208 protein-coding genes, 2 tRNA genes and 4 pseudogenes (1 of these 214 running past the window's edge) are annotated in these 220967 nt (G+C 69.6%); 103 read left to right on the top strand and 111 right to left on the bottom strand.

Features of this window, described 5'->3' with window-relative positions; translation table 11 throughout:
• From ACX12L_RS02620 to ACX12L_RS02605, 4 genes are all read left to right on the top strand, one after another.
• A protein-coding gene (locus tag ACX12L_RS02620) for a DUF1329 domain-containing protein (RefSeq protein WP_459261185.1) crosses the window boundary here: on the top strand, window positions 1-1166 show its 3' portion. It extends 184 nt beyond the left edge of the window; 1166 of the gene's 1350 nt are visible here — the last part of the coding sequence; the start codon falls outside the window, past its left edge; the stop codon is at window positions 1164-1166.
• A gap of 87 nt (window positions 1167-1253) precedes the next feature.
• Window positions 1254-2303: a WD40/YVTN/BNR-like repeat-containing protein gene (locus tag ACX12L_RS02615; RefSeq protein WP_459261184.1), complete on the top strand. Its 1050-nt coding sequence runs from the start codon at window positions 1254-1256 to the stop codon at window positions 2301-2303.
• 24 nt (window positions 2304-2327) lie between these two features.
• Window positions 2328-4802, top strand: a complete 2475-nt coding sequence (locus ACX12L_RS02610) for an efflux RND transporter permease subunit (RefSeq protein ID WP_459261183.1) — start codon at window positions 2328-2330, stop codon at window positions 4800-4802.
• Between the two features lie 54 nt (window positions 4803-4856).
• On the top strand, window positions 4857-5861 hold the full coding sequence (locus tag ACX12L_RS02605; protein WP_459261182.1) for a YeiH family protein: 1005 nt from the start codon (window positions 4857-4859) through the stop codon (window positions 5859-5861).
• Between the two features lie 275 nt (window positions 5862-6136).
• Here ACX12L_RS02605 and ACX12L_RS02600 read toward each other — a convergent pair whose 3' ends face one another.
• Together ACX12L_RS02600 and ACX12L_RS02595 are read right to left on the bottom strand one after the other, a co-directional pair.
• The gene (locus ACX12L_RS02600; protein ID WP_459261181.1) at window positions 6137-7579 is read right to left on the bottom strand and encodes a M20 family metallopeptidase; all 1443 of its coding nucleotides are present in this window, start codon (window positions 7577-7579) and stop codon (window positions 6137-6139) included.
• A gap of 13 nt (window positions 7580-7592) precedes the next feature.
• Window positions 7593-8600, bottom strand: coding sequence for a tripartite tricarboxylate transporter substrate binding protein BugE (locus tag ACX12L_RS02595; RefSeq protein WP_459261180.1), 1008 nt, complete (start codon window positions 8598-8600; stop codon window positions 7593-7595).
• A gap of 195 nt (window positions 8601-8795) precedes the next feature.
• Here ACX12L_RS02595 and ACX12L_RS02590 point away from each other — a divergent pair, with 195 nt between their 5' ends.
• Window positions 8796-9770: a LysR family transcriptional regulator gene (locus ACX12L_RS02590; protein ID WP_459261178.1), complete on the top strand. Its 975-nt coding sequence runs from the start codon at window positions 8796-8798 to the stop codon at window positions 9768-9770.
• A gap of 6 nt (window positions 9771-9776) precedes the next feature.
• Here ACX12L_RS02590 and ACX12L_RS02585 read toward each other — a convergent pair whose 3' ends face one another.
• A complete protein-coding gene (locus tag ACX12L_RS02585) occupies window positions 9777-10286 on the bottom strand; it encodes a YqaA family protein (RefSeq protein WP_459261177.1) in 510 nt (169 codons plus the stop codon).
• Between the two features lie 144 nt (window positions 10287-10430).
• Here ACX12L_RS02585 and dusB point away from each other — a divergent pair, with 144 nt between their 5' ends.
• The 3 genes from dusB (at window position 10431) to purH (ending at window position 13379) form a co-directional block, all read left to right on the top strand.
• The gene (dusB, locus tag ACX12L_RS02580; protein ID WP_459261176.1) at window positions 10431-11486 is read left to right on the top strand and encodes a tRNA dihydrouridine synthase DusB; all 1056 of its coding nucleotides are present in this window, start codon (window positions 10431-10433) and stop codon (window positions 11484-11486) included.
• Window positions 11467-11700, top strand: coding sequence for a Fis family transcriptional regulator (locus ACX12L_RS02575; protein WP_459261175.1), 234 nt, complete (start codon window positions 11467-11469; stop codon window positions 11698-11700). The genes dusB and ACX12L_RS02575 overlap by 20 nt, the downstream gene beginning before the upstream one ends.
• Before the next feature lie 80 nt (window positions 11701-11780).
• Window positions 11781-13379, top strand: a complete 1599-nt coding sequence (gene purH, locus ACX12L_RS02570; RefSeq protein WP_459261174.1) for a bifunctional phosphoribosylaminoimidazolecarboxamide formyltransferase/IMP cyclohydrolase — start codon at window positions 11781-11783, stop codon at window positions 13377-13379.
• A gap of 208 nt (window positions 13380-13587) precedes the next feature.
• Here purH and ACX12L_RS02565 read toward each other — a convergent pair whose 3' ends face one another.
• Together ACX12L_RS02565 and ACX12L_RS02560 are read right to left on the bottom strand one after the other, a co-directional pair.
• Window positions 13588-14268 (bottom strand): hydrolase, encoded by a 681-nt coding sequence (locus ACX12L_RS02565; RefSeq protein WP_459261173.1) that lies wholly within the window; start codon window positions 14266-14268, stop codon window positions 13588-13590.
• A 90-nt stretch (window positions 14269-14358) separates the two neighbouring features.
• Window positions 14359-15258, bottom strand: a complete 900-nt coding sequence (locus ACX12L_RS02560) for a pirin family protein (RefSeq protein WP_459261172.1) — start codon at window positions 15256-15258, stop codon at window positions 14359-14361.
• Between the two features lie 122 nt (window positions 15259-15380).
• On the opposite strand from ACX12L_RS02560, the gene ACX12L_RS02555 reads away from it, so the two are divergent.
• Window positions 15381-16283, top strand: coding sequence for a LysR family transcriptional regulator (locus tag ACX12L_RS02555; RefSeq protein ID WP_459261171.1), 903 nt, complete (start codon window positions 15381-15383; stop codon window positions 16281-16283).
• Window positions 16284-16329: 46 nt separating this feature from the next.
• Here ACX12L_RS02555 and ACX12L_RS02550 read toward each other — a convergent pair.
• The 8 genes and pseudogenes from ACX12L_RS02550 to thiD all read right to left on the bottom strand — a co-directional run.
• Window positions 16330-16442 (bottom strand): annotated as a pseudogene (locus ACX12L_RS02550) (DUF736 family protein); the annotation flags it as partial.
• Between the two features lie 90 nt (window positions 16443-16532).
• The gene (locus ACX12L_RS02545) at window positions 16533-17528 is read right to left on the bottom strand and encodes a tyrosine-type recombinase/integrase (protein WP_459261170.1); all 996 of its coding nucleotides are present in this window, start codon (window positions 17526-17528) and stop codon (window positions 16533-16535) included.
• Complete coding sequence (locus ACX12L_RS02540; RefSeq protein WP_459261169.1) at window positions 17521-18459, bottom strand: tyrosine-type recombinase/integrase; 939 nt, start codon at window positions 18457-18459, stop codon at window positions 17521-17523. The genes ACX12L_RS02545 and ACX12L_RS02540 overlap by 8 nt, the downstream gene beginning before the upstream one ends.
• On the bottom strand, window positions 18456-19712 hold the full coding sequence (locus tag ACX12L_RS02535; protein WP_459261168.1) for a tyrosine-type recombinase/integrase: 1257 nt from the start codon (window positions 19710-19712) through the stop codon (window positions 18456-18458). Before ACX12L_RS02535 ends, ACX12L_RS02540 begins: the two co-directional genes overlap by 4 nt.
• A gap of 81 nt (window positions 19713-19793) precedes the next feature.
• Window positions 19794-20076 (bottom strand): annotated as a pseudogene (locus tag ACX12L_RS02530) (DUF736 domain-containing protein).
• Between the two features lie 123 nt (window positions 20077-20199).
• Window positions 20200-20530: pseudogene (locus tag ACX12L_RS02525) on the bottom strand (chromosome partitioning protein ParB); the annotation flags it as partial.
• A 65-nt stretch (window positions 20531-20595) separates the two neighbouring features.
• A complete protein-coding gene (gene hemL, locus ACX12L_RS02520; protein ID WP_459261167.1) occupies window positions 20596-21906 on the bottom strand; it encodes a glutamate-1-semialdehyde 2,1-aminomutase in 1311 nt (436 codons plus the stop codon).
• Window positions 21890-22831 carry a bifunctional hydroxymethylpyrimidine kinase/phosphomethylpyrimidine kinase gene (gene thiD, locus ACX12L_RS02515; RefSeq protein WP_459261166.1) on the bottom strand — a complete coding sequence of 314 codons (942 nt, stop codon included), beginning with the start codon at window positions 22829-22831 and terminating at the stop codon, window positions 21890-21892. Before thiD ends, hemL begins: the two co-directional genes overlap by 17 nt.
• A 99-nt stretch (window positions 22832-22930) precedes the next feature.
• Between thiD and ACX12L_RS02510 the strand changes: the two genes are divergently transcribed.
• The 12 genes from ACX12L_RS02510 to ACX12L_RS02455 all read left to right on the top strand — a co-directional run bounded on the left by ACX12L_RS02510 (window position 22931) and on the right by ACX12L_RS02455 (window position 37342).
• Window positions 22931-23104, top strand: a complete 174-nt coding sequence (locus ACX12L_RS02510) for a rubredoxin (RefSeq protein WP_459261165.1) — start codon at window positions 22931-22933, stop codon at window positions 23102-23104.
• A gap of 51 nt (window positions 23105-23155) precedes the next feature.
• Window positions 23156-23560 carry a response regulator gene (locus tag ACX12L_RS02505; RefSeq protein WP_459261164.1) on the top strand — a complete coding sequence of 135 codons (405 nt, stop codon included), beginning with the start codon at window positions 23156-23158 and terminating at the stop codon, window positions 23558-23560.
• Window positions 23560-23925, top strand: a complete 366-nt coding sequence (locus ACX12L_RS02500; RefSeq protein WP_459261163.1) for a response regulator — start codon at window positions 23560-23562, stop codon at window positions 23923-23925. Before ACX12L_RS02505 ends, ACX12L_RS02500 begins: the two co-directional genes overlap by 1 nt.
• A gap of 16 nt (window positions 23926-23941) precedes the next feature.
• Window positions 23942-24469, top strand: coding sequence for a chemotaxis protein CheW (locus ACX12L_RS02495; RefSeq protein WP_459261162.1), 528 nt, complete (start codon window positions 23942-23944; stop codon window positions 24467-24469).
• 20 nt (window positions 24470-24489) lie between these two features.
• A complete protein-coding gene (locus ACX12L_RS02490) occupies window positions 24490-26754 on the top strand; it encodes a methyl-accepting chemotaxis protein (RefSeq protein ID WP_459261161.1) in 2265 nt (754 codons plus the stop codon).
• A gap of 43 nt (window positions 26755-26797) precedes the next feature.
• On the top strand, window positions 26798-32611 hold the full coding sequence (locus ACX12L_RS02485) for a hybrid sensor histidine kinase/response regulator (protein ID WP_459261160.1): 5814 nt from the start codon (window positions 26798-26800) through the stop codon (window positions 32609-32611).
• A gap of 88 nt (window positions 32612-32699) precedes the next feature.
• Window positions 32700-33320, top strand: a complete 621-nt coding sequence (locus ACX12L_RS02480) for a YqgE/AlgH family protein (protein ID WP_459261159.1) — start codon at window positions 32700-32702, stop codon at window positions 33318-33320.
• Window positions 33317-33730 (top strand): Holliday junction resolvase RuvX, encoded by a 414-nt coding sequence (gene ruvX, locus ACX12L_RS02475; protein ID WP_459261158.1) that lies wholly within the window; start codon window positions 33317-33319, stop codon window positions 33728-33730. Before ACX12L_RS02480 ends, ruvX begins: the two co-directional genes overlap by 4 nt.
• On the top strand, window positions 33727-34263 hold the full coding sequence (pyrR, locus tag ACX12L_RS02470) for a bifunctional pyr operon transcriptional regulator/uracil phosphoribosyltransferase PyrR (RefSeq protein ID WP_201396171.1): 537 nt from the start codon (window positions 33727-33729) through the stop codon (window positions 34261-34263). The genes ruvX and pyrR overlap by 4 nt, the downstream gene beginning before the upstream one ends.
• A 2-nt stretch (window positions 34264-34265) precedes the next feature.
• Window positions 34266-35228, top strand: coding sequence for an aspartate carbamoyltransferase catalytic subunit (locus tag ACX12L_RS02465; protein ID WP_459261157.1), 963 nt, complete (start codon window positions 34266-34268; stop codon window positions 35226-35228).
• Window positions 35229-35295: 67 nt separating this feature from the next.
• Window positions 35296-36591 carry a dihydroorotase gene (locus ACX12L_RS02460; RefSeq protein ID WP_459261156.1) on the top strand — a complete coding sequence of 432 codons (1296 nt, stop codon included), beginning with the start codon at window positions 35296-35298 and terminating at the stop codon, window positions 36589-36591.
• Between the two features lie 10 nt (window positions 36592-36601).
• Window positions 36602-37342 (top strand): lysophospholipid acyltransferase family protein, encoded by a 741-nt coding sequence (locus ACX12L_RS02455; protein WP_459261155.1) that lies wholly within the window; start codon window positions 36602-36604, stop codon window positions 37340-37342.
• Window positions 37343-37376: 34 nt separating this feature from the next.
• Here the strand turns inward: ACX12L_RS02455 and ACX12L_RS02450 are convergent, their stop codons facing one another.
• From ACX12L_RS02450 to ACX12L_RS02435, 4 genes are read right to left on the bottom strand one after another with little or no spacing between them, the layout of a single operon-like run.
• A complete protein-coding gene (locus tag ACX12L_RS02450) occupies window positions 37377-37778 on the bottom strand; it encodes a Zn-ribbon domain-containing OB-fold protein (protein ID WP_459261154.1) in 402 nt (133 codons plus the stop codon).
• Window positions 37775-38944 carry a thiolase domain-containing protein gene (locus tag ACX12L_RS02445; protein ID WP_459261153.1) on the bottom strand — a complete coding sequence of 390 codons (1170 nt, stop codon included), beginning with the start codon at window positions 38942-38944 and terminating at the stop codon, window positions 37775-37777. The genes ACX12L_RS02450 and ACX12L_RS02445 overlap by 4 nt, the downstream gene beginning before the upstream one ends.
• Window positions 38945-38963: 19 nt before the next feature.
• Complete coding sequence (locus tag ACX12L_RS02440) at window positions 38964-39842, bottom strand: HpcH/HpaI aldolase/citrate lyase family protein (protein ID WP_459261152.1); 879 nt, start codon at window positions 39840-39842, stop codon at window positions 38964-38966.
• Entirely contained in the window at window positions 39829-40824 is a 996-nt protein-coding gene (locus tag ACX12L_RS02435) for a Bug family tripartite tricarboxylate transporter substrate binding protein (protein WP_459261151.1), read from the bottom strand. The genes ACX12L_RS02440 and ACX12L_RS02435 overlap by 14 nt, the downstream gene beginning before the upstream one ends.
• Before the next feature lie 144 nt (window positions 40825-40968).
• Here ACX12L_RS02435 and ACX12L_RS02430 point away from each other — a divergent pair, with 144 nt between their 5' ends.
• Genes ACX12L_RS02430 through ACX12L_RS02415 form a run of 4 tightly spaced genes read left to right on the top strand, consistent with a single transcriptional unit; the run spans window position 40969 to window position 45133 of the window.
• Window positions 40969-42222, top strand: coding sequence for a CaiB/BaiF CoA transferase family protein (locus ACX12L_RS02430; RefSeq protein ID WP_459261150.1), 1254 nt, complete (start codon window positions 40969-40971; stop codon window positions 42220-42222).
• Between the two features lie 13 nt (window positions 42223-42235).
• On the top strand, window positions 42236-42703 hold the full coding sequence (locus tag ACX12L_RS02425; protein ID WP_459261149.1) for a MaoC family dehydratase: 468 nt from the start codon (window positions 42236-42238) through the stop codon (window positions 42701-42703).
• Window positions 42700-43998, top strand: a complete 1299-nt coding sequence (locus ACX12L_RS02420) for an acetyl-CoA hydrolase/transferase family protein (protein ID WP_459261148.1) — start codon at window positions 42700-42702, stop codon at window positions 43996-43998. Before ACX12L_RS02425 ends, ACX12L_RS02420 begins: the two co-directional genes overlap by 4 nt.
• Window positions 43991-45133: a CaiB/BaiF CoA transferase family protein gene (locus ACX12L_RS02415; RefSeq protein WP_459261147.1), complete on the top strand. Its 1143-nt coding sequence runs from the start codon at window positions 43991-43993 to the stop codon at window positions 45131-45133. The genes ACX12L_RS02420 and ACX12L_RS02415 overlap by 8 nt, the downstream gene beginning before the upstream one ends.
• A gap of 9 nt (window positions 45134-45142) precedes the next feature.
• On the opposite strand, the gene ACX12L_RS02410 is transcribed toward ACX12L_RS02415, so the two are convergent.
• Window positions 45143-45901, bottom strand: a complete 759-nt coding sequence (locus ACX12L_RS02410) for an IclR family transcriptional regulator (RefSeq protein ID WP_459261146.1) — start codon at window positions 45899-45901, stop codon at window positions 45143-45145.
• 381 nt (window positions 45902-46282) lie between these two features.
• On the opposite strand from ACX12L_RS02410, the gene ACX12L_RS02405 reads away from it, so the two are divergent.
• The 3 genes from ACX12L_RS02405 to ACX12L_RS02395 are packed head-to-tail and all read left to right on the top strand — an operon-like array spanning window position 46283 to window position 50099.
• Entirely contained in the window at window positions 46283-47437 is a 1155-nt protein-coding gene (locus tag ACX12L_RS02405) for an acyl-CoA dehydrogenase family protein (protein ID WP_459261273.1), read from the top strand.
• A gap of 53 nt (window positions 47438-47490) precedes the next feature.
• Window positions 47491-48468, top strand: coding sequence for a Bug family tripartite tricarboxylate transporter substrate binding protein (locus ACX12L_RS02400; protein WP_459261145.1), 978 nt, complete (start codon window positions 47491-47493; stop codon window positions 48466-48468).
• A 41-nt stretch (window positions 48469-48509) separates the two neighbouring features.
• Entirely contained in the window at window positions 48510-50099 is a 1590-nt protein-coding gene (locus tag ACX12L_RS02395) for an AMP-binding protein (RefSeq protein WP_459261144.1), read from the top strand.
• A gap of 386 nt (window positions 50100-50485) precedes the next feature.
• Here ACX12L_RS02395 and ACX12L_RS02390 read toward each other — a convergent pair whose 3' ends face one another.
• Window positions 50486-51550, bottom strand: a complete 1065-nt coding sequence (locus tag ACX12L_RS02390; protein ID WP_459261143.1) for an ABC transporter ATP-binding protein — start codon at window positions 51548-51550, stop codon at window positions 50486-50488.
• Window positions 51551-51791: 241 nt separating this feature from the next.
• Between ACX12L_RS02390 and ACX12L_RS02385 the strand changes: the two genes are divergently transcribed.
• From ACX12L_RS02385 to ACX12L_RS02360, 6 genes are all read left to right on the top strand, one after another.
• Entirely contained in the window at window positions 51792-53453 is a 1662-nt protein-coding gene (locus ACX12L_RS02385) for an ABC transporter permease (protein WP_459261142.1), read from the top strand.
• Between the two features lie 16 nt (window positions 53454-53469).
• Window positions 53470-53823 (top strand): arsenate reductase (glutaredoxin), encoded by a 354-nt coding sequence (gene arsC / locus ACX12L_RS02380; protein WP_459261141.1) that lies wholly within the window; start codon window positions 53470-53472, stop codon window positions 53821-53823.
• Between the two features lie 75 nt (window positions 53824-53898).
• Window positions 53899-55407, top strand: coding sequence for a DegQ family serine endoprotease (locus tag ACX12L_RS02375; protein WP_459261140.1), 1509 nt, complete (start codon window positions 53899-53901; stop codon window positions 55405-55407).
• A 40-nt stretch (window positions 55408-55447) separates the two neighbouring features.
• On the top strand, window positions 55448-56104 hold the full coding sequence (locus ACX12L_RS02370) for a response regulator transcription factor (protein WP_459261271.1): 657 nt from the start codon (window positions 55448-55450) through the stop codon (window positions 56102-56104).
• The gene (locus ACX12L_RS02365; RefSeq protein ID WP_459261139.1) at window positions 56101-57477 is read left to right on the top strand and encodes an ATP-binding protein; all 1377 of its coding nucleotides are present in this window, start codon (window positions 56101-56103) and stop codon (window positions 57475-57477) included. The genes ACX12L_RS02370 and ACX12L_RS02365 overlap by 4 nt, the downstream gene beginning before the upstream one ends.
• The gene (locus tag ACX12L_RS02360) at window positions 57474-58877 is read left to right on the top strand and encodes a phospholipase D-like domain-containing protein (RefSeq protein WP_459261138.1); all 1404 of its coding nucleotides are present in this window, start codon (window positions 57474-57476) and stop codon (window positions 58875-58877) included. Before ACX12L_RS02365 ends, ACX12L_RS02360 begins: the two co-directional genes overlap by 4 nt.
• 15 nt (window positions 58878-58892) lie before the next feature.
• On the opposite strand, the gene ACX12L_RS02355 is transcribed toward ACX12L_RS02360, so the two are convergent.
• The 9 genes from ACX12L_RS02355 to ACX12L_RS02315 are packed head-to-tail and all read right to left on the bottom strand — an operon-like array spanning window position 58893 to window position 68572.
• Window positions 58893-60821 (bottom strand): FAD-binding oxidoreductase, encoded by a 1929-nt coding sequence (locus ACX12L_RS02355; protein ID WP_459261137.1) that lies wholly within the window; start codon window positions 60819-60821, stop codon window positions 58893-58895.
• Between the two features lie 13 nt (window positions 60822-60834).
• Entirely contained in the window at window positions 60835-62265 is a 1431-nt protein-coding gene (locus ACX12L_RS02350) for a cbb3-type cytochrome c oxidase subunit I (protein ID WP_459261136.1), read from the bottom strand.
• Window positions 62262-62765: a hypothetical protein gene (locus ACX12L_RS02345; RefSeq protein ID WP_094438231.1), complete on the bottom strand. Its 504-nt coding sequence runs from the start codon at window positions 62763-62765 to the stop codon at window positions 62262-62264. Before ACX12L_RS02345 ends, ACX12L_RS02350 begins: the two co-directional genes overlap by 4 nt.
• A complete protein-coding gene (locus ACX12L_RS02340; RefSeq protein ID WP_459261135.1) occupies window positions 62762-64345 on the bottom strand; it encodes a cytochrome b N-terminal domain-containing protein in 1584 nt (527 codons plus the stop codon). The genes ACX12L_RS02345 and ACX12L_RS02340 overlap by 4 nt, the downstream gene beginning before the upstream one ends.
• 14 nt (window positions 64346-64359) lie before the next feature.
• On the bottom strand, window positions 64360-65217 hold the full coding sequence (locus ACX12L_RS02335; RefSeq protein WP_459261134.1) for an SCO family protein: 858 nt from the start codon (window positions 65215-65217) through the stop codon (window positions 64360-64362).
• A gap of 17 nt (window positions 65218-65234) precedes the next feature.
• Entirely contained in the window at window positions 65235-66137 is a 903-nt protein-coding gene (gene cyoE / locus ACX12L_RS02330; RefSeq protein WP_459261133.1) for a heme o synthase, read from the bottom strand.
• 16 nt (window positions 66138-66153) lie between these two features.
• The gene (locus ACX12L_RS02325; RefSeq protein WP_459261132.1) at window positions 66154-67854 is read right to left on the bottom strand and encodes a cbb3-type cytochrome c oxidase subunit I; all 1701 of its coding nucleotides are present in this window, start codon (window positions 67852-67854) and stop codon (window positions 66154-66156) included.
• Window positions 67855-67867: 13 nt separating this feature from the next.
• Window positions 67868-68407, bottom strand: a complete 540-nt coding sequence (locus ACX12L_RS02320) for a cytochrome C oxidase subunit II (RefSeq protein WP_459261131.1) — start codon at window positions 68405-68407, stop codon at window positions 67868-67870.
• Window positions 68408-68419: 12 nt separating this feature from the next.
• Window positions 68420-68572: a hypothetical protein gene (locus ACX12L_RS02315; protein WP_013520404.1), complete on the bottom strand. Its 153-nt coding sequence runs from the start codon at window positions 68570-68572 to the stop codon at window positions 68420-68422.
• A gap of 271 nt (window positions 68573-68843) precedes the next feature.
• Here ACX12L_RS02315 and ACX12L_RS02310 point away from each other — a divergent pair, with 271 nt between their 5' ends.
• On the top strand, window positions 68844-69761 hold the full coding sequence (locus tag ACX12L_RS02310; protein ID WP_459261130.1) for a COX15/CtaA family protein: 918 nt from the start codon (window positions 68844-68846) through the stop codon (window positions 69759-69761).
• Between the two features lie 31 nt (window positions 69762-69792).
• Here the strand turns inward: ACX12L_RS02310 and ACX12L_RS02305 are convergent.
• The 9 genes from ACX12L_RS02305 to ACX12L_RS02265 form a co-directional block, all read right to left on the bottom strand.
• Window positions 69793-69867 (bottom strand) — tRNA-Arg (locus ACX12L_RS02305).
• A gap of 103 nt (window positions 69868-69970) precedes the next feature.
• On the bottom strand, window positions 69971-74056 hold the full coding sequence (locus ACX12L_RS02300) for a translocation/assembly module TamB domain-containing protein (RefSeq protein ID WP_459261129.1): 4086 nt from the start codon (window positions 74054-74056) through the stop codon (window positions 69971-69973).
• Between the two features lie 105 nt (window positions 74057-74161).
• Window positions 74162-76057, bottom strand: a complete 1896-nt coding sequence (locus ACX12L_RS02295) for an autotransporter assembly complex protein TamA (protein ID WP_459261128.1) — start codon at window positions 76055-76057, stop codon at window positions 74162-74164.
• Window positions 76058-76061: 4 nt separating this feature from the next.
• Entirely contained in the window at window positions 76062-77249 is a 1188-nt protein-coding gene (locus ACX12L_RS02290; RefSeq protein WP_459261127.1) for a vWA domain-containing protein, read from the bottom strand.
• Between the two features lie 74 nt (window positions 77250-77323).
• Window positions 77324-78661: an MmgE/PrpD family protein gene (locus ACX12L_RS02285; RefSeq protein ID WP_459261126.1), complete on the bottom strand. Its 1338-nt coding sequence runs from the start codon at window positions 78659-78661 to the stop codon at window positions 77324-77326.
• Entirely contained in the window at window positions 78658-79440 is a 783-nt protein-coding gene (locus tag ACX12L_RS02280; protein ID WP_459261125.1) for an enoyl-CoA hydratase/isomerase family protein, read from the bottom strand. Before ACX12L_RS02280 ends, ACX12L_RS02285 begins: the two co-directional genes overlap by 4 nt.
• An 11-nt stretch (window positions 79441-79451) precedes the next feature.
• Window positions 79452-80612 (bottom strand): acyl-CoA dehydrogenase family protein, encoded by a 1161-nt coding sequence (locus ACX12L_RS02275; protein WP_459261124.1) that lies wholly within the window; start codon window positions 80610-80612, stop codon window positions 79452-79454.
• A 16-nt stretch (window positions 80613-80628) separates the two neighbouring features.
• A complete protein-coding gene (locus tag ACX12L_RS02270) occupies window positions 80629-81825 on the bottom strand; it encodes a CaiB/BaiF CoA transferase family protein (RefSeq protein ID WP_459261123.1) in 1197 nt (398 codons plus the stop codon).
• Between the two features lie 7 nt (window positions 81826-81832).
• Window positions 81833-82612 (bottom strand): GntR family transcriptional regulator, encoded by a 780-nt coding sequence (locus ACX12L_RS02265; RefSeq protein ID WP_459261122.1) that lies wholly within the window; start codon window positions 82610-82612, stop codon window positions 81833-81835.
• Between the two features lie 261 nt (window positions 82613-82873).
• Here ACX12L_RS02265 and ACX12L_RS02260 point away from each other — a divergent pair, with 261 nt between their 5' ends.
• On the top strand, window positions 82874-83887 hold the full coding sequence (locus ACX12L_RS02260) for a Bug family tripartite tricarboxylate transporter substrate binding protein (protein ID WP_459261121.1): 1014 nt from the start codon (window positions 82874-82876) through the stop codon (window positions 83885-83887).
• Window positions 83888-83902: 15 nt separating this feature from the next.
• On the opposite strand, the gene ACX12L_RS02255 is transcribed toward ACX12L_RS02260, so the two are convergent.
• Window positions 83903-84502 carry a GNAT family N-acetyltransferase gene (locus ACX12L_RS02255; protein ID WP_459261120.1) on the bottom strand — a complete coding sequence of 200 codons (600 nt, stop codon included), beginning with the start codon at window positions 84500-84502 and terminating at the stop codon, window positions 83903-83905.
• Between the two features lie 11 nt (window positions 84503-84513).
• Entirely contained in the window at window positions 84514-85356 is an 843-nt protein-coding gene (locus ACX12L_RS02250) for an AAA family ATPase (RefSeq protein ID WP_459261119.1), read from the bottom strand.
• A gap of 113 nt (window positions 85357-85469) precedes the next feature.
• Between ACX12L_RS02250 and ACX12L_RS02245 the strand changes: the two genes are divergently transcribed.
• Both ACX12L_RS02245 and ACX12L_RS02240 read left to right on the top strand, forming a co-directional pair.
• Entirely contained in the window at window positions 85470-86129 is a 660-nt protein-coding gene (locus tag ACX12L_RS02245; protein WP_459261118.1) for a c-type cytochrome, read from the top strand.
• 446 nt (window positions 86130-86575) lie between these two features.
• Entirely contained in the window at window positions 86576-87445 is an 870-nt protein-coding gene (locus ACX12L_RS02240; protein ID WP_459261117.1) for a universal stress protein, read from the top strand.
• Here the strand turns inward: ACX12L_RS02240 and ACX12L_RS02235 are convergent.
• A complete protein-coding gene (locus tag ACX12L_RS02235) occupies window positions 87380-87814 on the bottom strand; it encodes a DUF1841 family protein (protein ID WP_459261116.1) in 435 nt (144 codons plus the stop codon). The genes ACX12L_RS02240 and ACX12L_RS02235 overlap by 66 nt on opposite strands.
• 9 nt (window positions 87815-87823) lie before the next feature.
• Window positions 87824-88621, bottom strand: a complete 798-nt coding sequence (locus ACX12L_RS02230; protein WP_459261115.1) for an IclR family transcriptional regulator domain-containing protein — start codon at window positions 88619-88621, stop codon at window positions 87824-87826.
• Window positions 88622-88727: 106 nt separating this feature from the next.
• Here ACX12L_RS02230 and ACX12L_RS02225 point away from each other — a divergent pair, with 106 nt between their 5' ends.
• The 4 genes from ACX12L_RS02225 (at window position 88728) to ACX12L_RS02210 (ending at window position 92421) form a co-directional block, all read left to right on the top strand.
• On the top strand, window positions 88728-89423 hold the full coding sequence (locus ACX12L_RS02225; protein WP_459261114.1) for a 3-oxoacid CoA-transferase subunit A: 696 nt from the start codon (window positions 88728-88730) through the stop codon (window positions 89421-89423).
• 18 nt (window positions 89424-89441) lie between these two features.
• Window positions 89442-90086 (top strand): 3-oxoacid CoA-transferase subunit B, encoded by a 645-nt coding sequence (locus ACX12L_RS02220; RefSeq protein WP_459261113.1) that lies wholly within the window; start codon window positions 89442-89444, stop codon window positions 90084-90086.
• A gap of 77 nt (window positions 90087-90163) precedes the next feature.
• Window positions 90164-91366 carry a 3-oxoadipyl-CoA thiolase gene (pcaF, locus tag ACX12L_RS02215; protein WP_459261112.1) on the top strand — a complete coding sequence of 401 codons (1203 nt, stop codon included), beginning with the start codon at window positions 90164-90166 and terminating at the stop codon, window positions 91364-91366.
• 50 nt (window positions 91367-91416) lie between these two features.
• On the top strand, window positions 91417-92421 hold the full coding sequence (locus ACX12L_RS02210) for a Bug family tripartite tricarboxylate transporter substrate binding protein (RefSeq protein WP_459261111.1): 1005 nt from the start codon (window positions 91417-91419) through the stop codon (window positions 92419-92421).
• A 61-nt stretch (window positions 92422-92482) separates the two neighbouring features.
• Here ACX12L_RS02210 and kefC read toward each other — a convergent pair whose 3' ends face one another.
• Entirely contained in the window at window positions 92483-94354 is a 1872-nt protein-coding gene (gene kefC, locus ACX12L_RS02205; RefSeq protein ID WP_459261110.1) for a glutathione-regulated potassium-efflux system protein KefC, read from the bottom strand.
• 103 nt (window positions 94355-94457) lie between these two features.
• Between kefC and ACX12L_RS02200 the strand changes: the two genes are divergently transcribed.
• Together ACX12L_RS02200 and ACX12L_RS02195 are read left to right on the top strand one after the other, a co-directional pair.
• Window positions 94458-95096, top strand: coding sequence for a LysE family transporter (locus ACX12L_RS02200; protein WP_459261109.1), 639 nt, complete (start codon window positions 94458-94460; stop codon window positions 95094-95096).
• A 79-nt stretch (window positions 95097-95175) separates the two neighbouring features.
• Window positions 95176-95796: a nucleotide-binding protein gene (locus ACX12L_RS02195; RefSeq protein WP_459261108.1), complete on the top strand. Its 621-nt coding sequence runs from the start codon at window positions 95176-95178 to the stop codon at window positions 95794-95796.
• A gap of 78 nt (window positions 95797-95874) precedes the next feature.
• Here the strand turns inward: ACX12L_RS02195 and ACX12L_RS02190 are convergent, their stop codons facing one another.
• On the bottom strand, window positions 95875-96186 hold the full coding sequence (locus ACX12L_RS02190) for a DUF4148 domain-containing protein (protein WP_459261107.1): 312 nt from the start codon (window positions 96184-96186) through the stop codon (window positions 95875-95877).
• A 215-nt stretch (window positions 96187-96401) separates the two neighbouring features.
• Between ACX12L_RS02190 and ACX12L_RS02185 the strand changes: the two genes are divergently transcribed.
• Window positions 96402-97352, top strand: a complete 951-nt coding sequence (locus ACX12L_RS02185; protein WP_459261106.1) for a LysR family transcriptional regulator — start codon at window positions 96402-96404, stop codon at window positions 97350-97352.
• Here the strand turns inward: ACX12L_RS02185 and ACX12L_RS02180 are convergent.
• Both ACX12L_RS02180 and ACX12L_RS02175 read right to left on the bottom strand, forming a co-directional pair.
• Window positions 97343-97822 carry a tRNA (cytidine(34)-2'-O)-methyltransferase gene (locus ACX12L_RS02180; RefSeq protein ID WP_459261105.1) on the bottom strand — a complete coding sequence of 160 codons (480 nt, stop codon included), beginning with the start codon at window positions 97820-97822 and terminating at the stop codon, window positions 97343-97345. The two genes, ACX12L_RS02185 and ACX12L_RS02180, sit on opposite strands and share 10 nt — an antisense overlap.
• Window positions 97823-97864: 42 nt before the next feature.
• Window positions 97865-98602 carry a phosphoribosyltransferase family protein gene (locus tag ACX12L_RS02175; RefSeq protein WP_459261104.1) on the bottom strand — a complete coding sequence of 246 codons (738 nt, stop codon included), beginning with the start codon at window positions 98600-98602 and terminating at the stop codon, window positions 97865-97867.
• Between the two features lie 37 nt (window positions 98603-98639).
• Between ACX12L_RS02175 and ACX12L_RS02170 the strand changes: the two genes are divergently transcribed.
• From ACX12L_RS02170 to ACX12L_RS02140, 7 genes are all read left to right on the top strand, one after another.
• The gene (locus ACX12L_RS02170) at window positions 98640-99548 is read left to right on the top strand and encodes a class I SAM-dependent methyltransferase (RefSeq protein WP_459261103.1); all 909 of its coding nucleotides are present in this window, start codon (window positions 98640-98642) and stop codon (window positions 99546-99548) included.
• A gap of 463 nt (window positions 99549-100011) precedes the next feature.
• Complete coding sequence (gene coxB / locus ACX12L_RS02165) at window positions 100012-101175, top strand: cytochrome c oxidase subunit II (protein ID WP_459261102.1); 1164 nt, start codon at window positions 100012-100014, stop codon at window positions 101173-101175.
• Between the two features lie 37 nt (window positions 101176-101212).
• Window positions 101213-102847, top strand: a complete 1635-nt coding sequence (ctaD, locus tag ACX12L_RS02160; protein WP_459261101.1) for a cytochrome c oxidase subunit I — start codon at window positions 101213-101215, stop codon at window positions 102845-102847.
• A gap of 17 nt (window positions 102848-102864) precedes the next feature.
• Window positions 102865-102981, top strand: a complete 117-nt coding sequence (locus ACX12L_RS02155) for a cytochrome oxidase small assembly protein (protein ID WP_459261100.1) — start codon at window positions 102865-102867, stop codon at window positions 102979-102981.
• Between the two features lie 15 nt (window positions 102982-102996).
• Window positions 102997-103620, top strand: a complete 624-nt coding sequence (locus ACX12L_RS02150) for a cytochrome c oxidase assembly protein (RefSeq protein WP_459261099.1) — start codon at window positions 102997-102999, stop codon at window positions 103618-103620.
• Complete coding sequence (locus tag ACX12L_RS02145; protein WP_459261098.1) at window positions 103620-103832, top strand: DUF2970 domain-containing protein; 213 nt, start codon at window positions 103620-103622, stop codon at window positions 103830-103832. The genes ACX12L_RS02150 and ACX12L_RS02145 overlap by 1 nt, the downstream gene beginning before the upstream one ends.
• Before the next feature lie 61 nt (window positions 103833-103893).
• The gene (locus tag ACX12L_RS02140) at window positions 103894-104778 is read left to right on the top strand and encodes a cytochrome c oxidase subunit 3 (RefSeq protein ID WP_459261097.1); all 885 of its coding nucleotides are present in this window, start codon (window positions 103894-103896) and stop codon (window positions 104776-104778) included.
• Window positions 104779-104952: 174 nt separating this feature from the next.
• Here ACX12L_RS02140 and ACX12L_RS02135 read toward each other — a convergent pair whose 3' ends face one another.
• Complete coding sequence (locus ACX12L_RS02135) at window positions 104953-105177, bottom strand: twin transmembrane helix small protein (RefSeq protein WP_459261095.1); 225 nt, start codon at window positions 105175-105177, stop codon at window positions 104953-104955.
• 15 nt (window positions 105178-105192) lie between these two features.
• Here ACX12L_RS02135 and ACX12L_RS02130 point away from each other — a divergent pair, with 15 nt between their 5' ends.
• From ACX12L_RS02130 to ACX12L_RS02110, 5 genes are read left to right on the top strand one after another with little or no spacing between them, the layout of a single operon-like run.
• Complete coding sequence (locus ACX12L_RS02130) at window positions 105193-105960, top strand: SURF1 family protein (RefSeq protein WP_459261094.1); 768 nt, start codon at window positions 105193-105195, stop codon at window positions 105958-105960.
• Window positions 105902-106663, top strand: a complete 762-nt coding sequence (locus ACX12L_RS02125) for a hypothetical protein (RefSeq protein WP_459261093.1) — start codon at window positions 105902-105904, stop codon at window positions 106661-106663. Before ACX12L_RS02130 ends, ACX12L_RS02125 begins: the two co-directional genes overlap by 59 nt.
• Complete coding sequence (locus ACX12L_RS02120) at window positions 106660-107817, top strand: COX15/CtaA family protein (RefSeq protein ID WP_013520279.1); 1158 nt, start codon at window positions 106660-106662, stop codon at window positions 107815-107817. The genes ACX12L_RS02125 and ACX12L_RS02120 overlap by 4 nt, the downstream gene beginning before the upstream one ends.
• Window positions 107814-108740, top strand: coding sequence for a heme o synthase (cyoE, locus tag ACX12L_RS02115; RefSeq protein WP_013520278.1), 927 nt, complete (start codon window positions 107814-107816; stop codon window positions 108738-108740). Before ACX12L_RS02120 ends, cyoE (ACX12L_RS02115) begins: the two co-directional genes overlap by 4 nt.
• Before the next feature lie 9 nt (window positions 108741-108749).
• A complete protein-coding gene (locus ACX12L_RS02110) occupies window positions 108750-109361 on the top strand; it encodes an SCO family protein (RefSeq protein WP_174764524.1) in 612 nt (203 codons plus the stop codon).
• 33 nt (window positions 109362-109394) lie between these two features.
• On the opposite strand, the gene ACX12L_RS02105 is transcribed toward ACX12L_RS02110, so the two are convergent.
• Both ACX12L_RS02105 and rpoH read right to left on the bottom strand, forming a co-directional pair.
• Window positions 109395-110405, bottom strand: a complete 1011-nt coding sequence (locus tag ACX12L_RS02105; RefSeq protein WP_459261092.1) for a Bug family tripartite tricarboxylate transporter substrate binding protein — start codon at window positions 110403-110405, stop codon at window positions 109395-109397.
• 142 nt (window positions 110406-110547) lie between these two features.
• The gene (rpoH, locus tag ACX12L_RS02100; RefSeq protein WP_013520275.1) at window positions 110548-111483 is read right to left on the bottom strand and encodes an RNA polymerase sigma factor RpoH; all 936 of its coding nucleotides are present in this window, start codon (window positions 111481-111483) and stop codon (window positions 110548-110550) included.
• 390 nt (window positions 111484-111873) lie between these two features.
• Between rpoH and ACX12L_RS02095 the strand changes: the two genes are divergently transcribed.
• Window positions 111874-112566, top strand: a complete 693-nt coding sequence (locus ACX12L_RS02095; RefSeq protein ID WP_459261091.1) for an HD domain-containing protein — start codon at window positions 111874-111876, stop codon at window positions 112564-112566.
• 255 nt (window positions 112567-112821) lie between these two features.
• Here the strand turns inward: ACX12L_RS02095 and ACX12L_RS02090 are convergent, their stop codons facing one another.
• From ACX12L_RS02090 to ACX12L_RS02075, 4 genes are read right to left on the bottom strand one after another with little or no spacing between them, the layout of a single operon-like run.
• Window positions 112822-114084: a TolC family protein gene (locus ACX12L_RS02090; RefSeq protein WP_013520273.1), complete on the bottom strand. Its 1263-nt coding sequence runs from the start codon at window positions 114082-114084 to the stop codon at window positions 112822-112824.
• Window positions 114081-114422 (bottom strand): DUF3240 family protein, encoded by a 342-nt coding sequence (locus tag ACX12L_RS02085; RefSeq protein WP_013520272.1) that lies wholly within the window; start codon window positions 114420-114422, stop codon window positions 114081-114083. Before ACX12L_RS02085 ends, ACX12L_RS02090 begins: the two co-directional genes overlap by 4 nt.
• Window positions 114419-117511, bottom strand: coding sequence for an efflux RND transporter permease subunit (locus ACX12L_RS02080; RefSeq protein ID WP_013520271.1), 3093 nt, complete (start codon window positions 117509-117511; stop codon window positions 114419-114421). Before ACX12L_RS02080 ends, ACX12L_RS02085 begins: the two co-directional genes overlap by 4 nt.
• 10 nt (window positions 117512-117521) lie before the next feature.
• On the bottom strand, window positions 117522-118571 hold the full coding sequence (locus ACX12L_RS02075) for an efflux RND transporter periplasmic adaptor subunit (RefSeq protein ID WP_459261090.1): 1050 nt from the start codon (window positions 118569-118571) through the stop codon (window positions 117522-117524).
• A 353-nt stretch (window positions 118572-118924) separates the two neighbouring features.
• Between ACX12L_RS02075 and ACX12L_RS02070 the strand changes: the two genes are divergently transcribed.
• A complete protein-coding gene (locus ACX12L_RS02070) occupies window positions 118925-119482 on the top strand; it encodes a cytochrome b (protein ID WP_459261088.1) in 558 nt (185 codons plus the stop codon).
• A gap of 25 nt (window positions 119483-119507) precedes the next feature.
• The gene (locus ACX12L_RS02065) at window positions 119508-120203 is read left to right on the top strand and encodes a VIT1/CCC1 transporter family protein (RefSeq protein ID WP_013721524.1); all 696 of its coding nucleotides are present in this window, start codon (window positions 119508-119510) and stop codon (window positions 120201-120203) included.
• 2 nt (window positions 120204-120205) lie between these two features.
• On the opposite strand, the gene ACX12L_RS02060 is transcribed toward ACX12L_RS02065, so the two are convergent.
• The 3 genes from ACX12L_RS02060 to ACX12L_RS02050 are packed head-to-tail and all read right to left on the bottom strand — an operon-like array spanning window position 120206 to window position 122648.
• Window positions 120206-121603: a histidine kinase dimerization/phospho-acceptor domain-containing protein gene (locus ACX12L_RS02060; RefSeq protein WP_459261087.1), complete on the bottom strand. Its 1398-nt coding sequence runs from the start codon at window positions 121601-121603 to the stop codon at window positions 120206-120208.
• A gap of 3 nt (window positions 121604-121606) precedes the next feature.
• Window positions 121607-122272 carry a response regulator transcription factor gene (locus ACX12L_RS02055; protein ID WP_013520266.1) on the bottom strand — a complete coding sequence of 222 codons (666 nt, stop codon included), beginning with the start codon at window positions 122270-122272 and terminating at the stop codon, window positions 121607-121609.
• Window positions 122273-122300: 28 nt separating this feature from the next.
• Complete coding sequence (locus ACX12L_RS02050; RefSeq protein ID WP_041700657.1) at window positions 122301-122648, bottom strand: hypothetical protein; 348 nt, start codon at window positions 122646-122648, stop codon at window positions 122301-122303.
• 87 nt (window positions 122649-122735) lie between these two features.
• Between ACX12L_RS02050 and ACX12L_RS02045 the strand changes: the two genes are divergently transcribed.
• Window positions 122736-123029 (top strand): hypothetical protein, encoded by a 294-nt coding sequence (locus ACX12L_RS02045; RefSeq protein WP_337999172.1) that lies wholly within the window; start codon window positions 122736-122738, stop codon window positions 123027-123029.
• A 166-nt stretch (window positions 123030-123195) separates the two neighbouring features.
• Window positions 123196-124263: an alcohol dehydrogenase gene (locus tag ACX12L_RS02040; RefSeq protein ID WP_459261084.1), complete on the top strand. Its 1068-nt coding sequence runs from the start codon at window positions 123196-123198 to the stop codon at window positions 124261-124263.
• A 2-nt stretch (window positions 124264-124265) separates the two neighbouring features.
• Here the strand turns inward: ACX12L_RS02040 and ACX12L_RS02035 are convergent, their stop codons facing one another.
• The 4 genes from ACX12L_RS02035 to ACX12L_RS02020 are packed head-to-tail and all read right to left on the bottom strand — an operon-like array spanning window position 124266 to window position 129687.
• Window positions 124266-125348, bottom strand: a complete 1083-nt coding sequence (locus ACX12L_RS02035) for a lactonase family protein (protein WP_013721526.1) — start codon at window positions 125346-125348, stop codon at window positions 124266-124268.
• The gene (locus tag ACX12L_RS02030; RefSeq protein ID WP_013520262.1) at window positions 125345-126082 is read right to left on the bottom strand and encodes an ABC transporter substrate-binding protein; all 738 of its coding nucleotides are present in this window, start codon (window positions 126080-126082) and stop codon (window positions 125345-125347) included. The genes ACX12L_RS02035 and ACX12L_RS02030 overlap by 4 nt, the downstream gene beginning before the upstream one ends.
• Window positions 126083-126094: 12 nt before the next feature.
• Window positions 126095-127036 carry a GntR family transcriptional regulator gene (locus tag ACX12L_RS02025; protein ID WP_013520261.1) on the bottom strand — a complete coding sequence of 314 codons (942 nt, stop codon included), beginning with the start codon at window positions 127034-127036 and terminating at the stop codon, window positions 126095-126097.
• The gene (locus ACX12L_RS02020; protein ID WP_459261081.1) at window positions 127033-129687 is read right to left on the bottom strand and encodes an aconitate hydratase AcnA; all 2655 of its coding nucleotides are present in this window, start codon (window positions 129685-129687) and stop codon (window positions 127033-127035) included. Before ACX12L_RS02020 ends, ACX12L_RS02025 begins: the two co-directional genes overlap by 4 nt.
• Window positions 129688-129772: 85 nt before the next feature.
• Here ACX12L_RS02020 and ACX12L_RS02015 point away from each other — a divergent pair, with 85 nt between their 5' ends.
• From ACX12L_RS02015 to cutA, 3 genes are all read left to right on the top strand, one after another.
• Window positions 129773-130744, top strand: a complete 972-nt coding sequence (locus ACX12L_RS02015; RefSeq protein WP_459261079.1) for a Bug family tripartite tricarboxylate transporter substrate binding protein — start codon at window positions 129773-129775, stop codon at window positions 130742-130744.
• Window positions 130745-130798: 54 nt separating this feature from the next.
• Complete coding sequence (locus ACX12L_RS02010; RefSeq protein ID WP_459261078.1) at window positions 130799-131788, top strand: Bug family tripartite tricarboxylate transporter substrate binding protein; 990 nt, start codon at window positions 130799-130801, stop codon at window positions 131786-131788.
• 114 nt (window positions 131789-131902) lie between these two features.
• On the top strand, window positions 131903-132259 hold the full coding sequence (gene cutA, locus ACX12L_RS02005) for a divalent-cation tolerance protein CutA (RefSeq protein ID WP_459261077.1): 357 nt from the start codon (window positions 131903-131905) through the stop codon (window positions 132257-132259).
• A 14-nt stretch (window positions 132260-132273) separates the two neighbouring features.
• On the opposite strand, the gene ACX12L_RS02000 is transcribed toward cutA, so the two are convergent.
• Genes ACX12L_RS02000 through ACX12L_RS01985 form a run of 4 tightly spaced genes read right to left on the bottom strand, consistent with a single transcriptional unit; the run spans window position 132274 to window position 136095 of the window.
• Window positions 132274-133440 carry a mandelate racemase/muconate lactonizing enzyme family protein gene (locus ACX12L_RS02000; protein WP_459261075.1) on the bottom strand — a complete coding sequence of 389 codons (1167 nt, stop codon included), beginning with the start codon at window positions 133438-133440 and terminating at the stop codon, window positions 132274-132276.
• A gap of 25 nt (window positions 133441-133465) precedes the next feature.
• Window positions 133466-134170 (bottom strand): SDR family NAD(P)-dependent oxidoreductase, encoded by a 705-nt coding sequence (locus ACX12L_RS01995; RefSeq protein WP_459261074.1) that lies wholly within the window; start codon window positions 134168-134170, stop codon window positions 133466-133468.
• The gene (locus ACX12L_RS01990) at window positions 134160-135125 is read right to left on the bottom strand and encodes a Bug family tripartite tricarboxylate transporter substrate binding protein (protein ID WP_459261073.1); all 966 of its coding nucleotides are present in this window, start codon (window positions 135123-135125) and stop codon (window positions 134160-134162) included. Before ACX12L_RS01990 ends, ACX12L_RS01995 begins: the two co-directional genes overlap by 11 nt.
• A 31-nt stretch (window positions 135126-135156) precedes the next feature.
• The gene (locus ACX12L_RS01985) at window positions 135157-136095 is read right to left on the bottom strand and encodes a dihydrodipicolinate synthase family protein (RefSeq protein WP_459261072.1); all 939 of its coding nucleotides are present in this window, start codon (window positions 136093-136095) and stop codon (window positions 135157-135159) included.
• A gap of 115 nt (window positions 136096-136210) precedes the next feature.
• Here ACX12L_RS01985 and ACX12L_RS01980 point away from each other — a divergent pair, with 115 nt between their 5' ends.
• Window positions 136211-137164 carry a LysR family transcriptional regulator gene (locus tag ACX12L_RS01980; RefSeq protein ID WP_459261071.1) on the top strand — a complete coding sequence of 318 codons (954 nt, stop codon included), beginning with the start codon at window positions 136211-136213 and terminating at the stop codon, window positions 137162-137164.
• 15 nt (window positions 137165-137179) lie between these two features.
• On the opposite strand, the gene ftsY is transcribed toward ACX12L_RS01980, so the two are convergent.
• Window positions 137180-138313, bottom strand: a complete 1134-nt coding sequence (gene ftsY, locus ACX12L_RS01975) for a signal recognition particle-docking protein FtsY (RefSeq protein ID WP_459261070.1) — start codon at window positions 138311-138313, stop codon at window positions 137180-137182.
• Window positions 138314-138342: 29 nt separating this feature from the next.
• Between ftsY and ACX12L_RS01970 the strand changes: the two genes are divergently transcribed.
• The 4 genes from ACX12L_RS01970 (at window position 138343) to coaD (ending at window position 142348) form a co-directional block, all read left to right on the top strand.
• The gene (locus ACX12L_RS01970) at window positions 138343-139773 is read left to right on the top strand and encodes a M16 family metallopeptidase (protein ID WP_459261069.1); all 1431 of its coding nucleotides are present in this window, start codon (window positions 138343-138345) and stop codon (window positions 139771-139773) included.
• A 13-nt stretch (window positions 139774-139786) separates the two neighbouring features.
• The gene (locus ACX12L_RS01965; protein WP_459261068.1) at window positions 139787-141145 is read left to right on the top strand and encodes a M16 family metallopeptidase; all 1359 of its coding nucleotides are present in this window, start codon (window positions 139787-139789) and stop codon (window positions 141143-141145) included.
• On the top strand, window positions 141142-141732 hold the full coding sequence (rsmD, locus tag ACX12L_RS01960; RefSeq protein ID WP_459261067.1) for a 16S rRNA (guanine(966)-N(2))-methyltransferase RsmD: 591 nt from the start codon (window positions 141142-141144) through the stop codon (window positions 141730-141732). The genes ACX12L_RS01965 and rsmD overlap by 4 nt, the downstream gene beginning before the upstream one ends.
• Before the next feature lie 127 nt (window positions 141733-141859).
• Complete coding sequence (gene coaD / locus ACX12L_RS01955; protein ID WP_459261066.1) at window positions 141860-142348, top strand: pantetheine-phosphate adenylyltransferase; 489 nt, start codon at window positions 141860-141862, stop codon at window positions 142346-142348.
• Window positions 142349-142483: 135 nt separating this feature from the next.
• Here coaD and ACX12L_RS01950 read toward each other — a convergent pair whose 3' ends face one another.
• The 4 genes from ACX12L_RS01950 to ACX12L_RS01935 form a co-directional block, all read right to left on the bottom strand.
• A complete protein-coding gene (locus ACX12L_RS01950; RefSeq protein WP_459261065.1) occupies window positions 142484-142801 on the bottom strand; it encodes a BON domain-containing protein in 318 nt (105 codons plus the stop codon).
• 130 nt (window positions 142802-142931) lie between these two features.
• Complete coding sequence (locus tag ACX12L_RS01945) at window positions 142932-143327, bottom strand: hypothetical protein (protein ID WP_459261064.1); 396 nt, start codon at window positions 143325-143327, stop codon at window positions 142932-142934.
• Window positions 143328-143386: 59 nt separating this feature from the next.
• Complete coding sequence (locus ACX12L_RS01940; protein ID WP_459261063.1) at window positions 143387-143551, bottom strand: DUF1328 domain-containing protein; 165 nt, start codon at window positions 143549-143551, stop codon at window positions 143387-143389.
• A gap of 142 nt (window positions 143552-143693) precedes the next feature.
• The gene (locus tag ACX12L_RS01935) at window positions 143694-145037 is read right to left on the bottom strand and encodes a sensor histidine kinase (RefSeq protein ID WP_459261062.1); all 1344 of its coding nucleotides are present in this window, start codon (window positions 145035-145037) and stop codon (window positions 143694-143696) included.
• A gap of 110 nt (window positions 145038-145147) precedes the next feature.
• Between ACX12L_RS01935 and ACX12L_RS01930 the strand changes: the two genes are divergently transcribed.
• Entirely contained in the window at window positions 145148-145780 is a 633-nt protein-coding gene (locus ACX12L_RS01930; protein WP_459261061.1) for a response regulator, read from the top strand.
• On the opposite strand, the gene ACX12L_RS01925 is transcribed toward ACX12L_RS01930, so the two are convergent.
• The 4 genes from ACX12L_RS01925 to gpmA form a co-directional block, all read right to left on the bottom strand.
• A complete protein-coding gene (locus tag ACX12L_RS01925) occupies window positions 145758-146201 on the bottom strand; it encodes a response regulator (protein WP_459261060.1) in 444 nt (147 codons plus the stop codon). The two genes, ACX12L_RS01930 and ACX12L_RS01925, sit on opposite strands and share 23 nt — an antisense overlap.
• 106 nt (window positions 146202-146307) lie before the next feature.
• Entirely contained in the window at window positions 146308-147072 is a 765-nt protein-coding gene (locus ACX12L_RS01920; protein ID WP_459261059.1) for a HesA/MoeB/ThiF family protein, read from the bottom strand.
• A gap of 67 nt (window positions 147073-147139) precedes the next feature.
• Window positions 147140-148576 carry a S41 family peptidase gene (locus tag ACX12L_RS01915; RefSeq protein WP_459261058.1) on the bottom strand — a complete coding sequence of 479 codons (1437 nt, stop codon included), beginning with the start codon at window positions 148574-148576 and terminating at the stop codon, window positions 147140-147142.
• Between the two features lie 86 nt (window positions 148577-148662).
• Window positions 148663-149406, bottom strand: coding sequence for a 2,3-diphosphoglycerate-dependent phosphoglycerate mutase (gene gpmA, locus ACX12L_RS01910; protein WP_459261057.1), 744 nt, complete (start codon window positions 149404-149406; stop codon window positions 148663-148665).
• Window positions 149407-149479: 73 nt separating this feature from the next.
• Here gpmA and ACX12L_RS01905 point away from each other — a divergent pair, with 73 nt between their 5' ends.
• The 5 genes from ACX12L_RS01905 to ACX12L_RS01885 all read left to right on the top strand — a co-directional run bounded on the left by ACX12L_RS01905 (window position 149480) and on the right by ACX12L_RS01885 (window position 152661).
• Window positions 149480-149887, top strand: coding sequence for a rhodanese-like domain-containing protein (locus ACX12L_RS01905; protein WP_459261056.1), 408 nt, complete (start codon window positions 149480-149482; stop codon window positions 149885-149887).
• A gap of 55 nt (window positions 149888-149942) precedes the next feature.
• A complete protein-coding gene (gene grxC / locus ACX12L_RS01900; protein WP_459261055.1) occupies window positions 149943-150200 on the top strand; it encodes a glutaredoxin 3 in 258 nt (85 codons plus the stop codon).
• Window positions 150201-150306: 106 nt separating this feature from the next.
• Window positions 150307-150762, top strand: coding sequence for a protein-export chaperone SecB (secB, locus tag ACX12L_RS01895; protein ID WP_013520235.1), 456 nt, complete (start codon window positions 150307-150309; stop codon window positions 150760-150762).
• Between the two features lie 66 nt (window positions 150763-150828).
• Complete coding sequence (locus ACX12L_RS01890; RefSeq protein WP_459261054.1) at window positions 150829-151821, top strand: NAD(P)H-dependent glycerol-3-phosphate dehydrogenase; 993 nt, start codon at window positions 150829-150831, stop codon at window positions 151819-151821.
• 117 nt (window positions 151822-151938) lie between these two features.
• On the top strand, window positions 151939-152661 hold the full coding sequence (locus ACX12L_RS01885; protein WP_459261053.1) for a hypothetical protein: 723 nt from the start codon (window positions 151939-151941) through the stop codon (window positions 152659-152661).
• Between the two features lie 27 nt (window positions 152662-152688).
• On the opposite strand, the gene ACX12L_RS01880 is transcribed toward ACX12L_RS01885, so the two are convergent.
• From ACX12L_RS01880 to ACX12L_RS01865, 4 genes are read right to left on the bottom strand one after another with little or no spacing between them, the layout of a single operon-like run.
• Entirely contained in the window at window positions 152689-153672 is a 984-nt protein-coding gene (locus ACX12L_RS01880) for a tripartite tricarboxylate transporter substrate-binding protein (protein WP_459261052.1), read from the bottom strand.
• Window positions 153673-153703: 31 nt separating this feature from the next.
• Window positions 153704-154441, bottom strand: a complete 738-nt coding sequence (locus ACX12L_RS01875) for a sulfite exporter TauE/SafE family protein (RefSeq protein ID WP_459261051.1) — start codon at window positions 154439-154441, stop codon at window positions 153704-153706.
• Between the two features lie 14 nt (window positions 154442-154455).
• Window positions 154456-155982, bottom strand: coding sequence for a M81 family metallopeptidase (locus tag ACX12L_RS01870; RefSeq protein WP_459261050.1), 1527 nt, complete (start codon window positions 155980-155982; stop codon window positions 154456-154458).
• 8 nt (window positions 155983-155990) lie between these two features.
• Window positions 155991-156989 carry a Bug family tripartite tricarboxylate transporter substrate binding protein gene (locus ACX12L_RS01865; RefSeq protein ID WP_459261269.1) on the bottom strand — a complete coding sequence of 333 codons (999 nt, stop codon included), beginning with the start codon at window positions 156987-156989 and terminating at the stop codon, window positions 155991-155993.
• Window positions 156990-157099: 110 nt separating this feature from the next.
• Here ACX12L_RS01865 and ACX12L_RS01860 point away from each other — a divergent pair, with 110 nt between their 5' ends.
• Complete coding sequence (locus ACX12L_RS01860; RefSeq protein ID WP_459261049.1) at window positions 157100-157987, top strand: LysR family transcriptional regulator; 888 nt, start codon at window positions 157100-157102, stop codon at window positions 157985-157987.
• Here ACX12L_RS01860 and panC read toward each other — a convergent pair.
• Window positions 157984-158832: a pantoate--beta-alanine ligase gene (gene panC / locus ACX12L_RS01855; protein ID WP_459261048.1), complete on the bottom strand. Its 849-nt coding sequence runs from the start codon at window positions 158830-158832 to the stop codon at window positions 157984-157986. The two genes, ACX12L_RS01860 and panC, sit on opposite strands and share 4 nt — an antisense overlap.
• 11 nt (window positions 158833-158843) lie before the next feature.
• The gene (gene panB / locus ACX12L_RS01850) at window positions 158844-159728 is read right to left on the bottom strand and encodes a 3-methyl-2-oxobutanoate hydroxymethyltransferase (protein ID WP_459261047.1); all 885 of its coding nucleotides are present in this window, start codon (window positions 159726-159728) and stop codon (window positions 158844-158846) included.
• 68 nt (window positions 159729-159796) lie between these two features.
• Between panB and nadC the strand changes: the two genes are divergently transcribed.
• The 3 genes from nadC to pabB are packed head-to-tail and all read left to right on the top strand — an operon-like array spanning window position 159797 to window position 163664.
• Window positions 159797-160675: a carboxylating nicotinate-nucleotide diphosphorylase gene (gene nadC / locus ACX12L_RS01845; protein ID WP_459261046.1), complete on the top strand. Its 879-nt coding sequence runs from the start codon at window positions 159797-159799 to the stop codon at window positions 160673-160675.
• Window positions 160676-160734: 59 nt separating this feature from the next.
• Complete coding sequence (nadA, locus tag ACX12L_RS01840) at window positions 160735-161859, top strand: quinolinate synthase NadA (RefSeq protein WP_459261045.1); 1125 nt, start codon at window positions 160735-160737, stop codon at window positions 161857-161859.
• A gap of 53 nt (window positions 161860-161912) precedes the next feature.
• Window positions 161913-163664 (top strand): aminodeoxychorismate synthase component I, encoded by a 1752-nt coding sequence (gene pabB, locus ACX12L_RS01835; protein ID WP_459261044.1) that lies wholly within the window; start codon window positions 161913-161915, stop codon window positions 163662-163664.
• Window positions 163665-163724: 60 nt separating this feature from the next.
• On the opposite strand, the gene ACX12L_RS01830 is transcribed toward pabB, so the two are convergent.
• The 6 genes from ACX12L_RS01830 to ACX12L_RS01805 are packed head-to-tail and all read right to left on the bottom strand — an operon-like array spanning window position 163725 to window position 169982.
• On the bottom strand, window positions 163725-164756 hold the full coding sequence (locus ACX12L_RS01830) for a cyclase family protein (protein ID WP_459261043.1): 1032 nt from the start codon (window positions 164754-164756) through the stop codon (window positions 163725-163727).
• Window positions 164753-165526, bottom strand: a complete 774-nt coding sequence (locus tag ACX12L_RS01825) for a citryl-CoA lyase (RefSeq protein ID WP_459261042.1) — start codon at window positions 165524-165526, stop codon at window positions 164753-164755. Before ACX12L_RS01825 ends, ACX12L_RS01830 begins: the two co-directional genes overlap by 4 nt.
• Before the next feature lie 20 nt (window positions 165527-165546).
• Window positions 165547-166524 carry a Bug family tripartite tricarboxylate transporter substrate binding protein gene (locus tag ACX12L_RS01820; RefSeq protein ID WP_459261041.1) on the bottom strand — a complete coding sequence of 326 codons (978 nt, stop codon included), beginning with the start codon at window positions 166522-166524 and terminating at the stop codon, window positions 165547-165549.
• 20 nt (window positions 166525-166544) lie between these two features.
• Window positions 166545-167351, bottom strand: coding sequence for an SDR family NAD(P)-dependent oxidoreductase (locus ACX12L_RS01815; protein ID WP_459261040.1), 807 nt, complete (start codon window positions 167349-167351; stop codon window positions 166545-166547).
• Window positions 167352-167364: 13 nt separating this feature from the next.
• On the bottom strand, window positions 167365-168948 hold the full coding sequence (locus ACX12L_RS01810) for an AMP-binding protein (protein WP_459261039.1): 1584 nt from the start codon (window positions 168946-168948) through the stop codon (window positions 167365-167367).
• The gene (locus ACX12L_RS01805) at window positions 168945-169982 is read right to left on the bottom strand and encodes a Bug family tripartite tricarboxylate transporter substrate binding protein (RefSeq protein ID WP_459261038.1); all 1038 of its coding nucleotides are present in this window, start codon (window positions 169980-169982) and stop codon (window positions 168945-168947) included. The genes ACX12L_RS01810 and ACX12L_RS01805 overlap by 4 nt, the downstream gene beginning before the upstream one ends.
• Window positions 169983-170127: 145 nt before the next feature.
• Between ACX12L_RS01805 and ACX12L_RS01800 the strand changes: the two genes are divergently transcribed.
• On the top strand, window positions 170128-171189 hold the full coding sequence (locus ACX12L_RS01800) for a LacI family DNA-binding transcriptional regulator (protein ID WP_459261037.1): 1062 nt from the start codon (window positions 170128-170130) through the stop codon (window positions 171187-171189).
• Between the two features lie 23 nt (window positions 171190-171212).
• Here ACX12L_RS01800 and ACX12L_RS01795 read toward each other — a convergent pair whose 3' ends face one another.
• The 3 genes from ACX12L_RS01795 to ACX12L_RS01785 form a co-directional block, all read right to left on the bottom strand.
• Window positions 171213-171575: a 5-carboxymethyl-2-hydroxymuconate Delta-isomerase gene (locus tag ACX12L_RS01795; RefSeq protein WP_459261036.1), complete on the bottom strand. Its 363-nt coding sequence runs from the start codon at window positions 171573-171575 to the stop codon at window positions 171213-171215.
• Between the two features lie 37 nt (window positions 171576-171612).
• Window positions 171613-173187: an L-aspartate oxidase gene (nadB, locus tag ACX12L_RS01790; RefSeq protein WP_459261035.1), complete on the bottom strand. Its 1575-nt coding sequence runs from the start codon at window positions 173185-173187 to the stop codon at window positions 171613-171615.
• A gap of 90 nt (window positions 173188-173277) precedes the next feature.
• Window positions 173278-174147: an AraC family transcriptional regulator gene (locus ACX12L_RS01785; RefSeq protein WP_459261034.1), complete on the bottom strand. Its 870-nt coding sequence runs from the start codon at window positions 174145-174147 to the stop codon at window positions 173278-173280.
• Between the two features lie 95 nt (window positions 174148-174242).
• Here ACX12L_RS01785 and ACX12L_RS01780 point away from each other — a divergent pair, with 95 nt between their 5' ends.
• Window positions 174243-174797: a carboxymuconolactone decarboxylase family protein gene (locus ACX12L_RS01780; RefSeq protein WP_459261033.1), complete on the top strand. Its 555-nt coding sequence runs from the start codon at window positions 174243-174245 to the stop codon at window positions 174795-174797.
• Here ACX12L_RS01780 and ACX12L_RS01775 read toward each other — a convergent pair.
• Window positions 174782-175618: a segregation and condensation protein A gene (locus ACX12L_RS01775; protein ID WP_459261032.1), complete on the bottom strand. Its 837-nt coding sequence runs from the start codon at window positions 175616-175618 to the stop codon at window positions 174782-174784. The two genes, ACX12L_RS01780 and ACX12L_RS01775, sit on opposite strands and share 16 nt — an antisense overlap.
• A gap of 64 nt (window positions 175619-175682) precedes the next feature.
• The gene (locus ACX12L_RS01770; protein WP_459261031.1) at window positions 175683-175898 is read right to left on the bottom strand and encodes a DUF3460 family protein; all 216 of its coding nucleotides are present in this window, start codon (window positions 175896-175898) and stop codon (window positions 175683-175685) included.
• Between the two features lie 45 nt (window positions 175899-175943).
• On the opposite strand from ACX12L_RS01770, the gene ACX12L_RS01765 reads away from it, so the two are divergent.
• Window positions 175944-176444, top strand: a complete 501-nt coding sequence (locus ACX12L_RS01765; RefSeq protein ID WP_459261030.1) for an outer membrane protein assembly factor BamE — start codon at window positions 175944-175946, stop codon at window positions 176442-176444.
• A 118-nt stretch (window positions 176445-176562) separates the two neighbouring features.
• On the opposite strand, the gene ACX12L_RS01760 is transcribed toward ACX12L_RS01765, so the two are convergent.
• The 6 genes from ACX12L_RS01760 to ACX12L_RS01735 form a co-directional block, all read right to left on the bottom strand.
• Window positions 176563-178029 (bottom strand): 4Fe-4S binding protein, encoded by a 1467-nt coding sequence (locus ACX12L_RS01760; RefSeq protein ID WP_459261029.1) that lies wholly within the window; start codon window positions 178027-178029, stop codon window positions 176563-176565.
• A 23-nt stretch (window positions 178030-178052) separates the two neighbouring features.
• On the bottom strand, window positions 178053-178850 hold the full coding sequence (locus ACX12L_RS01755; RefSeq protein WP_459261028.1) for an FTR1 family iron permease: 798 nt from the start codon (window positions 178848-178850) through the stop codon (window positions 178053-178055).
• 22 nt (window positions 178851-178872) lie between these two features.
• The gene (locus ACX12L_RS01750) at window positions 178873-179214 is read right to left on the bottom strand and encodes a cupredoxin domain-containing protein (protein WP_459261027.1); all 342 of its coding nucleotides are present in this window, start codon (window positions 179212-179214) and stop codon (window positions 178873-178875) included.
• Between the two features lie 8 nt (window positions 179215-179222).
• Complete coding sequence (locus ACX12L_RS01745) at window positions 179223-180674, bottom strand: carbohydrate porin (protein WP_459261025.1); 1452 nt, start codon at window positions 180672-180674, stop codon at window positions 179223-179225.
• Between the two features lies 1 nt (window position 180675).
• Window positions 180676-181227, bottom strand: coding sequence for an iron transporter (locus ACX12L_RS01740; protein WP_459261024.1), 552 nt, complete (start codon window positions 181225-181227; stop codon window positions 180676-180678).
• Window positions 181228-181525: 298 nt separating this feature from the next.
• Complete coding sequence (locus tag ACX12L_RS01735) at window positions 181526-182149, bottom strand: LysE family translocator (RefSeq protein ID WP_459261023.1); 624 nt, start codon at window positions 182147-182149, stop codon at window positions 181526-181528.
• Between the two features lie 131 nt (window positions 182150-182280).
• Here ACX12L_RS01735 and ACX12L_RS01730 point away from each other — a divergent pair, with 131 nt between their 5' ends.
• Together ACX12L_RS01730 and dmeF are read left to right on the top strand one after the other, a co-directional pair.
• Window positions 182281-182553 (top strand): metal/formaldehyde-sensitive transcriptional repressor, encoded by a 273-nt coding sequence (locus tag ACX12L_RS01730; RefSeq protein ID WP_459261022.1) that lies wholly within the window; start codon window positions 182281-182283, stop codon window positions 182551-182553.
• An 8-nt stretch (window positions 182554-182561) separates the two neighbouring features.
• Window positions 182562-183515 (top strand): CDF family Co(II)/Ni(II) efflux transporter DmeF, encoded by a 954-nt coding sequence (gene dmeF / locus ACX12L_RS01725; protein ID WP_459261021.1) that lies wholly within the window; start codon window positions 182562-182564, stop codon window positions 183513-183515.
• A 126-nt stretch (window positions 183516-183641) separates the two neighbouring features.
• On the opposite strand, the gene ACX12L_RS01720 is transcribed toward dmeF, so the two are convergent.
• The 5 genes from ACX12L_RS01720 to mnmH form a co-directional block, all read right to left on the bottom strand.
• Window positions 183642-183881 (bottom strand): hypothetical protein, encoded by a 240-nt coding sequence (locus tag ACX12L_RS01720; RefSeq protein WP_459261020.1) that lies wholly within the window; start codon window positions 183879-183881, stop codon window positions 183642-183644.
• A gap of 4 nt (window positions 183882-183885) precedes the next feature.
• Window positions 183886-185955, bottom strand: a complete 2070-nt coding sequence (gene metG / locus ACX12L_RS01715; protein ID WP_459261019.1) for a methionine--tRNA ligase — start codon at window positions 185953-185955, stop codon at window positions 183886-183888.
• A 57-nt stretch (window positions 185956-186012) separates the two neighbouring features.
• Window positions 186013-187251 (bottom strand): patatin-like phospholipase family protein, encoded by a 1239-nt coding sequence (locus tag ACX12L_RS01710; protein ID WP_459261018.1) that lies wholly within the window; start codon window positions 187249-187251, stop codon window positions 186013-186015.
• 18 nt (window positions 187252-187269) lie between these two features.
• Window positions 187270-187845 carry a restriction endonuclease gene (locus tag ACX12L_RS01705; RefSeq protein ID WP_459261268.1) on the bottom strand — a complete coding sequence of 192 codons (576 nt, stop codon included), beginning with the start codon at window positions 187843-187845 and terminating at the stop codon, window positions 187270-187272.
• Between the two features lie 405 nt (window positions 187846-188250).
• Window positions 188251-189300 carry a tRNA 2-selenouridine(34) synthase MnmH gene (gene mnmH, locus ACX12L_RS01700; protein WP_459261017.1) on the bottom strand — a complete coding sequence of 350 codons (1050 nt, stop codon included), beginning with the start codon at window positions 189298-189300 and terminating at the stop codon, window positions 188251-188253.
• Between the two features lie 59 nt (window positions 189301-189359).
• On the opposite strand from mnmH, the gene selD reads away from it, so the two are divergent.
• The 12 genes and pseudogenes from selD to ACX12L_RS01640 all read left to right on the top strand — a co-directional run bounded on the left by selD (window position 189360) and on the right by ACX12L_RS01640 (window position 205058).
• Window positions 189360-190421, top strand: a complete 1062-nt coding sequence (gene selD, locus ACX12L_RS01695; protein ID WP_459261016.1) for a selenide, water dikinase SelD — start codon at window positions 189360-189362, stop codon at window positions 190419-190421.
• A complete protein-coding gene (locus ACX12L_RS01690) occupies window positions 190418-191491 on the top strand; it encodes a tellurite resistance/C4-dicarboxylate transporter family protein (protein WP_459261015.1) in 1074 nt (357 codons plus the stop codon). Before selD ends, ACX12L_RS01690 begins: the two co-directional genes overlap by 4 nt.
• A gap of 80 nt (window positions 191492-191571) precedes the next feature.
• Entirely contained in the window at window positions 191572-192663 is a 1092-nt protein-coding gene (apbC, locus tag ACX12L_RS01685; RefSeq protein ID WP_459261014.1) for an iron-sulfur cluster carrier protein ApbC, read from the top strand.
• Window positions 192664-192687: 24 nt separating this feature from the next.
• Entirely contained in the window at window positions 192688-193890 is a 1203-nt protein-coding gene (locus ACX12L_RS01680; protein ID WP_459261013.1) for an MFS transporter, read from the top strand.
• A 266-nt stretch (window positions 193891-194156) separates the two neighbouring features.
• The gene (locus tag ACX12L_RS01675) at window positions 194157-195971 is read left to right on the top strand and encodes an NADH-ubiquinone oxidoreductase-F iron-sulfur binding region domain-containing protein (RefSeq protein WP_459261012.1); all 1815 of its coding nucleotides are present in this window, start codon (window positions 194157-194159) and stop codon (window positions 195969-195971) included.
• Window positions 195968-198835: pseudogene (fdhF, locus tag ACX12L_RS01670) on the top strand (formate dehydrogenase subunit alpha). The gene ACX12L_RS01675 and the pseudogene fdhF overlap by 4 nt, the downstream one beginning before the upstream one ends.
• Before the next feature lie 106 nt (window positions 198836-198941).
• Window positions 198942-199808, top strand: a complete 867-nt coding sequence (locus tag ACX12L_RS01665) for a formate dehydrogenase accessory sulfurtransferase FdhD (protein WP_459261011.1) — start codon at window positions 198942-198944, stop codon at window positions 199806-199808.
• Window positions 199809-199817: 9 nt separating this feature from the next.
• Complete coding sequence (locus ACX12L_RS01660; RefSeq protein WP_459261010.1) at window positions 199818-202349, top strand: ABC transporter permease; 2532 nt, start codon at window positions 199818-199820, stop codon at window positions 202347-202349.
• 15 nt (window positions 202350-202364) lie between these two features.
• Entirely contained in the window at window positions 202365-202574 is a 210-nt protein-coding gene (locus ACX12L_RS01655; protein WP_459261009.1) for a hypothetical protein, read from the top strand.
• Between the two features lie 53 nt (window positions 202575-202627).
• Window positions 202628-204181 carry a bifunctional aminoglycoside phosphotransferase/ATP-binding protein gene (locus tag ACX12L_RS01650; protein WP_459261008.1) on the top strand — a complete coding sequence of 518 codons (1554 nt, stop codon included), beginning with the start codon at window positions 202628-202630 and terminating at the stop codon, window positions 204179-204181.
• A 43-nt stretch (window positions 204182-204224) separates the two neighbouring features.
• Window positions 204225-204617, top strand: a complete 393-nt coding sequence (locus ACX12L_RS01645) for a TraR/DksA family transcriptional regulator (protein WP_459261007.1) — start codon at window positions 204225-204227, stop codon at window positions 204615-204617.
• A 42-nt stretch (window positions 204618-204659) separates the two neighbouring features.
• Entirely contained in the window at window positions 204660-205058 is a 399-nt protein-coding gene (locus tag ACX12L_RS01640) for a group II truncated hemoglobin (RefSeq protein WP_459261006.1), read from the top strand.
• Between the two features lie 50 nt (window positions 205059-205108).
• On the opposite strand, the gene ACX12L_RS01635 is transcribed toward ACX12L_RS01640, so the two are convergent.
• From ACX12L_RS01635 to radC, 8 genes are all read right to left on the bottom strand, one after another.
• Window positions 205109-205867 (bottom strand): GntR family transcriptional regulator, encoded by a 759-nt coding sequence (locus tag ACX12L_RS01635; RefSeq protein ID WP_459261005.1) that lies wholly within the window; start codon window positions 205865-205867, stop codon window positions 205109-205111.
• 85 nt (window positions 205868-205952) lie between these two features.
• Entirely contained in the window at window positions 205953-206807 is an 855-nt protein-coding gene (locus tag ACX12L_RS01630) for an isocitrate lyase/PEP mutase family protein (protein WP_459261004.1), read from the bottom strand.
• Window positions 206804-207346 (bottom strand): LeuD/DmdB family oxidoreductase small subunit, encoded by a 543-nt coding sequence (locus ACX12L_RS01625; protein ID WP_459261003.1) that lies wholly within the window; start codon window positions 207344-207346, stop codon window positions 206804-206806. Before ACX12L_RS01625 ends, ACX12L_RS01630 begins: the two co-directional genes overlap by 4 nt.
• Window positions 207343-208623 carry a 3-isopropylmalate dehydratase large subunit gene (locus ACX12L_RS01620; RefSeq protein ID WP_459261002.1) on the bottom strand — a complete coding sequence of 427 codons (1281 nt, stop codon included), beginning with the start codon at window positions 208621-208623 and terminating at the stop codon, window positions 207343-207345. The genes ACX12L_RS01625 and ACX12L_RS01620 overlap by 4 nt, the downstream gene beginning before the upstream one ends.
• Window positions 208620-209588: a Bug family tripartite tricarboxylate transporter substrate binding protein gene (locus ACX12L_RS01615; protein ID WP_459261001.1), complete on the bottom strand. Its 969-nt coding sequence runs from the start codon at window positions 209586-209588 to the stop codon at window positions 208620-208622. Before ACX12L_RS01615 ends, ACX12L_RS01620 begins: the two co-directional genes overlap by 4 nt.
• 257 nt (window positions 209589-209845) lie before the next feature.
• A complete protein-coding gene (locus ACX12L_RS01610) occupies window positions 209846-210496 on the bottom strand; it encodes a Smr/MutS family protein (RefSeq protein WP_459261000.1) in 651 nt (216 codons plus the stop codon).
• A complete protein-coding gene (locus tag ACX12L_RS01605; protein ID WP_459260999.1) occupies window positions 210493-211656 on the bottom strand; it encodes an esterase-like activity of phytase family protein in 1164 nt (387 codons plus the stop codon). The genes ACX12L_RS01610 and ACX12L_RS01605 overlap by 4 nt, the downstream gene beginning before the upstream one ends.
• The gene (gene radC, locus ACX12L_RS01600; RefSeq protein WP_459260998.1) at window positions 211653-212366 is read right to left on the bottom strand and encodes a RadC family protein; all 714 of its coding nucleotides are present in this window, start codon (window positions 212364-212366) and stop codon (window positions 211653-211655) included. The genes ACX12L_RS01605 and radC overlap by 4 nt, the downstream gene beginning before the upstream one ends.
• Before the next feature lie 81 nt (window positions 212367-212447).
• On the opposite strand from radC, the gene ACX12L_RS01595 reads away from it, so the two are divergent.
• The 3 genes from ACX12L_RS01595 (at window position 212448) to ACX12L_RS01585 (ending at window position 215449) form a co-directional block, all read left to right on the top strand.
• Window positions 212448-212924 carry an FKBP-type peptidyl-prolyl cis-trans isomerase gene (locus ACX12L_RS01595; protein WP_459260997.1) on the top strand — a complete coding sequence of 159 codons (477 nt, stop codon included), beginning with the start codon at window positions 212448-212450 and terminating at the stop codon, window positions 212922-212924.
• A gap of 5 nt (window positions 212925-212929) precedes the next feature.
• A complete protein-coding gene (gene ispH, locus ACX12L_RS01590) occupies window positions 212930-213913 on the top strand; it encodes a 4-hydroxy-3-methylbut-2-enyl diphosphate reductase (RefSeq protein ID WP_459260996.1) in 984 nt (327 codons plus the stop codon).
• A 207-nt stretch (window positions 213914-214120) separates the two neighbouring features.
• Entirely contained in the window at window positions 214121-215449 is a 1329-nt protein-coding gene (locus tag ACX12L_RS01585) for a hemolysin family protein (protein WP_459260995.1), read from the top strand.
• Window positions 215450-215461: 12 nt separating this feature from the next.
• Here ACX12L_RS01585 and ACX12L_RS01580 read toward each other — a convergent pair whose 3' ends face one another.
• Entirely contained in the window at window positions 215462-216145 is a 684-nt protein-coding gene (locus ACX12L_RS01580) for a CBS domain-containing protein (protein ID WP_459260994.1), read from the bottom strand.
• A 52-nt stretch (window positions 216146-216197) separates the two neighbouring features.
• On the opposite strand from ACX12L_RS01580, the gene serS reads away from it, so the two are divergent.
• The 3 genes from serS (at window position 216198) to ACX12L_RS01565 (ending at window position 218628) form a co-directional block, all read left to right on the top strand.
• Window positions 216198-217514 (top strand): serine--tRNA ligase, encoded by a 1317-nt coding sequence (serS, locus tag ACX12L_RS01575; protein ID WP_459260993.1) that lies wholly within the window; start codon window positions 216198-216200, stop codon window positions 217512-217514.
• A gap of 25 nt (window positions 217515-217539) precedes the next feature.
• Complete coding sequence (locus tag ACX12L_RS01570; protein ID WP_459260992.1) at window positions 217540-218481, top strand: bestrophin family protein; 942 nt, start codon at window positions 217540-217542, stop codon at window positions 218479-218481.
• Between the two features lie 62 nt (window positions 218482-218543).
• A tRNA-Ser gene (locus tag ACX12L_RS01565) sits at window positions 218544-218628 on the top strand.
• 375 nt (window positions 218629-219003) lie between these two features.
• Here ACX12L_RS01565 and ACX12L_RS01560 read toward each other — a convergent pair.
• A complete protein-coding gene (locus ACX12L_RS01560; protein WP_013721575.1) occupies window positions 219004-219528 on the bottom strand; it encodes a hypothetical protein in 525 nt (174 codons plus the stop codon).
• Between the two features lie 13 nt (window positions 219529-219541).
• A complete protein-coding gene (locus ACX12L_RS01555) occupies window positions 219542-220837 on the bottom strand; it encodes a tyrosine-type recombinase/integrase (protein ID WP_013721576.1) in 1296 nt (431 codons plus the stop codon).
• Window positions 220838-220967: the final 130 nt, after the last annotated feature.

Here is a 220967-nt window from a genome sequence, read left to right as displayed (position 1 = left end):
CGGCCGGCTTCAAGCCAGGCGATGGCCTGCGCCCGGACCCCTTTACGGGTGAAAAGCCGCTGTTCTCGATCGACGGCAAGACGGCCGACAAATACGCCGACAAGCTGACCGAAGGGACCAAGGCACTGATGAAGAAGTATCCGGACTACCGGATCGATGTCTACAAGACCCATCGCACCGTGGCGATGCCAAAATTCGTCGAGGAAAATACCGCCAAGTGTGCGGTGAGTGCCAAGACCGCCAATGACGGACGTTCGATGGCTGGTTGCCACGCCGGCTTCCCGTTCCCGATTCCGAAGACCGGCTTCGAGGCCATGTGGAACCATCTGGTGCGCTTCCAGGGCGTCGCCTATTCGGTGAAATACCGCAATTGGAATATCGATGCGTCGGGCCGTCCCTCGGTTTCGACGGAAGGGACGATTACCCAGGAATTCCCGTACTGGGATACTTCCAAGGCCGATTCGGGCGTCTATTTCAAGCAGCGCATCAACTATACCGGCCCGGCGAGGCGTGCCGGCGAGGCCATGATGCTGATCGACCCGCTCGATTATGCTGAAAAGGACCGCCGTGCATGGCTGTATCTGCCGGGCCAGCGCCGGGTCAAGGTCGCTCCGGACCTGTCGCACGACACGCCGAATCCGGGCACGGGGGGTACTTCGACCTTCGATGACGTTTTCCTGTTCCTCGGATCGATGGATCGTTTCGACTTCAAGCTGGTCGGCAAGAAGGAGGCCTTCATTCCGTACAACACGTATCGGATGGCCTACAACTCGACCAAGGACGAATTGCTCAAGCCGAAGTTCCTGAATCCGGATGTCGTGCGCTGGGAGCAGCACCGTGTCTGGGTGGTCGAGGCAACGCTGCGCGAAGGCAAACGCCACGTCTACAGCAAGCGGACCTTCTACCTCGACGAGGATTCCTGGGCGGCCGTCGCCTCCGAGTCCTACGACGCGCGTGGCCAACTGTTCCGCACCGGCTTTTCCTACCTGACGCCGAGCTACGAAGTGCCGGCGCCGTTCACCGACATGCATGGCTTCTATGACCTGATCGCGGGCTCCTACTCGCTGAGCGGCTACACCGCCGAGACCGGCGGCGTACGCCCGGCCAAGCCGGCGCCGGACCGCGATTGGTCTCCGGACGCACTGGCCGGCAGCGGTATTCGGTAATCACGTCTGAGTCGAACCGGGGGGAGCGGCGCTCCTGCTCCTCCCGATGCGCAAGGTAGGCCAATGACTATTCCAAAGATTTTCCCCATGCTTCTGGCGGCATCGCTGTGCATGCCCCTGACGGCTTTGGCGGCCCCTTTCCAGGATGTTCTGGATACCCCGGCGCAGGTCAGCGCGCTGACCTCGAAGAGCCCGGTCAATGCGCTGGCCAGGGCTGGCGACCGGATCGTCGCCGTGGGCCAGCGTGGACACATTCTTTTCTCCGACGATGCGGGCAAGTCGTGGCAGCAGGCCGCGGTTCCGGTCAGCTCCGATCTGGTGGCCGTGCATTTCCCGAGCGCGCAAAAAGGGTGGGCGGTCGGTCATGACGGTGTCATCCTGCACAGCAAGGACGCGGGCAAGACCTGGGTCAAGCAGCTCGACGGCCGGATGGCCGGGCAGCGCATGTCCGCCTACTACGCGGAACTGGCTGGCAGCGGTGCGCTTGGCTCGGCGGACGAGTCGGCGAAGCTGATCGACGAAGTCAATCGCATCGCCGCCCAAGGTGCAGAAAATCCGTTTCTCGATGTCTGGTTCTCGGACGAAACGACGGGCTTCGCCGTGGGGGCCTTCAATCTGATATTCAGGACCCAGGATGGCGGCCAGTCGTGGGAGCCATGGTTCCATCGGACGGTCAATCCCAATCGTTTGCACATGTATGCCGTTCGCCAGCTGGAGGCCGGATGGTTCATCGTCGGGGAGCAGGGACTGGTCCTGAAGCTCGACGCGGCAGGGGGGCGCTTCGAGGCGTTGGATACGTCGTATCGCGGGACATTCTTCGGCGTGCTCGGGAGCGGCCCGGCAGTTGTTGCCTTCGGCCTGCGCGGCAATGCCTTCCGCAGCACGGATGCCGGGGCTCACTGGGCAAAAGTCGAAACCGGCCTGCAGGACGGTGTGACCGCCGGCGCGGTGTGCCGTGATGGCAGCCTCGTACTGGCGAGCCAGTCCGGCCGTATTCTGAAGGGCGACAGTGGTGCGGAGCATTTCCACTTGCTCAAGCTGGCCCAGCCGGTGCCAGCCTCGGCGGTGTTATGCGGTGATGGCGACGAAGTCCTGGTTGGTGGCGTGCGCGGCATACGCGCGCAAAAGCCCAACTAAAACAAAATAAAGGAGACTGCAGCAATGGCCGCCCCAACCGATCTGACGGACCGCATGCCGGTCGTCAAGACGCTCGATGATTTCAACCGCAATTCCGGTACCTGGCTCGAGCGCATCATTTTCAATAACCGATTGGCGGTGCTGGTCGTCTGCGCCCTGATTACATTGGTTTTGCTGTTCGGCGCATTTTCGAAGCTGACCCTGAATGCCAGCTTCGAGAAGATGATTCCGCAGAGCCAGGATTACATCAAGAATTATCTCGACAACCGCAAGGAGCTGCGGGGGCTGGGGAACGTGCTGCGCATCGTCGTCGAGAACGTGGACGGCGACATCTTCGACCCGAAGTATCAGGAGACCCTGCGCAAGATCAACGATGAGCTTTTCCTGATGCCTGGCGTCGACCGGGCCTGGCTGAAGTCCCTGTGGACGCCGGCTGTGCGCTGGACCGAGGTCACGGAAGAGGGCTTCCAGGGCGGCCCGGTGATGCCCGAGTCCTACGACGGCTCACCCAAGGCGACCGAACAGTTGCGGCTCAACATCGCCCGTTCGGGCATTGTGGGCCGTTTCGTCGGCAACGACTACAAGTCGAGCATGATCTTCGTTCCCCTGCTCGACCAGGATGCCTCGACCGGCGAGAAAATCGATTACCGCGCCCTGTCGCACTCCCTTGAGCAGAGCATCCGGGACCGCTTCGAAACCGCTGGCGCGAAAGGGGCAGCCGACGGAGAGCCGCGCATACGCATCCACATGATCGGCTTCGCCAAGCTGGTCGGCGACCTGATCGACGGCATGACCCAGGTGATGGTGTATTTCGCCGTCGCCGCCCTCATCGCCATCGGCATCATTTTCGGTTACACCCGCTGCCTGCGCAGCACCACGCTGGTCATCGCCTGCTCGGTGATCGCGGTGATCTGGCAACTGGGCCTGGTGGCGCTGTTCGGTTTCGAGCTCGATCCGTTTTCCATTCTCGTGCCCTTCCTGATCTTCGCCATCGGGGTTTCACATGGGGCGCAGAAGATGAACGGCATCATGCAGGATGTCGGTCGCGGCACGCATCGCCTGATTGCCGCCCGGTACACCTTCCGCCGCCTGTTCCTGGCCGGAATGACGGCCCTGCTGGCCGATGCCGTGGGTTTTGCCGTGCTCATGGTGATCGATATCCCGGTGATCCAGGATCTCGCGCTGACCGCCAGTATCGGGGTGGCCGTGCTGATCTTCACCAACCTGATCCTGCTGCCGGTCCTGCTTTCCTACACCGGGGTCAGTCCGAAGGCCGCCGCGCGCAGCCTGCAGGCGGAGCAGGCCTCGGCAAGCCAGGGCGGGGCCGCCAGGTTCTGGATCTGGCTGGAACGCTTCACCGAGCGGCGCTGGGCACTGGGCGCCGTGCTGGTGTCGGCCGTCCTGGCGGTGGGCGGCTTCGCGGTCAGCCTGCATTTGAAGATCGGCGACCTGGAGGCCGGCGCTCCCGAACTGCGCGCCGATTCGCGCTACAACCGCGACAACGCCTATATCTCCGGTAATTATTCGCTGTCCAGCGATCAGTTCGCGGTGATCGTCAAGACGCCGGCAGAGGGTTGCCTGAACTACCAGACCCTGGTCGAGGCAGACCGCCTGGCGTGGAATCTGCAGCAGCTTCCCGGCGTCCAGACCACCGTGTTCCTGGGCAATGCCGTGCGCCAGATCACCGCGGGCTCGAACGAAGGCAGCCCGAAGTGGCTCACGCTGGCGCGCAACCAGGACATCCTGAACTACGGAGCGCAGCAGGCCTCGGTGAACAACCCCGACCTGTTCAACAACGATTGTTCGGTGATGCCGGTCATCGCCTATCTGAGCGATCACCGTGCCGAAACGCTGAGCCGGGTGGTCGACGAGGCGGCACGCTTTGCCGACGAACACTCGAACCCCGAGCGCCAGTTCCTGCTGGCCGCCGGCAATGCCGGCATCGAGGCGGCAACCAATATCGTCGTGCACCAGGCCAACCGGACGATGCTTCTGTACGTCTATGCCGCGGTCATCGTTCTTTGCTTCGTGACTTTCCGCAGCTGGCGCGCGGTGGTGGTGGCGGTCGTGCCGCTGGTGCTGACCTCGATCCTGTGCGAGGCCCTGATGGTCGTGCTCGGCATCGGCGTCAAGGTCGCAACCCTGCCGGTCATCGCGCTGGGGGTCGGCATCGGCGTGGACTATGCGCTCTATCTGCTGAGCATCCAGCTTGCCCAGCAGCGGGCGGGTGCCTCGCTGGCGGTGGCCTACAAGCGCTCGATCCAATTCACCGGCAAGGTCGTCGCCCTGGTCGGCGTGACCCTGGCCGCGGGGGTGGTCACCTGGGTGTGGTCGCCGATCAAGTTCCAGGCCGACATGGGCATCCTGCTGACCTTCATGTTCGTGTGGAACATGGTCGGGGCGCTGGTGCTGATTCCCGCGCTGTCCCATTTCCTGCTCAACAGCCAGGCCAAGAGCGCCAGTTTCAGCCTGCCGTTCCTGGGCATGGCCCGGCGCTGACACACCGGCCGTGAAGCCGTAATCGCATCCACCCCATAGGCAAGAACAAGAAAAATGCCCTCATTCCTCGCCCAGCGCATACCCCACTGGAAAGCCCTCTGGCCGGGCATCCTGACCGCCATCACCATCGCCATGGCGGCCACTTTCGTGGCCGACCACCAGGGCGGGCCGCAGCTGCTCTACGCCCTGTTCTTCGGCATGGCGTTCAACTTCGCGGCCCAGGGGGAAAAGGTCAAGGCGGGTATCGAGTTCTCCTCGCGCCAGATCCTGCGCTTCGGCGTCGCCCTGCTGGGCGTGAGGATCACCTTCGAGCAGATCGCCTCGATCGGCAGCGTCTCCATTTACATGGTGATCGCCGGCGTCTTCCTGACCATCCTGTTCGGCGTGGCGCTGGGCAGGCTGCTCAAGCGGCCGGTGGCGGAAGGGGTGCTGACCGGTGGCGCCGTGGCCATCTGCGGCGCTTCGGCGGCCCTGGCGATTTCGGCCGTGCTGCCGAAGAACGAGGAAAACCAGCGTTTCACGCTGTTCACCGTGGTGGGCGTCACCGCCTTGTCGACGGTGGCAATGATCGCCTACCCGAGCATCGCCAGGTTCCTCGAACTCGGCTCCAGTGCGTCGGCGGTCTTCATTGGCGGGACGATCCATGACGTCGCGCAGGTGGTGGCGGCCGGCTACCTGATCTCGCCCGAAGTGGGCGATGCGGCGACCTTCGTCAAGCTGCTGCGCGTTGCCATGCTGCTTCCGGTCGTGGTGGTTCTTTCCCTGCTGTTCCGCAGCCAGGGCGGCGGACAAGGGGCCAAGCCGCCCGTGCTGCCGATGTTCCTGGTGGGCTTCGGGGTGTTGATCCTGATCAACAGCATGGGCTGGATACCCGCTCCGGTCGTGCACGCCTTTTCCGGCCTGTCGCGCTGGTGCCTGGTGGTTGCGATTGCCGCGCTCGGCGTCAAGACCTCGTTCCAGCAACTGGCGGCGCTCGGCTGGCGTCCGGTGTTGATGCTCGTCGTGGACACCGTGTTCCTGGCCGGCCTGATCCTGGGCGGACTCATGCTGCAGCACTGAGCCTAGAAACGGCAGTTGACCGCTTGCCATCTTCTTGAACGCCGCGTCATGCTTGAACTCGCTGGCTCTGATCGCGCTCGCCTTTTGGGGGACAGCGTCATGCACTTGCCGGCACCGCTCTCAACGCGCCATGCGGCGTTGCTCCGCCTTGCGGGCTCCCGCCCGCTGCGTTGTCGCGCCGTGCCTGGCGCGCCAATAGCGACACCAGCAAGCGCATCCAACTGCCGTTTCTAGGTTGAATTTCCGGCGCCCGTCCAATTGAGCGCCAGCAGCTATCAATTTTGATTTTCCCGGCTGTCCTGCGGGCGCAGGAACGGCAGCGGCACGTCGGCCGGAATGGGGCATTCGTAGGGCTTGCCCTGGCGGCGGCGCAGCAGCTCGGCCTTGGCCTGGGCGATCAGCTCGGGGCGCCGCACCAGCTCGATGGCCGTGGCCGCGAGCACGCGCGCGGCGCGCACCATGCCGGCGTGGGCCAGGGCGGACTGGCCCTGGGACACCATCTGCCACGAGTGCATGGGCGTGCCGAAGGCGTAGCAGGCCACCCAGGCCTGGGCCGTGGGGGTGATCCAGCTCACGTCGGCCACGTCGGTGGAGCCGAACAGGATGTCGTTGGCGTCCGGGTCGTAGGGCGCCACGCCCTCGAACACGGCGGGCACCTTGCCACGCAGCGCGCTGGCCAGGGGGCGGCTGACGGCGTCGATCTCGTCGGCGCTGAGCGTGGCCTGGAAGCCGGCGGCCTTCGACTGCGTGCCGGCATCCACCGCGAGCGCGCCCTCGGCCAGCAGCCTGGCGTGGAGCACCTGGTTGAGCGTGGTGTTCTGCAGCAGGTTGGAGCAGGCCTTGTCGAACACGATCTCGACCCTGCAGCCGGTCATCAGCGCGGCGCCGCGGGCCACGTTCTGCACGCGCTCGTACAGATCGGCGGCCTCGTGGTTGCGCGCGGCGCGGACGAGGTACAGCACCTCGGCGCGCGCCTGCACCACGTTGGGCGACATGCCGCCCGAGTCCGTCACCGCGTAGTGCACGCGCGCGTCCGGGGGCATGTGCTCGCGCAGGTAGTTCACGCCCACGTTCATGAGCTCGACGGCGTCGAGCGCGCTGCGCCCCAGGTGCGGCGAGTGCGCGGCGTGCGAGGCCTTGCCGTGGAAGATGAACTTGGCCTGGATGTTGGCCAGCGTGCTCTGGCTGAACACGCCCGTGAAGCTGGCCGGGTGCCAGGTCAGCGCCGCGTCCACGTCGTCGAACACGCCGGCGCGCGCCATGAAGGTCTTGCCCGAGCCGCCTTCCTCGGCCGGGCAGCCGTAGTAGCGCACACGCGCCTGCTGGCCGCTGGCCTGCAGGTGCGCCTGCAGCGCGATGGCCGCGAAATGCGCCGATGCGCCCAGCAGGTGGTGGCCGCAGCCGTGGCCGGCCAGGCCGGGGCTGTCCACCGAGGGCGTGCACACCAGCGCGCCGCTTTGCTGGTTCAGGCCCGACAGCGCGTCGTACTCGCCCAGGAAGGCGATCACCGGGCCTTCATCGCCCCACTCGGCCATGAAGGCCGTGGGGATGCCGGCCACGCCCTGCGTGACGCGAAAGCCCGAGCCGGCGAGCGCGTCCATGTGCAGCCGGGCCGAGGCCGTCTCGGCGTAGCGCAGCTCGGCCAGCGACCAGATCCGGTCGGCCAGCGCCGTCATGCGCGGCGTCTCGCGCGCGAAGAAATCCTGCAGCAGTTCCATGGTGTTCACCTGTTCACTCGGGCTTGACGCCGGCCTTGTCCAGCAGCGCCTTGTTGCGCTTTAGTTCCTGGGCGATCTGGGCGGGGAACCGGCTCTGGTCCATGTCGGTGGCGCTGGCGCCCAGGTTCTTGAGATGCTGCTGCACGTCGGGCAGGTGCGCGGCCTTCACGGCCGCGTCCTGCAGGCGTTTGACGATGGGCGCGGGCGTGTTTTTGGGCACGACGATGCCGAACCAGCTGATGCCCAGCTCGTTCAGCTCGCCGTAGCCCAGTTCCTTGAAGGTGGGCACGTTGGGCAGCTCCGGCGACCGGGCGTCGGCGGCCAGCACCACGGGGATGAGCTTGCCGCTCTTGATGTGGGCCATGGACGAGGGCAGCTGGTCGGGCATGACCTGCACCATCCCGGCCAGCGCGTCGTTGAGGGCGGGGCCGCTGCCGCGGTAGGGCACGATCAGGATGTCGGTCTTCAGGGTCTCGTTGAACGACGCCAGCATCAGGTGGCCCAGCGTGCCCGGGCCGGGCACGGCGCCGCTGATCTTGCGGGGCTGGGCCTTCACCTTCGCGACGAAGGCGTCGAAGCCGTTCACGCCCAGGCTGGGGTGCACCGTGTACACCGATGGCATGGTGACCAGGTTGGCCACCGGGGCGAGCTTGGCGCCCAGGCCCGCGGCGCGGGTGTACAGCAGCGGATTGATGGTCATGGTGCTCACCGTGGCCATGCCGACGGTGTAGCCGTCGGGCGCGGCCTGGGCCACGGCCTCGGTGCCGATCAGGCCGCCGGCGCCGGCCTTGTTGTCCACTACGACGCTCTGGCCCAGGGTGGCGCGCATGCCCTCGGCGAGCACGCGGGCCACGATGTCGGTGGAGCCGCCGGCGGCAAACGGCACGATGAGTTTGATGGGCTTGCTGGGGTAGGCGTCGGCGGCCTGCGCGCCCTGGGGCAGGGCCAGGGCGGCCGTGGCGGCCAGGGTGGCGACGGCCAGGGCCTTGAGGCTCGGGCGGCGGGCGTGGGTGGTGCGCATGGTGGGCATCCTTCGGGGTTCGGGCGTAGAGGCGCGAGACTGCGGGGCATGCGTGCGCCGTGGCCTCTCGTGCACGCGCCGCATGGGCTGGCGACTATAGGAAAAACGGGCCGCGCGGGCGCGCCGTTTTTGGGGCGAGCCATAAGCGCTGCCGATGGCGGCATACTCCGCATCCGCACGACTTCCGAGACGTCCATGCGTGAATCCGAACACTTTCCCGAGGGCAGGGTGCTGTTCTCGCGCCTGGCCAGGCAGGTGCGCCTGCGCCAGCTGCAGCTGCTGCTGGCGCTGCAGCAATGCGGCTCCATCGGCAAGGCGGCGGCCCACCTGGACATGAGCCAGTCCGCGGCCACGCAGGCGCTGGCCGAGCTCGAACGCGTGCTGGGCATGCGGCTGTTCGAGCGCCATGCGCGCGGCATCCGCCCTACGCAGGCGGGGCAGGCGCTGGCCGACGCGGCGCGCGGCGTGATGAGCGAGCTGGAGGACGTGTCGGAGACGCTGGCAGCCCTGCGCCTGGGCGCCTCGGCGGCCCTGCGCCTGGGGGCCATACCGGCCGCGGCGCACTCCATCCTCGCGCCGCTGTTGGCGCGGTTCTATGCGCTGCGCCCGCAGGTGCACGTGGACGTGCAGGAGGGCGAGGGCGCGCGGCTGCTGCCGCTCCTGATCGGCGGCGGGCTCGATGCCGTGTTCTGCCGCCGGCCGGCGCTGCTGCCCGAGAGCCTCGTCTTCGCGCCGCTGCTGCCCGACGAGGCCGTGTTCATCGCCGCCCGCGGCCACCCCCTGGCGCGCGCCAGGCAGGTGTTGCTGGAGCGGCTGGCCGATGCGCGCTGGGTGCTGCCCACATCCAGCATCGCCGTGCGCGACATCTTCGAGCGCGTGGTGCTGGCGCGGCTGCCCCGGGCGCAGTGGTTCCCCGTGTCCACCGTGTCGCTGCCGGTGCTGGAAGGGCTGCTGAGCCAGCCCGGCGCCGTGGCCGTGATGCCGCGCAGCATCGTGCCGCGCCTGGGCCATGCCGGCCCGCACGCCGGCGTCTGCATCCTGGACATGGTGCTGCCGGAGCATGAGGCCCTGGCGCTCGCGCCCCTGGGGGCCGTGTACCGCGGTGAGGCCACGCCGGCGCTGCTGCTGGAGATGCTGGCGTTGTGGCGCGCGCCGCAGGGCGCCGCGTAGCCGGCTTCAGCCCACCAGGTACAGCAGGCCGGCGGTCATGGCCACGTAGCGCAGGAGCTTGCCGATGGCCATGTACATCAGGCAGGGCCAGAACGGCAGGCGCAGCCACCCGGCCACGGCGCACAGCGGGTCGCCCACCACGGGCAGCCAGGAGAGCAGGCAGGTCTTGGCGCCCCATTTGCGCAGCCATACCCGGGCGCGGCGCTCGGCGCGGCTGAGCGCGCGCGGGGGCTTGGCGTCGGGGGCTGCGGGCTGGCCGGCGCGCCGGCGGCGGCGAGCCGCGTCCCAGGCCCGGTGGGCGCCCAGCCCCATCCACCAGCTCACGGCGCCGCCCAGCGTGTTGCCCGCGGTGGCGGCGAGGATGGCGGGCCAGAACAGTTCGGGGTTGAGCTTGACGAGGCCGAACACGGCCGGTTCCGACCCCAGCGGCAGCAGCGTGGCCGAGACGAAGGCCACGACGAACACCGTGCTGAGACCGAATTGCGGCAAGGCCAGCAGGTCCAGCAGTTGTTGCATCCAGATTTCCATGGTAGGGCTGGAAGTGTAGAGGCGCCCATGCCGATGGCTGCCAGCCGGATGCGCCGCCTTTTCATTTGCTGAAATTTTAAGCAGTTAAAATCGTGCTTCTTGCCCGCTTCTTGCACACATCCCCGGCTTTCCATGCACATCGGCCATATTCCCCTGGCGAACCGCCTGTTCGTCGCCCCCATGGCGGGGGTGACGGACCGGCCGTTCCGCCAGCTGTGCAAGCGCCTGGGCGCGGGCTATGCGGTCAGCGAGATGGTCACCTCGCGCAAGGACCTGTGGGCCAGCCTCAAGACCAGCCGCCGCGCCAACCACGCGGGCGAGCCGGGGCCGATCGCCGTGCAGATCGCCGGCACCGACGCGGCCATGATGGCCGAGGCGGCGGTCTACAACATCGACCGCGGCGCGCAGATCATCGACATCAACATGGGCTGCCCGGCCAAGAAGGTGTGCAACAAGTGGGCGGGCTCGGCCCTGATGCAGAACGAGGCCCTGGCCGTGGAGATCGCCGCCGCCGTGGTCGCGGCCTGCGCGCCGCACCGGGTGCCCGTGACGCTGAAGATGCGCACCGGCTGGTGCCAGCAGCACAGGAACGCCGTGCCGCTGGCGCGCCGCTTCGAGGACGTGGGCATCCAGATGCTCACCGTGCACGGCCGCACGCGCGAGCAGGGATACAAGGGCCGGGCCGAATACGACACGGTCGCCGCCGTGAAGGCCGCGGTGCGCGTGCCGGTGGTCGCCAATGGCGACATCACCTCGCCCGGCAAGGCCCGCGCCGTGCTGGCGCAGACCGGTGCCGACGCCATCATGATCGGCCGCGCGGCCCAGGGCCGGCCGTGGATCTTCCGCGAGACGGCGCACTACCTGGCCACGGGCGAGCACCTGGCGCCGCCCCTGGTGGCCGAGGTGCGGCGCCTGCTGCTGGAGCACCTGCAGGACCACTACGGCCTGTACGGCCAGGCCAGCGGCGTGCGCAGCGCGCGCAAGCACATCGCCTGGTACGTGCGCGACCTGCCCGGCGGCGAGGCCTTCAGACAACGCATCAACACCATGGAGGACTGCGCGGCGCAGTGGCAGGCCGTGGCCGATTACTTCGACGCCCTGGGCGATCGGATGGACTGGCTGCCGCCTGCACGCGACGACGCGGACCCGCAAACGAGGGAATCACTGCATGAGCAAGCACAATCTTGAGGAATGTGTACGCGAAAGCCTGCAAGGCTACTTTCGCGACCTGGACGGCGAGGCGCCGGACGGCGTGTACGACATGGTCGTGCGCCTGGTGGAGAAACCCCTGCTGGAAGTGGTGATGAGCCACGCCGACAACAACCAGTCGCGCGCCGCCGAATGGCTGGGGCTGAACCGCAACACCCTGCGCAAGAAGCTCGTGGAGCACAAGCTGCTCTGATGATTCTTTAAAAAACATAGCTGCTGGCGCTTATCTGGCAAGCGCTGGAGCCCGATTTCAATTCAAACCAACCAACCACCATGAACGCACTCCTCTCCGTCTCCGACAAGACCGGCATCGTCGAATTCGCCCGGGCCCTGCACGCGCTGGGCATCCGCCTGCTGTCCACGGGCGGCACCGCCCAGCTGCTGGCCAAGGAGGGCCTGCCCGTCACCGAGGTGGCTGAGGTCACGCAGTTCCCCGAGATGCTCGACGGCCGCGTCAAGACCCTGCACCCCAAGGTGCACGGCGGGCTGCTCGCGCGCCGCGACGTGCCCGCGCACATGGCGGCCTTGAAGGAGCACGGCATAGCCACCATCGACCTGCTGGTCGTGAACCTGTACCCGTTCGAGGCCACGGTGGCCAAGGCCGGCTGCACGCTGGCCGACGCCATCGAGAACATCGACATCGGCGGCCCCGCCATGGTGCGCAGCGCCGCGAAGAACTGGCAGGACGTGGGCGTGGTGACGAGCGCCGACCAGTACGAAGCCGTGCTGGCCGAGCTGAAGGCCGGCGGCAGGCTCTCCGACAGGCTGCGCTTCGCCCTGTCGGTGGCCGCGTTCAACCGCATCGCGCAGTACGACGGCGCGATCAGCGACTACCTCTCGTCGGTGAAGTTCGAGGAGGACAAGCTCTCCGAGGCCTACGTGCCCGAGCGCAGCCTGTTCCCCGGCCAGAGCAACGGCCACTTCGTCAAGACGCAGGACCTGCGCTACGGCGAGAACAGCCACCAGCAGGCCGCCTGGTACCGCGACCTGCACCCCGCGCCCGGCTCCATCGCCACGGGCGTGCAGCTGCAGGGCAAGGAGCTGTCGTACAACAACATCGCCGACGCCGATGCCGCCTGGGAATGCGTCAAGAGCTTCAAGCTGCCCGCCTGCGTGATCGTCAAGCACGCCAACCCCTGCGGCGTGGCCGTGGGCGCGAGCGCGCTGGAGGCCTACGGCAAGGCCTTCCAGACCGACCCGACGAGCGCCTTCGGCGGCATCATCGCGCTCAACCGTGCGGTGGACGGCGCGGCCGCGCAGCAGATCTCCAAGCAGTTCGTCGAGGTGCTGATGGCGCCCGACTTCACGCCCGAGGCGCTCGACGTGTTCAAGGCCAAGGCCAACGTGCGCCTGATGAAGATCGCCCTGCCGCAGGGTGGCGAAACGGCCTGGGCCCAGGGCCGTAACGCCATGGACGCCAAGCGCGTGGGTTCGGGCCTGCTGCTGCAGACGGCGGACAACCATGAGCTGGAGCTGCCCGACGTGAAGGTGGTCACCATCAAGCAGCCCACGCAGGAGGAAATGCAGGACCTGCTGTTCGCCTGGAAGGTGGCCAAGTACGTCAAGAGCAACGCCATCGTGTTCGTGAAGGGCGGCATGACCATGGGCGTGGGCGCGGGCCAGATGAGCCGCCTGGACTCCGCGCGCATCGCCAGCATCAAGGCCCAGGCCGCGGGCCTGTCGCTGCAGAACACCGTGGTCGCGAGCGACGCCTTCTTCCCCTTCCGCGACGGCCTGGACGTGGTGGTCGATGCGGGCGCCACCTGCGTGGCCCAGCCCGGCGGCTCCATGCGCGACCAGGAGGTCATAGACGCGGCCAACGAGCGCGGCGTGGCCATGGTGTTCACGGGCGTGCGCCACTTCCGCCACTGAGCGGCGCAGCAGCATCTGAAAAGGCCCCCCACGCTCCGCGCGCTACGCGGGTCGCGGCCCCCCTCGGGGGGGCCGCTTTTCATCTTGGGGCGGCCCGGCGATGAAGGAGCGTGCCGCATGACGCCAGTCGTCACAGGCCTGTGCCGATGCCCCGAAGAAATTCCGCGATGCCGGCCTCGCGCCGGCATCGTGGCGTCCGGCAGCCGCGTCATGCGCGCTGCGAATCCAGCTGCTCGCCGTTCTTCGCCACCTCCTGCGCCCTGGCGTAGCTCTCGATCAGCAGCTGGTACGGCGGGAAGACCGCGCTGTACGCCTCCGCCCACTGCAGCGCGTCCTCGCGGTTCCATGTCCGCTGCACTTCCGAGCAGACGGCGGCGGTGTCCATCGGCACCACGCCGGCCTGCACGATGCGCGCCAGCGTGATCTCCTGCGCCATCTTCGAGTAGGTGCCCGAGGCGTCGATCACGGCGAACACCTGGTAGCCCTCGTGCACCGCCGCGATGCTCGGGAAGGCCATGCACACGCTGGTGATGGTGCCGGCGATGATGAGCTGCCTGCGGCCCGTGGCCTTCACGGCGGCGACGAACTCGGGGTTGTCCCAGGCGTTGATCTCGCCCTTGCGCGCCACGTACTGCGCGTGCGGGGCGAACTGGTGGATTTCCGGGATCAGCGGGCCGTTCGGCCCCTGCGGCACCGAAGCCGTGGTGATGACCGGCATCTTCGCCAGCGTCGCCACCTTGGCCAGCGTGGAGGCGTTGGCGCGCACCTCGGTGAAGGGCATGTCCTTGATGGTCTGGAACAGGCCGCTCTGGTGGTCGATCAGCAGCATCACGGCGTCGTCGGGGTTGATGACGGGACGGGCGCCGTTGAAGTTGGCGGGTGTGCTCATGGTGTGTACTCCTTCAGGGGGGATGGGTGCCCAGATGGGCGGAGAGCCTCATCACTGGCGGGCCAGGGCGTAGCCCAGCCCGCCGATGGATCAGGCGGTGATGCCGTCGTTGCGTGCGGTTCCGGCCAGCGCGATGCGGCCGAAGCGTCCGCTGTTGAAGTCGGCCACAGCTTGGCGGATCTCGGCCTCGCTGTTCATCACGAACGGGCCGTACCCGACCACCGGCTCGTCAATCGGCTCGCCCGACAGCCACAGCACGGTCGCGTCGCTGTTGGCCTCGATCTCCACGCCGCTGCCCTCGCGCTCCAGGTGCACGAGCTGCCCTTCGCGTGCCACCGTCTCGCCGTTGACCAGTACCGTGCCGCGCAGCACGACCAGCGCCAGCGTGTGGCCGTCCTTCGTCCCGAAGCGGGCGGTGCCGCCCTGGGCGATGCGTACATCCCACACGTCCATCGGCGTGAAGGTCAGCGCCGGGCCGGGGCGTCCATCGAACGCGCCGGCGATCACGCGCACGCGGCCGGCGCCTTCGGGCAGGTCCACCGACGGAATCTGCGCGTCCAGCAGCGTCTGGTAGCGCGGCGGAGCCATCTTGTCCCTGGCGGGCAGGTTGACCCACAGCTGCACCATCTCGATGGTGCCGCCGCGCGCGGTGAAGGCGCGCGAGTGGAACTCCTCGTGCAGGATGCCGCCGCCGGCGGTCATCCACTGCACGTCGCCCGGGCCGATCAGGCCACCTGCGCCGGTGGAATCGCGGTGCTCCACCTCGCCCTGGTAGACGATGGTCACGGTCTCGAAGCCGCGGTGCGGGTGCTGGCCCACGCCACGCGGCTGTGCCGCCGGCGTGAAGTGCGTGGGCGCCGCGTGGTCGAGCAACAGGAACGGGCTCAGGTGCCGGCCCAGGCCGTCGTAGCCGAACAGCGAGCGCACCGGGAAGCCGTCGCCCACCCAGTGCGGGCGGGGAGCGCTGTAGACGCCGAGGATCTTCTTCATGCTCATCTCCTGGATGCGCCGCGCGGAATGCGCTGGCGATGTGAGAAGGATATGGATGGAACGATGATCCCGGTAGTCGGTAATATTTGGCTTCAGAGTCCTATTAGGTGAACGATGAAGCGATGCGAGACTTGAACGACCTCTACTACTACGTGCAGGTGGTGGACCACGGCGGCTTCGCGCCGGCCGGCCGCGCGCTCGGCATGCCCAAATCCAAGCTGAGCCGGCGCATCGCGCTGCTGGAGGAGCGCCTGGGCACGCGGCTGATCCAGCGCTCCACGCGGCGCTTCGCCGTCACCGAGACCGGCCAGAGCTACTACGCCCACTGCAAGGCCATGCTGGTGGAGGCCGATGCGGCCGACGAGGCCATCGCGCTGACGCAGGCCGAACCGCGCGGCATCGTGCGCATGACCTGCCCGGTGGCGCTGCTGGATGCGCGCATCGCCGACATGGTGGCGGCCTTCATGGTCGCTTATCCGCGCGTGGAGATCCACCTGGAGGAAACCAACCGCCGCGTGGACGTGGTGGGCGAAGGCATCGACGTGGCCATCCGCGTGCGGCCGCCGCCACTGGAAGACAGCGACCTGGTGATGCGCGTGCTGGCCGAGCGCGGGCAATGCCTGGTGGCCTGCCCGCGGCTGCTGGCGGACGGGATTCCCCAGGGGCCCGCCGACCTCGCGGGCCTGCCGAGCATGGACCTGGGCCTGCCGCAGCACGAGCACGTGTGGAACCTGATCGGGCCTGATGGCGCGCAGGCGGCCATCCGCCACCGGCCGCGCCTGATCACGCGCGGCATGCTGGCCTTGCGCGCGGCGGCTGTCGCCGGCGTGGGCGTCGTGCAACTGCCCTCGATGATGGTGCGCGAGCAGATCGAGCGCGGCGAACTGGTGCACGTGATACCGGGCTGGGCGCCTCGGCGCGAGATCATCCATGCCGTGTTCGCCTCGCGGCGCGGGCTGCTGCCGGCGGTGCGGGCATTGCTCGAATTTCTCGCGCAGCAGTTCGAGCGCTTGCACGAGGACTGATGGCTCGGTAAGAAGCTCCGCCACGGTGGGCGGCGCGCTGCGGCCGTCAGGCCCCCTGGGGCTTGCTGCGCGACCGGATCAGGCCGTGCGTGCCGTCCTCGTTCTCGATCAGGCGGGCATAGCCGTTGCCGGGAACGAAGGATCGTCGAGGGTCACGGAGAATGTGGCGCTCGAATTTATGTGGTCATCGAACCGCGCTGCCTTTCGGCGCGGTCGATCCAGCCCGATGAGCGCCACATAAGAAGTGGGCTATAGGCTGCGCAGGAAGGCCATCAGCTCGGGCTGATCGCGCCACCGCCGTTTGGATTGGGCATCCTCCGCAACGGCGCATTTGGCAAGCGCCTTCGCCTTGGTTTCCAGGTCGATCTCGGCATAGATGTTTGTCGTGTCAATGCTGACGTGGCCAAGCCAGCCGCGGATCGTGTTGATATCGACTCCGGCGCGCAGCAGATGCGTGGCAGCGGTGTGCCTAATCGTGTGCGGACTCACCCTTTTCTTGCGCATTGCCGGCAAGTTCAAGCTCGCCTTCATCGCATGACGTTCCACCATCGTATGCACACCAAAGCGGGTGATGGACTGGCCGCAGCGATTGAGAAAAACCGGCTCTTGTGATGCCCGATCTCCAATCAGGTACGCCAATTCAGAAACCGTGCTCGGCCACAGGGGGCAATACCGCTGTTTCCCGCCTTTGCCCTGAATCTTGACCGAAGCACCCTGCAAGTCCAGGTCGTCGATCTTGAGCTGTGCCAGCTCTGACACACGGGCGCCGGTGTTGTACAGGCACAGCAGGAGCACGTAGTCTCGCTGTCCCACTAGCGTTTGCCGGTCAGGCGCGGCCAGCAGCGCATCCATCTCCAGTTTGTCAAGATAGGGGATCACGGCCTGGGAGGTCTTCTTGCACGGAATCGAGCGGACCTGGCCGCACCACTCGATATGTTCCGGGCTGTGCTCGCCGATGAAGTAGGCTAACTTGCGGATCGCAGCAAGACGCTGATTCCGGGTGGACACCGTGCAGTGCCGGGACTCTTCCAAATCGGCGAGGAACCTGCGCGTCAGATCCGCCGATAGATCCGTCACTACGAGTCGATCCACCGGCGTGTGCAGAAGCCGAGCGGCAAATGGAAGCAGCAGCTTGAGCGTGTCACGGTAGTTGAGCTGTGTATTGCGGGCGAGATTGCGTTCGCCGACCATGTGCTCCAGAAGAAATCGGCGAACCCACGGGCCGAGCAGTGTGGTGTCACGCATGGGACTCTTCCATCGCGTAGGCCTCGAATCGTGCGCTCGCTGCGCGCAGCAACTCGGGGGTCAAGGTGAGGTAAGGCTGGGTCGAGCCGATATCCACGTGCCCCAGATAGACGGACAGTTGCAGCAGCAGGGATTGCCCATCGTTGCCACTGCGATACCAGGCAGTGAGCCGATGCACGGCGAAGGTGTGCCGCAGGTCATGCAAGCGCGGCTGGGCACGCGGGCCACCGTCGCGCAGGATTCCGGCGCGCCTGCGCAGACGGACAAAAGTGTGCTCGGCTGCAGACAGCGAAATTGGCCCGGCCAGGCGCGAAAGCAGGAAGGGGGACTCCGGGCCGACGGGCTGACACTGCACGCGTCTGGCCAAATACCTGCGCAGCACACCTTCGACATCCGTCCCAATCGGCACCAGCCGTGACTTGTAGAACTTGCTGCCGTGGATGTGCAGGACGGCCTCGGAGAGGTCCACGTCGGCCATCGTGAGATGAAGCGCTTCGCTGATCCTCAGCCCGGTGCCGTACAGAAGTAGCAGGAGGGTGCGGTAAGTACCGGGATCGATCAGGTTCTTCGGTTGATCAATCTCATCCGTGGTGTCGAGCAGTCGCCGCAGGTCCTGGCGCGAGTAGATGTAGGGCACGAAGTCCTTGCCAAGCTTCGGAGGCGCTGCTGGAAGGGGCGAACCGTCGGCATGCCCGCGCGTCATGGCATACCGATAAAACCGTGAGAGCACCGCATACTTGCCCAGGGCGGTGCGGGTGATAGGGCCACTGCCGACGATGAAATGGCGTGTTTGATCTGCTCCGACCTGACTCATCTCCACGCTGCCCATATGTGTGCAATAGGCGTTGAGCACTCTGGCTTCGCGATGGAACTTCAGGCCCATCGCCTGCTTGTAAGCCACATAGCTGGTGACGGCTTGGGAGAGCTTCATAGCAGGCCTCCCAGGTCGAATTCGGCGACCTTGCGAAGGCCTTGAAGATCTACCTTGGCGTAGATGCGGGTTGTACCCACGTTGCGATGCCCCAGGTGATCTCCAACAGCCTTGAGAGAGAACCCCTCGGCCACCAGATGGCAAGCGCAGGCATGCCTCAGGCAGTGCGGTCCCTTGTGCGGAAGCTGGATGCCCAGTGCCTTGACCCGACGGCTGACCACGTCATACAGCACATGTTGCGATACCGGAGGGAAAGGCTTCTGGGTGCTGGTGAAGAGTGTGTTGGAGGTGCAATGCGGGCGAGCCTGTTGCAGATAACGAAGAATCGCTTCGCCAACCTCGGTGACCAGCGGGTACAGGTCAGTGCGGCGTGACTTGGTGCGCACGATGGTGATGGTCTCGTTGGTCCAATCCAGGTCATTGAGACGAAGCCGCTCCACCTCCTTGCTGCGCAGGCCGTAGACCGCGAACAGCAGCAAAATGGCGCGATCGCGTATATCGATGGGCCGGGAACCTTGGGCGCTCTCGATCATCTGGCGCACATCAGCCCAATTGGGGCCGGCTGGAAGGCCTTCGTGCAGATACAAGCGCGGCGCATCAATGCACGCTGCAATTCGAGTGCCGGTGGGGCACCAGCCTTGTGCCTCGGCGTAACGGAAGAAGACCCGCAATGCGCTCGCGCAGCGTGCGATCGTGATGCGCTTCCAGTCGCTGAGTCCCTTGGCGGCTTGGAACGCATCGACGTCCGCGATCGAAACGTCTGCGAGCGATCGCCTTGCGTCTTCGATGCCCTTAAGAAATTCCTTCACGAACCAGCTTTGGTTATGGATCGTGGGCGCTGACAAGGCTCGATCATTACGCATGAAGGCGGCGAATTGCTCCACGACCGGGGTGAACACGCTGACCGGAGCGGCTGGCAATGGCTCCAACAGATCAAGAAATCGCAGCCACGCCATCGCGGCGCAGACGAACTTGGTGCGCGCGTAGTACGTGCTCTTCGCACGGTGAAGACGGCATTGATGACGGGCATAGCGCTCACCTGCCATCTCCAATTCGTACCGGGTGATGCGCTCGCCTGTAGCCAGATCAATGTGCCTGGAGATCACCAGCAGTCGATGGGCGAGACTTTGCAAAGTGCTGCGCGTTGCACCACGACTGGCGCGAAAGCAAAGGTATCGCTCACGGGCTTCGGCCCATGGGCCGTCGCGATGGCGCACCAACGCATGGGCCTTGGAAAAGAGTGCCTCGAACATGACCGATCTCCTGTGTGGTTGGAAGATCGATCAGTCTGTGCCTCTCCAAAATGTGGCGCTCGACTCCTTCTTGAACTGTCACTATGCGGCTGCTCGTCTCGGGCGCCACATAAATCTCTGCGCCACATTCTCCGTGTTATGTGGTGAGCCACATAACACGGACAGGTACTCCCGCCCGGCCTCGCTGGTCTTCTTCCACGCCGCGCCGATGCCGTGGCCGGCGGCCTGGACGCGGAAGTCCGGGGCTTTCTCGCTGTCCCCCTTGTCGTCGGGAACCAGCTTGACCTTGACGGTGAGCGTCAGGGTGCGAAGGGTGCCGGCGTAGCCGTCTTTGTCTGCGGTGAAGGTAGCCGATGTTGGCCATGACGTTTCGGTTGAACAAGGTTCGCGCCCATTGCGTCCTTGTTGTGATCCGGCCGGCGGGGGACGGGCTGGCTGCACCGCTTGCGGTCGCAACGCAGCGGAGAGCCGGGAGGCGAAAGGAATTTTCGGCCTCCGCCTCGGCGGCGATGCCGGCCAGCTTGTCCTGCGCCAGCCGTTCCAGCAGCGCCGCATCGCCCAGGTACACGCTGGCATCGCCTTCCGCGAACAGGTCGCCGCGGATGCCGATAGGCGTCGATTTCGCGTTCGGTCAGGCGTTCCCGCAGGCTGTGCGGGCTGCGTTGCCATGTCGGGGCATCGTAGTACGCGGCTTTCTGCGCGGCGTGGCCGTCGGTGATGGCAAGGGCCATCAACTGATCGCGCGCGACTGCATCGGCGCGGCAGTCGGCCAGCAGGCGCGGCGAGACATTCGCCACGACCAGCGGCGTGACGGAAAAGGCCCGTAAAGGCCCTTTTTGATGAAAACAGGCGCAAGCGCGCTCTGGCCGGGCGGCAGCAGCTCTTATTTCGTGAGCGTCTGGAAAACCTGCGTGGCCGCTTCCACGGTCTGCGCGATGTCTTCGGCGCTGTGCGCGCTGCTCACGAAGCCCGCCTCGTACAGCGCCGGCGCGGTGTACACGCCGCGGTCGAGCAGGCCGTGGAACAGCTGGTTGAAGCGCGCGCCGTCGGTCCTGAGCACCTCGGGGTAGTTCTGCGGCAGCGCCCCCAGCAGGAAGTAGCCGAACATGCCGCCCTCGCTGTCGGCGCAGAAGTCCACGCCGCTGGCCCTGGCGGCGCCAGCCAGGCCGTCGACCAGCGCGCGCGTGCGCCCGGCCAGGGCCTCGTAGAAGCCGGGCTGGCTGATCTCGCGCAGCGTCGCCAGGCCGCAGGCCGTCGCCACGGGGTTGCCCGACAGGGTGCCGGCCTGGTACACGGGGCCCAGCGGCGCGAGCTGCTCCATGACGGCGCGCGGCCCCCCGAAGGCCGCGAGCGGCATGCCGCCGCCGATGACCTTGCCGAGCACCGTGAGGTCAGGCCTGAAGCCGGGGATCTGCTGCGCGTACACGCTCTGCGCGCCGCCGAGCGCCACGCGAAAGCCCGTCATCACCTCGTCGATGACCAGCAGCGCGCCGTGCTGCGTGCACAGCTCGCGCGCGCGGCGCATGAAGGGCACGCTGGCGCGCACGAAGTTCATGTTGCCCGCGATGGGCTCCATGATCACGCAGGCCACATCCTTGCCGTGCAGCGCGAAGGCCTCTTCGAGCTGCGCCACGTCGTTGTATTCGAGCACCAGCGTGTGCTGCACCACCTCGGGCGGCACGCCCGCGCTGGTGGCGTGGCCGAAGGTGGCCAGGCCCGATCCGGCCTTGACCAGCAGCGAATCGGCATGGCCGTGGTAGCAGCCGTTGAACTTGATGATCTTGGAGCGGCCCGTGGCGCCGCGCGCCAGGCGGATGGCGCTCATGCCCGCCTCGGTGCCGGAGCTGACCAGGCGGATCATCTCCATCGACGGCACGTGGCGGATGATCTCCTCGGCCAGCTCCACCTCGCGCTCGGTGGGCGCGCCGAAGGAAAAGCCCTCCAGTGCGGCCTTTTGCACGGCCTCCAGCACGGCCGGGTGGCCGTGGCCCAGGATCATGGGGCCCCAGGAGCCGATGTAGTCGATGTAGCGCCGGCCGTTGGCATCCCACATGTAGGCGCCCTGGGCGCGCTGGATGAAGCGGGGGGTGCCGCCCACGGCCCTGAAGGCGCGCACGGGCGAGTTCACGCCGCCCGGGATCAGCGCCTTGGCGCGTTCGAAGAGGGTCTGGTTGCTGTCAGTGCTGTGTGTCATGGGGTGGCATGTCGAAGCCCTGCGGTCCGCCGGAGGGCTCGTCGTCATTGTCGTCGTCATCGTCGGGCTGGGCCCAGAACATGCGGTCGGGCAGCACATGGCCCATGCCGGGGCGAAAGCCATTCTCCAGCGAGCCGTCGAGGTAGGTGAGCGCTTCTTTCGTGGCCTCGCCCAGGTCGCAGCCGCTGCCCACGAGGGCCGCGAGCGTCGCCGACAAGGTGTCGCCCGCGCCGATGAAGCTGGCTTCGAAGCGCTCGAAGCGTCCGCTGCCGAGCACCGACTGGGCCGAGGCCAGCACGTTGTCGATGTGCTGGTCGGCCGCCGGAATGCCGGTCACCAGCAGGTAGGGCACGCCGCTCTCGGCGGCCGCCATGGCCAGGTCGCGCGGCGACGGCGCACGCTCGCTGCCCCAGTCGGGCAGAAGCCAGCGCCACAGCGTGCTGTGGTTGCCGACCAGCACCGAGGTCTGGGGCAGCAGCAGTTCGCGGAAGGCATCGTGGTACTGGTCGATGAGATCGTCGCGCCACCACGACAGGTCGGGCATGTAGGCGATCACCGGTATGTCGGCATAGTCGGCCGAGATCCCGGCGATGGCGCTCAGGTTCTCCGGGCTGCCCACGAAGCCGACCTTGATGGCCTGCACGGCCATGTCCTCGAGCACGGCGCGGGCCTGCTCGGAAACCGTGTCGTCGTCGAAGGGGTAATGCTCGAAGACCTCGGCGCTGTCGCGCGCGTAGGCGCCGGTCACCACGGGGACGGGGTGACCGCCGACCGAGGCCACGGCCGTGATGTCGCCCGCCAGCCCTCCCGCGCCGCTGGGGTCGTTGGCGTTGAAAACCATGACACAGATGGCGGGCACTACGGGGTCGTCATCATCCGCGGCCATGCCTGGGGTACCCGGTGATGAAGGGGTTTTCGATTTCATGGAAGGGTGCCAGCGTAACCGGTGGCACGAAAGCTGCGTTCCGCAGTCATGACTAGATACAATCGTTGCATTCTATGTGAAGGCCCCTTAAGCTGTGGCGTGACCGACCCACGAACTTGGATGTGCTTGATTTGCGGTTGGGTATATGACGAGGCCGCGGGTTCGCCCGAACACGGCATTGCGCCCGATACCCGCTGGGCGGATGTCCCCAAGAGGTGGACATGCCCTGAATGCGGGGCACGCAAAGAGGACTTCGAGATGGTCGAAATATGAGGCGCGGCCCCGGCCTGCGTCGTTTTTCGTTCCCTCAGGAGCAGTGAGAAATTGGCTACGACGACAACCGGTTCCACCTTCAAGGTCCTCGTGGTGGACGATAGCAACACCATCCGGCGCAGCGCTGAAATCTTCCTCAAGCAGGGTGGCCACGAGGTACTGCTCGCCGACGATGGCTTCGACGCCCTGGCCAAGGTCAATGATTACCAGCCCCAGCTGATTTTCTGCGACATCCTGATGCCCAAGCTCGATGGTTATCAGACCTGCGCCATCATCAAGCGCAATGCCCGCTTTGCCGGTACGCCGGTGGTGATGCTGTCATCCAAGGACGGGGTTTTCGACAAGGCGCGCGGCCGCATGGTCGGCTGCCAGGAATATCTCACCAAACCATTCACCAAAGACCAGTTGCTGCAGGCCGTGCAGCAATTCGGAAATGCGCAACAAGGAGCCATGTAATGCCGATCCGGAAAGTCCTGGTCGTGGACGACTCGAAAACGGAGTTGATGTACCTGACCGACTTGCTGCAGAAAAAAGGCATGCAGGTCCGTACGGCCGAGAATGCAGAGGAAGCCTTTCGCCGCCTGACCGAGGAAAAGCCCGACCTGATCCTCATGGACGTCGTCATGCCCGGCCAGAACGGCTTCCAGCTGACGCGCATCATCACCCGTGACCCGCAGTACGCCGACGTGCCCATCATCATGTGCACGAGCAAGAGCCAGGAAACGGACCGCGTCTGGGGCATGCGCCAGGGCGCGCGCGGCTATATCACCAAGCCGGTCGATCCTGCGGAACTGCAGGCCAAGATCGACGCGCTGGATTGAGGGTGCCGCGTCCGCCATGGCCAATCGCGAAGCCCTGAAGGAGTTCCAGGCGCGGCTTGCCGTGCGTTTGCAGGCAGCAAGAGACGAGGGCGTGTCCGTCTCGTCCTGGCTGGCCGTGGAGTCGGCCGGGCTGCATTTCCTTTTGCCGCTGGCGCAGTCGGGAGAGATTTTCCCGTGGAGCGGCGTGCAATCCGTCCCCTACACCCAGTCCTGGTTCCTGGGGGTGACCAATCTGCGCGGCACGCTCACGGGCGTGGTGGACCTCGCGGGGCTGCTGGGCGCCGTGCAACCGCGTTCCGAGCAGGCGCTGCTGGAGTCCAGCGTGCTGACCCTCAACGGCGCCCTGGAGGTGAATGCCGCGCTGCTCGTGGACCGGCTGGCGGGCCTGCGCAGCGTGCAGACGTTCGTCGCGTCCGAGCCGCCCGCGCAAGGAGAGCCGGTGTATTTCGGCAGCGCCTATGTCGATGAGCAGGGCACGCGCTGGCAGGAGCTCAACCTGCAGGCCTTGTCCCAACACCCCGCGTTTCTCAGCATCAGTGCTTGATTTTTCTGTAAGGCTGCACCATGTCCGTCGTCAATCCCTTTGGAAAACTATTCCACCGCAAGCCCGCCGAGCCGGATGCCGACCTGAACCCGTCCTACATGGCGGCAGACTCCATGATCGCCGGCCCGCTGTCGCAGGAATACCAGGCGGACGGCATGGGTAGTGCGCAGGGGGTGGGCGGGGTGTCGCAATACCACGAGGAAGGCGCGCTCGAAGACGACCTGGTGGCCTTGCCCCTGCTGGGCAGCGCCACTGCGCCCGCACACCAGCGCCGTTTGCTGCTGCTGCTCGGTGTGAGCCTGCTGGCGCTGGCGTTGGTCGCCGGCTGGGTGCTGCGGCAGGCCAACCGCTCGGCGCAGCAGCTGACTGCCGCCGGCCAGTCGCTGATGCAGTCGCAGCGCCTGGCGAATTCGGTGTCGCAGGCCCTGGTGGGCAGTCCGCAGGCCTTTGCCGACGTGGCGGAGAGCTCCGGCGTGCTGGTGCGCAACGTGCGCGCGCTGAGCAATGGCGACGGCGAGCTGGATGTGCAGGCACTGGGCGAGGCCTTCAAGCCCGACCTCGATGCCATCATGCCCCTGGTGGAGCGTGCCGAGCGCAGTGCGGGCGTGGTGATGGGACAGAAGAAGATCCTGTCCCAGGTGGGCGATGCGCTGCGCACCATCAACAGCCAGTCGTCCGACCTGCTGGAGATCGCCGAGGCCATCGCGTCGCTCAAGCTGCAGCACAACGCGCCCGCGGCCGACATTTCCGCCGCAGGGCAGCTCGTGATGCTGACGCAGCGCATCGGCAAGTCCGCCAACGAATTCCAGAGCTCCCAGGGGGGGAGCCCCGAGGCCGTGTTCCTGCTGGGCAAGGACCTGAATTCCTTCAAGGAGATCGCCCAGGGCATGCTCGACGGCAGCGCCGACCTGCGGCTGACCGCCTCGCGCGACGCGCAGGTCCGCGAGCAGCTGCAGGCGCTGATCAAGCTCTTCGACCAGACCCGCACCCAGGCCGGCGCCATTCTGGGCAACCTGCAGGGACTGGTGTCGGCGCGGGAGGCCCAGGCGGCCATCGTCGCCGACAGCGAGCCGCTGCGCCGCCAGCTGGAGGGCCTGCAGGGCAAGCTGTCCGCGCAGTCGGGCATAGGGGCGGGGCAGTTCGCGGCCCTGGCGGTCGCGGGCATCTTCGTGCTGCTGTGCGGCGTGGGCATCTCCCGCGTGCAGCTGCTCGACAGCCGCAACCGCCAGGGCGCCGCCGAGGCGCTGCAACGCGATGCCCGGCGCCAGGAGCAGGAAGCCAAGCGCGTCAACGATGCCAACCAGGCCGCCATCCTGCGGCTCATGAACGAGCTGCAGTCGGTCGCCGAAGGGGACCTGACCCAGGAGGCCACGGTGACGGAGGACATCACGGGCGCCATCGCCGACTCGGTGAACTACACGGTGGAGGAGCTGCGCGTGCTTGTGGGCAGCGTGCAGAACACCGCGGCCCGGGTGGCGCAGACGACCGAACAGGTGGACAGCACGTCCACGGAGCTGCTCGCGACATCCTCCGAGCAGCTGCGCGAGATCCGCGAAACCGGCCGCTCGGTGCTCGACATGGCCACGCGCATCAACGAAGTGTCCTCCCAGGCGCAGGAATCGGCCTCGGTGGCCCGCCAGTCGCTGCTGGCGGCGGACCAGGGCCTGCAGGCGGTGCAGAACGCCATCGGCGGCATGAACGCCATCCGCGACCAGATCCAGGACACCTCCAAGCGCATCAAGCGCCTGGGCGAGTCGTCGCAGGAGATCGGCGAAATCACCGAACTGATCTCCGACATCACCGAGCAGACCAACGTGCTGGCCCTGAACGCCGCCATCCAGGCCGCGTCCGCCGGCGAAGCGGGCCGCGGCTTCTCGGTGGTGGCCGAGGAAGTGCAGCGCCTGGCTGAGCGCTCCGCCGATGCCACGCGCCAGATCTCCGCCCTGGTGAAGGCCATCCAGACCGACACCCAGGACGCGGTGGCCGCCATGGAGCGCTCCACGCAGGGCGTGGTGGAAGGGGCTCGCCTGTCCGACGGCGCCGGCACCGCCCTGACCGAGATCGACCGCGTGTCGCGCCGCCTGGCCGAGCTGATCGAGCAGATTTCCGTCTCGGCATCGCGCGAGGCGGAGCTGGCCAACGGCGTGGCCGACAACATCCAGCACATCTTCGCGGTGACGGAGCAGACCGGAGAAGGGACCCGCACGACCGCCCAGCAGGTGCGCGAGCTGTCCCACATGGCCGAAGAGCTGCGGCGGTCGGTGGCACGGTTCAAGATCGCCTGACTTTCATCAACGAACTGGCTCGGTAGCAGCCGGGGACGAATCCATGTCATCTCTTGACGCCGCAAACACACCGGGCGCCGATGGGGCCCAGAGCGAGCAAGACCTCGGGCCGCTGGCATGGGTGCTCGATGAGCTGCGCAAATCCTTGGACAGCGCCGTCAAGGCCATGCGCCGCTTCGTGCGCGATGCCGAAATCGCCCGCGAATCGGACCTGGCGGCCCTCGACGCGGGACCGCTGCGGATCGCGCGCCAGCAATTGCACCAGGCCAGCGGGGCGCTGGAGATGGTGGGCATGGCGGCGCCGGCCCTGGTGCTGCGCGCCATGGAGAGCGCCGTGCAGCGCTTCGTGCAGCGCCCTGAACTGTGCAGCGACGAGGCCGCTGCGACGATCGGACGCGCCAGTTTCGCGCTGATCGAGTACCTGGAGTGCGTGCTGGCCGGCAAGGCGGTATCCCCGGTGGCGTTGTTCCCGCAATACCGGGACTCCCAGGCGCTCGCGGGGGCGGATCGGGTGCACCCGGCCGACCTGTGGCCGGTAGAGCGCCGCCCGCGCGAGCCCGAGCTGGCGGTTGCGGCAGCGCCCCTGCCCTATGGGCCCGAGGCGCGGGCGCGCCTGGACGCCGCCGTGCTGCGCATCGTCAAGAATGCCGACCCGGCGGCGGCGGCCGACATGCGGACCGTCTGCCAGGGGTTCGCCGCGGCGCAGCCAAAGCCCGAGGTGCGCGTGTTCTGGGGCATTTGCGCCGGGTTCTTCGAGGCCCTGGCGCAGGGTGCGCTCAAGCCGGACGTCTATGCCAAGCGCGTGGCGTCGCGCGTGCTGATGCAGTATGCGACCCTGGCCAAGGGCGACGACGGCATCGGCGAACGCCTGGTGCAGGACCTGCTGTTCTTCTGCGCCCAGGCCGCCGTGCCGGGCGCCGCCGCGGATGCGGCCAGGATGCCCGCCCTGCAGGCCGTGCGCGAGGCCTTCGGGTTGCAGCGCCACCGGCCGGTGGACTATGAGCAGCCGCGCTTCGGCCGGTTCGACCCGGCCGTCCTGGCGCAGGCGCGCAAGCGCATTGCCGCTGCCACGGAAACCTGGTCGGCCCTGGCCGGCGGCGACCGCAACAAGCTCAAGCCCGCGGCGGACCAGTTCAGCCTGGTGTGCGACTCGCTGCGCAAACTCCATCCCGACAGCGACAGCCTGGCGCAGGCCCTGACACGCGCCATGGACGCCACGCTGCATTCGGGCGAGCCCCCGTCGGCGGCGCTGGCCATGGAGGTCGCCACTGCCGTCCTGTACCTGCAGGCGTCGTTCGAGGAGCTCGACGGCGCGGAACACACCATGGCGCAGCGGGCCGCGCGCCTTGCAGAACGCCTGGACGGCGTGGCGACGGGCGGGGAATCCCAGCCCCTGGAGCCGTGGATGGAGGAGCTGTACCGCCGTGTCAGCGACCACCAGACCATGGGCAGCGTGGTGAGCGAGCTGCGCGCCACCCTGTCGGAAGCCGAAAAGTCCATGGACCAGTACTTCCGCCAGCCGGAGAATCCAGAAGTCCTGCGCTCCGTGCCCGGCAGCTTGCAGCAGATGCGGGGCGTGCTGTCGGTGCTGGGCCTGGACCAGGCGTCGCTGGCGGTGGTGCGCATGCGCGACATGGTGGAGCGCCTGCTGATCGACGCGGTTGCCGAGGGCGAGCGCCAGCAGGTCTTCGAGAAGCTGGGCAACAGCATGGGCGCGCTGGGCTTCCTGGTCGATATGCTGAGCTATCAGCGTGCCATGGCGCGCAAGCTCTTCGTCTATGACGAGGATCTGGGCGAGCTGCGGATCCTCATGGGGCGCACGCGCGTGCCCGGCGCCGAGGGCCAGGCGGCGCCCGCGCCGGCAGACATGGGCAAGCCCCTCGAAGCCAAGGCGGGGGCGCCGCTGCACGAGCCGCCCGCCGCGCCCGCGCCCGCGCCGGAGCTTCCCATCCCCGCGGTTGCGCCAGCCCCCGTGGCGCCCGAGGCCGACGACGGGCAGGAGCTCCTGGACATCTTCCTCGAAGAGGCGCGCGAAGTGGTCGCCGCCGGCCAGGCCGCCATCGATGCGCTGCATGCCGAACCCGGCGACCTGAGCGAGCAGACCACGCTGCGCCGGGCGTTCCACACGCTCAAGGGCAGCTCGCGCATGGTCGGGCTGGGCGAGTTCGGCGAAGCTGCCTGGTCGATGGAGCAAGTGCTCAATGCCTGGCTGGCCGAGCAAAAGCCCGTGAAGGCGCCGCTGCTGCAGCTGTCCGCCGAGGCGCTGCAGGCATTCGCCCTCTGGGCGGACGACATCGCGGCTGGCAAGGCCGATCGCTGGCAGGCCCAGGCCTTCCGCGCAGCGGCCGATGCCATGCGCCAGGACGGCACGCTCGTGCCATTGGCCGCGCCCGCCGCGGCGCAGCCGCTCGTCGAGGAGGAGGCGGCCGCCGCGCCGGATGCGCCGATCGACGCCGCCATGTCCGGCGAACTGCCGCAGGAGCAGCCGACTGCCGCGGCCGGGCCGCAGGCCACCGCCCACGCACCCGAAGACGCCGCCGCATCCGGTTTCGACCTGCTGCTGCCCGATGCCGAAGGCGTGCCGCAACAGGATTTCGCGGACACCTGCATCGACGCCTACGGCCCAGGGAGCGACGCCCAGGCGCCCGCACCCGCGCCGGCCCTGGCCGAAGAGGTGGATTTCGCGCTTTTCGAGCAGGCGATGCAGGCCGGTGCCGATGCCCAGGAGACGCCCGAGGAGCCTGCCGGGGTGGCCGCGGAAGAGGCCCTGGCGGACGATCAGCCGCAGACCCCGCTCGCGCAGGCCTTCGACATCGAACTGGCCGAGGCCGCGCCTATTGCAGAGTCCGACGAGCCCGCGGCGGTGCCGGCCTCCGAGCCGCCGCCCGCATGGGCCGATGCCGCCGAGAGCGCGGAGCCCGGTGTGCTGCCGCCGGCGGACGAGGCGGTCAAGGTCATCGAGCACCTGCGCATCGGCATCCCGCTGTACAACGTCTACCTCAACGAGGCCGATGAATGGTCGCGCCGCCTGAGCACGTCGCTGCAGGAATGGTCGCTGGAGCTGCACCAGCCGCTGCCGGACACGGCCGTGGCGCTGGCGCACTCGCTGGCCGGCAGTTCGGCGACCGTGGGCTTCGCCGCCCTGTCGGGCATGGCGCGCACGCTGGAGCATGCCCTGCAGCACGTGCAATTGCTGCCGTGCGGCCTGCCCGAGCACGCCCAGGTCTTCAATGCGGCGGCCGACGACATCCGCCGGCTGCTGCACCAGTTCGCGGCGGGCTTCCTCAAGGAGCCCAATGCCCTGGTGCTGGAGCGCCTGCAGGCGCTCTTGCAGGTCGAAGTGAGCAGCGGCAGGATGCCTCTGGAGGAGGCCGCGGGCGAAGAAGCGTGCGCAGAGCCCGTACCTGAGCTGGGCGGCATCCTCGAGCGCGAGCTGCAGGTCGACGAGGCCATCGCCCGCGCCGTGGCGGCCTCGGTGGATATCGACGACGACATCGATGCGCTCGACATCATCGACCCCGACCTTTTCCCCATCTTCGAGGAAGAGGCGCTGGAGCTGCTGCCCGCGCTGGGCACGGCGCTGCGCCAATGGTCGGCGCGCCCGGAGAACCTGGGCGCCCGCAACGAACTGCTGCGCGCCCTGCACACCTTGAAGGGCAGCGCGCGCCTGGCCGGCGCCATGCGGCTGGGCGAGCTGGCCCACCGCATGGAAACGGCCGTGGAGCAGATCGGCACCGACGGCGTCGCCGCGGCCGACATCGAGCCCCTGCTGGCCAGCTTCGACGCCCTGCAGACAGGTTTCGACGCCTTGCGCACCATCGGCGCGCAGCCGCTGTCCGGGCCCGTGGCCGTGGAGCCGCCGGCGGCGGCGCCCGCAGCCTTCATGGCCGCGGAGCAGTCTGCTGCCGCGCCGGGCCAGGGCAGGGCTCCGGTGGCCGCGCCGCTGGCCTGGACTGCCCCTGCCGGCACCTCGTCCATGCCCCCGCGCGTGGCGGGCGGGCAGTCGGTGCGCGTGCGCGCGCAGCTGCTCGACCGTCTGGTGAACCAGGCGGGCGAGGTGGTGATCGCGCGCTCGCGCCTGGATGCGCGCATGTCGCAGATGCGGGCCTCGCTCGGCGACCTGACGGACAACCTCGAGCGCCTGCGCCAGCAGCTGCGCGACATCGAGGTGCAGGCCGAGTCCCAGATGCAGTCGCGCCTGGCGCTGTCCAAGGATTCGGCGGCGGGCTTCGACCCGCTGGAGTTCGACCGCTTCACGCGCGTGCAGGAGCTCACGCGCATGATGGCCGAGTCGGTGAACGACGTGGCCACGGTGCAGCGCAACATGCAGCGCGCCCTGGAGGGCGCCGAGGACGACCTGGTGGCCCAGGGGCGCCAGGCGCGCGAACTGCAGCGCGACCTGCTGCATACCCGCATGGTGGAGTTCGAGGGCCTCTCCGAGCGTCTCTACGCCGTGGTGCGCCAGGTGAGCAAGGAAACCGGCAAGCAGATCAAGCTCGACATTTCCGGCGGCTCCATCGAAATGGACCGCGGCGTGCTCGACCGCATGACCCCGGCCTTCGAGCACCTGCTGCGCAACTGCGCGGGCCACGGGATCGAGGCCCCCGAGGTGCGCACGGCCGCGGGCAAGCCCGCGGTGGGCGCCATCACCATCGCCCTGCGCCAGGAGGGCAACGACGTGTCGGTCGAGTTCCGCGACGACGGCGCCGGCCTGGACATCGCCCGCATCCGCGCCAAGGCCGTGGCCCAGGGGCTGGTCCCCGAGGATGCGCAGCTCTCCGATGCCGATGCGGCCAACCTGATCTTCCTGCCGGGCCTCTCCACGGCCACCGAGGTCACGGGCCTGTCGGGCCGCGGCATCGGCATGGACGTGGTGCGCTCCGAGGTCCACGCCCTCGGGGGCCGCATCGAGACCTGGACCGAGGCCGGCCAGGGCAGCGCCTTCCGCATGGTGCTGCCGCTCACGACCGCCGTCACGCAGGTGGTCATGCTGCGTGCCGGCGGGCTGACGCTGGGCGTGCCGGCCAGCCTGGTGGAGATCGTGCGCCGCGGCTCCACCGCCGAGCTGGAGGCCGCCTATGCCACGCATGCGTTCTCCGACGGGCAGGAGGACCTGCCCTTCTACTGGGCCGGCGCGCTGCTGCAATCGTCCGCGTGCAGCACCGAGGCGGCGGGCAAGTACCGGCCCGTGCTCATCCTGCGCAGCGCCGCGCAGCGCATCGCCGTGCACGTCGACGAGGTGCTGGGCAACCAGGAAGTGGTGGTCAAGAACCTCGGGCCGCAGCTGTCGCGCCTGCCGGGGCTGACGGGCATGTCCGTGCTCGCCTCCGGCGCCGTGGTGCTGATCTACAACCCCGTGGCCCTGGCGACGGTGTATGGCGACCAGGCGCGCGCCGCCATGCGCGCGCCCGCCGCAGCACAGGCCGAGGGGAGCGTGCCGGCGCAGGCGCCCGTGGCGCAGGACCACCAGGTGCCGCTGGTCCTGGTGGTGGACGACTCCATCACGGTGCGCCGCGTCACCCAGCGCCTGTTGCAGCGCGAGGGCTACCGCGTGGCCCTGGCGGCCGACGGGCTGCAGGCGCTCGAGCGGCTGCAGCAGGAACGCCCGGCCGTGGTGCTGTCCGACATCGAGATGCCGCGCATGGACGGGTTCGACCTGGCGCGCAACATCCGCGGCGATGCGGCGCTGCGCGACCTGCCCATCATCATGATCACCTCGCGCATCGCGCAGAAGCACCGCGACCACGCGGCCCAGCTGGGCGTGAACCACTATCTGGGCAAGCCCTATTCCGACGAGGAGCTCATGAGCCTGGTGCGCCACTACGCCCGGCTGGCGGCGCCCATGGAAAACGCCTGACGGCAGGCGCCGCAGGCACGCGCATGGCCCGGCCGGCTTGCCGCCCACCGGGCCATTTTGCGTGCCGGCTTGGCCGTAAAATCGCGGCATGCCTGCCCCGCCCGCGCCCATGAATCTGACGCACCATTTCCTGATCGCCATGCCGGGCATGGAGGATGCGTCCTTTGCGCGCAGCGTGGTCTACCTGTGCGAGCACAACGAGCGCGGCGCCCTGGGCCTGATCATCAACAAGCCCACGGACATCAGCCTGGAAGGGCTGTTCGAGAAGGTGGACCTGACCCTGGGGCGCGAGGACCTCACGCGCCAGCCTGTGTTCCTGGGCGGGCCCGTGCAGACCGAGCGCGGCTTCGTGCTGCATGATCCCATGCGCGGAACGCCCGAGGGCGCGCCCCGCGAGAGTGAGGGGGAGGACGAGTCTCCCTACGCCTCCACGATGAGCATTCCCGGCGGCCTGGAGATGACCACCTCCAAGGACGTGCTGGAGGCGCTGTCGCACGGCGCGGGCCCGCGGCGCGTGCTCGTGACCCTGGGCTACTCGGCCTGGGGCGAGGGCCAGCTCGAATCCGAGCTGGCCGAGAACAGCTGGCTCACGGTGGATGCCGACGCCTCCATCATCTTCGACACCCCCGTGGACGAGCGCTACGAGCGCGCCCTGGGGCTGCTGGGCCTGCAATCGTGGATGCTGTCGCGCGACGCGGGGCACGCATGACATGCCCCGCCGCCATCGTTCCCGCGCATTTCCAATCCTTTCTGGCTTTTGATTTCGGGCTCAAGCGCACGGGCGTCGCCGTGGGCACGCGCATGCTGCGCACGGCCACGCCGCAGGGCACGATCCGCGCCGAGGGCGATGCGCGCTTCGCCGCGGTGGCCGAGCGCATCGGCGAATGGCAGCCCGATGCCCTGGTGGTGGGCGTGCCCTGCCACCCGGATGGGGCGCCGCACGAGAACACGGCCCGGGCCCTGAAGTTCGCGCGCCAGCTGCGCGGGCGCTTCGGCCTGCAGGTCTTCGAGGTGGACGAGCGCTACAGCACCACCGAGGCCCTGGCCTCCGGCGCGGGCGATGCCGATGCGGCGTCGGCCTGCATCATCCTGGAACAGTTTTTGAGGAATCTGCCATGAGTTCTGCTCCCTCCGCGGCGCCGGGCGCCGTACGCCAGGGCCACCTGGCGCTGGACGCCGAGGCGCTCTACGCCGAGCTGCTGCGCGGCGTGCGCGCGCTGCGCGGGCCCCATACCCACCTGGCGGGCATCGCCTCGGGCGGCGCCTGGCTGGCCGAGCGACTGCAGCGCGACCTGGGCCTGGCCGGCCAGGCGGGCGTGCTGTCGTCGGCCATGCACCGCGACGACTTCGCCCAGCGCGGCCTGGCCAGCAGCGCGCAGACGGCGCTGCCGTTCGACGTGAACGGGGCCGACATCCTGCTGCTCGACGACGTGCTCTACACCGGCCGCACGATCCGCGCCGTGATCAACGAGCTGTTCGACTACGGCCGCCCGGCCTGCGTGCGCCTGGCGGTGCTGGTGGACCGTGGCGGGCGCGAACTGCCCATACAGGCCGACTTCGCCGCGGCGCGCGTGCTGCTGCCGCCCACGCAGCTGCTGTCGCTGGCCCGAGCCGAGGGCGGCGCATTCCATTTCGACGTCAAAGAGGTCTGACGGTGCTGTACAAGCGCAACCCCCAACTCAACAAGAACGGCGAGCTGATCCACCTGCTGTCGATCGAGGGCCTGCCCAGGGAGATCGTCACGCACATCCTGGACACGGCCACCAACTTCACCAGCGTCAACGACCGCGAGGTCAAGAAGGTGCCGCTGCTGCGCGGCAAGAGCGTGTTCAACCTGTTCTTCGAGAACAGCACGCGCACGCGCACCACCTTCGACATCGCGGCCAAGCGCCTGTCGGCCGACGTGTTCAACCTGGACATCGCGCGCTCCTCGACGGCCAAGGGCGAGACCCTGCTGGACACCATCGACAACCTGACCGCCATGGCGGCCGACATCTTCGTCGTGCGCCACAGCGAGTCGGGCGCGCCCTACCTCATCGCCCAGCACGTGGGCCCGCACGTGCACGTGGTCAACGCCGGCGACGGCCGCCATGCCCACCCCACGCAGGGCCTGCTGGACATGTACACCATCCGCCACTACAAGAAGGACTTCTCCAACCTCACGGTGGCCATCGTGGGCGACGTGCTGCACTCGCGCGTGGCGCGCTCGGACATCCACGGCCTGACCACGCTGGGCGCGGCCGAGGTGCGCGTGGTGGGCCCGCGCACGCTGGTGCCGGCCGACATGGCGCAGATGGGCGTGCGCGTGTTCCACAGCCTGGAGGAGGGCATCAAGGACTGCGACGTGGTCATCATGCTGCGCCTGCAGAACGAGCGCATGAGCGGCGCGCTGCTGCCGTCGAGCCAGGAATACTTCAAGAGCTTCGGCCTCACGCCCGAGAAGCTGCTTCTCGCCAAGCCCGACGCCATCGTCATGCACCCGGGCCCGATCAACCGCGGCGTGGAGATCGACTCCGCCGTGGTCGACGGCCCGCAGGCCGTGATCCTGCCGCAGGTCACCTTCGGCATCGCGGTGCGCATGGCGGTCATGTCCATAGTCGCCGGGAACGAAGCGTGATTGCTCCTGTTTCAATAGCTTCTTGCGCTTGGTGGACGGGCGCTCGGGGCCAATTTGACTTGAAACCATGAAGATACTCATCCAGAACGGCCGGGTGATCGACCCGGCCAGCGGGCTCGACAAGGTATGCAACGTGGCCCTGGCCGCGGGCCGCATCATCGCGGTGGACCGCGAGCCCAGGGACTTCACGCCCAGCCGCGTGATCGACGCCGGCGGCTGCCTCGTGCTGCCCGGCCTGGTGGACCTGGCGGCGCGCCTGCGCGAGCCCGGCCACGAGCACGAGCGCATGCTGGAGTCCGAAATGGCCGCCGCCGTCGCGGGCGGCGTGACCAGCCTGGTCTGCCCGCCCGACACCGACCCGGTGCTCGACGAGCAAGGCCTCGTCGAGATGCTCAAGTTCCGGGCCGAGAAGCTGCACCAGGCGCGCCTGTTCCCGCTGGGCGCGCTCACGCGCGGCCTGGCCGGCGAGGTGCTGACCGAGATGGCCGAGCTCACCGAATCGGGCTGCGTGGGCTTCAGCCAGGCCGACGTGGCGCTGGCCAGCACCCAGGTGCTGCAGCGCGCGCTGCAGTACGCCGCCACCTACGGCTACACCGTGTGGCTGCGCCCGCAGGAACTGCACCTGGGCAAGGGCGTGGCAGCCAGCGGCCCGCTGGCCACCCGCATGGGCCTGTCGGGCATTCCGGTGGCGGCCGAGACCATCGCCCTGCACACCATCTTCGAGCTGCTCAAGACCACGGGCGGGCGCGTGCACCTGTGCCGCCTCTCCAGCAGCGCGGGGGTGGAGCTGGTGCGCCAGGCCAAGGCCGAGGGCCTCGCGGTCAGCTGCGACGTGAGCATCAACTCCCTCATGCTCACCGACGTGGACATCGGCTACTTCGACAGCCGCGCGCGCCTCACCCCGCCGCTGCGCCAGCAGCGCGACCGCGACGCGCTGGCGGCGGCCCTGGCGGACGGCACCATCGACGCCCTGGTCTCCGACCACACCCCCGTGGACGAGGACGCCAAGGCCCTGCCCTTCGCCGAGGCCGAGCCCGGCGCCACCGGGCTGGAGCTGCTGCTGTCCATCGCCCTGAAATGGTCGCAGGGCGGCGGCGCGCCGCTGTCGCGCGCGCTGGCCACCGTGACCAGCGAGCCGGCGCGCGTGCTGGGCAGCGCCCTGGGCACGCTGCAGGCCAGCGTGGGCCGCATCGTCGAGGGCGGCGTGGGCGACCTGTGCGTGGTGGACCCCGACGCGCATTGGACCGTGCAGGCCGGTGCGCTGGCCAGCCAGGGCAAGCACACGCCGTTCTCGTCCTACGAGCTGCCGGGCCGTGTGCGCTGCACCCTGGTCGGCGGCCAGGTCGCCTTCGAGCGCGGCTGAACGCCCATCCATGCTGCGAGTCCTGCGCGCCTGCTGGCGCGTGCCGCGCATGCTGCTGCACGCCCTGCTGGGCCTGTGGGTCGTGGCGCTGCGCTTCCCGCGCCTGGCCGCGGAGCAGCAGCAGGCGCGCGTGCAGGCCTGGGCCCTGGGCCTGCTGCGCTGCGCCGGCGTCACGCTGGAGCTGCACGGCCAGCCGCCGCGCACGGGGCCGGTGCTGCTCGTGGCCAACCACCTCTCGTGGCTCGACATCCCCGTGATGCACGCGGCGCGCTATTGCCGCTTCATCAGCAAGTCCGACGTGCAGGACTGGCCCATCGTGGGCACGCTCGCCACGGCCGCGGGCACGCTCTACATCCAGCGCGAATCGCGCCGCGACGCGCTGCGCATGGTGGCCAGCATGCGCGAGGCCCTGCTGCGCGGCGAGGTGCTGGCTGTGTTCCCCGAAGGCACGACGGGCGACGGGCGCGAGCTGCTGCCCTTCCATGCCAACCTGCTGCAGGCCGCGCTGGCCGCCGACGTGCCCGTGCAGCCCGTGGGCCTGCGCTTCGTCGATGGCCAGAGCGGCGCCACGAGCTTCGCCCCCAGCTTCGTCGGCGACGAAAGCCTTCTGGGCTCCATCTGGCGCACGCTCTCGGCCCCGGGCATCACCGCCGTGGTGCACTTCGGCACGCCCGAGCGCGCCCAGGGGCGCGACCGGCGCGCCTGGAGCCAGGCGTTGCACGCGGCGGTGGACGCGCTGAGGCGGCGCTGACCAAACACCTGCCGCCTGCCTATCGACGGCAAAGCTATGCCGGCGCGAATACCGGCATGAGCCGCCCTTCCTCGGCGCGGCGGAACCTCAGGCGCACAGGCTGGCCGATGCGCAGGCTGTCCAGCTGGTCGGTCTCGATATTGGTCAGCAGGGCCGGCCCTTCGGCCAGGCGCACATAGGCCACGGCGTAGGGCTGCTCCACGCGCCGCATCACGCTGAAGGCGTACAGCGTGCCGTCGCCCGAGGCCTCGCGCCATTCGGTGTCGGTGCTGCCGCACAGCGGGCAGACCACGCGCGGATACCAGTGCGGCCGGTTGCAGCTGCGGCAGGTGCGCAGCAGCAGCCTGCCTTGTTCCGCGGCCTGCCAGAACGCCAGGTGCTCGGGGTAGGCCTGCGCGAACGGGTCGTGCTCGAAAGAGGTCGGGGTCGTGGTCATTCGCGCTCCAGGATGACGGTGGCGTGGTTGTGCGCGGTGCCCAGCACGAGCCCGGGCCCGGCGGCCAGGGCCAGGCGGCAGTTGGGCACCTGCACCGCGGGATGGGCCTCGCCGCGCAGCTGGCGCACGGCCTCGATGGCCTTGGTGATGCCGCCGCGGTTCTGCGGATGGTTGTTGCACAGGCCGCCGCCGTCCGTGTTCCAGGGCAGGCGGCCCGTGCCGGAGATCAGGTTGCCGTCCGCCACGAAGCGCCCGCCCTCGCCCTTGGCGCAAAAGCCCAGGTCCTCGAGCTGCATCAGCACCATGATGGTGAAGTTGTCGTAGATCGATGCGTACTGGATGTCGGCCGGCGTGACGCCCGCCTCGGCGAAGGCGGCCGCGCCCGACTGCGCCGCGCCGGTGTGGGTGATGTCCACGTAGCCGCCATGGTTGGTGCTGGCGGTTTCGCCGCAGCCCAGCAGCCGCACCAGCGGGCGCTTGAGGCTCCTGGCCACGCCGGGGGCGGCCAGCACCAGCGCGCCGCCACCGTCGGTGATGACGCAGCAGTCCAGCCGGTGCAGCGGGTCGGCGATGACGGGCGAGGCCAGCACGTCCTCGACGGTGACGGGCTTGCGCAGCAGGGCATGGGGGTTGTGCTGCGCATGCTGCGACGCGGCCACCTTGATCCAGGCGAGCTGCTCCGCGGTGGTGCCGTGCTCGTGCATGTGGCGCTGCGCGGCCATGCCGTAGACGGCGGTGATGGTGGAGCGGTAGGGCTGCTCCCAGGGCGTTTCGGGGCGGTCCGGCCCGAGCTGCCGCGGCGCCGTGCCGGTGGCCTGGCCGCTGCTGCGCGGCTTGCCGGCGAGCGTGATCAGCGCCACCGAGCATTTGCCGGCGGCGATGGCCGCGGCCGCATGGCCGATGTGCGCCAGGTAGGAGCAGCCGCCGAGCTCGGTGCCGTCCAGCCAGCGCAGCTTCAGGTTCATGTAGTCGGCCAGGATGAGCGGGCTGCCGCCCGGTGCGTCTCCGGCGCAGAAATAGCCGTCCACGTCCGAAAAGTCGAGCCCCGCGTCGCGCAGAGCGCCAGCGGCGCACTCCACATGCAGCTGGGTGACGGACTTGTCGGGCGCATGGCGGGTGGGGTGCTCGTAGGCGCCCACGACATAGGCTTGGCCTTTCAGTGACATCGGTCCTCCTGGATGGGGTTCAATCAAGCGGCGGCGGCTGCGAACGCAGTATGCGCTGCGCGTGCCTGAGCAGCGGCGTGTCGATCATTCTGCCTTCGAAATCGAAGGTGCCCAGGCCGCGTGCGCAGGCCTGTTCATAGGCGGCGACCAGGCGCCGGGCATGGGCGATCTCGTCGCCGGACGGCGAGAAGGCCTGGTTGGCCAGCGCCGCCTGGCGCGGCGTGAGGCAGATCTTGCCGTCGTAGCCCAGGTCGCGGCCGAAGGCGCAGTCGCGCACGAAGCGCTCCTCGTCGCGGATGTCCACCGCGGCCTGGTCCACGGCCAGGATGCGCGCGGCCTTGGCCGCGAGCAGCACCATCGAGCGGGCGGCCAGCACTTCGCGGCCGCCGGGCGTCCTGCGCGCGCCCACATCCGCCGCCAGGTCTTCCGCGCCGAAGAACACGGCCTGCAGCAGCGGCGAGCAGGCGCAGATCTGCGGCGCCTGGAGCACGCCCGCCGCCGTCTCGATGCCGGCGAGGATCGCCGTGCGCTGCCCGGCCGCCTCGATGGCGGCGGCGACGCCCAGTACATCGCCCGGCGTCTGGGCCTTGGGGAGCACGATGAAGTCGGCCTGGCAGGTGGCCGCCTCGGCCAGATCGTCGGCGAACCAGGGCGAATCGGGGGCGTTGATGCGCACGCCCAGCATGCCCGCGAGGCCCGATGCGCGCACCTGGCGCACCAGTGGGCGCAGGCCCTGGCGCGCCGGCTGTTTTGCGGCCAGCGGCGTGCCGTCCTCCAGGTCGATGACCGAGCAGTCGGCGCCCGCACGGGGAAACTTCAGCACCAGGTCGGGGCGGTTCGCCGGCGCGAACAGCAGCGAGCGCAGCAGGCGGCCGCCGGGCGTGTCATTGGGGCTCAAGGCCGGCCTCCCTGATCTTGTCGCCCCAGGCCTGGAGCTGGTCCTTCACGAACTGCACGAGCTCCGCGCTGCCGCTGGGGTACGGGGCCAGTCCGAGCGTGGCCATCCTGGCCTTGAGCTCGGGCTTTTGCAGAATGGCCACCGTCACCGTGTTCAGCTTGCGGACGATCTCCGGCGGCAGGCCGCGCGGCGCCATCAGGCCGCCCCAGGCGATGTAGCGGAAGCCGGGGAACTTCTCGCCCAGGGCGGGCAGGCCGGGCATCAGGTCCGAGCGCTGGTCCGCCATCACTGCCAATGGGCGCACCTTGCCGGACTTGATGAGGCCCTGGGACGAAGCGATGTCGACGAACATGAAGTCGAACTGACCGCCGATCAGGTCCACCAGCGCCGGGGGCGTGCTCTTGTACGGCACGGGCAGCGCCTGGAAGCCCGCCGCCTTCATGAAGTGGGCGCCCGCGACCTGGCCCGTCGCATTGCCATAGCCCATGTTGAGCTGCGTCTCGCGGGCTTTTTTCAGGAAGTCGTCCAGCGTGCGGATCGGCGACGCGGCGCTGACCACCAGCACGAAGGGGAAGTCGGTGGTGCGCGCGATGGCAGTGAAGTCCTTCACCGGGTCATATGGCAAGCCCTTGAGCAGCCACGGCGCGGTGGACCAGCCGGAACTGGTGGCCAGCACCAGCGTGTAGCCGTCCGGCGGCGCCTTGCGCACGAGCTCGGCCGCGATCGCGCCGTTCGCGCCGGGCTTGTTATCGATGATGACCGGCGTGCCCAGGTCCCGCTGCAGTTCCTCCACCAGGGCCCGGGCCATCGTGTCGGTGCCGCTGCCGGCGGCGAAAGGCACCACGACCTTGATCGGCGTGCCGGGTGCCGGATACACCGCTTGCGCCTGTGCGCCGCCGAGCGTGGCCGCTGCAGCCAGCACGGCCGCCAGCAAGGTCCTGGTGATGGCGTGCGCCGATGTCCATGTCTGATTTGTGTTCATATATATGAATAAAATTGATTTTTGAGTGAACAGTATCTATTGTGTTTGGGCAGAAGTCCAGATGTTTTGCAAGATTCCGTGGTGTTCATTGTTGTTTTGTTCTTGAGTGAGTACAATAAATTCACATTAATGAATGATAAATCCATGAGCCAAGCACCCAGGCCCCTGCAGAACATCCGCGTGATCGACATGGCCACCGTCCTGATGGGGCCGGTGGCGACCCAGATACTGGGCGACTACGGGGCGGATGTGATCAAGATCGAACCTCCCGAGGGCGACGTGATGCGCCATGCCGGGGAGGGCCGCCATCCGCGCATGGGGCCGATGTACCTCGCGACGGGGCGCAACAAGCGCAGCGTCGTCCTCGACATCAAGCAGCCCGGGGGGCGGCACGCGCTCTTGAGGCTGTGCGAGACGGCCGACCTCTTCATCCACAACGTGCGGCCCGCGGCCATGCGGCGGGCGGGACTGTCCTACGAAGACCTGCGGGCGGTGAATCCGTCCATCGTCTATGTGTCGCTGGTGGGCTTCGGCCAGGACGGGCCGTATGCCGAGCGGCCCGCGTTCGACGACATCATCCAGGCGGCCAGTGGCCTGGCGGGACTGTTCGTGCGCGCCGGCCATGACGAGCCCGCCTTCGTGCCCGCCAACCTGTGCGACCGCATGACCGGCCTGGCCGCGGCCCACGCGGCCATCGCGGCGCTCTACATGCGCGAGCGCACAGGCGAGGGACAGGCTGTGGAGGTGCCGATGTTCGAGACCCTGGTGCAGATGATCCTGGGCGACCACCTCAATGGCGAGGCGTTCGTGCCCCCGATCGGGCGCGCGGGCTACAGCCGCCTGCTGAACGCGCACCGGCGGCCGTTTTGCACCAGCGACGGCCATATCGCGGTGACGCCCTACAACGACAAGCAGTTCCGCGCGTTCTTCGCGGCCATCGGGCGCGAGGCCGATTTCGATGCCGATGCGCGCATCAATACGCACGCCGCGCGGGCCCGCAACTACGACGTCGCCTACGCCCTGCTGGCCGACATCCTGCGCGAGCGCACCACCGAGGCGTGGCTCGCTTTGTGCAACGCGCACGAGATCCCGTGCCAGCGGCTGAACACGATCGAAGACCTGCTGCAGGACCCGCACCTGCGCGGCACCGGCTTCTTCCAGGAGGTCGAGCACCCGACGGAAGGCCGGGTGCTGCAGATGCGCCCCGCGGCGCGCTGGAGCCATGCCGACATGGCCATACGCCGGCTGCCGCCGCGCATGGGCGAGGACAGCGTCGAGGTGCTGCGGGAGGCGGGCTTCGGCGAGGCCGAGATCGCGGCCTTGCTGGCCAGCGGCGCCGCCGTGCAGGCCGATGAAAACCCATCACCAACCCCGGCGGCCGCGGTCGCCACCCCATGAAAGAAGGCACCTTATGGCAGGACTCTATTTCGATCAGTTTGAAGCCGGTCAGGTTTTCCGGCATGCCACGACGCGCACGGTCACCGAGGCCGACAACCTGCTGGCCACCGTGCTCAGCATGAACCCGCAGCCGCTGCACCTGGACTACGAATTCGCCGCGCAGACGGAATTCGGGAAACCGCTGGTCAACAGCCTGTTCACGCTGGCGCTGGTGATCGGCCTGTCGGTGCAGGAGACCACGCTGGGAACGACCATCGGCAACCTCGGCATGCGCGAGGTGGGCTTTCCCAAGCCGGTGTTCGCGGGCGACACCATCCATGTGGAGACTTCCGTCGTGTCCACGCGCGCGTCCAAGAGCCGGCCCAACGCGGGCATCGTGGAGTTCGAGCACCGCGGCATCAACCAGCGCGGCGAGGTCGTCTGCGTCTGCCTGCGCTCCGCGTTCATGAAGCGCGCGCCAGAGACGGCGGCAGCCGCATGACCATGGCCGCCGCCCCGGCCATGCGCCTGGTGGAGCCGGACCGGTTCTCGTTCGACGCCTGGCTGCGCCCCGGCGACCAGGTCGTGTGCGGTCAGGTCTGCGCCGAACCGCTGACGCTCACGCGCCGCCTGGTGGAGGAATGCGCCGGCCGGCAGTTGCCGGCGCGGGCCTTCGTAGGCACGCTGTTCAGCGACACCTTCGATGCGGCGCCTGCGTCCCTGCGCTTCCTGTCGTACGGCGCCATCGGCCATGCGTCGCGCATCGCGGACCGGGGCGCGCTGGACGTGGTGCCCGAGCGCTACAGCCGCCTTCCCGGCCTGTTCGCCAGCGGCGCGCTGCGGGCCGACGTGGTGCTGCTGCAGGCCGCTGCCGCGCCCGACGGGGCGCTGAGCTTCGGCCTGTCGTGCGACTACGCGCTCGATGCGGCGCGCCGGGCGCGCGCGGTGCTGGTGGAGGTCAACCCCCTGGCGCCATGGACCCATGGCACGCCCTGGCCGCGGGATCTGCGGGTCGATGCCTGGGTGCGCGCCGCGCATGCGCCGGTGGAGCTGGCGCCGCCGCGCATGGGCGCGGTGGAGCAGGCGATCGCGGCGCATGTCGCGGCGCTGGTGCCCGACGGGGCCACGCTGCAGGTCGGCGTCGGCGCGCTGCCGGATGCCACGCTCGATGCGCTGCGCGGGCACCGGGCGCTGGGGCTGCATTCCGGCGTGCTGGGGGATGCGGGAGTGCGCCTCATCGAGGCAGGCGCCATCGACAACAGCCGCAAGGGGCGCGACGCCGGCATCAGCGTGACCAACACGGTCTGCGGCGGGGCGCCGAGCTACCGCTTCGTGCATGCCAATGCCGCGGTGCAGGTCTGCCACAGCGACGTCACGCACGGGGCGGCCGTGCTGGCCCAACTGGACCGGCTGCACGCCATCAACGGCGCGCTGGAGGTAGACCTGAGCGGCCAGGTCAACTGCGAGCAGCTGCAGGGCCGGCTGCGCGGCGGCATCGGCGGCCTGCTCGACTTTGCGCGCGCGGCGCGCGCGTCCAAAGGCGGGCGCGCCATCACGGTGCTGCAGGCCACGGCGGCGGGTGGCAAGGCGAGCCGCATCGTCGCGTCGCTGGGCGGGCGGCCGGCGACGATGGGGCGTTCGGACGTGGATGTGGTGGTCACGGAATACGGTGTGGCCCATCTGCGCGATGTGCCGTTGCACGAGCGCGCCCGGCGGCTGACCGCCATTGCGGCGCCGCAGTTCCGGGAAGCGCTGGAGCGCGAATACCGCGCGATGCGGGAGCCTGTTCATGCCTGAGCCGAAGAATTCAAGCGGACCGCTCGCCGGCATCCGGGTGGTCGAATTCGCCGGCATCGGCCCGGGACCCGTGTGCGGCATGCTGCTGGCCGACCTGGGGGCCGAGGTGCTGCTCATCGAGCGGCCCGAGGCCGGCGGCGACCTGGGCATTCCGCGGGCGCGCCGCTTCGAGGTCGGCCACCGCGGCAAGGCGTCGCTGGCGTTGGACCTGCGCCAGCCGCTTGCGCTGGACTTTGCGAAGCGCCTGCTGGTGCGGGCCGACGTGCTGATCGAGGGCTTCCGGCCCGGCACCATGGAGCGCCTGGGCCTGGGGCCGGACGCATGCCTGGCCGCCAACCCCGGCCTGGTATACGGGCGCATGACCGGCTATGGCCAGAGCGGCGCGCTGGCCCTGCGCGCGGGACACGACATCAACTACATCGCGCTCAGCGGCGCGCTGCATGCCATCGGCCGGGCGGGGCAGCCGCCCACGCCGCCGCTGAACCTGGTGGGGGACTATGCCGGCGGCTCGATGCTGCTGGCCTTCGGCATCGCGGCGGCGCTGGTGGAGCGTGCGCGCTCAGGCCAGGGCCAGGTCATCGACGCGTCGATGGTGGAGGGCGCGGGCCTGCTGATGTCGTCCTTCTTCGGCATGCAGGCCGCGGGGCTGGTGGCCCGGCCGCGCGGCGAGAACCTGCTCGACAGCGGAGCGCCGTTCTACGACGTGTACCGCTGCAGCGACGGTGGTTATGTGGCCTTTGGCGCCATCGAACGCAGGTTCCGGCAGGTGTTTGCCGAGCGCACCGGGTTTGCGCTCGACCTGCTGCTCGACGACGATCCCGCCCACTGGCCCCGGCTGCGCGAGGCGCTGGCGCGGCTTTTCGCGCAGCGCCCCCGCGATGCATGGTGCGCGCTGCTCGAGGACACCGATGCCTGCGTCACGCCCGTGCTGGCGCCGCAGGAGGTGGCGGGCCACCGGCACAACGCCGGGCGTCGGTCTTTCCAGACTGTGCAGGGGGTGGTGCAGGCAGCGCCCGCGCCCCGGTTCTCGCGCAGCGCGGCGCCCATGCCGGGCGAGCCGCCGGAGCCTGGGGAGGGCGGGGCGGCCCTGGCCCGGTCCTGGGGGCTGGAGGAGCCGCCGGCGCGCGGCGGCTGACGGACCGGGCTATGCCCGGGTGGCCGGCTCCTGCAGTGTGCCGGGCGCATGGCGGCTGATTTCCTCGCGCATGGTCCGCAGGATGTCCTGCTGGCGCGGATGCACCCGGTGCACCGGGCCCGCCACCAGCAGCGCGAGATGGCGGCCCTGGAGGTGCAGCGGCAGTGCGACGCCGCCCAGGTCGTGCGTGTATTCGCCCGCGCCCTCGAAATAGCCGCGCTCCAGCGACAGCGCGATCTCCTTCTCGACGGCATCGACGCTGAGCAGCGTGGTGGGGGTGTAGCGTTCGAAGACCGCGCGGCGCAGGATGGCGCCGCGGTCCTGGGCGGACAGCTGCGACAGCAGCGCGCGGCCGGTGGCCGTCGCGTGGATGGGCACGAGCTTGCCGACGGCAGCCGTGTAGCGGATGGCCTGATGCGACTCGGCGGTGGCGATGAAAACCGCATGCATGCCGCTGATGCCGGCCAGCACGGCCGTCTCGCCGGTCTTCTGGCAGACCGACTGGATCAGATCCTGCAGTTCGGCGGGCAGCGGGGCGGCGCGGTCGATCTTCTGGATCAGCGGCCACCAGCTGGGCGACGGGTAGTAGCCCTCGCGCGCCCGCGGCTCGTACAGATAGCCGCGGTTGACCAGCGTGCCCAGCAGGTTGAAGGTGCTCGAGCGCGGCCAGCCGAAGTGCTTGGACACCTCGGCGAGCGAGGCGGGGCGCCCGCGCTCGGCGAAGTATTCCAGCAACTCCAGAACGTTGACGACTTGACGGACATCCATGGTGCTTTTCTCCCTGCAGAAGCCGCAACGGTGCGGCTTCCTGCTTTTGTATGCCGGTCATCCTAACATTGTTCATCCATGTGAATGATGCATCCGCTCTTTGCGCATCGCATGCGGAAGTGGTCAGGCCTCTCTGACGGAGGCACCGGAGGCTGGTGCTTGTCGTCCATGGATTTTGGCGTTTCATAGGGTTGACATCATCTATTTGTTCCTTATGATGTACATATCATTCATAAATAGGAATGAATGAGGTGGTAGTGCTGAGACTCTTCAGTTCCATGTGGATTTCATGGGCGGTGGTCCGAAGAGTGTTCTTGTTTATGTTCAATTTGTTCCCCTGTGTGATTCATGGGGCCACGGAGATTTCTGGTGAACTTTCAGATGACCGCAGAGCAGGAGTCCATCCGCGACTCGATTCAGAAGATCTGCCGCCGATACGACGATGCGTACTGGCTGCGCAAGGACCGCGAAGGCGGCTTTCCGGAGGAGTTCGCGGCCAGCCTGGCCAAGGATGGGTGGCTGGGCATCTGCATTCCCGAGGAGTACGGCGGCTCCGGGCTGAAGATCGCGGACGCGGCGGTCATGATGCGCGCCATCGCCGAGACCGGCGCGGGCATGTCGGGCGCCTCGGCGGTGCACATCAACGTGTTCGGGCTCAACCCGGTGGTGGTCTTCGGCAGCGAGGAACAGAAGCGCCGCATGCTGCCGCCGATGGCCCGGGGCGAGGTCAAGACCTGCTTCGGCGTCACCGAGCCCAACACGGGCCTGAACACCACGCAGCTGAAGGTGCGTGCCGTGCGCCGGGGTGACAAGTACATCGTCGATGGCACCAAGGTCTGGATCTCGACCGCGCAGGTGGCAGACAAGATCCTGCTGCTGGCGCGCACCACGCCGCTGGAGGAGGTGAAGAACCCGACGCAGGGCTTGTCGCTGTTCTACACCGACTTCGACCGCAGCCGCGTGCAGGTGCACGAGATCGAGAAGATGGGCCGCAAATGCGTGGACTCCAACGAACTCTTCTTCGAGGGCTACGAGGTGCCGGCCGAGGACCGCATCGGCGAGGAGGGCAAGGGCTTCGAGTACATCCTGCACGGCATGAACCCCGAGCGCGTGCTCATCGCCGCCGAGGCGGTGGGGCTGGGCAAGCTGGCGCTCGACCGCGCCACCACCTACGCCAAGGAGCGCAAGGTCTTCAACCGGCCCATCGGGCAGAACCAGGGCATCCAGCACCCGCTGGCGCGCAACTGGATGGAGTTGGAAGCGGCATGGCTCATGGTGATGCAGGCCGCCTGGCTGTACGACAACGACCAGCCCTGCGGGGCGGCCGCGAATGCGGCCAAGTTCCTGGCGGCCGAGGCCGGCTTCAGTGCCTGCGAGCGCGCGGTGATGACGCACGGCGGCTTCGGCTACGCGAAGGAGTTCCAGGTCGAGCGCTACCTGCGCGAGATCATGGTGCCGCGCATCGCGCCGATCAGCCCCGAACTGGTGATGTGCTTCATTGCCGAGAAGGTGCTGGGGCTGCCCAAGTCGTATTGAGCCTCTGTTCCAGGGCCTGCAGCGATTTCATCAACCACCAAAGGAGACTCACCATGTCGCATTCTTCACGCCGGCAATGGATGGCCCGGGGCCTGGGCATGGCGGCCGTCATGGCCGCACCGTGCTGGACCAGGGCCCAGGGGCAATATCCGGGCAAGCCGGTGCGTGTGATCGTGCCCTATCCCGCCGGGGGCACCACCGACGTGGTGGCGCGCCTGGTGATGAGCAAGCTCGGCGAACTGATGGGGCAGCCCTTCGTCGTGGAAAACAAGAGCGGCGCCAACGGCATCATCGGTGCCGAGCTGGCGGCCCGGGCGGCGCCGGACGGCTACACGCTGCTGCTCAACACGGCGGGCGGGCAGACGCTCAGCCCCGTGCTCTACAAGGCCAACTACGAGGCCCTGGCCAGCTTCGAGCCCATCACCCACATCTGCGACGTGGGCCTGATCATCATCGCCCGCAAGGATCTGCCGGCCAGCAATCTGCGGGAGCTGATCGCGCTGGCCAAGGGGCCCAAGCCGCTGACGGCGTCCTCGGGCAGCAGCATGATCAATCTGATGACCGAGGAGTTCAAGCGCGTGGTCCAGGCGCCGCAGACCATCACCGTGCAATACAAGGGCACGGCGCCGCAGATGCAGGCCGTGGTGGCTGGCGAGGTGGATTTCTCCATCGACTCCTTCGTGTCGGTGGAGATGATCCGCGCCGGCCGGGTCAAAGCGCTGGGCGTGATGATGCCGCAGCGCGCACTGTCGTTCCCGGAGGTCCCCACACTCAGGGAGCAGGGCATCAACGGCATGGACTTCACCTCCTGGGCCGGGTTGCTGGCCCCCAAAGGCACGCCCAAAGAGATCGTCGGCGCCCTGGCGCGGCAGATGGACGCGGTGCTGCAAATGCCCGACGTGCAATCCCGGCTGCGCGCGTACGACTACCTGCCGCGCCGCACCTCGCCCGAGGAGTTCGGCCAGCTGATTACCGCCGACTACCAGCGCTGGAAGCGCATCGTTGCGGAAACCGGCTTCAAGCTGGAGTGAACGCATCTTCGCTGCCGAGAACCAGGAAGGAGACACGAGCCATGAGCGCACTGGAGCATTGGGCCCGGACGCAGCCCGGCAAGGCCGCGCTGGTGATGCTGGGCAGCGGCACCACGGTCACCTATGCGGAACTGGACCGCGGGGCCGCCAGGGCGGCCCGCTGGCTGGTGTCGCTGGGCCTGCAGGCCGGCGACTGCATCGCCATCCTGCTCGACAACGATCCCCGGATGCTGGAGCTGGCCTGGGCGGCGCGGCGCGCCGGGCTGTACTACGCCCCTGTCAACCACCACCTGACGCCCGCCGAGGCCTCCTTCATCCTGGGCAACTGCGACGCCCGGCTGCTGCTGGCATCGAGCGCCACCTTGCCGCTGGCGCGCGCGATCACCGCCGATCCCGAGCATGCCGGGGTGCTGCGCGCATTGCTCGACCAGCATGCGCCGGGCTTCCTGCACTACGGCGACGCGCTGGCGCAGGCCGACGAGCGGGCCGGGCTGCCCCCGCGCCCCGTGGGGCGCGACATGCTGTATTCGTCGGGCACGACCGGCAGGCCCAAGGGCGTGCGCCGCCCGCTGGCTCCGTACGACGCGCGCAAGCAGCCGGACCGCGATCTGGAAACCTGGCGCCGGCAGTTCGGCTTCGGCGAGCATACGGTCTACCTCTCGACGGCGCCGTTCTACCATGCAGCCCCGCTGCGCTACATGGTGCGCACGCTGGAGTGCGGCGGCACCTGCGTGGCGATGGAACGGTTCGACGCGCAGCAGGCCCTGGCCGCCATCGAGCAGCACCGCGTCACCCACAGCCAGTGGGTGCCCACGATGCTGGCGAGGATGCTGCGCCTGCCGCAGCAGGTGCGGGAGCGCTACGACCTCTCGAGCATGAAGGTCGCCATCCATGGCGCCGCGCCATGCACGCCCCAGGTCAAGCAGGCCATGCTGGACTGGTGGGGCGACATCCTGTACGAGTACTACGGCGGCTCGGAGGGCCTTGGCATCACCATCATCGATGCGCAGGAGTGGCGTGCCCACCCCGGGTCGGTGGGGCGCGCCAAGCTGGGGACGATCCACATCCTGGATGACAATGGACAGGAACTGCCACCGCATGGGATCGGCACCATCTACTTTGCCGGTGTGGCCGATTTCGAATACTACAAAGACCTCGACAAGACGCGCGAGGCCTACAATGCGCAAGGCTGGGCCACGTACGGCGACATGGGCCATGTGGACGAAGAGGGCTATCTCTACATCAGCGACCGGCGCGACGACCTGATCCTGTGCGGCGGCGTCAACCTGTACCCCATGGAGATCGAGAACGTGCTGGCCGAGCACCCGCAGGTCAGCGATGCGGCCGTGATCGGTGTGCCGGACGAGGACTTGGGCGAAGTGCCCTGGGCTGTGGTGTACCTGCACGAAGGCCACGAAGGGTCGGCCGCCATGGCGCAGCGATTGGCCGGCCACTGCCGCGCCAAGCTGGGGAGCATGAAGCTGCCTCGCCGCGTGGTGTTCGAGGGACCGCTGCCGCGGCTGCCCACCGGCAAGCTGTTGCGGCGAGAGCTGAAGGAGCGGTTCCGCCAACTGCCCCGGGTGGGCTTTCCCGTCGCCCCGATGGCTGCCGAAAAGCGGTCCAACCCTTGACCGTTCCCCGAAGGCCTCTTTCCCGGGCTCTGTGCTGCGCCGGCATCAGCCGGCCGGGCCAGACGGCCGCGCGCCTGGACGGCGGGCTGCGCATGCCCCCGCAACAAAGGGCTTACTCAAAAAAGATAGCGGCTTGCGCTTGCATCCAAAAGGATTCAGATTGAAAAATATCTGAAAATGCCTAAATTCAAGCGCAAGCAGCTCCTGTTCTTGATGTTCTGCTGGCTGAATGGACGAATTGCGCAGGCCGCCGACCGCGCAATGAAAGCTCCCGCTGCGACGGGTGGCGGAGAGGCATAGATCGGCCACAGGATGCCGAACGGATGGCGCGGGCCCGATGCCCCGTGCAGAAGGGCAGACCGGCGGATCGAGCGGGAACTGGCGTACTAGTTGCGCGGGAAGGTCACCACATGGTCCACCTGCGGGCGGATGCCGATCCAGTCGCCCATGGCGTGGTCGTGGTGGCTGGGCACATGGGCCATCACGGTGACGCCGCCTTCCAGCTCCAGCGTGTAGAGGAACTCCGAGCCGCGAAAGGCCTTGCGCACGATGCGCGCGCGCACGGGCGCGGCATCGTCGTGCACCACGTCGTCGGCGCGCAGCAGCACGTCGCACTCGCCGCGCGGGTAGCTCGACGGCAGCAGGCAGCCGTCGATGTCCGTGAGGTCGCCCAGGGCGGTGCGCGCCACCACGTGGCTGCCCTGCTGCACCAGCGTGGCGGGGGCGAACACGCCATGGCCGATGAAGTCGGCCACGAAGCGCGTGGCCGGGCGGTGGTAGAGCGCGTAGGCGTCGTCCCACTGGTGCAGGTGGCCGTTCTCCAGCACGCCGATGCGGTCGCCGATGGCGAAGGCCTCCAGCTGGTCGTGCGTGACGAACAGCGCCGTGGCGTTGGCGGTCTTGAGGATGCCGCGCACCTCGTGCGCCAGGCGCTCGCGCAGGTCCACGTCGAGGTTGGAGAACGGCTCGTCCAGCAGCATCAGCCGCGGGCGCGGCGCCAGCGCGCGCGCCAGGGCCACGCGCTGCTGCTGGCCGCCCGAGAGCTCGTGCGGAAAGCGCGCCTCGCTGCCTTCCAGCCCCACCAGGGCCAGGGCCTCGCGCACGCGCTGGGCCTGCTCGCCGCGCGGCAGGCCGTGGATGCCGAAGGCCACGTTGCGCCCCACGGTGAGGTGCGGGAACAGCGCGTAGTCCTGGAACACCATGCCGATGCGCCGCTGCTCGGGCGGCACGCTGCGGCCGGGGGCTCCCACCACCTCGCCACCCAGGCGTATGCTGCCGCCCACGACGCCCTCCAGACCCGCCACGGCGCGCAGCAGCGTGGTCTTGCCGCAGCCCGAGGGGCCGATCAGCACACCGATCTCGCCCGCCGCCAGCCCCAGGGACACGCCCTGCACGGCGGCTTGCGGACGGTTGGCATAGCGCACTTCCAGCTGAGAGACTTCGAGGAACATGGGCGGATTCTAAGGATGCCCTGCACGAACCGTCGCGCCGCGTGCATCTGCGGCCTCGAGCGGTCTGCGGCGTTGCAAATGCTCGCAATGGCTACGGCCATTGCTGCGCTTTGCGCCTAGCAGCCCATCCCGATCCGCAGCGCCCGCTTGCCGCTCGATTCGTGCAGGGCATCCCTGGGCCGGTTGCGTAGAATCATTCCGATTTGCATCACGACCGCATGCCGCCATTGGCGCATGCCGCATGCCGACCCTCCCCGCCACGGGCTTTTCCTTGCTTCCGATCCAACGCGCCCTGCGCTCCATCGCTCCCATCGTGCTGGCGCTGCTGCTGGCCCTGCCCGTGCTGGCGGTACTGGGCGCGTGGCTGCCCCAGGCCGGGGGCGGCGCCCAGTCCGGCGCCATCCTGCGCGAGATGGCCGCCACCGTGCTGCCGGAGTACTTGTGGACCACGCTGTGGCTGGGCCTGTCCGTGGCCGTGGGCGCGGCCGTGGTGGGCACGGCCAGTGCGGCCGCGGTGACGCTGTTTGACTTCCGCGGCCGGCGCCAGCTGGAATGGCTGCTGCTGCTGCCCCTGGCCATGCCGGCCTACGTGACGGCCTATGCCTATACCGACTTCCTGCAGTTCAGCGGCCCGCTGCAGGTCTGGCTGCGTGCCACCTTCGGGCTGGAAGGCCGCCTGATGCCCGAGGTGCGCAGCCTGGGCGGCGCCGTGTGGGTGTTCATCTTCTCGCTCTATCCCTACGTGTACCTGCTGGCGCGCACGGCGCTGGGCGAGCGCGCAGCGCACCTGATGGAGGCGGCGCGCCTGCTGGGCGCATCGCCGGCGCGGCGCATGCGCAGCGTGGCGCTGCCGCTGGCGCGCCCGGCCGTGGCGGCGGGCGTGGCGCTGGTGCTCATGGAGACCCTGGCCGACTTCGGCGTGGCGTCCTATTTCGGCATACAGACCTTCACCACGGGCATCTACAAGGCCTGGCTGTCCATGGACGACCGGCTGGCCGCGGCGCAGCTGGCCACCTTCCTGCTGGCGCTGGTCGCGCTGCTGCTGCAGCTGGAGCTGCGCGCGCAGCGGCGCATGCGCTTTGCCACGGGCGGCGTGGGCCGGGCCGGCTCGGCCGAGGCACAGCCCACGCGCCTGCGCGGCCCGGGCTGCGCGGCGGCCTGGCTGGTGTGCGCGCTGCCGGTGCTGATGGGCTTCGTGGCTCCGGTGCTGTTCATGCTGCGGCCGCTGGCGGCGGACTGGTCGGTGCTGCCCTGGGACCGCTTCGTGCAATGGGCGGGCAACAGCGTGCGCCTGGGGGGCATCACGGCCGTGCTGGCCGTGGGCATCGCGCTGGCGCTGGCGTTCGCCGTGCGCCGCCGGGGCGGGGTGCTCACGCGCGCGGTGGTGCAGCTCGTGAGCCTGGGCTACGCCGTGCCGGGCGCGGTGATCGTCGTGGGCCTGCTGCTGCCCGTGGGCTGGCTGCAGGCCGCGGCCCCCGGCTGGGGCCTGAGCGCGCTGGTGACCACCACCGCCGTGGGCATCGTCTGGGCGTACCTGGTGCGCTTTTGCGCCGTGGCGCTGCAGTCGGTGCAGAGCGGCTATGCGCGCATTCCCGCGAGCCTGGACGACTCGGCGCGCATGCTCGGCGTGGGCGGCATGGGGCTGCTGGCGCGCGTGCACTGGCCGCTGCTCAAGCGCTCCACGGCCGCGGCCGCGCTGCTGGTGTTCGTGGACGTGATGAAGGAGCTGCCGGCAACCATAGTGCTGCGTCCCTTCGACAGCGACACCCTGGCCGTGGTGGCCTACCAGCTGGCGCGCGACGAGCGCCTGGGCGAGGCGGCGCTGCCTTCGCTGGCGCTGGTGGCCGTGGGCCTGGTGCCGGTGATCCTGCTGAGCCGCACGCTGCGAGGGTCTTCGCGCTAAAGCCTAAACTTCTTGCATGAGCGACATCACCATCTACCACAACGCCCGCTGCAGCAACTCGCGCGGCGCGCTGGAACTGCTGCGCGAACGCGGCATCGAGCCGGCCATCGTGGACTACCTCAAGGAGCCCCTGGGCGTGGCCGAACTCACGGCCCTGGTGGCCCGCCTGGGCGTGCCCGTGCGCGAGCTGCTGCGCAGCAAGGAGGCCGTCTACCAGGAGCTGAACCTGGGTGCCCCCGGCCTGAGCGACCGGCAGCTGATAGAGGCCGTGGCCGCCCACCCGGTGCTGCTGAACCGCCCCATCGTCGTGAGCCCCAAGGGCGCCCGGCTGTGCCGGCCGCCGCAGCTGGTGCTGGACCTGATCCCTTAAGGATCTTAAGAATCGCCTAAGCCGGCGCTCCCACACTGCCTTCCATCGGCACTACACGCTATGGAAAGGCAGACCATGAACACACTACTCACCACTCCCCGCCGCCTCGTCCTGGCCCTGGTGGCCGCGGGCGCATTGGGCGCCACGGGCGCGGGCCTGGTCACGGCGCACGAGGCACGCGCGCAGCTGGCGCTGCCGGTGGCGACCGCCACGGCGCCGGCCGCCGTCGCGCTGCCCGATTTCTCGGCCATCACCGCGCGCTACGGCCCGGCGGTGGTCAACATCAGCGTCAGCGGCATGCGCAAGGTCTCGGATGATGATGGCGCCAACAGCCCCACGGCGCGCCAGCGCGGCATGCCGGGCATGGCCCCCGACGACCCGTTCTACGAGTTCTTCCGCCGCTTCGGCATCCCCATGCCCGACATGGGCGGGCAGGGCCAGCGCAGCGTGCCCGTGCGTGGCGAGGGCTCGGGCTTCATCATCGACCCCAACGGCATCGTCCTGACCAACGCCCACGTGGTCAAGGGCGCCACCGACGTGACCGTGAAGCTCACCGACCGGCGCGAGTTCCGCGCCAAGGTGCTCGGGGCTGACCCCAAGACCGACGTCGCCGTCCTGAAGATCGACGCCCGCGATCTGCCCACCGTCAAGCTGGGCAACTCGGAAGACCTGAAGGTTGGCGACTGGGTGCTGGCCATCGGCTCGCCGTTCGGCTTCGAGAACTCCGTCACCGTCGGCGTGGTGAGTGCCAAGGGCCGCTCGCTGCCCGACGACAGCTACGTGCCCTTCATCCAGACCGACGCGGCCGTCAACCCCGGCAACTCCGGCGGCCCCCTGTTCAACGCACGCGGCGAGGTCGTGGGCATCAATGCGCAGATCTACAGCCGCTCGGGGGGCTTCCAGGGCCTGTCGTTCTCCATCCCCATCGAGGTGGCCACGCGCGTGGAGCAGCAGATCGTGGCCACCGGCCGTGTGGAGCACGCACGCCTGGGCGTCGCCGTGCAGGAGGTCAATCAGACCTTTGCCGACTCGTTCAAGCTGCCCCGGCCTGCAGGAGCGTTGGTGGCCAACGTCGATGCCGGCGGCCCGGCCGACAAGGCGGGGCTGAAGGTGGGCGACGTGATCCTCAAGATCAATGGCCGGCCCATCGTCGCCTCGGGCGACCTGCCCGCCTTCGTCGGCCAGCAGGCCCCGGGCGAGAAGGTGCAGATGGAGGTCTGGCGCCAGGGCCGTGCCGAGACCCTGGCCGCCACCCTGGGCAACGCCGACGACAAGGCCGCCAAGGTCGCCAGAGGCGACGAGGCCGTGGGCAAGGGCCAGCTGGGCCTGACGCTGCGCCCGCTGCAGCCCGACGAGGCCCGCGCCGCGGGCGTGGAGAACGGGCAGGGCCTGCTGATCGAGGACGCGCGCGGCCCGGCCGCCATGGCGGGCGTGCAGGGCGGCGACGTGTTGCTGGCCATCAACGGCATGCCGGTCAAGGGCGTGGAGCAGGTGCGCGCCGCCATGGCCCATGCGGGCAAGTCGGTGGCCCTGCTCATCGAGCGCGACGGCGACAGGATCTTCGTGCCGGTGCGCCTGGGCTGAGGAGTCCGCGGGCGCGGGGGATTGGCTTATGCTGCCCCCCATGCGCCTGCTGCTCGTAGAGGACGACACCATGATCGGCGAGGCCGTGCGCGACCTGCTGCGCGCCGAGCATTACGCCGTCGACTGGGCCACCGACGGCGACATGGCCGACGCCGCGCTCGCCACCCAGCAGTACGACCTTGTGCTGCTGGACCTGGGCCTGCCGCGCCGCGATGGCCTGGCCGTGCTGCGGTCGCTGCGCGCGCGCAAGGACCGCACGCCCGTCCTGATCGCCACCGCGCGCGACGGCGTGGCCCAGCGCGTCGAGGGGCTGGACGCCGGCGCCGACGACTACGTGCTCAAGCCCTATGACGCGGGCGAGCTGCTGGCGCGCATACGCGCGCTGCTGCGCCGCGCGAGCGGGCGGGCCGAGCCGGTGTACGAGCACCAGGGCGTCACGCTCAACCCCGGCACGCGCGAGGCCACGGTGCAGGGCCGGCCGGTGATGCTGTCGGCGCGCGAATGGGCGGTGCTCGAACCCCTGCTCGCGCGCCCGGGCATGGTGCTGTCGCGCCAGCAGCTCGAAGACAAGCTCTACGGCTGGGGCGACGAGATCAGCAGCAATGCCGTCGAGGTCTACGTGCACGGCCTGCGCAAAAAGCTCGGCGCCCATATCGTGCTCAACGTGCGCGGCCTCGGTTACATGGTGCCCAAATGAGCGTCCTGCGCCGCCCCTCTTCGCTGCGCCTGCGGCTGCTGGTGTTCCTGCTGGCCGCCATCGCCGTCACCGCCCTGGTACAGGGCGTGCTGGCCTACCGCCACGCGCTGGCGCAGGCCGACGCGCTGTTCGACTACCAGATGCAGCAGACCGCGTTCGCGCTGCGCGCCGGCCTGCCGCCCGATGCGCGGGCCGGCGGCGATGCGCGCCCCGAATACCAGCATGACGAGCTCATCGTCCAGGTCTGGACCAACGAGGGCCTGCGCATCTTCGAGTCTGCCGTGGGCGTCGCGCTGCCGCAGATAGCAGTGCTGGGCTTCACCGAGGTGCAGGCGCGCGGCACCACCTACCGCGTGTTTTCGCTGCAGACGCGCTCGCAGGTCATACAGGTGGCGCAGGACATGGCGGCGCGCCGCGCCATGGCGCGCGCGCTCGCGCTGCGCTCGCTGCTGCCGCTGACGGTGATGGCGCCGCTGCTGGCCCTGGCCGTGTGGTGGGCTGTAGGCCGCCTGCTCGCGCCCGTGGAGCGCGTGCGCGGCCAATTGGCACGGCGCCAGGGCGATGACCTGGTGCCCGTCAGCGACGCCGGCCTGCCCAGCGAACTGCAGCCCCTGGTGCGCGAATTCAATGGCCTGCTGGCGCGCGTGCAGCATGCCTTCGAGGCGCAGCAGCATTTCGTGGCCGACGCCGCGCACGAGCTGCGCTCGCCGCTGGCCGCGCTCAAGCTGCAGGTGCAGGGCCTGCAGCGCGCCGGCGACGCTGGCGCGCGCGCGCTGGCCATCGAGCGCCTGGCCGGAGGCATAGACCGCGCCACGCGCCTGGTCGAGCAGCTGCTGGTCCTGGCCCGCCAGGAGGCGCAGGCCACCGCAGGCGCCCCGCCCAAGCCCGTGGTGCTGGCCGATCTGGTGCGCCAGGCCGTGGCCGACGCGGCGCCCGTCGCGCAACAGCGCGGCGTGGACCTGGGGCTGGCGCTGCCCCCCGAGGCGGAGCACGCCAGCGTGCCCGGCCAGCGCCAGGCCCTGGAGATATTGCTGCGCAACCTGATCGACAACGCCGTCAAATACACGCCGCAGGGCGGCGTGGTGGACGTGCAGTTGCAGGCGGAGCCCGGCCACCTGGCGCTGGTGGTGGACGACAGCGGCCCGGGCATCGCACCCGATGAGCGCGAGCGCGTGCTGCAGCGCTTCCACCGCGGCCCGCAGGGCAGCGGCGCGGCGGTGGCCGGCAGCGGCCTGGGCCTGGCCATTGCCGAGAGCATCGCGCGCATGCATGGCACGCGGCTGGAGCTGGACAGCGCTCCCCGCCTGGGTGGGCTGCGCGTGCGCGTGCGGCTGACGCGCGCCGCCGGGCGGGAGGAGGGCGCGCACGCATGATCCGCGTGGCCGTGCTCTCGGGCCTGGGCCATGCAGTGTTCGTGGCCGCGGGCCTGCTGGTCTACGTGATGGGCACGCGCATCGGCCACCAGCGCCGCCACCCCTCGGCGGCCGTGGCCTGGGTGCTGGGCATCGTGGCCTTTCCCTATCTCATCGTGCCGCTGTTCCTGCTGTTCGGCACACGCAAGTTCGCACGCCCCGCGCGCCGCACGCGCGGCCAGGCGCTGCAGGTGCCGGACGGCGCGCCCGCCTGGGCCGCGCGGCTGCTGGCCAGCCTGGAGCTGGCGCCCGCCGTGCGCAACCGGCGGGTGGTGCTGCATGCCGATGGCGGCGATGCGCTGCAGGGCCTGCTGGCCACCATCGCATCGGCACGCCACCGGCTGGATGTCTGCACCTACGTGCTCGGCCATGACGATGTCGGCCGCCAGGTGGCGCAGGCGCTGCTGGCCTGCGCGCAGCGCGGCGTGAACGTGCGCCTGCTGGTGGACGCGATGGGCAGCATGCGCACGCCCCCCGGCATGCTGCGCGCGCTCAGGCGCCAGGGCGTGCAGGTGCGGCGCTTCATGCCGCTGTTGCACAACCCCCTGCGCGGGCGCACCAATTTGCGCAATCACCGCAAGATCGCCGTGGCCGATGGCCTGCGCCTGTGGAGCGGCGGGCGCAACCTGGCCAGCGAATATTTCGTGGATCGTCCGGGCCGACCCGCGTGGACCGACCTGAGCTACGAGGTGTGCGGCCCGCTGGCCGAGCTGGCGCAGGCCCAGTTTTCCACCGACTGGCGCGTGGCCCATGGCCTGGCGCTGCGCAAGGAGCGCAGGGCGCGGCGCGTGCATGCGCCGGACCTGCCTGCCGGGCCCGAGGACGGCCCGCTGGCGCAGTGGCTGCCCAGCGGCCCCGACCATGCCGACGACACCGTGCACGCGCTGCTGCTGGCAGCCGCCTACCATGCGCAGCGGCGCATCGTGGCCGTCACCCCCTATTTCGTGCCCGACGAGGCCTTGCTCGACGCCTGGTGCCTGGCCTGCCGCCGCGGCGTGCGCGTGAGCCTGCTGGTGCCCGCGCGCTCCAACCATCGCCTGGCCGACATCGCGCGCGAGCGCGCCCTGCGCGAGCTCAGCGCCGCCGGCGCGCAGGTCTGGCTGAGCCCCGCCATGGTGCATGCCAAGGCGGTGCTCATCGACGACGAGCTGGCCCTCGCGGGCTCGCTCAACCTCGACGCGCGCAGCCTGTTCCTCAACTACGAGGCCATGACGGCCTTCTATGGAGCAGAGGAGCTACGCTGGCTCTCGCAATGGTGCGCACGGCAGATCGCCGCCGCGCGCCCCTACCATGCGCGCCGTCCCTCCCTGGCGCGCGACATCGCGGAAGGGGTGGTGCGTTCGGTGGGGTTCCAGCTGTAGCAGTGCGCCCGCGGATCAGCCGGCCGGCTGCTGCGCCTGCGCGGGCGCGGCCATCACGAAAGCGTCGGAGAAGCAGAAGTTCTCGTCGAGCCCCTGGGCGATGAAGGCCGGCACGGCGGTCTCCACCATGCGCACCGAGCCGCACAGGTAGACCTCGTTGCCGCTCAGGTCGGGGAAGTCCGACAGCATGGCCTCGTGCACCAGGCCGGTGCGGCCGGTCCAGCCATCGCCCGGCGCGGGTTCGGACACCACGGGCACCACGATGAAGTTGCCGTGCTGGCGCTGCCATTCCTCGCATTGCGCCAGCAGGTACAGGTCCTGCGGCTGGCGCACCCCCCAGTACAGGCGCATGGGACGCTGCACGCCGCGCGCGAAGGCGTCTTCCACGATGCTCTTGATGGGCGCGAAGCCCGTGGCCCCGGCGATGAAGAGGATGGGGTGCGTGCTCTCGCGCAGGGTGAACTGTCCCAGCGGCCCTTCGAAGCGCACGGTGTCGCCCACCTTCATGGCCTCGAATACATGGGTGGTGAAGCGCCCGCCGGGCACGAGCCGCACGTGCAGCTCGATCTGGCTGCTGGCGCCGGGACGGTTGGCAAAGGAGAACGCCCGGCGCTGGCCGTCGTCCAGCAGGATGTTGATGTACTGGCCCGCCGCGAAGGGCAGGCCCTGGCCCTCGGGCAACTGCAGGGAGACGCGCATCACGTCCGGCGCCAGGCGCTCCATCTGGGCGACCGTGGCGCTGTAGATCTCCTGGGCCTCGGCCGCGGCGCCGGTGAAGCCCGCCACGTCGATCACCATGTCCTCGCGCGGCACGGCGCAGCACATCAGCGCCTTGCCGCGCGCCTTGTCGGCGTCGGGCAGCGCGCTCCTTTGGTAAGGACGGTGCTCGAACTGGCCCTGCTCGACCGAGCACAGGCACAGGCCGCAGCCGCCGTTGCGGCATTCATAGGGCAAGGCCAGGCCCTGGCGCAGGCCGGCGTCCAGGATGGTCTCGCCCTCGCGTACCTTGATCGCCGCGCTGGCCCCCTGCTCGCCCTGTACCTGTACCTGGTGCATGCGCTTTTCCCCGCGCCTGAACTGGGGCGGCCACCACGGCAGCAGGGCCACCAGGACGGAGGCTCCCACTACCAGCGCCCACACGCGGCCCAGCGGCCATTCGGTCAGCAGCGGGAAGACGGCCATGTAGAACCAGTCGGGCTCTATCCGGGTGATGGCCCGTGCCAGATCGGTCTGCCCTCCCTGGCTGTGCACGGGTGCGACGAGCGAGAGCGCCAGCAGGGTCGCCATCAGGCCGATGACGATGGGGCGGGGCGGCGTGGTGCGCGCCTTGGGCACGCGCTGCACGTGGATCCACATCACCATCAGCACCACCAGTGGCAGGCCCAGGTGCATGAACGACAGCAGCGTGAAGAAGCGAGCCCCCACGTGCTCGGAGTACAGGAAGTTGCGCATCAGGCTGCCGTTGAAGATGGGCAGCCAGTCCAGCCACTCGAAGCTGGTGACCGTGACGTACTGGGCCAGGTGGTCCCAGGGCAGCATGTAGCCGTTGACGCCCGAGGCATAGACCATCCAGATCAGCATCACCCCCGTGATCCACGAGAACCAGCGGAAGCCGTGGTAGAGGTTGAAGGCGAAGTAGCGCAGCATGTGCAGCACCATGGTCAGCACCATGGCGTCCGACGCATAGCGGTGCACGCTGCGAAGGATGCCGCCCAGCCACCATTGCTTGGTGCTCAGGTCGACGACCGAGGTGTAGGCCTCGGAGATGCCTGTCTCGAAGAAGATGTAGAGGTACAGGCCGCTGCCCCCGACGATCCAGAACAGGAAGAAGGTGATGGCCCCCAGGTGGTAGAAGGGGTTGATGCGGTCGCCGAACGCGGCGTTGAACAGGCCTTCGGCGCGCAGGAACAGCCACTGCAGCAGTTCTTGGAATTTCTTGATCACGGGCTGGGCTCCTTCATGCGGGCAGGGCCTGCGGCCTGGCCATGGCACGCAGCACGACGACGACGAACAGCAGCCCGCCGATGATGGCGATCAGGCCGCCCAGGCCCATCAGGCCCATGCCGGCGATCTCGGCCGTGCTGTGCAGCACCTGCTCGGCGCCGGCCACCTTGCGCTGCACTCCATAGCCGCCCGACCAGACCAGCCCGACGATGTGCATCAGCTGGCCCATGCCGTACAGCCAGGGCTGCCAGGTGGCCAGGCGTCCTTGCGGCGTCTGGTAGCCGAGGGCGGGCAGGATGCGGTACACGGCCCCCATGAGCGCCAGCGTCACGCCCACGATGCAGCCGTGGTAGTGTGCCGGAATGCGCACGTTGCTGCCCTGGATGAAGACGCCGATCATGCCCCCGGCGGCAAACAGCAGCACCGAGGACAGCAGCGCCGCGCGCAGCGGGCGCAGGGCGGCGTCCAGGCGGCGCAGGGACAGCACCCCCAGCACCGTGGCCAGGCCCACGGGCACGATGGCCGGGCCGCCGCCCAGGCGCATGGCCCAGGTCAGCAGGTTGCGGTGCTCGACCGAAGCCACGTCGTGCGCCAGGTAGGCATAGGGCGTGCTGAAGACGCCGGCCAGGGCCAGCAGGAACAGCAGCAGCGTGATGCGCGGGCTCAGGACGATGCGCGCGCCGCAGGCGCTGGCCAGCCACAGCCAGGCCACCAGCATGAGCAGCGTCCAGGTGAACTGCAGCGCATGGCCGCCGCCCCAGAACAGGATTTCGTAATACGCCTTGCCGTGCAGGCTGGTGGGTAGCACCAGCCATGACCAGGCAAAGCACAGCAGCGCCACTGCGGTGGCGATGGCGGCCGCGCTGAGGCCGAAATGCAGCGCCCCGCGGCCGTCATAGCCCAGCCCCAGCCGCGGCGCCGCCAGCAGCCCGCGCAGCACCAGCAGGGCCGTGCCCAGGGCAAACACCACCAGGCCGGCGAGGAACAATGGCGATTCCAGCACCGGGATGTAGTTCGCCATGATGGGCTCGCCAGGGTTGACGAAGGGTGACAGCGCCATGGCCAGCGTGCCGCCGCCGGTCACCCACAGCGCCAGCCAGCCCAGGCCTTGCACACGTGGATGGCCGTGCAGGCTCCACAGCAGCCCGGCCATGGCGACGAACCACACCAGCACCGACAGGTCCACGTGCAGCACCAGGGAGATGTGGAAGAAATTGGCCGCCGGCAGCCACTGGTTCACGTAGGGCGTGCGCGAGACCACGAGCAGCACGGAAAACAGGCCGGACCCTATCAAGGCAGCCAGGCCCAGCCACAGCCAGCCGCGCGCCAGGGGCAGGCGGCTGTCCTGCGGCAGGCTGAGCTGGTAGCTGGCCCCGGGGCGCGCCGCCGGCGGGCTGGCGGCGGGCTTGGCGGTCCGGCCGGGGAAGGTGGTGTTGGCAGTCATTGCAGAACGATGCCTCCCTTGTCCGGGTTGAAGTCGATCACCAGCACCTGTGCGGGCTGCAGGTTGACGGTTTGTTCCAGCTGGTGGGTTTGCGCGGAGGCGCTCTGGCTGTCCTTGAGGCGCACGGCGATCCTGTGTTCGCCCGCGGCGATGTTGAACCGCTGGTACAGCGTGGAGGCGCCATCGCGCGACAGGCCCGCGGGAGGCGCGCTCTGGTCGAGCACGGTCTGGCCGTCGATGTCCACCGCGATGTGCACGGGTGAACGCTCGCGCTCGCACTTCATGGCCTTGCGCATGTTGGGGGCCATCTTGGCCTGTTCCTCTGCCGTGTAGGGGCGGCATTCGGCCAGGCGCGCGCCGTGGTGGATGAAGCTGACCTTGATCTGTGCCATTCCGTCCGGCAGCGGGTGGTAGACCGGCCAGCGTGAAAACACGCCCAGCGCCAGGGCAAAGCTGCCGTACAGCAGTGCCTGGCCGGTCCAGTTGAGTGCGCGGTTCATCTATGGCTCTCCTCAGAAGCAGGGGGTGCGCCAGGCTGGCAGCGCTGGCGCAAGGCGTCCAGCGCCGCGGCCAGCGCGGGTTCGTCGCCCGTGTCGGTCCAGGCCACGTCCCAGCGGTCGTGCGGCACCGATCGGCGCAGGTGTGGCTCCCTCTCGCCCGTCAGGCGCTGCTCCGTCCAGCGCTGCCCCAGGCGGAACGCACAGCCGCCGGCGCGGCAGCCGTTGACCAGCACGGCGTCGGCCCCGGCGCGCAGGGCGTATTCGATGAACGAAGGCGGCAGGGCCCCCGCGCATACCAGCTTGAAATGGAGCACGTCGGGCGCATCCAGTCGGCCTTGTGCCCCCTGGTCGCAGCCGAAGACCACCAGGCGCCTGGGCCCGGGCAGGGCGCGCAGGCCATCCACCAGCTGTTGGCGCAGTGCGTGGACGGGCCATTGCGGCATGTCTATGCCCGTCACCAGCTGCTCGGCGCTGCGAAAGGGGGTGGACGAAGGGCAGGAGCCGGCGCAGACGCCGCAGCTCGCGCACAGGTCGGCGCGGACCTGCGCGAGGCGCATGCCCGGCTTGCCGTTGGGGTGTGCCACCATGGTGATGGCCGAATAGGGGCAGTCATCGAAGCAGCGCGCGCAGCCGCTGCAGTGTTCGGGGTAGACCACGGCGACCGCCTGGCGCGCCGCCGTGGGCAGGAATGGCGGCAATGCCAGCAGCACGAAGGCCAGGCCCAGCAGCACCCAGACCGTCGTCGGGGAGGTGGCATCCATGAGCGGGTGGATGAACAGCAGCCACCAGTCCAGCGCCAGCGTGGTGGGCAGGCTGCCCAGGTCCGCCGGGCCCTGGCTGTGTACCGGCAGCGCCAGCGCCAGCGCCAGCAATACGGCCAGGGTGCCGCCTGCCAGGGGCCGGGGCGGAAACACCTTGGCCAGGCTGATGCGCTGGATGTGGAACCACAGGCCGAAGATCACCAGCAGCGGGACCCCGATGTGGATGAAGATGAACAGGGTGAACAGCCTGTCGCTCAGGCTCGCGTCGCCCAGGAAATTGCGCGCCAGCGGCGCGGCGAGGAAGGGAAGCGCGTCCAGCCATTCGGCCGTGGCCACCACCGAGTACTGGCCCAGGCGGTCCCAGTTGAGCCAGAAGCCCCCCACGGCGCTGACGAAGACCAGGCCGACCAGCGGCACGCCCGTCCACCAGATCATCCGGCGCCAGTGCCGGTAGCGCCCCAGCAGCCATTCGCGCAGGATGTGCAGCCCCATCACGAGCACGAAGGCATCGGCCGCGTAGCGGTGCAGCCCGCGCAGGGCGGTACCCAGCATCCACGGCACGTCCGCCAGCGATGCGATCGACCGGTAGGCCCCGGCGGCCGAAGTGTCCAGGACGATGAACAGGATGCTGCCGCTGGCCACCAGCAGCCACAGCAGCAGGAAGCCCAGTGCGCCCAGTTGCTTGAGGGGATTGCCCGCGCTGCCGAAGGCCGCGTCGAAGCCATGCTCCAGCGCCCGGTAGGCATTGGCGAGGCGTGGCAGCGGTGGCGGTGACGTGCTGGGCCCCGTGGGGTCGAGGGCTGAACCTGGCAAAGACATGACTACGGGGCGCGTCAGGCGTTGCGCGCTCCCTTGTGGCGGGCGCTCTTGCGGCTGGAACGCCATTCGTTGATGAAGAAGATCATCATCGCGATGAAGAAGGTCACCCCGCCGGCGATCTGTATCGGCAGGGTGTAGTCCACCTTGTAGGCACCGGTCTTGGGGTCGTAGACGGTGCACAGGATGCGCACGCGGTCGAGCAGCTGATCGATCAGTTCATTGGACTCGACGGGCATGCCCGCCAGCAGCATCTTCAGGGGCTCGCCCAGTTCCGCCGGGACCAGGCTCTCGCCATAGACCTGGCGCACGATGCGCCCCTCGGCATCGAGGATGGAGACCTGCAGCACATGGTCGAACCCGGCAGGCGTGGCCTGGAAGACGAAGCCGAAATCCTGCGCCAGGGCGGGCACGATGGCCCCGGGCGGGCTCAGGAACTCCCAGTTGGGCTGGCGGATGCCGTACTGCGTGGCAAAGGCCTTGAGCGCCTGCGGCGAGTCGGCCGGCTGGTTGAAGCCTATGCTCACCACGTTGAACTGGTTCGGTCCCACGCTTTTCTGCAGGCCCTCCACGGTTTCCTGCAGCGAGCGCGTGGTGGTGGGACAGACCTGGAAGCACCCGGTGTAGATGAAGCTCACCAGCAGCGGCTTGCCACGGTACGACGCGAGGGATACGGGCTGGCCTTCGCGGTTCAGGAGGATGTGTTCGCCGACCTTGCGGCCGATGGCTGCCTGGCTGGCGCGCAGCGCCGCCTCACGGTCGAGCCCCAGATCGGCAGAGCCGTCGGTGGATGCCATGGCCGGCAGGGCCAGCGCCAGCCCCAGGGTGCATGAAGCGACTCCCCGGAGCAGACGTGGCGGAAGCGACCAGACCATGGCGGTCACCCTCGATGTCACCGCAGGGCAGCATCCAGGCAGGCGGCGACCAGCAGGACACTCAGTTGCACCAGCGATGCGAAGAACGATCCCATGGCAGCGGCGCGGTCTCCGGGCCTGCGCGCCAGCTGCCAGGACTTGTACACGAAGTGCACACCCCCCGCCAGCGCGCCCAGGCCGTACACCGGACCGGCGCCATAGGCCAGCGGCGTGAGCGATGCGATGAACAGCAGCGTGGTGCAGAGCAGCACGGTGCGCGCCGCGCGCTCCGGCCCCACGACCACGGGCAGCATGGGGACGCCTGCCTGTGCGTAGTCGGCGCGGTTGGCGATCGCCAGGCTCCAGAAATGCGGCGGCGTCCACAGGAACAGCACCAGCGCCAGCAGCCAGGGCAGGGGGCCCAGGTCGGGGTCGACCGCGGCCGCGCCGGCCAGCACGGCAAAGCTGCCGGCCAGGCCGCCGATGACGATGTTCATGGTCGTGCGGCGCTTGAGCCACAGGGTGTAGACCACGCCGTAGAAAAAGGCGCCCAGGAACACGTGCAGCGCTGCCGCGCCATTGAGCACCAGCCAGGCCGCCGCCACTGCCGCCGCCAGCAGCGCCGCCATCAGCACCAGCCAGGCCGGATGGTGGGGCAGCGCGCCGGTGGCGAAGGCACGCCGGCTGGTGCGCTTCATCAGGCGATCGCTCTCGAACTCGACGTACTGATTGAAGGCCCCCGCGCTGGCCGAGGCCAGCAGCACGGACAGCGCCAGCACCAGCGTCTCCACCCAGCTGGGCGCAGGCCCCGGCGTGATGGCCATGCCCACGAGCGCGGTGATCATGATCAGCATGCCGATGCGCAGCTTGAACAGCGAGATGACGTCGCGCGTCATCTGCGCTGCGCTGTGCATGGCGGGCTTGAACGTGGTGGTGTGCATGGCGCTGGGCTCCGTGTCAGCTCAGGCTCCACAGCTGGCCGAGGTACTTCCAGTTGACGAAGTAGTACAGCACGAAGGCCACGAGGAAGAACATCGCCAGCACGAAGGTGCCGGGTGCGACGAAGCCGGCCGAGCCATAGGTCTGCGCAGCTGCCGTGGGGGCTGCGCGCGAGACTGGGGTGAACCTCGGGCTGGGTGCGCCGGCATCCAGCCGCCTGCCCCACAGCAGCGAGCCCACGGTCACGTAGATGTAGATCACGCCACCCGCGATGGCCGCCACGCCGGCGATGCCGACCAGGCCCATCATCAGGTAGGCCGCGCCGGGCCATTCGTAGGCCAGGGCGTTGCCGCTGAAGGCCATGTCCCAGTGGCGGCGCGAGACCCCCAGCGTGCCCGCGCCCATCATGACCAGGCAGAAGAAGTACATCGAGAAGCCGAACAGGTAGGGCTGCAGCCTGGCCAGGCCGGGCGCGATCATCTCGCGCTTGAACAAGGCCGGGATCAGGAAGTAGGTCAGCGCCATGAAGGTCAGCGTGGTGCCGACCACCACGGTGGCGTGGAAGTGACCGGGCACGTAGATGGTGTTGTGGATCAGCAGGTTGAGCTGCTCGGTGCCCATCATCACCCCGGAGATGCCGCCCAGGAAGCCAAAGCCTATGAGGGAGATGAATACGCCGGAGAAGGTGGGGTTGCTCCAGGGGGCCTTGCGCAGCCATTCGAACAGGCCCTTGTTGTAGCCCTTGGCGCGCTGGGCCACCTCCATGGCGCCGGGAATGGACAGGGCATGGATCATGGAGCCGAGCACGGCGAAGTACATGAAGTAGCTGGTGTTGACGATCTTCCACTCGGTGCTGACGCCGGGGTCGGCCAGGATGTGGTGGGCGCTGGCCAGCTGCAGGAACAGGATGTACAGCAGGAAGGCGCCACGGCTGACGCGCTCGGACATGGGCTTGGCGCCGAAGGCGATGGCGGCTACGGCGTACCAGATGGAGATGTGCGCGGCGACGTTGATCTGCTGCGAGGAGTGGCCGAAGGCCCACCAGACCACGCGGTAGACCAGCGGATCGACGCTCTTGAGCAGGCCCACGGAGACGAGGAAGGTCGGCACCAGGATGAAGGCGCCCGACAGGATGGTGAACACCGCGATGATCGCGGCCGTCAGGGCGCCGAAGGTGACCAGGGGGATGGAGCCTTCGTAGGTCTTCTCGCGCTTGGCCACGACCAGCGTGCCGAAGAAGACGCCGCAGGCGATCAGCGCGCCGACGGCGAACAGGATCAGGCTCAGGTAGAACGACCAGTGCGCCATCATCGGCACATAGGAGGTCATCATCACGCTGGACTCGCCCTGGAACACCGTGATGTTGTTCCACACCGCGCCCACCAGCATCAGCGCAAAGCCCGCCCAGGCGATTTTGGGCGTGGCGATGCGGCAGCGCAGCAGCGTCGATGAGGCGAAGTACAGCACGGCGACTTCGAAGAAGATGATCCAGAAGATCAGCATGTCGATGCCGTGGGCCGTGAGCACCATGTAGAAGGTGTCGGCGGGCAGCCAGTGCACGGCAGGCCAGCGCGTGAGCACGACGCCGATGGCCAGCAGGCCGCCGACGAGCAGCGCCACCACGGCCATGAAGGCGTTGGCCATCATGAGTTTTTCGGCCTGGGCCTCGAATTGAAGGCCCGTGCGCGGGCAGGTACGGTAAGTGGTAGAGACAGCCATGACAATCCTCCGCTTACTTCACGTAGATGCGGCCGAGCATCTCGTGGTGGCCGATGCCGCAGTATTCATTGCATATGACGGAAAAGGTGCCCGATTCGTTGGGCGTGACCTTGATCACGTGCTCATAGCCCGGCACCACCTGGATGTTGATGTTGGTCGGCTGCAGCGAGAAGCCGTGGTTGTAGTCCATGGAGGTCAGGTGCAGCTTGTAGGTCTTGCCCTTCTCCAGCTCGAGAATCGGCCACCAGTTCCACAGGCGGCCGATCATGTAGACGTCGGATCCTTCGGGCGGGGCGACCACGGGAATCTTCTGTTCGGTCTCCGTGCGCACCGTCCATTTGTCCACGGCCGCCTGCGTCTGGGCGGTGAACTTTTCGGGTGTCGTCTTGTAGGTCTCGGTGGCCAGGTTCTGTTTGCCGTAGATGTGCCAGAACACCATCATGAAGAACATGACCATGCACCAGATGAAGGAAATGGCGATCCAGATGCCTTCCACGCGATCGAGTGGATGCTTCCACCACAGCCGCTCCGAAGGGGGCAGTATTGCGCTCATGGTGTAGCTCCTTTACTTGGCCAATGGGATGGTCAAGATGTCGATCACACCCCACAGGTTGTAGACAACCATGGGAATCATCACGCCCAAAAACAGCAGCAAAAACGGGCTGTCCAGCAATTGCTGTATGAGCGGAACCTTTTCGTCCTCGTCGTCGTGGTGCATAGCTCTTTCTCCTTGGCACGCTTCTCGATCACTAGGATTCTTGACTTTGACAGTCGGTTAAAAAATGCGCTATGTCAAATTTTCGGTGTTGAGGGATTTGGGTAAACCCTTGGCTTTGTCCGAAAAGTCTGATTTTGGTGACACTGATCAGGTGCCGTTGTCTTGACATGTCTCATCTGGCGGGAACACTGGCGCCCTTTGGAGCATCACCTTGTCACACACCATGCCTTCTCCCGCTTCACAACCACGCAGGCGCCTGGTACTGCAACGCATGGCCTGGCTGTGTGCGGCCCTGGTGCTGGTGATCGTCAGCCTGAGCGCCTTCATCCGCCTGTCCCGGGCCGGGCAGGGCTGTGAGCCTTGGCCGCAGTGCCAGGACGTCACCGCCACGGAGGGGCAGGCCGGCGCCGCGCAGCCAGATCCGGGCGATGGCGTGGCCATGGCACGCGTGGGCCACAGGGTGGTGGCGTCGACGACCCTGCTGCTGGTGCTGGCGATGGCGGGGCTGGCGCTTGCCTCGGGCGCGGCCCTGCGGGCCGAGGCGCGCCTGGCGCTGGTGCTGGTGGCGCTGGCGCTGTTCCTGGCGGTGCTGGGCCGCTGGAGCGGGCAGTCGCGCCTTCCGGCGGTGACGCTGGGCAACCTGCTGGGGGGCTTTGCCATGTTCGCGGTCAGCGTGCGCCTGGCCCTGGTGGCGGGGCGCACCGGCACGGCAGGTCAGCGGCCGGTGCCGGCGCCGTGGCAGGGCGTGGCGACGGCCCTGGCATGGGTCCAGGTCGCGCTGGGGGGGCTGGTCAGCGCCGGCCAGGCGGGGCTGAGCTGTCCGGCCCTGGGCGCATGCGACTGGCGCGCCGGATCGTGGCAGGCGCTCAACCCATGGGTGATGCCTGCCATCGACGTGCTGCCTACCCATTCCGCAGGTGCGCTGGTGCACATGCTGCACCGCTGGAGCGGCATGGCGCTGGCCCTGGTGCTGCTGGTGCTGGCCTGGCAGGCGTGGCGCCTGGGGCGGCAGGCAGTGGCCGCCTGGCTGATTGTCTTGCCATTGTTGCTGGTGGCGCTGGGGCTGGTGCAGGTCTGGCTGCGCCTGCCGCTGCCCCTGGTGCTGGCGCACAACGCCGCCGCAGCGCTGCTGCTGGCGGTGCTGATGGGGATGGGGACGCACCGGCCGCGCCACGCCGCTCCGTGGTGAGCGACGGCGGGCGCGGGGCGCCGCGAGGAGATGGTCCCCCCGACAGGAATCGAACCTGTATCTAGCGCTTAGGAGGCGCTCGTTCTATCCATTGAACTACGGGGAGGACGGGCACGATTGTAAGGGCGCTGCAGCATGGCATTTCTGCTATTTCCCTGATAGCTTCTGGCGCTTGCTAGATGGGCCTTGCAAGCGGATTTCGCCTGTATTCAGTCGTAGCGCACCGTATAGATCAGGTCCACCGCGCTCTGGATGCCCGTCTGACCGCGCAGCGTGAGGTGCTTGGACAGGTCGTAGAAGATGTAGAGCGTGCCCAGCACGCCCGAGAGGCTGCGTTCGTAGGTCACGTACAGGTCTTCGGACAGGCGCTTGCCGAGGGTGAGGGCGGCTTCGCTGGCGTCGTCTCCGGCCTGGGGGCCCTTGAAGCCGATCTCGTCCAGGCCCAGGCGCTTGGCGATGCCGTCGGTGCCGCCGCCCGAGCCGCGGCCCAGCAGCGCCAGGGCGGCCTGCTGCAGGAGCGCCGCTTCGGCGCCGCCGGCGCTGGCGCTGCGGCCCAGCACCACCCAGGAGAGCTTTTCGGCGTCGGGCAGGTCGGGGTCGGCGTACAGGCGCACGCGCGGCGCGTGCGCCGTGCCCGTGACCTGCACGCCGGCGCGCACGCTGATGTTGGGGCGCAGGGCCAGGATGTCCAGCGACGGGTTGTCGTAGGGGCCGGAGAAGCGCAGCAGGCCCGTTTCCACGTCCAGCGCCTGGCCCCAGGCGCGGTAGCGGCCCTGCACGGTGTGCACTTCGCCGGTCACGCGCGGCTGGCCGCCGGTCGCGGCGCTGCTGCGGATCTCCAGTTCGCCGGTCAGGCGCGTGGTGATGCCGTGGCCCTGCAGCGCGAAGTCTTCGCCCAGGTTGAGTGCGACGGCGATGTCCGGCGGCTTGGCGGCCTGTACGCGGCCCGATGCCTGGGCCGCCTGCTCGGCCTGCGCGGCGGCCGCGCGGTCGAGGGCGGCCGAGTGCACGACCACGTCGCTGCCGAGCGTGGGCGCGCCGGCCTCGGGCAGGATGATGGTGGCGCGGTCGGTGGTGAGCTTGCCGCGCAGTTGGAACTGCCCGCCCTGCAGCCGCGCCTGCAGGTCGCCCGAGACGCTGAGCTGCCGGTCGGCGCGCACCAGCAGCTGCAGGGCCTGTGCGCGGGCGCGCAGGTCCATGGCGATGCCCGATGCGCCGGTACCGCCCGCCGCGCCCCAGGACAGGCTGCCGCTGCCGCTGAGCGTGCCGCCGTCCTGCGGCGCGGGTGTGCGGTTGCCGCTGTAGCCGGCAATGCGGGCACGGCTGCCCTGGCCGCCGTGCACCAGCAGTTCGGTGATCTCCAGCCGGTCGCCCTGCAGCGTGGCGCGCAGGCGGCCGTCGGTGAGTTGAACGCCGTCGAGCAGCGAGCGCACGCCGAACCGGTCGGCCGCGAGCTGTCCGCGCCACTGCGGCGCGGCGCGCGTGCCGGAGAGGCGCGCGTCGGCGCTCAGCGTGCCGTTCACGCGCCAGCCCGGCGGCGCCAGGGCGGACCATGCGCCCACATCGGGCAGCTCGGCGCGCACCGTGGCGGCCAGCGGGGCGTCCTCGGGCCAGGCCCAGCCGCCGTCCGCGCGGGCCAGGCGGGTGCTGGCGTCCACCTGCACGCGGCCGGCGCGCTCGCTGTCCCATTGCAGTTGTGCGCGCAGGCCCTCGCCTTCGGCGCCTATCGTGAGTTCGGCCTGGCGCAGGCCGGCGGGCGTGCCCGCCCCGGCCACGGCCTGGGGCGCCTGCGCACCCTTGCCCTGGCCGCTGCTGTGCACGGCGGTGCCGGGCGCCACTTCGCCCGTGAGGATGCTCAGGTCGCCGCTGCTGCGCCGCAGGCTGGCGCTGGCGCGCAGGCGCTCGCCGGCGTCTATGTCCCAGCGGCCCTCCAGCACCAGGTTGCCGGCCAGCCCCAGGCGCGTGAGCAGGCCCTGGCCGTCCGTGCGCCAGGCGTTGGCCCAGGCCAGCGGCAGGCCCAGCAGCTCGCCCTGGCTGCGCAGCTGCGCCGCGCCCTGCGCGCCCTGCGCGCCTTGCGCGTAGCGCAGGGGCTGCCAGCGCAGCAGGGCCTCGCCGGGCTGCGGGCCGGTGATGCGCACCTGGCCGGCCGATGCGTCCACGGCCAGGCGCGGCGACTGGCGCAGGTCCAGCGCCAGCGGCTCGGCCATGCTCAGCGTCCACGGGCCGGGCTGGCCGTCGGCCGATGCCTGGACGCGCAGCTCGCCCAGCCGGGCCTGCCAGCGGCCCGCGCCGCGGCTGCCCCCGTCGGCGCGCAGGCGCAACTGGGCGCGCCAGCCGGGCTGGCCCGGCGCGGCGGGCTGGCGCAGCTCGCCGTCCCATTGCAATCGGGCCTGCGCCAGCGTGCCGTCCAGCGCCGCCGTGCCGCGCAGCAGTTCCAGCGTGAACGGGGCCGGGTTGCCGCCCGACTGCGCCGCGCGCGCGATCTGCAGGCGCGGGGCATCGAGCCGCGCCTGCAGCGTGAAGCCGCCGCCCTGCGCGGGCGCCGCCACCGGCGCGCCGGCGGGAATGCCCGCGGCCTGCAGCTGGCGCTGCAGCGTCTGCCAGCCGCCGCGCCACTGGGCGTTCAGCTCGGCGCTGCCGTCCAGGCTCCAGCCGGCCAGCGCGCCGGACAGGCCCGGCAGGCCGTCCAGCCAGCGCTGGGTGCGCCGCGCATCGGCCAGCCGCAGCGCCAGCGTGCCCTGGCCGCCCTGCGTCGCCACCTGCCCGTCGAACTGCGCCGTGGCGCCGGGCAGCGTGGCCTGCAGCCGGCCTTGCGCCGAGAGATTGGCCGTGTCGATGCGCAGCGCCTGCGCGCGGACCTGGGCCTGCAGCGCATCGAGCAGCAGGCGGTCGATGGCGATGTGGTCGCCCTGCCACAGGCCTTGCGCGGCCAGTTCCTGCACGCGCAGGGGGGCGGACGCCCCGGCCGGGCCGCGGCCGGCAGCGCGCAGCTGGACGGCGAAGCGCACGGCGCCGTCCTCGCGCGTGTCGGCGCTGGCCGTGCCGCTCAGGGGGGCGGCGTCCAGCTGCGTGTGCAGGGCCGCGGGGTCGAGCGCGCGCACCTGCGCGCTGCCCTGCAGCGCGCGCGTGGCGGGCGTGAAGCGGCCTTGCAGGGCCACGCTGCCGCGGCCCACGTGCAGCAGGGCCTCGGGCACGGTCCACTGCTGCCCGTCGTAGGCGGCGCTGGCCTGCAGCGTGGACAGGGGCAGGCGCTGGCGGTCCCAGGGGCCGGGCTCGGTGTTGCGCAGCGTGGCCTGCATGCGCCAGCCGTCGGCGCCGTCGGCGGCGGGCTCCAGGCGGGCGCTGCCGCTGAGCCGCGTGGCGGGCGCCTGCGGCCACAGGGCCGCGAGGTCCAGCGCCTGCAGCTCGGCCGTGGCCTGTAGCAGGGGCTGGCCGGCCCAGGGGGCGATGCGGGCCTGCAGGTCGGCGTGCAGCGGGGGGTGGTTGGCCGCGCCGTCCTCGGTGCCGCGCAGCTGCGCCGTCAGGTTCAGTCGCGCGTCGGCCGTGGCCAGCTGGCCCTGCACGCTGGCCTGGGCCAGCGCCTGCAGCGCGTGCGTGCTGCCGGGCACGCTGGTGTGCACGCTGCCGTTGAGGGTGGCGGTGAGCGCCATGGGCGCGTGCGCCTGCAGCGTGGCCAGCAGGGCGTAGCGGCCCTGGGCCAGCGTGACCTGGTTGATGGCCAGGCGGTGCTGTGCGCCGTCGTAGCGGTACGAGCCGGCCAGGCCGTCGATGGTGATGGGGCTGGCGCTGGCCCAGGTGATGCGCTGCACGCGGAAGGGCAGCTCCACGTGCAGCGGCAGCACGAGCTGCTGCAGGGGCTCGGCGGGCGGCTCGTCGCGGCTGGGCTCGCCCTGCGGCGTGAGGGTGACCTGCGCGGCTTCCACGGTGCCCAGCCGCAGCTGGCGACGCAGCAGCGGCGCCAGCTGCCAGGCGATGCGCGCGTCGCGCACCTCCACGGCCAGCGTGGGGCTGCTCCAGCGCAGCCAGCCGATGCGCCCGCCCGCGCGCAGCGAGCCGCTGACCTCGCCCGCCTGCAGGCTCTGGCCTTCGGGCAGGTACTGCGCCACGCGCGCCAGCGTGGAGGCCAGGGACGTGCCGGTGCCGGCCCACCACCACAGCGCGCCCAGCAGCGCGAGCAGCACGGCCAGCAGCGCGGCCAGGTAGCCCAGGGCCCGGCGTCCGCGGCTGCGGCGCGGCGGCCGGGGCGGCTGCGCGGCGGCCGCGGCGTAGGGCTGGGGGTTGTAGGGCGATGTCATGTTCTATGAAAACGATAGCTGCTTGCGCAGGTATCTATTGGTTTTTAGTATCAAATCAATCTGAATATCAGGATGAACAAGCGCTGAAAGCTCACTTTTTTGATGTCAGAACGTGTAGCCCAGCCGCAGGTGCAGCCGCAGCTGGCGCGATTGCAGCCCATAGCCCAGGTCGGCCTGCAGCGGGCCCACGGGGCTGCGCCAGCGCAGGCCCGCGCCCGCGCCCACGCGCGCGCTCAGGTCGCCGGGCTTGTCGGCCACGGCACCGGCGTCGATGAACAGGGCGCTTTCGAAGTCGGTGCGGTTGCCGCGCACGGTGATGGGGCGCTGCCACTCCATGCTGCCCACGGTCATGTAGCGGCCGCCGAAGAGTTCGCCGTTGTTGATGCGCGCGCCTATGCTGCGGTAGCCGTAGCCGCGCACCGTGGTGTCGCCGCCGGTCAGGAACAGCTGGGTCACGGGGATGTCGGCGCCCTCGCGCGCCAGCACAGCGCCGCCCTCCAGCCGCAGCGACAGGCGGCTGCTGCGGCGCAGGTTGTTGCCCATCTCCACGCGCCCCAGGTCGATGAAGGACTGCCAGCGCAGTAGCGCGCGCAGGAACGGGTCGCGCGCGGGCCGCAGCGTGGTGCCCGCGCCGAACTCGCCCGCCAGGCCCCAGCCGCGCGTGGGCGAGGTGTTGTTGTTGAAGTAGCGCCCCGTCCAGCTGTAGTTGGCGCTGATGGCGCTGCTCGATGCGGGCGCGCCCACGCCATGGCTCTTGGCCGTGTCGTGCTGCAGGAAGTAGCTGCGGTCGATGTGGTTGCCGCTCTGCGTGCGCCCGGCGCGCAGGCGGGAGCTGTCCACGTCGAAGCTGCCCGTGGCCTCGCGCTGCAGCTGCACTCCGGTGAACCAGCGCCAGCCGTCGGCGGCGGGCAGGGCGGTCCAGTCGGTGGACAGCAGCCTGCGCTCGCGGTCCAGCGCCACCTTGGTGACGGCGCGCCAGCCCAGGCCCGGCAGGCGGTTGTGGATGTGGTCCATGGACAGGCGCGGCCCGCTGTCGGTGGAGATGCCGACGCCGAAGACGAGCTTTTGCAGCGGCGCGTCGCGCACCTGCGCGACCACGGGCGTGGCCTGCGGGTCGCCGTGCCCGGTGTCGAGCGTGAGGAACACCGCGTCGTAGTAGCCGCTGCCGGCCAGGCGCTGCTGGGCGTCGAGCAGCTGGGTCTCGCTATAGTCCTCGCCCGTGGGCAGGCGCGCGATGCGGCGCATGCCTTCGGCGTCGTAGCGCTCGCCGCCCTTGATCTGCAGCGGGCCGAAGCGGTAGGCGGGGCCGCTGTCGTAATGCACCGACAGGCGCGCCCGGGCCTGGTCGGCGTCCACGTCGGCGCGGCTCTCGGCGATGCGCGCCGTGGGGTATTTGCGCTCCTGCAGCTGGCGCAGGCCCTGGGCCTTGGCCGCGTCCCAGTCCTGCTGGGTGAAGGGAGCGTCCGGCGGCAGGCCCCAGCCGCGCCGCAGCTGGGCCTGGCGGCGGGCCAGGTCCGGCGCGTCGGCGCCGCCGTCGCTGGACACGGCGACGTCCACGCTGGCGATGTGCGTGCGCGGGCCCGGCAGCACGCGCACCTGCACGGTGCGCGCCGGCGCGTCCTTGTCCGGCGCGGGGGTGTCGTTCAGCGTGATGGTGATGTCGGGGCTGAAGTAGCCCAGCGTGGCCATCAGGCCGCGCACGTTGGCGTCGGCCGCGCCCAGCAGGCGCGTGAGCTCCTGGGCCTGCAGATCGGGCAGCTGGCGAAAGCGCTGCAGCTCCATGTGCTGGGACAGGTACTCGCGCACGGCGTCGTCGTCCGCCTGGACGTCGAGCGCGAAAGCGTCGGGGCTGCCGGTGTCGGCGGGCTGTGTCTGGGTGGTGCTTGCGTCGTGCCCGTCCGGCGTGCCGCGCAGCACGCTGCAACCCTGGACCAGCACGACGACGATGGACAGAAACAGCAACGCCGGCCATCCGGCCGGCGCTGGAGGCTTGTGGAACATGCGGCTATTTTGACAAAAGCCGCATCGTCTCTTCCAGGCCCTTGAGTGACAAAGGGTACATGCGGTTGCCCATGAGCTGCTGGACGATGGCGATGCTCTGGCGGTACTGCCACACGCCCTGCGGCTCGGGGTTGATCCAGGCGAACTTCGGAAACGCGTGCGTGAGGCGCTGCAGCCACTCGGCGCCGGGCTCCTCGTTGTTGTATTCCACGCTGCCGCCGGGCTGCAGGATCTCGTAGGGGCTCATGGTCGCGTCGCCCACGAAGATCAGCTTGTAGTCCTTGTTGTACTTGCGGATGATGTCCCAGGTCGGGAACTTCTCCGCGAAGCGGCGCCGGTTGTTCTTCCACATGAAGTCGTAGACGCAGTTGTGGAAGTAGTAGAACTCCAGGTGCTTGAACTCGCTCTTCACGGCGCTGAAAAGCTCCTCCACGCGCTGGATGTGCTCGTCCATCGTGCCGCCCACGTCCATGAGCAGCAGCACCTTCACGTTGTTGTGGCGCTCGGGCACCATCTTGATGTCCAGGTAGCCCGCGTTGGCGGCCGTGGCGCGGATGGTGTCGGGCAGGTCGAGCTCCAGCTCGTGCCCCTCGCGCGCGAACTTGCGCAGGCGCCGCAGCGCCACCTTGATGTTGCGCGTGCCGAGTTCCTGCGTGTCGTCGTAGTCGCGGTAGGCGCGCTGCTCCCAGACCTTCACGGCGCTGCGGTTCTTGCCCGCGCCGCCGATGCGGATGCCCTGCGGGTTGTAGCCGCCATGGCCGAAGGGGCTGGTGCCGCCCGTGCCGATCCACTTGCTGCCGCCCTGGTGGCGCTCCTTCTGCTCCTCCAGGCGCTTCTTCAGTGTCTCCATGAGCTCGTCCCAGCCCATCTTCTCGATGGCGGCCTTCTCCTCGGGGCTGAGCTCGCGTTCGAGCATCTTGCGCAGCCAGTCGGCGGGGATCTCCTTGGTGAAATCGGCCAGCATCTCCACGCCCTTGAAGTAGGCGGCGAACGCGCGGTCGAACTTGTCGAAATGCTTCTCGTCCTTCACGAGCGCGGTGCGCGCGAGGTAGTAGAAGTCGTCCAGGCTCCAGGCGTCGTCAGAGCGCGGGCCGACCACGCCGGCCTGCAGCGCTTCGAGCAACGCGAGGAATTCCTTGACCGACACCGGCAGCTTGCCGGCGCGCATGGTGTAAAAAAAGTCGATCAGCATGGGAAGACAACCTTGATCTTCCCATTATGGGACCGACCGGCAAGCGGCGCTTGTCATGCGCAGGACGCCGCCGGCTACCCCCCGGCCTTGCCGCTGCGCGCCAGAATTGCCCCGCGCAGGGAATGCAGCAGGGAGCCCATGGGCTGGTCCATGCCCGCGGCGAGCCAGCCGGTGGCAATGGCCGCGGGCGCCGCGACCTGGCCGTTGGCGGCGCAGTCGGCCCATTTGGCCTGCAGGTCTTCGTCGGTGACCGGGTCCTGCAGGGAGCCGGGCGCCCAGTCCACCAGGATGGCGTCGCTCCAGCCCGGGCCGGTGATCGTTACCCGTACCGGCGCCGTCTCCAGCGGCTCGTGCGGGCCGGGCCGCTCCGCAACACGGACCTGGCGCATTTGGGGCAGCAGCGCGCCGCGGTTGGCGGCGGCATCGCTGAAGCTGGCCAGGCCGATGTGGCCGTCCACCCATGCCGCGGCGGCGCAATAGGGGGCGCTGAACTTGGCCTGCAGGCCGGTTCGCGGCTGTGGGTACTTGAGCGGCGCCACGCTGCCATGGGGCAGCAGCAGGTCGATGGCCACGGGCGCGTCGCCCGCCTGCGGCGGGTGGCGCTCGCGCAGGCGCTGGATGCCCGCGATCATGCGGTGCGTCAGGTAGCAGCTGGGGTAGCGCTTGACCTCGAAGCCCGGCGCCAGCATGGCCCAGGGCGTCAGGGCGTCCCAGCGTGGCGGATCGAGCCTGGCCCCGCCGGCAAATGCGTGTGCGAAGCCGGCGAGGGCATCGTCGCTCGCGGTGGCGCCCGCGCGTGCCAGGCCCACGGCGCGGATGGCGGCGCTGGCCGCGAAGCCCACGTGCAGCGGCTTGGTGTCGGTGCCGAAGTTGGCGCGCAGGCCGCAGGCCGAGCTGGCCGCGATCGACAGCGCCGTGCGCCACTGCGCCACGGGCAGGCGCAGCAGGTGGGCATAGGCGGCGACCGCGCCCACCACGCCCAGCGTGCCGGTGGCGTGAAAGCCCAGCGCATAGTGGCCGAAGCCCAGCCAGGCGCCCAGGCGCAGCATGGTCTCCGTGCCCACGAGGTGGGCCGCGAGCAGGTCGGCCAGCGTGACCTCGCCCTCCGCGCGGTCGATCCCCGCGAGCAGCGCCGACACCACGGGCGCGCTGGGGTGGCAGGTGGCGAGCATGCAGACGTCGTCGTAGTCCAGCGCATGCGAGGCGGCGCCGAGCACGAGCGCCCGGTGCTCCGCGCCGGCCGTGTCGGCGGCCTGCGCGGCGGCGCGGGCGGCGGGTTCGCCGGCGCCGCCCACCATGCAGGCCAGGGTGTCGAGCCAGGCGCGGCGGGCATGTTCCATCGCGGCTGCCTCGATGGCCGGGGCACGCCGCGCGTAGACCATCTCGGCCAGGCTCCAGAAACCGGTGTTCACCTTTGAGTCCATTTCGGCTCCCTTTTTTCGTTGAATGCGCGTATGCCTTCGATCCGGTCTTCCGAGCGCACCAGCAGGTTGTGGAACGCCAGGTCGAGGGCGTAGCCGCTGCGGAAGTCGCAGTCCGCCCCCTGCTGCAGCGCGACCTTGGCGGTGCGGATGGCCATGGGGGCGGCGCGGGCGATCTCGCGCGCGAGCTCCAGCGCGCGGGCCAGGTGCGTGCCCGCGGCCACGTATTCGTTCAGGATGCCCCATTCGTGCGCCTGCCGCGCCTGCACGCGCGCGCCGGTGAAGAGCATCTGCTTGGTCTTGCGCACGCCGATGGCGCGGGTGAGGTTCTGCAGCCCGCCGCCGCCGGGCAGGAAGCCGCGCTTGACCTCGGGCAGCGCGATGTCGCAGGTGTCGTCGCCGATGATGAAGTCGCACATCAGCGCCAGCTCGATGCCGCCGCCGTGCGCGATGCCGTGCAGGGCCGCGATCACGGGGCGCGGGAAGTCGCGGATGAGCAGCAGCACGTCCTCGATGAGCTGGTGCTGCGCGGCCCAGTCCGCGTCGCTCATGCCGTTGCGCTCCTTCAGATCGCCCCCGGCGGAAAACGCGCGCGGTCCGGCGCCCTGGATGACCAGGCACGACAGCGTGGTGTCGTAGGCCAGCTCGCGCAACAGCGTCCACAGCTCGCGCCACATGGCGGTGTTGAAGGCATTGAGCACCTCGGGGCGGTTGAGCGTCAGCACCGCGACGCCGGGGCTGGCGTCCTTCTCGAACAGCAGGGTTTCCATGGCGGGATTCCTCAATAAGAACGCGGCATGTCCAGCAGGTGCTGGGCGACGTAGGCCAGCACCAGGTTGTTGGAAATCGGCGCGGTGCGGAACAGGCGCGTTTCCTTCCACTTGCGCTCGATGTCGTACTCGGTGGCCACGCCGTAGCCGCCGTAGGTGGTCATGGCGGCCTCGGCGGCTTCCCACGAGGCTTCGGAGCACAGGTACTTGGCCATGTTGGCCTCGCCGCCGCAGGGCAGGCCCTGGTCGAACAGCGTGGCGGCCTGGTTGCGCATGAGTTCGGCCGCGCTCAGGCTCATGTGCGCCCGCGCTACGGGGAAGGCCACGCCCTGGTTGGCGCCGATGGGCTTGTCGAACACCACGCGGTTGGTGGCGTAGGTGCGCGCTCGCTCGACGAACCACTTGCCGTCGCCCACGCATTCGCTGGAGACGAGCAGGCGCTCCGCGTTCAGCGAGGACAGCAGGTAGCGGAAGCCCTGGCCTTCCTCGCCCACGCGCCAGGCGTCGGCCACCTCCAGGTTGTCGATGAACACCTCGTTGGTGTGGTGGTTGAGCATGGTGTCGATGGTGCGTGGCTGCAGCGCCTTGCCCGCCTGGGCGATGTCCACCAGGAACAGGCTCAGGCCGTCGGTCTTGCGCGCCACGTCCTCGTAGGGCGTGGTGCGGGCCAGCAGCAGGTACATGTCCGACTGGCGGAAGCGCGAGGTCCAGATCTTCTGGCCGTTGATGACGTAGCCGCCATTCACCTTCTTCGCGAAGGTCTTGATGCGCAGCGTGTTGGAGCCCGCGTCCGGCTCGGTCACGCCGAAGGCCTGCAGGCGCAGGTCGCCCGTGGCGATGCGCGGCAGGATGGCCTGCTTCTGCGCCTCGCTGCCGTGCTGCAGCACGCTGGCCATGGTGTACATCTGGGCGTGGCAGGTGGCCGCGTTACCGCCCTGGCGGTTGATCTCCTCCAGGATCACGCAGGCGTCCAGCAGGCCGAGGCCGGAGCCGCCGTACTGCTCGGGGATCAGGGCCGCGAGCCAGCCGGCCTCGGTCATGGCCGCCACGAACGCGTCGGGGTAGGCCTCGCGCGCGTCGCAGTCGCGCCAGTACGCATCGCCGAAGCGCCGGGCCAGCTCGCCCACTGCGGCGCGGATCTCCTGCTGGGTGCTCGAATACGCGAAATCCATCATGTCTCCTTGTCAATCAAATCTGTACGGCGCCGCTGTGCACCAGTTGCGCGATGCGCGCCTCGCTCATGCCGGCGGCGCGCAGCAGGGCGTGCGAATCGGCGCCGACGCGCGCGCTCAGGTGGCCGGCGAACTCACGCGTGCCATCGAAGCGGATGGGTGTGCCGATGGCGTTCAGGGGCTGGGCCGGACCACCGTCCCAGGCCAGCGGGCGCGCCATGTCCACGGCCTGGATCTGCGTGTCCTGCATCACCTGCGAAAGGTCGTGCACGGGGCTGACCGGCACGCCCTGCGCCTCCAGCCGCTCGATGATCTGGGCGACTGGCAGCCTGCCCGTGGCGGCCTCCAGCGTGTCGTGCACCAGGTCCCGGTGCTTCACGCGCTCGGCATTGGTGGCGAAGCGCGCGTCCCCGGCCAGGTCGCTGCGTTCCAGCCCTTGCAGCAGCTTGCGGAACAGCCGGTCGTTGCCGCAGCCGATGAACACCTGGCCGTCCGCGCACTGGAACACCTCGTAGGGCATGAGCATGGCGGTGGCCGAGCCCATGCGGCGCGGCAGCCTGCCGCTGGCGCTGTGGTTGGCGATGGGGTTGGTCATCCAGGCCAGGCCGGTTTCCAGCAGCGAGGTGTCGATGCGGCAGCCGCGGCCGCTGTCCTTGCGCTGCGAGATGGCCGCGGCGATGCCCAGCGCCGACCACAGCGCCGTGCCCATATCGACCATGGACACGCCCACGCGGGCGGGTGGCAGCCCCTCGTGGCCGTTGACGGACATGATGCCCGAGTAGGCCTGGATCAGCGGGTCGTAGCCGGGAAAGGCCGCGCGCGGCCCGCTCGTGCCGTAGGCGCTGATGGCGCAGTAGATCAGCCCGGGGCGGCCCTCGGCCAGGGCATCGTAGCCCAGCCCGCGCTGCTCGGCGCTGCCGGGCTTGAGCGAATGCACGAAGACGTCGTCGGGCCGCAGCAGGCTGGCCAGCAGGGCCTGCCCGTCCGGGTGGTCCAGGTCGATCGCCAGGCTCCGCTTGCCGCGGTTGAAGGTGGCGTAGGTGGGCGACATGGCCGCGCCGATGTTCGGGGCCCAGTGGCGCGTGTCGTCGCCGGCGCCAGGGCGCTCGATCTTGATCACGTCCGCACCGAGGTCGGCCAGCACCTGGGTGCAATAGGGGCCGGCGACGTTCTGCGTGAGGTCGATGACGCGTTGTCCTGCCAAGGGCTTCATGGGGCTTTCATTCCTGGTGGGGTGGGGATTGCGTGATGCCGCCGCCCGCGACGTGGCGCAGCGTGACGGCGTACTGGAAGCGGTCCTGCGGGTGCAGCGAATCGGTCACCTCCAGCAGGGCGCGCTGGTGGCCGTAGTACCAGCGCTGGATGCGCAGCAGCGGCTCGCGCGTCTTGCAGCGCAACAGCGCGGCCTGCTCGCGCGTGGCGATGCTGATGCCGATGACCTGGCGCACTTCGCTGACCATGCGGCCGTGCAGCCGCTGCACCTCGATGAACACCGGCAGGCCGGAGCGGCCGGAGGCTTCGATGGCCGGTTTGCTGGCCTGCGGCACCCAGACCGAGGACAGGACGATCGGCGCCTCCTGGTCCGCGGCCGTGCGCAGCGTGCGGGCCATGCACCAGGTCTCGCCGGCGCCCGCGCCTATCCATTCGGCGGTGGCCTCGTCCAGCGTGACGTCCTTGACGTCGAGGATGCGCACCATGGTGTTGCGGGCGTACAGGGCCAGTTCCGAGATGTTCTGCAGCGAGTGCGACGGCGTCAGCTCGGGCTTGCGCCGCAGCACGCGCGTGCCCACGCCCTGATGGCTGGCGACCAGCCCCATCGACTGCAGGTCCGCCAGCGCCGCGCGCACCGTGTGCCTGCTCACGCCCAGTTCGGCGCAAAGGGAGGATTCGGCCGGCAGCAGGGCGCCGACGGGCCACAGGCCGCATTCGATGCCGCGCAGGATGTGCGCGCGGACGTGGCCGCGTTTGCCTGCATGGGACGGTGGATGAGGTACGGACATCGGGAAGAGGGGCGCTGCTTGTACGGACAAGCTTCGCGGCTTGTGCCGTTTCATGAGGCTCGGGGTAACCCGGTCTTGTCCGGTCGCCGCCGTACAAGTCGGGGTTGTCCCGCAAGGGGGGCGAAAAACCGATTTCTATACTGCCCTGGGCTTCGACGGAGGCCTGTTCCAGGCCCGGCCACACATCTGCGGACGAGGTGCCATACACAACAGAGACAACGGCCGATGGCGCGAGCCATGCGGCTTTTTCAGGAGCTTTCCATGTCCCTCGATCTCGAACAATCCCGCCGGGCGATGGGCCGCCGCGACCTGCTGGCCCTGGGCGCCGCTGCCCTGGCCGCCCATGCCTTGCCGGCGCGCGCCAGCGAGGCATGGCCCGCCAAGCCCATCCGCATCATTGCGGGGCAGGCGCCGGGCTCGTCCAACGACTCCACGGCGCGGGCGTTCGCCGACTACGCCGCGCAGAAGCTGGGCGTGCCCGTGGTGGTGGAAAACAAGCCGGGCGGCCTGGGCATGATCGCCGCCGAGAGCGTTGCCCGGTCGACCCCTGACGGCTATACGCTGCTGCTGTCGCTGCACAGCCAGCCCGCGCAGGCGCCGGCCCTGCTGAAGAAGCTGTCGATCGACACCGACAAGGACTTGCTGCCCATCGCGGCCATGGGCGTCGGCCCGGTCGTGGCCGTGGTGAACAAGGACTTTCCCGTGCAGACGCTGGAGCAGGCGATCGCCTATTCCAGGAAAAAGCCGATCAATGTCGGCAACTACTCCATCGGATCGGGCTGGCAGCTGATGCTGGCCCAGCTGGCCAAGGACACCGGCGGGCAGTTCAACGTCGTCAACTACAAGGGCACCGGCGCCATGCTGATGGACCTGTACGCCGGCACCATCGACATGGGCGCAGGCTCGCTGGCGGGCATGGGCGCGGGCCTGGACAAGGGCGCAGTCAGGCCGGTGGTGATCACCGTGGGCGACAAGTCGCGCCGGCTGCCGGGCATTCCGCGATGGGTCGATGCCGGCTTCAAGGGGCCGGCCTATGAAGACCTGGCCGAATGCAACATGCTGTTCGCCCCGGCCGGCACGCCGCCCGAGGTGGTGCGGCGCCTGGCCGATCTGTTCACGTCGTCGGTGAACGAGTCTGCGCGCATCAAGGCAGTGCGTGAAACGCTGCACGAGGAAGGCCCGATACTCACGGGCGACCCGCTGCGCCAGTTCATCCAGCGCACCTGGCCGAGCTACCGGCGCCTGACGCGCGAGCTGAACCTGGTGGTGGACTGACCTGCGGCGCTTTCGTCAGGCGCTCTCGTGGCGCCCCAGCAGGTAGAGCAACTGCGCCCTGGCCTCGGGCCACTCGCCGCTGCGCATGCTGTACATCACCGTGTCGCGGATGGTGCCGTCGCGGCGCAGCGCGTGGCCGCGGATCACGCCATCCTTCTTCGCGCCCAGGCGCTCGATGGCTTTTTGCGAGGCGAAGTTGTAGTTGTCGGTGCGCCAGCCCACCACGTGGCATTGCAGCGTGTCGAACGCGTGGCCCATCATGAGCAGCTTGCACGTGGTGTTCACGTGGCTGCGCTGCACGCTCCTGGCGTACCACGTCCAGCCGATCTCCACGCGCCGCACGGCGGGCAGGATGTCGTGGTAGCTGGTGCTGCCGAGCACGCGGCCCGTGGCCTCGTCGATCACGGCGAAGGCGAAGCGGCTGCCTTCCTCTCGCATCTTCAGCGCGGTCTCGATGTAGGCGCGCGTGTCCTGCGGCTCGGGAACGGAGGTGACGCGCAGCTTCCACAGCTCGCCGTCGGCCGCGGCGGCGGCGATGCCCGCCTCGTGTCCGGGCGCCATTGGCTCCAGGCGTACGCCACGCTCGCGCAGGATGATGGGTTCCACGAAAGCCATGGCGCGCGCCTTCAGCGGTTGCGCTGGTTCATGAATACCAGCTTCTCGAACAGGCTCACGTCCTGCTCGTTCTTGAGCAGCGCGCCCACGAGCGGCGGCACAGAGACCTTGTTGTCGGCGCTCTGCAGCGCTTCGAGCGGGATCTCCTCGGCCACGAGCAGCTTGAGCCAGTCGATGAGCTCGCTGGTCGAGGGCTTCTTCTTCAGGCCCGGCAGGCCGCGCACGTCGTAGAAGGTCTTCATCGCCACGGTGAGCAGCTCGCTCTTGAGCGTGGGGAAGTGCACGTCGACGATCTTCTTCATCGTCTCGGGCTCGGGGAACTTGATGTAGTGGAAGAAGCAGCGGCGCAGGAAGGCGTCGGGCAGCTCCTTCTCGTTGTTCGAGGTGATGAAGACCAGCGGGCGGTGGCGGGCAGCGACCATCTCGCGCGTCTCGTAGCAGTAGAACTCCATGCGGTCGAGCTCGCGCAGCAGGTCGTTGGGGAATTCGATGTCGGCCTTGTCGATCTCGTCGATCAGGAGCGCCACGGGCTTGTCGGCCGTGAAGGCCTGCCACAGCACGCCCTTGACGATGTAGTTGTGGATGTCCTTGACGCGCTCGTCCCCCAGCTGCGAATCGCGCAGGCGGCTCACCGCGTCGTATTCGTACAGGCCCTGCTGCGCCTTGGTGGTGGACTTGATGTGCCACTGCAGCAGCGGCATGTCGAGCGCCTGCGCGACCTCCTCGGCCAGCATGGTCTTGCCCGTGCCGGGCTCGCCCTTGACGAGCAGCGGGCGCTGCAGTTTGATGGCGGCGTTGACGGCCAGCATCAGGTCTTGCGTGGCAACGTAATTCTGTGAACCTTGGAATTTCATGGGCCTTGGCTTGAAATAGGGAAATCGTTGATGAAAAGGCTTGACAGGCGCTGCCTATAATCGTCTGCGATACAGAAGATGGAGACAACCAATCGTTTGATTGTGCGCGCAAAATGAAAAAGACACTGACCACGCTATTCGGCCTGTCCGTCGCCTGTGCGACTGGGTTGCTCCACGCCGAGGAGATCAAGGGAGACGCCAAGGCCGGGGCGGGCAAGATCGCCATGTGCATTGGCTGCCATGGCATTCCGGGCTACCAGTCGAGCTTTCCGCAGGTGCACAAGGTGCCCATGATCTCGGGGCAGGGCGCCAGGTACATCGCTTCGGCGCTCGAAGCCTACAAGAAGGGCGAGCGCAAGCACCCCACCATGCGCGGCATTGCCGACACGCTGACCGAGCAGGACATCGCCGACGTGGCCGCCTACTACTCGGAGCATGGCAAGCAGGGCGAGCTGCCGGCCAAGCCCGCGCGCGAGCCCGATGCCCAGGTGGCGCAGCTGCTGCAGAAGGGCGCCTGCGTGTCCTGCCACGGCGAGAACTTCGCCAAGCCCATAGACCCGTCCTACCCCAAGATCGCGGGCCAGTATGCGGACTACCTGTTCGTGGCCCTCAAGCAGTACAAGAACGACCAGGGCGCGTACGTGGGCCGCTCCAACGCCATCATGGGCGGCATCGCCAAGCAGTTCACCAACGCCGAGCTCAAGGCGCTGGCGGGCTACGTGAGCTCGCTCCAGGGCGATCTGCAGGTGGTGCCCGAGTCGCGCTTCCGCTGACCTTCGTCCGGTCGCGCGGCGAACCCGCAGGTGCTGCGGGTTTTCTTTTTCCAATCGCGAAAGCCGGCATCGATCCGAGGGGAATCATTGTCGGCAATAGGGTTATTTGTTACAGTGACGACCATGCGCTTCCCTGCTTCCATCCCCTGCATCCGTACCGCCCGGCTGGCCAGTGCCATGGCCGCGCAGGCGCGTGCGCTGCGCAAGCAGGGCGTCTGGCAGCCCGCATTCTCGGCCTGATCGCCAGGCCTGCCAGGCCCGGCGTTTACCGTCCGCGCGCCTCGCACTTCCTCCCCTAGCGTCTTCACCGGCCGTACTGCGGCCCCGTGCCACCGGGCATGGGCGCGCGCATGTCCGCCGCATGTGTCCACGGCCCGACGACGCTGCCGCCGTCGGCGCCCGCCCTTGCCGACCCTCGCCGCCAGAAAACACCAGGAGTCCTGCACATGCGTCTGCACACCATCGTCGCCCTCACCGATTTCTCCCCGGCTGCCGAACATGCGCTGGAGCGCGCTGCGCTGCTGGCCGGCGCCCACGGCGCGCAGCTGCGCATCCTGTTCGCCGCCGATGGTCCGGTGGCCCGGTTCGACGATCCGCAGGCGCGGCTCGTGCAGCGTGCGCGCCATCTGTCGCGCCGCCACGGCCTGCCGGTGCAGGCGCTGCCGCTGGAGCCGGGCGGCGCGGCCGATGGCGTGCTGCGCGCCGCGGCGCAGGCCGACCTGCTGGTGCTCGACGCGCGCATGCGCCGGGGCTGGCAGTCGCTGTGGCGCGGCAGCCTGCTGATGCGGCTGCTGCGCCGCAGCCCCTGCCCGGTGCTCGTGGTGCGGGAGGCGCCCCGCGGCGCGTATGGCCATGTGCTGGTGGACGTGGATTTCTCGCCGGCCTCGCGGGCCGTGGTGCGCTACGCGGGCGGGCTGCAGGCCTCGGCCACGATGGAGCTCTTCCATGGCGCGGACCGGCGCGAGCCGACGGTGGCGCAGGCCTATCGCCAGGACGTGCGGCGCCAGGCACGCCAGCGGCGCGTGCGCCTGTCGGACGCCTTCCACGCCCGGCGCAACCGCGTCGCCATGACCACCGGCACGCAGGATGCGGTGCAGCAGCTGGTGGTGCAGCAGCAGCGCACCGGCGCCGACCTGCTCGTGCTGGAAGGCCTGCCCCATGGGCTTGTGCGCAGCTGGTGGCAGGGCCGCAGGATGCGACGCCTGCTGGGCGGGGTCGGTTGCGACGTGCTGGTGTGCCCGCCGCAGCACCTAGTCGCGCGTGGCGCGGCGCTGCACGCAGGCGATGTAGGCATCGCCGTCGGGCGGGCGGCCTGAGCGCTGCGCCTCCCACAGCATCCGGCCCAGGCATTCCATGGCCGCGTGGTGGGCGTCGTGCAGCGAGCCCAGGCGCGCGGCCAGCAGCTCCACGGCCTGGCGTATGCCGCGTGGCTGGTCGATGCTGCACTGCTCGCTGATCGACAGGTGCATGGACAGGTGCAGGAACGGGTTGGTGCGCGTGGGCGTCTCGTCGTAGTTGCGTGCGAGGGCGGCGTCCACGTCGGCCAGGTCGGCGTGGTACTCGGGGTGCTCGGCGATCCACAGGCCGGCCAGCGTCTCTATGGCCTCCATGGGCTGGCCGGCCTGTTGCTTGGCGTGCGCGGCGCAGAAGAAGCGCCGCACGTCGGCTTGGGTTGGATGGAACATGGCGCGAGCTTAGCGGGTATGCAGCATGCGCGAGATGGTCTGCGCCGTCTGCAGCAGCTCGGGCAGCAATTGCCCGCGCAGCATCTCGGTGCTGGTGCGGTTGGCATGGCCGCTGATGTTCAGCGCAGCCACCACGTCGCCGGCGCGGTTCGTGAGCGGTGTGGCGACCGAGATCAGGCCTTCTTCCAGTTCCTGGTCCACCAGGCACCAGCCCTGCTGGCGCGCCTGGGCGATGCGCGCGAGCAGCGTCTCGTCGTCCAGCGCCGTGTGGCGCGTGAAGGCGGTGCGCGGCAGCGCGGCCAGGCGCGCGCGCAGCTCCTGCTCGGGCAGGGCGGCCAGCAGCACGCGGCCCAGCGAGGTCCAGAACGCCGGCAGGCGCGAGCCCACGGCCAGGTTGGTGCTCATGATCTTGTGCGTGTGCACGCGCAGCACGTAGACGATGTCCAGCCCGTCGAGCACGGCGGCCGAGCAGGACTCGCGCACGCGGTCGGTGAGCGCCTCCATCATGGGCTCGGCCAGGTCCCAGATCGGCATGGAGCTCAGGTAGGCGAAGCCCAGGTCCAGGATGCGCGGCGTGAGGCGGAACAGCCGGCCGTCGCTCTCCAGGTAGCCCAGGGTCTGCAGCGTGAGCAGGATGCGCCGCGCGCCGGCGCGCGTCAGGCCGGTGCGCGCGGCCACCTCGCTCAGCGTCTGCTGCGGCGCGCTGGCGCTGAAGGAGCGGATCACCTCCAGGCCGCGCGCGAATGACTGCACGTAGCTGTCCCCCGGCTTGTGGGTATTACTTACGCAAAGGGGGGTGTCATTCATGGCGATTCGTCCTAAAATTCATTATACGAACATTTGTTCGGTATACGAACAATAATCCGGCACCCCTCGGGCCGGTTTTTCTTTTCTTCACGAGACACGGGAACACATGATCAACAAGATTGCGGATTCGGTCGCCCAGGCGCTCGCGGGCGTGCAGGACGGCGCCACGGTGCTGATCGGCGGCTTCGGCACCTCGGGCAACCCGTCCGAGTTGATCGACGGCCTGATCGCCCATGGCGCGCGCGAGCTCACGGTGGTGAACAACAATGCCGGCAATGGCGACACCGGCCTGGCCGCGCTGCTCAAGAGCGGCCAGGTGCGCAAGATCATCTGCAGCTTCCCGCGCCAGGCCGACAGCTGGGTGTTCGACGAGCTGTACCGCAGCGGCAAGATCGAGCTCGAGCTCGTGCCCCAGGGCAACCTGGCCGAGCGCATGCGCGCCGCCGGCGCCGGCATAGGCGCCTTCTTCTGCCCCACGGCCTACGGCACCGAGCTCGCCAAGGGCAAGGAAACGCGCGAGATCAACGGCCGGCACTACGTGCTGGAGTACCCCATCCACGGGGACGTGGCGCTGGTCAAGGCCGAGAAGGGCGACCGCTGGGGCAACCTGACCTACCGCATGTCGGCGCGCAACTTCGGCCCCGTGTGCGCCATGGCCGCCAAGCACACCGTGGCCACCGTGCACGAGCTGGTGGAGCTGGGCGAGCTGGACCCCGAGGCCGTCGTCACCCCCGGCATCTTCGTGAGCCAGGTGGTGCAGGTGCCGCGCGTCGCCACCCGCGCCGGCGGCATCAGGCAATAAAGCGCAGGAGATACAAGCGTGAGCAACTATCAAAAACGAAGCAAAACGGAACTCGCCGCGCGCGTGGCGCAGGACATTTTCGACGGCGCCTACGTGAACCTGGGCATAGGCCAGCCCACCCTGGTGGCGAACCACCTGCCGGCTGGCCGCGAGGTGGTGCTGCACTCGGAGAACGGCATCCTGGGCATGGGCCCGGCGCCCGCCCCGGGCCAGGAGGACTACGACCTGACCAACGCCGGCAAGCAGCCCGTGACCCTGCTGCCCGGCGGCAGCTTCTTCCACCATGCCGACAGCTTCGCCATGATGCGCGGCGGCCACCTGGACATCTGCGTGCTCGGTGCCTTCCAGGTGAGCAGCACGGGTGACCTGGCCAACTGGAGCACCGGCGAGAGCGGCGCCATTCCCGCCGTGGGCGGCGCCATGGACCTGGCCGTGGGAGCCAAGCAGACCTGGGTGATGATGGACCTGCTGACCAAGACCGGCGAATGCAAGGTGGTCAAGGAATGCAGCTACCCCCTCACGGGCCTGGCCTGCGTCAAGCGCATCTACACCGACCTGTGCACGCTGCAGTGCACGCCCGAGGGCCTGGTGCTCATCGACACCGTGCCGGGCCTCACGCATGCGGAGCTCGAACGCATCGTCGGCCTGCCCATTCGGCAATAAATGCAAAAACGGGCCGTAGCGGCCGTCCAGCAAGCGCTGGAAGCTCACTTTTTTGAAGCATCACCCCTGGAGACACCATGACCCAAGCCTTTATCTGCGACGCCATCCGCACCCCCTTCGGCCGCTACGGCGGTGCCTTGAGCGGCGTGCGCACCGACGACCTGGGCGCCGTGCCCATCAAGGCGCTGATGGAGCGCAACCCCGGCGTGGACTGGAAGGCCGTGGACGACGTGCTCTACGGCTGCGCCAACCAGGCCGGCGAGGACAACCGCAACGTGGCGCGCATGGCGGCCCTGCTGGCGGGGCTGCCCATCGCCGTGCCCGGCGCCACCATCAACCGCCTGTGCGGCTCGGGCCTGGACGCCGTGGGCACGGCCGCGCGCGCCATCCGGGCCGGCGAGGCCCGCCTGATGATCGCCGGCGGCGTGGAGAGCATGAGCCGCGCCCCCTTCGTCATGCCCAAGGCGGAATCCGCCTTCAGCCGCAGCAACGCGGTGTACGACACCACCATCGGCTGGCGCTTCGTCAACAGGCTGATGAAGCAGCACTACGGCGTGGACTCCATGCCCGAGACCGCCGAGAACGTGGCCGACGACTTCCAGATCGAGCGCGAAGCGCAGGACCGCATGGCCCTGGCCAGCCAGCAGAAGGCCGCCGCCGCGATTGCCGCCGGCCATCTGGCCAAGGAGATCGTGCCCGTCCACATCCCCCAGAAGAAGGGCGAGCCGGTCATCGTGGGCCAGGACGAGCACCCGCGCGCCACCACGCTGGAGGCGCTGGCCAAGCTCAAGGGCGTGGTGCGCCCTGATGGCACTGTCACCGCGGGCAACGCCAGCGGCGTGAACGACGGCGCCTGCGCGCTGCTGCTGGCCAATGAAGAGGCCGCCAGGCAATACGGCCTGGTGCCCCGCGCCCGCGTGGTGGGCATGGCCGTGGCGGGCGTGGCCCCGCGCATCATGGGCTTCGGCCCGGCGCCTGCGGTGCGCAAGGTGCTGCAGCTCACCGGCCTCACGCTCGACCAGATGGACGTGATCGAGCTCAACGAGGCCTTTGCCGCCCAGGGCCTGGCCGTGCTGCGCGATCTTGGCATTGCCGACGACGACAAGCGCGTCAACCAGTGGGGCGGCGCCATCGCTCTGGGCCACCCGCTGGGCGCATCGGGCGCGCGCCTGGCCACCACGGCCGTGAGCCAGCTGCACGAGCTGGGCGGGCGCTACGCGCTGTGCACCATGTGCATCGGCGTGGGCCAGGGCATCGCCGTGGTGCTGGAGCGCGTGTGATTTTCACGGCGCCGCAGTGGCGCCATTGCATCGATGGAAAGGAAGATTTGATGAACACCAAGCCGCATCTGCCGCGCAAGCTGGCCCGCCGCACCCTGCTGGCCGGCATGGCCGTGGCCGCCGCCGGCGCGCTGCCCCTGGGCGCCGCCGCGCAGAACTACCCCGCCAAGCCCGTGACCATCATCGTGCCGTTCTCGGCCGGCGGCACCACGGACATCCTGGCGCGCATCGTGGGCCAGGGCCTGCAGACCGAGCTGGGCCAGCCCTTCGTGGTGGACAACCGCGCCGGCGCGGGCGGCAACATCGGTGCCTCGCTGGCTGCCAAGGCGCCCGCCGACGGCTACACGCTGTTCATGGGCACGGTGGGCACGCACGCCATCAACCAGGCCCTGTACAAGAAGCTGCCGTTCGACCCGGTGAAGGACTTCGCGCCGATCTCGCGCGTGGCCACGGTGCCCAACCTGCTGGTGGCGCACCCGAGCCAGCCGTACAAGACCGTCAAGGAGCTGATCGCTTACGCCAAGGCCAACCCCGGCAAGGTGACCTTCGGCTCGCCGGGCAGCGGCGCGTCGCCCCACGTGTCGGGCGAGCTGTTCCGCACCATGACCGGCACCGACCTGCTGCACGTGCCCTACAAGGGCAGCGCGCCGGCCATGACCGACCTGCTGGGCGGCCAGATCTCCATCATGTTCGACAACATGCCCTCGGCCATCCAGCACGTGCGCTCGGGCAAGCTGCGCCCCATCGCCGTGACCACGGCCAAGCGCTCGCCCGAACTGCCCGACGTGCCCACCATCGCCGAGGCCGGCGTGCCCGGCTACGAGGCCATGTCCTGGTTCGGCATGTTCGCTCCGGCCGCCACGCCCAAGCCCGTGCTGGACAAGCTCAACGCCGCCCTGGTCAAGGTGCTGAACCAGCCCGACGTGAAGAAGAAAATCGCCGAGCAGGGCGGCGACGTGGTGGCCGAGACGCCCGCGCAGTTCGCCGCCTTCATCAAGGCCGAGAGCGCCAAGTGGGGCAAGGTGGTGAAGGAGTCGGGCGCAACGGTCGATTGATCGATTGCTGCTGATATAGGAGCTTGCGGCGCCCGTCCAATGGGCGCTGCAGGCTCTTTTTTTATGAATCCTTGGCCGGTTGCGGCGCGTCCGGCACCAGGCCGCTGCCGGCCTCGGCGGCGGCCATGCGCTCCTGCCGCTCCTTGGCCATCTGCTCCACGAGTTGCTGGCGCCCCTGCTTGGCCACGGCGATCATGGCCTCGCGGTCGTTGTGGTGCTCGTACATGCGCTCGGACAGCGCGATGTTGTGGGTGCGGAAGCGCTCGGCCAGCCGGTCGGCCTCCTGGGGCGGCAGGCCCGTGAGCTCCAGCACCGTGCGCGCCGTGCGCAGGCTGGACTCGAACAGCTCGCGCTCCACATGCTCCACGCCCAGGTCGCGCAGGCTGTGCCAGTGCGTCACGTCGCGCGCGCGGGCCACCACCTGCAGGTGCGGGAAATGCTTCTTCGCCAGCTGCACGATCTTCAGCGACTGGTCGGGCGCGTCCACCGCCACCACCAGGATGCGGGCCTGCTCGGCGCCGGCCATGCGCAGCAGGTTCACGCGCGTGGCGTCGCCGTAGAACACGCGGTAGCCGAAGGTGTGGGCCACCTCCAGCATCTCCACGCTGTGGTCCAGCACCGTGGCGGGAACGCCCTGGGCGAGCATCAGGCGCGCCACGATCTGCCCGTAGCGCCCGAAGCCGGCGATGATCACCGGCGCGCTCTGCGGCTCGGAGATCTCCGGCACCTGCGGCGCGCTCCTGAGCGTGGCGAAGCGCTTGAGCAGCACGCGGTCGAGCAGCACCAGCAGCAGCGGGCTGATGAGCATGGACAGCGCCACCGCGCCGATCAGCAGCGAGGCCGTCTCGGCGGCAATGGCGCCGAACGTGGCGCCGGCCTGGAACACCACGAAGGCGAATTCGCCGCCCTGCGCCAGCAGCAGCGTGAACACGGGCCGCTCCTGGTAGGGCATGGCGGTCACGCGCGCCAGCAGCCAGATCACCGCGGTCTTGATGGCCAGAAAGCCCAGCAGCAGGCCGAGCATGGCGAGGGGCTGGCGCAGGATCACGCCGAAGTCGATGCTCATGCCCACGGCGATGAAGAACAGGCCCAGCAGCAGGCCCTTGAAGGGCTCGATGTCGGTCTCCAGCTCGCGCCGGTATTCGCTGTCGGCCAGCAGCACGCCGGCCAGGAAGGCGCCCAGCGCCATGGACAGGCCCACCGACAGCATCAGCATGGCGATGCCCACCACCAGGAACAGCGACGTGGCGGTGAAGATCTCGGGCGTCTTGCTCCTGGCGATCCAGCGCAGCAGCGGCCGCAGTACCCAGCGCCCGCCGAGCACGATGGCGCCCACCACGGCCACGATCTTGAGGGCCTCGGCCAGCAGATCCTGCGGCCCGTGCGGATGGGCCGCATCGGCCGCGCGCGCCGCCACGCCCAAGAGCGGCAGCAGCGCCAGGATGGGGATGGCCGCCACGTCCTGGAACAGCAGGATGGAGAACGCCTTCTGCCCGCTGTCGGTGCGCATGAGGTTGCGCTCGTTGATGACCTGCAGCGCGATCGCCGTGGACGACAGCGCCAGCCCCAGCGCCCCCACCAGCCCCACGCGCCAGGGCAGGCCGAAGGCCCAGGCCGCGGCCCACAGCAGCGCGGCGCAGCCCAGCACCTGCGCCGTGCCCAGCCCGAAGATGGGGCGGCGCATGCTCCACAGGCGGGCCGGCTGCAGCTCCAGCCCCACGAGGAACAGCATCAGCACCACGCCGAACTCGGCGAAGTGCAGGATGTCCTGCACGTTGCTGACGAGCGAGAGACCCCAGGGCCCGATGGCGATGCCCGCGGCCAGGTAGCCGATGATGGCGCCCAGGCCCAGCGCGCGGGCGATGGGCACGGCGATCACGGCCGCGGCAAGATAAGTGAATCCGTAGGTGAGCCAGACGGGGGCGTGGGCCATGGTGGGGAGGGGTGCGGGGCGGGAAGCGGTCCGAAATTGTGACACCCCGTGTCCAATGCCGCCGATAGAATCGGCCGTTTCCTTTCTTCTCACGCGGCGCGACATGGACTGGCATACCTGGATGGCTTTTTTTGCGGCATCGTGGGTGATCGCCATCTCGCCGGGCTCGGGCGCCGTGCTGTCCATGAGCCACGGCCTGTCCTACGGCGTGCGCAAGACGGGCGCCACCATCCTGGGGCTGGAGCTGGGCCTGCTGTTCATCCTCGTCGTGGCGGGCGCGGGCGTGGGCTCGCTGCTCATCGCGTCCGAGCTCGCCTTCGGCATCGTCAAGGTGCTGGGCGCGTGCTACCTCATCTACCTGGGCTGGTGCCAGTGGCGCGCGGGCTCCGCCGGCACGCTGGGCGGCGACCTCGTGGCCGCGCCCGCGAGCTGGCGCCGGCGCGTGCTGGCCGGGGCGCTGACCAATGCCACCAACCCCAAGGGCATCCTGTTCATGGTGGCCGTGCTGCCGCAGTTCATGAGCGATGCGCGCCCGCTGTGGAGCCAACTGCTGATCATGGCCGCGACCCTGGTCTCGGTGGACCTGATCGTCATGAACGGCTACGCCGCCAGCGCCAGCGCGCTGCGCCGCGTGATGCAGAACGCCGGCGCCATGCGCGCGCAGAACCGCGTGTTCGGCGGCCTGCTGATGCTGGTGGGCACGGGACTGTTCTTCGTTAAGCGTGGCACGCAGCACGCATGATGCAATCAAGTTGATAGCTGCCAGCGCTTGATGGATGGGCGCTGGAGCCTGTTTTTATTAAATTACCAGAGAGGGTCGCATGCCGGTCATCGCTGTTGCCAGTCCCAAGGGTGGCGTGGGCAAGTCCACGCTGGCCACCAACATCGCGGGCTACTTCGCCAGCCGCGGCCACCAGGTCGTGCTGGGCGACGCGGACCGCCAGCACTCCGCGCGCCTGTGGCTGCAGCAGCGCCCCCAGGCGGCGCGGCCCATAGGCGTCTGGGAGGTGGACGCCGACTGGATCAGCGCCCCGCCGAAACAGGCCACGCACGCCGTGCTCGACACCCCCGCGGGCCTGGGCGGCTGGCGCCTGAAGGACGCGCTGAATCTGGCCGACCGCATCATCGTGCCGCTGCAGCCCAGCCTGTTCGACATCTTCGCCACGGGCCAGTACCTGGATGAGCTGGCCGCGCAGCGCAAGGGCGGCCTGGAGCGGGTGGCCATCGTCGGCATGCGCGTGGACCCGCGCACCATCGTCGCCCAGAAGCTGCGCAACTTCGTGGATGGCCTGGGCCTGCCCGTGCTCGGCTACCTGCGCAACACGCAGAACTACATCCAGCTGGCGGCGCAGGGCCAGTCGGTGTTCGACGTGACCGCCTCGCGCGTGGCGCGCGACCTGGAGCAGTGGCAGGGCATCTGCGCCTGGCTCGACGAGGCTTGACCCCATAACACGGCCGCCATGAAAAGGCCGCTCGCCCCCTGCAAGGGGCGAGCGGCCTGGCGCGCCCGTGGGGGCGGATCAGTTGAAGTTGCTCGCGTGGGAGTGGACGCTGGCCTGCGCGGCCTCGATCGCCTCCTTGCGCACCTCGGCGCGCGTCCGCGCGCTCGCCGTGCCGGCGGCCATGTCGTCCCACTCGCCGGAGCGGGGCATGGTGCCGTTGGCGCGTGCGGCCACCAGGTCGGCGATCACGGCCTCGCGGGTGAGCGTGCTCGGTTGCGACTGCATGGCGTTGCCGGGGTAGCTGCCCTCGCCGTACTGGATGGGGGCGTCGGCATGCGCGGTGGCGATGGCGCCCAGGGCCAGCGCAGCGGCGATCAGGGTCTTGTTCATGGTGTATTCCTTTCTTTGCAGGGTTGTCCTTTCCCGGTGCTCAGGCTGCTGCCTGTCTTCCTGGGACGGTGGGCGGTTGCCGATGGAAATGAATGCAATGCCGTCCATGGAGTGCACTTTATCGAGGGATAACCCTTGGAAAAAGCCGTTTTTCTGCAATGATTGGGTGCAGAAATTGAAATAATCATGGCCATTGCAGGCGGAGGTGACCGGACATGGACAGGCTGATGACGATGCGTGTGTTCCAGGTCGTTGCCGACGAGGGCGGCTTTGCGGCCGCGGCGCGCGCGCTGGACATGGCGCCCGCCACGGTGACGCGTTTCGTCGCCGACCTGGAGCGCGACGTGGGTGCGCGCCTGCTGCAGCGCACCACGCGCCGGGTGTCGCTGACCGAGGTGGGGGCGGCCTACCTGGCCCGCGTGCGCATGATCCTGGCCGAGGTGGGCGAGGCACGCGCCATGGCGCAGGAATACACCGGGGGCATGAGCGGCGTGCTGCGGGTGTGTGCCAGCCCGGTGCTGGCCGCCCATGTCCTGGCGCCGCTGGTGGCGCAGTTCCGGACGCGGCATCCGGCCGTGCTGCTGGACATCCATGTGCAGATAGGCGCCGACCTGCCGATCGCCGACCATGACATCACCCTGCTCGGCGCGCCTTCGGACTATGACGCGGACCTGATCGCGCGGCCCTTCGCATCCACGGTGAGCGTGCTGTGCGCCTCGCCGGCCTACCTGGACCGCCGCGGCGCGCCGCGCACGCCGCAGGAACTGTCGGAGCATGACTGCCTGCTGGCGGACCACATGGCCGACATGCGCCACGGCGTGGTGCGGCTCAGCCACCCGGCGCATGGGGGGCGCTTGACCGAGGTGGCGGTGCGTCCGGTGTGCGTGGTCAACCATTCGGACACGCTCATGGGGATCGCGCTCGGCGGCGCCGGCATCGCCGCCCTGTCCGTGGACCTGGTGGCGGAGCATCTGCAGAGCGGCCGGCTGGCGCGCGTGCTCGCGCCCTGGAGCTGCGGCCGCTACACGCTCTACGCCGCGCTGCCCAGCCGCAAGTTCATGCCGGCGCGCACCCGGGCCTTCCTGGATTTCCTGTCCGAGCGCACGCGCACGCGCATCCGTGAGGCGCTGGGCGGGGAGCTTCCGGACGAAGGGGTTCAGGACTGAGCCGCGGGCCCCAGAAAACTGTTCTGCCGCCAGGCCTCGAACACCGTCACGGCCACGGCGTTCGACAGGTTCAGGCTGCGCTGCCCGGGCAGCATGGGCAGGCGCAGGCGCTGCGCGGGTGGGAAGGTCTCGCGCAGCTCGGGCGGCAGGCCGCGCGATTCGGCGCCGAACACCATCCAGTCGCCGGGCAGGAAGCCCGCGTCGTAGACCGAGCGCGTGCCGTGCGTGGTCAGCGCGAACATGCGCGAGGGGTCGGGCCGCATGTCGCGCAGCAGCGCCGTCCAGCCGCTGTGGCGGCGCACCTCGGCGTACTCGTGGTAATCCAGGCCCGCGCGCCGCATGAGCCGGTCCTCCATGGAAAAGCCCAGCGGCTCCACCAGGTGCAGCATGCAGCCGGTGTTGGCGGCCAGGCGAATCACGTTGCCGGTGTTGGGCGGGATCTCGGGCTCGACGAGGACGATGTGGAACATGGGCGCCATTGTCAACCGGGATGAGGCGCGCCTGCGCCGCGGTCACGGCGTGCGCGCCAGAACGATGGCCGTGATGTGGCGCACGCCCGCCTCGCGCAGGGGTGCGGCGGCCGCGTGCAGCGTGGCGCCCGTGGTCATCACGTCGTCCACCAGCAGCACGCGCCGGCCCGATGCCCGCGCCGCCAGCAGCGGGTCGAGCATGAACGCGCCGCGCAGGTTGCGCAGGCGCTGCGCGCGCGTGAGGTGGCTTTGCGCTTCGGCGTCGCGCGTGCGCAGCAGCAGATGCGGGTGCACGTGCGGGCTGCCCAGCCGGCGCGCCAGCAGCAGCGCCTGGTTGTAGCCGCGCTGGCGCAGCCGCTCGCGCGACAGCGGCACGGGTAGCACCAGATCGGCCTGCGCGATGGCGGCCTGCGCGCCCGGGGCCTGCTGCATGAGCTCGGCCAGCGCGGAGGCCCAGCCCGGGTCGGCCTGGAACTTGAACTGCGCCAGGAGATGGGCCCACGGGAAGCCGTAGCTCACGGCCGCCAGGCAGGCATCGAGCGGCGGCGGGTGGCGCAGGCATTCACCGCATTGCGCCACGCCGCCGGGAACCACGGCCGCGCAGGTGCCGCAGCGCGCGCCCGGCCGGGCGAATTGCGCGCGGCAGGCATCGCACAGGCGGCGCGCGGGCCATGCGTGGCAGACGGCGCACTGGCTGGGCAGCCCGGCTGCCAGGCCCGCCAGGGCATGCAGTCCGCGGCGCCAGTGCTGCGATATCCCTGCGGGGCGCGTGTCGGCCATGGGCTCAATATACTCGCGGCCATTTGCGGCCCCCGCCATGTCCGAACCTCTTCCGCCCACCATCGACCCGGTCGCCGCCGCGCGCTGGCATGCCTTGGTGCCCGATGAATCTCCCTGGCTGCACGAGGAGGTCGCACGGCGCATGCAGGAGCGGCTGCAGTGGATCGTCAAGGCGCCAGCGGCATGGTGCGACTGGGACCCGCTGCGCGGCGGCATGCAGGGCCATGCCCTGGTGGGCGAGCGCTTCGCGCAGGCTGTCAGCCAGATCGCGGAGACCTCTTCGCCCCGGGGGGAGGCGATGCTTCGCACGCGCCTTGCCAGGCCCTGGTGGAGCCCGGCGCGCTGGTCGGCGGCAGCCCCGCGCTTCGGCCTGCCGCAGGACGGCAGCCAGCAGATGCTCTGGTCCAACATGGCCCTGCACATGGCGGCCGAGCCGCAGGCGCTGATGGCCCGATGGCACCGCGCGCTGGCGGTGGACGGCTACCTGATGTTCTCCTGCCTGGGGCCGGACACGCTGCGCGAGCTGCATGCCCTGTATGCCGAACTGGGCTGGCCCGCGCCCGGCCACGCGCTGACCGACATGCACGACTGGGGCGACATGCTGGTGCACGCCGGCTTTGCCGAGCCCATCATGGACATGGAGCGCATCACGCTCACGTTCGCCACCCCGCAGCGCCTGCTGCAGGAACTGCGCGGCCTGGGGCGCAACCTCCATCCCCGGCGCTTCGCGGCGTTGCGTGGACGCAACTGGCGCGCGCGGCTGGAACAGGCGCTGGCGCAGCGCCTGGCGGACCCGCGCCATGGCGGGCAACTGGCGCTGACCTTCGAGATCATCTATGGGCACGCCTTCAAGCCCGCGCCGCGCGTGCGTGTGGAGGGCAGCAGCGCGGTGTCCCTGCAGGACATGCGCTCCATGCTGAAGTCGGGGCGCACACCCGCGCGTTGAGCGCGTGGCGGCGCTATCTGCGTCGTCAATGATCTTTATCAATGCAGGCTACAATCGTTTGCGATTGCAGATTCGGAACTCTCTTGGCGCATCGAAGCCTGGCTGCCGTCAGGTCTTCACTGTCGCATCTTCTGGAGTTCTGAGGGCGCCACGGCGTCGTCAGGCCTCCTTTCTGCGTCATTTGTCGGCGGTTTTTTCTCGGGACTAACGCGTATTGCAGCCAGGTTCCGGGCTGGGCATGCTGAATGCGGTCAAGAGAGTCCGTGCGGGGTGTGCCCCGCTTGCGATCGTGGAGACAACGGGCCGCGAGGAGAGCGGTCCGGACTGATTGGGAAAGCGGCGGTCACGCGCTGTCCGGCCCTCGCCGGCATGGGTGTGGATGCATGCGGCTTTGCGCATTGCCTGTCGCCAGGCGGATGTGGCAAGGGATTGGTCAACTGGAGCTGAGAGACAAGAGAGAACCATGACAAGTATTTCCAACAAGCTGGCCTCCCTGTTGCTGGTGCCGCTCGCATCGCTGAGCACCGCGGCCCATGCGGTGCAGGACCTGCCCGGCGGCCCCGCGGTGCGGCAACTCAACCTGCATCCGCCCGTCACCAAGATCGCCGAGGCGCAGCACGACCTGCACTGGATGCTCCTGATCATCTGCACGGTCATCTTCATCGGCGTGTTCGGTGCCATGTTCTATTCCATCTGGCACCACCGCAAGTCGCGCGGTGCCAAGGCGGCCCATTTCCATGAATCGACGGCCATCGAAGTCGCCTGGACGGTGATTCCGTTCCTGATCGTGATCGCCATGGCCGCGCCGGCCACCAAGGTGATCGTGGCGCAAAAGGACACGACCAACTCCGACCTCACCATCAAGGTCACCGGCTACCAGTGGAAGTGGGGGTACGACTACCTCAACGGCGAGGGGCAGGGCATCGGCTTCCTGTCCACGCTGGACTCCTCGCAGCGCGCGCTCTCCAGCGCCGGCACGCCCGAGGGCGACAACTACCTGCTGAAGGTGGACAACCCCCTGGTGGTGCCCGTCAACAAGAAGGTGCGCATCATCACCACGGCCAACGACGTGGTCCACTCGTGGATGGTGCCGTCCTTCGGGGTCAAGCAGGACGCCATCCCGGGCTTCGTGCGCGACACCTGGTTCCGCGCCGAGAAGCCGGGCGACTATTACGGGCAGTGCGTGGAACTGTGCGGCAAGGAGCATGCCTACATGCCCATCCACGTGAAGGTGCTGCCGCAGGCGGAATACACGGCCTGGGTCGATGCCGAGCAGAAGAAGGCGGCGGCCAGGCTCGATGACCCGAACAAGGTCTGGGCGCTGCCCGACCTCGAGGCCCGCGGCGCCAAGGTCTACGCCGCCAACTGCGCGGCCTGCCACCAGGCCAACGGCAAGGGTGCGGGGCCTATCAAGCCGCTCGATGGCTCGGCCGTCGTCAAGGACGCCGACCACGCGCGGCAGATCCAGGTGGTCCTCAAGGGCGCGGCCAGTGGCGCCATGCCCGCCTGGGCGGCCCTGAGCGACACCGACCTGGCGGCCGTGGTCACCTATACCAAGAACGCCTGGTCCAACAAGAGCGGCCAGATCGTGCAGCCAGCAGAGATCGTTGCCCAGCGCGGCAAGTGAAAACCCAGGCCCGAAGCAACGTATTGAGGATTCGACCATGAGCGCAGTTCTGGACAACCATGGGCACGCGGCAGGCCATGCCGCCGGTCACGCGGACCACCACCACCATCCCACCGGCTGGCGGCGCTGGCTGTTCGCCACCAACCACAAGGACATCGGCACGCTGTACCTGCTGTTCTCCTTCACCATGCTGATGGTGGGCGGCCTGCTGGCGATGCTGATCCGCGCCGAGCTGTTCCAGCCCGGTCTGCAGATCGTGAACCCCGAGATGTTCAACCAGTTCACCACCATGCACGGGCTGATCATGGTGTTCGGCGCCATCATGCCGGCCTTCGTGGGCTTCGCGAACTGGATGATCCCGCTGCAGATCGGCGCCTCCGACATGGCGTTCGCGCGCATGAACAACTTCAGCTTCTGGCTGCTGGTGCCCGCGGGCATCATGCTGTCGGCCTCGTTCTTCATGCCGGGCGGGGCGCCCGCGGGCGGCTGGACGCTCTATGCGCCGCTGTCGGCGCAGATGCCCATGTCGCTGGACGCGGCCATCTTCGCGCTGCACATCATGGGCGCCTCGTCCATCATGGGCGCGATCAACATCATCGTCACCATCCTGAACATGCGCGCGCCCGGCATGACGCTGATGAAGATGCCGATCTTCTGCTGGAGCTGGCTGATCACCGCCTACCTCCTGATCGCCGTGATGCCGGTGTTCGCCGGCGCCATCACGATGACGCTCACCGACCGCCATTTCGGCACCAGCTTCTTCAACCCCGCCGGCGGCGGCGACCCGGTGATGTACCAGCACATCTTCTGGTTCTTCGGCCACCCCGAGGTCTACATCATGATCCTGCCGGCCTTCGGCATGATCAGCCAGATCGTGCCGACCTTCGCGCGCAAGCGGCTGTTCGGCTACACGTCCATGGTCTATGCGATCGCGGCGATCGCCACGCTGTCGATGATCGTCTGGGCGCACCACATGTTCACCACCGGCATGCCGGTCACGGGCCAGCTGTTCTTCATGTACGGCACCATGCTGATCGCCATTCCGACCGGGGTGAAAGTGTTCAACTGGACGGCCACCATGTGGCGCGGCTCCATGACCTTCGAGACCCCGATGCTGTGGGCCGTGGGCTTCATCTTCGTGTTCACCATCGGCGGCTTCACCGGCGTGATACCGGCCGTGGTGCCCATCGACACCCAGATCCAGGACACCTACTACATCATCGCCCACTTCCACTACGTGCTGGTGGCCGGCTCCCTGTTCGCCATCTACGGCGCTTACTACTACTGGTCGCCCAAATGGAGCGGCGTGATGTACAGCGAGACGCGCGGCAGGATCCACTTCTGGTGGTCCATGGTCTCCTTCAACGTCGCGTTCTTCCCCATGCACTTCCTGGGGCTCGCCGGCATGCCGCGCCGCTACGCCGACTATCCGATGCAGTTCGCCGACTTCAACATGATCGCCTCGATCGGCGCCTTCTTCTTCGGCGCGGCGCAGCTGTACTTCTTCTTCGCCGTGGTGCTGCCCATGCTGCGCGGCAAGGGCGAGAAGGCCCCGCAGCGTCCCTGGGAAGCGGCCGAGGGGCTGGAGTGGGAGGTTCCGTCGCCGGCGCCGTTCCATACCTTCGAAAACCCGCCGAAGCTGGACGCGACGGCAACCCGGGTCGTCGGGTGAATGGCCGGGGCCGTGGCATGACGACGCAGGAACAACGCAGACGCAACCTCCGGCTGGGCCTGGTCCTGGCGGCCGTGGTGGTGGGGCTGTATGCGGGCTTCGTCGTGTTCCGCCATTCGCTGCTGGGCGGCTGAAGGCCGGGTGGTGTCATGGGACTGCGTCGCGAAAACATCAGGATGCTCGGCAAGCTGGCCGTCGTGGCCAGCGGCATGTTCGCCTTCGGCTATCTCCTGATCCCGGCCTACAGGGCGATCTGCGAGGCCACCGGCATCAACATCCTGTCCCTGAACGAACGCCAGGTGCCGGGCAACGGGGTGGCGGGCGCCGAGGCGCGTGCGCTGGCGAAGAACACCCAGGTGGACACCAGCCGGCTCATCACCGTCGAGTTCGACGCCAATGCCCGCGGCCCCTGGCAGTTCAGGCCCGCGCAGCGGACCATGCAGGTGCATCCGGGCGAGATGGCGACCGTCCTGTACGAATTCCAGAATGTGCAGGACCGCCGCATGTCTGCGCAGGCCATCCCGAGCTACGCGCCGCGCCAGGCGGCGCCGCATTTCAACAAGCTCGAATGCTTCTGCTTCAGCCAGTACACGCTGGAGCCGGGCGAGAAGAAGGAGTGGCCCGTGGTGTTCGTGATCGACCCGCGCCTGCCCAAGGACGTCACGACGATCACGCTGTCCTACACCTTCTTCGAGGTGGGCGGCAAGATTCCGCAGGCGCCGCAATCGACGGCGGGCGCGGTGCAGGCGCCGGCCAGGGAGGCCGGTTCGTGATGGCGGGCGGCAGCAAGCCGGCGCAGGAGGGCAACGGGTCGCTCTGGCGCGCCGTGCGGGCCGTGGCCTGGGCCATGATCGGCCTGCGCAATGGCGACGAATACCGCAAGGACCAGACGCTGCTGCGGCCGCTGCAGGTCGTGGGCATCGCGCTGGTGGCGCTTTTCCTGCTGGTGCTGCTGCTGATGGGGCTGGTGCACTGGGTGGCCTGACGGCCCGTGGCCAATGCAAGACGACGAATCGAATGAATAAACAGGAGACCGAGGAGCTGACATGAGCACAACGACCCAAGGCACGACGCTGCCGTACTACTACGTCCCCGCGCCGTCCAGCCACCCCGTGCTGGCGGCGGCCGGGCTGTTTTTCGTCATCCTCGGCGCGGCCCTGTGGATCAATGGCTACGCATGGGGCAAGTATTCGCTGGGGCTGGGCCTGGTGTGGTGGCTGTTCGTGCTCTACCAGTGGTTCCGCGAGGCGGCGCATGAGAGCGAGGGCGGGCTCTATGGCCGCAAGATCGACATCTCCTTCCGCTGGAGCATGAGCTGGTTCATCTTCTCCGAGGTGATGTTCTTCGGCGCGTTCTTCACCGCCCTGTGGTGGGCGCGCGCGCATTCCGTGCCGGCCCTGGGCAGCCTGGACAACGCCCTGCTGTGGCCCGACTTCAAGGCCGTCTGGCCCAGCCTGGCGGCCGGCGCCACGGCCTCGCCGGGCAACATCGTCGAGCCGTTCCGCACCGTGGGGCCGTTCTGGCTGCCCACCATCAATACGGCCCTGCTGCTGAGCTCGGGCGTGACCCTGACCATTGCCCACCATGCCATGCGCGAGGACCAGCGCGGCAAGGCCATCGGCTTCATGTGGATCACCGTGCTGCTGGGCATCACCTTCCTGTGCGTGCAGGGCTACGAGTACTTCCACCTCTACACCGACCTGAACCTCACGCTCCACTCCGGCGTGTTCGGCTCCACCTTCTTCATGCTCACCGGGTTCCACGGCTTCCACGTGTTCGTGGGCATGCTGATGCTGCTTTTCATCACGCTGCGCCTGCACAGCGGCCACTTCACGGCCGAGCGGCATTTCGGCTTCGAGGGGGCGGCCTGGTACTGGCACTTCGTGGACGTGGTCTGGCTGGGCCTGTACGTCCTGGTGTACTGGATGTGACGCCACGCCACCTGCGCCGTGGCCGGTGCCACGCGCGCAGCGCATGAAAAAAGCGCCGCGAGGCGCTTTTTTCATCGCCGGGCCGTCCCAAGATGAAAAGCGGCCCCCTTGGGGGGCAGCGACCCGCACAGCGGTGGAGCGTGGGGGCCGTTTTTCATGGGTGGGGGAGAATCCTCACTGCCCGCCGGCGGGCAGGCCCGTGGGCTGGATGTAGCCCAGCTTCCAGGCCAGCAGCAGGCACAGGAACAGCACGATCGACAGCCCCACGCGCAGCGCCAGGGCGCGCACCATGCGCTGGCCGCGCTCCTTGTCGTTGCCGCTGCCGCGCATCATGAAAAATAGCGCCGAGCCCAGGCTTGCGATGATGGCGAGAAACGCCAAGGCCACGAGAATCTTCATGGAGTCCATTATCCGGTGAACCACCCCGCACGACGTTCCTTCGGGTTGCGCTTCTGGCTGGTCACGCTGGCCGCCCTGGCCACCATCGCGGCCACGGGCTCGCTCGGGCGCTGGCAGCTGTCGCGCGCTGCGCAGATGCGCGCGATGCAGGCGGCGATCGACGAACGCCAGGCGATGGCCCCGCTGCAGGAGGCCGGGTTGCTGCAGTCCCAGGAGCGCGGCGGCGCGCAGGTGCTGCACCGCAGTGTGCGGCTGCGCGGGCAGTGGCTGCCCGAGGCCACGGTGTTCCTGGACAACCGCCAGATGCAGGGGCGCCCGGGTTTCTTCGTGCTCACGCCGCTGCGCCTGCACGCCAGCCAGCGCGCCGTGCTGGTGCAGCGAGGCTGGGCGGCGCGCGATTTCCATGAGCGCACGCGCCTGCCGGACATCGCCACGCCGGCCGGCGAGGTGCTGGTCGAGGGGCGCCTGGCAGGCCCGCCCGCTCGGCTGTACGAGTTCCAGCCGTCCGGCGAAGGCCAGGGGTCTTCGCGCATCCGGCAGAATCTGGACTTGGCCGCCTATGGGGCCGAGACCGGGCTGGACCTGCTGCCCCTGACCGTGATGCAGACCGGCGCCGCCGGCGACGGGCTGCGGCGCGACTGGGCGCCCGTCGACAGCGGTGTCGGCAAGCATTACGGCTATGCATTCCAATGGTTCGGGCTTTGCGGCCTGGTTGTAATCCTTTATGTCTGGTTCCAATTTGTCCGACGCTTATTCCCCCCGAACCGCCGGCCTCGGGCCTGAGCAGGGCGCCGAGCAGCCGCTCGGCCTCACGGTGCACAGCCTGCCGCACGCCGGCGACGCCATGGCCGCGATGCAGCGCACGCGCGGCAAGGGGCGCTGGCAGATGCTGGCGCTGCTGCTGGTGTGCGCGGCGCCCGTGATCGCCTCGTATTTCACCTACTACGTGATCCGGCCCGACGGCCGGCGCAGCTTCGGCGAGCTCATCGAGCCGCAGCGTCCCATGCCGGCCCAGGCCCAGGTGCTCGCGCTGGACGGTACGCCGCGCCGCCTCGATGCGCTGCGCGGCCAATGGCTGCTGGTGAGCGTGGCGCCCGGTGCCTGCGACACGGACTGCCGCAACAACCTGTACCTGCAGCGCCAGCTGCGCGAGAGCATGGGCCGCGAGAAGGAGCGCGTGGACTGGGTGTGGCTGATCTCCGACGATGCCGCGCCGCCCGCCGACATCGCGCCGGCGCTGGCGCAGGCGCAGGCCACGGTGCTGCGCGCCGACGGCGCCACGCTGCAAGCCTGGCTCGCGCCCGCGGCCGGCCATGCGCTGGCCGAGCACCTGTACGTGGTGGACCCCATGGGCCACTGGATGATGCGTTTCCCCGCGCATCTGGACCGATCGGGCGCGGCCAACGCCAAGCGCGACCTGGAGCGCCTGCTGCGCGCCTCGTCGTCGTGGGATCTTGCGGGCCGTGAACAGGAGGAGCGCCCATGACCAGCACGCAGCAGTCTCTCTACGACCTGGCGCCGCTCATCGAGGTCATGGCGCTGGGCGCGGCGATCGCCCTCGGGCCGCTGGCTTGGGTCTGGTGGCGCGGGCGCGGCGGCACGCCCGTTCGGCGCCTGCAGGCGCTGACCGTGCTGACGCTGTTCCTTACCTTCGACCTGGTCATGTTCGGCGCCTTCACGCGCCTGACGGACTCGGGCCTGGGCTGCCCCGACTGGCCCGGCTGCTACGGCAACGCCAGCCCCGTGGGGGCGGTGGCCGAGATCTCCGCCGCGCAGCAGGCCATGCCCACGGGCCCGGTCACGCACGGCAAGGCCTGGGTGGAGATGATCCACCGCTACCTCGCCACCGGCGTGGGCGTGCTCATCATCGTGCTCACGGTGGGCGCATGGCGCCAGCGCGGACGCACGCCCGCGCTGAGCCCGTGGTGGCCCACGGCCACCCTGGTCTGGGTCTGCCTGCAGGGGGCGTTCGGCGCCCTCACGGTGACCATGAAGCTGTTCCCGGCCATCGTCACGCTGCACCTCATCGGCGGGCTGGTGCTGCTGGTGCTGCTGTGCGTGCAGGCCGTGCGCCAGACGCAGATGACCCAGGGCGCGGCGCCCGTGGCGCTGCAAGGTGGCCTGCGTTGGCTGCTGGGCGGAGCGGCCGTGCTGGTGGCGCTGCAAAGCGTGCTCGGCGGCTGGGTCAGCACCAACTACGCGGTGCTGGCCTGCACCACCTTCCCGCAGTGCCAGGGCAGCTGGTGGCCCGACATGGCTTTCGCCGAGGGCTTCCAGATCTGGCGCGCGCTGGGGGTGCTGCAGGACGGCAGCCACATCAGCTTCGCCGCCCTGACGGCCATCCACTACGTGCACCGGCTCGCGGCCTACGGGGTGCTGCTGGTGCTCGGGCTCCTGGTGTGGCGCTTGGCGCGCGCGGGCCAGCTGCGCGACCAGGCGCGCTGGCTGGCGGGCCTGTCGCTGCTCCAGTTCGTCACGGGCCTGTCCAACGTGGTGCTGGACTGGCCGCTGGTGGCGGCCGTGTTGCACACGGGGGGCGCCGCGGCGTTGATCGTGGTGTTGACCTGGGCGCTGGCGGCCAGCCGCAGCATGGCCGATACCGCGCGGGCACCTTCCATCCCCAGGAGAGTTTCCGCATGAGCGCCGCTCCTGCCCCCGCCCCCGCGCCCGCCATGGCGGCGGCGCATGCGCTGCCGTCGCGCGTGTCCCAGTTCTACGCGCTGACCAAGCCGCGCGTGGTGCAACTGATCGTGTTCTGCGCCTTCATCGGCATGGTGCTGGCCGTGCCCGGCCTGCCCAGCGGCGCGCAGTGGTGGCAGATGGCCGTGGCCAGTGCGGGCATCTGGCTCGTGGCCGGCGCGGCCGCGGCCTTCAACTGCCTGGTGGAGCGGGGCATCGATGCCAGGATGAAGCGCACCGCCTGGCGGCCCACGGCCAGGGGCGAGCTGTCCAATGCGCAGACGCTGCTGTTCTCCGCCCTGCTGTGCGCGGCCGGCTCGGCGCTGCTGTATTTCTGGGTCAATCCCCTGACCATGTGGCTCACCTTCGCCACCTTCGTGGGCTACGCGGTGATCTACACGGTGATCCTCAAGCCGCTCACGCCGCAGAACATCGTGATCGGCGGCGCCTCGGGCGCCATGCCGCCGGTGCTGGGCTGGTCCGCCATGACGGACAGCGTGGGCCCCGAGGCGCTGATCCTGTTCCTGATCATTTTCCTGTGGACGCCGCCGCACTTCTGGGCCCTGGCGCTGTACCGCGTGGAAGACTACCGCAAGTCCGGCCTGCCCATGCTGCCCGTCACGCACGGCAACGAGTACACGCGGCTGCAGGTCTTCCTGTACACCCTGATCCTGTTCGCGGGCTGCCTCATGCCCTTCATCTACGGCATGAGCTCGTGGATCTACCTGGCCGCCGCCGTGCTGCTCGGCGCCGGTTTCTGCCTCTACGGCTTCTGGCTCTGGCGCGGCTATTCCGACGCGCTCGCGCGCAAGACCTTCCGCTTTTCCCTGATCCACCTGAGCCTGCTGTTCGCGGCGCTGCTGGTGGACCACTACGTACTGTGATGCGAGGCCATGCTTAAACGTGAAACTCTTAAAAAGATAGCTGCTGGCGCCCTCTGGGTGGGCGCTGCAGGCATTTTTTCTGCTTGTACCCCGAAGGGGCCGAAGTTCCAGGGCGTGGACCTCACCGGCGCCGAGTACGCGCGCGACCTGCCGCTTCCCGACCACAACGGCCAGCTCCGCAGCCTCAAGGACTTCGCGGGCAAGGTGGTGGTGGTGTTCTTCGGCTACACGCAATGCCCGGACGTGTGCCCCACCTCCATGTCGGAGCTGGCCGAGGTCAAGCGCGCGCTGGGCGCCGACGGCGACAAGCTGCAGGGCATCTTCGTCACCGTGGACCCCGAGCGCGACACGCCCGAGATGCTCAAGGCCTACATGGCCAGCTTCGACCCGGGCTTCCTGGCCCTGCGCGGCACGCCCGAGCAGCTGGCCGCCGTGGCCAAGGACTTCAAGATCTACTACAAGCGCGTGGACGGCCAGACGCCCACGAGCTACACGATGGACCACTCCGCCGGCAGCTATGTCTACGACACGGCGGGCCGGCTGCGCGTGTACCACCGCTACGGCAGCGGCGCGCAGAGCCTGGCGGCCGACGTGCGCGCGCTGCTGGACGAGGCGCGCTGAACGCCCTCCAGGGGCAGGGCGCCCCCGCGCAGTTCACTCGGCCCGAATGCCCTGCTCGCGGATCACGCGGCTCATCGTGGCCGTGTCGGCCCGCATGCGGTTGGCCAGGCCCTCGGCCGAGGAGCCCACGGCCTGCCAGCCCTGCTGGAACAGCTTGGCGCGCACCTCGGGGCTGCGGGCCGTCTCGCCGATCAGGGCGGACAGCCGCGCGCGCACCGGCGCGGGCATGGAGGTGGGCGCCGCGAAGGCGTTCCAGATCTCCAGCTGGAAGTCGCGCACGCCGGCCTCGGACAGGCTGGGCACGTGGGGCACGAGCGCGCTGCGCCCGGCCGACGTCACGCCGATCAGGCGCAGCTTGCCCGCGCGCTCCTGGGCTTGTGCCAGCGCCGGCGGCAGCAGCGCCATCTGCAGCTGGCCGCCCAGCATGGCGGTCGCCACCTGCGGGTAGCCGGGGTAGGGGATGTGCACGGGGGCGATGCCCGTGCGCGCCTTGAGCAGCTCCGTGCCCAGATGGCCCACTGTGCCCACGCCGGGCGTGCCATAGCTCCAGCGGTCGCCGGCCTGGCGCGCAGCCTGCAGGAAGGCGCGTGCGTCGGCGCCGGCGGGCACGCCGGGCTGGTTCACCGGCGCGGCCAGTACCAGGGGCGAAACGCCGATCAGCGACAGCGGAGCCAGGTCCCGCGCGGGATCGTAGGGCACCTGGGGATTGAGCAGCTTGGCGATGGTCAGGTTGCCGTTGATGAACAGGCCGATGGTGTGGTCGTCCTGCGCCTTGGCCACCGCGTCGGCGCCGATGTTGCCGCCCGCGCCCACCTTGTTCTCCACGATCACCGGCTGGCCGAGGGCCTGCGCCAGCGGCTCAGAGAAGGTGCGCGCCGTCAGGTCGGGCGAGGAGCCCGGCGGAAAGCCCACGATGATGCGCAGGGGCCTGGCGGGCCAGCCCGGCGTGGCGGGCGCGGCGCTCTTGTCGGCCACGGCGGCGCCGCAGGCCGAAGCCAGGGCCAGGGCAAGCAGGCCGCGGCGGGCGGGGGAATGGCGGAACATGGGGGGAACCTCCTGATCGGGGCCGGGCGGGCGGCGCTGCGCCCGCCGGCATGAAAAAGCGCGCGGCCCACTCGGGCCGCGCGCCTCGATTATCCGCCTGTACGCCCCGTGCACACGCACTGGAAGCCAGGCAGGGCAGGGGTCAGGCGTGCTCGACCAATGCCTTCTTCATCTTCTTCATCGCAGCCACCTCGATCTGGCGTATGCGCTCGGCGCTCACGCCGTACTCGGCGGCCAGCTCGTGCAGCGTCATGCCGCCCGAGCCGTCGTCGTTCACCTGCAGCCAGCGCTGCTCCACGATGCGGCGGCTGCGCGCGTCCAGGCTGGCGAGCGCCGAGGTGATGCCGTCGGTGGCCAGCGCGTCGCGCTGGCGCGACTCGATCATGGCCGTGGGCTCGTGGGCCGTGTCGGCCAGATAGGCAATGGGGCCGAAGGCCTGCTCGCCGTCGTCCGACGGGGCGGGGTCCAGCAGCACGTCGCCGCCGGCCAGGCGCGTCTCCATCTCGATGACCTCCTCGCGCTTGACGTTGAGCTGCTCGGCCACCATGTCGATCTCATGGTCGGACAGCGTCTCGCGGTGCGTATCGGCGTCGATGGCGTCGGCCTTGAAGCCCTGCTTCATGGAGCGCAGGTTGAAGAACAGCTTGCGCTGGGCCTTGGTGGTCGCCACCTTGACCATGCGCCAGTTCTTCAGGATGTACTCGTGGATCTCGGCCTTGATCCAGTGCATGGCGTAGCTCACCAGGCGCACGCCCTGGTCGGGATCGAAGCGCTTGACGGCCTTCATCAGGCCCACGTTGCCCTCCTGGATCAGGTCGCCATGCGGCAGGCCGTAGCCCAGGTACTGGCGCGAGATGGACACCACCAAGCGCAGGTGCGAAAGCACCAGGCGGCCTGCGGCCTCCAGGTCGTTGTCCTTCTTGAACTGCTGCGCATAGCGCTGCTCCTCCTCCAGAGTGAGCAGGGGCAGGCGGTTGACGGCGGAGATATAGGCATCCAGGTTGCCCAATGGCGGAACCAGCGCCCATGGGTTCGCGGGTGCTAGCGCCGTCGTGGCAGATGCAGACTGGAATGCCATGTCAGTGGTCCTTTCTTGCATGGGGTTTATATTAGCACTCTGTTGGAGGGAGTGCTAAAACCAAAGTTCCCTGGATATGGATAAGGACGAAGCGGCCGTTCATGGTGTCGATTTCCGCTGAGTTTTGTACTTTTTTCACTGAGTTTTGTACTTCTGCCGTGTGTCGTGATGTCGCTAACTCTATGAATTTCAAGGGTTTTTTTGATGACTCAGCTCAATGAATAGTGTTTTGCTTAAATTTTGAGCAAATTTCCAAGGCACCTCTAGCCTTGAGACTCCTTTGGCTGCTTTGGTTCGGGGGCGGGTCAGGCCGGGCTAGCCTTCAGGAAACCAAGCCTAGGAACGTGGGGTGCAGGCGAATATGTTGGGGTCGGGCTTGGCTGGATAGGGTTGTGGCGCCTGAACCGGGCCACAACAAGGGGCGGTGGTGCTTGTGATGAAGATGGCGGCGAGCCGCAGTGCTCTCGCGCGTGGGGGCGTGCAAGCCCCGATTTCGGTCGCACACCAAGGCGGAGATCATCGACGCTAGGGTTTACTGCCCCGATCTTTCTGCTCATCGGCGCTGCATACGCCCACGATCTAGGCATGACCATCTTCCCCGGCGAGACAGAACGTTTGCTTGGGTCAATGGGCCTGACACAAACCCCGGGATGGGAGACGGACGAGCGGCTTCAACGCCACCTGCGGCAAGAGCACTCCAAGCGGGGCGGTGAATACATCCGAGAAAACGCTGATGTGCTCAGGGTCCCGACGAGCCTGACTGGCGCGCTGGACATGATGATGAGAGCTCACAACATGGCCATCCCCGAGCTCGAAGAAGCCAGGGAGCCATACGCTGCTCAGGAGCGTGAGCTCGACGTTCGACAGCTTGCTGCCATCGTGTGCACCGGCGATGCCCTTGAGTACAGCGACACGCGTGTCATGGAGGGGGTGCTTGATCGTATCGGGAGACTCATTATTCGCAGACAGGAGTTGCTGGCGAGCGCGTGCCGCACCCCTTTGCAGCGCCTGGCAACTGGTCGAACTGAGTTGGCGCGCATGCGCGATCTGGAGGCCTGCGCCCTGGCGACTGAGTATCAGTAGCAGCCACCCCAGCACGAGAGTCACTGCGACGATGGACAGCCACAGGATCAGCAGATCACGCCGAACAGAGAGTCGCAGTGACAGGTCAGCTTTCCTTTGACATAAGACATCTGAGATGTGGGAGCGGACGTCGATGGCCTTCATCACCATGCCGTAGGGGCAGAGTCTGCACCAGGCTCGACATCATTGCGACGCCCCCCAAAGAGGCTGCGATTGGGGACAGCAGACGCAACAGTGTTGTTACTCTAATAGCGCTCAATTTGCCACAGTGCTTCGTGATCTATGCCACATCGCATGCGCGTCGATGCGCACCAGCATTGCAGCCTGCAGCGCATCTACCCGCGCCTGTGTTTCTGCCAGGCGAGCCTGCCGCAGACTGCGCAGGGACAGCAGGTATTCGCCGAGCGAAGCTTCGCCCAGTTCCCACGCCCGGCGCGTGCGGGTGTTGGATGCGGTCTGTGCGGCCAGCGCCTGCTGGTGCGACTGCCACTGTGCACGTTTACTTTGCGCGGCTTGGACGGCAAGCCATGCACCTTGCTCTATGGCGCGCCGCACATCGGCCGCCTCGGCTTCGGCGGCTGCGGCATTGGCGCTCTCCGTGGCGGCCCGGGCACTGCGGTAGTCCATGCCGAAGGGAACGGAAAGCACTAACCCCACGACGCGTTCGGTGCCGCCACGATCGGACAGGACGCGCACGCCCACGGTAGGGTCTGGCGTACGTTCGGCGCGCGTGCGTTCGGCCACTTTCAACAGGCGCGTAGTTTCGCCGTTGGCCATCGCGATCTCGGCGCTTTCCTGGACGATGCGCGCCTGCCAGGCCTGCGGGCTGTCGGGCAACTCTTGAGGCTCGGGCAATGCCGCCGCAGCGAGGGGCACGGTGATTTCCGGGAACCCCAGGGCCAAGGCCTGCCGGGCCGCCAGCGCCGCGTCGCGCGCCATCAGGGTCTGCGCGGCCTGGGTTGCGAGCTCGGCGTCCAGCACGTCCATCTCGCGCCGTGCTGCATCGCCCAGGGCCACGCGGCGGACCAGGACGTCGCGTTCGCGAGAGAGTAGTTGATCCTGCGCCGCGGTCTCTTCGGCCACGGCGCTGCTGCGCAGCCAGCCCATCCAGGCATCGAGCAGGCGGCGGGCCACTTGGTGTTCGGCATCTTCCAGACGCAGGTCGGCCACGCTGCGGGTGCTACTGCCGATCTCCCGGTCCAGCCGGGCCTTGTCGGGCAAACGGATCGTGCGGCTGATGCCCAGTTCCCATTCGTTGTAGCTGCGCTGCTCGTTGGGGACATAGCGGCGCTGGAAGCCCGAATTGGCCTGGAATTCATGGCTGCCTACATCCAGGGCATGCTGGGTAGCTGCGGCAGCCCGCACGCGCTCGGCCGCCGCGCGCACGGCGGGCTGCGACTGCAGGGCTGCGTGGACTTGGGCCGACGAGGGGAGCCAACCAGGCGCGGGTTCCTGTGCCAGCGTAAACCAGGGAATGCAGGCCAGCGCCGCTGCCGCACAAGGAAAGAGAAACTTCATACCAGCCGCCCCATCGCCATGACAGGCTCCATCCACCAGCGCACGTCGTTGGATGCGATGCGCTGGCGCAGTGCGGCCAGAAGACTGTCTACACGCTCGCGCTCGATCACGACCCACAGCACACGGCGATCAATGCGGCCACGTACCTGCTCGCGGATGGATGCGTGCGTGAAGTCGCTGCTGTGCCCCTCGGCGTGCAGCAGGGTAAAGCCAGGCAGCGTGATGTCGGTCATCAGGGTGCCCGTCACGGCGTCTTCCAGCGCTGGGGGGAACACCAGGTTCAGTCGTATCCATTCAGCGCCTTGCTCGTCATGTGGCGCATTCATTTCCGTGTTCATGCAGTCCCTCCTTTCATCGTTTGACCGAAGCGCCGGTACAACACCGGTAGCAGCACCAGCGTGAGCGCGGTGGAACTGACCAGCCCACCGATCACCACGATAGCCAGCGGGCGCTGGATCTCCGAGCCCGGTCCGGTGGACAGCAGCAGGGGCACCAGGCCAAAGGCAGTGATGGAGGCGGTCATCAACACCGGGCGCAGGCGGCGCAGCGAGCCTTCGCGCACCACCTGATCCATGGGCAAGCCCAGCGCGTGCAAATGGTTGAAGTGTGTGACCAGCACCAGCCCGTTGAGCACGGCAATGCCCAGAAGGGCAATGAAGCCCACCGATGCGGGCACCGACAGGTATTGCCCCGACATCCATAGCGCGGCCATGCCACCGACCAGAGCGAAAGGCACGTTGCCCAGGATCAGCACGGCTTGGCGCGTGGAGCCGAAGGTCATGAACAGCACGAAGAAGATCAGCGCCAACGAGACCGGCACCACCAGACCCAGCCGGGCAGCGGCGCGCTGCTGGTTCTCGAACTGGCCGCCCCATTCCAGCCGGTAGCCTGCGGGCAGGGAGACATCGCGCGCCACGACAGCTCGGGCCTCATCCACGAAGCCCACCAGATCACGCCCGCTCACCATGGACTGGATCAGCGCGAAGCGCGAGCCACTCTCGCGCCGCACCAGCACCGGGCCTTGGGTGGTGGTGATGGCTGCCAGCGACGTGAGGGGGATGTCGCCAGAGCCGGCTGCGCCGCTGCGGGCCAACCGCAAGTCCTTGAATCGCTCGGCGGAACCGCGTAGCGGCGCATCGCCCCGTACCACGATGGGCGTGCGCCGGTTGGCCTCGATCACCATGCCCGCAGGAACGCCTTCGAGTTGCGCACGCAACTCGTCCTGCACGGCTGCCACCGCCAGGCCCGCGCGGCCGCTGGCCTGAGCGTCCACCTTCACTTGCAGGTACTCGACATGGTCGCTGGCCTGCGTCAGCACGTCGCGTGCGCCGGGGACTTTCTCGACGCTGGCGGCGATGCGCACGGCCAGTTCGCCCAAGGTGTTCAGGTCCGGGCCGAAGAGCTTGATGGCCACGTCGCCACGGCTGCCGGTGAGCATTTCGGAGACGCGCATCTCGATGGGCTGGGTGAAACCGAAATCCAGGCCGGGGAAGGCTGCCATCACCTTACGGATTTCTTCGCCCAGCGCTTCCTTGTCCATGCGCCATGTCTTGCGGTCGCCAAGCTGCATGAACATGTCGGTTTCGTTCAATCCCATGGGGTCGAGCCCTAGTTCGTCCGAGCCAACGCGGGCGATGCTGTGCTGGACTTCGGGGACTTTTTCCAGGATGGCTTTCTGCACCGCCAGGTCGATGTCGCGCGAGCGGTTCAACCCGATAGAGGGCGGCTTTTGCAATTGCAGCAGGATGTCGCCCTCATCCATCGTCGGCATGAAAGCCTTGCCGGTACCCAGGTAGGCCAACACACCCAACACCAGGGCAGCCAGCGCCATGGCTGTGGCTCGCAGTGGATGGGCCAGCGCTGCATCCAGCATCGGGCGATACAGGCGCAACGCGCCGCGCATCACCCAGGGCTCGCGATGCGCATGCTCCTCGAGCAGTAGCGATGACAGCACGGGCACCAACGTCAGCGACAACAGCAACGAGACACCCAACGCGAACACGATGGTCAGCGCCACGGGCGCGAACAACTTGCCTTCCAGCCCCTGCAAGGCCAGCAGCGGCACGAAGGTCAGACAGATGATGAGGATGCCCGAGGCCACGGGCAAGGCCACCTCGCGCGCGGCAGCGAAAACGCGGTGCAAGCGTGGTAGTTGCGCCCCGTCGGCGTGCGGGTCGAGACGGCTTACGGCGTTCTCCACTACAACCACCGCCGCATCGACCAGCATGCCGATGGCGATGGCCAGCCCGCCCAGGCTCATCAAGTTGGCGCTCATGCCCGCAACACGCATCAGCAGGAAGGTGCCCAGCGCGGCCAACGGCACCATCAGCGCCACGACCAGCGCCGCGCGCAACTCGCCCAGAAAAAGCAGCAGCAGCACGACAACCAGCACTGTCGCTTCGAGCAATGCGCTTTCCACCGTGCCCACCGCGCGCTGGATGAGCGTACTGCGGTCGTAGAAGGGCACTACCTTCACGCCCGGCGGCAGGCTAGGCGCGAGCTCATCCAGGCGTGCGCGGATCGCCTTCACCAGCGTAGACGCATCAGCGCCGCGCAGCGCCACGACAATGCCTTCCACCGCCTCGCCCTGGCCGTCGCGGCTGACGGCGCCGTAGCGGGTCAGCCCCTCCATGCGCACGGCGGCCACATCACCCACACGCACAGCGGGTGCGCCGGCCGTGGCGGCACGCAGCACGATGCGCGATACATCCTCCGCGCTGCGGATCGCACCTTCCGAGCGCACGATCAGCGTGTTCTCCCCCGCATCCAAGCGGCCCGCGCCGTCGTTGCGATTGTTGCGGCTAACGGCCGTTACCACGTCGGCAAAGCTCATCCCGGCGGCAGACAGGCGCGCACGATCGGGTACCACGGCAAAACTGGCGGCCTCGCCGCCCAGCACGTTGATGTCGGCCACACCGGGCAGCGTGCGCAAGGCGGGGCGCAACGTCCAGTCCAGCAGGGTGCGCCGCTCGCTCAATGACAGCGAGCCGCCTTCGATGGTGAACATGAACACGTCCGACAGCGGCGTGGAAATCGGCGCCAGCCCGCCGCCCACGCCCTCGGGCAGGCTGCCCGCGACGGCGGCATAGCGCTCGGCCACCTGCTGGCGGGCCCAGTAGATGTCGCTGCCCTCGGCAAAGTCCAGCGTGATGTCAGCGATGGCGTACTTGGCCGTGGAGCGCAGCATCACGCCGCGCGGCACGCCCAACAGCTCCATCTCCAGCGGCGCGATGACACGCGATTCGACCTCTTCGGGCGTCATGCCTGGCGCCTTGAGGATCAGCTTGACCTGTGTGGGCGAGATGTCCGGGTAGGCGTCAATCGGCAATTGCAGGAACGAGGCCACGCCTGCGCCCGCGAGGGCGAGCACGGCCAGCAGCACCAGCAGACGCTGACGCAGGGAAAATTCAATGAGGCGAGAGAGCATCCCCGGCCCCTCACTGCAGCGGCAGCATGGACTTGAGCAGCGCCGTGCCACGCGTGACAACCTGCTCACCGGCCGTCAGTGCGGTGGAACCATCCTTGGAGTCGGGCACCACCACGCTGATGGACTCGTCCCCGCCCAGCAATTGCACAGCCACGGCGCGCAAGCGCATCGCACCTTTCTCACCGCCCACCGCATCGCTCGCCGCATACAGAACATGCCCTTTCCCAGCAGGCAGCAATGCCGACGGCGGCACGGCCAGTGCGCCCGCTGGCACGGGCAGCAGCAGGCTCACGCTGAACTGCTGACCCACGGCGAGCGCGGTCTGCCCCTCGATGCTGGCACGCACGCGCAGGCTCTGGCTGGCGGGGTCGGCATCAGCACCCACCGCCACCACCTTGGCCACGCTGCCATCGGGCAGACCTACGGGCAGGCCGGGCTTGATGGCGTTGCGCAGGCGCAGCGGCGCGGTGAAGTTCACGTCCATGCGGCCCGCCTCGGCCACCACGAAGGCGGCTTCCAGCGCCGCCACCGATTGTCCCGGCATCAGGTGCCTCCGCACCACCTGGCCCGCCATCGGCGCCAGCAGTTCGTACTCGCCCGCCTGCCCGCCTGCCACCGGGCGCAGTTGCGCCAGCGCGCCCGTGGCCTGGCGCAGCGTGCTCTGCGCGGCCTGGGTGCGCGCCTGCGACTGTTCGTTGCGTGCGGCGGGGATGATGCCCTCGGCCAGCAAGACCGTATCGCGCTGGGCTTGTAGCGCGGCTGCCGTGGCTTCGCTGCGCGCGCGGGACAATTCGCCCTGAGCGACCAGCACATCGCGGCTCTGGATGCGCGCCAACGGCTGCCCTTGCCGAACAAAAGCCCCTTCATCGACCAGAATGCGCGTGACCACGCCCGCGTAGGGTGCGCTGACCTGCGCGCTGGCGGCCAGAGGCGCGGCGGCTTGCGCGGGCAAGCCAGGCACAGGCAACTGCGTGGCGGTGTCCGCCACCGCCGTGGCCACCCCGAGCGCGCGCAGTTGCGCCACACCCAATGTGATGTGTCCGTCAGCGGCGGGGATCACGGCGGGCGCCTGTGCCACCGATTCCTTCGCGGGGCGTGAGAGCACCCACCAGCCTGCGCCCGCCGCTACCGCCACGATCACAACGGCGGCTGCAACGCGTGAGAGGGCGGAGTGTTGATTTTTTTTCTGCGGCGCGCCTTCTGGTGGCGTTGCACTGGGAGACATACCAAGCATGCGGTTAGATGTGCTGTGATGGCAATCCGCCGCATGTTGGCCGCCCAAGCTTTGGGCAAGCTTTGGTCGAATGAAAAAATTCAATAGTGACGCGAGAACGCCGCAATACGCACACAAGGCACGGCATCGTCAGTATCGTTTCGCGTGCGTCGATCGAATCTACGTGCCGGAGAAAGTGATTGATATTCAGGAACTCTAGAGACCGCTATGGCAATTTCGTCGTTGCCTTGCATTGGCTGATGCTGGTGCTTCTCGCTGCTGTTTATGCCAGCATGGAACTGCGCGGCTTTGCGCCCAAAGGCAGCGAACTGCGCGCGAATATGAAATCCCTGCATTTCCTGCTGGGGCTGTCCGTCCTGGCGTTGGTGGCGGTCCGGCTGTGCGCGCGCTGGGCGGCAGGCGCTGCGCCGGCCATCGAGCCGCCCATGGGCCGGTGGCCGGCCCTGATGGCACGGCTCATGCATGCCGCGCTGTACGCGCTGATGATTGCCGCAGCACTGCTGGGTTGGCTAGCGCTGAGCACGGCGGCCAAGCCGGTAACCCTGTTCGGCTTTGCGCTACCCATGCTGACGAGCGCGAACGAAGCGCTCGCTCATCCCTTGAAGGATCTGCACGAAGCACTGGCCACGGCGGGCTATGCGTTGATTGGATTGCATGCGGCGGCGGCACTGCTGCACCACTATGTCGTCCACGACAACACACTTGTGCGCATGCTGCCGAGGCGCGGCTCCCGATAAGCAATCCGAGAAACAGAGAATTCCAATGAAGTTCTTGCACCGCGAACGCCACCGCACGGAACACATCGGCTGGCTGCGCGCCGCCGTCCTGGGCGCCAACGACGGGATCATTTCCACCGCCAGCCTGGTGGTCGGTGTTGCAGCGGCGCAGGCCAGCCACGCCAGCATCATGACAACCGCAGTAGCCGGGCTGGTCGCCGGCGCCATGTCCATGGCGGCTGGAGAATACGTGTCGGTCTTTTCTCAAGCGGACACGGAGAAAGCGGATCTGGCGCGGGAACATCGCGAGTTGACGGAAAACCCCGAAGCCGAGCATCGGGAACTGACAGCCATCTATACCCAGCGGGGGATTGCGCCTGCGCTGGCCAGCGAGGTCGCAACTCAACTGATGGCCCACGATGCGCTGGGCGCGCATGCCCGCGATGAACTGGGTATCTCGGAGGCGCTCAGCGCCAAGCCCTTGCAGGCAGCGCTGGCCTCCGCTGCCAGCTTTGCCGTGGGAGCGGCGCTGCCGCTGGCTGTGGTGATGCTGGCGCCTGGGCCCTCGCTGCTCGCTTGGACGGTAGCCACGGCCATCTTTTTCCTGGCTCTACTGGGTGTCCTGGCCGCCAGGATAGGTGGCGCTCCCGTGCTCAAAAGCGCCTCCCGGGTGGCGCTGTGGGGCACCCTGGCGATGGCGATCACGGCGGGTGTCGGCGCGATGTTTGGTGCAGCGCCGTAGATTTACACCAGAGCGACCCAGGGCCCCAGCCGGGCGGTCAGCCTGCCCCCCTGCAGGCTGAAGCGCAGTGGCAGATCAATGGCCCGCGCCAGGGCGAACGCCAGGGCCAGCCCCAGCCCTGCATGGTGTGCCGTGCCGCCTTCGGAAGACTTGCGCCAAAAGCGGTGGCCGAGGTGTTCCAGGTCGCCTTCACGAAGATCGGGTGCGGCATTGTCGATGGAAAGAAGCCAGCCCGCATCACCGCGCTCCAGGCGGCAGGTGATGGCATCGCCGTCAGGTGCGTACTCCAAGGCATTGCGCAGCAGGTTGGAGAGGATCCGCTCGATCACGCCCAGATCGCCCCGCACCCAGGCCGATGGCGGCAGATCGGCTTGCACGGTCAGCCTGCGGCGCGCCTGCATTCCCTCCAAAGCCGCCATCAGTTCGCGCACCAACCCAGCCACATCGAGAGGATCAGGCGCTTGTGTATGCTGTCCGGATTCGAGCCGAGCCAGCAGCAGCAAGGTATCCACGCTGCGTTGCATGCGTGCAGTGGCGTCCACGGCGGCGCGCAGGCTGTGCTGGGTCAGGATGGGGTCGTCCGCACTCAGTGCGCTTTCGGCGCTGGTGCGGATTTCTGCCAAAGGAGTGCGCAGCTCGTGCGCCACGTCGCGCGAGAACTGGCGCTCGCGCTCGATGGCGGTGTACAGGTGGCGCAGGCCCAGGTTGAAGGCATCGGCAAAAGGCTTGAGCTCACGAGGCAAGTCGCCGCCCAGGGGCTGCATGCGCTGGTCTGCATCCAGGCGGGCCGCCGCGGCGCCTGTGCGACGCAACACCACGATGACGCGCTGTACCAGGAGCAGCGCCGATCCCGTTGCCAGCAGGGTTGCCAACGCGATGCCGACGAGCAACGCAAAGTGGACGCGCCGTTCGGTCCGGTCCCATCCTTCGCGCTCCGTTGCCACCACCAGCAGCCGGTTCTGGCTGCCATGCAATGTCACATGGGTGGCGAGCGCACGGCCTGCGTGACCATCGGGCAGCATCACATCGTAATAGCGGGGCGTGCCTTGCGCAGCCAGTCCCACCGGAAGTACAGCGCCAGCGCTGCTGGGCGACCGCAACACGGCCTGGCCGTTGTCTTCGTTGAAGACAGTGAAGAACTCGGTGTGCCCGCGCGGCTCATACTCGGGCATCAGGCGTTCGAGCCGCTGTGGATCAGGCTCTTGCAGTGCGCGCCCTACGGCAGCGGCACGCTGCGAAAGCGTGAGATCCATTTGCTGGTAAATCGCTCGGTCGATCAAACGATCCAGCACCGGGAATACGGCGGCGAAGGTACCGCCTATGCACAAGATCAGACCAACAGCCAGACGCCGGTGCAGTGACCAGGCGGTATCGTTGGAGGGGGCAGAAGGTGGGTGCATGCTTTACATCAGCACGTAACCAAAGCCCCGCCGGGTCACGATCAGTTCGCCCAGACCGCATTGGGCCAGCTTGGTGCGCAGGGTACTGACGATAACCTCCACCACCTTGTCCGACGCGTCGCTGCTGCTGTCGTACAGATGTTCAAAAATTTGTGTGCGTGACAACACCGCTCCCTGCCTGCGCAGCAGCAGTTCCAGGCATCCGTATTCCTTGGGCGTGAGTTTCAGGTCATCGCCGCGCCAGCGCGCCGTACGCGAGCGCGGGTCGACGGCCAGTTCGCCATGACGCAAAACAGGCGTGTCGCGTTGCGCCGGGCGCCTCACCAGAGCTCGCAGTCGGGCTAGCAGCTCCGCCAGTTCAAAGGGCTTGGTCAGATAGTCATCGGCGCCCGCGTCCAGAGCACGCACCCGGTCGTCGAGTTGCTCCCGCGCTGACAGCACCAACACAGGGGCCGCTCCGGCATCGCTGCCCAATGCCTGCAATACTCCAAAGCCATCCACACGAGGCAGCATCAAGTCCAGAATGATCGCGTCGTAGCGGTAGCTTTTGAGAAACTGCAGCGCAGCCTGACCGTCCGCTGCAATATCGCAAGCGTAGCCCTCAATTCTGAGACTGCGATTCAAGGCCTCAGACAGCGTCTCTGAATCTTCAACAATCAAGATGCGCATCTATCTAATTCTCACGACCAGAGCAATCCTAGAATCCGAAAAATAAGTCATTCTGACGCACCAACCTTTGGCCAGGCTTTTGACTCGAGCAGCCAATTAATGGGAGCCGTCCAAGCAGTCCTGTAACCACGTCCTCGAAGGCGACGGCGCGGTCATCATGGATATGGAACATATCGAAGGCCTCAAGTGGATTCCGCTGAATGACGATGACGGCGGCACGAAATGGAACCGTGATGGATCCGAGGCTGGATATCGCATGGTGGCTTTGAGCGGGGAGCGCTCCAAGTCCCAAGAGTACGAGCATGGGAAGGATTAGGCCCCGCAGGCGCGCGGGAAGGCCGAGCGTCGCGGTCCAGCGCTTGATCTCTTCGTCCATCAACGTACTCATGGTGTCTTCCTCTCGACGGTAACACCTGAGCAGGTTTTCACTGGGTCAATACACCCGCGCCTGCCGGTGCGCGCCGTGGCCGCATCGGCCGCACAGCTCGATGCCCGGTTGGCCGCCGCGCAGGTGACATTGGCCCGCGACGACCAGCCCGTGGATGCCGGCTGCGGCGCCTGCGTGCTGGACGGGCCGCTGCAGGCACTGCGCTACTTCCTGACCGAGCTGCGCGCCTGCCCGGGCGCGCCGGACATCCAACCCGGTGACGTGGTCACCACCGGCACTTGGACGGACGCCTGGCCCGTGCGCGCAGGCGAGCGTTGGAGCGGTGCCTTCGGCCCGCCGCTGGCGCCGTTGACCGTGCACTTTCGCTGACGCGCGGCCCGGCGCGCTGCGCCGGCAGCGAGCCCAGTGCGCGCGGGTGTGACCCGCTCCCGAAGCGGTTGCGCAGGCCCGTCACCGGGGCGTCGAATTCCTGAGTGCGCGCCAGTGGCCATAAACTGGGCCACTACCCGCCCTAATACACACGAAAGGAGACAGGATGATCAGCTATGACGTGGCCGAATGCGGCCAGCCCCTGGTGCGCAACGAGCGCGCCACCCCCCGGCCCGTGGGCGACCAGGTGCTGGTGCGCGTCGAGGCGGCGGGGGTGTGCCACTCTGACCTGCACATCTGGCATGGCTCGTACGACCTGGGCAACGGCAAGAAGATGTCCATGATCGATCGCGGCATGAAGCTGCCCCTGACCATGGGCCACGAGATCGCCGGCGAAGTGGTCGCCGTGGGCGATGCCGTGAAGGACGTGGCGGTGGGCAAGCGCTACTTGGTCTTCCCCTGGCACGGCTGCGGGGAATGCAGCGTGTGCCGGCGCGGGGACGAGAACCTGTGCCTGGCCGGCCGGTCCATGGGCGTGTTCCAGCCGGGCGGCTATGCCGACCATGTGCTGGTGTCCCACTCGCGCTATCTGGTGGACATCGGCGACATGCCGCCCGTGCATGCGGCGCCCTATGCGTGCTCGGGCCTGACCACCTACAGCGCCCTGAAGAAGATACCCGCCCAGGTGCTCAAGGACGAGAAGCTCATCATCTTCGGCGCCGGCGGCCTGGGCCTGATGGCCATCCTGCTCGCGCGGGCCATGGGCAGCGCGGGCGTGATCGTCATCGAGCCCGACGCGGCCAAGCGTGCCGCCGCCCTGCAGGCCGGCGCCCTGGCGGCGTTCGATCCCGGGCAGGACGGCTACATGGCCCAGGTGCGCCAAGCCGCAGGCGGCGCGGTGTGGGCCATCATCGACTGCGTGGGTTCCAGCCAGACCGTGCAGGCCGGCATCGACATGCTGACCAAGGGCGGGCAGCTGGCGCAGATAGGCCTGTTCGGCGGCCACGTGGACCTGCCCACGCCCTCCATGGCCCTGCGCGCCATCACCTACCAGGGCACCTACGTGGGCAACCTGCGCGAGCTGCAGGAGCTGATGCAGCTGGTCAAGGACAAGCGGCTGCAGCCCGTGCCCAGCACCTGCCTGCCTTTCGGCAAGGCCTTCACCGCCCTGCTGGCGCTGGAGGAGGGCAAGGCCGTTGGGCGGCAGATCCTGACGCCGGAGGGCGCCTGCTGACCTTAAACACGCTCTGAGAACACCATGCACACCGGGCTGCCGCAAGGGGTGGATGCGATGGGCCGGCGGGTGTCGATGGGGGCCTCGTCGTCCAGCGCGAAGCAGGCGATGCCGTCGCTGTCCTCGTTGAGCACGAACATTCGGCTCCCCAGCGGCGAGCTGGCGAAGAACCGGGGCGTGCGCCCGCCCGCCGGGAAGGCGCCGCGCCAGAAGAGGCGGCCCGTGGCCGCATCGACGTCGAAGACGGCGATGCTGTCCGCCCCGCGGTTGGAGGCGTGGACGCGGCGCCCGTCGCGCGACACCTCGATCTCCGCCGCCCGGCTGTTGCCGACGAAGTGGTCGGGCAGGGTGGACAGGACCTGCAGGCCCTCCATGCGACCCGTGGCGGCGTCGAAGCTGCACGCCAGGACCGTCGAGTCGAGCTCGTTGACCACGTAGGCGCGGGGCAGCGCGGGGTGGAAGGCCAGGTGCCGCGGCCCGGCGCCTTCGCGGCATTGCAGCCAGGGCTGCGCCGCCGGTGCCAGCCGCCCCTGTTCGAAGGAGAAGACGAACACTCGGTCCAGCCCCTTGTCCGGCACGAGCACGAAGCGGCCGCCGGGGGCGAAGGGGTTGAAGTGCGGCTTGGCGAAGGGCTGCTCCTTGCGGTGCGGGCCGGGTTCGCCCGGCAGGGCCACGCGCTGCTGCACGGGGCCGAGCAGACCGTCGGGCGCGATGGGCAGCACCACGACCGTTCCGCCCTGCTGGCCCAGGTGGTCGGACACGACCAGGTGGCGCCCGTCCGGGGCGATGGACAGGTGCACCGGGTTGCGCCCGCCGCAGTCCTGGGTCTGCATGAAGGCCAGCAGGCCCGTTTCCCGGTCCACGGCCAGCACGCTGACCTCGTGCCCGTCGCCATGTACCGTGTACAGCCGGTCGCCGCGGGCATTCATGGCGAGGAACGAGGGGTTGGTCAGGTGGGCCACCGTCTGGATGCGGTCGAGCGTGCCGCGCTCCTCGTCCACGCGGAAGACCGTGATGCCTTCCCCGCGCGCGTTGCGTTCGCGCGTGGTGCGCGAGCCCACGTAGGCGAACACGGGCCGTGTCATGCATCCGCCCGGGGTGCGACGGTGGCGCCCTCGATGCCATGGCGCGCGAGGGCATCGGCGACGAAGCCGCTGGCCTTGGCGTCCTCGACGAAGGCCGCCAGCACGTGCTGTGCCTCGGCGCCGCGCGGCTTGGGGATGCCCATGGCCTGCTGGATCACCATGAAGCGTCCCGGCAGCAGGCGCAGCCCGGGGATGCGCAGGGCGTCGGCCTCCAGCTGCTGGCGCACGCCGGCGGCGACATCGGCGGTGGATTGCACGAAGGTTTCGACCACGGCGGGCGACGAGGGCGCCCGCAGGATCTGGGCCTGCTTGAGCTCGCGCGTCAGGTACAGGTCGTAGGCGCTGCCCTTGCCCACGACCACGGTGTGCCCCGCCTGGTCCACCTGGGCGTTGCCGGTGAGCGGCGAGTCCTGGCGCACCAGGTAGCTGCCTTCGATGAGTACGTAGGGCGCGGAAAAGGCGATGCCGGCGCCGCGCACCGGGTCCACGGCGAAGAAGCCGAAGTCGGCCTCCTCGCGCGTGACCGCGTCCACCGATTTGCCGGCCGTGTCGAAGACGACCAGTTCCAGCTCCAGGCCCAGTTGCTGGGCGAAGCGCCGCGCCAGGTCCACCGACACGCCGGCGGGGCGGCCATCGCCGTCCAGGCGCGCAAGAATGGGGTTGCCCGTGTTGATGGACGCCCGGATGTGGCCGCGAGGCGCCAGGGTGGACAGCAGCTGGGTGGAGATGGTCATGGTTGCAGGGTCTCAGGTGGATGCCCGCTCGGGCGATGGGGCAGCAGGGGCGGTGGCTCCGGGCTGCAGGATGTCGGTGATGTTCGTGAGGTTGCGCAGCGTGCTCGCCAGGTGCGCGCGCATGGCCTGGGACGCTTCCTCGTTGCGTTCCTGCTCCAGCAGATCCAGGATGTGCAGGTGCTGCTCGCAGTGCTCGCGGTAGCGCGAGCGGTCCTGCATGGAGCGGTAGGACAGCAGGCGCCGCACGCGGTTGACGCGGCGGATGGTGTCGATGAAGAACGCATTGCCCGAGGCCTGCACCAGCGACTCGTGGAAGTTCACGCCGCGGTCGTGGATACGGTCGGCGCGGTCGGTGGCGATGCCGCCCTGCAGCAGGTGGATCTCGGCCGCGCGGCAGCGTTCTAGCACGGCGGGCTCCAGCCGGTAGCCCGGCTCCAGCAGCGCGGCGGGCTCCAGCGCAAGCCGCAGGCGGTAGGACTGCAGCAGGCTGTCGGGCGTGGTCAGCATGGCGGCGAACGTCCAGCCGTAGCCCTGCTTGCGCTCGATCCAGCCCTCGTGGGAGATGCGGTTGAGCACGGCGCTGAGCTGCGACTTGCTCAGGGCATACCGCGTGCGCAGGGCCGCTTCCGTGACCGATTCGGGCAGCGTGCCGCGCAGCCGGTCTTCCGCGATGCGGAAGTAGGTGGCCTCCACCAGGTCTGCGTCGCTGGCCGGGGCCTCGGGGAGCAGGTCGTCCGGGATCTGGTCATGGGGCACGGCCAGGAAGAAGCCGCGGTTGCGCTCGCGCTGGGCGATGCCGTGCTCGGCCAGCAGCTGCAGGGCGTCGTTGATGGGCTGGCGCGACACGCGCAGCCGGTCCGCCAGGCCCTGGGCGGCCAGGTGCACGCCGCTGGTCCATTGCTCGCTGCGCGCCAGGGCGAGGATCTGCCGGGAAATGCTGGTGGCCGTCTTCATGCCGCCATTGTCATGGAAGGGCCGAGGCATCCGCGCCGCGCCTGCGCCACGGCCTGCTGCAGGATGGACGGGATGACGCCGCCGCGGCGCAGTAGGTCGACCTCCAGCTGCGTTTCCACGGCCGCCGTCGCGGCCAGCGGCTGCACGCTGCCGTCGCGGCGCAGGATGCGCACGGCCACGGGGCAGCGCGGCGCGAGGCTGGCCGCCGGGGCGTCCACCTCCACGCGGTCGCCGGGCGCGATCTGCAGCGCCTGCGGGCTGGCGTCCCGGGGCAGGCGCAGCGGCAGGATGCCCATGCCGATGAGGTTGGAGCGGTGGATGCGCTCGAAGCTCATGGCCAGCACGGCGCGTATGCCCAGCAGGCGCTGGCCCTTGGCGGCCCAGTCGCGCGACGATCCCGTGCCGTAGCGCTCGCCCGCGACGAGCACCACGGACTGCCCCGCGTCGCGGTAGCGCTGCGCAACCTCCCACAGGGGCAGCACCTGCCCCGACGGCGCATGCACGGTGTGGGCGACCGGCGCGCCGGGCGCCAGCAGGTTCCCCAGGGTCTTGCTGTGAAACGATGCGCGCAGCATCACCTCCCAGTTGCCGCGGCGCGACGCGAACACGTTCAGGTCGCCCCGGTCGTCGCCGCGCTCGACCAGGAAGTCGGCCACCAGGCTGTCGGGCGGTATGGCGCTGGCGGGCGAGATGTGGTCGGTGGTGACGTCGTCCCCGACGACGAGCAGCGGATGGGCCTGGTAGCGCCCGAGCTGGCTGCCCTCCGACAGCGAGGCGAAGGGCGGGCGGCGCAGGGCCGTGGACTGCGGGTTCCAGGGGAACAGCGCGCCCTGCGGCGCCTGGAGCGCGTGCCAGGCCGGGTTGAGCGAGGCGCGGGCGAAGTCGCGCGCGAAGTCGTCGGGGCGCAGGGCCTGCGCCAGCAGCGCCTGCACCTCGCCGCGCGTGGGCATGAGATCGGCCAGCATGACGGGGCGGCCGTCGGCGCCGGTCTGCACGGGCTCGGTGCGCAGGTCGCGCGCGGCGTCGCCGCCCAAGCCGAAGGCGATGACCATGGGCGGCGACATGAGGAAGCCCAGCTCGATGTCCGGATGCACGCGCCCGGGGAAGTTGCGGTTGCCCGACTGTATGGCCACGGCCTTGACCTGGCCGGCCTGCTGCGCCTGGCGGATCGGCTCGGTCAGCGGGCCGGAGTTGCCGATGCAGGTGGTGCAGCCGTAGCCGACGATGCCGAAGCCCACGGCCTCCAGGTCGTCCAGCAGGCCGGCGCGCTCCAGGTAGGACGCGGCGGCCGGCGAGCCCGGGGCCAGCGAGGTCTTGACCCACGGCGGCACGCGCAGCCCCAGGGCGCGCGCCTTGCGCGCGACCAGGCCGGCGGCGATCAGCAGGGCCGGGTCCGACGTGTTGGTGCAGCTGGTGATGGCGGCCAGCGCCACCGCGTGCGGGGGCAGGGCGCTGCCGGGCTGCGGCGTGAAGGCCGCGTCCTGCAGCGCGCGCGCGCTGTCGCCGTAGTCCAGCAGGTCCTGGGGGCGGCGTGGCCCCGCGATGTGCCAGCCCACGGTGTCCAGGTCGATCTCCAGCACCCGGGTGTAGCGCGGCTCGGCGGCGGGGTCGAACCACAGGCCCTGGTGGCGCATGTAGGCCTCGACGAGGCGGATGCTCTCCTCGCTGCGCCCGGTGGCGCGCAGGTAGTCCAGCGTGCGCCCGTCCACGGCGAAGTAGCCCGTGGTGGCGCCGTATTCGGGCGCCATGTTGGCGACCACGGCGCGCTCGCCCGCCGCCAGCGTGGAAACGCCGGGGCCGAAGTACTCGACGAACTCGCCCGCCACGCCCATGGCGCGCAGCCGGCTCGTCACGACGAGGGCCAGGTCGCTGGCCTGCACGCCGGGGCGCAGCGCGCCCGTGAGGCGCACGCCGATGACTTCCGGGATGCGCAGCATGGTGGGCATGCCGAACATGACGGTCTGCGCCTCCAGCCCGCCCACGCCCCAGCCGAGCACGCCGATGCCGTTGACCATGGGCGTGTGGCTGTCGGTGCCCAGCATCATGTCCGGCACCGCCCACAGCGCGCCCGCGCGCCGCTCGGCCGTGACCACGGTGGCCAGCTGCTCCAGGTTGATGGTGTGCATGATGCCCGTGCCCGGCGGGTGGATGCGCACCCTGTCCAGTGCCCTGGAGGCCCAGCGCAGGAAGCGGTAGCGCTCGGCGTTGCGCCGGATCTCGTGGCCCATGTTGGCCTGGGCGGCGCCGGCCGCCGCATAGGACTCCACCGCCAGGGAATGGTCCACCGACACGTCCACGGGCAGCACCGGGTTGAGCAGGGCGGGGTCCACGCCCGCCTCGTGCAGCGCGTCGCGCATGGCCGCGATGTCCACCAGCGCGGGCGTGCTGGTGGTGTCGTGCATCAGCACGCGGCCGGGCTGGTAGGCGATCTCCGCCTCGCTCGTTCCATGCTCCAGCCAGTCAGCCAGGGCCTGCACGGCGCCCGCGCGCTCCTGGCCCTGCGTGGTGCGCAGCACGTTCTCCAGCAGCAGGCGCAGCACCACGGGCATGCACCCGAGCCGCTCGCCCAGGGCGCCCCGCAGGTCGGCGACGAGGTAGCGCGCGCCATCGAGGTCGGCGGCCCGGGGCGTGAAGTTCTCGGTGTTTTCCATAGGTCGAATTTTGCATATTTAATTCATAAAATGCAATTAAGCGATTTCCCTAGGCCGTCTTCGGGACGCTGTTTTGGAGCTGAACATGAAACTTTCCCGTCGCCATGCATTGCTGGCAGCCGCCGCCATCACCCTTCCCGCCTGGGCCCAGGACTATCCGGCCCGCACCATCACCCTGGTCGTGCCCTTCACCGCCGGGGGCGGGGTGGACGCCGTTGCCCGCCTGCTGGCGGAGAAGCTGCGCGCAAGCCTGAAGCAGCCCGTGGTGGTGGACAACAGGCCGGGCGCCAGCGGCATGCTGGGCGCGGCGGCGGTCGCGAAGGCGCCGGGCGACGGCTACACGCTGCTGCTGGGGTCCGCGGGCGAGACCGCCATCAACCCGCTGGTCTACAAGGCGCGCATGCAGTACCAGCCGCAGAAGGACCTGGCGCCCATCACCCTGGTCACCCGCGTGCCGAACGTGCTCGTCGCGTCCCCCGGCTTTCCCGCGAGGAACGTGGCCGAGCTGGTGAGCTACGCCAAGGCCAACCCCGGCAAGGTGGGCTACGCCACCAGCGGCGTGGGCAACCCCCAGCACCTCAATGGCGAGCTGCTGGCGTCGGTGGCGGGCATACGGCTGAACCACGTGCCCTACAAGGGGGCGGCCAACCAGCTCGTGGACGTGGCCTCGGGCGTGGTGGACATGGCCTTCGTGAGCTACGCGGGCGCCGCGCCCTTCATCAAGGGCGGGCGCGTGAAGGTGCTGGCCGTCACCTCGGCCAGGCGCGCGTCCTTCGCGCCGGACATCCCCGCCATCGCCGAGACCCCGGCCACCGCCTCCTACAGCCTGGAGAACTGGTTCGGACTGTTCGCCCCCGCCTCCACGCCGGCCGCCATACAGGCCAGGTTGAATGCCGCCGCCGTCGATGCGCTGAAGGACCCGGAGCTGATCAAACGCCTGCGCGAGCAGGGCGGAGAGCCCGCGCCCATGGCGCAGCAGCAGTTCCGCGACTTCATCGCGCAGGAGACGCGGAAGTACGCGCAGATCGTGGAGTCGGCGCACATCACGCCCGAGTGAGCCTCCTGCGGCCTTATCCCTTGCTTCCTAAAACCTGAAACCAGAGGAGACAGCATGAACCCTTGCAGCAACGCGCGCCGCGCATTCATCGCGGGCGCGGCCATGGTCCTGGCGTGCAACTGTGCGCTGGGCCAGACGGGCGCCGTGGGTTACCCGGTCCGGGCCATCACCATCGTCGTGCCCTTCGCCGCGGGCGGCAACACGGACGTCAAGACCCGGCTCGTCGCCAAGCAGCTCGGCGAGATCCTGGGGCAGCCCGTGGTCATCGACAACAAGCCGGGTGCCAGCGGCAACATCGGTATGGAGCTCGTCAACCGGGCCGCGCCCGACGGCTACACGCTGGGCATGGGCAGCTTCGGCCCGCTGGCGGTGAACCCCTGGATCTACCCCAAGCTGAACTTCAACCCCAGGTCTTTCGTGCCCATCATCCTGCTCGAAAAGAGCCCGCTGGTGCTGGTGACGCCCGCGGACAAGCCCTACCAGTCGGTCAAGGACGTCATCGCCGCGGCCAAGGCTAGGCCTGGCCACCTGAACATCGCCAATGCCGGGCCCGGGGGCGCGCACCACCTGTCGGCGGAGCTGTTCGAGAGCGCGGCGGGCATCGACATGCTCGGCGTCCCGTTCAAGGGCGGCGGCCCCGCCGCGCAGGCATTGCTGGCCGGGCAGGTGGATCTGATGTTCGAGCAGACCAGCGCGGCCGTGCCCTCGATCCAGGCCAGGAAGATCCGCGCGCTCGGCGTCACGTCGGCGCAGCGCCTGCAGCAGCTGCCGGACGTTCCGTCCTTCGCAGAGCAGGGCCTCCCCGAAGTGACGGTGTCCAACTGGATGGGCTACGTGGCGCCCAAGGGCACGCCGCCCGACATCGTGGCCAGGCTGCACGCGGCCTTTGCCAAGGCCATGGAGCACCCCGAGGTCAAGGACCGCATCCTGGCGCAGGGCAACGAGTTCGGGGGCGGCTCCAGCCAGGACTTCGCCAGCTTCATCGACGGCGAGTCCGCCAAATGGTCCAGGCTGGTCAAGGCGCGCAATATCCGCATGGATTGAGCGTCCGGCGCCCGGGTTTGACGGGATATCAATGAAAAGTGCTGCCAGCGCTTATAAATAAAGCGCTGGCAGCTATTTATTTGATAGTTAACGGCATTGCTGGAGGCGCACGCGATGCTGTGCCAGACTCCGGCCATGCACAGCACCCCCACGCCTTCTTGCCCGGTCGCCGTCGTGACCACCACCGTGGCCAGCGCGGCCGATGCGCGGCGGCTGGCCGCCGGCGCCGTGCGGGCGCGGCTGGCCGCCTGCGTGCAGGTGGAGGCCATCGCCTCGCACTACGTCTGGCAGGGCGCGCAGCACGAGGACGCGGAATGGCGCCTGGTGTGCAAGACGCTGCCCGCCGCCGTGCCCGCGCTGCTCGCGTGGCTGCGGGTGCAGCACCCCTACGAGGTGCCGCAGCTGCTCACCCACACGGTGCAGGCCGAGGCCGGCTACGCGCAGTGGGTGGCGCAGCAGGTGGACGGCTGACGCGCCGCCGCCCCTCACGCGGCCAGGGCGCGCATCTCGCGGATCAGGTCGGCCTTGCCCTCGAAGCCGATGCCCGGCAGGGGCGGCAGGGTCACGTGGCCGTTGTCCACCTTCACGCCGTCGGGGAAGCCCCCGTAGGGCTGGAACAGGTCAGGGTAGCTCTCGTTGCCGCCCAGGCCCAGGCCGGCCGCGATCGCCAGCGACATCTGGTGCCCGCCGTGCGGGATGCAGCGGCTGGGCGACCAGCCGTGCGCCTTCAGCATGTCCAGCGTGCGCAGGTATTCGACCAGACCGTAGCTGAGCGCGCAGTCGAACTGCAGCCAGTCGCGGTCGGGGCGCATGCCGCCGTGGCGGATGAGGTTGCGCGCGTCCTGCATGGAAAACAGGTTCTCGCCCGTGGCCAGGGGGCCGGCATACGCCTCGCCCAGCCGGGCCTGAAGCTCGTAGTCCAGCGGGTCGCCCGCCTCCTCGTACCAGAACAGCGGGTACTGCGACAGGGCCTTGCCGTAGTCGAGGGCGGTCTGCAGGTCGAAGCGGCCGTTGGCGTCCACGGCCAGCTGCTGGCCCGGGCCCAGGATCTTGAGCACGGATTCGATGCGCTCGCAGTCTTCGGCCAGGCTGGCGCCGCCGATCTTCATCTTGACCACCGAGTAGCCGCGCGCCAGGTAGCCCTCCATTTCCTGGCGCAGGCCGTCCAGCCCCTTGCCCGGGTAGTAGTAGCCGCCGGCCGCGTAGACGAACACCCGGGGGTTGGGCGTGCCCGTGCCGTAGCGCTCGGCGAGCAGCTGGAACAGGGGCTTGCCGGCGATCTTGGCGACGGCGTCCCACACGGCCATGTCGATGGTGCCCACGGCCACGGAGCGCTCGCCGTGGCCGCCCGGTTTCTCGTTGGTCATCATGCGCGCCCAGATCCTGTGCGGGTCCAGGTTCTCGCCGGTCTCGTCCAGCAGGCTGGCCGGGTCGGCCTCCAGCACGCGGGGGATGAAGCGCTCGCGCATCAGCGCGCCCTGGCCGTAGCGGCCGTTGGAGTTGAAGCCGTAGCCGACCACGGGCCGGCCGTCGCGCACGACGTCGGTGACCACGGCCACCAGGCTCAGCGTCATCTTGGAGAAGTCGATGTACGCGTTGCGGATGTCCGATTTGATGGGGCGGGTCGACTCGAGGATGTTGACGATTTTCATGGTGCTTCGGAAGTAGGGATGGGGTTCACTGCGCCAGCGACGCGCCGCCGCAGATGCGCAGCTCCTGGCCGGTGATGGCTGCGGCTGGGGGCGACAGCAGGTAGGCGACCAGGGCGGCGATCTCGGCCGGCTCGACCAGGCGGCCGATGGGCGGCAGGCGCGGCGCGCTGGCGGCGCGGGCGGGGTCCCGCAGCATGGCCGTGGCCGTGGCGCCGGGCGAGACCACGTTCACGGTCACGCCGCGCGGCGCCACCTCCACGGCCCAGCTGCGCGCCAGGGCGACCAGCGCGGCCTTGGTGGCCGCGTACTGGCCGCGCCCCGGCAGGCCCTGGGCCACGCGGCTGCCGATGAAGACCACGCGTCCCCGGCACCGGTCCGCCATGGCGGGCACCAGGGCGTTGGCCAGGCGGGTGGCGGCGTCCACGTGCAGCTGCCACATGAGGGCGCCGGCCGCCGCGTCCAGCCGGCCCAGCGGGCCCACGCGCAGCACACCGGCCGCGTGGACCAGGGCGTCTGCGCCCTGCAGGCCGGCGGCCGCGCGCTCCAGGGCGGGGCCGTCGGCCAGGTCCACGGCCAGGGGCGTGAAGCCGGGCTGCCGCAGCGTGGGCGGCGCCACGTCCAGGCCGGTGACGTGCCAGCCGTCGTCCAGCAGCGCCTGGGCGATGGCCCGGCCGATGCCGCTGCTGCTGCCGGTCACCACGGCCTGGCGGGGGCGAGGCTCATTCGACACGGATGCCCCCTTCGGTCACGATCTTCTGGGCGCGCTCCATGTCGCTGCGCTGGAACCTGGCGAAGTCCTCGGCGCTGCCCGGCGACAGCAGCAGGCCCTGCTCCTGCAGGCGCTCCTTCATGCCGCCCGCCAGGGCCTTGTTCACCTCGGCGTTGAGCCGCTGCACGATCTCGGGCGCCGCCTTGGCTGGCGCCCACAGGCCGTACCAGCTGTAGAACTCGTAGCCGGGGATGGTCTCGGCCACCGTGGGCACGTCGGGCAGGCTGGCCGCGCGCTGGGCTGATGTCACGGCCACCACCCGCAGCATGCCGCTCTTGTGGTACTGCAGCGAGCCCAGGATGGGGTCGATGAAGCCGTCGATCTGGCCGCCTATCAAGTCCTGGAAGGCCGGGGCCGTGCCCTTGTAGGGCACAACCAGGTAGTCGATCTGGCCGGCGCGCTTGAGCAGCTCGGTGGACAGGTGGCCGGCCGAGCCGATGGAGCCCACGGCGAAGGTCATCTTGCCGGGGTGGGCCCTGGCGTGCGCGATGAGCGACCTGATGTCGGTAATGGGCAGGTTCTTGTTGATGGCGACCGACAGCGGCGCCTTGGCCACCAGGGCCACGGGCGCGAAGTCCCGGGTCACGCTGTAGGGCACGGATTTCATGGTCATGGGCGCCGTGGTGAAGGTCGAGGCGTTGAACAGCAGCGTGTAGCCGTCCGCCGGCGCCTTGGCCACGATGTCGGCGCCGATCACGCCGTTGCCGCCGGGCTTGTTCTCGACCACGAAGGGCTGGCCCATCTGCTCGCCCAGCTTCTGGGCCAGCATGCGGCCCACGGCGTCCAGCGTGCCGCCGGGCGGGAAGGGGATGACCATCCGCACGGGCTTGGCGGGATAGGTCTGGGCGGCGGCGTGGCCCGCCAGGGCCAGGATCGCGGCGCCGAGGCCGGCGCGCAGGAAGTGGCTGCGGTGCATGGTCTTGTCTCCTGTCTGTCTCTTCACGGGGTCAGCGCTGCAGCAGGCTGGCCTGCCGGACGGCCGCGCGCAGGGCGGCCAGCTCCTGGGCGCTGGGCGCCTCGGTGGGCGGGCGCACGGTGGCGTCGCCGATCACGCCCGCCAGGTACATGCCGGCCTTCATGCGGGCATGGGCCTCGCCTGTGGGCTCGCCGCCGCCGTAGACGGCGTCCTTGAGCGGCGTGATCACGGCCTGCACCTGCATGGCCTTCTTCAGGTCGCCGGCCTTCACGGCGTTCCACAGGTCGATGATGAGCTGGGGGATGAAGGTGGCGAAGCCCACCAGCGCGCCGTCCACGCCCTGCACCATGGAGGCCAGCAGGTACTCGTCGTGGCAGGTCAGGATGGCCTTGGAGGCGTCGGCCTCGCGGATGGCCTGGATGTCGCGGGCGTACTTGTTCATGTCGCGCTGGCCCACCTTGAAGGCCTGCACGTAGGGCAGTCGGGCCAGATCCGCCAGCAGCTGCGAGGAGTACGACGCGCGGGTCCAGGCCGGGTAGACGTGGCACACCAAGTCCAGCTGCGGCGCGGCCCGGTGGATGGCCTCGAAGTACTGCAGCGCATGGCCCGGCGTGAAGCCGAAGCGCAGCCAGTGGTGGGGCGGCATCACGTCGAGCACCACGGCGCCCGCGGCCTGGGCGGCGCGGGCGTGCTCGGCCGCGTCGGCCAGGCCCTCGCAGACGATGGAGGAGATCACGGGCAGCCGGCCCTTGAGCTCGTCGGCCACGATGCGCGTGACCTCGGCGCGCTCGGCGGGCGTGAGCGAGAAGACCTCGCCTGTGTGGCCGTTGGTCATCACGGCCACCACGCCGTCGTGGCCGGCGAGCCAGGAGGCCAGCCTGCGCAGCGCAGGCTCGTCGATGCGGTGGTCCGGCGTGAAGGGGCAGGAGATGGCGGGGATGACCCCGCGGTAGTTGGCGATGGAAGGCATGTACAGTCTCCGATGGTTGGGATGAGGGGATGAACGATGGGCCGCATCATTTCCCGCGGGCCGGACACGGTCCAATACTCGAAACGCATACATCTATCGCGCTGCACGCAACACCATGGGACCTGGCAACCGCCCCCTCGATCTGGAATGGCTGGAGGACTTCCTGGCACTGGCCGAATGCGGCAGCTTCTCCCGCGCGGCCGAGGCGCGCGCGATCGCCCAGCCTGCGTTCAGCCGCCACATCCGGGCGCTGGAGGAATGGGTGGGGGTAGACCTGTTCGACCGCAGCGCCCATCCCGCCGCGCTGACGGCCGCGGGCCAGCGCTTCCTGCCCCTGCTGGAGGCGGTGGTGGCCAGCCTGGAGGCCGCCCGCATCAAGGCGCGCGCGGCCCACGACCAGGCTGCGGCCAGCCTGCGCTTCGCGGCGACGCACGTGCTGTCGCTGACCTTCTTCCCGCCCTGGCTGGCGGACATGGAGTCGCAACTGCGCCTGGGGCCCATCCAGACCATGTCGGACAGCTCGCGCGCCTGCGAGGAACTGATGCTCCAGCGCCGCGTGCAGTTCGTGCTGTGCCACGGCCACGCGGCCGTGCCGGGGCGGCTGGACGAGGCCCGCTACCCCATGCTGCGGCTGGGGCGCGACGTGCTGCGCCCGGTCAGCGCTCCCCACCCGGACGGCACGCGCGGGCGGGCGCTGCACGCCATCGGCCTGCCGCCGCCGGTGCCCATGCTGGCCTACAGCGAGGCCTCGGGCCTGGGGCGCATCGTGCGCGCCCAGCTGCGCGCCTTCGCGCAGCAGCCCGGCGTGCGCACGGCCGAGCCGGGCGAGCTGGAGGAGGTCTTCACGGCCCACCACGCCGTGCTGCTCAAGACCATGGCGCTGGAGGGCCGGGGCATCGCCTGGCTGCCCGAGTCATTGATCGCGCAGGAGCTGCAGCGCGGCGCCCTGGTGGCCGCGGGCCCCGAGGCCTGGAACATTCCCGTGGAGATACGCCTGTACCGCCAGCATGCCGAGATGGCCGCCGTGGCCGAGTCGCTGTGGCAGCTGGCGGCCCGTCGGCAGGACTGAAAAGCCGCCCCTTCGTCAGGCCAGCAGCGCCTGCGCGAACTCGCGCGCGTTGAAGGTCTCCAGGTCTTCCACCTTCTCGCCCACGCCGATGAAGTAGACGGGCACGGGCCGCTCCTGCGCGATGGCGGCCAGCACGCCGCCCTTGGCCGTGCCGTCGAGCTTGGTGACGATGAGGCCGGTGAGCGAGAGCGCGTCGTCGAATGCGCGCACCTGGGCCAGGGCGTTCTGGCCGGTGTTGCCGTCGATCACCAGCAGCACCTCGTGCGGGGCCGTCGCGTCGGCCTTGGTCACGACGCGCCTGATCTTCCTGAGCTCCTCCATCAGGTGCAGCTGCGTGGGCAGGCGCCCGGCCGTATCCACCAGCACCACGTCCTTGCCGCGCGCGCGCCCGGCGTTCACCGCGTCGAAACTCACGGCGGCGGGATCGCCCCCTTCCTGGCTCACGATCTCCACCGTGTTGCGCGTGGCCCAGACGCCCAGCTGCTCGCGCGCCGCGGCGCGGAAGGTGTCGGCCGCGGCCAGCAGCACGCTCTCGCCGTGGTCGGCAAGGTGCCTGGTGAGCTTGCCGATGGAGGTGGTCTTGCCCGCGCCGTTCACGCCGGCCACCATGATCACGGTGGGTGTGTGCTCGCCGATCACCAGGGGCTTTTCCAGCGGGCGCAGCAGGTCGGTCAGCGCGTCGGCCAGCAGGGCCTTGACGGCGGCGGGCTCGGTGGTCTTGGTTTCCTTCACGCGGCGCTTGAGGTCGGCGAGCAGGTGCTGCGTGGCCTTCACGCCGGTGTCGGCCATGAGCAGGGCATCTTCGAGCTCCTCGTACAGCGCGTCGTTGATCTGCGTGCCCGTGAAGACGGTGGCGATGCTGCCGCCGGTCTTGCGCAGGCCGGACTTGAGGCGCTCCATCCAGCCCTGGCGCGCGCCCTCGGGCTTGGGGGCGGGCTCGGGCACGGCGGGCGGGGCCTCGTGCGCCGCAGGCGCGGCCTGCGGCGCGGCGGTGTCCTGTGCGCCGAAGGACTTGCGCAGCCAGCCGAGCGCGCCGCCGCCCGCGGGCGTGTCGGCCGTGGCGGCCTCGGGGGGGCTGGCGGTGTCCGGCGCCGGCGCGCTGGAGGGCTCGGCGGGGGAGGGGGATTTCTTCTTGAAAAAACTGAACATTGGCGGGTTCTTAGAATCGCAGCCATTCTATGAAACGCGCTATCACCCTTTTGGGCCTGCTGGCCTGCCTGCATGCGGGGGCGCAGACCGCACCGGTTCCTCCCGCCATCGCGCCATCGGCCGCCACGGCCACGGGGGCGCAGCAATTCACCCTGAGAAACGGCATGCAGCTCATCGTGCAGCCCGACCGGCGCGCGCCCACGGCGGTGCACATGGTCTGGGTGCGCGTGGGCGCCATGGACGAGGTCGATGGCACCTCGGGCGTGGCGCACGCGCTCGAGCACATGATGTTCAAGGGCACGAAGAAGCTGCCGCCGGGCGAGTTCTCGCGCCGCGTGGCGGCGCTGGGCGGGCAGGAGAACGCCTTCACCAGCCGCGACTACACGGGCTACTACCAGCAGATCCCGGCCAGCCGGCTCGCCGACGTGATGCGGCTGGAGGCCGACCGGTTCGCCCACAACCAGTGGCCGGATGCCGAGTTCACCAGGGAGATCGAGGTGGTCAAGGAGGAGCGCCGCATGCGCACCGAGGACCAGCCGCGCGCCGCGCTCATCGAGCAGCTGTACGCCAGCACCTTCATCGCATCGCCCTACCGCCGCCCGGTGGTGGGCTGGATGAGCGACCTGGACGCCATGACGCCGGCCGACGTGCGCCAGTTCCACCGCCGGTGGTACGTGCCGCGCAACGCCGCCGTGGTGGTGGCGGGCGACGTGGACCCGGCCAAGGTGCTGGCCCTGGCCCAGAAGACCTACGGTGCCATCCCCCCGCGCGCCGTGCCGGCGCGCAAGCCGCGCACCGAGCCCGTGCAGCAGGGCCTGCGCCGCATCGACTTCAAGGCGCCGGCCGAGCAGGCCTACGTGGCCCTGGCCTTCCACGTGCCGGGCATCTCGCGCATCGAGGACATGGGCGACAGCGACCGCGACGGCCTGGCGCTGCTGGTGCTGTCGGCCGTGCTCAGCGGCTACGACGGCGCGCGCCTGGAGCGCGCGCTCACGCAAGGGGCCGACCGCGTGGCCGACGCCGCCGACAGCCAGGCCTCCGTCTTCGGCCGCGGCCCCTCGCTGTTCCTGATGACGGGCGTGCCCGCCGCGGGCAAGACCTCCAGCCAAGTCGAGGACGCGCTGCGCGCCGAGATCGCCCGCGTGGCGCGCGAGGGCGTGAGCGAGGCCGAGCTCTCGCGCGTGAAAACGCAGTGGGCGGCCTCCAACATCTACGCGCGCGATTCGCTCTACAGCCAGGCCAGCGACCTGGGAAGCAACTGGGTGCAGGGCCTGCCGCTGGATGCGGACCAGCGCCTGCTGAAGCTGCTGCGCGCCGTGACGCCCGAGCAGGTGCAGTCCGTGGCCGCGCGCTACTTCGGCGACGACCAGCTCACCGTGGCCACGCTCCTGCCCCAGCCCGCGGCCAACGGCGCCAGGCGCGCCGCCCCCGCGCCGGCCACCGGCGGGCGCATGCACTGAGCGAGTCCCGCATATGAACAAGATCATCAAAACGATAGCTGCTCGCGCTTTGCTGGCAAGCGCTGGAGCCGTTTTTTATATGAACAACGCCTGGGCCCTGCTGCCGATCCAGCACTGGACCGAGCCCAGCGGCGCGCGCGTCTGGCTGGTCGAGAGCCCGGCCATCCCCATGGTGGACGTGCAGGTGGACTTCGACGCCGGCGCGCGCCGCGACCCCGCGCCGCAGGCCGGCCTGGCCGCGGCCGCCGCGCTCATGAGCTCCAAGGGCGTGGCGGCCGGCGGCGCGGACGAGCCCGCGCTGGACGAGAACGACCTGGGCGAGGCCTGGGCCGACCTGGGCGCGAGCCTGGAGGCCGGTGCCGAGCGCGACGGCCTGGTGTTCTCGCTGCGCTCGCTGACCGAGCCCGACCTGCTGGAGCGCGCCGCGCGCCTGGCCGCGCGCCAGCTGGGCCAGCCCAGCTTCACGCAGAACGTGTGGCAGCGCGAGCGCGCGCGCTGGGACGCGGCCATCAAGGAAGCCGACACCCGCCCCGGCACCGTGGCCGCCAAGGCCTTCGCCGCCGCCGTCTACGGCGGCCACCCCTACGGCCAGCGCGCCACGGCGCAGACGCTGGCGAACATCGAAGCGGCCGACCTGCAGGCCTTCCACGCGCGCTACCTGCAGGCCTGCCGCGCGCGCGTGAGCATCGTGGGTGCGCTCACGCGCGCGCAGGCGCAGCAGCTGGTGCAGGCCCTGCTGTCGCGCCTGCCCGCGCCGCCGCCCGCCGACTGCGCGCCGCTGCCCGCCGTGCCCGAGGTGCAGCCGCTCGAAAAGGCGGCGCAGGAGGACATCCCGTTTGCATCGGCCCAGGCCCACGTGCTCATCGGCCAGCCGGGCTTCGTGCGGCGCGACCCGGACTTCCTCGCGCTGCTGGTGGGCAACCACATCCTGGGCGGCGGGGGCTTCACCTCGCGCCTGACCAACGAGGTGCGCGAGAAGCGCGGCCTCTCCTACAGCGTGGGCAGCAGTTTCTCGCCCGGCCTGAACGCCGGCGCCTTCGTGGTCGGCCTGCAGACGCGGCCCGACCAGGCCGCGCAGGCCGTGCGGGTCACGCGCGACGTGATCACGCGCTTCGTGGAGGAAGGCCCGACCGAGGCCGAGCTGCGCGCTGCCAAGGACAACCTCATCGGCGGCTTCGCGCTGCGCATCGACAGCAACCGCAAGCTGCTGGCCAACGTGGTCAACATCGCCTGGAACGGGCTGCCGCTGGACTACCTGGAGCATTGGACCGACCGCGTCCAGGCCCTCACGGTGGCCGACATCCGCGCCGCCTTCCAGCGCAAGCTCCAGCCCGCGCGCATGGTGACCGTCGTCGTCGGGGGCCAGCCTTGAGCCGCGCGCCGGCCAAGGCGGCGGGCGAGGTGCGCATCATCGGCGGCCGGTGGAAGCGCACGCGCCTGCCCGTGGCCGACAAGCCCGGCCTGCGCCCCACGCCCGACCGCGTGCGCGAGACCCTGTTCAACTGGCTGGGCCAGGACCTCGCGGGTTGGCGCTGCCTGGACGCCTTCGCCGGCACGGGCGCCCTGGGGCTGGAGGCCGCCTCGCGCGGCGCCGCCAGCGTGCTGCTGGTCGAGGGCGACGCCGGCCTGGCCGCGCAGCTCGAAACCCTGCGCCAGCGCCTGCAGGCGGGCGCCGTGCGCGTGCAGCGCGGCGACGGCGTGGCCGCGCTGCGCCAGTGCCAGCCCGCCAGCATGGACCTGCTGCTCATCGACCCGCCGTTCGACGGCGCGCTGTTCGCCCCCGCCCTGCAGGCCGCCGCCCGGGCCGTGGCGCAGGACGGCTTCATCTACCTGGAGGCGCCCGCCACCTGGACCGATGAGCAGCTGGCCCCCCTGGGCCTGGCGCTGCACCGCCACCTGAAGGCCGGCGCCGTGCATGCCCACCTGCTGCGCCCGCGGCAAAACGCTACGGATATGTGAGCTGCCAGCGCTTGCCAGATAAGCGCTGGAGGCCATTTTTGCTTGAAAACGCCGCACGTACCGCGGCACTGCATAATCCGCCCCTGGGGGCCCGCGCCGGGCGCCATCGACCAGGAGACTTGACGCCATGGCGCATGTAGTTGCCGTTTATCCCGGGACCTTCGATCCCATCACGCTGGGCCATGAAGACCTGGTGCGCCGCGCGGCGCAGCTGTTCGACCGCGTCATCGTGGCCGTGGCCATCGCGCACCACAAGAAGACCCTGTTCAGCCTGGACGAGCGCATGGACATGGCGCGCGAGGCGCTGCGCGACTGCCCCCAGGTGCAGGTCGAGCCCTTCGAGGGGCTGGTGACCGAATTCACGGCCGCGCGCGGCGGCACGGCCATGGTGCGCGGCCTGCGCTCGGGCACGGACTTCGACTACGAATTCCAGCTCGCCGGCATGAACCGCGCACTGGTGCCGCAGATCGAGACCGTGTTCCTGACCCCCAGCAGCCAGTACCAGTTCATCAGCAGCACGCTGGTGCGCGAGATCGCCACGCTGGGCGGCGACGTGGCGCAGTTCGTTTCGCCCTCCGTGCTGCAGCGCCTGCGCGCCAAGCTCGGCAAGGCATGAAAAAATAGCCCCCACGCTCCACCGCTGCGCGGGTCGCCGCCCCCCCAAGGGGGCCGCTTTTCATCCTGGGACGGCCCGGCAATGAAAAACGCGCCGCCCTGGCACGGGCGGCGCGTTTTGGATGGGGCCGCGCGATCAGGGGCGCACGACGATGCTGTTGCGCACGTCGCGCACATGCTTGGTGTTGCGTGCGATGGACTCGGCGCGGTCTTTTTCGGCCTGCGACTTGGCAAAGCCCGACAACTGCACCGTGCCGTTGAGCGTCTCCACGCTGATGGCCGCCGCCGACACGCTCTTGTCTTCGGCCATCTTGGCCTTCACCGCGGTGGTGATGGCCGCGTCGTCCACATACGAGCCCACGGTCTGCTGGTCGCGCACCACCGCGCAGCCGGTGGAGAGAAGGGTGACGCCCGCCAGCAGGGCGAAGGCGATGGCACTGGTGTATTTCTTCATGCTGATGTCCTTTAGGTTTGTGCTGTGACGACTCGGGTGCTTGGAAAAATCCCTTGCGGCCTGTTGCACCCTCCGATGGCCGCACGGGGTTGAAGTGCCGTGGCGGGCAAGGCTGCCGCCATCACGACTCTCAGTGCCGTTCGCTGCCGCTGCGGCGCGCCAGCATTATGGCGGTGGCGAAGGCTGCGCCGGCGGCCGCGGCGATCAGCAGCGACGTGCCGGGTTTGTAGGTTACGTAGCGGGTGGTGGTATCGGCCGCCTGCCGGAACTGGCGGCGGGCCTGTTCGCCGGTGTGGGCGCAGTAGGCGATGCCGCGGCTGGCGAGGTCCTGGGCCTTGGCCGCGATGTCGTCTATCAGCGGGTCCACATCCTGGCGCAGGTGGCGTACGCGGCGATAGGCCTTGTCCAGCGAGCGGTTGGCCATGTCGCGTGCGGACTGCACGGCGTCGCTGGTGCCGTCGAGGATGTCGTCCGCGGCCTGGTGCGCGGTGTCCAATGCCTTTTGGGTCGTGGTCTGAACTGTCACGAATGCGTCCTTTCATGGAAGATGCGAGGCGCAGGCGTCTGCCTGCGAACGATGCGGGTTCAGTTCTTCTTGAGCAGGCCGATGACGAAGCTCACCACGGCCATGATCACGAAGACGAAGAACAGGATCTTGGCGATGCCCACGGCGCCTGCGGCGATGCCGCCGAAGCCGAAGACCGCGGCCACCAGGGCGATGACCAGGAATACCACTGCGTAGTGCAACATGAGCGACTCCTTTGGTGCGCGGGCGCATGGCGCCGCGCGGTTCGTGCATGCGCCGGAGCGCATGCCTGCACTCTAAGTGCGACAGCCGCAGCGCGGGGGCAGGTGGCGGGCGTGCGCTGGTGTAGGACGCCGCCGAACCGGCTCAGGCGATCCGGTGGGGCAGCACGGCGCTGACCAGGGTGCCCTCGCCGGGGGTGGAACTCACGGTGAGACTCCCGCCCGCGGCCTCGACCCGGTGGCGCATGCCCAGCAGTCCATGGGCGTCGGCGCGGATGCGCGCGGTGTCGAAGCCCGCGCCGTCGTCGCGTACCTGCACCGAGACGTGGTTGGTGTGGTTGTGCACGCACACCAGCACCTTGCGGGCGTTGGCGTACTTGCCGATGTTGGTGAGCGACTCCTGCACCAGGCGGTAGACGGTGAGCTGCGCCGTGTCGGACAGGGGGACCTCCTCCAGGCTGGTCTCCACCTGCACGTTGCTGCTCTGGGCGAAGTCGCGCGTCAGGATTTCCAGCGAGGCCGTCAGGCCCAGGTTGGACAGCGAGGACGGGCGCAGGTTCTCGATGATGCGGCGCTTGAGGGCGATGCCGTTGTTGAGCGTTTCCGTGAGGTGCTGGATGCGCTCGGCATGCTCGGGCACCTGCATGTCGATCCTGGACTTGAGCCGGGCCACGTCCAGCTTAGCGGCCGTGAGCAGCGCGCCGAGCTCGTCGTGCAGTTCGCGCGCGAGGTGCGCGCGTTCGTCCTCGCGCACCTGCTGCAGGTGGTTGGCCAGTGCCGACAGCGAGGCCGTGCGCTCGCGCACCAGCTGCTCCAGGCGGTCGCGCTCGCGCGCCAGCACCTCTTGCTCGCGCTCGTTGGCCTCCTGCAGCGCATTGGTCTGGCGCAGGTACATGTAGAAGGCCAGCAGGCCGATCACGGCCACGGTGGCGATGCCGATGCGCGAGAGCATCAGGGAGTGCAGGATTTCCTGCGTGCTGCCCTGCGCCTGCTGCGCGCTGCGCTCGACCAGGCGGGCGGCAATGGCGCGTATGGCGTCCATGTTGTCCTTGCCCACGTCGGTGGACAGAACGAACTTCCAGGCGTCGTCGTTGTTCTGGCGCCGCAGGTTCAGGCTCAGGTCCAGCTCGGAGAGCTTGCGCGCGATCTGCTGCGACAGCTGCGTGAAGTCGGCCTGGTCCTGCGGCAGCCGCTGGTAGGTCTGGCGCAGCTCGTCGAGGTTGGAGTTGATCGTGGCCACGGCCTCGTTGTAGGGCTGCAGGTAGCGGTCATCCCCGGTCAGCAGGTAGCCGCGCAGGCCGGTCTCGGCGTTCAGCATGTTCTGCAGCAGCCGGTCCAGCGCGGTGCGCGTGGCGTGCGAGCGGGCCAGGTCCCCGACGGCATCGTGCGAGCGCATGTACCCGGTCTCGTTGATGCCGACCAGCAGGACCACCGCCAGCAGGGCTGCCGGCAGGCTGATGGCCATCTTGCGCAAGCGGGACCAGATCATGTTCAAGCTTCTCCAGGGGGGTGGTGGGCCGAATTTGCATATCATCGCCCTGTAACGTTACTGAGGTGCCATGGTTGGCACCGCGTCCGGCAATCCTGAAAGAGGGCTAGATGATCAAGATCGGCATTGTGGATGACCACGCGATAGTGCGCTCCGGTCTGCGGCAGTTTTTCTCCGAGCACGTGGACCTGCGCGTGGTGGGCGAGGCCGCGAACGGCCGCGAGGCCATCGACCTGGTGCGCGCGCAGGAGATCGACGTGCTGGTGATGGACCTGTCCATGCCCGGGCAAAGCGGCCTGGATGCGCTGGCCATGCTGCGCGCCAAGGCGCCGGACATGGGCATCCTGATCCTGAGCGGCTACCCGGAGGAGCATTACGCCATCAACCTGATCCGCCAGGGCGCGAGCGGCTACCTCAACAAGGAATGCGAGCCCAAGGAGATCGTCGAGGCCATCCGCGCCATCGCCCTGGGGCGCCGCTATCTGACGCCGGCCGTGGCCGAACTGCTGGCCCAGCAGCTCAACCGCAAGGACGATGCGCCGCCGCACGAGCAGCTGTCGGAGCGCGAGTTCCAGGTGTTCCTCAAGCTGGCCCGGGGCGAGACGGCCGGGGACATCGCCAAGTCCCTGTCGCTCAGCGTCAAGACCGTGAGCACCTACCGCACCAGGCTCATGGAGAAGATGGGGCTGTCGTCCAACAGCGACCTGACCTATTACGCGCTCAAGAACAGGCTGATCGATTGACCGGCGGGCCGGCGGCTGCGCCGGCCGGGGCGCCGGAGGCCGCCGCGCGCTGCGTGCCATGCACGATGCAGTAGTCCACCAGCGCATCGATCTCGTTGGACTTGTCGAACACCGCGTCCACGCCGAGCTGCGCGCAGCGCATGCGCACGTCGGGCGTGGCGTAGTTGCTGAGCACCACCATCTTCTGCTCGCTCGCGCGGTCGCGGCATGCGGCCAGCACGCCCAGGCCGCTGCCCTGGCGCAGGAACAGATCGACGATGGCCAGGTCCCACTGCGAGGCGTGCGCGGTGAGCCACTGCTTGCCTTCGTCCTCCGTCTCGGCGATCCCGACCGCCTGCACCTCGGCCAGCTCTTCCAGGGTTCCGATCAGGTTCTCGCGGATGGTGGCGTTGTCTTCGACGATGTAGGTGCGCAGTTTCACGAGGGGTTCCAGTCCGGCCCGTTGTAAGGGGGCCAGGGAAGCTACTGTAAGAGGGCGGGGCGTGCCATGGTGCCAGCAGCTGCGCGCTGCCATCGTAGGTGCATTCCTACCCGGCCTGCGCGTGCCGCGCGCCGCAGACGGGGCAGGCGGGGTCGCGCTCCGTGCGCATCTCGGTCCATTGCATGTCGCGCCCGTCGAGCATCAGGAGGCGCCCCGCCAGCGATGTGCCCACCCCGGCGATGAGCTTGAGTGCCTCGGCGGCCTGCATGGTGCCGATGATGCCCACCATGGGGGCGAACACGCCCATGGTGGAGCAGGCGACCTCGTCGAACCGGGCGCCGGGCGGGAACAGGCAGGCGTAGCAGGGCGTGTCGCCCCGGCGCGGGTCGTAGACCGAGATCTGGCCGTCGAAGCGGATCGCGGCGCCGGCCACCAGCGGCCTGGCGCCGCGCACGCAGGCCGCGTTGATGGCCTGGCGCGTGCGGTAGTTGTCGGTGCAGTCGAGCACTACGTCCGCCTGGGCCACGAGCGGGTCGAGCGCCTGCGCGTCCACGCGCTGGCGCAGGGCGTGCACGCTGACCAGGGGGTTGATGGCGCGCACGGCCTGGGCCGCGGACTCGACCTTGGACTGGCCCACGCGCTCGGTGGTGTGGGCGATCTGGCGCTGCAGGTTGGTCAGGTCCACCACGTCGTCGTCCACCAGCGTGAGGCGCCCCACGCCGGCCGAGCCCAGGAACAGCGCCGCCGGCGAGCCCAGGCCGCCGGCGCCCACGATCAGCACGTGCGCGGCCAGGATGCGCTCCTGCCCCTCGATGCCGATCTCGTCGAGCAGGATATGGCGCGAGTAGCGCAGGAGTTGGTCGTCGTTCATGGCGTGGCGGGCGTGAAAAAGGCCGGGCTCCGCATGAGGCCCGGCCTGGGTGGAGGGAGAGCGGGTGTCAGTTGTCCTTCTTCTCTTCCTTGCGCTCGGTCAGCGTCTTGCTGGCCACCACCGTGTGCCCCTTGAGCTGGTTCAGCGCCTGGAGCAGCTGGAAGTCCTTGTCGGAGCCGAATTCGGGCAGCTTGCGCTCGGCGATGGGCTTCTTGGACTCTTCCTCCAGGCGCTTGCGGGCTTCCTCGCGGGCCTTCTCGCGCGCGGCGTCCTTGACCTCCTCGCCCTGGCCGCTGGTCAGGTGCTTCTCCAGGTCGGCCTCGCGCATGCGCAGCGAGGCGTAGACGTCGCCCTCGGCCGTTTCGTCGAGCATGACGTCGGGCACGATGCCCTTGGCCTGGATCGACTTGCCGCTGGGCGTGTAGTAGCGCGCCGTGGTCAGCTTGATGCCCGTGTCGGGGCCGAGCGGGCGCACGGTCTGCACCGAGCCCTTGCCGAAGGTCTGGCTGCCCATGATGGTGGCGCGCCTGTGGTCCTGCAGCGCGCCGGCCACGATCTCGCTGGCCGAGGCCGAGCCCTCGTTGACCAGCACCACCAGCGGCACGGTCTTGATGGCGGCGGGCAGGCGCTTGAGCGGGTCGCCGCTGCCGCGGCGCTGGTAGAACTCGGGCGAGGCCTTGAACGTGGCCTTGCTCTCGGCCAGCTGGCCGTTGGTGGAGACCACCGTCACGTTCTCGGGCAGGAAGGCGGCGGACACGGCCACGGCCGCGTCGAGCAGGCCGCCCGGGTCGTTGCGCAGGTCCAGCACCAGGCCCTTCAGGCGCGGCTCCTGCTTGTAGACCTCTTCCACCTTGCGCACGAAGTCGTCCACCGTGCGCTCCTGGAACTGCGACAGGCGGACCCAGGCGTAGCCGGGCTCGATGACCTTGGCCTTGACCGACTGGGTCTTGATCTCCTCGCGCGTGATGGTCACGGGAAAGCTCCGGCTCTCGTCCTTGCGCAGGATGGTCAGCGTGACCTTGGTGTTGGGCTCGCCGCGCATGCGCTTGACGGCCTCGTTGAGCGACAGGCCCTTGACGGCCGTGTCGTCGATCTTGGTGATCAGGTCGTTGGTCTTGAGGCCCGCGCGGTCGGCGGGCGAGCCTTCGATGGGCGAGACGATCTTGATCAGGCCGTCCTCCTGGGTGATCTCTATGCCCACGCCCACGAAGCGGCCCGTCGTGCCCTCGCGGAATTCCTTGAAGGACTTCTTGTCGAAATACTGCGAATGCGGGTCCAGGCTGGAGACCATGCCGGCGATGGCGTCGGTGATGAGTTTCTTGTCATCGACCGGCTCCACGTAGTCGGTCTTGATCAGGCCGAACACGGCCGACAGCTGCTGGATCTCTTCCAGCGGCAGCGGCGCCATCGCGCCGCGCGCCACGGTTTGCAGCGATACCGTGGTGAGGGCCCCGGCCACGATGCCGACCGATATCCATCCCGCAATTTTCAGTTTGTGGCCCATAAAACACCTTTACCGCTTCAAACCAATATACACCTTGGAAGTGCACGGCTGCGGGCAGTTCCCGCGCTTTTGCCTATTTTTTAGGCTCAGGCCTTGCCCTGCGCGGCCACGGCGGCGGCGGCCTTGGCGGCGGCCTCGGCGTCGCCCAGGTAGTAGCTGCGCAGGGGCTTGAGCTGCGCGTCCAGCTCGTACACCAGCGGAATGCCGTTGGGGATGTTCAGCCCCACGATGTCCTGGTCGGAGATGCCGTCCAGGTACTTGACCAGCGCGCGGATGGAGTTGCCGTGCGCGGCGATCAGCACGCGCTTGCCCGAGCGGATCGTCGGCGCGATGGACTCGTTCCAGTAAGGCAGCACGCGCGCCACCGTGTCCTTGAGGCACTCGGTCAGCGGCACCTGCCCGGGGGGCAGGCCCGCGTAGCGGATGTCGCCGCGCTCGCAGCGCGGGTCGGTGGGCTCCAGGGCAGGGGGGGGCGTGTCGTAGCTGCGGCGCCACACCAGCACCTGCGCGTCGCCGTACTGCTTGGCCATGTCGGCCTTGTTCAGGCCCTGCAGCGCGCCGTAGTGGCGCTCGTTCAGGCGCCAGCTGTGCTCCACGGGCAGCCAGGTGCGGTCCATCTCGTCCAGGCAGTGCCACAGCGTGCGCGTGGCGCGCTTCAGGACGCTGGTGTAGGCCAGGTCGAACTCGTAGCCCTCGGCCCTGAGCAGGCGGCCGGCGTTCTTGGCCTGTTCGATGCCGGTTTCGGTCAGATCCACGTCGGTCCAGCCGGTGAAGCGGTTTTCGAGATTCCACGTGGATTCGCCGTGGCGGATCAGAACGAGTTTGTGCATGGTGTCCCTAGGGCGTTCAGGTCAAAACCCGTCATTCTAGAATCACGTGCTTTGCTTCCGTCCAAGGATCCCCGTGAACTTCATCCTCGACAACTGGTATTTGATCTTCCTCGCGCTGGCCTCGGGCGTCATGCTCCTGATGCCCGTGCTCAAGGGCGCGGGGGCCGGCTCGCTGAGCGCGGCGCAGGCCGTGCAGCTCATCAACCGCGAGAAGGCGATCGTCATCGACGTGTGCGAGCCCGAGGAATTCGCCGCGGGCCACGTGGGCGGCGCCAGGAACATTCCCCTGGGACAGCTGCAGGAGCGCCTGCCCCAGGTCGCCAAGAACAAGGCCGTGCCGGTCATCATGGTGTGCGCCAAGGGCGGCCGCGCCTCGCGCGCGGTGGGTATCGCCAAGGGCCTGGGCTACGACAAGGCGCAGGCCCTGGCCGGCGGCCTGTCGGCCTGGCGCGAAGCCAGCATGCCGGTGGAAAAGGCCTGATCCGGCGCCATCCGCACTCTTTGTTTCCCGTATTCCGCCGAAAGGTCGCCTTGCCATGCAAGCCGTGAAGATGTACACCACCGCCGTCTGCCCCTACTGCATCCGCGCCAAGCAGCTGCTCAAGTCCAGGGGCGTGGAGCAGATCGAGGAGATCCGCGTGGATGCCGACCCGGCGGCGCGCCTGCACATGATGGAGATCACCGGCCGGCGCACCGTGCCGCAGATCTTCATTGGCGGCACCCATGTGGGCGGGTACGACGACCTCGCGGCGCTGGACGGCCGCGGCGGCCTGATGCCACTGCTGGGCGCCTGACTTGGCCGGCCCGATGCATCACACGGGCGTTGCATAATGCGTCCCAAGTTGCCCGCTGCGGGAGCCTTTCCCGGGCGGGCTTTGTTTTGACCGAAAGACCGAGACCATGGCCACCGAAGAAACCCCCGTGTTCCAGATCCAGCGCGTGTACCTGAAGGACCTGTCGCTGGAGCAGCCCAACTCCCCCGCCATCCTGCTCGAACAGGAGCAGCCCAGCGTGGACATCCAGCTCGGCGTCCAGGCCACGCCCGTCGCCGAGGGCATCTTCGAGGTCGCCGTGACGGCCACCGTGCAGACCAAGATCAAGGACAAGACCGTGTTCCTGGTCGAGGCCAAGCAGGCCGGCATCTTCGAGATCCGCAACGTGCCCGAGGAGCAGATGGGCGCCATCGTGGGCATCGCCTGCCCGCAGATCATCTACCCCTACCTGCGCGGCAACGTGGCCGACACCATCACGCGCGCGGGCTTCCCGCCCGTGCACCTGGCGGAAATCAACTTCCAGGCCATGTACGAGCAGCAGCAGGCCGCCGCGGCCGAAGCGGGCAACGGCGCCACGCAGTAAGCCGGTGCATCGGGTGATTGGAGGTGTTTTTGGCCTCCAGTGCCCGCGTAGCAAGCGCGATAAGCTATGAAAATCGTAGTCCTCGGCGCCGGCGCCTGGGGCACGGCCATGGCCATGAGCGCCGCCGCGCACGCGGCCGGCCATGACGTGACCCTGTGGGCGCGGGACGCGCAGCAGGCCGCCGGCATGCAGGCCGCGCGCAGCAACCAGCGCTATCTGCCCGGCCTGGCATTCCCGCCCAGCCTGCGGGTGCAGGCGGGCGAGGCCCGCGCGCTCGCGGACCAGGCGGAACTCGTCATCATCGGCACGCCCATGGCGGCGCTGCGCGGCATGCTGCTGCTGCTGCGGGACTGCGCCGCGCCCATCGCCTGGCTGTGCAAGGGCTTCGAGGCGGACACGGGCCTGATGGCCCACGAAGTCTGCGCCGAAGTGGCGCCGCAGCTGGCCAGCGGCGCCTTCAGCGGCCCGAGCTTCGCCCAGGAGGTGGCGCGCGGGCAGCCCAGCGCCCTCGTCGCCGCGAGCCGCCACGCCCGCGTGCGCGATGCGCTCGTGGCGGCCTTCCACGGCCCCGCGCTGCGCGTCTACGCCAGCGAGGACATCGTGGGCGTGGAGGTGGGCGGCGCGGTCAAGAACGTGCTGGCCATCGCCACGGGCCTGTGCGACGGCCTGCAGCTGGGCCTGAACGCGCGCGCGGCCCTGATCACGCGCGGTCTGGCCGAGATGACCCGCCTGGGCCTGGCCCTGGGTGCGCGGCCCGATACCTTCATGGGCCTGTCGGGCCTGGGCGACCTGGTGCTGACCGCCACGGGCGACCTCTCGCGCAACCGCCGCGTGGGCCTGCTGCTGGCCGAGGGCAAGAGCCTGCAGCAGGCGGTCGATTCGCTGGGACACGTGGCCGAGGGGGTGTACAGCGCCCGCACCGTGGTGCAGCGCGCGCGCGCTGCGGGCGTGGAGATGCCGATCGCCGAATGCGTGCTGGCGCTGCTCGACGGCCGGCTGCGCGCAACCGACGCCGTGGCCCGCCTGATGGAGCGCGAGCCTACGGTGGAGCGGCTCTGAGGCCGTGAGCATCGCGCGCGCCGCCGCGTGTGCCGGAAGACGCGCACGGGGCGGCGCTTGAATCCTCCCATTTCTTGGCGTAGCCTGCACTTCTCGCAAACTCCGAGGGGACATGCCATGCCGTATCCCACCTTGCCGGTCGTGCTGTCTGCCGCAGCCGTGCTGGCTGCCTGCGCGCCCATGTCCGCGCAGGCCCCGGGCGATGCCGGGTCCCATGCCATGGGGTTTTTTGTCACCAGCGGCAATCCTGGGCGCGGAGGCGATCTGGGGGGCATCGAAGGGGCTGACCGCTACTGCCAGGCGCTGGCGAGCGGCGTGGGCGCCGGTGCGCGCACCTGGCGGGCCTACCTGAGCACGGTGGCCACGGTCGCAGGCCCGCCGGTCAACGCGCGCGACCGTATCGGCACCGGCCCCTGGTACAACGCCAAGGGCGTGCTGATCGCCCGCAACGTAGAGGAACTGCACGGCGCCAACCACATCAGCAAGCAGACCGCGCTGACGGAGAAGGGCGAGGTGCTCAGTGGACGGGGCGATGCGGTCAACATGCACGACATCCTGACCGGCTCGCTGCCCGATGGCCGAGCCTCCGCCGCCGCCGGCGACACCACCTGTGGCAACTGGACGCATGACGGCGCCGGCTCGGCACTGGTAGGCCACCATGACCGTATGGGGCTGGACGACAGCGCCGCGGCCAAGTCATGGAACTCCTCGCATGCTTCGCGCGGCTGCGGCATGGACGCCCTCAAGGCCACGGGCGGGGCGGGCCGGCTGTACTGCTTTGCCGCCGATACGCCGGCGCCGCCCTCCGGGCGCGCCATGGGCGGCGTGTCGGGCTATTGACGCGGGGCTTGGCTGGCCACCCGCCGGCTATTGCGTTACCCGGAAGCCCGATTTTTCGACGATGGGCCGCAGCGCTTCGCGCTGCGTCTTGGCCAGCCTGGCAACCTCGGCACCGGGCCTGCCGGTGGTGACGAGGCCGATCCGGACCATTTTTTCGGCGAACTCGGGGTCCTGGACGATGCCGATCATCGTTTTTTCCAGCTTGCTCACCACGGACTTGGGCGTGCCGGCAGGAACGAAGGCCGCATACCAGCTGGCTGCGTTTTCAAATCCCGGAACGCCCTGCTCGAGAAACGTGGGGACGCCGGGGATGAGCCTGGAGCGCTCCGTGCCGGGAACCCCCAGGTATTTGATTTTCCCGGCCTTCACCAGCTCGCCCGCAGAAGCGACCGTGTCCATGCCGACGGGAAGCACGCCGCCAATTTCGTCGGTCAGCATGGGTGGAGCGCCCTTGTAGGCGACGGGTGTCAGATTCAAGCCCATCTGCTGATTCAACTGCAGCAGGCCGAAGTGGAACACGCCGCCCAACGTCACCATGCCCACGCCGGTGTCTTTGGGGTTCTTTTTGATCCAGTCCACATATTCCCGCATCGAGGAAAAGGGGCTGTTGACCGAGGTGGTGGCCACCAACGGCGTATCGGCCAGCAGCGCCACCGGGACGAGATCCTTGTCGGGGTCGAACGGCAGTTTGTCGTAGGTCAGTGGCTGGGAGACGAATGGCGGCGCCGGGCTGATCAGGATGGTGTTGCCATCCGCTGGCGAACGCTTCACCGCCATCAGGGCAATCTGGGTACCGGCCCCGGGCTTGTTGTCCACGATGACCGTTTTGCCCAGGTCGGTGCGCAGTTTTTCGGCCATGGCGCGCGACATGCTGTCCAATGCGCCGCCCGCAGGAAAGCCTATGACGATTTTGATCGGTGTGCTGGATTGATCCTGCGCGACTGCGGCATGGGCCACAAGCGCGGCGCCCAGCGCGATGCCGGTGATTTTGGCGATGGATGAATGGAACATGTCTCTTCGCTCCCGGGGTTGGTGAAATTGCCTAATTCATCTGGATGGCATGCGCCACCAGCGTCAGCCCGCTGACGACCAGCAGGGCGCAGATCAGCTTGCGCAAAAGCTCGGGCGGCACGCGCCGCGCCCAGTGGTGGCCTGTCACCACGCCGGCGGCGGCCACGGCGATCAGCACCAGCCAGCGCAGCCACAGGTCGGCATGGGACAGGCGTCCCGCGACGCCCATGGTCAGCAGCACCGAGCAGGCACTGGCGGTGATCACCACCGGTGTGCTGGCACGCAGCGCCAGCACGTCGGGCAGGCGCCGGCTCAGCCATGCGACCACCAGCGGGCCGGCGGTGCCGAACAGGATCTCCACCAGGCCAATCGCGCCGCCCGCGGCATGGCTCCAGGGGGCGGCCAGCTGCCGGCGCCGTGGCGCGGCGGTGCGCAGCGCCTGTGCGCCCACCGCCGCCACGTACAGGCCCAGGGCCAGCAGGGGCCAGCGGCTGGCCAACTGCGTGGAGAGCCACAGGCCTGCCAGGGCGCCCACCACCATGCCGGGCAGCAGGCGCCGCAGCTCGGCGAAGTTCACGTGGCGCAGGTTCAGCCCGCCCAGCAGCAGCGAGGCCGGCACGTCCAGCAGCAGGACCAGGGGCACCACGTCCGCCAAGGGCCAGCGCCACGCCAGCAGCGGCACGATGACCAGGGCCGAGCCGAAGCCGGTGATCCCCAGCACCACGTAGCCCAGCAGCACGACGGCCGCGGGGTAGAGCAGTTCGTTCACACCTTGTCCGCCGGTCAGGCGCCGGCCGGCGCCCAGCCGTCCGCATGGGCCGGGGTGGCGTCGGCATCCAGCGGGTACATGGGGCGGCTCAGGTGCTTGAACGGAAACAGGTCGTAGTCCGAGCTGCAGACGCCGGGCCCGCTGACGAGCACGACGTGCTTGGCGAAGGGCCCGAACCCGGCGCGGAAATGCTGGCGCGACTTGAGCAGCACATATCTGGACTGCGCGGGGTCCACGCCGGCGTGGGTGAACACGCCCGTGTCGTAGGGTTCCTGGGGCCGCTCGCAGATGAAGACCAGCACCGTTCCCACGCGCAGCACGGCCGTGCGGCCCAGGCTCTGGCGCACGCCGGTGAACATGGGGCCGGTCACGGTGTATTCGCCATCCGTCAGGCGCTCCACCACGCCCGCCAGGCGCAGCGGGCGTCCCTTCAGGCCCAGGGCCGGCATGTCGGTCTTGCCGCCCACGTCCACGGTGACCTCGGCGCCCACGCCGCGCTCGAACAGCGTGGCCACCGTGGCGGGGTCCCAGAAGGGGCCGGCGACCACGTCTTCCAGGCCTTGCCTCAGCACCTCTTCGAGCACGTCCATGATGTCGGTGACGCCGCCGGCGCCACAGTTGTCGCCGTGGTCGATCAGCAGCACCGGGCCTTGCTCCAGGGTCTTGGCATGGGCGATCGCCTGTGGCACGGGCTCGCTCGGGAACACGAAGTCCGCGCGGCGCGACCAGGCCAGGTCGCACAGCTCGTCGAGCAGGCGCTGGCTGGCATCGAGCCTGCCGCGCTCGGCGGCGATGACCACCGACAGGCCGGCATAGGGGATGTCCGACAGCGGAAAGCCGCCGAAGACCGATGCATTGCACACCTCGCCATCGCGCTCGGCCTGCATGGCCCGGTCCATGATGTCCTTCATGGGCTGCATGGCCGGCGTCTGGCGCAGCATGTGCGTGAGCATGGGCAGGCGGCGCCACAGCAGCACGGGCTGGCTGCGGCCTTCCAGCCGGGCGCGGATGCTGCGGGCCACGCGGGCGCCGGTTTCGTAGATGTCCACGTGCGGATAGGTGCAGTAGCCGGCGATCACCGTGGCGTTGCGGATCAGCGCGCTGCTGAAGTTGGCGTGGAAATCCAGCGCCACGCCAATGGGCAGCCCCGGCGGGGTGCAGGCGCGCAGGCGGCGCAGCAGCTCGCCTTCGGCGTCTGGGTAGCCGTCCGCCACCATGGCGCCGTGCAGGTCCAGCAGGATCGCGTCGCAGCCCCGGGAGGCGCTGCGCACCACGGCGTCGCACAGGTGCTCGAAGGCCTCGCGCGCCACCACGCCGCTGGGCACGGCGTTTGCATACACGGCGAAGTCCACCTCGGCCCCCATCTCCCGCGCCATGTCGAGATAGGCGGTGGCGGCATTCTTCGTGCCTTCGCAGGCCTGGCGCGCCGCCTCGCCATAGGCCGGGCCATTGCCGGTGCCGCGGCGGAAGTCGCCGAGCACGGTGGGGATGGGCGAGAACGTATTCGTCTCGTGGCGCATCAGGGCGATGACAAACTTCATGGCTCGACTCATTGCTTTTCCAGGCCCGACTTCTCGACCAGCACGCCGTAGCGCCGGGTTTCCTGCTGCAGGAAGGCCTTGGCCTTGGCGGGCTCCAGCAGCACCGGGTCCAGGCTCAGCATGGACAGGGTGTTGGCGAAGTCCTCGTCCTTGACGCCCGACTGCAGCACGGAATAGATCTTGTCCAGCACCGCCTGCGGCGTGCCGGCGCGCATCACCACCGACAGGTTGGACTGCACGACCAGGGCCTTGGGGTCCCTGGGATCTTGCGCGACGGCCTTCGGAAACTCCTTGAGCGGCGTGCCCTGCAGCACGGCCACGGGCAGCACGCGCCCGCCGCGTGCATGGGCGATCGAGGAACCCACCACGTCCATGTGGGCGTCGGTGTGGCCGCCTATCAGGTCGGTGACGGCCGGGGGCGAGCCGCGGTAGGGCACGATCTCGAAGTTCAGGCCGTTTTGCCGGCGCCAGTTGTCCAGCGCCAGATGGGCCGCACCGCCGATGGTGTTGACGCTGATGGAGACCTTGCCCGGCCTGGCCTGGATGGCCTTGACCAGGTCGTCGAAGTTCTTGTAGGGCCCCTGGGGGTTGACGATCAGCCAGTGCGGGTAGGAATTGAGCACGGTCACGGGCGTGAAATCCCGGTCGCCGTCGTAGCGCACATCCTTGAGCAGCCAGCGGTTGATGTTGAGCGTGCCGTCGCTGGCCATGAACAGCGTATGGCCGTCCGCGGGGTCGCGCAGAGTGGCCAGGGCGCCGGGCACGGTGGCGCCGCCGGGGATGTTCTCCACCACCACGCTGACCTTGGGGAACGCCTTGCCCAGCTTGTTGGCCACCATGCGTCCCATGGCATCGGCCGAGCCGCCCGCCGGATACGGGACGATGACCTTCATGGCGCGTTTGGGCCAGTCCGCCTGGGCGTGGGCGGCGCCCATGCCCAGCACGGGCGCAAGGCAGGACAGCAGGGCCAGGCCCGCGACCTGGCGGCGAATGCGTTGCATCTTGATGTCTCCTATCGGTCTGTGATTGACGGCCGATTGCCGCGATGCGCCGCAGTGTAGGAATGTAACAAAATAATGTCTAATATATATTAAGTTTATTTTTATTTAGAAAATATATGGATGAGCACCGCCTGAAATGCTTTGTCGCGGTCTACGAGCAGGGCAGCGTGTCCGCCGCCGCCACGCGCCTGCACATGACGCAGCCGCCGCTCAGCATCCTGCTGCGCAAGCTGGAGGACGAGCTGGGGGTCACGCTGTTCGACCGCAGCGGGCACAGGCTGGCCCCCACGGCGACGGGCGAGCTGTTCTACCTGCGCGCCAAGGCGCTATTGGCCAACCTGCAGACCATGCGCCGCGAGCTGCGCGAGGCCGAGCAGGGCGCGCGCGGCAGCGTGCACATCGGCTGCGCCACGGCGGCCAGCCTGTTCGTCATGCCCGGCGTCATGGAAGACCTGCGCTCCAGCGGGCTGGACATCACGGTCCACGTGCAGGAGGGCGAGACGGGCTACATGCTGCAGCGCCTGCGCGAGCGCAGCCTGGACCTGGTCATCTCGCGCAGCGAGTACATCGCCCCCGAGCTGGAAACGCGGATCATCATGGACGAGCCCTTGCAGGTGGCGCTGCCGCCGGACCACCCCCAGGCAGGGTGCGACCGGGTGCGGCTGGAAGACCTGCGCCACGACCGTTTCCTGCTGCACCGCTCGCCGCTGGGCGCGGGCATATCCGACATGGTGCTGCGCGCCTGCCAGCAGGCAGGGGTCGTTCCGAACGTGGTGTACTGGGGCGGCGAGACCCTGCCCATGCTGCTGATGGCGCAAAAGGGCCTGGGGGTGGCGTTTGCGCCGCAAAGCTTTGGACAGCTGGCGGCGGGGCTGCCGCGCCTGGTTCCGCTGGCCGGCGCGCGGTTGCGCACCCATTTGAACGTGGTCTGGCCGCGCCAGCTGGTGCTGACGCCAGCCGCCAGCCGGATCCGGGATCTGATCCTGGAGCGCTTTGCGCCCTAGAACTCCAGGTTGTCGATCAACCGCGTGCCGCCCAGGCGCGCCGCGCCCAGCGCTACCAGGCTGCCTGCGGCGGCGCCGGCTTGCAGCGGCTGCAGATCCTGGCGCTGGCGCACCGTGAGGTAGTCGGTTTGCCAGCCCTGGGCGTTGAGCCTCTGCAGCGCCTGTGCTTCCAGTGTCGCCAGGTCGGCGCCGGGCTGCAGCGCCGCCTGGGCCAGCGCGCGCAGCGCCTCGGACAGCTGCATGGCCTGCCCACGCTCCCTGGCGCTCAGGTAGCCGTTGCGCGAGCTCAGCGCCAGGCCGTCGGTGGCGCGCTCGGTTTCGCCGGCCACCACCTGCACGGGCAGGGCGAACTGCTCGACCATGCGGCGGATCACCATGAGCTGCTGGTAGTCCTTCTTGCCGAACACGGCCGTGCCGCCGCCGCTGGCGAAGAACACGGCGGAGAACAGCTTCATGACCACGGTGCACACGCCGGTGAAGAAGCCGGGGCGGAAGTGGCCCTCCAGGATGTCGGCCAGCTGCGGGTCGGGCTGGATCCTGAAGGTCTGCGGCACGGGGTACAGGTCGGTCTCGCGCGGTGCGAAGACGATGTCGCAGCCCGCGGCCTCCAGCCGGGCGCAATCGGCGTCCCAGGTGCGCGGGTAGCTGTCGAAATCCTCGTGCGGCAGGAACTGCAGGCGGTTCACGAAGATGCTGGCGACCAGCACGTCGCCCAGCGGCCTGGCTTGGCGCACGAGGGCGATGTGGCCGTCGTGCAGGTTGCCCATGGTGGGCACGAAGGCCGGGCGGCCGGGGCGGGCGGCCAGGGCGGCGCGCAGTTCGGGGATGGTGCGTGCGGTGATCATGGTGGCCTTCGTCAATTCCAGGCGTGCAGCTGGTCGTCGGGGAAGCGCCCTTGCTTGACGGCCTGCACGTAGGCCTCCATGGCGCCCTTGACGCTGCCCGCGTCCTGCATGAAGTCGCGTACGAACTTCGGGTTCTTGCCCAGGTTCACGCCCAGCATGTCGTGCATCACCAGCACCTGGCCGGCCGTGCCGCTGCCCGCGCCTATGCCTATGGTGTGGCAATGCGGCAGGGCCTGCGTGAGGTCGCGCGCCAGCGGCGCGGGCACCATCTCCAGCACGAGCATGGCGGCGCCCGCGTCCTGCAGCTCCAGCGCGTGGCGGCGCAGCGTCTGGGCGGCCTGGTCGCCCTTGCCCTGCACGCGGTAGCCGCCCAGGGCATGCACGGTCTGGGGGGTCAGGCCCAGGTGGGCGCACACGGGCACGCCGCGCTCCACCAGGAAGTGCACCGTCGGCGCCGTCCAGCCGCCGCCTTCGAGCTTGACCATGTGCGCGCCCGCCTGCATGAGCCGGCAGGCGCTTTTCAGGGCCTGCTCGCGCGACTCGTGGTAGCTGCCGAAGGGCAGGTCGGCCACGACCCAGGCCGTGCCCTGCACGCGGTGCAGGCCGCGCACCACGCTCTCGGTGTGGTAGGCCATGGTGTCCAGCGACACGCCCACGGTGCTGGGCAGGCCCTGGCAGACCATGCCCAGCGAGTCGCCCACGAGGATGCACTCCACGCCCGCGGCATCGGCCACGGCGGCGAAGGTGGCGTCGTAGGCCGTGAGCATGGTGATCTTCTCGCCCGCCTCGCGCATCTGCGCCAGGCGCGGCAGGCTGATGGGGCGCCGCTGGGGCAGCGGCGACGCCGGGGGGATGGTGCCGTAGGGCGTGCCGGCTGTGACGGAGGTGGTGGTCATGGGGCTATCCGGAGGGCGGGTGGTCAAAGTCCGGGGAGTCTATGCGATGCGGCTATGCTTGCCCCCCTATGACGACAAGAGATACGACCAGAGACCTTTTTGGCGCCGACGCACTCGCGGCGCTGGCCCGCGCCGACGTGGAGCGCGCCCTGCAGGAAGACGTGGGCGGCGGCGACCTGACGGCCGGCCTGATCGACCCCGGGCGCCGCGCCCGCGCGCGCATCCTGGCGCGCGAGGCCGCCGTGATCTGCGGCGCGCCGTGGGTGGAGGCCGCGCTGCGCGCGCTGGACCCCGCCGCGCGCCTGACCTGGCACGTGGCCGAGGGGCAGCGCTGCGCGAGCGACCAGGTGGTGCTGGAGATCGAGGGCCAGGCGCGCGCGCTGCTGTCGGCCGAGCGCACGGCGCTCAACTTCCTGCAGCTGCTGTCGGCCGTGGCCACCAAGACGCGCACCTACGCGGACGCCGTGGCGGGTACGCGCGCGCAGATCGTGGACACGCGCAAGACCATCCCCGGCCTGCGCCTGGCGCAGAAGTACGCCGTGCGCACGGGCGGCGGGGTGAACCACCGCATCGGCCTGCACGACGCGGTGCTCATCAAGGAGAACCACATCGCCGCAGCCGGCGGCGTGACGGCGGTGCTGCGCGCCGCCGAGGCCGTGGCCGCGCGCGCGAAGTTCATCGAGATCGAGGTCGAGACGCTGGAGCAACTGGCCGAGGCGCTCGATGCGGGCGCGAAGATGGTGCTGCTCGACAACATGCCGCTGCCCACGCTGCGCGAGGCCGTACGCATCAATGCGGGCCGCGCCATCCTCGAAATCTCGGGCGGCGTCACGCTCGACGGCCTGCGCGCCCTTGCGGAAACCGGCGTGGACCGCATCTCCATCGGCACGCTGACCAAGGACGTGAAGGCCGTCGATTTCTCCATGCGCCTGCAGGAGCTTGCCTGAGGCGAGACAATAAATACAGCCCCCCACGATGCCGCCTGCCCGGCGGCGAGAGCACTGCCATGAATACGACCGCCATCAAGGACGTCGAGTACGAACAGCCCACCGCGGGCTCGGACGGCGCCGTCTGCTCCACCAAGCACGCCTGGGCGCGCGTGCCGCCCGAGCTCTCGCAGGAGGAGCGCGCGCGGCTCAAGGAGCGCATCCGCCGCCTGCTCAAGGAAAAGAACGCCGTCATGGTCTCGCACTACTACGTGCACCCCGACCTGCAGGACCTGGCCGAGGAGACCGGCGGCATCGTGAGCGACTCGCTGGAGATGGCGCGCTTCGGCCGCGACCACGCGGCGCAGACGCTGGTGGTCTCGGGCGTGAAGTTCATGGGCGAGACGGCCAAGATCCTCTCGCCCGAGAAGACCGTGCTCATGCCCGACCTGGACGCGACCTGCTCGCTCGACCTGGGCTGCCCCATCGACCAGTTCAGCGCCTTCTGCGACCAGCACCCGGACCGCACCGTGGTCGTCTACGCCAACACCAGCGCGGCCGTGAAGGCGCGCGCCGACTGGCTCGTCACGTCCAGCTGCGCGCTCGACATCGTGCGCGCCCTGAAGGACGCGGGCCACAAGATCCTCTGGGCGCCCGACCGCCACCTGGGCGCCTATATCCAGCAGCAGACCGGCGCCGACATGGTGTTCTGGAACGGCGCCTGCATCGTGCACGACGAGTTCAAGGCGCTGGAGCTGGAGCTGCTCAAGAAGGAGCACCCCGGCGCCAAGGTCCTCGTGCACCCCGAGAGCCCGGCCGAGGTCGTGGCCCTGGCCGACGCTGTGGGATCGACCAGCGCCATCCTCAAGGCCGCGCGCGAGATGGACGCGAAGGAATTCATCGTGGCCACCGACAACGGCATGATGCACAAGCTGCGCACGCTCAACCCGGCCAAGACCTTCTACGAGGCCCCCACCGCCGGCAACAGCGCCACCTGCAAGAGCTGCGCGCACTGCCCCTGGATGGCCATGAACGGCCTGGCCGACGTGGCGCGCGTGCTGGAAACGGGCGCCAACGCCATCCACGTGGACCCCGCGCTGATCCCGCGCGCGCGCCAGCCCATCGACCGCATGCTGGCCTTCACCGCCGCGCTCAAGAGCGGCCAGCCGGCCGGCGCGCTGGTGCCGCACTTCGGTGCGGCGTGATGCTTTTGTTTTGATAGCTGCTGGCGCTTGATGGATAAGCGCTGGAGGCCGATTTGACCTCTAACGTCCTGATCGACTTCGCAGACCCGCGCGAGAGCGGCGGGGCGCGCCTGCGCTTTCGTGCCGCCGCGCCGCGCGCCACGCTCGTGGCCCGGGCCCTGCACGAGGTGCGCGGCGTGCTCGACGCCGTGGAGGCCGCCGCGCGCGCGGGCGCCTGGGTGGTGGGCCAGCTGCGCTACGAGGCCGCGCCCGCGTTCGATGCGGCTCTGCGCACCCACGCGGCCGACGGGCCGCTGGCCTGGTTCGCGGTGTTCGACGCGCCGCAGCCCTGGGATGGGGACTTGCCGCCCGGCGAGGCCGCGGTGCAGTGGCAGGACGGGATCGCGCGGCCCGCGTTCGACGCGGCCATCGCGCATATCCGCGGCGCCATCGGCGCGGGCGAGTGCTACCAGGTGAACTACACGGCGCCGCTCACGGGCGCCTGGCGCGGCGGCGCGCAGGCCCTGTTCGCGGCGCTGCGCCGCGCGCAGCCGGGGGGCTATGCGGCCTGCCTCGACATGGGCGGCGAGTGCACGCTCTCCGTCTCGCCCGAGCTGTTCTTCGACTGGCGCGGCGGCACCCTGCTCGCGCGGCCCATGAAGGGCACGGCCGCGCGCGGCGCCACGCCCGCGGAGGACGCGGCCCGCGCCGCGCAGCTGCGCGCCAGCCCCAAGGAGCGCGCCGAGAACGTGATGATCGTGGACCTGCTGCGCAACGACCTCTCGCGCATCGCCGAGCCGCACAGCGTGCGCGTGCCGCGCCTGTTCCACACCGAGGCGTTGCCCACCGTGTGGCAGATGACCTCCGACGTGGTGGCGCGCACACGCGCGGGCACGCGCCTGGCCGACGTGTTCGGCGCGCTGTTCCCGTGCGGCTCGGTCACGGGCGCGCCCAAGGTGCGCGCCATGCGGCTCATCGCGCAGCTGGAGCCCGCGCCGCGCGGCGTGTACTGCGGCGCCGTGGGCGTGGTGCGGCCCGACGGCGCGGGCGGCGTGGCCGCCACCTTCAACGTGCCGATACGCACCGTGGCGCTGCGCGGCGCGCGGGCCGCGTGCGGCATCGGCAGCGGCATCACCTGGGGATCGGACGCCGCGGCCGAATGGCGCGAGTGGGAGGCCAAGCGCGCCTTCGTCGAGCGCGCGAGCGAACCGTTCGACCTGCTCGAAACCCTGGGCCTGCACGATGGCGTGCTGCGCCACCGCGCCGAGCACCTCGCGCGCATGGCCGGCGCCGCCGCGCATTTCGGCGTGCCCTGGGACGCGGCGCGCGTGCAGGCCTGCCTTCATGCCCTGTGCGCCGCCCACCCCGCCGGGCCGTGGCGCGTGCGCCTGCTGCTGGACGCGCAGGGCCTGCCGCGCGCCGAGGCCTTCGCGCTGCAGCCCACGCCCGAGCCCGTGCTGCTGGCCCTGGCCGCGCGGCCCTTTGCCCAGGCGCACAGCGAATTCACGCGCCACAAGACCACGCGCCGCGCGCACTACGCGGCGTTCGCGCCCCGGCAGGGCGTGTTCGACACCGTGCTCTACAACGAGGCGGGCGAGATCACCGAATCCACCTTCGGCAACATCGCCGCGCTGCTGGACGGGCGCTGGATCACGCCGCCCCTCGCCAGCGGCCTGCTGCCCGGCGTGGGCCGCGCCGTGGCGCTGCGCGAGGGGCGCGTGCAGGAGGCGGTGCTGCGCGTGCAGGACGTGCCGCGCGTGCGGCAGTGGGCCTTCATCAACAGCCTGCGCGGCTGGCTGGACGTGCGGCTGGAATCAGCGCTTTGAAAACGATAGCTTGAAGCGCTTGCCGGCAAAGGGCTGGAGGCCGTTTTTGCTTGAAAGGCTTCAAATCGTCGCCACTGGCGTCACCGGCGACCCCACCGCGCCCGGCAGGCGCAGCGGCGGCGCGGTGAGCAGGAAGGTGGACTGCCGCTGGCCGCGCAGGGCCTGGGCCAGTTCCCCGAGGTACCACAGCTCCCCGAGCGGAATGCCCTGCTTGAACAGGCACAGCGCGTGCAGCGGCAGGCGCGCGCCGCACTCGTGCGGGCCGCCGGCGGGGATGTCCTCCACGCCGTAGTTGTCGGCGCACAGGGCGGCGATGCCGCTGTCGACGATCCACTGCAGCAGCCGTTCGTCGCGGCCGTCCAGCACGGCGCAGCGCGCGTCGCGCAGCGCCGGGTCGGGCCGGCCGGCCATGTCCAGCACCAGGTCGGCGAAGCCGGTGTAGAGGCACAGGATGTCGCCGGGCTGCACGTCCGCGCCCGAGGCATCCAGCGCGCGCATGAACGGCTTGTACCCGATGCGCACGCGCGCAAGGCCGGCGATGGCCTTCAGGTCGAGCAGCACGCCGCGGCTCTGGATGGCCTTGCCCGCGAAGGCGTCGATGCCCAGGCGCAGCGCGCCCGTGGGGCGGCCCTGCGGGTCGCCGGGCCCCACGAGGTCGTCGCCCGCGCGAAAGCCGTTGTAGTACACGGCCTGCGGCCGGCCCGTGCCGTCCGCGTCGAACAGATGGCCCACGTGGGCGAAGCCGTCCCACTGCGTGGAGTACTGCGTGTGCAGCAGCACGGCGTCGTCGCACAGCACGTCCGTCTGGCCCAGGGCGGGGTCGCCGATCGGCAGGTTGAAGACCGGCCTGCCGTCGCGCACCGTGGGCTGCAGCCGGGGGGGATGGCGGCGCGGATTGAGCATGTTGCCGCCGGGCAGCGTGAGCGGCAGGCTCAGGCAGAAGCTGCGGCCCAGGCGCACGCTTTGCAGCGCGCGCAGCACGCAGGCGGGGGTGATGAGGTTGAGCCGGCCGAGCTGGTCGTCGGCGCCGAAGTCGCCCCAGTTCGACTGCGGCGGCCGGCGCGTCCAGCGCGGCCCTGCGGCTGCCGTCATGGCTCGCCGCTTTCGGACGCGGCGGCGGCCATGTCCCACAGGTCCTGGCCGATGGGGCGGCTGCGCTCCTCGAAGGCATGGGCGACCAGCCCCGCGACGCGGCCGATCAGCGTCAGCGCCTTGCCGAACTCGGGGTCCAGGCCCAGGTCGAGCAGCACCGCCGCCTTGCTGCCCGTGGCGTTCAGCGGCATGGGCCGCCCCATGGCGGCCGAGAGCGACTGCGCCAGGTGCTGCGCGAAGCGCAGGTGCCGGCCGTAGTAGCCCTCCTCCCGCGCGATGCGCAGCGCGCGCTCGGTGCGCGGGTCGCCATGCACATGGATGGGGTGGCCGAAGCCGGGGATCTTGCGCCGCTCGGCCCGGCTGCGCGCGACGGCGGCGTCCGCCAGCTGCCGCAGCTGCCCGTCGCCGGGGTCGTCCACGGCCTCCAGCGGGCGCATCGCCTCCTGCATGAAGCGGGCGCTGACCTCCACCGTGCCGAGGAAGCGGCTGCCCGCGCCCAGCAGGCCCGCCGCCACCGCGCCCTGCAGGGACTCGGGGGCGCCGTGCAGCGTCAGCCGCGTGGCCAGGGCGCTGGGCGTCAGGCCGTGGTCGATCGAGGCGACCAGCGAGTCGTTGACCATGCGCCGCAGGCGCGGGTCGGGGAAGCGGCCGAGGATCGCCAGGCAGAGCACGTCCACGAAGTCGTGCTTGCCCAGCAGGTCGCCGACCAGGTCGTGGCCGCGTATGCGGATGTGGTCGGCGTCGCCGCCGCCGATGTAGCTCTTGAACATGCCGTGCTCCTGCCCGGGTTTCAGCGCGCGCCGGCGCCCGCGTTCCTGACGATCTGCTCCCACCGGGGCACCTCGGCCTCGGCGAAGGCCTGGAAGGCGGCGTCGGACAGGCCCATGGGGTAGCTGCCGATCCTGGCCATGGCGGCCTTCACCTCCGGCGCCTCGGTGGCCTTGGCGATCTCGCGCGCCAGGCGGGCGACCACGGCGTCGGGCGTGCCGCGCGGCACGAAAATGCCCGACCAGCCTTCGAGCGCCGCGCCGGGGTAGCCCGCCTCGCCCACCGTGGGCACGTCCGGCAGCACGGCCAGCCGCGTCTTGCCGTTGATGGCCAGGGCTCGCAGGCGGCCGGCAGCCACGTGCTGCAGCACGCTCTCGGCATAGCTGAAGGACAGGTCCACGTTGCCGGCCAGCAGGTCGGTCATCGAGGACGCGGTGTTGTAGGGCACGTGCGTGAAGCTTGCCTTCGTCGCCTCCTGGAATTGGGCCGACGCCAGGTGGGTCTGCGTGCCCACGCCCGAGGATGCGTAGGTGATGCGCCCGGGCGACTGGCGCGCGGCGTCCAGCATCTCCTGCAGGTTGCGCCATGGCCGCGCGGCCGGCGTGACCAGCACGGTGGACTGCCGGAACAGCGAGTGCACGGCGCGCAGGTCGCGCGCCGGGTTGATGCGCGCATGCGGCTGCAGCGCCAGGTTGGCCGCCTGCGTGCCGTGCGTTCCGTACAGCAGCGTGTAGCCGTCGGCGGGCGCGCGCGCCACCTGCTCGGTGCCGATCATGCCGGCGGCGCCCGGCTTGTTCTCGACGACGACCGGCTGGCCCAGCGCGTCGGAGAGATGGCGCGCGATCATGCGTCCCTGGTTGTCGGCGATGTTGCCGGTGCCGAACGGCACGACCAGGGTGATGGGCTTGTGGGGATACTCCTGTGCCTGTGCTGCGCCCAGGCACAGCAGGGCGGACGCGGCAAGCGCCATCGCCCGGTGGAAGAAGCGGTGTTTCGTCATGGTGTGCTCCTGTGGTCGTATCAATAGGAATGCCGGCCTGCCGTGGCGCCCGCGTCCACGGGCAGGATGGCGCCGGTCACCCAGCCGGACTCGTCGCTCGCCAGGTAGCGGATCGCGTGGCCCACGTCCCAGCCGCTGCCCTCGGTCTGCAGGAACGAGCGCTTGCGGCGGATCTCGCGCACCTCCTCGCTCATGCCGCGCGCGTAGACCATGGGCGTGTGCACCATGCCCGGCGCCACGCAGTTGACGCGTATGCCCTGCGCGCCGTGGTGCGCGGCCATCGCCCGCGTCATGTTGACCACGGCGCCCTTGGAGGTGGGGTACAGCAGGCTGGGGTGCCCGCCGATCAGCCCCGCGACCGAGGCGACGTTGACGATCGCGCCCTTGCCCTGCGCCTGCATGTGCGGGATCGCGTGCCGCGCCATCAGCATCATCGAGGTGACGTTGATGCGCAGCGCCTGGTCCCAGGCCTGCAGGTCCAGATCGACCGCCGTGCCCTGCGGGCCGCCGATGCCGACGTTGTTGACCAGGATGTCCACGCGGCCCCAGCGCCGCGCGGCGTCCGCCACGGCGGCCCGGCAGTCCTCGTCGCGACCCACGTCGCAGACGCTGACGGCCGCCTCGCCGCCTTCCTGCAGGATCATCTCCCGCGTTTTCCCGGCCCACTCCTCGACCGCGTCGATGAGCAGCACGCGCGCGCCGTCGCGCGCCAGCAGGATGGCGGCGGCGCGGCCGTTACCGATGCCCTCGGCGCGCGAGCCCGCGCCCGTGACGATGGCGACGCGTCCCCGCAGGGAGCGGTCGAATGTGCGTTGTCCGGATTCCATGCCTGTCTCGCTTTCAGTGGATCGCGCGGGCCTGCCCCGCCCAGTAGCGCTCGCGCAGCGCCTTCTTGTCGGGCTTGCCCAGCGGCGTGAGGGGCAGGGCGTCGGCGAACTCCACGGTCTTGGGCGTGCAGACGCTGCCCTTGGCCTGGCGCACGAGGGCGCGGACTTCGTCCGTGCCGAGCGGCGCGCCCCCGCGCTTGACCACGACGGCCTTCACGGCCTCGCCCCAGCGCTCGTCGGGCACGCCGATGACCGCCACGGCCGCGACCGCCGGGTGCTGGGCGATCACGTCCTCGACCTCCTTGGGGTACACGTTGAACCCGCCGGAGATGATCATGTCCTTGCGGCGGTCGACGAGGTGGTAGTACCCGTGCGCGTCGCGGCGCGCCATGTCGCCCGTGTGCAGCCAGCCGCCGCGCAGGGCCTGCGCGGTCAGTTCGGGCTGCTTCCAGTAGCCGTCCATGACCAGCGCGCTGCGCACGCACAGCTCGCCGACCCCGCCCTCGGGCACGGGCCGGTCGTTCTCGTCGAGCAGCGCGACCGTGACGCCGGGGTAGGGCATGCCGGCCGATGCCAGCGTGTCCACGTCCGTGCGGCAGTGGTCCTCGGCGGTCAGGTGCAGGATGTTGCTCGGGCATTCCGTCTGGCCGTAGCTTTGCGAGAGCACGGGGCCGATGCGCGCGATCGCCTCGCGGATGCGCGCGGGCGCCATCGGCGAGGCGCCGTAGGACAGCAGCTCCAGCGACGAGAAGTCGGCCGTGGCGCAGCGCGGGTGGTCGAGCAGCTTGTAGATCATCGTGGGCACGAGGAAGGCCGAGCCGATGCGGTGCGCCTCGACGGCGTCGATGAAGCGCTCCGGGTCGAACCCGCGCTGCAGCACGAAGGTGCCGCCCAGCGCCAGCGTGGGCACGATCATCGCGCCCGCGCCGTGGGAGATGGGCGTGGGGCACAGCACGCGCGTGCCCGGCCGCAGGCCCCGGGCCGCCATCAGCAGCACGGCCTGCATCCAGACCGAGCGGTTGGCGAGCATCACGCCCTTGGGCTTGCCCGTGGTGCCCCCGGTGTAGGCCAGGCGGATGATGTCCGTGCTGGCGGCGTGGGACACGAGCGCCTGCGGCTGCATGCGGCCGGCCAGCGCCCAGAAGTCGTCGAGCCCGTCGCATGCGCCGTGCGCGAACCAGTGCCGCACCGCGGGGCAGTGCGCGCGCAGGGCCTGCGCGCGCTCGTGGTGCGCGGCCTCGGAGATGAACACCGACGGCTCGGCATCCTCCACGATGTAGGCATGGTCGTCGAACCCGCCCATGGCGTGCAGCGTCACCGACCGCAGCCCCAGCAGGTAGGCGGCCGCCATCACGATGAAGACCTCCACGCGGTTGCCGGACAGCTGCATCACGCCGTCGCCGCGCTGCAGCCCGAGCGCGCGCAGCGCCGCCATGGCCTGGCCGATGCGCACGCCCAGCTCGGCGTACGTGAGGCGCGTGTCGCCGTCGACGAAGGCCACGCGGCCCGGAAAGCGCCCGATGGCCGAGATGATCATCGCGCCGATGCTGCCCCCCTCGTGGGCCGCTGCCGCCAATGAGGAAACCGGTTGCGTCATTGCTTGGGCACTCCCGCTGCGGCGACCGCGAGCTTCCAGCTGGCCAGCTCGCGGCGGATGAACTTCCCGAACTCCTCGGGCGTTCCGCCCTGCAGTTCGCTGCCCGTCTCCGCGGCGCGCGAGACGACCTCCTGCGAGCGCAGGGCCTGGTTCCCCGCGGAATTGAGCGCCTGCACGATGGGCGCGGGTGTGCCCTTGGGAACGAGGAAGCCGCCCCACGCGGCGACGTTGTAGCCCTTGACCCCTTCGGCATCGATGGTGGGCAGCTGGGGCAGCGCGGGCGAGCGTTCGAGCCCGCTGACGGCCAGCGCGCGCAGCCGGCCCGCGCGGATGAAGGCCGCCGAGGCCGAGATCGTGTCGATCATGAAGTCCACCTGGCCCGACATCAGGTCGGTCAGCGCCGGGGAGCTGCCCTTGTAGGGCACGTGCAGCGCATCGATGCCGGCCTGCCGGCAAAAGAGCGCGCCCGCGAGGTGCTGCGTGCTGCCCGGGCCGGCCGAGGCGTAGCTGAGCGTGCCCGGCCTGGACTGGGCGAGCCGGATGAGCTCGCCCGTGGAGCCCGCGCCCAGGTCGTTGCGCGTCAGCAGCACGAGCAGCGTGCGGCTGACGTAGAGCACCGGCTCGAAATCCTCCACCGGGTCGTAGGGCAGCTTCGCGAAGACGTTCGGATTGATGCCGTGGATGGTGCTGGTCGTGTAGAACAGCGTGTAGCCGTCGGGCGCGCTGCGCGCCACCGCCTCGGCCGCGATGTTGCCCGAGGCGCCCGGCTTGTTCTCCACGACGATGGGCTGGCGCAGGAACTCGGCCATCTTCTGCGCGACCAGGCGCGCCGAATTGTCCGTGGCGCCGCCTGGCGGAAAGCCCAGGACTAGGCGCACCGGCCGCTGCGGGTAGCCCGCCGCCTGGGCCCCCGCCAGGGCGGGAAGGCCGCACGCGGCGGCCAGCAGCAGGGCGCGGCGCGACAGGGGCGCCAGGGCGCCGTGCGATCCGGCGCCGCCATGGCACCGATCGCTGCGGTAGGAAAAGTGATGCATGCACTCGTCTCCGGTGAATCGATTCATAAATGGTATTTAATGAATCGATTCATTGAATCGGGGTTTACGCGGAGAATCGTGCGGACCGCGGGCCGCTCTGTGCTGAAATGCAGGCCTTTGCACGAGACGGCCCCGCTTTTTTTGTATGCAGGACAAGAAGATTCGAATCCAGGACGTGGCCGCGATGGCCGGCGTTTCCGTGGGCAGCGCCTCGCGCGTGCTGAACCGCGCGGCCAACGTCTCGGCGGAGGTGCGCGAGAAGGTGGAGCAGGCGATGGCGGCGCTGCAGTACCAGCCCAGCCACACGGCGCGCGCGCTGCGCTCGCGCAGCAGCCGCACCATCGGGTGCATGTTCTCCGACGTGACCAACCCGCTGTATGCGCGCGCGTTCCGCGCACTGGAGGAGAGCTTCCGGGCCGACGGCTACATGCTGCTGCTGGCCCACGGATTGAACGATGCCGAGCGCGAACTGGAGAGCCTGCGCACCTTCCAGGCGCGCGGCATGGACGGCGTGATCTGCGCCCCGGGGCACGAGCACGACCCGGCGCTCATCGGGCTGATGAACGCGATGTCGATGCCCATCGTGCTCTACGACCGGGAGATGCCCGGCACCCGCGCCGACGCGCTGCTGTTCGACCACGTCAGCGGAATGAAGAACGCCTGCGCGCGGCTGTTCGCGCTGGGGCACCGGCGCATCGCGCTCGCCCTGTGGAGCGCGGGCAGCCGGCCCGTGCGCAAGCGCATCGAGGGCTACAAGGCGGCGTACCGCGCGGCGGGGATGAAGCCGCCGCCGGACCTCATCCTGCGCCAGCCGACGCCGACGAGCTCCGTCCACGACGATCTGCTGCGCCTGCTCGACGGCCCCGAGCCGCCGACCGCGCTGATCGCCCAGGGCACCCACATCCTGGTGAGCGCCCTGCGCGCCGTGGCGCGCACGGGGCGCCGGATTCCCCAGGACTTCTCCGTCGTGAGCATCGGCGAGAGCGACTTCACCCAGACGCACGAGCCGGCCATCACGGTGCTGCGCACCGACGCCGAGATGGTCGCGGCCCAGGCCAAGGAGCTGCTTCTCGGGCGGCTCTCGGGCGGCGAGGGCCTGGCCGCGCCCCCCCGTTCGGTGGCGATCCCGTACGAGTTGGTCGAGCGTGGCTCGCTGGGGGCGTGCCCGGCGGCCGCGGCTTCAGCCGCGCCCGCCCGGCGGCGCTGACCGGGGCGCCGGGCAGGGTGGCTTCAGAGCCGTTCCTTCACGTAGCTCGGCCGGTCCATGTCCACGATCTCCACGCTGAGCTGCACCATCAGGCCCTGCGGGCGCGGCGTGAGGCGGCGCAGCACGCCGGCCACGCGGCCGGCCAGGTCTTTCTTCGCCTCGGGGCTGCGGCCCGACAGCAGGCGCAGCTGGGCATGGACGAAGGCGCGGCCCGCGGCCTCGGTGCCGACCTGGAAGCCACCGGTGGTGCGCACGAAGCGGGTCTTGAGGTCGGCCTCGTCCAGCACTTCGGGGCTGGCGCAGACGGCGGCGTTGAGCTCGGCCAGTGCCTGGGCCTCGGGGTAGCCGGGCAGGTTGCTGGAGTATTCGACGGTGAGATGGGGCATGGGGAGGTTCCTGGAAGACGGGGGAGCGGGGCGCGGGTCAGCGCATGGGCACCAGGATGGTGGGCGCCGCGGGCGCGGCCATGTCGGGCCAGTCGCGGCTGAAGTGCAGGCCGCGGCTCTCGTGGCGCATCTGGGCGCTCTGGACGATGAGGTCGGCCACCTGCACCAGGTTGCGCAGCTCCAGCAGGTCGCGCGTGACGTGGAAGTTGGCGTAGAACTCCTGGATCTCGCCCTGCAGCAGCGCGATGCGGTGCGCGGCGCGATCCAGGCGCTTGTTGGTGCGCACTATGCCCACGTAGTCCCACATGAAGCGGCGCAGCTCGTCCCAGTTGTGCGAGATGACGACCGACTCGTCGGCGTCGCGCACGCGGCTGTCGTCCCAGTGCGGCAGGTCGGGCACGGGCGCCGGCGTCGCCGCGGCGATGGCCTGCGCGGCGGCGCGCGCGAACACCATGCATTCGAGCAGCGAGTTGCTGGCCAGGCGGTTGGCGCCGTGCAGGCCGGTGTAGGCCACTTCGCCCACGGCCAGCAGGCCCGGCAGGTCGGTGCGGCCCGCCAGGTCGGTGAGCACGCCGCCGCAGGTGAAGTGCGCCGTGGGCACGACGGGGATGGGCTCGCGCGTGATGTCTATGCCCAGATCGGCGCACGTGCCCAGGATGTTGGGGAAATGCTCGCGCAGGAACTCCGGGCTCTGGGGCGAGATGTCCAGGTGCACGCAGTCCAGGCCGTGCTTCTTCATCTCGAAGTCGATGGCGCGCGCCACCACGTCGCGCGGCGCGAGCTCGGCGCGCGCGTCGTGCCGGGGCATGAAGCGCGTGCCGTCGGGCAGCAGCAGCCGCCCGCCCTCGCCGCGCACGGCTTCGCTGATCAGGAAGGACTTGGCGTGCGGGTGGTACAGGCCCGTGGGGTGGAACTGGATGAACTCCATGTTGGCCACGCGGCAGCCCGCGCGCCAGGCCGCGGCGATGCCGTCGCCCGTGGCCGTGTCGGGGTTGGTGGTGTAGAGGTAGACCTTGCCCGCGCCGCCCGTGGCCAGCACGGTGTGGGGCGCGCGGAAGGTGACGACCGTGTCGCTGGCCTCGTCGAGCGCGTACAGGCCCAGGCAGCGCTGGCCCGCCAGGCCCAGCTTGCGGCTGGTGATCAGGTCCACCAGGGTGTGGTGCTCGAACACGGTGATGCCGGGCGTGGCGCGCACCACGTCGATCAGCGTCTCCTGCACGGCCGCGCCGGTGGCGTCGGTGGCGTGCACGATGCGCCGCGCGCTGTGGCCGCCCTCGCGCGTCAGGTGCAGGTCGTCGCCCTCCAGCGTGAAGGGCACGCCCAGGGCGCGCAGCCAGCCTATGGCCTCGGGCGCGTTCTCGACCACGAAGCGCGTGGTGGCCAGGTCGCACAGGCCGGCGCCGGCCACCAGCGTGTCCTCGATGTGGGCGGCGAAGCTGTCGTCGTCGGCCAGCACGGCGGCGATGCCGCCCTGGGCCCAGCGGCTGGAGCCTTCCTGCAGCTCGCGCTTGGTGATCACGGCCACGCGGTGCGTGGGCGCCAGGTGCAGTGCTGCCGAGAGGCCGGCGAGGCCGCTGCCTACGATGAGTACGTCGAAGTCGTGCGATGTCATGGTGATGGGCCGCGCCGGCGGAGCGCGCAAGGGGAGCGTGCATTGTAGAGAGGGCATGCCGGCGGCGCTCCGGGGCGCCCGCGGCCATGGTCACTGCGCCTTGAGCCAGCCGCGCGGCGAGGCGCCCACGGCCTGCGCGAATGCGCGCGAGAACGCCGCCGGGCTGGCGTAGCCCAGCCGGTCGCTGATCTGCTGGATCTGCAGGCCCTGGCGCAGCAGGGCCTGCGCCAGCGACACGCGCCAGGCCAGCAGGTAGGCGCCCGGGGTGGTGCCCAGCGTGGCGCGGAACTCGGCGGCGAAGGCGCTGCGCGACATGCCGGCGGCCTGCGCCATGGCGGCCAGGGTCCAGCCGTGGCCGGGCCGCTCGTGCAGTTGCGTGAGGGTGCGCGCCAGCCTGGGGTGGGCCAGGCCCGCCAGCAGGCCCGTCTGGACGCCGCCCGCGCCGGGGTGGTCCAGCAGCCAGCGCAGCACCTGCAGCAGCAGCACCTCGAACAGGCGGCTGGCCAGCAGGCGCTGGCCGCAGCGCACGCGCTCGGTTTCGGCGAACAGCAGGTCCAGGGTCTGCCCGATGCCGGCCACCCCGGCGACCGGCAGCGCCACGAAGGCGGGCAGGGCCTGCACGAGCGGATGGCGCGGGCCGCCGTCGAAGTCCAGCGTGGCGCAGACGAAGTCGCTGCCCTCCTGCGGCGCGTTATGGAAGTCGTGCTCCAGGGGACGGGGGTAGAGCAGCAGCGTGGGTTCGGACAGGCGCAGCCGGCGCGGCGCCCCGCTGCGCGGGCGGTGCGTGACCTCCATCTGCCCGCGCCGCAGCACGTGCAGGAAGGCGCGGCCGGGCGCGGCCGCGAAATGCGTCACGCCGCACAGCGGCCCGGCATGGAACAGGTGGGCGTGCACGCGAAAGCGCTCCAGCAGGGCTGAGAGGCGATCCACGCCGGCAAGGGGTGCATCCAGCGGTTTCATGGACGATACGCAAAGTATGGTGGACTCTATGCGTCCAATGGTACGGCCGGGCGGCGGACACTGCCAGCATGTTCCACCGCCCCCCAGGAGTTGCCATGAACCGCGTTCCCCTCATCGACCGTGCCGACACCACCGCCGAGCGCAAGGCCTTGCTCGACGAGATCCACGGCGCCTTCGGCGCCACGCCCAACATGTTCCGCGCCGTGGCCAATTCGCCCGCCGCGCTCAGGAGCATGTGGGGCTCCTTCGGCGCCCTGGGCGGCGGCACGCTGGGCGCCCGGCTGGGCGAGCAGATCGCCGTGGCCGTGGCCGACCGCAATGCCTGCGCCTATTGCCTGGCGGCCCATACGGCGCTGGGCCTGAAGGCCGGCGCAAGCGCCGAGGAAATGGCCGCCGCTCAGGCGGGGCAGTCCGGCGACCCCAGGACCCAGGCCGCGCTGCGCTTCGCGCTCAAGGTGGTGGGCGAGCGCGCCCAGGTCGGCAGCGCCGACGTGCAGGCCCTGCGCGACGCCGGCTTCAGCGATGAAGAGGTGGTCGAGATCCTGGCCCACGTGGCGCTGAACCTGTTCACCAACTACGTGAACGTGGCGCTTGCCGTGCCGGTGGACTTTCCCGCCGTCCGGCTGCGCCCGGGTCAGACGGGCGCATAGGCCAGGCGCACGTAGATGGGCGCGAAGGCCTCGGCCTGGGTGATCTCGATCAGGGTTTCCTTGGCCAGCTCCAGCAGGGCGATGAAGGTCACCACCAGCACGGTGCCGCCCTTCTCGGGCTGGAACAGGTCCTCGAACGGCACGAAGCGCCGCCCCTGCAACGCCTTGAGCACATGGCTCATGTATTCGCGCACCGAGAGCTCCTCGCGCGTGATCCTGTGGTGCTGCACCAGCTTGGCGCGCTTGAGGATGTCGCGCCAGGCCTGCTGCAGCTCGCCCACGTCGACGTCGGGAAAGCGCGGCTGCAGGCTTTGCTCTATGGTGACCTGGGCGCGGATGAAGTCGCGCCCGTACTGCGGCACTTGGTTCAGGCGCAGGGCGGCCAGCTTGATCCGCTCGTATTCGAGCAGGCGGCGCACCAGCTCGGCGCGCGGGTCCTCGGGCTCGGCGCTGCCCTCCTGCCTGCGCGGCGGCAGCAGCATGCGCGACTTGATCTCGATGAGCATGGCCGCCATCAGCAGGTACTCGGCCGCCAGTTCCAGGTTGCGGCTGCGCACCTCGTCCACGTAGCCCAGGTACTGGCGCGTGACATCCACCATGGGGATGTCCAGGATGTTGAAGTTCTGCTTGCGGATCAGGTAGAGCAGCAGGTCGAGCGGGCCCTCGAAGGCCTCCAGGAAGACCTCCAGCGCGTCGGGCGGGATGTACAGGTCCTGCGGCAGCGCGAACAGCGGCTCGCCGTACAGGCGTGCCAGCGCCACCTGGTCCACCACCTCGGGCATGGCGGCGTCGGGGGCTGGCGGATCAACGGCACTCGTCATGCCAGGGGTATGCTATTTTTAGAATAGCTGCTAGCGCTTGCCTGCCATGCGCTAGCGCCAGTTTTCATGCTTGTTTTTCGCTGTACGAGTAGTACACGTAGGGCTTTTGCTTCACGCGGCCGGCCCGGTATTCCTGCCAGATGCCGCGGTCGACGCTCTTGTCCCACAGCAGGGCGCGGCCGGCCTGTTGCTGCGCATCGAGCTCGGGCTTCTGCGTCTTGAGCTGCTCGATGAACTGGGTGACTTCGGACTGGTAGTCGGGACGGCGGAAAATATGCATGGACGGTAAACCTCTCAGAACCCGCGATTTTAGCGACACCCACCCATGAACTCCTTGACCCGCATGGCCGGCGCCCTGGCCGCCGGCGCGCTGACGCTGCTGACCCTGGCGGGCTGCGACGACCAGCGCATCCGTGAACTGGAAGAAGACGTTTCCACCGAGGCCGACGTGCGCGCGCGCTTCGGCGAGCCCGAAACGACCTGGCCCGAGAGTGATGGCGGCCATACGCTGGAGTACAACCGCCAGCCGGCGGGCCACCAGAACTACATGATCACCATAGGCCCGGACGGCAAGATGACGGCGCTGCGCCAGGTGCTGGCGCCGCACAACTTCGAGAAGGTGCAGCCCGGCATGGACGAGCAGGCCGTGCGCCGCCTGCTGGGCAAGCCGGCCAGGCGCATGACGTTCGAGCTCAAGCAGGAGACCGACTGGGACTGGAACTGGATCGACCCGCCCAACCGCGAAATGGTCTTCACCGCCACCTTCGGCCCCGATGGGCGGGTGAAGCGTTCGGGCAGCGTGGAGAAGCTGCCCGATGGGCGCTGAAGTGAAGCGGCACCCCCCTGAGAACCCGTTCACGCATCGCTGCGGGCGGCGTGCAGCGCCATGGATAACCGGGATCAAACCGGGCGCCGCATGCCGGCATGCACGCCGCACCGTCCCTCTACCAGCGGTAGAACACCAGCACCCAGCACAGCGCCACGCCGGCCACGGGCAGCGTCCACAGCGCCCAGGCCGCCAGGCGGCGCGGCAGCGGGGCGCTGGCCAGCAGGCGCGCGCCCAGCCACCAGGACCAGCCGGTGGCCAGGGCCAGCAGGGCGGCGCGCGCCCAGGGCAGCCAGGCCAGGGGCGCCGCCTCGGCGCGCAGGTGGGTCACCGTCATCATCGACAGGCCCAGGAACAGGCCGATGCCGCCCAGCGGCACCAGCGCCAGCACCAGCGCGCGCCAGTGCAGCCGCCCCAGCCTGGCGGCCGCCAGCGTGCACAGCCAGATGAAGCCGCCCAGCAGCAGCGCCACGGCCAGGATGTAGGCCAGCACGGCGGCACCGTCCAGCCAGCTGAAGGCGTCGCCGTATTCGGGGTACTGGGTCAGCAGCCACCAGGGCGCGCCGGTATCCAGGGGCCAGAAAACCTCGTGGCCGACCAGCCATTCGGCCGCCATCTGCTTGCCGCGCACGAACCAGGGGCTCACGGTCCATTGGAAGGCGCCCATGGCCACGCCCAGCACGCCGAACACCAGCAGCAGGGCCTCGGGGAGCGAGGCCGGGCGTGCGCTGAGGATTTCGGCCTGGGGCGAGCGCGTTGCCAGCTGCACGGCGCCGCGGTGGCCGCTGCAGCGCCCGCAGGCATGGCATTGCGCCATCGACGACAGCTGCCCGACCGCCAGCAGCGGCGCGCAGTCCACCGCGCCGCTGCGCCCGGGCCAGGCCTGCCAGGCCTGGCGATCGACCTTGAAATGCAGCGGCGCAATGCGTGCCAGCAGCGCGAACACGCCCGAGACCGGGCACAGGTAGCGGCACCACACGCGCTTGCCGCGCCCGTAGAGCAGGCCCACCGCCACGGCGGCGGCGGTGGAGCCGCCCAGGATCAGCAGCGCCGCCTGCGGGTATTCGTAGACGCTGATGAGCTGGCCGTACAGCGTGGTCAGGATGAAGCCCACCACCGGCCAGCCGCCCCAGCGCAGCCAGCGCGGAATGGCGCCGCCGCGGCCGTGGTGGCTGGCCCATTCGCTCAGGGCGCCCTCGGGGCACAGCACGCCGCACCAGACCCGGCCCATGAGCATGATGGAGAGGATGACGAAGGGCCACCACACGCCCCAGAACAGGTACTGCGCCAGCAGCACCAGGCGTTCGTGCCATGGCGCGCGGTAGGGCGCCTTGTCCTGGGTGGCGCCGTGCGCGTCGGCGACGAAGCTGGCCGCGCCCAGGTCGCCGGCCCACAGGCGCGCCTCGGGGTGGGGGTGGGGCAGAAAGGCCGGCAGCACCACCAGCACGGCATAGCACAGCACGATGGCCCACTGCAGGCCCAGGATGGCGCGGCGGTGGCGCGCCATCCAGTCGCCCAGGCGGGCCAGGCGCCCGGCCTGGGGGCGCCAGGGGGCGATGGTGATGGTGCGGGTTGGGGGGGACATCGTTCAGCGTCGAAGGCAGGGCGTCAGCGGCTGCGGCGCAGGCGGGTCAGCGCGTAGGCCCAGTAGGCGGCGCTGGCCAGCAGCAAGGTGGCGGCGGGGCGGGCGCGGTAGCCGGTGAAGTCTGCCAGCAGCCGCCCCGGGCCCTGGCCGTCGGCCAGCAGGCCCGACAGGTCCCACACCGGGTCGATCAGGGCCGGCATCCAGCCCAGCGCGATCATGCGGTCCATGCCATTGAGCAGCAGGGCGTGGGCGATGAGCAGCAGCAGGATTTCGCTGATCTGGAACAGCCTGCGGTAGCTGAGCAGGCGCGCGCCGCGCGCCGTCAGCCAGGCGGTGGCGCCCGCCGCCACGAAGCCGCCGGCGGCGGCGGCCAGCAGCGCCGCCAGCGCGTTGCCCTGGCGCTCCATGCCCAGGCCGTAGAGGAAAACCACGGTTTCCGCGCCCTCGCGCGCCACGGCCAGCGCGGTGATGCCGGCCAGCCCCCAGGCGCCGGCCTGCGCGCTGGCGCGGCCTTCGAGCGCGTGCTTCATGTCGCGGCCATGGCGGCGCATCCACAGCACCATTTGCACGATCAGGCCGGCGGCGAGCAGCACCAGGGCGAGCTGGAAGATCTCGAGCGACTCGCCGCCGAGTTCGCTTTGCACGGCAAAGGTGGCCGCGCCCAGGCCCAGGGCCAGCGCCACGCCGGCGGCGGCGCCCAGCCACAGGCCGCCGCGCAGCCTGGCGGGCCGGGGCTGGCGCGCTATCCACGACAGCAGCACGCCGATGACGAGCATGGCTTCGAGGCTTTCGCGCCAGACGATGATGAATGCGTTGAGCATGGTGGGGCCTGCGGGGGGGAGGCTACCTGGCGATGAGCTGCATCCTGCCGGTCTCGGCATGGAATTCGTCGATGAATTCATGCACGCCGGGCTTGAGCGGGGGCGTGACGACGAAGGAGCTGGCCCCGGGGGCCAGCACCTTTTCCACGCGCAGGTTCAGGTTTTCGAATTCGACCGGCCCCTGCCCTTCGTTGCGCAGCACCAGCTTGAGGCGCTGGCCCGCAGGCACTTCGAGCCGGGCGGGCAGCAGGAGCCCGTCCCTGGCGATGACGGTGAAGGTGGGCAGGCCCTGGGCTCCGGCCTGGGCCGGGCCCAGGAGCAGGCCCAGCGCCAGCCATGCCGCAAAGAGAAAACGCAGGGCCATGGCGGTGCTCAGTACGTCAGCTGCGCGCGCAGCGAGAGCGCGTAGAACGGCTTGCCGTCGGTGTTGCCGCCGGGGCGTGCGATGTACTGGAAGGAGGGCGTGAGCTCGAACTGCTTGTTGATGCGCCAGCGGTAGTAGGCCTCCATCAGGCGCTCCGAGCCCCGGGCGCTGTAGCCGTAGTCGGGCAGGCCGTTGCCGTCCACGTCAAGCGTGGCCGAGGCGGCGCGAAAGCCCGGTGTCGACTGCAGCCAGCCCGCGGCCAGGCCCACCGCGTCGCCGCCGCGCTGCCAGCCATAGCCGGCCAGCTCGAAGCCCGCGGTGAGCGCCTTGTCGAAGCGTGCGCCCGCGCCCTGGATATGCTGGCCGTAGCGGCCAAACAGCGTCCAGGCATCGCCCACGCGCTGGTCGAGCGACATGCCCCAGCCCGAGCGGTGCGTGCTGCCGTCCTCATAGGTCGGGGCCTGGCCGGTGCGCCAGTAGTACAGGCGGTAGTTGCCCGGCAGGCCGCCCATCAGGCGCAGCTGCGTCTCGGCCTGGAGCAGGATCAGCGGCGAGGAGAAGAAGCGCGAGTAGTTGGCTCCGTTGCCGGCGCCGAACACGCCCAGCGAGAGGCGCCAGGGCTCGCGCTTGTCGGTGCTGTTCAGGTAGGAGATGCGAAAGCCCGGGGTGAAGCCGTTGCGGTCCACGCCGATGTCGCCGCCCGCGTCCAGCAGCGGGTTGTGCACGAAGGCGGTGTTGAGGAACTGGCGCGTCTCGTCGTTGGCGGCGGCGTTCTGGTCGAAGAACAGGAACGGGTCCATCTTGCCGAAGTTGACCTCCAGCGTCTCCTTCGATTGCGGCTTGAACCCGCCCCAGGGCAGCGGAATGCTGGCCTGGTACCAGGCCTGGCCCAGGATGGCGACCGAGTCGTCGGGGCTGGTGGAGGAGACGCGAAAGGCGCTGGCGTTGGGCTTGGAGAACGAATACAGGTCGTTGAGCCCCGCGCCCTGGCCGAAGCGGATGTGGGCGAAGACCTTGCTCTCGACGTCGCCGATGGGGTCGAGCGGCACGGTGACGAAGGCGTCGCCGCGGTAGTTGAGCTGGCTGTTGCCGAACTGGCCGTCCAGGTCGCTGCCCGGCAGGCGCACCGCCACCGAGGGCCGCTGCGCCACGGTGGTGAGCGAGAAGCCGACCTGGATGCCGTCGAGCGCCTCCACCGTGCGCGCCGACTTGAGCATTCCGAGCGACTGCAGTTCCACGGCCTTCAGGCGGGTGACGAGCTCGGGCTCCCTCTCGCTGATGCGCTCGCTGTCGAGGGCCTTGTCCACGGCCTTGCTCTGCTGTTCCAGCGCCTCGATGCGCGCCGTCAGGCGCTGGATCTCGGCCAGCAGCGCGGCGGTATCGGCATCGGCTGCCATGGCGCCCGTGCCCGCGCCGGACAGCGCCAGCGCCAGCGCCGCGCTCAAGGGGATCGGGCGCATCTCAGTAGCCCCCTTTCTTGCCCACGCCGGCGAAGGTGAACTCCCACTCCATCTCGAAGGGCTTGAACCAGGGACGCACGCCCGTCAGGCGGTCGGTGTGGCGGCCGAAGTGGTTGCCCTGCGGGTTGTCCTTGGCGTTGGGCGGCAGCACGACGAACCTGACCTTGTACTTGCCCGGGCCCTTGAGCTTGACGTTGTCGCCGTAGTGCGAACCGTCGTTGGCCACCATGGGCATCATGTCGCCCTGGATCACCTCGCCCGAGGGCAGCTTCGTCAGTTCGTACCTGACGTGCAGGTAGGGAATCCAGTCCCCCTCCTTGAAGCCGTTGGGGTTGTTGGCCATGGCGTGGATGTCGGCCTCCAGGTGCACGTCGGACTCGGCGGCCTTGCGCATATGCCCTTCGGGTTCCATCTCCACGGCCTGCAGGTAGACGGCGGCGATTTCCATGCCGTGCATTTGCTGCGGCGCGCCAATGGGATATTCGAGGGCCTGGGCGGCGAAGGACAAGCCCAGGGCAGCCAGGCCTGAAGCCAGACGGGAGAAGCGGTGCATGAAGGTTCCAGACAGAAGTAACAATGAGAACGGTTCTCATTATTTTTCTGGATCGGATCCACTTTTCTGCGCCAGATCAAACCGGATTCCTCTCGCGCCCGGAAGCGATCAAAAATGCATCGACCACGCCCAGGCGGCCGGAACCGGGTTGCGGCTGACAGGCCTCCCCGCCAGGCCCGCAGCACCCGGCCCTCGGGCTGGGCGTATTGGTGTTTTTGGGCTCCAGCGCCCATGGATAGAGCGCTGGCAGCTATTGAAAAGGGAGAGCCGGCACAGAGCCTGGGCCGCCGCGCACGGGCTACCGGCTGGCCGCCATGCGGACCCCCAGCCCCAGCAGCGCCGCGCCCATCAGCGCATCGACCGGGCGGCGGATGCGCGCGTACCCGCGGCGCACCGCGCCCACCGAGAAGAACGCCGCCAGCAGGCACATCCACGCACCGGTGACGCACACCACCACCGTGACCACCGCCGCGTACACCCACAAGGGCGCGCCGACCGGCAGCAGGGTCACGAACAAGGTGGCGAAGAAAGTGGCGGTCTTGGGGTTGGTGATGCCCACCAGGAAGCCCCGCCGCCACGCCTGCGCATCGCCAAGGCGGGGCGCCTGCGCGACCTCCTGCGCAAGCGCGCCGCCGCGCAGCGCCGCCATCAGCATGCGCGCGCCCAGGTAGGCCAGGTACGCGGCCCCGGCCAGGCGGATGGCCTCGTACAGCCAGAAGAACTGCTGCACCAGCAGCCCGAAGCCGAACACCGCCAGGCTCGCCCACACGGCCACGGCGCAGGTGATGCCCAGGCCGGTGAAGACGCCCGAGCGGCGCCCGCCCAGCGCCTGCGAAGTGACGGCCACGAAGTCCGGCCCCGGGCTGGCGCAGGCGAGCAGGACGATGCCGGAGAGGGTCAGGAGCTGGGGAAGGTAGTTCATGGGGGTATCAGGCGATGCGATGGACGCAAGGGTAATGCACCTGCCCCGGCCTTTGTGTCCACGGCGCGCTTTCTCCGCCGGGTGCAGGTCATGTAATATAGCCCCCTAGACTATATTTGCCGTGCCTTGCCATGTCCCACACCTCCCGTGAAAAGACCAAGCTGATCGCGCGCGTGCGCCGCATCAAGGGCCAGATCGAAGGCATAGAGCGCGCCCTGGAGACGGACGCGGCCTGCGTCGAAGTGCTGCGCCAGATCGCCTCCGTGCGCGGCGCGGTCGGCGGGCTGACGGCGGAGGTGATGGAAGACCACCTGCGCGAGCACGTCCTGGCGGTCTCGACCGACGAGGCGCGGCGCCAGGGCGGCGAGGAAATGATCGAGGTCATCCGCACCTACATGAAATGAGCCGGCCCATGAACACGCACAGCCCCTTTGCTTCCGAGCACGGCCATTGCTTCCTGGGCCGTGACCACCGGCGCAACGAGCGCAGGGTGTGGCTGGTCATCGCGCTCACGGCCGGCATGATGCTGGCCGAGATCGCCGCCGGCACCGTCTATGGCTCGATGGCGCTGGTCGCCGACGGCTGGCACATGTCCACCCATGCGGGCGCGATGCTGATCGCGGCGCTGGCCTACCGCTTCGCGCGGCGGCATGCCGACGATCCGCGCTTCACCTTCGGCACGGGCAAGCTGGGCGATCTGGCGGGCTTTGCCAGCGCGGTGGTGCTGGCCCTGGTCGCGCTGCTGATCGGCTGGGAAAGCCTGGCGCGCCTGGCGCGGCCGATCCGCATCGACTTCGACCAGGCGATCGTGGTGGCCGTCGTGGGGCTGGCTGTCAACCTGGCCTGCGCGTGGCTGCTGAAGGACGACCATGCGCACCACGGCCATGGCCATCACCACCATGGCCACGATGACGGCCCTCACCACGCGCACGGCCAGGCCCGCGACAACAACCTGCGCGCCGCCTACCTGCACGTGCTGGCCGACGCCTTGACCTCCGTGCTGGCCATCGTCGCGCTGCTGCTGGGCCGCAGCCGCGGCTGGCTCTGGGCCGATCCCGCCATGGGCGTGGTCGGCGCGCTGGTGATCGTGCGCTGGTCCTGGGGGCTGCTGCAGGGCAGCGGCAGCGTGCTGCTCGATGCCGCGGCCGAGGGCCAGGCGGTGCGCCGGGAGATCCACGAGGCGATGGCGCCCACGGGCAGCCGCGTCACGGATCTGCACGTCTGGCAGGTGGGCCCCGGCCATTTCGCGGCCATCGTCGCGCTGATGGCCCGGGAGCCGCAGGAGCCCGCCCACTACAAGGCGCTGCTGGCGCACATCCACGAGCTGTCCCACGTCACGGTCGAGGTGCAGCGGCAGGCGGGATAAGACCCCGCGGCCGCCGTGCGGCAGCACTGTCGCGGGCGGCTGGTGCAAGCATCGGTGCGAACCGTTCCCGCAGCACGAAGCGCATGGCGAAGAGCCGGTGCGGCCTTGCAGCCACCGCCGCGGTGGCTACCGCGATGCGTCGTTCGCCGTGGCGCCATCGTCGCCGGCCAGCGCGTCGGCCGCCTTGCCGACGCCTTTGCCGACGATCCTGGCACTGCCGATGGCGGCATCGGCGGCCAGGCCCACGGCCGATGCGGTGACGCTGACGGCCGTGGCCGTCACGGCCACCACGGTGCAGCCCGGCAGCAGCAGCGCCAGGCACAAAAAAGCCCCCAGGGCCAGGGGGCGCGGGGGCTTGCGGCGCATGGCATCAGTGGATGCGCATGCCCGGCTGCGCGCCGGGGAAGGGCTCCAGCACGTAGATGCCGGGCTGGGCCTTTTCGTCGGCGTGGCTGGCGGCCAGGACCATGCCTTCGCTGACGCCGAACTTCATCTTGCGCGGCGCGAGGTTGGCCACCAGCACCGTCAGCTTGCCTTCGAGCTGCGCGGGCTGGTACATGCTGGCGATGCCGCTGAAGACGTTGCGCATGCGGCCTTCGCCCGCGTCCAGCGTCAGTTGCAGCAGCTTGGTGGAGCCTTCCACGGCCTTGCATTCGACGATCCTGGCGATGCGCAGGTCGATCTTGGCGAAGTCGTCGATGGTGATGGCGGGGGCGATCGCCTCGCCGCCGGGCAGGGGCGCTTCCTCCACCGGGGCGGGGGGCGGTGCGAACAGCGCGTCGAGCTGTTTTTCGTCCACGCGCTGCATCAGGTGTTGGTACTGGCCGATCTGGTGGCCGGCGCCCAGGGGGCGGGCCGCGTCGGCAAACTGCTCGGGCGGGACGATGAGGAAGGCGGCCACGTCGGCCGCCAGCCTGGGCAGCATGGGCTTCAGGTAAATGGTGAGTATGCGGAAGGCCTCGATGCAGGTGCTGCACACGTCGTGCAGGCGTGCCTCCATGCTTTCCTTCCTGGCCAGCTCCCAGGGCTTGTTGGCGTCCACGTATTCATTCACGTGGTCGCACAGCTGCATGGTTTCGCGGGCCGCGCGCGCCGTGTCGCGGGCTTCGTAGGCCTGCACGATGGCGGCCTGCTGCGCGCGCAGGTGCTCCAGCAGGGCCAGGCCGTCGGCGCTGGGCTGGCCCAGCTTGCCGCCGAAGCGCTTGGTGATGAAGCCGGCGGCGCGGCTGGCGATGTTCACGTACTTGCCGATCAGGTCGGCATTCACGCGCAGCATGAAGTCGCCCGCGTTGAAGTCGATGTCTTCGTTCCTGCCGTTGAGCTTGGCACCCAGGTAGTAGCGCAGCCACTCGGGGTTCATGCCCAGGCTCAGGTACTTGAGCGGGTCCAGGCCCGTGCCGCGGCTTTTGCTCATCTTCTCGCCGTTGTTCACGGTCATGAAGCCGTGCACGCAGATCTTCGTCGGCGTCTTGCGGCCGCTGAACTTGAGCATGGCGGGCCAGAACAGCGTGTGGAAGGTGATGATGTCCTTGCCGATGAAGTGGTACTGCTCGAGCAGCGGGTCGGCCATGTAGGCTTCGTAGTCTTGGCCGCGCCTGGCCAGCAGGTTTTTCAGCGAGGCCAGGTAGCCGATGGGCGCGTCCAGCCAGACGTAGAAGTATTTGCCCGGCGCGTCGGGGATCTCGATGCCGAAGTAGGGCGCGTCGCGCGAGATGTCCCAGTCGTCCAGCCCCTCGCTGGTCGTGCCGTCGGGGTTGGTGCGCGTGCCGAACCATTCCTTGATCTTGGCCGCGACCTCGGGCTGCACGTGCACGCCGTCCTGCGTCCATTCCTCGAGGAACTCCACGCAGCGCGGGTCGGACAGCTTGAAGAAGAAATGCTCCGAGTGCTTCAGCTCGGGCCTGGCGCCCGACAGCGCGGAGTAGGGGTTGATGAGCTCGGTGGGCGCATACACGGCGCCGCAGCTTTCGCAGTTGTCGCCGTACTGGTCCTTGGCATGGCAGCGCGGGCATTCGCCCTTGATGAAGCGGTCGGGCAGGAACATGTTCTTCTCGGGGTCGAAGAACTGCTCGATGGTGCGCGTCTCGATCAGGCCGGCCCGCTTCAGGTCCAGGTAGATCTGCTGCGCGAGCGCGTGGTTCTCGGGCGCATCCGTGCTGTGCCAGTTGTCGAAGGCGATGTGAAAGCCGTCCAGGTACTGCTTGCGCCCGGCCGCGATGTCGGCCACGAACTGCTGCGGCGTCTTGCCGGCCTTCTCGGCGGCGATCATGATGGGCGCGCCGTGCGCGTCGTCGGCGCCCACGAAGTCGACCGCGTTGCCCTGCATGCGCTGGGCACGCACCCAGGTGTCGGCCTGGATGTATTCCATGATGTGGCCGATGTGGAAGTTGCCGTTGGCATACGGCAGGGCGGTGGTGACGAAGATCTTGCGTGCGGTCATCGGGGTGGCTCTCCAGCCGACTCGGGGTTTTGGGGGCGGAACCCGTGATTCTAGGCGTCAGTAGCAGGGCAGGCGCACCGGGTCGCCGCGGTCGCGCCAGCCGAAGAAGGCGCAGATCTCGCTGCGCCGCGCCAGCGTGTCGCTGCGGCCCAGGGCCATGAGCGCGCGCGTGTAGCCGCGCTCGAACAGCAGGTAGCTGGCCAGTGCGCCGTTGCTGCCGTCCCGCCCGTCGGCCTGCACGCCCAGGGCGCCCAGCAGGGCGCGGATGGTGCGGGGCAGGTCGCACACATGGCGCGCGGCCACCTCGTCCAGGCTTTGCGAGGGCACGAGCACCAGCAGCTCCAGCGGGCGCAGGGGGCTCCTGCTGCGCTCCTCGGGCGTCAGCAGGGACAGGATCCGGTTGACGTGCCCGACATGCTCTATGTCCGTCGCCAGCGCGTCCAGGAAGATGTTGGACAGCGCGTGGCCCGCCACCACCGCCAGCGGAGGGTAGGGCTGCTGCGTGCCGGCGGCGCAGGGCGTGGGCGGCTCGTAGGCGCGGCTCGTGCCCACCACCATCAGCCGCTGCGCGCCCAGGTGGATGGCGGGCGCCAGCGGCGCGGTCTGGCGCATGGAGCCGTCGCCGAAATACTCCGTGTGCCCGTCGATGGACAGGGGCGCGGCCGGGAACACCAGGGGAATGGCCGACGAGGCCAGCAGGTGGGTGTGCGTGATGGGCCCGCGCGCGGACTTGCGCAGCGAGTGCGCCCAGGGCCGCTGGGCGTCGCCTGCGTCGAAGAAGGCCACGTGCTGGCCCGAGTTGTAGCTGGACGCGGTGATGGCCAGCGCGCGCAGGTGGCCGGCGCGGATCAGGTGCGGCACGCGCTGCAGCGGCACGAGCTGCGTGAGCAGCTGCGCCAGCGGCGCGTTGTTGAGCAGCGAGTGCGGATGCATGCGGCGCCAGCGCGTGAGCGCCCAGCCCAGCGACAGCAGCGTGAGCCAGCGCGCGCCCTGGCGTATGACGTTCAGCCAGTCGGCGTGGTAGATCTGCCCGGCATGGAAGTTGGCCCACACGCGGGCGATGCGGCGCACGGTGTGGTCGAACTGGTCCGCCCCGCTGGCCAGGGCGGCGGCGTTGATGGCGCCGGCCGAGGTGCCGGTGAGGATGGAGAATGGCGCCGGCCCGTGGCGCTCGCCGCATGCCGCGCGCACGGCGGCAATGGCCTGGAGCACGCCCACCTGGTACGCCGCCCGGGCGCCGCCACCGGTGAGCACCAGCGCCGTGGCGGGATGGGGGGATGCGGCGGGGGTGTCCATGGCAGCGGCTGCGTCGTGCTACGTGTTTCTCGCCTCGGCCTTGAGCAGCAGCGTGGCCAGTGCGTCGCCCTCCAGCAGCGCCAGGCCGTTGTCGCGCGCGAAGCTGCGCGCCTGCTCGCTCACCGCGCCCTGCAGCGCCACGTACACGCCGGCGCGCGCGCCGCTGCGCTGCACCTCGGCCTGCAGCTCGCGCAGCGGCTCCACGCCATGCGTGGCGGCCTTGCAGCGGCGCGCGGCCACCAGCAGGCTTTGCCCGCCCTTGGTGACGCGCAGGTCGCTGTGCGGGCCGTCGCTGCGCTGCACCTCATGGCCTTCTGCGCGCCAGGCGTCCTCCAGCCGCTGGGCGAACTGGCGCCAGGGCATGGCGGCGGCCTGCTGCAACACGGCCTGCACGCGCCCGGCACTGGGCGCGCGCCACTGGCGCCAGGCGGCGATGCAGCCGATGATGGCCACCGGCAGGGCGCCCACGGCGGCAAACGGCGCCAGATGCGCGGGCAGCAGCGCGCCGCACAGCAGCACGATGGCGGCGGCGATGGCGAAGCTGATCCACCAGGGGGAGCGCAGCAGGATCGCGAAGCCCGAGTTCGGGGCCATCTTCAGTTTCACGGGGGGAGTCCTTTTTTTGTGGGGGCGAGACTAGCTGGTTTTTTGCGTGGGGTTATTTTTGCTGATGTTGTCGGCCGGGACTCGCCCCGGCGGGCGACCTCCTTTCTTGCTCGTGCAAGAAAGGAGGCAAAGAACACGCTCCCACGTCTGCGACCCCTTCGCTGCGCTACGGGGCAAACCTGCGGCGGTACACCCCATGCGCGAGCACCGCAGGTTGCCCGTAGCGCAGCGAAGGGACACGGACAGCAGGGTCGCCTTTTCTTTGCTTACTTTCTTTTGGCGAAGCAAAAGAAAGTGAGTGCGCCGCCGGGCGCACATCCCGGCCAGCTACACTCAAAAAGAATAGCTCCATGCGCCCACCCAGTAAGCGCTAGAGGCCGATTCGACTAAAAATCACCCCAACGCCAGCACCGCCCGCGCCACCCCCGCGATGCCCTCGGGCGACAGGCTGGGCGCGCCCACCCGCCTGCGCGCATCCCAGTGCGCGAAGTTGCGCGCCTGCGAGCGGCCGTAGTGCGGGTCGTAGTGCAGGCGCATCAGTTCCTCGAACAGGGGCGCCAGCTGGCCCGCGCGCGCCCAGGCCTGCCAGCGCTGCACGGTCTCCTTGCTGTGCAGTTCCACCAGGACGCCCAGGCGCTGGGCCAGCGCCTCGGGGTCGTCGCCCAGGTAGGCGTAGTCGCGCAGCAGGTAGGCCAGGCGCTCTTCGGGCGCGGCCTCGATCTCGATGCAGGCGGCGGCGCGCAGGCGCTGCACCAGCGGCACGGGCACGGACAGGCGGCCGATGCGCGCGCTCTCGCCCTCCACGTACAGGGGGCGCGACAGGTCCAGCGTCTCCAGCACGGTGGCGATCTGCGTCTCGAAGTTCTTCTGCGAGGGCTGGGCCACGCCGGGCAGGGCGCCGAGCAGCGAGCCCTTGTGGCGCGCGCAATGCTCCAGGTCCAGCACCTGGGCGCCCTGCTGGCTCAGCTGCTGCAGCACGCGCGTCTTGGCGCTGCCCGTGGCGCCGACGAGCACGCGCAGATCGGCCTGCGGCACCAGCGCCTCGATCCGGTCCATCACGTGGCGGCGAAAGGCCTTGTAGCCGCCCGCGAGCTGCTGCGCGTCCCAGCCCACCAGGCGCAGCCACTGCACCATGGAGCCGCTGCGCATGCCGCCACGCCAGCAATAGACCAGCGGGCGCCAGCCCTGGGGCTGGTCGGCGAAGCGCTCGCGCAGGTGGCGCGCCAGGTTGGCCGCCACCATGGCGCCGCCCACGCGCCGTGCCTCGAAGGCACCCTGCTGCACGTAGATGGTGCCGACGATGGCGCGCTCCTCGTCGTCGAGCACCGGGCAGTTGATGGCGCCGGGGATGTGGTCCTCGGCGAACTCGGCGGGCGAGCGCGCGTCGATGATGGAGTCGAAGGCGTGGCGGTCTGCGGGGCGGATGGGGCGGTGGCGGGACACGGGCGGGCGGTGAATCTGGGATGATGCGGCGGTTTTTCCCCTCATTGTCCGTTACCGCCATGAACGCCAGCCCCACCCCCGACTCGCCCCGTCTCACCTCGCTGTCGCACGGCGGCGGCTGCGGCTGCAAGATCGCGCCGGGCGTGCTGTCGCAGATCCTGCAGCAAAGCGGCGCGGGCGCCGTCATGCCGCCCGAGCTGCTGGTGGGCATAGAGACGGCGGACGACGCGGCCGTCTACCGCCTGAACGACGAGCAGGCGCTGGTGGCGACCACCGATTTCTTCATGCCCATCGTGGACGATCCGTACGAGTTCGGCCGCATCGCCGCCACCAACGCCTTGAGCGACGTGTACGCCATGGGCGGCCGGCCCATCATGGCGCTGGCGCTGGTGGCCATGCCGGTGAACCAACTGCCGCTGGACGTGATCGGCGCCATCATCCGCGGCGGGCAGGACGTGTGCCGCGCCGCGGGCATACCCATCGCGGGGGGGCACACCATCGACTCGGTCGAGCCCATCTACGGCCTGGTCGCCATGGGCCTGGTGCACCCCGACCGCGTGCGCCGCAACGCGGGCGCGCGGCCCGGCGACGTGCTGGTGCTGGGCAAGCCGCTGGGCGTGGGCGTGTACTCGGCGGCGCTCAAGAAGGAGCAACTGGGCGACGCGCACTACCGCGAGATGATCGCCAGCACCACGCTTCTCAACACCCCCGGCCCGCTGCTGGCCGCGCTGCCCGGCGTGCACGCCATCACCGACGTGACGGGCTTCGGCCTGGCCGGCCATGCGCTGGAGATGGCGCGCGGCGCGGGCGTGACGGTCGCCGTCGATTGGGCGCGCGTGCCGCTGCTGCCCGGCGTGGCCGATCTCGCCGCCGCGGGCTTCGTGACCGGCGCCAGCGGCCGCAACTGGGCGGGCTACGGCGACGACGTGGCGCTGGCGCATGGCCTGCCGGCCACGGCCCAGGCGCTCGCGACCGACCCGCAGACCTCGGGCGGCCTGCTCGTGGCCTGCGCGCCGGACAGCGTGGACGAGGTGCTGGCGGTGTTCGCGCGCGAGGGCTTCGCGCGGGCCGCGGTCATCGGCGGCGTGCAGGCCGGGCCTGCGCGGCTGGAGCTGCGTTGAGCGCCCTGCCGGCGGGGCCCGCGCCGCAGCCCGCCGCGCCGGCGGGGCAGGGCGGGCTGCGCGACCTGTCGCCGGCCTACTTCGGCCTGGTCATGGCCACGGGCATCGTGTCCATGGCTGCGGACATGCAGGGCTGGCCGCTGCTGGCGCGCGCGCTGCTGGCCCTCAATGCCGTGCAGTACGTGGCGCTGTGGGGCCTGTACCTGCTGCGTGCCTGGCGCTACCCGCGGCGCTTCTTCGGCGACATGGTGGACCATGCGCGCGGGGCCGGCTACTTCACCATGGTGGCGGCCACGGGCATCATGGCCAGCCAGTGCATCGTGCTGCTGGGCAGCGTGGCCCTGGGCTTCGCGCTGTGGGCGCTGGCGGCGCTGCTGTGGGTGTTGCTCACCTACACCATCTTCACGGCCTTCACCATCCGCCCGGACAAGCCCACGCTGGACCGCGGCATCAGCGGCGCCTGGCTGCTGGCCGTGGTGTCCACGCAGGCGCTGGCCGTCTCCAGCGCCCTGCTGGCCGCGCGCATCGGCCAGCCGCTGCGGCTGGAGCTCAACCTGCTGGCGCTGTCCATGTGGCTGTGGGGCGGCATGCTCTACATCTGGATGATGGCGCTGATCTTCTACCGCTACCTGTTCTTCCGCTTCTCGCCCGGCGACCTGTCGCCGCCGTACTGGATCAACATGGGGGCCATGGCCATCTCCACGCTGGCCGGCTCGCTCTTGATACTGAACGCGCCGCAGGCGCCCTTCTTGGTATCGCTGCTGCCGTTCCTCAAGGGGTTCACGGTGTTCTACTGGGCCTCGGGCACCTGGTGGATCCCCATGCTGGTGCTGCTGGGCATCTGGCGCCATGGCGTGCGCCGCTTTCCGCTGCGCTACGACCCGCTGTACTGGGGCGCGGTGTTCCCATTGGGCATGTACGCGGCCTGCACCTGGCAGATGGACAAGGCCATGGACTTCGGCTTTCTGGACATGCTGCCCCGGCTGTTCTTTCCCGTGGCGCTGCTGGCCTGGATGCTGGCCTTCGCCGGCATGCTGCGCGCCCTGGTGCGCCAGGTGCGCGCCCTGTAGCCCTATAGGCACAGGCGCGCCAGTGCCAAGGCGGCTTGGCTAGACTCCGCCGTCTGTCTTCTTCAGCGAACAACACAGCCATGGCACTTACAGAACAGGACCTGCTGGCGGCCATCGCCAGCGTCCAGGACCCCCACACGGGCAAGGATTTCGTGAGCACGCGCGCCGTGCGCAACGTGCAGATCGGCGGCGACGACGTCGCCTTCGACGTGGAGCTGGGCTATCCCGCCAAGAGCCTGGTGCCGGCGCTGCGCCAGCAGTTCATCGCCGCGGCCAAGGGCGTGGCGGGGGTGCACAACGTGTCGGTGAACATCGCCACCAAGGTCGCGGCGCACGCCGTGCAGCGCGGCGTGCAGCTGCTGCCGGGGGTGAAGAACATCGTCGCCGTGGCCTCGGGCAAGGGGGGCGTGGGCAAGAGCACCACGGCCGCCAACCTGGCGCTGGCGCTGGCGGCCGAAGGAGCCAGGGTGGGCGTGCTGGACGCCGACATCTACGGCCCCAGCCAGCCCATGATGCTGGGCATCAGCGGCCGCCCCGAGAGCCTGGACGGCAAGAACATGGAGCCGCTGGAGAACTATGGCGTGCAGGTCATGTCCATCGGTTTCCTCGTGGAGCCGGACCAGGCCATGATCTGGCGCGGCCCCATGGCCACGCAGGCGCTGGAGCAGCTGCTGCGCCAGACGAACTGGAAGGACCTGGACTATCTTCTGGTGGACATGCCGCCAGGCACCGGCGACATCCAGCTGACGCTGTCGCAGCGCGTGCCCATCACGGGCGCCGTCATCGTCACCACGCCGCAGGACATTGCGCTGCTCGATGCCAAGAAGGGCATCAAGATGTTCGAGAAGGTGGGCGTGCCCATCCTGGGCATCGTGGAGAACATGGCCGTGCACGTGTGCAGCAACTGCGGCCATGTGGAGCACATCTTCGGCGCCGACGGCGGCAGGAGGATGGCGCAGGAATACGGCATGGACTATCTGGGCGCGCTGCCGTTGGACATGCAGATCCGCCTGCAGGCCGACAGCGGCAAGCCGACGGTGGTAGCCGACCCTGACGGTGAGGTGGCGCAGGTCTACAAGCACGTGGCGCGCGAGGTGGCCGTGAAGATCGCGCTCAAGTCCAAGGACTTTTCGTCCAAGTTCCCCACCATCTCGATCAGCAAGAGCACCTGAAGCCCAGGCTGCATGGATGCGGGCATGAGGGGGCAATGGACTGCGCTCACGGTGACGCTGGCCATACAGGCCATGGTGGCCATGGCCGTGCTGACGCTGCCCGTCATGGCGCCGGCCGTGGCGCAGGCCCTGGGCGCCTCGGCGGCGTATACCGGCATCTACGTGGCCATCGTCTACGCGGGGGCCATGGCGGCGAGCCTGGCCGGAGGCACGGCCGTGGCGCGCTGGGGTGCGATCCGCGTCAGCCAGGCCGGGCTCGTGCTCTGCGCCGCGGGGCTGGCGCTGTGCGCCGTGCCGTCGCTGGCCGCCATGGCGCTGGGGGCCTTCCTGATCGGGCTGGGGTACGGCCCCATCACGCCGGCCAGCTCGCACCTGCTGGCCCGCACCACGCCGGCGCACCGCATGTCGCTGGTGTTTTCGATCAAGCAGACGGGCGTACCCCTGGGCGGCGTGCTGGCGGGCGCCATCGTGCCGGGGGTGGCCGTGGCGGTGGGCTGGCAGGGGGCGCTGCTGCTGGCGGCCGTGGCCAACCTCGCATGCGCGCTGATCGCCCAGCCGCTGCGGCCCGCGCTCGACGAGGACCGCGATCCGCGCCGCCCGCTGGTGCTGGGCAGCCTGGCGCAGCCGATCCGGGTGGTGCTTTCGCACCCGGCGCTGCGCATGCTGGCGGGATGCTCCTTCGTCTTCTCCATGGCCCAGCTGTCGCTCACGACCTACCTCGTGACCTACCTGCACGCCGCCCTGGCCTATACGCTGATACAGGCGGGCCTGGCGCTGTCGGTGGCGCAGACGGGCGGCATGGTGGGGCGGGTGCTCTGGGGCTGGATCGCCGACCGCTGGAGCGGCGCGCGCCGCGTGCTCTGCGCCCTGGCGGTGCTGATGGCGCTCTCGGCCATTGCCACGGCCGCGCTGCAGCCCGGCACGCACTACCTGCTGGTGCTGGCGGTGCTGGTGGTGTTCGGCGCGTCGGCCATCGGGTGGAATGGCGTCTACCTGGCCGAGGTGGCCCGGCAGGCGCCGCCGGGGCTCGCCAGCGTGGCGACCGGCGGCACGCTGGCCATCACGTTCTTCGGCGTCGTGCTGGGGCCGCCGGCTTTCGGTGCCATGGTGGGGCTGTTCGGCACCTACCGCGCCAGCTTCGCGCTGCTGGCGGTGCCGACGCTGCTGTGCGCAATCGTTCTGCTGCAGGGCGCGCGGGGCCGTGCGGCTGCGGTGCGGGCGCCCTGAAGGTGTGAACGAATCCGTCATGCCCGTTCATCCCGCCAAAACACCCCCGCTCTTCGTTGCAAACGCTCGCCATAGCCCGAGCTATGGCTGCGCTTTGCGCCTCGACCGGCCACGTTTTCGCGGCCCGCTCGGACACGCCGGATTCATTCACGCCTTCTGAGCCCGCGCGCCGCATTCCTGCGGGGTGGGACGGCGCGCATTGACGCCGGCCGGGGTGGCGCGCACACTGCCTGCGCCTGTTGTCCCCCACGATCGATCCGGCTTTCATGACATCCCGAAACGACCCCGCCGCCGTGCCCGTGGCCACGGCGGACGACCTGCGCGAGCGCATCCGCCGCAAGGCCCATCTCAAGGGCCGCCAGCCCGAGCCGCAGGCCCTGGCCGAGGTGCAGGCCCTGATCGGCCCGCGCCCGCCCGAGGGCCATGCGCGCGACCTGCTCATCGAGCACCTGCACTGCATCAACGACCGCCATGGCGCGCTGCACGAGCGCCACCTGGTGGCGCTGGCGCGCCTCATGAATCTGGCCATGGCCGAGGTCTACGAGGTCGCGGGCTTCTACCACCACTTCGAGATCCTGCGCGATGGCGAGCAGCCCGCGCGCCTGGTGCTGCGCGTGTGCGACAGCCTGTCCTGCCAGCTGGCCGGCGCCGGCGAACTGCTGGCCCGGCTGCCCGGGCGCCTGCGCGCCCTGGGCCATGGCGACGTGCGCGTGCAGGCCGTGCCCTGCGTGGGCCGCTGCGAGCAGGCGCCCGTGGCCGTGGTGCACCAGTGCCCCGTGCCGCACGCCACGGCAGAGCGCGTGCTGGCGCAGGTGGATTTGATGCCGGAAAGGGCTCTGGCCCTTCACCCGCAAGCGCCGGCAGCTACGGTTTTCGATGCAGTGCCCGAATCCGCCATCACCCGCGGCGGCGAGGGCGCGGCGCCCGCCTGGGTAGGGCTGGCCGCCTACCGCGCGTGGGGCGGCTACCGGTTGGCCGCCGGCGTGGCGCAGGGCCGCGTGCCGCGCAATGCCGTGCTCGCCGCCATGGAGGACTCGGGCCTGCGCGGCCTGGGGGGCGCAGGCTTTCCGGCGGGGCGCAAGTGGCGCATCGTGCGCGGGGAGCCCGCCCCGCGGCTCATGGCCGTGAACATCGACGAGGGTGAGCCCGGCACCTTCAAGGACCGTACCTACCTGGAGCGCGACCCGCACCGCTTCCTCGAAGGCCTGCTCGTCGCCGCCCAGGTGGTGGGCACCGAGGCCTGCTACGTCTACCTGCGCGACGAATACCACGGCTGCCGCGCCATCCTGCAGCAGGCCCTGGCCGAGCTGCGGGCCGACCCGCCCTGTGCGCTGCCCGCCATCGTGCTGCGCCGCGGGGCGGGCGCGTACATCTGCGGCGAGGAGTCCGCGATGATCGAAAGCATCGAGGGCAGGCGCGGCGAGCCGCGCATGCGCCCGCCCTACATCGCCCAGGTGGGCCTGTTCGGGCGGCCCACGCTGGAGCACAACTTCGAGACCCTGTACTGGGTGCGCGACATCGTGGAGCAGGGCCCGCAGTGGTTCGCGGGCTTTGGCCGCCATGGGCGCCGGGGCCTGCGGTCGTTCAGCGTGAGCGGGCGCGTGAAGGAGCCCGGCGTCAAGCTCGCGCCCGCGGGCATCACGCTGCGCGAGCTGGTCGACGAGTACTGCGGCGGCATGGCCGAGGGGCACGAGCTCTACGCCTACCTGCCCGGCGGCGCCTCGGGCGGCATCCTGCCGGCCCGCCTGGCCGACGTGCCGCTCGACTTCGACACGCTGCAGCCGCACGGCTGCTTCATCGGCTCGGCGGCCGTCATCGTGCTGGGCCGGAACGACCGCGCGCGCGATGCGGCGCTGAACGTAATGCGCTTCTTCGCGCACGAGAGCTGCGGCCAGTGCACGCCCTGCCGTGTGGGCACGGACAAGGCCGCGCGGCTCATGCAGGCGCCCGTCTGGGATGGCGGCACGCTGGGCGACCTGGCCCTGGTGATGGCCGACGCCTCCATCTGCGGCCTGGGCCAGGCCGCGCCCAACCCCATACGCTGCGTGCAGCGCTACTTCGCGCACGAGGTGCAGCCATGAGCGCCATACCCTTCGAGCTCGACGGCGAGCCCGTGCAGGCCGAGCCGGGCGAGACCATCTGGCAGGCCGCCAGGCGCCACGGCGTGCAGATACCGCACCTGTGCCACACCGACGGCCTGCGCCCCGACGGCAACTGCCGCGCCTGCGTGGTCGAGATCGCGGGCGAGCGCACGCTGGCGCCCAGCTGCTGCCGCGCGCCCACGCCCGGCATGCAGGTGCAGGCCCGGAGCCCGCGCGCGCGAAAGAGCCAGCAGATGGTGCTGGAGCTGCTGCTGTCGGACATGCCGGACAGCGGCTACAAGTGGAACGATGCTTCTGAAAACGTAGCTGATAGCGCTTTCCAGACGGGCGCTGTGGGCCAATTCGACTCAAAACCCGTGGGCCAGCACGGCGAGCTGAGCGCTTGGGGCCATGCGCTGGGCGTGGCCGTGCGCCCGGCGCTGGCCGCGCTGCGCCGCGCGCAGCCCGCGCCCGACCTGAGCCACCCGGCCATGGCCGTGCAGCTCGACGCCTGCATCCAGTGCACGCGCTGCGTGCGCGCCTGCCGCGAGGTGCAGGTCAACGACGTGATCGGCTACGCGCTGCGCGGCGCCGGCGCGAAGATCGCCTTCGACCTGGATGACCCCATGGGCGAGAGCACCTGCGTGGGCTGCGGCGAATGCGTGCAGGCCTGCCCCACGGGCGCCCTGAGCCCCAAGACCCACATCGGCCCGCAGAAGGTGGACCGAAAGGTGGACTCGGTGTGCCCGTTCTGCGGCGTGGGCTGCCTGGTCACCTACAACGTGCGCGGCGAAAAAATCATCAGCGTGGAGGGCCGCGACGGCCCGGCCAACCGCGGCCGCCTGTGCGTGAAGGGGCGCTTCGGCTTCGACTACGCGCACCACCCGCAGCGCCTCACGGTGCCGCTGGTGCGCAGGCCCGGCGCCGCCAAGGACTGGCAGGGCCAGGCGCGGCCCGATGACTGGCGCGAGGTCTTCCGCGAGGCCAGCTGGGACGAGGCCCTGCAGCACGCCGCGGACGGGCTGCGCCGCCTGCGCGACGGCCATGGCCCCAAGGCGCTGGCCGGCTTCGGATCGGCCAAGGGCAGCAACGAGGAGGCCTACCTGTTCCAGAAGCTCGTGCGCACGGGCTTCGGCAGCAACAACGTGGACCACTGCACGCGCCTGTGCCACGCGTCCAGCGTGGCCGCGCTGCTCGAAGGCGTGGGCTCGGGCGCGGTGAGCAACCCGGTGCGCGACGTGGAGCGTGCCGAGCTCATCCTCGTGATCGGCTCCAACCCCACGGCCAACCACCCGGTGGCCGCCACCTGGATGAAGAACGCCGCGAAGCGCGGCGCCAGGATCGTGCTGGCCGACCCGCGCGTGACCGATATCGGCCGCCACGCCTGGCGCGTGCTGCAGTTCAGGCCCGACACCGACGTGGCCATGCTCAACGCGCTGATCCACACCGTGATCGAGGAAGGCCTGGCCGACCAGGACTTCATCCGCGAGCGCACCCTCAACTACGAGGCCCTGCGCGAAAGCGTGCGCGCCTACAGCCCCGAGGCCATGGAGCCGATCTGCGGCGTGCCGGCCGCCACGCTGCGCGAGGTGGCGCGCGCGTTCGCCCGGGCCAGGGGCGCGATGATCCTGTGGGGCATGGGCGTGAGCCAGCACGTGCACGGCACCGACAACGCGCGCTGCCTGATCGCGCTGTCGGCCGTCACGGGCCAGATCGGCAAGCCCGGCACGGGCCTGCACCCGCTGCGCGGCCAGAACAACGTGCAGGGCGCGAGCGACGCGGGCCTGATCCCCATGATGTTCCCCAACTACCAGCGCGTGGACAACGCCGAGGCGCACGCGTGGTTCGAGGACTTCTGGGGCACCGCGCTGGACGAGCAGCCCGGCTACACCGTGGTCGAGATCATGCACAAGGCCCTGGCCGGCGACGACGACCCGCACAAGGTGCGCGGCATGTACATCATGGGCGAGAACCCGGCCATGAGCGACCCCGACCTGAACCACGCGCGCCAGGCGCTCGCCAGCCTCTCGCACCTCGTGGTGCAGGACATCTTCCTGACCGAGACCGCCTGGCTGGCCGACGTGGTGCTGCCCGCCAGCGCCTGGCCCGAGAAGACCGGCAGCGTGAGCAACACCGACCGCATGGTGCAGCTGGGCCGGCGCGCGCTCGCGCCGCCCGGCGATGCGCGGCCCGACCTGTGGATCATCCAGCAGATCGCGCGGCGCATGGGTCTGGACTGGGCCTACGGGGGCGAGGAATCGGGCGTGGCCGCCGTCTACTAGGAAATGCGCCAGGCCATGGCCGGCGCCATCGCCGGCATCGGCTGGGAGCGGCTCGCGCGCGAGTCGAGCGTCACCTACCCCTGCCTGTCGGCCGACGACCCCGGCCAGCCCATCGTGTTCACCGAGCGCTTTCCCACCCCCACGGGCCGCGTCACGCTGGTGCCGGCCGACATCATCCCGGCCGACGAGCGGCCCGACGCCGACTACCCGCTGGTGCTCATCACGGGCCGGCAGCTCGAACACTGGCACACGGGCAGCATGACGCGGCGCTCGGCCGTGCTCGACGCCATCGAGCCGCACGCCACGGCCTCGCTGCATGGCGACGAGCTCGCGCGCCTGGGGCTGGCGCCGGGCGACTGGGCCAGCGTCCGCTCGCGCCGCGGCGCCGTGCGGGTGCGCGTGCGCCGCGACGACGGAACGCCGCGCGGCGCGGTGTTCATGCCCTTCGCCTATGTGGAGGCGGCGGCCAACCTGCTGACCAACGCGGCGCTGGACCCGTTCGGCAAGATCCCCGAGTTCAAGTACTGCGCCGTCGCCGTGCGGGGCATTGGCGAGGGTGCGCCGGCGCCTGCGACGGAGTGAAGCGGCGGGCACGCCGCCGCGGCTTGGAAGCCGAAGCCATGGCCACCACCCGGGAACCCCTTCGCGCCCCGCCGTGCCGGGGCGCGGCTGCGTGTACGCTGCACCCATGACGCAAACGCCCGAACGCCAGACCCCGTCCACCGCCCCCCGGCTGCCGCGGCTCACGCGGGCGGCGGCGCCGCTCACGCATGCGGTGCAGGCGGTGAACGAGCGGGGCGAGCGCGAGGAGCTGCACATCCCCGCCGAACGCCCGCTCACCGTGTACGTGGACCGGCGCGAGCTGGTCACGCTGATGACGCTGGGCGCACACCCCGAGCTGCTGGTGCTGGGCTATCTGCGCAACCAGCGGCTGGTGGATTCGGCCGACGAGATCGAATCCGTCACCGTGGACTGGGAGGTCAATGCCGCCGCCGTGGCCACGCGGCGCGGCATCGCCCGCATCGAGGAGCGCACGGCGCGCAAGGTGGTCACCACCGGCTGCGGCCAGGGCAGCGTGTTCGGCGGGCTGATGGACGAGGTGGCTGGCATCCGGCTCGCGCCCGCGCGGCTCACGCAGGCTGACCTGTACGGCATCGTCAACGCCATCCGGCTGCAGGAGTCCACCTACAAGTCCGCGGGCTCGGTGCACGGCTGCGCGCTGTTCCAGGGGCCGCGCATGCTGGTCTTCGCGGAGGACGTGGGGCGGCACAACGCCATCGACACCATCGCCGGCTGGATGTGGATGCAGCCGGACGCCCCGGCCATGCAGGGCGGCGACAAGGTGTTCTACACCACGGGGCGCCTGACCAGCGAGATGGTCATCAAGTCGGCCCAGATGGGCGTGCCCATCGTGGTCTCGCGCAGCGGCATGACGCAGATGGGGCATGCGCTGGCCAGCCAGCTCGGGCTGTGCGCCATAGGCCGGGCGACGAACCGGCGCTTCCTGTGCTACAGCGGCGCCGAGCGCCTGGTGCTGCAGCCGGAGCTGGCATGATCCCCGGCCATGGCAAGTCCTTCCTCCTCCTTCGTCGGCCTGGGCTGGCGCACGCTGTGGCGTGACCTGCGCGCGGGCGAGCTGCGCCTGCTCATGGTGGCCGTCACGCTGGCCGTGGCGGCGCTCACCTCGGTGGGCTTCTTTGCAGACCGGCTGCGCGGCGGCCTCGAACGCGACGCGCTGCAGCTGCTGGGCGGCGACGCCGTGCTGGCCAGCGACAACCCCACGCCGGCACCGGTGGTGGAACAGGCGCGCGCGCTGGGCCTGGCCAGCGTGACCACGCTGGGCTTTCCCACCATGGCGCGCGCGCAGGAGTCCCAGGGCGGCGCGAGCCGCCTCGTGGCGCTCAAGAGCGTGGAGCCGGGCTACCCGCTGCGCGGCCGCCTGCAGGTGAGCGACGACGCACAGCGCCCCGGCGCGCCCACGCAGGACATCCCCGCGCCCGGCGAGGCCTGGGTGGACGCGCCTCTGCTGAACGCGCTGTCGCTCGGGCTGGGCGATCCCCTGCTGCTGGGCGACACGCAGCTGCGCGTCACGCGCATCATCACGCTGGAGCCCGACCGCGGCGCCGGCTTCATGAGCTTCGCGCCGCGCGTGATGATCAACGCGCAGGACCTGCCCGCCACGGGCCTGGTGCAGCCTGCCAGCCGCATCACCTACCGCTTCGCCGTGGCGGGCCGGCCCGACGCCGTCAAGCGCTTCACCGCCTGGGCCACCGAGGCCGTCGCCGGCCCCGGCATGCGCGGCGTGCGCGTGGAGTCGCTCGACAGCGGCCGCCCCGAGATGCGCCAGACGCTGGACCGCGCGCAGAAATTCCTCAACCTCGTGGCGCTGCTGGCCGCGCTGCTGTCGGCCGTGGCCGTGGCCCTGGCCGCGCGCGGCTTCGCCAACGACCACCTGGACGCCGCCGCGCTCCTGCGCGTGCTGGGCCAGAGCCAGCGCACCATCGCCGGCGCCTACGTGCTGGAGTTCCTGCTCGTGGGCCTGTGCGCCAGCGCCGTGGGCGTGCTGCTGGGCTTTGCCGTGCACCACGTGTTCGTGCTGCTGCTGGCGGGGCTCGTGGAATCGGCCCTGCCCGCGGCCAGCCTCTGGCCCGTGGCGCTGGGGCTGGGCGTGGGCCTCACGCTGATGTGCGCCTTCGGCCTGCCGCCCGTGCTGCAGCTGGCCCAGGTGCCGCCGCTGCGCGTCATGCGGCGCGATCTGGGCAGCGTGCGGCCCACCTCGCTGGCCGCGCTGGGCCTGGGGCTGGCGGGCTTCGCGGCCCTGCTGCTGGTGGTCAGCCGCGACTGGAAGCTCGGCTCGATCGCCGTGGGCGGCTTCGCCGCCGCCGTGCTGCTGTTCGCGGCGCTGGCCTGGGTGGCCGTGCGGCTGCTGCGCAAGGCCGTCAGCGAGACCATGGCGCCGCGCTGGCTGGTGCTGGCCACGCGCCAGATCGCCGCGCGCCCGGCCTATGCCGTGGTGCAGGTGGCCAGCCTGGCCGTGGGCCTGCTGGCGCTGGTGCTGCTGGTGCTGCTGCGCACCGATCTCATCGCCAGCTGGCAGCGCGCCACGCCGGCCCATGCGCCCAACCGCTTCGTGATCAACATCATGCCGGACCAGGCCGACGCCTTCCGCCAGATGCTGCGGCAGGACGGCGTGACGCAGTACGACTGGTACCCCATGTTCCGCGGCCGGCTGGTGGCCATCAACGGCCGCGCGGTGAACCTGGACGACTACCCCGACGACCGCGCCAAGGGCCTGGTGGACCGCGAGTTCAACCTCTCCAACGCGCGCGAGGCGCCCGGGCACAACCTCATCGTCGCCGGCCGCTGGACACCCGACGAGCAGGAAGCCGTGAGCGTGGAGGAGGGCATCGCCCAGACCCTGGGCCTGAAGCTCGGCGACCGCCTGCGCTTCGACATCGGCGGCATCGCGAGCGAGGCGCGCATCACCAGCCTGCGCCGCGTGGACTGGGGCTCCATGCGCGCCAACTTCTTCGTCATGTACCCCGTGGCGCACATGCCCGATGTGCCGCTGACCTACCTGGCCGCCTACCGCGCGCCCGAGCGGCCTGGCTTCGACAACGCCCTGGTGCACGCCTTCCCCAACGTCACCAACGTGGACATGAGCGCCACGCTGGCCCAGGTGCAGGGCGTGCTGGCGCAGGTGATAGGCGCGGTGGAGTTCCTCTTCGTCTTCACGCTGGCCGCGGGCCTGGTGGTGCTGTTCGCCGCCGTCACCGCCACGCGCGAGGAGCGCGCGCGCGAGTTCGCCATCATGCGCGCCGTGGGCGCACGCGCCAGCCTGCTGCGCCAGGTGCAGCGCGCCGAACTGGCCGGCGTGGGGCTGCTCGCGGGCTTCCTGGCCAGCTGCGTGGCCGTGGCCGTGGGCTGGGCGCTCGCGCGCTACGTGTTCGACTTCAGCTGGACGGCCCAGCCCTGGGTGCCCTTGGCCGGTGCCGCGGCGGGCGCGCTGCTGGCGCTGGCCGCGGGCTGGTGGGGGCTGCGCGAGGTGCTGCGCCGCCCGGTGGTGCAGACGCTGCGCAGCGCGGCGCAGGATTGAGGACAGGCCATGCAAATGGATGCAACACCCGACTGGTCGCAGGCGCCCGAGGGCTGGGACTGGCTGGCGCAGGACGAGGACGGGCGCTGGTTCTGGTACCGCACCGAGCCCACGCCCGGCTTCGGCGGCGGCGTGTGGCGCTCCAACTCGCGCAACCAGCAGTACGCCGGCCAGGGCCGGCCCAATCCGGCCTGGGACGAATCGCTGCGCCGCCGACCTAATTGATTGGTTGATTTTGATAGCTGCTACCGCTTGGTGGTATTGCCTTGGAGCCCGATTTGGCTATTGAAGAAAACGATGGCACCGTCCTGGCCGCGGCGCTGTGCGAGGCCCTGCGCGCGGCCGAGGGCGGGCCGGTGCAGCACCTGGAGACGCATCTGTCGCACCTGCTGCTGACGCCCGCGCACGCCTACAAGCTCAAGAAGCCGCTGCACCTGCCGTTCGCCGACTTCCGCACGCTGGCCGCGCGGCGCCATTTCTGCGCCGAGGAACTGCGCCTGAACCAGCGCCTGGCGCCCGCGCTGTACCTGGACATGCTGCCCGTGCTCGGTAGCGCCCGCCACCCGCGCCTGGGCACGGCGCAGGAGGCAGACGCCGCCATCGACTGGGTGCTGCGCATGCGCCGCTTCCCCGCGGGCAGCGAACTCGACGCGCTGGTGCGCGCCGGCGCCCTGGCGCCCGCCGAGCTCGACGCCTTCGCCGAGCGCCTGGCGCGCTTCCATGCCCAGGCGCCCGGCGCGCCCGAGGACAGCGACTGGGGCACGGCCGCCCGGGTGGCCAAGGCCATCGCCGATGTGCTGGACACGCTGGCCCCGCTGCTCGACGGCCCCGGACGCGCGCGCCTGGAGGCCCTGCGCGGCTGGTTCGACGCGCGCCAGCCCGCCCTGGCCGGGCACTGGGCTGCGCGCCGCGCCGCGGGCCACGTGCGCGAATGCCATGGCGACCTGCACCTGGGCAACGTGGTGCGGATCGATGGCGCGATCACGGCCTTCGACTGCCTGGAGTTCAGCCCCGCGCTGCGCTGGATCGACACGCTGGCCGACACGGGCTTCCTCACCATGGACCTGCACGCCCATGGCCGTGGCGACCTGGCCTGGCGCTTCCTCGACGCCTACCAGGCCGCATCCGGCGACTACGCCGGCCTGGCCGTGCTGCGCCCCTACGAGGTCTACCGCGCCCTGGTGCGCGCCATGGCCGCGCGGCTGCGCGCCGCCCAGGGCGCGGCCGCCGCGCCCGGGCCCGACTACCTGGCCTGCGCCGAGCGGCTGGTCGCGCCCTTCTCCCCGCGCCTGCTCATCACGCACGGCCTGTCGGGCTCGGGCAAGTCCACCGTGGCCGCGGCGCTGCTGCAGCAGGGCGCCGTGCGCCTGCGCTCGGACGTGGAGCGCAAGCGCCTGCACGGCCTGGCGCCGCTGGCCGACTCCGCCGCGCAGGGCCTGGACATCTACACGCGCGAGGCCTCCGCGCGCACCTTCGATCACCTGGCGCAGCAGGCGCGCGCCGTGCTGCAGGCCGGCTACCCGGTGATCGTGGACGCGGCCTTCCTGCGCCGCGGCGAGCGCGACGCGTTCCATGCGCTGGCGCGCGAGCTGGGCCTGCCCTTCGCCATCCTGCACTGCCACGCCGCGCCCGGGCAGCTGCGCGAGCGCGTGCGCCAGCGCAGCGCGGCCGGCACCGACCCCTCCGAGGCCGACCTGGCCGTGCTCGCGCGCCAGCAGGACCAGGCCGAGCCCCTGGCACCCGGGGAACTGGCGCACACGCTGGACCTGGCCACGGACCAGGATTGGGACGCACCCGCGCTGTACCGCCGCTGGCTGGCCGTCCAAGCTTGATGTTTGTCAACACGAACGCCGCCGCCGGTGGCATGCTGGACCCATGAACACCACAGCTCTCACCGATTCCCAACGCGAACAACTGCGCGGCGCCCTGGAGCTGCGCAAGGAACAGCTGCTGCAGGAGCTGGACGCGGTCCAGCGCGACACCCTGGGCGTGGCCGCGGCCGCCAGCCGGGGCGATGCCGAGCCGGCCGGCAGCCCCCGCGACCAGGCCAACAGCATGGCCGGCAGCATGGTGCGCGACGCCGAGGCGGCGCGCGACCACGCCGAACTGGTGGCCGTGCGCGCCGCGCTCGCGCGCCTGGCCGACGGCAGCTATGGCGAATGCACCGACTGCGGCCAGGGCGTGGGCGTGGCCCGCCTGCTGGCCCAGCCCGCGGCGGCGCGCTGCATCGCCTGCCAGTCGAAGGCCGAGGCGCGCGGCCAGCATTGATGGATGCGGGCCGGCGCGGGCCCGCTTCCTACAATCGCGCCCATGCCCGCACCCGATTCCGCGCCACCCGCCACGCCCTTCGAATGGATGGGCGGAGAGCCCCGCATCCGCCAGCTGGTGGACCGTTTCTACGACCTCATGGACCTGGAGCCCGGCTACGCCGAACTGCGCGCCACGCATGGCAGCACGCTCGACGACGCGCGCGACAAGCTGTTCTGGTTCCTCTGCGGCTGGCTCGGCGGGCCGGACCACTACCAGGACCGCTTCGGCCACCCGCGCCTGCGCGCGCGGCACATGCCGTTCGCCATCGGCATCCTGGAGCGCGACCAGTGGGTCACGTGCATGGACCAGGCCATGGGCGAGGTCGGCGTGCCCGAGGACCTGCGCGCGCGGCTCAACCAGAGCTTCATGAACACGGCCGACTGGATGCGCAACCGCTGATGCGCATGCCACGCTCCCGATCCGTTTCGTCGTAAACCTGCGCCATCGCGTCAGTCCGTGATCCACACGGTGGTGGTGCCGCCCGTGCGCGACAGCCGCATGCGGTATTGGTAGTGCTCCGGCGCATAGTGGCCGATGAGGTACTGGATCGGAATGCCCTGCGCGTCCGCCACCACGCGGTTCACGCGCAGCAGCGGCGCGCCCGTGGCGATCTCCAGCAGTTGCGCCACCTCGGGCGAGGCGTTCACGGCGATCAGCTCCTGCTCGCCCTGGGCGAAGGCATGGCCCGCGCGCTCGATGGCCTCCAGCAGCGGCATGTCTTCCAGCGTCTGCGGACGGATGCTCTCGGCGATGGCGGCGGGCAGGTAGACCTCGGTGCACAGCAGCGGCTTGCGGTGCGACTTGCGCACGCGCACCACGCGCATGACGCGGCTGCCGGCGGCCACCTGCAGCGCCTGCGCCACGGTGCCGCTGGCCTGTACGAACTGCGCCGACACCAGCGCCGTGCGCGTGCGCTGCCCGAAGCGCAGGATGTTCTCCAGCAGGCCGTTGCGGATCTTGGAGTGCGCGTCCGTGCTGGGCTGCGCGACCGGCAGCGTGCCCTGGCCGCGCAGGCGCGTGATGCTGCCTTCCTCCTGCAGCCGCGCCAGCGCGGAGCGGATGGTGGTGCGCGCCACGCCGAATTCGCGCGTCAGCTCGCGCTCGCCCGGCAGCGGAATGCCCACCGGGTAGGTGCCGTCGCGCAGGCGCTGGCGCAGGGTCTGCGCCACCTGTTGGAACAGCGGCGGGGAAGCGGGCGTGGGGGCCATCGGCTGTTGTCTCCTGGGCAGGCCCGTGGAGTGGCCTGCCCAGGCGATTATGGGCGCGCAGGTTGCCCATGCGCTGCCGCCCGCGTCAGTCGTAGCGCTGCCCCTGGGCCAGCAATTGCGGTGTGCCGATCACGGCGTTCAGCCCGTCGAAATCGAGCATGCGGCCCTGCCAGGGCTGCGTGGTGCCATGGGCCTGCAGGCTGGCAAGGTAGCCCTGCAGCGCATGCGTGAGCGCACGCACCGTGCCGCCGGGAAAAATGACCAGGCGGTAGCCGATCCCGGCCAGCTCCTGCGCGCTGGAGACGGGCGTCATGCCGCCTTCGACCATGTTGGCCATCAGCGGGCACAGGGGCCCCAGTTGGCGGTTGACCTGCTGCATCTGCTCGCGGCTGCGCACGGCCTCCACGAACAGCATGTCGGCGCCGGCCTCGGCATAGCGGGCGGCGCGCTCCAGCGCGGCGTCGAAGCCCTCCACGGCCACGGCGTCGGTGCGGGCGATGACCAGCGTGTGCGCATGGCGGCGCGCATCCACCGCGGCGCGGACCTTGCCGCACATCTCGCGCGTGCTGATGACGGACTTGCCTTGCAGATGCCCGCAGCGCTTGGGGCTGGTCTGGTCTTCCAGCTGAATGGCCGATGCGCCCGCGCGCTCCAGCAGGCGCACGGTGCGCATGACGTTCAGCGCATTGCCGAAGCCGGTGTCGGCATCGACGATCAGGGGAAGGTCGACGCGCTCGCGGATGTTGGTGGTGACGTTGGCCACGTCGTCCAGGCTCAGCAGGCCGATGTCGGAGCGGCCGAAGCGGGTGTAGGCCACGCTGGCGCCCGACAGGTAGGCCGCGGGCAGCCCGGCTTGTTCCACCAGCAGGGCGGAGAGGGCGTCGTACACGCCCGCGGCGAGGACGATGCCGGGTTCGCGTATGCGTTGGTGCAGGTTCATGGGTTCGAAGCAGCGGAGTGAAGGCGCTCGCGCGCGATGCGCTTGCGCAGGTGCGGCACGAGGCCGCCATCGGCGGCGAGCGCCAGCAGGTGGGAGGGAATGGGCTGGCATTGCAGCGTCTGCTGCGTGTCCGGCAACTGCAGCCGGGCCTGCTCCAGGTCCAGGCACGCCGGCGCGCCCGGCGCAATGCCCCAGGCGGGCGCTTCCATGGCGGTGGGCCCCAGCAGCAGGGGCAGGCCCAGGTTGAAGCCATTGCGGTAGAAAAGCCCCGCGAACGAGCGGGCGACCACGCAGCGCACGCCCAGGTGGCGCAGCACTTCCACGGCCTGCTCGCGCGACGAGCCCGCGCCGAAGTTGCGGCCCGCGATGAGGAGGTCGCCCGCGCGCACCTCGCGCGCAAAGCATGGCTCCACGTCTTCCAGGCAGTGCTGGGCGATCACGTCGATGCCGTACTTCATGTACTTGCCAGGGGCGAGGTAGTCGGTGTTGATGTCGTCGCCAAACACCCAGCAGCGGCCGGGCGCATCGGTGGTGCTCATGCCAGCAGCTCCCGTGGATCAGTGATGCAGCCCGTGATGGCGGATGCCGCCACGGTGTAGGGCGAGCCCAGAAACACGCGCGACGAGGCCGCGCCCATGCGTCCCGTGAAGTTGCGCGCGGTGGTGCTGATGGCGGTGGTATCGGGTGCGAACGTGTTGGCGCCATAGCCCGCGCATGCGCCGCAGGCATTGGGCAGCAGCTCGGCGCCCGCGTCCACCAGTGTCTGCAGCACACCCTCGTCGGCGGCCTGGCGCTGGTCCTGCGCGCTGGCTGGCGCCACCATGAGGCGCACGCCCGCGGCCGCCTTGCGGCCGCCGCGGAACACCTGCGCCGCCATGCGCAGGTCGTCCAGCTTGGCGCCCGTGCAGGCGCCGATGTAGGCAATGTCCAGCCGCTCGCGCGCGAAGGCCGCCGCATCCTGTGCCTGCGCGGGCGAGCCGGGGGCCGACACCTGCGGTGCCAGGCTGCGGGCATCCATGCGGTGGCGTGCCAGCAGGGGGGCGCCCTCGTCGGTGCGCCATTGCGCCATGCCGTGCAGCGCATCGCCGGGAACGCCGGCGTCCTGCAGCCATTGCACCGTGGTGGCATCGGGGGCGACGAGGCCCGCCTGCGCGCCCAGCTCGGTGGCCATGTTGCTCAGGGTCATGCGTTCGTTCATCGACAGGGCCTGCACGGCCTCGCCGCAGAACTCCACGGCCTCGTACTGCCCTCCGTTCATGCCGAAGCGGGTGCACATGTGCAGCATCATGTCCTTGGCACACACCCCCGCGGGGAGGCGGCCCGTCCATTCCATGGCGATGGTGTGGGGCACGCGCAGCCAGATCTCGCCGGTCACGGCCACGCCCAGCATCTCGGTGGCGCCAATGCCGAACATGTAGGCGCCGAAGGCGCCGCCCGTGCAGGAGTGGCTGTCGCCGCCCACGGCGAACATGCCCGGCCGCAGATGCCCATGGCTGGGCGTGACCACGTGGCAGATCCCCTGTTCGTCGTAGAAATGGCGTATGCCCTGCTCGCGCACCCAGTCGCGGGCGATGCGCACGATCCGGGCGCTGTCCTCGTCGGTGGCGGGGACGTAGTGGTCCGTGACCACCACGATGCGCTCCGGATCCCACACCCGCACGCCCAGGGCGTCCAGGTGCGGCTTGAGGCGGCGCGGCCCTCCGGAGTCGTGCATCATGGCCAGGTCCACCCGGCAGGTGACGATGTCGCCCGGCTGCACCTGCGGGTCACCGCAGGCACGGCCGACGAGCTTCTGGGCCAGGGTGCGCGGCGTCATTCCACCGTGGCCCCGGACTTTTTGACGATGTCGCCCCAGAACTGCACGTCCTTCTTGATGAAGTCGGCAAACTGGGCGGGCGCCATGGTGGGCACGGTGGCCGCTTCGCTTTCCATGCGCTGGCGGTACGCCGGCGCATCGATGGCCTGGCGCACGGCGGCGTAGAGCGTGTCCGTCACTTCGCGCGGCAGCCTGGCGGGGCCGAACAGGCCGAACCATGCCTCGGAGCGGTAGCCGGGCACCACGCCGGCGATGGCCGGCAGGCCCGCGAACTGCGGCAGCGGCTGCAGGCTGCTCACGCCCAGGAACTTGAGGGTGCCCTGCTTGTAGTGCGGCAGCACGTTGATGGTGCTGGCGAACATCAGGTCCACGGTCTCGGCGGCCAGCAGGTCGCTGAGCGCGGGGCCCGTCCCCTTGTAGGGAATGTTCACGATGTCGGTCTGCGTGGCGGACTTGAACTGCTCGCTGGCAAGGTGCAGCGAAGAGCCCTGGCCCCCAATGGCAAAGGACAGCTTGTGGGGGTGCTTGCGGGCGTAGTCGATCAGGCCCTTCACATCATCGAACGGCGCATTCCTGCGCGCCACCAGCACGCTGGGTACCTGCGCGACCATGGTGATGGGCGTGAAGTCCGCCACGGGGTCGAAGGGCAGGTTCTTGAACAGCGTGGCGTTGATGGTGTGGCTGGTGAAGCTCATCAGCAGCGTGGAGCCATCCGGCGCGCTCTTGGCCACGTATTGCGCGGCAATGTTGCCCCCGGCGCCGGGCTTGTTCTCCACGATCACGGTGCGCTTGAGCGTGGCGCCCATGCTCTGGGCGATCACGCGCGCCAGGGTGTCCGTGGAGCCGCCGGGCGTGGCGCCCACGACGATGGTGACCGGGCGGTTGGCCTGTGCGGCGGCGGGCAGCATCCACGCACCCAGCGCCATGGCCACGCCGCCCCAAAGCCAGCCCCTTTTGCTGAACATGCCTGTCTCCTTCCATTGAATGGCTGAACGCATGCCGCGATGCTCGGCAATCGCGCGCGTCCGTTCAATGGGACCAGGTGGTTTGCTGGGGTTTACGCTAGTGTGCTGTCCCGCCAATAACTGCACATGAAATCGCGCCTTCGCGCCCAGGGCGGTGTTGCAAATCCTCGCGATAGCTACGGCTATCGCTGCGGTTTGCGCCTTGCCCTGAGCGCGAATCCATCGATTTCATGTGCAGTTATTGGCGGGACAGCACACTAGTTCGGTGCCAGCAGCACCACCAGGGCGCCCGCGCCGCCATCGGCCGGGCGGGCCTGCACGAAGGCCAGCACTTCCTTCTTCTGCACCAGCCAGCCCTGCACGCGGCCCTTGAGCACGGGCGCCTTGCCCGGCGAGCCCAGGCCCTTGCCATGCACCACGCGCACGCAGCGCAGGCCCGTGCGGTGGGCCAGGCGGATGAACATGCCCAGCGCCTCGCGTGCTTCATCGACGCGCAGACCGTGCAGATCCAGCTGGCGCTGGATGCTCCACTGGCCCGCGCGCAGCCTGCGCGTCACGTCCTGGCCCATGCCGGGGCGGCGAAAGCTCAGCTGGTCGTCCACGTCCAGCAGCGTGCCCACGTCGAACGCGTCGCTCAGCGATTCGCGCAGCACGCGCTCCTCGTCCAGCGCGCGCTGCACGGGCCGGGGCTCGGGCGGCACGGGCGCGGGCCAGTGGCGGTCGGGCAGGCCCCTGAGCGGCGCCACGGGGCCCACCGCGTCGCGGAACAGGTGGCGCTCGGCGCGTGCGCGGCGCTCGGCCTCGCGCCGCAGCCGGGCGCGCTCGGCCTCCTGCGCGGCGGCCTCTTGCAGGGCGCGGCGCAGGGGCTGCAGGTCGGCGAAGGATCGGGCGGTGAGGGCGGCGCTCATGGGCTGGGGCCGGTTGTACCGCATCGCTCATGCCCGCCGCGCAGGGGCAGGTATTCGGTGGCGATGAACTGCGTGACCTGCGCGGGGTTGAAGTTGTCGTCGCTCACGAACACCAGCACGCAGCCGCTGCCCCAGGCGCCTGCCCGCAGGGGCGCGCCCCAGGCCATGCCCTCGATGTTGTCGGGCGCGATGCCCAGCGCCGACAGGTCGGCCACCAGGGTCTTGGGCGCGGGGTGGTGGTTGCCGGGCGCGAGGGCTTCGAGCGCCAGCGTGTCGCTGCCTTTGCGCGTGTCGATGCGGTACAGGCGCGCCGCAAAGCCGGCGCCGGCGCTGTAGGCGCGCTCGAGCACCAGCAGGTGGTGCGGCCCGTCGGCCAGGATCTCGCTGACCCCGTTCATCTGCGGGCCCGGCAGGCGGCGCGTGCGCGGCACGGCGTCGGGCTGGTAGGCGATCTGGCGCAGCGGCCTGCCGCTGGCAACGTCCATGGCCGTGATGCGCACGGGGGCGCCGCCGCTCGCGGGCGTGGCGCTCTCGCCGTCCTGGTGCCAGGGCAGTTCCATGGCCAGCCAGGCGGTGCGGCCGCCGGGGGCCAGGGCCAGGCCCTCCAGCGTGCCGTTGCGGCGCGGGCCGCGCTGCGCCGTGGGCGTGAAGCCGGCGGGCAGGGGCAGGTCGCGCAGGTGCGTACCGTCCGCGCGGCTCTCGCGCAGCTGCGGGCCGAAGCCGCGGCCGAAGTCGCCCTCGCTGGTCCACAGCAGGGCCCGGGCGCCGGGCAGCCAGCGCACGGCCTCGGCGTCGGGCCGGTCCATGCCGGGCTGCGGGCGCCACCAGGGTGCGAAGGGCTGGCCGCTGGCGTGGCGCAGCGCCTGCACGCCGGTGAACCGTGGCGCGGCAAGCCCGTGCGCGCCGTACTGCAGGCGGGCGGTGTAGATGCGCGCCCCTGCATCGCTGATCAAGAGGTATTCGCCGCGCTCCTGGTCGTAGTCGATGCCCGAGAGGCCACCGATGGTGGTTCCGCCGTATTCGGTGCCGGGCGGTAGCTCGGCCACGCCGATCAGGCGCAGGTGGGGCGCGAGCAGCGCATCGGGCGCGGGCGGCGCCAGGGGCAGGGCGCAGCCGGCCAGCGCCAGCAGGGCGATGGACGCCCAGCGCGCCAGGCTCACGCCAGCCCCTGCTCGGCCATGGACAGCGCCGCGCCCGGCGCCACGATCACGTGGTCCAGCACGCGCACGTCCACCAGGGCCAGCGCGGCCTTCAGGGTCTGGGTCAGCGCCTCGTCGGCGCGGCTGGGCTGCACGCTGCCGCTGGGGTGGTTGTGCGCCAGCACCACGGCGGCGGCGTGGTGGTGCAGGGCGCGCAGCACCACCTCGCGCGGGTAGACGCTGGTCTGCGTGAGCGTGCCGCGGAACAGCTCCTCCATGGTGATCAGGCGGTTGCCGCTGTCGAGGAACAGCACGGCGAACACCTCGTGCGCGCGCGCCGCAAGGTGCAGCTGCAGGTAATGCTTGACGGCGCCGGGGGTGTCGAACACCTCGCGCTCGCGCAGCTGCTGGGCCAGGGCGCGGCGCGCCAGCTCCAGCACGGCCACGAGCTCGGCGCGCTTGGCAGGCCCCAGGCCCTTGATGCGCGCCAGGTCCGCGGCGCCGGCGTGCAGCAGGCCGGCCATGCCGCCGAAGCCCCCGCCCGTGATGCGGCCGCCGCCGTCGCGCACGGGCGCGCCCAGCAGTTCCTGCGCCAGCTGCAGCACGCCCTTGCCGGCCATGCCCGTGCGCAGCAGGATGGCCAGCAGCTCGGCGTCGGACAGGGCGGCGGGGCCGCGCGCGAGCAGCTTCTCGCGCGGCTGGGCGTCGGCGGGCAGGTCTTTGAGGGGCATGGCGGCGAGGGCCACCCCGGGCGCAGGGCCGTGGGGGTATGCCCGGTTTTCTACAATGGCGGCAGTTTATCGAGAGCCTTCATGACCGCAGACGCCATTGCCTCCACGCCCAGCCTGCCCACGGTGCAGCAGGGATCGTTCCTCACGCTGCACTATCGCCTGGCCGGCCCGGCGGGCGACGTGATCAACACCTTCGACGAAAAGCCCGCCACGCTGTCGGTGGGCACGGGCGAGCTCTCGCCCGCGCTGGAGCAGCGCCTGATCGGCCTGGCCGAAGGCGTGCGCGCCACCTTCGAGCTGGCCGCGGGCGAGGCCTTCGGCGAGCGCAACCTCGACATGCAGCAGTGGGTGGCCAGGAAGCTGTTGAGCGAGCTGGGCGACCCGGACGAGGAATACGCCGTGGGCGACGTGGTGGAGTTCCCCACGCCCGACGGCATGGGCAAGTATGCCGGCGTGGTGCTGCAGGTGAGCGACGACGGCGCCGTGCGCTTCGACTTCAACCACCCGCTGGCGGGCGTGCCCGTCACCTTCGAGGTGCAGCTCATAGGCGTGCTTTGAAAGGTATGCAAAAGCCCCAGGAAATCGTCTTGGCCGAGCCGCGCGGCTTCTGCGCCGGCGTGGACCGCGCCATCGAGATCGTCGAGCGCGCGCTGCAGAAGTTCGGCCGCCCGATCTACGTGCGCCACGAGATCGTGCACAACACCTACGTGGTGAACGACCTCAAGGCCAAGGGCGCGATCTTCATCGAGGACCTGGCCGAGGTGCCGCCCGGCGCCACGCTGATCTTCTCGGCGCACGGCGTGAGCCGCGCCGTGCAGGACGAGGCCAAGGCGCGCGGCTTCACCATCTTCGACGCCACCTGCCCGCTGGTGACCAAGGTGCACGTCGAGGTCGCCAAGCTGGCCCGGGAGGGCTACGAGTTCATCATGATCGGCCACAAGGGCCACCCCGAGGTCGAGGGCACGATGGGCCAGCTCGACAGCGGCATCCACCTCGTCGAGGACGTGGCGGACGTGGCGCGCGTGCGGCCCGCGCAGACCGAGAGGCTGGCCGTGGTCACGCAGACCACCCTGAGCGTGGACGACGCGGCCGAGATCACCGCCGCCGTGCGAGCGCGCTTTCCCAGCATCCGCGAGCCCAAGCAGCAGGACATCTGCTACGCCACGCAGAACCGCCAGGACGCGGTGAAGCTGCTCAGCCCCCAGGTGGACCTGGTGATCGTGGTGGGCAGCCCCACCAGCTCCAACAGCAACCGCCTGCGCGAGCTGGCCGAGCGCATGGGAACCCCGGCCTACATGGTGGACAGTGCCGAGGAGCTGCGCCACGAGTGGTTCGACGGCATCGCGCGCGTGGGCCTGACGGCCGGAGCCTCGGCGCCCGAGGTGCTGGTGCAGGCCGTGATCGCGCGCATCAAGGAGCTGGGCGCGGTCTCGGTGCGCAAGATGGCCGGCATCGAGGAAACGCTGAAGTTCCCGCTGCCCAAGGGCCTCAAGCTCCAGGCCGCCACGGGCGGGGAGCGCGCCGAGGCCGGGACGGACAATCGATGAGCACCGTGGCTGGATCATGCTGCAATGCTCTTGAATCAATAGCTGCTGGCGCTTGATGGGCGGGCGTTTGAGCCATGTTTGGCTAATATCTCATGGCCGGCACACCGGCGGGATATGCGCGCGGCGGCGGCCAAACCCTCGCAAAATGCCAGAGTTCTTACAATTTCCGCTCATTCACACCATGGGAGCACCCCGGGCTCCCTGCATATGGAAATAGCAATACTGTTCGCCCTCATCCTGCTCAATGGCGTGTTCGCCATGTCCGAGCTGGCTCTGGTCTCCGCGCGCAAGACGCGTCTGCAGAAGCTGATCGATGAGGGCGATAGCGGTGCCATCGCGGCCGCCAAGCTGGGCGAGGACCCGACGCGATTCCTCTCCACCATCCAGATCGGCATCACCTCGATCGGCGTGCTCAACGGCATCGTGGGCGAGTCGGCCCTGGCCAAGCCCCTGGCCGAATGGCTGGCCGGGCTGGGCCTGCAGGCCCAGTACGCGGGCTACATCGCCACCGGGCTGGTGGTGGTGCTGATCACCTATTTCTCCATCGTCGTGGGCGAGCTCGTGCCCAAGCGCCTGGGCCAGAGCCACCCCGAGGCCCTGGCCCGCGTCGTGGCGCGCCCCATCAACTGGCTGGCCCTGGCCACCAAGCCCTTCGTGCGCCTGCTGTCGATCTCCACCGAGGCGCTGCTGCGCGCGCTGGGCGTGAGGCAGCAGCAGGGCAGCGCCGTGACCGAGGACGAGATCCACGCCGTGCTGGCCGAGGGCACGAGCGCCGGCGTGATCGAGTCGCACGAACACCAGATGGTGCGCAACGTGTTCCGCCTGGACGACCGGCAGATCGGCTCGCTCATGGTGCCGCGTGCGGACGTGGTGTTCCTGGACGTCCAGGCCTCGTTCGAGGAGAACCTGCAGCGCATCGAGGCGTCCGACCATGCGCGCTTTCCCGTGGTGCGCGGCGGCATGGAAGACATCCTGGGCGTGCTCAGCGCGCGCCAGTGGCTGTCGCGCGCCGTGCGCGACGCGGCCGCACGCGACCTGGCCGCGCACCCGCTGCAGACGGCGCTGTACGTGCCCGAGACCATCAACGCCCGGGAACTGCTGGACAACTTCCGCCAGTCGGACATGCACATGGCCTTCGTCATCGACGAGTACGGCGAGGTGCAGGGCATCGTCACCCTGCAGGACCTGATCGAGGCCATCATCGGCGAGTTCCAGTCGCTGGACCCGGCTGATTCCTGGGCCGTGCAGCGCGAGGACGGCAGCTGGCTGCTGGACGGCCACATCCCCGTGCCCGAGCTCAAGGACCGCCTGCAGCTGTCCAAGCTGCCCGAGGAGGACCGCGGGCGCTACCAGACGCTCAGCGGCATGGTCATGCTGCTCACCGGCAGGCTGCCCAACGTGACGGACACCGTGCAGTGGGAGAACTGGCAGTTCGAGGTCATGGACATGGACGGCAAGACCATCGACAAGGTGCTGGCCACCCGCGTGCAGAGCGAGCCGCTGCAGCTGGACGGCCAGGGCGCGGCGGGCGATTGACGCGCCTGCCCTTCAGCTCCACAGGTCCAGCGGCGGATCGGCCACCAGGGCGCGCAGGATGTCCGAGCGCGCCACGAAGCCCTGCAGCATGCCGGCCTCGTCGGTCACCGGCAGGCCGCTCAGGCCGGTCTCCAGCATCGCCTTGGCCACGCGGCGCAGGTCCGTGTCGTCGGACACGGTGGGTGCCGGGCTCAGCATGACGTCGGTTATGGGCCGGTGCGCCTGCGCGAAGGTGCGCTTGATGCCGTCCAGGTCGGGCAACAGGTCCGCGCTCGCCATGTCGGAGCGGCGCAGCAGCCCCACCACCTGGCCCCGGTCGTTCACCACCGGCGCCTGCGACAGCTGCTCCAGCCGCAGGGCCTGCCAGGCATCCTGGACCGACATCGCCACGGGCAGGCTGAAGACCTCGCGCGTCATCACGTCGCTGACCTGGGTCAGGGGGCGGCGCGCCTTCGGCCTGGCCCTGTCGGTCTGCGCATAGGCCCAGGCCGCCTGCAGCTGGCGCATGGGCGGGCTGGAGGACGGCTCGGAGCCGGGGGCGGGCCGGTGCGCGGGTGCGCCGGTTTCGGGCGATGGCGGCCGGGAATGCGGCGACAGCGCCTGGGGGCGCTGCACACCGCTCACGGCCAGCACCTGTGGCAACTGGTGGGCTCCGCCCCGGTATATCTGCCCCGCCGGGCCGAACACAAAAAACATGGCCTCCTCCTGATCCCATGTTATCGGACGCGGGCCACTAAAATCGAGGGCTATGCTCGATATCCTCCTCCTTCGCAAAGACCTCGCATCGGCCGTCGCCCGGCTGGAAACCCGCAAGAAGCCCCAGGCCTTCCTGAACGTGGAGGCGTTCCAGGCCCTCGAATCCGAGCGCAAGACCATCCAGACGCGCACCGAGGAGCTGCAGTCCCGGCGCAACCAGCTGTCCAAGCAGATCGGCCAGCTCATGGGCAAGGGCGAGAAGGACGCGGCCGAGGCCGCCAAGGCCCAGGTGGCGGCGATCAAGGAGGAACTCGACGGCTCCGCCGCGCGCCTGGAGCAGATCCAGTCCGAGCTGCAGGCCATGTTGGCGGCCGTGCCCAACCTGCCGCACGAGAGCGTGCCCGTGGGCAGCGACGAGGCCGGCAACGTCGAGGTGCGCCGCTGGGGAACGCCCCGCGACTTCGGCTTCGCCGTGAAGGACCACGTGGACCTGGGCGCGCCGCTGGGCCTCGATTTCGACATGGGCGCCAAGCTCTCGGGCTCGCGCTTCACCGTGATGAAGGGGCCCATCGCCCGCCTGCACCGCGCGCTTGCGCAATTCATGCTGGATGTGCAGACCGGCGAGCACGGCTACACCGAGTGCTACGTGCCCTACATCGTGAACGCCGACTCGCTCAAGGGCACGGGCCAGCTGCCGAAGTTCGAGGCCGACCTGTTCGCCGCCAAGAAGGGCGGCCAGGAGGGCGAGCCCGTGCCCGACAACGCGGCGCTGTACCTGATCCCCACGAGCGAGGTGCCGCTCACCAACATCGTGCGCGACGAGGTGCTGGCCGAGAGCGACCTGCCCATCAGGTTCACCGCGCATTCGCCCTGTTTCCGTTCCGAGGCCGGCAGCTACGGCCGCGACACGCGCGGCATGATCCGCCAGCACCAGTTCGACAAGGTCGAGATGGTGCAGATCGTGCACCCCGACAAGAGCTACGAGGCCCTCGAAGAGATGACGCGCCACGCCGAGGCCATCCTGCAGAAGCTGGGCCTGCCCTACCGCGTGGTGAGCCTGTGCACGGGCGACATGGGCTTCGGCAGCGCCAAGACCTACGACCTGGAGGTCTGGCTGCCCGCGCAGGGCACCTACCGCGAGATCAGCTCGGTGAGCAACTGCGAGGCCTTCCAGGCGCGCCGCATGCAGGCGCGCTTCAAGAACGCGCAGGGCAGGAACGAGCTGGTGCACACGCTCAACGGCTCGGGCCTGGCCGTGGGCCGCGCGCTGGTTGCGGTGCTGGAGAACTACCAGAACCAGGACGGCAGCATCACCATCCCCGAGGTTCTGCGCCCCTACATGGGCGGGCTGGAGCGGCTCGCAGCCTGAGTCCGGACCTACCCTTGTTTGCGCCATGATCGTTCGTGAGCGGCCCTCCGGGCTGCGCCTGTTCCTGGTGCTGCGGGGCTCGGTGCTGCAGCGCATCCAGCGCTCCCTGCTGCTCAACATCGCGCTCGCGACCCTGGTCACGGCCGTGCATGGCAACCTGTTCAGCCTGAAGATCACGCTCACGCCCATTCCGTTCACGCTGATCGGCCTGCCCTTGGCGATTTTTCTGGGCTTTCGCAACACCACGGCGTACGACCGCTACTGGGAGGGGCGCAAGCTATGGGGCGAACTGGTGCACCGCACCCGTTCGCTGTCGCGCCAGTGCCTGGGGTGGATCGAGGGCGGCGGACCCATTGCCTCGGCGCGGCGGGACACCGATGTGCGGGTGCGCATCATCCACCGGGCGATCGCCTTCGCCCATGTGCTGCGCCTGCGGCTGCGCGATCAGCGCGATGCGGCCCTGTTGCGGCAGTGGCTGACCCCCGCCGATTTCGAAGCGGTGCGCGAGGCATCGGACCCGGCGAGCATGATTCTTGTGGACATAGGTCGTGACCTGGGGGAATGCGTGCGCGCCGGCCGGATCCAGCCCTGCCTGGCCGCCTCGGTCGATGGCACGCTCTCGTCGCTGGCCGCCGTGGCGGCCTCATGCGAGCGCATCAAGAACACGCCCATTCCCTTTTCCTACACCTTGCTGCTGCATCGCACGGCCTACATGTACTGCTTCCTGCTGCCGTTCGGCCTGGTGGACACCACGGGCTTCATGACGCCGTTCGTCGTGGGCATCGTCGCCTACACCTTCTTCGGCCTGGATGCCCTGGGCGACGAGATCGAGGAGCCCTTTGGCCTGGAAAACAACGACCTGCCCCTGGACATGCTGTGCCGGTCGATAGAAATCAGCCTGCGCGAATCGCTGGGAGAGAAGGATTTGCCGGCGCCTGTCGAGGTCGACAACTTCCGGCTGACCTGAGCCGGGTTCGCGAGCGCTGCGTGCCCGGAATTTACTGTTAGAATTCTGCGCTTCGACACATAGGAGAGGTGGCAGAGTGGTCGAATGTACCTGACTCGAAATCAGGCGTACGTGCAAGCGTACCGTGGGTTCGAATCCCACCCTCCATTTCAAGGATTCATGACAGACGGGCCCGAGTGGCCCGTTTTGCATTTCTACCTTCTGCTTTATCTATCGCTGGGCATGGTGCAGGGGCTGTCTATCGCGTCCGAGCCAGACACGCCTTGCGGCTGTCCTGGTCTTTGATTGCGTAGCAGCGATCCCGTGATCCTTTAATTTCCGCCAGACACTGATTGCGGTTGTCACCATCCTTGATGCGGTAGCAATTTCCAGGGTCCCGCTTGACCTGCGCCAGACAGTACGCCCGCTTGTTCGCGTCCTTGATCGCGTAGCACTCCGAGGTGCCCGCCATGGCCTCCCCCATCCAGGCCACTGCGACTATGCAGAGCGGCACGAGGAGGCTACTTCTCACCCTGCTCCGGCTCATGCGCCCACCTCCGGACTGCCATCCATGGCCCGCGATGGCTGACTGAGGGCCACGTGGACGGTATGGTTTGGCTGAGATAGCTGTGCCGTGCGCACCGATGGCTTGGGTGGTGGCAGCAGACTCACGCCGACCACCATGGCCACCACGGCAGTGCCGTACCGCAAATTCCGTCCCGATGGCCCCACCCTCGCATCGAGCCAATGCCAGGGTCTGGAGATTAGCAGCAGCCCTGCCAGCCCAATCAGTACGAATGCAGTCCACTCGCCCATGACGAGTGCATTCAGGGAGAGCAGCAACAGGCACAGGGCGCACCACAGACGCACCCCTCGCTTCAGTTTCTGTTTCAGGTCGACAGTCTTGATGGGGTCGCTGGTTCCACGCAGCGCGTCACGGACCACCGACCATGCAGCCACGATCACGCTGACCATGGCGATCACAATCATCCCCAGCCAGACAAGACCTCCCACGGCCAGGAGGCCATCCAGCAGGCTCTTGCCCAGTGATTTTTCTTCGTCACGCATATCGACCCTCCAGTCAGTTTTGTGTTGGTGCTTTGCTATCGGAGCGATGACCGACGGTCATATTTCCTGCGCGGCGACCGAGGGCGTAGTCCGCCCAGTCCTGCATGAGCTGCTGCCGTTTGGCCAGGAGGTCACCACGCCGATACGCTGCCTCTACCTTGTTGCCGACCGTATGGGCCAGCGCCATTTCCGCCACCTCGTTCGGGTAGTCGGTCTGCTCCGCACACCAGTCGCGGAACGTGGAGCGGAACCCATGGGGCACAGCCTCCAACTTCAGGCGACGGAGTACCGCCGTGAGCGTCATATCCGAGAGCTGGCTACCCAGTTCAGGATCACGGCTGTTGGGGCTGGGGAATACATATGCCTTGCCCGAGGCGCGTCCTGCTGCGAGAGTGAGCGATTTCATTTCTTGCAGGAGTGCAATGGCCGCATCCGACAGCGGTACCCGATGGGCCTTGCTGGCCTTCATGCGTTCGGCGGGGATCGTCCACACCCGCGCAGCCAAATCAATCTCCTCCCAGGTGGCACCGCGAACTTCTCCGGAGCGGGCTGCCGTCAGGATCAGGAATAGCAGGGCCTTGGCACCCATCCCCTCCTGCCCCACCAATTGCTCCATGAATACTGGCAACTGCGCATAGGGCAGCGCCTGAAAATGCGTGGTCTTCGTCACCTTGCCCGGAGCGGGCAACAGCTTGTCCAGCAGCCCCTTCCAGCGCGCAGGATTGGAGTCGGTGCGGTAGCCCCGTGCAATGGCCCAGTCGATGACGGATTCGATGCGACCGCGCAGACGGGTAGCCGTCTCCGTCTTGCTGGACCAGATTGGCTCCAGCACCTTGAGCACCATCGCCAGCGAGATGTCCCGCACAGGCATCTTGCCCAGCACAGGGGTGGCGTACATATCGAGCGACCGCTGCCACTGCTGAGCGTGCTTGGCGTTCTTCCAGCCTTTCTCATGCGATGCGATATAGCGCTTGGCCGCTTCACCGAATGTCATGCTGGTGTGGATTTCCGCGACCAGACGGGCCCGCGCTCTGCGTGCATCCTCGATGGGGTCGATGCCCTGCGCCAATTTGGCACGGGCAGCGCGAGCAGCCTCCCGCGCATCGGCCAGCGTGACGGACGGATACGAGCCCAGACCCAGATCCCTTCGCTTACCTGCTACCTGATAGCGCAGCACCCAACTGCGCGAGCCGTACATCGTGACGTTGAGAATCAGGCCACGCACACCGCCGACATGGTTGGTGCCACGGCGCCAGAGGGCTGCGACCTGGGCCGCGCCCAGCTCTTTGCGAGGTTCGCGGGGGATCATGGCTGGTTGTGTCGCAATAGCGGCGCCGAGGCGGCAAATGGCCGTTGATGTCGATCGGTTTCAATGAGCCAAGCTGTAAAACTGGTCGGCGGCGGACATGGTGTTGCCACTCGGGCAGCGCTGCTGCCCT

It is taken from the genome of Alicycliphilus sp. T452 (assembly GCF_054512775.1).
Note: the sequence above shows the minus strand (reverse complement) of the source record. Positions and strands in the feature narration are given on the sequence as shown.

Excerpts from the sequence above, each read along its gene's own strand:
- ACX12L_RS01675 (WP_459261012.1), top strand. The coding sequence starts at position 194,157 with ATGACATCCCGAAACGACCCCGCCGCCGTGCCCGTGGCCACGGCGGAC.
- ACX12L_RS02605 (WP_459261182.1), top strand. The coding sequence starts at position 4,857 with ATGCCCTCATTCCTCGCCCAGCGCATACCCCACTGGAAAGCCCTCTGG.
- ACX12L_RS01750 (WP_459261027.1), bottom strand. The coding sequence starts at position 179,214 with ATGGCCCTGCGTTTTCTCTTTGCGGCATGGCTGGCGCTGGGCCTGCTC.
- kefC (WP_459261110.1), bottom strand. The coding sequence starts at position 94,354 with ATGGCCCACGCCCCCGTCTGGCTCACCTACGGATTCACTTATCTTGCC.
- apbC (WP_459261014.1), top strand. The coding sequence starts at position 191,572 with ATGGCACTTACAGAACAGGACCTGCTGGCGGCCATCGCCAGCGTCCAG.
- ACX12L_RS01990 (WP_459261073.1), bottom strand. The coding sequence starts at position 135,125 with ATGCACCGCAGCCACTTCCTGCGCGCCGGCCTCGGCGCCGCGATCCTG.
- ACX12L_RS02450 (WP_459261154.1), bottom strand. The coding sequence starts at position 37,778 with ATGACCACGACCCCGACCTCTTTCGAGCACGACCCGTTCGCGCAGGCC.
- ACX12L_RS02055 (WP_013520266.1), bottom strand. The coding sequence starts at position 122,272 with ATGCGCATCTTGATTGTTGAAGATTCAGAGACGCTGTCTGAGGCCTTG.
- ACX12L_RS02540 (WP_459261169.1), bottom strand. The coding sequence starts at position 18,459 with ATGAAGCTCTCCCAAGCCGTCACCAGCTATGTGGCTTACAAGCAGGCG.
- ACX12L_RS01805 (WP_459261038.1), bottom strand. The coding sequence starts at position 169,982 with ATGCATCACTTTTCCTACCGCAGCGATCGGTGCCATGGCGGCGCCGGA.
- ACX12L_RS01935 (WP_459261062.1), bottom strand. The coding sequence starts at position 145,037 with ATGATCTGGTCCCGCTTGCGCAAGATGGCCATCAGCCTGCCGGCAGCC.
- grxC (WP_459261055.1), top strand. The coding sequence starts at position 149,943 with ATGCAAGCCGTGAAGATGTACACCACCGCCGTCTGCCCCTACTGCATC.
- ACX12L_RS02105 (WP_459261092.1), bottom strand. The coding sequence starts at position 110,405 with ATGTTCCGCCATTCCCCCGCCCGCCGCGGCCTGCTTGCCCTGGCCCTG.
- ACX12L_RS01785 (WP_459261034.1), bottom strand. The coding sequence starts at position 174,147 with ATGAAACCGCTGGATGCACCCCTTGCCGGCGTGGATCGCCTCTCAGCC.
- ACX12L_RS01760 (WP_459261029.1), bottom strand. The coding sequence starts at position 178,029 with ATGTCCCCCCCAACCCGCACCATCACCATCGCCCCCTGGCGCCCCCAG.
- ACX12L_RS01720 (WP_459261020.1), bottom strand. The coding sequence starts at position 183,881 with ATGCGCCGCAAGCCCCCGCGCCCCCTGGCCCTGGGGGCTTTTTTGTGC.
- ACX12L_RS02245 (WP_459261118.1), top strand. The coding sequence starts at position 85,470 with ATGAAAAAGACACTGACCACGCTATTCGGCCTGTCCGTCGCCTGTGCG.
- ACX12L_RS02210 (WP_459261111.1), top strand. The coding sequence starts at position 91,417 with ATGAACACCAAGCCGCATCTGCCGCGCAAGCTGGCCCGCCGCACCCTG.
- ACX12L_RS02155 (WP_459261100.1), top strand. The coding sequence starts at position 102,865 with ATGACGACGCAGGAACAACGCAGACGCAACCTCCGGCTGGGCCTGGTC.
- ACX12L_RS02565 (WP_459261173.1), bottom strand. The coding sequence starts at position 14,268 with ATGAGCACACCCGCCAACTTCAACGGCGCCCGTCCCGTCATCAACCCC.
- ACX12L_RS02500 (WP_459261163.1), top strand. The coding sequence starts at position 23,560 with ATGCCGATCCGGAAAGTCCTGGTCGTGGACGACTCGAAAACGGAGTTG.
- ACX12L_RS01655 (WP_459261009.1), top strand. The coding sequence starts at position 202,365 with ATGGATGCAACACCCGACTGGTCGCAGGCGCCCGAGGGCTGGGACTGG.
- ACX12L_RS02080 (WP_013520271.1), bottom strand. The coding sequence starts at position 117,511 with ATGCTCTCTCGCCTCATTGAATTTTCCCTGCGTCAGCGTCTGCTGGTG.
- ACX12L_RS02300 (WP_459261129.1), bottom strand. The coding sequence starts at position 74,056 with ATGACATCGCCCTACAACCCCCAGCCCTACGCCGCGGCCGCCGCGCAG.
- ACX12L_RS02150 (WP_459261099.1), top strand. The coding sequence starts at position 102,997 with ATGGGACTGCGTCGCGAAAACATCAGGATGCTCGGCAAGCTGGCCGTC.
- metG (WP_459261019.1), bottom strand. The coding sequence starts at position 185,955 with ATGACCGCACGCAAGATCTTCGTCACCACCGCCCTGCCGTATGCCAAC.
- pcaF (WP_459261112.1), top strand. The coding sequence starts at position 90,164 with ATGACCCAAGCCTTTATCTGCGACGCCATCCGCACCCCCTTCGGCCGC.
- ACX12L_RS02310 (WP_459261130.1), top strand. The coding sequence starts at position 68,844 with ATGGCCTGGCTGTGTGCGGCCCTGGTGCTGGTGATCGTCAGCCTGAGC.
- dmeF (WP_459261021.1), top strand. The coding sequence starts at position 182,562 with ATGAACACGCACAGCCCCTTTGCTTCCGAGCACGGCCATTGCTTCCTG.
- ACX12L_RS02125 (WP_459261093.1), top strand. The coding sequence starts at position 105,902 with ATGTCTGGTTCCAATTTGTCCGACGCTTATTCCCCCCGAACCGCCGGC.
- ACX12L_RS01940 (WP_459261063.1), bottom strand. The coding sequence starts at position 143,551 with ATGTTGCACTACGCAGTGGTATTCCTGGTCATCGCCCTGGTGGCCGCG.
- ACX12L_RS01755 (WP_459261028.1), bottom strand. The coding sequence starts at position 178,850 with ATGCTCAACGCATTCATCATCGTCTGGCGCGAAAGCCTCGAAGCCATG.
- purH (WP_459261174.1), top strand. The coding sequence starts at position 11,781 with ATGAACGCACTCCTCTCCGTCTCCGACAAGACCGGCATCGTCGAATTC.
- ACX12L_RS01950 (WP_459261065.1), bottom strand. The coding sequence starts at position 142,801 with ATGAAGAAATACACCAGTGCCATCGCCTTCGCCCTGCTGGCGGGCGTC.
- ACX12L_RS02360 (WP_459261138.1), top strand. The coding sequence starts at position 57,474 with ATGATCCGCGTGGCCGTGCTCTCGGGCCTGGGCCATGCAGTGTTCGTG.
- ACX12L_RS01645 (WP_459261007.1), top strand. The coding sequence starts at position 204,225 with ATGAACACCACAGCTCTCACCGATTCCCAACGCGAACAACTGCGCGGC.
- ACX12L_RS01610 (WP_459261000.1), bottom strand. The coding sequence starts at position 210,496 with ATGAGCGCCGCCCTCACCGCCCGATCCTTCGCCGACCTGCAGCCCCTG.
- ACX12L_RS01660 (WP_459261010.1), top strand. The coding sequence starts at position 199,818 with ATGGCAAGTCCTTCCTCCTCCTTCGTCGGCCTGGGCTGGCGCACGCTG.
- ACX12L_RS02230 (WP_459261115.1), bottom strand. The coding sequence starts at position 88,621 with ATGAATGACACCCCCCTTTGCGTAAGTAATACCCACAAGCCGGGGGAC.
- ACX12L_RS01870 (WP_459261050.1), bottom strand. The coding sequence starts at position 155,982 with ATGAAGTTTGTCATCGCCCTGATGCGCCACGAGACGAATACGTTCTCG.
- rpoH (WP_013520275.1), bottom strand. The coding sequence starts at position 111,483 with ATGGCATTCCAGTCTGCATCTGCCACGACGGCGCTAGCACCCGCGAAC.
- ACX12L_RS02365 (WP_459261139.1), top strand. The coding sequence starts at position 56,101 with ATGAGCGTCCTGCGCCGCCCCTCTTCGCTGCGCCTGCGGCTGCTGGTG.
- ACX12L_RS02460 (WP_459261156.1), top strand. The coding sequence starts at position 35,296 with ATGAAGATACTCATCCAGAACGGCCGGGTGATCGACCCGGCCAGCGGG.
- ACX12L_RS02335 (WP_459261134.1), bottom strand. The coding sequence starts at position 65,217 with ATGGTCTGGTCGCTTCCGCCACGTCTGCTCCGGGGAGTCGCTTCATGC.
- ACX12L_RS02430 (WP_459261150.1), top strand. The coding sequence starts at position 40,969 with ATGAGCCAAGCACCCAGGCCCCTGCAGAACATCCGCGTGATCGACATG.
- nadC (WP_459261046.1), top strand. The coding sequence starts at position 159,797 with ATGACGACAAGAGATACGACCAGAGACCTTTTTGGCGCCGACGCACTC.
- ACX12L_RS02295 (WP_459261128.1), bottom strand. The coding sequence starts at position 76,057 with ATGTTCCACAAGCCTCCAGCGCCGGCCGGATGGCCGGCGTTGCTGTTT.
- ruvX (WP_459261158.1), top strand. The coding sequence starts at position 33,317 with ATGACATGCCCCGCCGCCATCGTTCCCGCGCATTTCCAATCCTTTCTG.
- ACX12L_RS02020 (WP_459261081.1), bottom strand. The coding sequence starts at position 129,687 with ATGGAAAACACCGAGAACTTCACGCCCCGGGCCGCCGACCTCGATGGC.
- ACX12L_RS02395 (WP_459261144.1), top strand. The coding sequence starts at position 48,510 with ATGAGCGCACTGGAGCATTGGGCCCGGACGCAGCCCGGCAAGGCCGCG.
- cyoE (WP_459261133.1), bottom strand. The coding sequence starts at position 66,137 with ATGCACACCACCACGTTCAAGCCCGCCATGCACAGCGCAGCGCAGATG.
- panB (WP_459261047.1), bottom strand. The coding sequence starts at position 159,728 with ATGACCACCACCTCCGTCACAGCCGGCACGCCCTACGGCACCATCCCC.
- ACX12L_RS02345 (WP_094438231.1), bottom strand. The coding sequence starts at position 62,765 with ATGAACCGCGCACTCAACTGGACCGGCCAGGCACTGCTGTACGGCAGC.
- ACX12L_RS02015 (WP_459261079.1), top strand. The coding sequence starts at position 129,773 with ATGAAACTTTCCCGTCGCCATGCATTGCTGGCAGCCGCCGCCATCACC.
- ACX12L_RS01830 (WP_459261043.1), bottom strand. The coding sequence starts at position 164,756 with ATGACGGCAGCCGCAGGGCCGCGCTGGACGCGCCGGCCGCCGCAGTCG.
- ACX12L_RS01820 (WP_459261041.1), bottom strand. The coding sequence starts at position 166,524 with ATGACGAAACACCGCTTCTTCCACCGGGCGATGGCGCTTGCCGCGTCC.
- ACX12L_RS01710 (WP_459261018.1), bottom strand. The coding sequence starts at position 187,251 with ATGGACACCCCCGCCGCATCCCCCCATCCCGCCACGGCGCTGGTGCTC.
- ACX12L_RS02025 (WP_013520261.1), bottom strand. The coding sequence starts at position 127,036 with ATGAAGACGGCCACCAGCATTTCCCGGCAGATCCTCGCCCTGGCGCGC.
- ACX12L_RS02425 (WP_459261149.1), top strand. The coding sequence starts at position 42,236 with ATGGCAGGACTCTATTTCGATCAGTTTGAAGCCGGTCAGGTTTTCCGG.
- ACX12L_RS02325 (WP_459261132.1), bottom strand. The coding sequence starts at position 67,854 with ATGGCTGTCTCTACCACTTACCGTACCTGCCCGCGCACGGGCCTTCAA.
- ACX12L_RS02615 (WP_459261184.1), top strand. The coding sequence starts at position 1,254 with ATGCTTCTGGCGGCATCGCTGTGCATGCCCCTGACGGCTTTGGCGGCC.
- ACX12L_RS01615 (WP_459261001.1), bottom strand. The coding sequence starts at position 209,588 with ATGTTCAGCAAAAGGGGCTGGCTTTGGGGCGGCGTGGCCATGGCGCTG.
- ACX12L_RS02000 (WP_459261075.1), bottom strand. The coding sequence starts at position 133,440 with ATGAAAATCGTCAACATCCTCGAGTCGACCCGCCCCATCAAATCGGAC.
- coaD (WP_459261066.1), top strand. The coding sequence starts at position 141,860 with ATGGCGCATGTAGTTGCCGTTTATCCCGGGACCTTCGATCCCATCACG.
- ctaD (WP_459261101.1), top strand. The coding sequence starts at position 101,213 with ATGAGCGCAGTTCTGGACAACCATGGGCACGCGGCAGGCCATGCCGCC.
- radC (WP_459260998.1), bottom strand. The coding sequence starts at position 212,366 with ATGCCCCTCAAAGACCTGCCCGCCGACGCCCAGCCGCGCGAGAAGCTG.
- ACX12L_RS02405 (WP_459261273.1), top strand. The coding sequence starts at position 46,283 with ATGACCGCAGAGCAGGAGTCCATCCGCGACTCGATTCAGAAGATCTGC.
- ACX12L_RS02495 (WP_459261162.1), top strand. The coding sequence starts at position 23,942 with ATGGCCAATCGCGAAGCCCTGAAGGAGTTCCAGGCGCGGCTTGCCGTG.
- ACX12L_RS02120 (WP_013520279.1), top strand. The coding sequence starts at position 106,660 with ATGACCAGCACGCAGCAGTCTCTCTACGACCTGGCGCCGCTCATCGAG.
- ACX12L_RS01775 (WP_459261032.1), bottom strand. The coding sequence starts at position 175,618 with ATGACGAGTGCCGTTGATCCGCCAGCCCCCGACGCCGCCATGCCCGAG.
- ACX12L_RS01570 (WP_459260992.1), top strand. The coding sequence starts at position 217,540 with ATGATCGTTCGTGAGCGGCCCTCCGGGCTGCGCCTGTTCCTGGTGCTG.
- ACX12L_RS02180 (WP_459261105.1), bottom strand. The coding sequence starts at position 97,822 with ATGTTCCACATCGTCCTCGTCGAGCCCGAGATCCCGCCCAACACCGGC.
- ACX12L_RS02290 (WP_459261127.1), bottom strand. The coding sequence starts at position 77,249 with ATGCTGATCGACTTTTTTTACACCATGCGCGCCGGCAAGCTGCCGGTG.
- ACX12L_RS01860 (WP_459261049.1), top strand. The coding sequence starts at position 157,100 with ATGGATGAGCACCGCCTGAAATGCTTTGTCGCGGTCTACGAGCAGGGC.
- ACX12L_RS02555 (WP_459261171.1), top strand. The coding sequence starts at position 15,381 with ATGCGAGACTTGAACGACCTCTACTACTACGTGCAGGTGGTGGACCAC.
- ACX12L_RS02590 (WP_459261178.1), top strand. The coding sequence starts at position 8,796 with ATGCGTGAATCCGAACACTTTCCCGAGGGCAGGGTGCTGTTCTCGCGC.
- ACX12L_RS02390 (WP_459261143.1), bottom strand. The coding sequence starts at position 51,550 with ATGTTCCTCGAAGTCTCTCAGCTGGAAGTGCGCTATGCCAACCGTCCG.
- ACX12L_RS01635 (WP_459261005.1), bottom strand. The coding sequence starts at position 205,867 with ATGGCCCCCACGCCCGCTTCCCCGCCGCTGTTCCAACAGGTGGCGCAG.
- ACX12L_RS01780 (WP_459261033.1), top strand. The coding sequence starts at position 174,243 with ATGAACCGCGTTCCCCTCATCGACCGTGCCGACACCACCGCCGAGCGC.
- ACX12L_RS01745 (WP_459261025.1), bottom strand. The coding sequence starts at position 180,674 with ATGCGCCCGATCCCCTTGAGCGCGGCGCTGGCGCTGGCGCTGTCCGGC.
- arsC (WP_459261141.1), top strand. The coding sequence starts at position 53,470 with ATGAGCGACATCACCATCTACCACAACGCCCGCTGCAGCAACTCGCGC.
- ACX12L_RS02170 (WP_459261103.1), top strand. The coding sequence starts at position 98,640 with ATGTCCGAACCTCTTCCGCCCACCATCGACCCGGTCGCCGCCGCGCGC.
- nadA (WP_459261045.1), top strand. The coding sequence starts at position 160,735 with ATGAATACGACCGCCATCAAGGACGTCGAGTACGAACAGCCCACCGCG.
- ACX12L_RS02410 (WP_459261146.1), bottom strand. The coding sequence starts at position 45,901 with ATGGATGTCCGTCAAGTCGTCAACGTTCTGGAGTTGCTGGAATACTTC.
- ACX12L_RS02040 (WP_459261084.1), top strand. The coding sequence starts at position 123,196 with ATGATCAGCTATGACGTGGCCGAATGCGGCCAGCCCCTGGTGCGCAAC.
- hemL (WP_459261167.1), bottom strand. The coding sequence starts at position 21,906 with ATGACACACAGCACTGACAGCAACCAGACCCTCTTCGAACGCGCCAAG.
- ACX12L_RS02485 (WP_459261160.1), top strand. The coding sequence starts at position 26,798 with ATGTCATCTCTTGACGCCGCAAACACACCGGGCGCCGATGGGGCCCAG.
- ACX12L_RS01800 (WP_459261037.1), top strand. The coding sequence starts at position 170,128 with ATGCAGGACAAGAAGATTCGAATCCAGGACGTGGCCGCGATGGCCGGC.
- ACX12L_RS02135 (WP_459261095.1), bottom strand. The coding sequence starts at position 105,177 with ATGAAGATTCTCGTGGCCTTGGCGTTTCTCGCCATCATCGCAAGCCTG.
- ACX12L_RS02385 (WP_459261142.1), top strand. The coding sequence starts at position 51,792 with ATGCCGACCCTCCCCGCCACGGGCTTTTCCTTGCTTCCGATCCAACGC.
- ACX12L_RS01705 (WP_459261268.1), bottom strand. The coding sequence starts at position 187,845 with ATGGCCCCGAACTCGGGCTTCGCGATCCTGCTGCGCTCCCCCTGGTGG.
- ACX12L_RS02375 (WP_459261140.1), top strand. The coding sequence starts at position 53,899 with ATGAACACACTACTCACCACTCCCCGCCGCCTCGTCCTGGCCCTGGTG.
- gpmA (WP_459261057.1), bottom strand. The coding sequence starts at position 149,406 with ATGCACAAACTCGTTCTGATCCGCCACGGCGAATCCACGTGGAATCTC.
- thiD (WP_459261166.1), bottom strand. The coding sequence starts at position 22,831 with ATGAAATCGAAAACCCCTTCATCACCGGGTACCCCAGGCATGGCCGCG.
- ACX12L_RS02275 (WP_459261124.1), bottom strand. The coding sequence starts at position 80,612 with ATGGATTTCGCGTATTCGAGCACCCAGCAGGAGATCCGCGCCGCAGTG.
- ACX12L_RS02200 (WP_459261109.1), top strand. The coding sequence starts at position 94,458 with ATGGACTGGCATACCTGGATGGCTTTTTTTGCGGCATCGTGGGTGATC.
- ACX12L_RS02035 (WP_013721526.1), bottom strand. The coding sequence starts at position 125,348 with ATGACACGGCCCGTGTTCGCCTACGTGGGCTCGCGCACCACGCGCGAA.
- ACX12L_RS01585 (WP_459260995.1), top strand. The coding sequence starts at position 214,121 with ATGGAAATAGCAATACTGTTCGCCCTCATCCTGCTCAATGGCGTGTTC.
- nadB (WP_459261035.1), bottom strand. The coding sequence starts at position 173,187 with ATGACATCGCACGACTTCGACGTACTCATCGTAGGCAGCGGCCTCGCC.
- ACX12L_RS02585 (WP_459261177.1), bottom strand. The coding sequence starts at position 10,286 with ATGCAACAACTGCTGGACCTGCTGGCCTTGCCGCAATTCGGTCTCAGC.
- ACX12L_RS02415 (WP_459261147.1), top strand. The coding sequence starts at position 43,991 with ATGCCTGAGCCGAAGAATTCAAGCGGACCGCTCGCCGGCATCCGGGTG.
- coxB (WP_459261102.1), top strand. The coding sequence starts at position 100,012 with ATGACAAGTATTTCCAACAAGCTGGCCTCCCTGTTGCTGGTGCCGCTC.
- ACX12L_RS02280 (WP_459261125.1), bottom strand. The coding sequence starts at position 79,440 with ATGGAAACCCTGCTGTTCGAGAAGGACGCCAGCCCCGGCGTCGCGGTG.
- ACX12L_RS02240 (WP_459261117.1), top strand. The coding sequence starts at position 86,576 with ATGCGTCTGCACACCATCGTCGCCCTCACCGATTTCTCCCCGGCTGCC.
- ACX12L_RS02260 (WP_459261121.1), top strand. The coding sequence starts at position 82,874 with ATGTCCCTCGATCTCGAACAATCCCGCCGGGCGATGGGCCGCCGCGAC.
- ACX12L_RS01625 (WP_459261003.1), bottom strand. The coding sequence starts at position 207,346 with ATGAGCACCACCGATGCGCCCGGCCGCTGCTGGGTGTTTGGCGACGAC.
- ACX12L_RS02065 (WP_013721524.1), top strand. The coding sequence starts at position 119,508 with ATGAAGTTCTTGCACCGCGAACGCCACCGCACGGAACACATCGGCTGG.
- ACX12L_RS01630 (WP_459261004.1), bottom strand. The coding sequence starts at position 206,807 with ATGAACCTGCACCAACGCATACGCGAACCCGGCATCGTCCTCGCCGCG.
- ACX12L_RS01985 (WP_459261072.1), bottom strand. The coding sequence starts at position 136,095 with ATGCCTTCCATCGCCAACTACCGCGGGGTCATCCCCGCCATCTCCTGC.
- ACX12L_RS02270 (WP_459261123.1), bottom strand. The coding sequence starts at position 81,825 with ATGAAGCCCTTGGCAGGACAACGCGTCATCGACCTCACGCAGAACGTC.
- ACX12L_RS01965 (WP_459261068.1), top strand. The coding sequence starts at position 139,787 with ATGAACAAGATCATCAAAACGATAGCTGCTCGCGCTTTGCTGGCAAGC.
- ACX12L_RS02595 (WP_459261180.1), bottom strand. The coding sequence starts at position 8,600 with ATGCGCACCACCCACGCCCGCCGCCCGAGCCTCAAGGCCCTGGCCGTC.
- ACX12L_RS01810 (WP_459261039.1), bottom strand. The coding sequence starts at position 168,948 with ATGACGCAACCGGTTTCCTCATTGGCGGCAGCGGCCCACGAGGGGGGC.
- ACX12L_RS02140 (WP_459261097.1), top strand. The coding sequence starts at position 103,894 with ATGAGCACAACGACCCAAGGCACGACGCTGCCGTACTACTACGTCCCC.
- ACX12L_RS01730 (WP_459261022.1), top strand. The coding sequence starts at position 182,281 with ATGTCCCACACCTCCCGTGAAAAGACCAAGCTGATCGCGCGCGTGCGC.
- ACX12L_RS02610 (WP_459261183.1), top strand. The coding sequence starts at position 2,328 with ATGGCCGCCCCAACCGATCTGACGGACCGCATGCCGGTCGTCAAGACG.
- ACX12L_RS02250 (WP_459261119.1), bottom strand. The coding sequence starts at position 85,356 with ATGAAATTCCAAGGTTCACAGAATTACGTTGCCACGCAAGACCTGATG.
- ACX12L_RS01825 (WP_459261042.1), bottom strand. The coding sequence starts at position 165,526 with ATGTTCAAGAGCTACATCGGCGGCGGCGACGCCGACCACATCCGCATA.
- ACX12L_RS02545 (WP_459261170.1), bottom strand. The coding sequence starts at position 17,528 with ATGCGTGACACCACACTGCTCGGCCCGTGGGTTCGCCGATTTCTTCTG.
- ACX12L_RS02455 (WP_459261155.1), top strand. The coding sequence starts at position 36,602 with ATGCTGCGAGTCCTGCGCGCCTGCTGGCGCGTGCCGCGCATGCTGCTG.
- pyrR (WP_201396171.1), top strand. The coding sequence starts at position 33,727 with ATGAGTTCTGCTCCCTCCGCGGCGCCGGGCGCCGTACGCCAGGGCCAC.
- ACX12L_RS02350 (WP_459261136.1), bottom strand. The coding sequence starts at position 62,265 with ATGACTGCCAACACCACCTTCCCCGGCCGGACCGCCAAGCCCGCCGCC.
- ACX12L_RS02255 (WP_459261120.1), bottom strand. The coding sequence starts at position 84,502 with ATGGCTTTCGTGGAACCCATCATCCTGCGCGAGCGTGGCGTACGCCTG.
- ACX12L_RS02445 (WP_459261153.1), bottom strand. The coding sequence starts at position 38,944 with ATGTCACTGAAAGGCCAAGCCTATGTCGTGGGCGCCTACGAGCACCCC.
- ACX12L_RS02370 (WP_459261271.1), top strand. The coding sequence starts at position 55,448 with ATGCGCCTGCTGCTCGTAGAGGACGACACCATGATCGGCGAGGCCGTG.
- ACX12L_RS02145 (WP_459261098.1), top strand. The coding sequence starts at position 103,620 with ATGGCGGGCGGCAGCAAGCCGGCGCAGGAGGGCAACGGGTCGCTCTGG.
- ACX12L_RS02010 (WP_459261078.1), top strand. The coding sequence starts at position 130,799 with ATGAACCCTTGCAGCAACGCGCGCCGCGCATTCATCGCGGGCGCGGCC.
- ACX12L_RS02420 (WP_459261148.1), top strand. The coding sequence starts at position 42,700 with ATGACCATGGCCGCCGCCCCGGCCATGCGCCTGGTGGAGCCGGACCGG.
- ACX12L_RS01795 (WP_459261036.1), bottom strand. The coding sequence starts at position 171,575 with ATGCCCCATCTCACCGTCGAATACTCCAGCAACCTGCCCGGCTACCCC.
- ftsY (WP_459261070.1), bottom strand. The coding sequence starts at position 138,313 with ATGTTCAGTTTTTTCAAGAAGAAATCCCCCTCCCCCGCCGAGCCCTCC.
- ACX12L_RS01555 (WP_013721576.1), bottom strand. The coding sequence starts at position 220,837 with ATGATCCCCCGCGAACCTCGCAAAGAGCTGGGCGCGGCCCAGGTCGCA.
- ACX12L_RS01885 (WP_459261053.1), top strand. The coding sequence starts at position 151,939 with ATGCCGTATCCCACCTTGCCGGTCGTGCTGTCTGCCGCAGCCGTGCTG.
- ACX12L_RS01665 (WP_459261011.1), top strand. The coding sequence starts at position 198,942 with ATGACGCAAACGCCCGAACGCCAGACCCCGTCCACCGCCCCCCGGCTG.
- ACX12L_RS01770 (WP_459261031.1), bottom strand. The coding sequence starts at position 175,898 with ATGCATATTTTCCGCCGTCCCGACTACCAGTCCGAAGTCACCCAGTTC.
- ACX12L_RS02030 (WP_013520262.1), bottom strand. The coding sequence starts at position 126,082 with ATGACCATCTCCACCCAGCTGCTGTCCACCCTGGCGCCTCGCGGCCAC.
- ACX12L_RS02185 (WP_459261106.1), top strand. The coding sequence starts at position 96,402 with ATGGACAGGCTGATGACGATGCGTGTGTTCCAGGTCGTTGCCGACGAG.
- ACX12L_RS01920 (WP_459261059.1), bottom strand. The coding sequence starts at position 147,072 with ATGAACGACGACCAACTCCTGCGCTACTCGCGCCATATCCTGCTCGAC.
- ACX12L_RS02265 (WP_459261122.1), bottom strand. The coding sequence starts at position 82,612 with ATGTCCGTACCTCATCCACCGTCCCATGCAGGCAAACGCGGCCACGTC.
- secB (WP_013520235.1), top strand. The coding sequence starts at position 150,307 with ATGGCCACCGAAGAAACCCCCGTGTTCCAGATCCAGCGCGTGTACCTG.
- ACX12L_RS01560 (WP_013721575.1), bottom strand. The coding sequence starts at position 219,528 with ATGCGTGACGAAGAAAAATCACTGGGCAAGAGCCTGCTGGATGGCCTC.
- dusB (WP_459261176.1), top strand. The coding sequence starts at position 10,431 with ATGCACATCGGCCATATTCCCCTGGCGAACCGCCTGTTCGTCGCCCCC.
- ACX12L_RS01915 (WP_459261058.1), bottom strand. The coding sequence starts at position 148,576 with ATGGGCCACAAACTGAAAATTGCGGGATGGATATCGGTCGGCATCGTG.
- ACX12L_RS01740 (WP_459261024.1), bottom strand. The coding sequence starts at position 181,227 with ATGCACCGCTTCTCCCGTCTGGCTTCAGGCCTGGCTGCCCTGGGCTTG.
- ACX12L_RS02435 (WP_459261151.1), bottom strand. The coding sequence starts at position 40,824 with ATGAACACAAATCAGACATGGACATCGGCGCACGCCATCACCAGGACC.
- ispH (WP_459260996.1), top strand. The coding sequence starts at position 212,930 with ATGCAAAAGCCCCAGGAAATCGTCTTGGCCGAGCCGCGCGGCTTCTGC.
- cyoE (WP_013520278.1), top strand. The coding sequence starts at position 107,814 with ATGAGCGCCGCTCCTGCCCCCGCCCCCGCGCCCGCCATGGCGGCGGCG.
- ACX12L_RS02560 (WP_459261172.1), bottom strand. The coding sequence starts at position 15,258 with ATGAAGAAGATCCTCGGCGTCTACAGCGCTCCCCGCCCGCACTGGGTG.
- ACX12L_RS01815 (WP_459261040.1), bottom strand. The coding sequence starts at position 167,351 with ATGGAATCCGGACAACGCACATTCGACCGCTCCCTGCGGGGACGCGTC.
- ACX12L_RS01765 (WP_459261030.1), top strand. The coding sequence starts at position 175,944 with ATGAACTCCTTGACCCGCATGGCCGGCGCCCTGGCCGCCGGCGCGCTG.
- ACX12L_RS02090 (WP_013520273.1), bottom strand. The coding sequence starts at position 114,084 with ATGAAGTTTCTCTTTCCTTGTGCGGCAGCGGCGCTGGCCTGCATTCCC.
- ACX12L_RS02175 (WP_459261104.1), bottom strand. The coding sequence starts at position 98,602 with ATGGCCGACACGCGCCCCGCAGGGATATCGCAGCACTGGCGCCGCGGA.
- ACX12L_RS02110 (WP_174764524.1), top strand. The coding sequence starts at position 108,750 with ATGCTTAAACGTGAAACTCTTAAAAAGATAGCTGCTGGCGCCCTCTGG.
- ACX12L_RS02050 (WP_041700657.1), bottom strand. The coding sequence starts at position 122,648 with ATGGACGAAGAGATCAAGCGCTGGACCGCGACGCTCGGCCTTCCCGCG.
- selD (WP_459261016.1), top strand. The coding sequence starts at position 189,360 with ATGAACGCCAGCCCCACCCCCGACTCGCCCCGTCTCACCTCGCTGTCG.
- panC (WP_459261048.1), bottom strand. The coding sequence starts at position 158,832 with ATGATCACCGCACGCACCATCCCCGAACTGCGCGCCGCCCTGGCCGCC.
- ACX12L_RS01735 (WP_459261023.1), bottom strand. The coding sequence starts at position 182,149 with ATGAACTACCTTCCCCAGCTCCTGACCCTCTCCGGCATCGTCCTGCTC.
- ACX12L_RS01970 (WP_459261069.1), top strand. The coding sequence starts at position 138,343 with ATGAAACGCGCTATCACCCTTTTGGGCCTGCTGGCCTGCCTGCATGCG.
- ACX12L_RS01890 (WP_459261054.1), top strand. The coding sequence starts at position 150,829 with ATGAAAATCGTAGTCCTCGGCGCCGGCGCCTGGGGCACGGCCATGGCC.
- ACX12L_RS02060 (WP_459261087.1), bottom strand. The coding sequence starts at position 121,603 with ATGCACCCACCTTCTGCCCCCTCCAACGATACCGCCTGGTCACTGCAC.
- ACX12L_RS02235 (WP_459261116.1), bottom strand. The coding sequence starts at position 87,814 with ATGTTCCATCCAACCCAAGCCGACGTGCGGCGCTTCTTCTGCGCCGCG.
- cutA (WP_459261077.1), top strand. The coding sequence starts at position 131,903 with ATGCTGTGCCAGACTCCGGCCATGCACAGCACCCCCACGCCTTCTTGC.
- ACX12L_RS02600 (WP_459261181.1), bottom strand. The coding sequence starts at position 7,579 with ATGGAACTGCTGCAGGATTTCTTCGCGCGCGAGACGCCGCGCATGACG.
- ACX12L_RS01880 (WP_459261052.1), bottom strand. The coding sequence starts at position 153,672 with ATGTTCCATTCATCCATCGCCAAAATCACCGGCATCGCGCTGGGCGCC.
- ACX12L_RS01680 (WP_459261013.1), top strand. The coding sequence starts at position 192,688 with ATGAGGGGGCAATGGACTGCGCTCACGGTGACGCTGGCCATACAGGCC.
- ACX12L_RS01620 (WP_459261002.1), bottom strand. The coding sequence starts at position 208,623 with ATGACGCCGCGCACCCTGGCCCAGAAGCTCGTCGGCCGTGCCTGCGGT.
- ACX12L_RS02085 (WP_013520272.1), bottom strand. The coding sequence starts at position 114,422 with ATGAACACGGAAATGAATGCGCCACATGACGAGCAAGGCGCTGAATGG.
- ACX12L_RS02225 (WP_459261114.1), top strand. The coding sequence starts at position 88,728 with ATGATCAACAAGATTGCGGATTCGGTCGCCCAGGCGCTCGCGGGCGTG.
- ACX12L_RS02190 (WP_459261107.1), bottom strand. The coding sequence starts at position 96,186 with ATGAACAAGACCCTGATCGCCGCTGCGCTGGCCCTGGGCGCCATCGCC.
- ACX12L_RS01580 (WP_459260994.1), bottom strand. The coding sequence starts at position 216,145 with ATGTTTTTTGTGTTCGGCCCGGCGGGGCAGATATACCGGGGCGGAGCC.
- ACX12L_RS02315 (WP_013520404.1), bottom strand. The coding sequence starts at position 68,572 with ATGCACCACGACGACGAGGACGAAAAGGTTCCGCTCATACAGCAATTG.
- ACX12L_RS02400 (WP_459261145.1), top strand. The coding sequence starts at position 47,491 with ATGTCGCATTCTTCACGCCGGCAATGGATGGCCCGGGGCCTGGGCATG.
- ACX12L_RS02535 (WP_459261168.1), bottom strand. The coding sequence starts at position 19,712 with ATGTTCGAGGCACTCTTTTCCAAGGCCCATGCGTTGGTGCGCCATCGC.
- ACX12L_RS02320 (WP_459261131.1), bottom strand. The coding sequence starts at position 68,407 with ATGAGCGCAATACTGCCCCCTTCGGAGCGGCTGTGGTGGAAGCATCCA.
- ACX12L_RS01980 (WP_459261071.1), top strand. The coding sequence starts at position 136,211 with ATGGGACCTGGCAACCGCCCCCTCGATCTGGAATGGCTGGAGGACTTC.
- ACX12L_RS01930 (WP_459261061.1), top strand. The coding sequence starts at position 145,148 with ATGATCAAGATCGGCATTGTGGATGACCACGCGATAGTGCGCTCCGGT.
- serS (WP_459260993.1), top strand. The coding sequence starts at position 216,198 with ATGCTCGATATCCTCCTCCTTCGCAAAGACCTCGCATCGGCCGTCGCC.
- ACX12L_RS01640 (WP_459261006.1), top strand. The coding sequence starts at position 204,660 with ATGCCCGCACCCGATTCCGCGCCACCCGCCACGCCCTTCGAATGGATG.
- ACX12L_RS02340 (WP_459261135.1), bottom strand. The coding sequence starts at position 64,345 with ATGTCTTTGCCAGGTTCAGCCCTCGACCCCACGGGGCCCAGCACGTCA.
- ACX12L_RS02490 (WP_459261161.1), top strand. The coding sequence starts at position 24,490 with ATGTCCGTCGTCAATCCCTTTGGAAAACTATTCCACCGCAAGCCCGCC.
- ACX12L_RS02195 (WP_459261108.1), top strand. The coding sequence starts at position 95,176 with ATGCCGGTCATCGCTGTTGCCAGTCCCAAGGGTGGCGTGGGCAAGTCC.
- ACX12L_RS02575 (WP_459261175.1), top strand. The coding sequence starts at position 11,467 with ATGAGCAAGCACAATCTTGAGGAATGTGTACGCGAAAGCCTGCAAGGC.
- ACX12L_RS01595 (WP_459260997.1), top strand. The coding sequence starts at position 212,448 with ATGACCGCAGACGCCATTGCCTCCACGCCCAGCCTGCCCACGGTGCAG.
- ACX12L_RS02480 (WP_459261159.1), top strand. The coding sequence starts at position 32,700 with ATGCCTGCCCCGCCCGCGCCCATGAATCTGACGCACCATTTCCTGATC.